Genomic DNA, 225,568 nt, shown 5'->3' with positions numbered 1-225,568 from the left:
TGCACCGGCCGATCGCCATAAGGGTGTCGGTGCCGAGGAAAGCGTTGGCACCGTCTGAATCAGCTGCCTGACCCACGGCCTGAAGGATCGCAAAGAACGACGCACCCAGAGCCTTCCACTCAGGCTGTCCCTTGGCGGCTTTGGGAACATGCTTGGCAGAGCGGATCAGGAACCAGCGCCATGAGTGAGCGGGCGCCCAACCACGCTTGATCTCTCCGGGCGTGTCATCGCCATATCCGTCGATCATGATGTCCACAATACCGTCAGGTTTCCCTTAGAGCAACCTCGTTTCATCGTCGGAACCTTGAGCGCCGATACAGCGACCACACATCCCCTGGGGTAAACGAGGTCGATAGGATGTACGTCATGGACAACGCGACGAAGCAGCAGGCTCACGAGGCGGTAACCGAGCTCGAACTGAGATTCATCGAGGCCGTCGAACACGGAAGGCTCCGCGCCGGGCTCACCTACGAACAGCTCGGCGGCTACATCAGCATGTCCAAGAGCCAGATCAGCAAGCGTCAGGACGGGCTGATCAAATACACCCTGCGCGAGATGTACTACATCGGCCAACTACTCGGCGTCGACCCCCTCGTCATGGCCGCAGGCCTCGGCACATGGCTCACCCGCATCCAACCCGAAGAAGTCCGCCACCGCCTGGAAAGCCTCGACAGCGCTGGCGCCCGAAAGTAGCGGAACACACCCTCTACTCCTTCACCGACGCCAACTACCGACCATGCCATATTCGGCTCGCCACGTCGCTGCCCGCCCCTGAAGCTCTCGCCGGCAGGAAAGTCGGCCCGCCCGCGGCGCATGTGGAGATTGGCGCGACCGCTTCCTCAGAGGGGAGAATGCGGACGACCCCAGCCTGTTCCCAGCGCTGAGCCTTGGCGGTGGGAGTTGATGTCGGTCAACAACTTTCGGGGTGCTCAGGAGTTTTAGCGGTCCGTCAGCTCGATGGACTCTGCGAGCCGCTCGCCCCGCCCGGGCCGGGACAGTGCCAAGAGGGATGGCCATAGAGCTGGCCGCTTTCGTCGTGCTCAGAAGCGTTCGAGGCGGTCGTGGCCTCGAAGCCGAAAAAGGAGCAGGCGGAGGTTCCAGCTGCAGGTAGTGGTCCTCGCTGCGGCGGATTGGCTCGGTGCGCTCGCGAAAAGCCTGGTAGTCGAGGATCCACAACAGGTCCTTCTGGCGCAGCGGGCGGTGACCGCAGCGGTGCCGAGCGGGCGGTGAACTTCCGCGACCGAGTAGAGCATGCCGAGGGCGATGGCCTTCGCCTCTATACGGCAGACTCCGGCAACGCCAGCCTCGACCAGGATACGACGAGGGGGCCGAACTGGCGGAGCACGACCACCCCGTCTGAACCTCCGCCACCGACGGCGTTCCGTGCTGCGGTAGTCGGCGGAGCAGGACCTTCACAGTCAGGGCGGGAAGGTGCGGGAGAGCGCGAGCGGGAAGCGGCCCTCTCACTGATGGCGCTCTTTGAAATTGGCCATCTCCCGCTCAGGGTGACCCCACACCTGCTCAGGCGTTCCCCAGTTGCGGAAGATCGTCTGGACGGGTTCTCTCAGCAGGTGATCAGGGCTGGTCCGCGATCCGTCGGCTGAGGTGTTCGAGGAACTCCTGCAAGCTGGCCGCGGCGACCTCGTAGTCGTCAAACCAGGAAGCCGTGGTGGACTTCCAGACCTGTCCGCTGCCTCCAATCGCGAACAGGCAGCCCCCGCCGTCGCTGGCGAAGACGATCGCGATCCATTCGCCCTCAATCGGAGCGGGTCCGTACTCGCGGAACTGTTCCGCCGCCGTCGCGGGTGAGTGAATGAAGTACCCGCTGTCGACATCGGGCAGGGAGGCATCGCTGATCACCCAGTAGAGCGTGGTCAAGTCGGAGGGGATCGGCGTCAGGTCCACAAGTGCGTCCGTCGCCCGGTCGCTGTCGTCGGTTGCGAGCGTCACAGCGTTGTGACCGGGCTGGAAGCCGTGCGTCGGCAGGAACGCCTCCATTAGCTTCGTCAGTGCCGCATCGGCCTGTCCCCACCAGGACCGGACCCATTCCGCGTCAAGCCGCTCACCAGGCACGTTTCCCCCTCGAATACTCGTGGGACCCGCCGGCGCGAGCCTGGAAGAAGATATCCGAGGGCCACTATGGGTGCGGCTGGGACCGCGGTCTTCCGATCCGCCGCTCCTCGATCGGTCAAACCTGCTCAGGCGATCTCCCCACCCATCGTGTGATTTTGCCCGGCGTGTCGAACTGGCATCGGTGCGTCGTGGAGAGCCTGCGTGCGCAAGTTCGGCCTGTTTCGGGGGCCTGGATGCTCACGCGGGAGGAAGACGTGGATGCGCACGCACTGCGTCGTCAGGGTTGGACGATCTCGGCGATCGCGAGGCATCTGGGCCGCGACCGCAAGACGATCCGGGCCTACCTGAACGGCGAGAGCGTTCCCGAGCACCGGGCCCAGCTCCCTGACGCCTTCGTGCCGTTCATGGACTACTGCCGGCAGCGCCTCGCGGACGACCCGCACTTGTGGGCCTCCACCCTGTTCGACGAAGTCGCCGAACTCGGCTACCAGGGCGCCTATTCGACGTTCACCCGTGCCCTTCGTCGCCATCAGGTCCGTCCGCACTGCGAGCCACGCAAGGCCGCGACGGGCAGGGACGTTGCGGTGATCGTGCACCCGCCCGGCGAGGAGATTCAGTTCGACTGGCTGGAGCTGCCCGACCCGCCCGCAGGCTGGGGCGTCGGGACGCACGCTCACCTGCTGGTCGGTGCCCTCGCGCACTCGGGCCGCTGGCGGGCGGTGCTGGCGGAAGCGGAGGACTTCCCGCACCTGGTGCAGGCACTGGACCAGGTGGTGCGCAAGCTCGGCGGGACCGCACGCCGCTGGCGCTTCGACCGGATGGCCACTGTCTGCCACCCGCCCAGCGGCCGAGTGGTGCCGGCCTTCGCCGCGGTGGCGAAGTACTACGGCGTCGGGGTCGACATCTGCCCGTCCCGCCGCGGCAACCGCAAGGGCGTGGTGGAGAAGGCCAACCACTCGGCGGCTCAACGCTGGTGGCGCACCGTTCCGGACGGGCTGAGCATCGAACAGGCTCAGTCCGGCGTCGACAAGCTCGCGCTGCGGATGGACGAGCGGCGCCGCCGGATCGAGGGCTCGTCGGTGACGGTTGCCGACCTCGCGGCGGCCGAACCTCTGTTGGAGATCCCGACCCGGCCCTTCCCGGCCGAGCTGGAGGTCGAGCGCACCGTCAGCCCGCAGGGCCTGGTCTCCTTCGACGGCAATAAGTACTCCGTCCCGCCGGGCCTGCCTGGCGCCCAGGTCAAGGTCCTGCACCGCCTCGACGAGGACTACCTCCACGTCCTGACCGGCGGCCGGGCATTGGTCGCCAAGCACCGCCAGGCACCGGCCGGAGCCGGGCAGACCGTTCGCGACGCCGGACACGTGATCGCGCTGGAGCGCGCGGTGCTGGCCTCGTTCTCCGACCGGGCGCCCTGCAAGACCAAGGTCCGCCGTCCGCCCTCGGAGGCCGCGCTGGCCGAGGTGTCCGCGTACTCATGAGAGTGCTCAACGAGGTACGGGTGAACGTGCCCAGTTGGACGACGGTGTGAGTGTCAGCCTCAAGCTCGCGCCATGCCCAGGTGCGGTGTGGCCTTGGTGGGCCTATTTGACGAGGCGGAAGTCTGGGTGCTGCAACCAGGCACTGAGGAACTGCAGATCGCCGACATGCCGGGTCCAGCGGTCGCCGCCGCCCGTGTCGTAGGAGACTTCCCTGACGGCGCCAGGAAGCGATGCCACCAGCGCCCGTGCTCGGGCGAGGTCCGCGGCTTCTTCGGCCCGGTCGCCGGGGGTGAATCCAAGGACGCCGTCGAAGTCGATCATCGCGTGGAGCCGTTGGGCGAAGGCAAGGGCGAGGTGACCGAGCAGCATGTGGTTCACCTGCCCCGAACAGCCGGCGGCGAGTATGAGGCCCTGGACTGGCGGCACCGAGAAGTCGGAGTAGTCCTCGTCGCCTGCTGGCATGCAGTCGTCCTCCGAGAGGAAGAACGTGCCCGCTTCAGCCGTATTGAGGGCGTGTAGTCCGAGGGCCGCAGGCTCTCGGACTCGGAAGGCCAAGTCGCCGTCAGCCTCGGTTTCGACCGGTCCGCAGATCGTCTCCAGCCACGGGATCACACCGGCTCGTATCTCTTCGAAGCTGCGGTGCTCGAAGAGCCACAGCCCCAACGCCGGTCCCGCCATGATGCCCCCCGAATGCGCGGCCCAGTGCCGTGTGGACCTGGTTCTACCAGGTCCACGGGGAGACATCCGATCGATTTCGGGACACGGACCTGCTGGTCAGGCTGCGTTGTCGCGTTCGATGGCGGCGAGCCGGTTCTTGAGCCGGTAGCTGGGGCCGTTGATGGAGACGACGTCGCAGTGGTGGAGGAGACGGTCGAGGATGGCGGTGGCGAGGACCTCGTCGCCGAACACCTGTCCCCATTCATCTGGGGCTGGCACATGTTCCTTTTCGTCGATCGCCGCTGCCACCGGCCCGTATCCATCTTCTGCTGTCCTCGTCGGTCTTCGTGGTGGTGCCCGGATTCTCCAGGTGCTGCCTTGATCGGTCAGGTGCGAGGAAGGTGTGCCGGTGGCATCCCAGTTGAGGGTGGTCCAGGGCGGTGCCGTCCTGCTGGAGCCGGTGACCACCGATCCGTGGGAGTTTCAGGCCGACTGCGTTGAGGCGTTCGTTGCCTCATGGCGGGCCCGTGGGTTCAGTCCGGTGACGGTCGAGAACGACATCGGGCTGCTGGAACGCACGCTCACCGCGCTGGGCCGGCCTGCATGGGACGTCACTCCCGAAGACATCGACCGTGTCGTCGGCGACCTGGCCCTTGCCGGGCGGGCTGCCTCGACCCGGCGCGAGTACGTGCAGATTTTCAAGGGCTTCCACCGGTTCCTACAGGTCCGCAAGGCCGTCGAGATCGAAGCCGGGTTCGGCATCCGCCTGGTCTGCCCGGTCGATGAGTTCAACGCGGCCCGGCATGCCCGGCGGAGGGGCTGGCCTGGTGGTCAGGTGCGGCGTGAGAACCAGCGGCCGACCTTCTGCTCGGGCACGACCTGCTCCTGCTCTGGCTCCGGTCCTTGCTCTTGTTGCCGCTGCTGGTCCGGCCAGACTTCCCGCAGCCCGGCTTCATGCCGCTGGTCGCAGTGCTCGCACAGGGACGCGTTGGCCTCCTGGCGGGCAGTCCAGCTGGCTTTGTTCACGAGTTCCAGGTTCTGGCACAGATCTTGGGGAGTCGTCGCGGAGAGTGACAGACCCTTTCGATTGCAGGGGGGCGACGGCCTCGGGGACCGTCAGCGTTCACACACTCTGGTCCACCACCAGCGCGACGTCGCCCACTCGTTGTCGTTGGGCTCCGGCAAGGTGCGGCGCTCGAACTCCTCATCGATACGCGTGATCAATCGGCCCAAATCCCGTTTGGCTCCGGGCGGAAGGTGCAGCATTGCCCACTCGAGGGCATCACGCGCATCTCCCACCCCGGGCGATTCGAACTCAGAGGCATCCAGGTAGCGTCCTGGTCGCTTGAAGGATCGCTCGAAACACGAGAGCGCATCGGCGACCGCGTTGAGCCACATCTCCTGGTCTTCGACCCGGCGGATCGCTGCACGAGTCCGGGCGGTGACTCCGCGGACTCTCAAGACCGAACACTGCCATTGTGGCCGCCATCGCTCTGCGCGGACGGCCTTGGGACGCCTACGCGGCATCGCCCTTTCGTATCAACATGAGGCCATCCTGCCACGGCTGGGCGGCTGCTCGCACAGTGTTACTGGAGCAGGATCATCTTGCGGAGGAGTTCAAATCCGGCTCGGCCGTAGAGCTGGCGCTTGATCTTCTTGATGCGGTTGACGGCGCCCTCGATGCTGCCGGAGCTCCAGTCGAGAGTGAGCCCAGCTACCACGGCGTCCATGTCCCGCAGAAGGTGGAGCGCGAAGCCGGTGAGGCCGGGTAGCTGGCTGTCATCGACTGCGTCGATCCAGGTGGGGAGTGTGGAGCCGAGGCGGTCGGTGAGTATCTCGCCGAAGTCGCGGACGTGTCCGGCGGCCTTGTCCAGTTCGGGGCAGCGGGCCAGGACCTCCTTCAGGCCGGCCCGATCTTCCTCGGTCAGGGTCGTGGGGTGCCGGGTGAGCCAGCCGGTCACCTGCCGCACCGTCGGAGGCCGCGGCGGCGCGCTGGCCGGAGCCCCGCGGAGGGTGGCGATGTGGGACCGGACCATCTGGTAGGTGACGGGCGCGTTGTCGGCAACGAGTTCCCTATGGAGGTGGGTGACGCTCGTGCATCCCGCGGCGAAGCGTCGCTCCAGGTAAGGCTTGTAGGGGTCCAGTCTGCTGGGGCGGGGCCGGTTTTCGCGGATGGTGTCCTGCCAGTTCGCGGCGTTTGCGTACCGGAGCACGGTGTTGAGACCCCAGCCCAGGTGCCGGGCGATCGCCCGGCGCGAGCGGCCTCGGGCAAGCAGCTCGTGCACCAAGGCGTGTGCTGCCTTCTTCCGCTCGGCCCGCCGGCCGACGGGTGCCGGGTCGTCCTGCGGCTGGGTGGCAGCCGCTCGGGTGGCCTCCGGCGGCACGTCCCTGGGTGATGGATTGCGCAGGCAGTCGCGGTGGGCGGCGACGCAGGTCTCCACTGCTCGGCCGAGGCCCTGCCACAGAGTACTGGTGGGCCGTCGGCGAGGTGCCTGCTGAGCAGGTCCTTTTCCCACGGCCCCCAGCCCGAACGACGCATGCGACTTTCACCGCACGTCGCTCTCCAGCGACTACTCCGTGAGTGCTGTGACAGGTCTCTTGCCATGGATGGACGCGTGGCAACTTCCGCAGACCACAAGGGCTTTGCGGTGCCGTGCGGCCATGAGATCTGCCCATGGCGGCCGGTCGCCCGGTCTTCCGAGGTCGGCGAGCTTGGCGACGTGGTGGACTTCTACCGCGTCGATCCGCCCGCACGGCTCGCACCGCCCGGCGAGAAGCCGGGTGACCAGCTCCTTGCGTTTGGTGTTGACCGGGGCCAGCCGACGGTCGGTGATGACCGTCTTTTTGTCCCGTCTCAGCGGGATCCCTCCGAACCTTCCGACCAGCGGTTTCCTGCCGGTGCGTTCGACGCGGGCCTCGAAGCACTTGCGAGGCCCGTGCGGTGTCTCGATGGTGGCCGCGTACTTGTGGGCCATCTTCGACACCGACGAACGGTGCTTGTTGGCGAGCGTCATCAGCATCGAGGTCTCCATGACCCATTGCAGCCGGGCGAGTCGAAAGACGTCGCCGGCCAGCAGGTAGTACTGGACGATGCCGCGGTACTCCGACCCGTAGGTGCTGAGGATGACGTGGTCGTCCTGGTTCAGCAGCTCGGGCCGACGCGCTGGTTTGCCGCGCTTCATGTACTGGGCCTGTTTGGCAGATACCACCGAACGGGGGACGCGTAATCTGATGACCCCATTGACGGAGCGACGTCCGCCGGTGACCTTGCGGTCGTTGTGATGCACGGTGATGTCGTAGCCGAGGAACCTCGCCGCCTCGGTGCGGGCGTGCGTGATGAGCGTCTTCTCTGGCGACAGTTCCAACTTGAGGTCGTCACGCAGGAATTGCGCCAGGCGCTCCTTGATTTCCTCGGCCTCTACCTTTGGTCCGGCAAACCCGAGCAGAGTGTCATCGGCGTAACGCACATACCGCAGTCGCCGGTAGCCGGGATCCTGAGTATCCATGCTGGGCATGCTGCGGAGTTGCTTGCGAAGCTCCCGCATCTCGGTGCGGTCACCGCGCATGCGTGCGCGACGCATCGCGTTCCAGACCTTGAAGAAGGCTTGGTTCGGCTTCCTGACTTTCCCTCGGGTGTATTCCGGGATCAGAACGTTCTCGACGTACTCGTCCAGCTTGTGCAGATAGATATTCGACAAGATCGGCGAAACAACCCCGCCTTGCGGGCTCCCGCTGTGCGTGGCGTTCCAGACCCAGTCTTCCAAGTATCCGGCCTTGAGCATGTTGTGCACGAGCCGAAGGAATCGGTTGTCGTGGATTCTCTCACCCAGGATTCGCAGCATGACCGAATGGTCAAGCCGATCGAAGCACTGCCCAATATCACCCTCAACAAGCCAGACCGTGCCCGTCCAAGTATTCGCCACATCGCGTAGCGCGGTGTGACAGCCCCGGCGGGGACGGAAACCGTGAGAGGAGTTGGAGAATGTCGGCTCGTAATACGCCTCAAGAAGCAGGCGGATCACCTCGCCGACGAGCTTGTCACTCCAAGGAGGCAGGCCGAGCGGACGCAGCTTCGTGCTGCCCCGCCCCTTCGGGATGTAGACCCTGCGAGCTGGGCTCCACCGGTAGCACTCGTGGCGCAGCGCGTCGATGACGTGCTCGATCTTGCCCAGGGACATGCCGTCCACGGTCTCCCCAGTGACTCCGGGCGTCATCGCTCCCTTGTTGGAGTACAGACGTCCGTAAGCCGTGAGATACAACTGCGGATTGAAGAGCTGTCGATACAGTTCATCGCACGGCAGGCCACGCCTGCCGCGTTCACGGAGGACACCCAGCACCGTTTCGGCACTCTGCATTTCGCATACCTCCCGAGTCTTGAGTGTCCGATCACCTGGCCCCCTTCGCCCGATGTGGACGGCCTTCCCGTCCTCCTTGGCCGGTCGCGACTCCGGCGACTACTACGGGGCCTCCGTCGCCATAGGAAGATCTCTTCCCGTAGGCGATCCCATGTTCGTCCTTGTCGTACGTCCTAGCGTGATGTAGGCGCCCCACTCGTCCCCTTGAATGCCCTCGCTGGGCATCGCTCCGCACTCCGGAAGTTGCATCGACCATTCCACAAAGCCGTCACAGGGTGCGGCGTCGGTTACAGGCAGCTTTCCGACGGATTCGACCTTCAATCTCCTGGGAATTAGGGTTCAGGCAATTCAGCTTTCACCGTGTCACGCGGGTCCCACGACGCGTCACCTCTACTGCCTGAGAGTGACCGTCGGTTTCCTGGCATGCTCTGGTCCCGTCACCGTTTCCGGATCGGGTAAGCCATTAGACCCAAGAATCTCCTTCCGAATTCTTCCCGACTGAGTCGGGGATACGACAAGGCGCCTCATGGCGCACTGGAACCGGTCGGCGATCTGCAGAGCGTCGGGGGCACCGCGGCGGGCGCCCTCGGCGTAGGCGCCCGCCCGGTCCCGGCAAATGATCTCCACGCCGGGGTGGCTGATCAGCCAGGCGGCCAGTGGCCCGGCTTCACGTGTCGGGAGCACGTCGACCACGCGATGGTCTTCGACGCTGGTCAAGACGGTGGAGTAGGTCTGGCCGCGACGGATCGCGAAGTCGTCCACGCCCAGCACGCGCGGAGTGCTGAACTTCGGGTCGGGCAATGCCATGACCCTGCGTAACAAGGTCATCCGTCCCGCGCCGAAGCCCAGCTGGGCGGCCAAGCGTGCACCGGCCCGCCCGGCCAGTGCCAGTCCCACCCGCTCCAGGGCGTGGTTGAGACGCGTGGTGAACCGTGCGTGCGGGGCAGCCAGCTGGGAGAACGGCTCGGCGAATGTCCGACGCGGGCACTCGGCCGACCCGCAGATGAAGCGCCGGACCGTCAGCTGGATCACAAAGCCCTGTGCAGCGAGCGGAAGGTCCTTCAGCCTGCGCTGGTATCGGCCGTGGACCCGATCCGAGAAGCGGCCGCAGTCCGGACATGCAGAGCCGGCCGCACGGCCTCTCGCCGCCACCTCGACCGTGCCGAACGCGGCCGTAACCGCCTCGACATCCACATCGTCGATCCCCTCGAAAACCAGCGAGTGCCAGAACGGTGCATCGGTCAGCATGACCAGCACCATCACCGGTGGCAACCAGCTGCCGCAGCGGGCGGCAGCGACCTGAGGGAGCGTCAATTCTGATCGCTGGACGACAAGGCGTACGCGGTCTCACGCGAACCCGACTCCTCGCAATCGAACAACGAGGTAACACTCCGCGACGACTCCCCTAGATCTGTGCCAGAACCGAGTTCCAGCAGCAATTGTTCACCGGTATGAGCAGTTTCCAGGGGTCGGATGCGATTCGAACAGTGCAGGAGTCTGAGCAGTGCCGAGGGACTTCACACCGTGGCGGCCGACTGCCCAGACACCGTCGCCGAGTACCAGCCCGCTGAGTGACCCCGTGCGCCCCCTCAAGCTGGCGCGGCTGGGGGCCTACTTGGATTCGACTCGCCCTGCCGGGTTGGGTCCGGTCGTCAGCGCCTTGCACGCGGTCTGCCACGTAGGGACGCCGGGGTGGAGCCGGGTACGGAGGTATGCCGCGGTGAGCCGCGCGAGGGCGGCGACCCGCCCGGGGTTCTCGTCGGTGGTCTCGGCGGCGTCGTATCCGGCGATCCCGCCGAGTCCGTGCTCCGCGCCGAACAGGGTGAGCAGGGTCTTGGGGCCGGGAGCGAGGGTGTAGGGGTCGGCGTGCCAGTCCGGCCCCATGTCCGTGAAGTGCCAGGGGTCGTCCTTGTCCCCGGCGACGACCAGCGTGGGCGTGGTCATGGTGGAGAAGTCGACGGCCCCGATGATCGGCCACTGCCCGGCCATGGGCCCATTGAAGACGTCGCCGCCCCTGCCGGGCGCGGCGAGCAGTACGCCCGCCTTGATCCGTGGCTCGGCGAGGTGTACCACGTTCCCGGTGTCGGGGTCGGTGAGTCCGGCGCCCAGCAGGAGGGCGGCGGTGAAGCCTCCGAGCGAGTGTCCGGCGAGGGCAACCCTGGTGGGGTCGATCCGTCCGGCGAGCTGCGGCACCGCGTTCTCGATCACGTCGAGCCGGTCCAGGATGTGGGTCATGTCCTCGGCGCGGGAGCGCCAGAAGTCGGGTGCTCCGGGGGCGTCGGCGACCAGGTGGCTCAGCGTCCTCGAGGTGAGGTGGGTGGGCTGGACGATGACGAATCCGTGGGCCGCCCAGAAGTTGGCGAGCGGCGCATAGCCGTTGAGCGAGGAGAGGTTGTTCGAGGGGCCGTGGCCGTGGGAGAGGAGGATGACGGGGAGGCCGGTGCCGGTCGAGGGTGCGGAGACGCGCACGTGGAGATCCACGGGACGTCCGGGCACGGACAGGACTACGGGGCTGAAGGACAGGACCGGAACGGGTGTGCCCAAGACGTCGGCGGTGGTGGATGTGCTCACGGTGTGGATTCCCTTTCGGTGGGGCCTGCCGCCCGCCGGTCGCCTGCCGTCGGCGGGCAGACAAGGCGGTCAGGGGTGTCCCGTTTCGGCTAAGCTGAAACGGAACGCTGCTCCATTTAGTATCCGGAGCGTCGCTCCGTTTTGTCAATCGTGTCGAAGGAGAACGTGATGGCCGTCGAGGGTCCTGCAGGGGATTCGCCGTCCCGAAGCAAGCGGGCCGACGCCCAGCGCAACCGGGAGACGGTGCTCACTGCCGCCGCCGAGGTGTTCGTCACCTCCGGCGTCGACGCGCCGATCCGCCAGATCGCGGCCCAGGCGGGCGTCGGGATGGCCACGATCTACCGCCACTTCCCGACCCGGGCGGACCTCGTCACCGCCGTGTACCAGCACCAGATCGAGGCATGCGCCGAAGCGGGCCCGAACCTGCTGGCCGACGCCGATACCCCGCTCGACGCATTGCGCCAATGGATCGACCTCTTCGTCGACTTCCTGGTCACCAAGCACGGCCTCGCCGACGCCCTGCAGTCCGACAGCGACCGCTTCGCCGCGCTGCACGCCTACTTCCTCGACCGCCTACTGCCCGTCTGCGCTCAACTGCTCGACGCCGCCGTCGAGGCCGGCGACATCAAGCCCGGCACACAGCCCTACGAGCTGATGCGCGGCATCGGCAACCTCTGCATCGGACGCGACAACGACCCCCGCTACGACCCCCGACGCCTGATCGCCCTCCTCCTCCAGGGACTCCAGCGACCCCAGGCGTCATGATGCCGACGAGCAACATCGCGACCCGGACACTGCCACGCAATCTGAACGGCCGCGGACACGTGGTCGCTGCTCGGAGGCGCCCGCGACAGCAACGAGTCCGCAGCCGAGGCCGCGATCCGTGAAGCAGTTGAGGAGAACGACTTCGATACCACCCGGGCCCGCGTAGAGCGAGTCGTACGGGACGACCATGGCGGCTGGTCGTATGACACCGTGATCGTTTCCGTCGACCGGCGAATGGCTGTCCGGCCTGTCGAGGGCGAGTCCCTGGCCCTCGCCTGGGTCCCCCTTTCCCAGGTCCCGGACATCAACCTCCATCCCGGCTTCGCCGCGAGCTGGCCGAAGGTCCGCCCCGCGCTCGACTCAGTGCTGAACGGTGAGCCGTTCACACCCCGAACCGCGTCGACCGACGTCACGTCGCTGCCCGCACACCCCGTCACCGGCGCGCACGTGATCGCCCGCGAGGCGCTCGGCCACGGTGTTGGGATCACACAAAGAGAGCTGGCCACCTTCGACGACGGCACCCGCGCCGTCTACGAGGAGCACGCGCGGGCCGAGGACCTGGTGAACAGACTGCTCGACGCCTACGCCGGCCGCGCAGTGGGCTCTCGCGTTCCGCTGTCCCACCCGATCGGCCCGCGTACGGCCTACACCGATCACATGCCTGGTGAACCGGCCTCCGCCCTGACCGTACAGCGGCTGGGCGTGAGACGGTGGGGAATCGTCTGACGTTTGATATGGGGAATTGACCGACCGTCGACAACCACCTCAACAGAGTCGAATCCCTCAAGAGGGCGATGTACGGACGGGCCTCCTTCGAGCTCCTTTGCATCAGGGTCCTCACGCGTCGTCGCGAACATGTACGCAACTCATTGCCGCAGCTCAGAGCTCGTCTAATCATCAGGTCGATCGGTAAACCCCACGACCTGATCCGCCTCCAGTACGAGTGGATCCGCGCCTACGAGGCGCTCGCCCGGCTCGCCCCCACGCAGGGTGCCACCGACCTGCGCTGCCGGCTCATCGCCCTGTCCGGGGCACTGGCCTGCCACCCCTACAGGGCTGCTCCCGGGCGCTCACCCGCCAGGCGTGCCGAGCTGGTGCGCCGGGCCCGCGCGTACGGCCCGGACGGAAGCCATTCCCGCCGCCCAGCTCGGAGCAGGTCACGCCTACGACGCCGAAGTCGGTGAGGTCTCGCCGACGGGGGTGGCGGCGAGACCTCACGGCATGACGGTACTCTTTGCGGCGACAACTGTCCGCAGCATCCATAAATTGCAAATATCTGCAATTGAATACATGATGTAGGGGCCGTATCCGTAGGTAGCCGCGGGCACGGCACCAGACCGCAGGCCCGCGGCGTTGAAGGGTGGAGATCGTGCCGGTTCCGCTGTATCAGGCGAAGGCCGAGTTCTTCCGCATGCTCGGGCACCCCGTGCGCATACGCGTACTGGAGTTGCTGCAGGACGGGCCATTGCCGGTGCGCGAGCTGCTGGCGTCGATCGAGGTGGAGCCCTCTGCGTTGTCGCAGCAGTTGGCGGTCCTGCGCCGGTCCGGGATTGTCACCTCTTCCCGCAACGGCTCCACGGTCGTCTACGCGGTGGCCGGCGGCGACGTGGCGCAGTTGATGCTGGCGGCACGCCGGATCCTGACCGAGGTCCTCACCGGGCAGACGCAGCTCTTGGCGGAGCTGCGTGAGACGGGAGGCCGTGCGTCGTGAACACGTTCCTCGTGGAGTCGGCGAGCCGGCTGAGGGCGGTGCTGCCCACTCGCGCGGATCTCGCTGGGATGGCCCGCGATCCCCGGCGGAATCTGCTGGCGGGTCTGACGGTGGCGATCGTGGCCCTGCCGCTGGCGCTGGGCTTCGGTGTTTCCTCGGGTCTGGGCGCGGAGGCGGGGCTTGCCACGGCGGTGGTCGCGGGCGCTTTGGCGGCGATATTCGGCGGCTCCAACCTGCAGGTGTCCGGGCCGACCGGGGCGATGACCGTTGTGCTGGTGCCGATCGTGGCGCAGTACGGGCCCGGCGGTGTGCTGACGGTCGGGCTGATGGCTGGTGTCATGCTGATCGGTCTGGCGCTGCTGCGGGCCGGCAGGTATATGCAGTACGTGCCGGCGCCGGTTGTGGAGGGTTTCACCCTCGGTATCGCGTGCGTGATCGGTCTCCAGCAGATCCCCAACGCGCTCGGGGTGGCCAAGCCCGAGGGCGAGAAGGTCCTGCTGGTGGCCTGGCGGGCCGTGGTCGAGTTCGTGGCGTTTCCGAACTGGACGGCGATCGGGCTCTCGCTGGGTGTGGCCGTGGTGATACTGGCCGGGGCGCGGTGGCGTCCGGCGATCCCGTTCTCGATCGTCGCGGTCATCGCCGCCACCGCTTTGGTGCAGGTGTTCGGGCTGCGGGGTGCGGCTCCGATCGGTGATCTGCCGTCCGGACTGCCCGCGCCGTCGCTGTCCTTCCTCGACGTCTCCGCGCTCGGCTCGCTGCTCGCGCCGGCGGTGGCGGTGGCCGCGCTGGCGGCGCTGGAGTCGCTGCTGTCGGCCACGGTGGCTGACGGGATGACGGTGGGGCAGAAGCACGACCCGGACAGGGAATTGTTCGGGCAGGGGCTTGCGAATCTGGCGGCCCCGCTGTTCGGCGGTGTGCCCGCGACCGCGGCGATAGCCCGGACGGCGGTCAACGTGCGCAGCGGAGCCTCCTCGCGGCTGGCGTCCTTGTCGCATGCGGCGGTGCTGGCGGTGATCGTGTTCGCCGCGGCTCCGCTGGTGTCAAAGATTCCGCTGGCCGCGCTGGCGGGTGTGCTGCTGGCCACCGCGATCCGCATGATCGAGGTCGGTGCCCTGAGGGCGATGGTCAGGGCCACGCGCTCGGATGCGGTGGTCCTGGTCTTGACCGCGGTGGCCACGCTCGTCCTCGACCTCGTCTACGCGGTGATCATCGGTCTCGTCGTCGCCGGGGCCCTGGCCCTTCGGGCTGTGGCGGGCCAGGCGCGGATGGACCAGGTCGATTTTCGCCCTGACATGCCCGGTGAGCACAGCGACGAGGAGCACGCTCTCCTGGCCGAGCACATCGTGGCCTACCGCATCGACGGGCCTCTGTTCTTCGCCGGCGCGCACCGCTTCCTCCTGGAGCTGTCCGAGGTCGCTGACGTGAGGGTGGTGATCCTGCGCATGTCCCGCGTCACGACCCTGGACGCCACTGGCGCGCTGGTATTGAAGGACACGGTGGAGAAGCTGAACCGGCGGGGGATCGCCGTGATGACCTCCGGCATCCGCCCAGGTCAGCGCCAGGCCCTGGAATCGGTGGGCGCCCTGGCCTTGCTCCAGCAGGAAGACCGCGAGTACGCCACCACCCCCGAGGCCATCGCCGGCGCACGCAAGCACCTGGAGCAGGCCGGGCTTCTGCCGGCGCGCCACCGACCGCACCTGCCTGAGTCGCACCGCATCCGGAAGGGCCCGCGATGACCGTCCCCGCCGACCTGAACCTGACCGACATGTCCGGGGCAGAAGTGCTCTGGCTCCTCGAAGGCGCAAGCCACGGCCGTCCGCTCTACCGGGGCCGCCTGGTGTATGTGCGGCGAGAGCAGGCCGTCATCCGGCCCGCCACGCACGTGATGGCGTGCGGGCGCCTGGTCGTGCGCGCGCCTGTGCAGACATCGGCCGTCGCCGGCCGGACGATGCTGACCTACCAGGTCGACCAGATCCACCCGCGGACCGGCACCGGGTGGACACTCACCGTCCACGGCCCGGCCGAGGTGGTCACCGACCCCGATGAGACGGCCCACTACCGGCGCATCCTGCCCGGGATGGCGTACGGGCCCCATGACACGCTGCTGCGGCTGCACGCGCAGGCCCTCACCGGACACCGCCTGGCGCCCGTGGAGGAACGGTGAGCGTCCGGACGGAGACTTTGCCCTACCGGCATGTGCTGACCCTGCCCGCGATGGGCGCCGCCGTACGCACCGCGAGGGAGACGACCGAGCTCGTGCTGCTGGAGTGCGGTGTGGGTCTTCGCCATCCGAGTGTCGGACCGGCGCTGCTGATCCTGGCCGAGCTGGTCACCAACTCTGTCCGCCACGCTGCCGCGCTCTCCCCGACGCTCACCGTCACCTACGCCCACGGCCCGGGCGTGTTCGCGTTCGCCGTCCACGACCGCCACCCCTACCTGCCCGCCCTCTACGGGGCACTGGCCATCAAGCCGGGCAGCGGGCTGGCCACCGTGGTGGAGATGACCATGGAACTGGGCGGCACCGCCGTCGTGCGCCCGGACGCGGACGGCCGCGGCAAGAGCGTCTGGATCACCCTGCCCCTGTGAACACCGAGGAAGCGACGATGACGATCGAGTGGAACTACGCCGCCCACGAGGACCTGGCGGTCCTCTCCCTGGCCGGATACCTCGGCGCGGAGGCGACCGGCCGCTTCGCAGGCGCGGTGGGCTGGGCCCTGGCCCGGGGCACCGGGCCCGTGATCCTGGACCTGACCGCCCTGCACGGCTGGTCGGCCGGCGGGCAGCTGGCCGTCGCCCAGGCCGCCCGCCTCCTGGCCGAACACGGGCGTCGCCTCGAACTCGCCGCGATCCCCGCCGACGGATCCCTCGTCCCCGACGCCACCGGACCCGCCATACCCGTCCACCCCGACCTGCCCGCAGCCCTGGCCGCACACCGCCAGATTCGCCAACCCGCCAGGCAGTGGAGCACCGACAACTGGCCCGCCCGCCCCGTGGTCACGGCCAGCACTATCTGACCCGCCACCTCGCAACCAAGGAACACAGCCACATCATGAGCGACATCACCTTCAAGGACTCCAACGGCACCGTGCTCAAGGAGGGAATCCGTCACGCTGACCAAGGACCTCAAGGTCAAGGGCACCTCCGAGACCCTCAAGCGCGGCACCCTCGTCAAGAACATCCGCCTCACCTCCCGGCCCGGCGAGATCGAGTGCAACACCAAAAAGGTCAAGGGCCTGGTCTTGAAGACCGAATTCGTCAAGAAGGCCTGACCCGGCCACAGAGGCCCGGGCCGAAGCGCCCTCAAGGACGGGCTGTTCGGCCTGATCCGCTCCGGCGGGTATCCATCAGTTGCGAAAATCTGCAATTGTAGAGGTCGCAGGATGTTGACGGGGACGCTGCAGCAGGTCCCCTGGTGGAGAGTTTGGGTGGACGAGGTGCCAGGTACACGCGCGAAGAACACGGCCCGGGACGGCAGCGGCCCGGCCGGCGCCGCAGGAGCGCCGATGGTCACGCCGCTGTACCAGCTGAAGGCCGAGTTCTTCAAAACGCTCGGCCATCCGGCCCGGATCCGGGTGCTGGAGCTGTTGGCCGAGCGTGAGCAGGCGGTCGGTGAGCTGCTGGCCGAGGTCGGCATCGAAGCCGCTTCCCTGTCCCAGCAGCTCGCGGTGCTACGCAAGGCCAACCTCGTGGCCACCCGCCGTGAGGGCTCCAACGTGTACTACCGGCTCACCAGCCCCGACGTCGCCGAACTCCTGCGCGTCGCCCGCGGCATCCTGTCCGGTCTCCTGCAGGGCCAGGCCGATCTCCTGGCCGACCTGCGCGCCACCAGCCGGAAATAGCCGGCCGGGCGCCCTCAGACGGCGGCCGTCTTCCGTAGTGCGGGGTTCACCCGGCGCTTCTGACACCGGGAGACGGCCGCTTCCCTCTTTCGCCGGGCCCCCAGCCCGCCGTGGAGTGCTTACAGGAACCGGCCATCAGACTACGGCCGGTGACCGAAGCGCGGCGGATGCCCAGGATCGCGCCCTGGCCCGAGCCCTCTTCCCCAAGCGGCAGCAGCCCCGGGCAGCGGACGGAACGCCCCGGTTCACGCTCCAGTGAGGCGATGCCGGTGACCGACACGCTCCGCCCGGCATGGGTCACCGAACCGGCCGACACCACGCGAGGCGCCAGGCGGACGGCCGACGGAGCCAGCCGCGAGAACACCACCGCGCCACCCCGATCGCCGCGAGCATGCGCCACTCCTATTCGCCCGCGGCGCGGCGCCGCAGGTCGTCCCGGGCCGACGGGGTCCGAGCCTTCGATGTCGTGGCCGTGCCCTGCTCGGCGAACGCGGTCACTTCTGGGCGTGCTGGCCCAGATAGAACAGCAGCCAGATGAATCCGGCGAACACGTGCGTGCCGAAGATGTAGAAGAACGCGCGCAGCGCGACCCCTTTCTCCTTCCACTTCTCCGCATCCGCTCTCGCCGTCTCGGCGCGTTTGTCGTCGCTCATGACTGACCTGCTCCCTTCCCTGCCGCTGCGGCGTCCCGACCGGTCGCCGGGCGGGCGTAAGGCCGGATGAGGATCGTGGCACCGACGGAGCCGGCCTGCTCGATGAGGCCCGCGACCTCGGCTGCCGCCACCCGGCAGGTCGCCGGATCGTCCCCGCCTAGATACGTGATCTCGTACATCTGCTCCTCCACTTCGTAGGTGCCGCTCACGATGCGCCGGTCACGGTGTTCCGGACGGCAGGATGAAGCGGACCAGCACCGTCTTCCCGCGCCCGTCGGGCGAGGGTTCGACGCCGACGTCGCCGCCGTGGGCCCGCGCCAGGTCCGCCACCGTGCGCAGCCCCTGTCCCGCAGACCGGTCGGCGAGTGTGACCGGGCGCGGGTCGAGGTCCCCGACGGCGACGACGAGCAGGTGATCGGTCATGGTCAGGGTGATCTCGGCCTCCGGGGATGCCGTGGCATGGCGGGCCGCGTTGGCCACCAGCTCGCTGACCACCAACAGCACCGCACCGCCGAGCGAGGATGCTCCTCCCACGCCGAACAGCACCAGAGAGCGTTCGGTGCGCTCGCGCGCGGCCCTCACCGAACCCGGCGCCAGCGGCACCGTCCAGGCATGGCGACGCTCCCGGACCAACTGCCCCCCGCTCGGATCCCGGCCCATTACCGGCCCGCCTGCGGCCGCGCCGCCAGATTCACCGGACACCCGGCTCATCAGCACCGATGCCGTGCTCCCAGGCCAGACGCGAAGCGTCCTCCAGCTCCTCGGCTGCCTGCGCCTCCTCGAAGGCGTCCTCGGCCTCCCGCGCAGCCTCCAGACGAACCCGCGCCACACGGACCCGCTCCAGCGCCGCACCCTCGAATCCGACCACACCGCAACCCCCCGTCCACCATCATGGAACTAGTAAATTGCATAACTCTGCAAGTCTAGCGTGGCCTGCCCCGCCCGCCAGTCTCTTTGACTGCCCGCTCCCGGTCAGCCGACCCGGTGCACCCACTGGCCGGCCAGTTCGTAGCGGGCCCCGACCACCGCCAGCTTCCCCGCCGCGATACGCCCCGCCATCTCGGACTGGGCGGCCAGCCGCGCTGCCACTCGGCGCACGTTCGCGGTGACCGCCGCGTCCACGCACGCGTCCCCCGTCAGCGTGCGATCGATCGACGGACGGATCTGCCCGGCCAGATACCGCAGAGGACCCGGCAGCTCACCGTGCCCCGTCTCGGCGTGGACGGCGGCGGCAACGGCCCCGCACGCCTGGTGCCCCAGGACCACCACCAGCGGGATCCCCAGCTCCAGCACCCCGTAGGCGACGCTCCCCACCACCGCCTCGTCCAAGACCTCACCGGCCGAGCGGACCGTCAGCAGGTCACCGAGCCCCTGATCGAAGACCAGCTCCGGCGGAACGCGGGAGTCCACACAGCCCAGTACCACGGCGAACGGATGCTGGCCGCCCACCAGCTCCCGGCGCAACCCAGCCGACTCGTCCGGATGCCGCTCACGCAGTGTCCGCCAGCGGCCGTTGCCCGCGGCCAGCTCCGTCCACGCGCCCTCCGGCGTCACGGGACGCCGGCGCACACCGCCATCGGAACGGGTCGAGACGGCACTGGAACCGGATACCAGCCCCGCCCCCAAGGCGACCGCACCCGTGAGGGCGAAGCGACCGAGCCCGCGCCTCCCCAGCACCTTCCCGCCGCCTTCACCCTGGGCACTCACGCACATCACCCTAGACAGGCACCAGGCCCGACGCCCGGGACAACAGACCGCCTTGGCGCTTCTTTGGCCAGACCATGGCGAGAAAACACACTCGAGCCAGTGGCCCCCGGCCGCGGCCCGCAGTCAGCGCCGCAGCCGTAACCGCGGCGGACACGGACACCGCGCGGCCTGATATCCCGATACCCCGGGCTTCGGTCCGCAGCGTACGGAATTCTGCAATTGTGGCGGTCACAGCGCGGCAGAAGCCCGACAGCCGCCCGACGCCAGGATTGGGCCCACGCCGTGCCAGGACGCGCCAGCAAAGCGAACGACGACGAGACCCCGGAGGTCAGCACTCCCCTCTACCAGCTGAAGGCAGAGTTCTTCAAAACCCTCGGCCACCCGGTACGCATCCGCGTCCTGGAACTCCTGAGCCAACGCGAACACGCAGTCTCCGAACTCCTCACCGAGGTAGGCGTGGAATCCGCGTCCCTGTCCCAGCAACTCGCCGTCCTCCGCAGAGCCAACCTCGTCCGCACCCGACGAGAAGGCGTCAGCGTCCACTACCGCCTCGCCAGCGACGAAGTCACCGAACTCCTGCGCGTGGCCCGCAGCATCCTCACCGGCGTCCTGCAGGGCCAGGCCAGCCTGCTGGCCGACCTCACCGCCCACCCCCACCGATAACCCGCACCCCCGCGCCGGCCGCCAGCCCTCCGGCACCCTCCCGCGCTGCGGGACGGCCCGCCCCACTCCCTCCGCCCGATCACGCCAACCCCACCCGAACTTGCCGAATCCCCCACGGGCGGGGCCAGGCAATGAGTAACGTCCCGGTGACAGCCCGCGCCCAGCGCGCACGCAGACACACCGGAAGGCGACATCATGGCCAACGTGGACACCGCCCTCAAGGACATCATGACCAGCGTCGAGGGGACCCTCGGAGCCGCAGTGGTCGACTACAACAGCGGAATGGCACTCGGCACCGCAGGCGGCGGACGCGACCTCGACCTCACCGTGGCCGCAGCCGGCAACACCGACGTCATCCGCGCCAAAGTCCGCACGATGGAACACCTCGGACTCACCGACGCCATCGAGGACGTCCTGATCACCCTCGGCAACCAGTACCACCTCCTATTGCTGTGTACCGGACGCGGCAAGGAAACCCTCTTCCTCTACCTCGTCCTCGACAAGCGCAACGCCAACCTGGCCATGGCCCGCCACCAGCTGCGGCGCATCGAAGCCGACCTCGAAATCTGAGCGCAGCCCCTTTTTCCACGCCCAAGAGTTGCAATTTTTCGCAACTGTCCATGTCGGCATGTCTGGCAGTCTGCAGCTCCCTACGGCCCCGCCCGGGCCCCGGCCTTGACGAAGCACGACACCCGACCCTGCGGCTGTATAGCGTCTCCGAAGCCTGAAGCTTCACCCGTTGAGGGCATGCAGCCGCAGGGGCGCCCACTGCTCCCCGCGCGTGGCGTGGGCAGCGGATTGGCGAACCCAAGGCGGGCCTCGGCGCCGCCCGGTCAGGTGCCCGAGCGGCGTTGAGCAGCACCCGCTCGTGATCCTCCTCCAGCGTGAACCCGTGCGGCGCCGCAGAGACGCAGAGGAGCGCCGGACGGGTCCCAGGACGGACCAGGGCGCGCCAGCTTTGATCAACTTATGGGCTTGGGCCTCGCGACCGGCTGGGGCCGGTAGATCGCACCCCACAGGGGCGAGGGCGGAGGGCCGCATGCTTCAACCCGCAATGGGCAGGCGCGCTACGAACTCTGCGCCGCAGTGTCCGGGCCCCGTACACGCGGACGACGTGTCCGAGATTCTAAGCCGCTGGATCATTCCAACGCTGTGAGGGCGAGCGCCTGGTCCTTTCGGGGCTGCGGCGGATCGCCTGCGGTCGTCCGAGAGCCGCCCAGCGGGCTTCGTGCAGCGTCGGCGGCAGCCGGACCGGCCTTGGGCGGGGCCGTCGGTTTCGGGGCGCACGGGAAATGCCGGATCGGCAGCCTGGGGTCAGGGTTGCTCCTGCGTGTCCTGTGATGCTGTGCCGAGGAGTGTCTGCAGCCGTTCGGTGGTGAGGATGCCTACGGCGAAGCCGTCCTCATCGACGACGGGCAGGACCGTCAGAGACCGTTCGCGCATGGCGGCGGCGGCTTCCGAGGCGGGCATGCCGGGGCGAGCGAACGGGCTGTGCTCGTGCGCGATGTCACGGACGCGGGTGTTCTCGGCGTACCAGGGTTTCGCCCCGTGGACGGTGAGCTGGTCGCGGGTGACGATGCCGGCGCACCGGCCGGTGTCGTCGCGAATGAGTACGTACTGGCTGTGGGATCCACGCAGAACGTCGAGCGCCCTGTCGATGCTGGTGTGGTCACTGATCTGCAGGTCCGGCGGGATCATGGCGTCGGCGGCGGTGGGGCTCGTTGGAGGGGTGATCGTCGGCTCCAGGGGGTGGGGCACGCGGCGTCAGGCCGGGCGTGCAGGGGCGGGTGCGCGCTCCTGGCGTGATCCGAGGGCTGGGGACGGCCTACTCCGCCCCCGGCCTCCGCGCTGTTGCCGCATGCAGGCCCTGCTGCATCGCGCCGTCCCGGGCGGCGTCGCGCAGGCAACTACGCACCAGGCGGGCGGACTACCCAACCGCGATAAAGCTCGTCAGCACAGGTGGGGTCCAATTCTCAACACGTTGACTTGACAGGGAATGGATCGACGACAAGGCAGCCTTCGTCAACCGCGTCCGCCGCCTCCTGGTACCCGGCGGAACCTTCTGGGTCGTCGCCGAAATCACCGGCCGCCGGAAGAGCACCGACCCGCTCCAGAGCCTCGGGATCACCCCGCCCGAAGCCGAGATCCTCACCGCGGGCTGGTCCGTCGTCCGCACCCACGACCTTGACGTACTCCGCTGCTACGCCCTGCACCCCTGAACCACCCACGACCTCCTGGAGGACACGTTGATGGACATCGAGAAGCAGACCGCCGAAACCTGGACCACCTACGGGGAACACCAGCTCACCACCCGCCCCGACCTGCCGGAGATCGAGCGGTGGGACTGGGGCGTCACCGACACCGGGCCCGGCATCGAGAGCCTCGGGGACGTGGCAGGGCTCCGCATCCTCGACCTCGGCAGCGGAGTGGGCCGGCACGCCGCCCGCCTGGCCGGCCTGGGCGCCGACGTCACCGGCGTGGACCCGGCCACACATGTTGCGGCACACCGCGGCGACCGAGTGGATCGCTGAGGGAGTGCCGCACGACGTGGTGTCGGATCTTCTGGGCCATGATTCGCCGTCGTCTCTCAAGCCGTACCTCCACACCAGCGACAAGCGGAAGCGCGAAGCTGTCGAACGAGTCGCGGCAGGCCGCCGGTGACCACGCAGCTTGCACAAGTAGCTCCCATCGGCCGGTCGGCTGAGGAAGCCATCGATTGGGCGGGATGGAGCGGGTGGCTCCGCGATCAGGTCAACCCACAGTGGCGTCCCGGAGAATGGCAGGAGCGGTGGTGGCTGTTCACAGGGGATCCTGAGAACCCGCAGACGCCCATCTGGGCGTGTCAGAGTCCCGGCTGCACCGCCGGCATTTCCTCGAAACGCGGGCGTTGTGCCACCTGCGTCAAGCGACGGCGTCTCGACGGCGCCTCCTGGGCAGAGTTCGATACGGTCGACCGCTCCGGCCGCGAGAAGGCCTTCCCAGGGACTGATCCGGACGATTGCCTCGTCACCCGCGACGGCCAACGCTGCGGCCGTGTGATGAACATGCTCGGGTTGTGCACGTCTCACTACTCGCTTTGGAAGCAGACGGCGGGAGTGGGTGAGTGAGGTGCCCCGAAGTTCGCGGACTCCCGCCATGCAAGAGATACTTACCTTGACCAAAGGATAGGTAAGTGGCAAAGCGCACGACCCCGTACTCGGCAGAACTCAAAGAGCGAGTAGTGCGGGAAGTACTCGACAAATCACGCCCCCACGCGGATGTCGCCAAGGAGTTCGGTGTCACCGAGAGCTCGTTGAGTCGTTGGGTCGCCCAGTACCGGAAGCGGCACCTCGCAGGCGAACCGATGGCAGATTCCATCGCCGCGGACGAGCGTGTCCGCGAGTTGGAGAAGAAATTGCAGGAGGTCACCACCGAACGGGACTTCCTAAAAAAAGCGGCAGCCTTCTTTGCCCGCGACCATCGGTGACCGAGAAGTATGAGTTCATCGACGGCGAGAAGGACAATTTCCCGATCACGGGCATGTGCACCTGGCTTGACGTTTCCACCTCTGGTTTCTACTCCTGGAAAATGCGACCGGCTTCGCCCACTTTCGAGCGGCGTGAAAAACTGAAGCTCATCATTCGTCATGTCTTCGACGAATCCGATGGCACCTACGGATACCGCCGAGTTCACGCCGCCCTCGGCCGCAAGGGCGTCGAGGCAGGGCCCGAGCTGGTGCGTCTCCTGATGCGGGACCTGGACCTGGTCCCCTGCCAGCCAAGGCCCTGGCGGATCACGACCGTGTCAGACAATGATCAGCCGGCACTCCGGGACTTCCTCGGACGCGACTTCACGGCCGCCGCTCCCGGACAGAAACTGGTGGGAGACATCACATACATCCACACCTGGGACGGCTTCCTCTACCTGGCGACGGTGATTGACTGCCACACCAAGGCCGTTGTCGGCTGGTCCATGGCGAACCACATGAAGACATCCCTCATCTCGGACGCCGTCGACATGGCAGCGGGCAATATCAAGCTCGCTGATGGATGCATATTTCACTCTGACAGAGGAAGCCAGTACACTTCACAAGAGTTCCGAACGAAACTTCAAAGGATGCAAATGCGGCCCTCGGTCGGCAAGACCGGAGTCTGCTGGGACAACGCCATGGCCGAGTCTTTTTTCGGAGCCCTGAAGAACGAACTCGTGTATCGCACTACCTTCCCGTCCCGGGAACACGCACGCAAGGCGATAGTGCGGTACATAGAAGTCTTCTACAACCGTAGACGCCTGCACTCGGGACTTGGGTACAAGACCCCGCAAGAGGTTCACCGCGAATACGAGAAGATACAGCTCGCAGCGTAAGTTTCTCGCGCAAGCACAGTCCGTTTTCTTCGGTGCCCCTCAGAGCGCTTTGTGCCTCCGCAGGAATGGGCCTGCCGGCCGGGCGGAACCCTGTTCCCGGCTCCGCCGAGTTGCGCGGTGGGTGGCTGCGGGAACAAGTCCTTGCACGAAGGACTGATCATCTGCTCCTATCACCTGCGGCGATGGTCCCAGGACGGCCGCGGAAGGAGTGCTCCGGAGGCTGACGTTCGGGCCTGGGCGGCGACTCAGCCGCCGTTTCTGAGCGCCTACCGCTTCTCCTTGATCGGCCTGTCGCCACTGCGCCGTCTGGAGATCGCCTACGGCCTGCAGAGACGTGAAGAGCTGGGCGGCAAGATCGACCCCAAGGCCATCCGGCAGGTCATCGCCGCCTTGACTAAGACCGACGTCAGTCTCCTTCTGCGGGAAGACCAGGTGGCACAGCACCTGACCTGTGACAACGGTCCTCATGCTGTCTTCCGGCAGCTGGTGTGGTCCGTGCGCCGCGGCTTCGCCGACTTCGCGGGGGTCGATCCAGTGGGCGACGATGCGATCGATCTGCGTGCGACTGGGCTGAAGTCGGTGGGGCGGACGGGGCGACGACAGCAGGCCAAGGTCGTCGACCTCACGAGGGTCCCCCAGCAGTGGCTGCGACAAGCGTTCAAACGACGCGTCGAGGCCGAACGGCCATGCAGCGACGACTTCAACCGCTGGCACCGGGCGGTCGTACTGGCCGGGGCTGGCATGAACCGGCTGCCCGGTGGCGGCTGCGCTCTCGGCGCTCTGGACTACGGCCACATGCAGGCCGTCTTCGACGAGATCTCCGACGCCCGGCGCCTGGACAACGGCAAGCTCTACAGCGCCCACTACCGTCAACAGCTACTGACGTCCTTCTTCGCGCTCTTGGACTTCGCTCGTTTCGCCGGCCTGATGGACGGGGTTTCGGTCAGGTTCGCCCGGCATCCATCCCACCGAATCCCGGATGAGGACATCAGCGAGGACGAGATTGGCAAGGCCGTTCCCGAGTACGTCATCCGGCAGTTGGACGGCCGGCTCGACCGATTGGCCAGCGACGACACCTCCTACGGCGCCCTGTCCCCGCAGGAGATTCACGAAATGTTCCGGACCGCCTACATCGTGCTGCGGGACTCGGGGCGACGCCCGGTCGAAGTGACCTCGCTACCCAGGAATTGCCTGGAGCGAGAGGGCGACGAGGTGGCTCTGATCTGGAACAACTACAAGGGCCGTCGCATGCGCCGTCGTCTCCCGATCACCACGGAGACGATCACAGCGATCGAGAAGTGGCAGAAAATTCGCGAGAAGATCACCGCTCCAGCTCAGAGCGACGACTTCCTGTTTCCGTCCATCACCGGCGACAGCGGCAGACCACATATGGAACCCCTGGCCCTCAGCGGGGCCATCCGCCGGTGGGTCGATTTGCTGCCTGAGCTGCACTGCGAGGCGGTGGATGCTGAGGGCAACTTGATGGCGTTCGACCGCAGTCTCATCTTCCCCTACGCATTTCGACACTCCTTCGCCCAGCGCCATGCCGACGCTGGCACCCCGCTGGACGTCCTGCGCGATCTCATGGATCACGAAGATCCAAAAACAACCATGGGCTATTACCGGGTCTCGTTAAAGCGAAAGCGCGAGGCCGTGAAGACCCTGAGCCTGACGGTGATCGACCGCCACGGCGCGTCGAAGCCCTGCTCGTCTCAAGCCTACGAACAGCGATCAGTGACGGCGCCGTTCGGAGGCTGCACCGAACCATCCAACGTCAAAGCTGGCGGGAGATCCTGCCCACTGCGCTTCCAGTGCTCAGGTTGCGGCTTCTACCGGCCCGACCCGTCCTACCTGCCCGCGATTGACGACCACGTCAACAGCCTGCGGTCAGATCGGGAGACCGCGCGGGCCATGGATGCCGCCCCCTTCGTGATCGACAACCTCACTGCCGAACTCGAGTCCTACGAAGAAGTCGCCCACAAGATGCGCAAGCGCCTGGCGGAACTTCCAGCCGATCAACGAGCCGAGCTGGAAGAAGCCGCAATCATCCTCCGTCGGCTCCGGGCTGGAGAGGATCGGAAGCACTTGCCCCTCACCGTCGTCACGCCGAGGAGGAGCACCTGATGGCCGTCCGGAAACCCGCCGAGATTCTCGCCGCGTCACGCCGCGAGACCAGCCTTCGGAAGCGTCAGCAAGTCACGGATGCCATCCAACGCTTGATCGACGACGGCGAGACCATCTCATTCACCGCAGTCGCCCGCACGGCGCAGGTGTCGACCTGGCTCGTCTACGCCGACGGTGTTCGTGAACACATCACGGCGGCTATCCAGCGCCAGGATCGAGCTCCCGCCAACGCGCGTTCCAACGGCCAACAGGCGAGCTCCGCAAGTCTTCAATCCGATCTGGCCATGGCTCGCGAGGAGATCAACGCGCTCCGTCAGGAGCGAGACCGCCTGAAGGAGGGCGTTCGCCAACACCTAGGGCAACAACTCAACCAGGTCGGCCAACGAACGCTCCACGAACGGATCACCGAACTCACCGAGGCCAACCGGCGGCTCGAACAGGAAAACGCACAGATTCCGACCCTGCAAGACCGGATCCGGGACCTGGACAACGACCTCACAGCTGTCCGCACCAGCCTGCGAAGGATGATCCGCAACGGGAACCAGAGCCTAAGGGTTGTCCCGTAATTGATCTTTGGGAGGATCGGGGCAGGGCCGGCTGGCCGTTGGCGGGTGCGGGTCCTGCTGGTCGCCGCATACTGACGGGCCAACCTCCGCTGCGGCAGTTGGCGCCGCTGTCCGGAGTGTCGAAGTCGGCTGCCGGACCGCATCGTCGACCGCAACGCCCCGGCGATGGCGCCGCAGCAGCGAATCGGTGGTGGCGACCAGCGCGGCGGCGGCCAGGTTCGCGGGGCAGCTCGGTGATCAGCGCCGCGAGGGCGTGTTGCTGGCGCAGTTAGGAGAGCAATCGCCGGCTGCCACGGTCAAGATTATCCCGAAGACGATGAGAGCCAGGACGATCCAAGCTACATGGGCGAAGTCCTTGCCAACTGAAAGTTTTGGAGCGCTGCTCTGTGGGACCTCATTGTGGCTCTCGGGCTCGCCACTGGGTCCGTCGTGTCCCTCTGACGCCATCGTGTCATCCCCCGTCGCGGTGTGTCCTCTCATGGCACGACGCGAGATCTCGTCCGTCAAGGCCTGCGGCGGGTTGCTTTAGAGCAGAGCCGCAGCGGCTTGACGGATCGTCGCGGACGGGGAGGGAGTGGACGCTGCGCTCAGGCGGGTTCAAGGGCGACGGCGTCCACCACGCCATGCTCGGCATCGCCCGCCTCCACAACCTTCTCCAGGCCGCATAGCCCGACCCACCGGCGATGAGCCCACCTTGTCCCGGCCATCTCAACGGTCAATTATGGGACAGCCCTTAGCTGATTGACCCACGATGTTGACGGTGCGTGCCTGACGTCCCTCACCAACCAAATGCCATCTGACCTGCAACAACGTGGCTGAGGTCTAGATAACCGGTGGGCGCCTCCTGTTCTCCGCACTGCACACCAACTCCGCCGGCGCAGGACCCTCCACGGCCTGCACCCCACGCCCGGAGATCCTGCGACTGCCCGGCACCGACCAGACCCACCCCGTCCACATGTGGGTCCTGACCACCCAGCTGTGGGAAGACCTCCTGGTCGAGCACAGCCTCACCCTGGAGAAGGCCACGGCGATCGACGAGCCGCAGCCGGACAACCAGGCCTCCTACCGGCTGTACGAGGTCCGGCGTCCGCAGAGGGTGCCGAGCCGCCAGCGCACCAGTACTCCACCGCCTCCCACCGCGTTCGTAGGGGTCGGCGTGATCATCCACGGGCCGGATGGTGTCCTGCTGGGCCAACACCGCCGTGGAACCTTCGAATTGCCGGGTGGATCGGTTGAACCCGGCGAGACCTTCACCGAGGCCGCAGTACGCGAACTCCACGAGGAGGCCGGCCTCGTGGCCGATGTCGCCGACACCGTCGTGCTGGGCACCCTCCTGGACCGCGTGGGTGACATCGTCCGGGTGACAGTGCCCGTCCTGGTGACCCGGTGGTCCGGCGTACCGCTGCAGTGCGAAGAGACCATCGGGGCCTGGAAGTTCTGGCCCCGGGACGCGCTGCCCCAGCCTCTGTTTGTGCCGAGCGCTCAGTGCCTGACCACGTGGGATCCGAGCCTCCCGCTCGACCATCCAGCCCCCGCGGCCTTCCACCTCTCCGGCCCCAGGACTGGCCTAATGCTGTGACCGCAAAGGTTCACCGGGTCGCGACGCCCGGCACGGCACCTCGCCGCGTTGTCGGACCACGCCGGTACGACCGGTACGAGGCGCGGTCCTCCGCCTTGCGATGCACCGCACCGAACGCCGCGACCCGGCAAACCTTTCCGGCCACAGCACTAGCCGGATTCCTCCTACCCGTGTCAGCCCCGCGCCGAGTCACACGTCCCAGGAAGGTTCTACGCCCATGGACCCACCGCTCACCCCGCGGCAGCCGTCCCTCCTCGGGGTCTTCGCCCACCCCGACGACGAGTCGCTCCTCGCCGGCGGCGTGCTCGCGCAGCACGCCGCCTCCGGCGCCGACACCGCGGTCGTCACCGCAACCTGGTCCCCGGACAGTCACCGGGCCGCCGAACTCGCCGACGCACTGAAGGTTCTGGGTGTCGGCGAGCCCCGGATGCTCGGCTACGCCGACGTCCGCATCCCCGACTCCGCCCCCGGCAGGCCGAGGCTGTGTGACGCCCCCATCGACGAGATCGTGGAGCTGCTCGTCGGACACATCCGTGCCGTCCGGCCACAGCTGGTATTGACCCATGACGCCTACGGCCAGTTGACCGGCCACCCCGATCACATCCGCACCCATCAAGCGGCCGTCCTCGCATTCCACGCGGCGGGCCTTGAGCACCAGTACCCGGAGGCGGGCGCCCCTTGGCAGCCTGCCGCCCTGTACGCGGCCACCCACCCTGACTCGGGGGTGGGCGAGCTGGGCGCGTTGTCGTCGCGGGTCGGGAAGAAGGTGCTGTCCGTACCGGACGGACACATCACGGTGACGGTCGATGTGAGCGGCTTCGTCACCGAGAAGTGGGCAGCCATTCTCTCCCATCGCAGCGAGGCCGCCCGCGAGCGGCCCCTGCCCGGGATCCCCGCCCGTCTCCCCCACAGAGGTAAGGGAGTCGATCCTCTCCACGGAGCACTACACCCGCCTCGGTGCTTCCCCTCGGCATCTCGGCCAGCGCGAGCCGAGCCTGGGCGCCGAGGACACGACGGTGGTGCACCACCGGCCCCTCTGAGTCAGGTCGGTCCGAGGCTTCCTGAGGGGCGGTCCACAAGCGGAGACCACTGAGGAAGTCAGCGACGCCCTGACGGAGCTGACCGCCACCCACGGCGGTGTCCTCCCGGCCCTCGCCGAAGTCCTCGCCGCCACGGCCGACTTCCTGCAGGACCTCGGGCTCGACCTCATGCACCTGTTCGATCTGAGCGACGACTCCGCCAATGCGATACATCACCGTCGTATATCCGGAGCGCACTACCAAGCTGGCCCGGGGAGGCACCCGACGATCACGGGTCAGTAGGAGGCGAATCCAACCGGTTCCGACGCCCCGAGGCACCGATGCCCACTCTGGCCAGCGGCCGGGCCAGAGAGGGGCAAACCAGGTGCGGGGCCATCTCCACGAGGGGCATAGTCTCCGGATATGCGACGGCCCCTCACGGGTCCTGACCGCCACCGCGAACCAGCACGACCCTGTCCTGGGCGATTTCCAGGACTTCCTCCGCACGGTCCGCCCGGACACCGCCGGGACGGCGTCCTAGTGCGTCACGCCGACGCGGAAGGCAGGCTGCCCCGATGGGCCTCTTCGACAGACTGACCGGCACCAGGCACCCCGACAGCGGTATCGCACCGCGTTCCGCGCAAAAGGTCCGGGAAGCGCTGCTCTCGCTCAACGGGCCGGACGTGCCGTACCTGGTACGCGCCGCCACCCCCGCGGAGGGCGCCGACCTGGTGGCCGAGTGGCGGATCCTGGAGCCGGCCTGGCGCACCTTCTTCGCCAGGACCCAGCTGGACCGGACGCTCAAGACCCGGATGCGCCTGGTCCCCGGGAACCACGAGGTGCGCACCGTCGACGAGCAGTGGGAGATCACCTGGGTCGGGGGCACTCCCAGCCTGGCGGCCTCGCGCGAATACTCCCGCGGGCAGGTGACCGCGGTCTCGCGCCGTTGGGAGATCGGGCGGGGGGCCGACGGAAAGCTGGAGAAGACGGAGACGTTCCGCTTCGATCCCGCGGACATGAAGGATCCCCTGCGGGACACGGTCCTCGGTGCCGGATGGACCTGGCGCGGGGTCGCCTTCGGCAAGCTCTGACGGCGGCTCCGACCGCGAACTGATACCGCGAGCTCCGACCGGGTTCAACGCCAGGCCCTATAGACCCACAGTACGGTTGATCATGATGGCCGCTCGGACCTCGCCATCGTCGCCACCATCCGCTCCAGGCGGGCCAGCCGGGTCTTCTCGGTGCGGGCAGTGACCAGGCTGAGATACAGGGCGAACTGCTCGGACTTGCCGAGCGTCTCGTAGAACGCCCGCGCCGCAGGGTTCGCGTCGAGCGCCTCGACGAGATCCGGCGGTGCGGTGGCGTTCTTCTGCGAGGCGTATGCCGTCGCCCAGCGACCGTCCGCCCGCGCCGCCTCGACTTCGGCGAGGCCGCGGGGGCGCATCCGTCCCTCGACGATCAGGGCCTCGGCCTTGTCGACGTTCACCTGCGACCAGGGCGAGCGGGGGCGGCGGGGTGTCGTGCGCTGCAGGAAGTACGTGTCGTCGAAGCCGCGCCGCAGACCGTCGATCCAGCCGAAGCAGAGCACCGTGTCGACCATCTCTTCCCAGGTGAGCGACGGGATGCCGGTATGCTTCTTGGCGATCTTCACCCAGAGCGCGGTCCGCTCCCCGTGATGCTCATCGAGCCACCCCTCCAACTCGGCCGGGCTCGCGGGGACAAGAATCTCGACACCGTCCTCGTATCTCTGCATAAACCGCAGGCTAGAGGCCATATAGGACAGATTCCGACCTACATGAGAGCCGCAGCCCCCTACGCCGCCGAATTTCACGGCCTCCGCAGGGGGATCTGGCCTCCTGGCGGAAACCGGCTCATGTCCGCAGAGGTTCCCCGTTCATGAGCGACGAGAGCGTGAGCACGATAGAGATCCGGGGCCATGAGAAGGCAGCGCTTGAAGCCTCTCGCCGCATCTCGGACCTCTTTCTGGCGAGCGGCCCCTGCCGGATCCGGCGAACCCCCGGTGAGCCGAACGCAGAGGTTCTCGTCTACGCGAACGTTCACCGCGGTCCCGGCGAAGGCGGCTACGACGATGGGGGTGCCAAGCAGGAGAGCACCCCAGGCTGGGATCCCGGGTGCTCTCCTGCTTCCGAAGCCGCCTTCGCCTACGACGCTCGGCCGACCACGTCAGGCTGATGTTTCGCTTCAGGAGGTGCTTGTTGTCTCAGCGGACGGCACCCGACGTCACCGTTGAGGGAACCGTCCTGACGGATCCGAGTCGGCCCTTGAGGTTGACGGTCGCGTCCCAGGACTCGTCGTGACCCCTTGCGCCGGAGGCACCCGCCCGATGGTCCTGGTGGCTACTCTGCGGGGACGCCTTCGCCACTGAACCATTGGTCTCCGTAGAGGCCGAAAGACCTGGCGCTGATCAGGGTGCTGCCTGCGGGGGTGGGCCCGTTGGTGCCGCCCGGCAGGGACCATACGGCGCCCTCGCCAAGCGCGCCGATGAACAGTTCGGGTCGGCCGTCCTTGGTGACGTCGGCCGCCGAAAGGGTGCTGCCGAACTGGTCGTCATCCGCGGAGGTTCCGGGGATGCCAGTCGTCCCCTGGGTCAGGTTGTAGGCGCCCGCGCCGGGCTTGCGTGAGGCGATCCCGGGGATGACGGTGACTGAACCCGCGTCGGCGGCTTCGGCGATGTCCTCGCCCGGGGCTCCGATGATGATCTCGGCCTTGCCGTCCCGGTCGAGGTCGGCAACCGCTACCGAGCTGCCGAAACGGTCACCCTTCTCGTTGACGCCCGGGATGCCGGCGGAACTCTGGGAAAACTGCACGGGCATGGTGCTGACATCGATGCCCTGGGCCGATCCGTACCAGATGGAGACCCTCCCACCGATGTTCGCCGTGTCGCCTGCGGTTTCGGGTTCGGCCGGGTGGCCGAGGACGACGTCCTTGTGGCCATCGCCATTGACGTCCCCGATCGCGGGCATGCCCCCACGGGCGGCCGACGGCTCCCAAAGGTCTTCCGCGTTGGACTTGTGCGGATCCACATACACAAAGCCGCCACCCCACCCGCTGTAATGACCCGTGACGACGACCGATTCCGGCGTACCGTCCTTGTTCAGGTCTCCGAAGGCCACCTGCTTGGGGTCCACCGCGAGGGTCTGCCGGCGTCCCGCCTCGCCCGTGCGCAGGAACGGCCCGGTGAAGCGCAGCCCGGTGCCCCCGTCCGCACCGACCACGACCAGCGGCTTGCCGCCCAGGGTGGTCGCGGCGACCTCCTGTCCGTAGGAATTGATGGCGATGCCGGGCGTGGTGAGGTTGCTGCCCGAGACGAGGCCGGATCGGCTGCCCCAGAGCACGGTCACCACTCCCGCGTCCTGCTGGCCGCCCCAGTCCTCCGAGGGCGTGCCCACGACGAGGTCGGAGAACCCGTCACCGTCGAGGTCCGCGGCCGAGACGGAGGAGCCGAACAGGTCCCAGAACTCCGCCTCACCCGGAACACCCGGCGAGTTCTGCGTGATCACGGCCCGCCGGGCAGGGGAAACCCCGCTGGCCGAGCCGTACAGCACCACAACGGCACCTGCCGCAACCACATCGGATTTTGCCGGGTCCTGATTCGCGACGTCCGCGTGCGGCGCCGGAATCGCCACGTCCCGGTACCCGTCCCCGTTGAAGTCGCTGGCGACCGGCCCCGTCGCGGCCTGCGCCACCCCGACGGGCAGCACCGTACCGATCGCGGCAGCGACGAAGAGCGGCGCGGTCAGACGGATCATTCTTCGCATGTGCATATGAACCCCTCCTCGACGCACCCCCACTTCGAGGGGTGCGTTCTGGGCGCAGCCTAGAGGTGCGGCTGTCCCGCTTCCCGACCGGGTTGGATCAAGGCCGTCTCGTTCACGCGGACGTTCACCGCAGCGCTGGAGACGGCGGCACACCGACCCGGAGCAGAAGATCCGTTTTCCGCGGTGAAACTGGCCAGCCGGCCGAGTGAGGTGCACCGAAACCCCCTTCAAGGCAGGTCACAAGCCTGGCTACAACAACAACCTGCTGCGCCGCGGCCTGGCCGCGCTCGCCCTCGCCGTCCTCCCCCCTGCCCACCACCACCGCACTGTCGGCCTCCGCCCCCATATCCCCATTCGGCGGGCGTCCTGTGAGGTTCCGCTTCGTGGATCGCGGCGGCGATGGTGAAACGATTGCTCAGAAGGTTGGCACTCTGGTCGTCGGCAGTTGATGATCTCCTGGGCAGGGAACAAGGGGGCGTAGCAAAGTTCGGGGCTTTCCCGGCTCGCCGTCTCCTATCCGCCATCACATCTGCGGCGTGTACCGGCGTTGGATGGCGATTCGAAGTTCCATGCCCTGGGATCCAGGCACCGAGCGGCTGACCCTGGCCGGGGCCCGGCGCCTTACAACCGGACTCTCCGCTGTCTGCGGGGGTCTCTCACTCGAAAGTCAGGACCAGTTGAAGAGGACTCTGCGCAGAGCGGTCTCCATAGCCACCGTGGCGGCCGTCGCGGCCGGTGTCGGTGTCATGACGGGCCCGGCAGCAGCCGATGATGCCAATCCCATCGCCGTCCATCCCTGGGACCAAGTGCTGGCGCCGGGTACCTTGTGGCAGAACGGGGTGGGGCTCGGCGTTCCGCGCGGCACGATGGTCTACGCGTTCTCCACTAAGCCGCTCGACGGGCCGGTAGCGGCGACCGACGCACTGCCCGCGTCCTTCACCAAGCAGCCCAACATGTGCGAGAAGGTCGACGGGGTGATCTCCGTCTACGCCTGCTCGGTATGGGACAGGTACTCTCCGGACTTCCTCATCGGACAGGACACCGTCGACATGACGACGGTCTACCAGGGCTACGCATACGTGCCTGCCGGCGGGGACCTGCAAGCCGGCATAAAGATGGCGCAGAGTGCCGGCACCCGCCCCGACGGCCCGACCGGCGGCTCGGCCAAGGTGACAGTGAAAAGCCTGGCGCGGGCCGCCCGCAACACGGTCACCTTCACCACACCCGATGTTCCGGCCGGCAAGTCAGTCCGCCACCGCCTCGACGTGCACGCTCTGGACGCGGGCTGGCGGAACCTCGTCTACCTGCCGGGCGTGGGTTCACCCGACCGGGCATTCGGCTCGCTCGCCCGTCTGAGCAATCTGAGCACCAGCAACGGCATGTCATGCACGCTCGAGCCGACCGTGAACTTCTACTCGACGAACGCCGACTGCAACTACACCGCGGGCGAGCACTGGATCGAGTTCACCGTCACGGTGCCCGCCGGCAGCAGCACAACACCCCTCACCGTGGACAGCACCAGCAGCATCTACACCTCTACGCCCAGTGCAGGCTATAGACGGGATGCAGCCTCCTTCAAGGTGGGCAGCGGGCCGCTGCGTCGACTCCACCAGCTCCTCGCTCGCGACAGCAGCGGCCAGATGTTCCGGTACCTCGGGAACGGGCAGGGCTCGCTGTCCGGTGACAAGTCTCTGATCGGCGGCGGCTGGAACACCTACAACCAGCTCACCAAGCTGACCCCGGTCACCGAATACCTCAGGTACCCGTCCGGTACCCCGGCCAGCGCGATGACAGGGAACGGTGAACTCGTCGGCCGTGACGCCGCCGGCGTGCTCTGGCACTACCAGCGCCAGTTCTCCGGCAAGGGCCCGTACGCGCCCCGTACCCCGGTCGGCGGCGGCTGGAACACCTACAACAAGCTCATCGGCGCCGGTGACATCTACCGCGACGGCAAGCCCGACCTCCTCGCCCGAGACACCACGGGCGTGCTGTGGCTGTACAAGGGCTCCGGCAATCCGGACAGCCCCTTCCGTACCCGCACCCGGGTCGGCGGCGGCTGGAACCTGTACAACCAGCTCATCGGCTCCGCCGACATCACAGGCGACAGCCGCCCCGACCTCCTCGCCCGCGACGCCACGGGCGTGCTGTGGCTGTACAAGGGCAACAACAACACGACCAACCCGTTCGACGCCCGCACCCGCGTCAGCTCCGGCTGGAAGATCTACAACCAGTTCAGCATCGTCGGCGACGTCACGGGCGACAACCGCGCCGATCTCGTCGCCCGCGACACCACGGGCGTGCTGTGGCTGTACAAAGGCACCGGCAACCCGACCGACCCGTTCAACGACCGCACCCGCGTCAGCTCCGGCTGGAACACCTACAACCGACTCCTCTGAGCACAACTCCACCCTTGTGGCCGGTACTGGCACCAGCTGGTACCGGCCACAGCGAGCCACCCTTCCGGCGCAAGGTCGCGTAAGAGCTCCAGCTCGCGCGGATCTCCCGGCCCGCCCGAAGGCCGCATGTGCGTGGTCGGCCCCTGTGCGGCCCGTCGTCTTCGCTGTTCGTGAGAACTCGGTCCGAAGGGTGCGGGGTGGGGCCTGTGACGGGGTGGACGACCTACCGTCCCAGTCCTCAATGGTGCGCAAGGGCGCGTTCGCCATGCCGAGTTCCTCGCCCTGGTAGACGTACGGCGTGCCCCGGTGCAGGTGGAGCACGGTCGCGAGCATCGTCGCGGACCGGGTCCAGTGGCTCGGTCCGTCGTCACCGAACCGAGAGACCACCCGGGGCTGGTCGTGGTTGTTCCAGTACAGGCTGTTCCACCCGACGTCGGCGAGGCCGGACTGCCAGCGGCCGAGCGAGGCCTTGAGGTCGGTGAGCCGCAGCGGGCGGGGATCGAACTTGCCCCGCCCGTGGTCGAGCCCTACGTGCTCGAACTGGAAGACCATGTCGAGCTCGGCACGCGCCGGGTCGGTGAACAGGCGGGCCTGCTCGACCGTCGCCCCGGGCATCTCCCCGACGGTCAACCCGCGCGCAGGGCCTCGGGGTGCGGCCTCCCAGCCGGCCCCGGTCCGTTGGAGCGCCTGGTGGAGACGTTCGGCCGGCACCTCGAAGACGCCTTCGTGCTCGGGCCTGCTGTACTCGTGCGGCCCCTTTGACCGGTTGCCGCGAAGTGCCGTCGATGCTCGTGCCCTTCTCGACCATGGGCCTGGTGAAGAACGGGGTGTACCCGCCAGCCCCAGCCAGGCCGTCGGGGGTCGTCCTCCCAGCCGTCGCGGGGCCGGCCATCTTTTCCGGGGCGTGTCCGCCGCCGGTCTCCCACTCCCGGTAGACCTCCGGGTGCCGGCCGAGTTCAGCCGCCACCGTCGCGCGGCTTTTCCCGACCCGCACCCGCAGGTGGACGATCCGCTCACCGTCCTTCGGCAGGTCACACAGGGCGTGCGTGTCCTCTGCCACGCGATCTTGACCGATTGACAGGTGATCTTGACCGAGCTGGAAGGGGTCAGTCCCTGGAGTGCGACCCGGGCCGGGCCGACCGCTGGGGAGCCCAGTTCACGCGGTGCGGATCAGTGCCGTTCGAACGCCAGATCTTGCGGCCGCATGTGCTCGCGCGGGCCCGCCGCCCGCAGGACCACGTCAAGCACCCGCGCCGGATCGGCGGCGTAGGCGTGCGAGAACCACGCCATGTTGGCCTCCACCACGGCCCAGCGGTGGCCCGGGCGGTACGGGTCGAGCAGTTGCCCGATGTCCACGACGACGGCACTCGGCAGCGTGTGCCCGGCTGCGGCGGCCAGCCGGTCGGCGAACTCCGAGATCTCCGCCGCGGTGGCCCGGTCCGCACGGTCCGTGCCGAGCGGGCGGGGGTCGAGCCGGCCGAACACTGCGTACCGGCTCGCCGCAGCGATGCGACCGTCCAGCAGGAACAGCCGGTACTCGGCCGCGAAGGTCACCACGTCGGACAGCAGCACGGGTGTCGCCGGGTCCAGGGCGGAGGACACCCGGGAGCCGTCGGTGTAGACATCGGCCGGGAAGGACTTGTCACGCGGCGGCTTGACGAACGTCGGCTGGTCGAGCGCCCATGCGTCCGCGATGGTCCCCGCCCGGACCTGACGGCCGGTGAACTTCTTGGGCAGGTCGGCGAGCCAGCCGTCCGCCGGCTCGAGCAACGCGAACCCGAGTTGGCCTGCCAGCCGCGCGCCCGCGACCGGCCCGCCGTACCAGTACGCGGGGCCTGTCAGGCCGGGCTCCTCCGCGGCCCTGACCGGCATCCCTCGGCCCGCCGCCTCGACAGCCAGCAGTTCCATCGTCGACGTCCGCCGCCCAGGCATGACCAGCATCGCAAGTCCCTCCCCCGCTCCGCAAAACCGCCACGCTAGTCCCACCGCCCCCACCACCGCAGCCGAGATTCCTCCGCCGCAGGCCCCAGGCGGGCCAGGGAGCGGCAGGGTGCAGTTCAAGATCAAGTGGCAGAAGCCCGGCCTTGGTCGAGATCACTTGATCCGGGTCATGGTGGAGCAGATCCGCAGGGCGCGGAAGCTGAACCGGCGGGACGCGGGCTGGTGGCACCGGAAGCGGGAGTGGCGTGCCCGAGAGCGTCTGGCTGACCTGATGATGACCGGCGGCCCGGAGCTCGTGGGCGAGGCGGAACTGCGGCTCTGGAAGAGCCACGCGATGGTGGAGGTGCTCCTGGAATTCGCCAACAGCTCGGTGAAGAAGGACGACACCACGAAGGCGCTCAGCCGGATGGAGACGCTGCACACCGCTACGTACGAAAGCTGGCAGCAGGCCGGCAAGGCGCTGGCCGACGAACAGACCGCTAGCTGATCCGTGCGCGAGCCCCGTGCCCAGGGCCCCTGGACCGCCACCTCGCTCTGGGGGCCCCGGTAAAGGGCGGGTCGGCGAGCAACGTCAGCGTGCTGCGGTCACGCGCAGCTTCCGCACGCCGCCGACCCCGTTACAACCGCCGACAGGGCGCCACGTCGCGGCCGTCTGGCGGCCGAACTCGCCGCCCCCGGCCTCGCGGCTCCCCGCGCCGGGGAACGGGTACCCGAGGCTGTCCTGCAGCCCCAGAGGCGGGTGCTCGGCGCGGGCGTCGGCGCCTACGCCTACGCCTAAGGCGGGCCGGGTCGGTACTTCTCCTCTACCGCGTCCGGCGGCCAACCCAGCCGGTCCCACCAGGTCCCCGTGGGCTGCACGTCAGCCCACGCCGAGCCCATCATGCCCGGCCGTACCCCGGCCGCGAACCTCACCAGAAACCTCCCCACCGCAGGTCACGGGCCCACACTGGTCCTGACGACCTCCTCGGGCTCCTCTGGGACACCCGGAGCCCGGAACCTCCCCACGAAGCTCCCCAGCGCAGGTCAGCTTGTTCATTTATCCGGCCGGCGGGGCTTGGTGGCCTTCTTGTGATGGGCGGGTCTTGTGTACGCCTCGCCGGTTGCGAGGACCCGTCCCACGTCGTGACGGGTTGCCGAACGGCTGTTTCTTGAACCGAGTGGGCGGCCAGGGCCAGGTCGGGAGGGTTTGGGCGCACGCGCTGGCGTCGGGGTCTGAGCGTGGAGGTTTCTGAACCCGGTTCAGGCGGGGGTCGTGGTCACCCGCGCAGTGTGCCGACCGGCCTCGGCCATCCGGGCCGGTTCACCGGCGGTAGCAGTGGCTTAACCGCTCTGTTCTGGTGAGCTCAAACAACCAGCCTGGCCCTGCCGGCCAGGGCCAGAGCACTATCACCGCTGATAGCGGCCTGGTCCTACCCGCAGGGCCGGACCTGGGAGACTAGGGATCATGACCGACCGTCGACCGCTCTCGCTGCCCACCTTCTCCGAGCCCGCTTGCGACGCTCCCGTACCCGCCCAGGCGGGTGGGCGCCGGCTGATGCCGGTCGAGCAGGGCGCCGACTTCCGCCAGCCGCCCGGCGAGCCCGAGCCCGCACCCGCCCCGGCCCGACGTCCGCTCGCCCCCGGCGGCCTCACCTTCTCAGACCCCAACAGCCATATCTGAGCGCTACCACCACGGGTTGCGCCACATCCAGGACCAGCTCACCACCTAGCCCCACCACCCGGTGCCAGCGCCTCCACCTGCACAGCCGTCGTAGCCGGCCCGGCTCCCGCCTCGGCTACCGTGTTCCTCTACGGGGTGCCATAACGGATGTGATGCCCCCCACCGGAGGTAGTCAGCGTATGAGTTCAAAGCGCAGCAAGAATCTAGCCCTGCCCGTACTTGACGACGCATTTCGACTCGCGTCGGTCAAGGACGCCGAAGAGTCCACCCGTGACTTGGCCGCGCGGCTGGCCACCACCGAGCTGCGCCGCGTTTCCCACCCGGGCCGGGTCACCTGGGAGCCCACCGATCAAGCCGAGCCCGTACCGGTCCCGCCGACTGTGGTCGACGGTGACGGGGACCTGTGGCTGCGGGACCGGGGCACTGGCACCTGGACCATGCCCGAGTTCAACCCGAAGGAGTTCCCGGCCCGCTGCGGCGAGGTTCTGACGTGGAACCAGCTGGCCCGCGAGTTCGGCCCGCTGACCGCACTGGCCGACGACCGCCGCATCGGCGGCGGCCGGCGCTGACCCCGCGCAGCCCTCTGGGACGACCGCCCCCCTGAAGCGCCCGTAACGGGTAGCTGGGAGCCCCAGCTCACCGCCCAGCCCGACGACGGCGGCGAGCAGGTCAGCGTGGTGGTGGCGTGCGACGGCCTCCAGCAGCGTGGTGCGGGCCCGGCACCACCCGATGCCCTCGCGGCGGCCGGCCTCGATGGACCAGCCGGGCAGCGGTCGGCCTTCAGCTGCCGTGGTGAGCACGCGGCCCAGCTCGCCGATCGACCGCTGCCAATCGGCCAACAGCCCGAGCAGGCCCCGCACCAGCTCGGCGACGGCGGCCGGCACGCCGCGCCGTCCCCTCGACCTCCCACTCCCCCGTGGCCGCGCGGCCGCCGCCCTCCTCGAATTGGAGGACGACCAGGAACACCGTCATCTCACTGCTCCGTCAGCCGCCGCCGGTCCGGCCGTGATGCTCTGCGCGGTAGCGAGCCGCCGCTACCCAGTGGCAGTGACCTCGATGTTGCTCCAAGACCGCGTCCCCCGTACCAGCAGTCCGCCCTTCTCCAGCAGGGCCAGCTCGACGGACGAGATGCTCGAAAGGCCGGCCATCACCCCGATCTCCCGGAGCGTCGGGAAGCGTTGCCCTCCCACTGGGCACCACGGCTCTACAGGCCGATCCCGTACAGCGGGTCTGGTGGTCTGTGGCCCCGTCAGTACGTGGGGCAGAGGTTGGTCTGTACGGCGGCGAGGATGAAGGCGGCCTTGGTGGGGCCGAAGCCGTCCGGATGGTTGGGGCTGATGAAGCGCCGGTTCGTGGACTCGACACGCTTGGTCGGGTCCTTCTCGTCCTTCATGGACTGGCACTGACTCAGCCCGCGGCTGATGGCCTTGTCGTCCTTGCCGTTGACGATTTCGGGGTCGATCTTGTTGAGCGCGGCGAGGTAGATGGCGCGCTGCTCGGGGGCGGGGCTGGGCGGGATGCCGGCGGCTGCGGCTGCGGAGTTGAGCGCCTCGGGGGCGATGCTCGACTGCGATGCGGATGGCGAGGCGGCAACCTTGTCGTCGGGCTTGGGCTCGCTGGTGACGGCCTCGGAGCAGCCGGTGAGGGCGAGGAGGCCGGCGGCGGCGAGGAGGGTGATGGTGTGGTGTGGTGTGGTGTGTGCGCATAGCGTCATGGTGTCGGCGCCGGGACCGGTGTGGGTGGGCTGTGGCTGATCTGTGACGCGTGAAAGCCCCGCACGTTGGCGGGGCGCTGTGTCCGGGCACGTGGTTCCCCGCCGGGCACTACTTGAGCAGCAGGTACCCCCCTGGTTCTGATCACGAAGTCCGAACCATCACACGGCATCATGCAGGCATGATCACTATTCATCTGAAGTACGAGGTCGACCCTGACAAGCTTGAGGATTTCGAAGAATACGGTCGCCGCTGGGTCCGGCTCGTCAACCGTTTCGGCGGGACGCACCACGGCTACTTCCTGCCGAGTGAGGGCGACAGCGACATCGCCTACGCCCTCTTCTCTTTTCCCAGCCTGGCCGCGTACGAGCAGTACCGCACGGACAGCATGTCCGACGCGGAGTGCCAGGAAGCGTTCGAACTGGCTCGTGACACCCGCTGCATCAAGCGGTACGAGCGCCGCTTCCTCCGGCCGCTCGACGGCCTGTCCTAGTCCGCCGGGAGGTCCCCGGCGCGCCCCTGCCGCGCGGCGGTGCGCAGCGCTGCGATGACGGCTGTGATCGTCGGGGTCGCTGTCTCGGTGTGACGCCTCCTGCCGAACAGCGGGCCCAGGATCGGGCGATCCTCGATGGGCGCCGTCGGCCTAGAGCGAAGGCCAGGGGCCGGAAGCGGCTGTCGGCGGCAAGGTGGAACTTGGCTTCGGGCTCGCCGGCCTGGACCCTGTTTGCGTGCCCAGGCCGCGTGCTGGTGTGTTGTGCGACGTTCTGTATGAAAAGGAACGAGTGGCCTGGCGACAGCCACGGTGGAGACGTCCGTGTGAGAGGCCGGAGGCCTAGGGCGGACTTGGTGTGCGACGACACGGTGGACACCAAGAGCTGTACCGCGGCGGAGGCTATTGCGGTTGGGTCCACCGCTTGACGATGTGCGGTGCGGAGAACGGAGCGGGCCAGGTCTGTAGCCGGACCTCCTCGGTCGCCTCGGGCTCCTCGTCTGACTCGAGCCAGCGGATGGCAGCGGCGAGGTTTCGCCGAGAGGCTCGGGCTCGGGTCCAGCCGGCAGGCACGTCGAATCGCGCCGCGTCATCGAGGTAGTCGGTGCAGCCCATCACGATGAGCCGTCCCGAGGGCGTGTGGAGGCTCGCCTCGACGACGTGGTCGAAATCGTCGCTGTCGTCGTCCGGTTGATCTGCGAGGACACGGACACTGACCGCCACGGTGTCGTTGACGGCGGTGCCGATGGCCAGGGCATCCTCGATGACGCCGAGCCCGTCCAAGACGGTCTGTTCGGTCCACACGCCGCTGAAATCTCCTTCGGATTCCTGGTCCAGGACGTGGATCTGGAAGTAGTCCGCGAAGAGCTCAAGGTTGGTCGCCACGGAGGCATCATCCCTGCTGCCCGGGAACGGCAGCACGGCGGGGGTGAGGCTGTTCTCGACGAGGCCGCCGACCGGGTGATCCGAACATGAATACTGGCCCCTCTGGAGAGGTTCCGGCTGATCGTTGCAGGTCAGGCGGAGGCTGTCGGTGCTGATTGTGGACTCGGACGTGCTGTTGGTGGAGCGTCAGCCTCGGCAGGGTCGGCTGACGTGTCCGGCGTGTGGGGCGGTCCTGGCGCCGTGGGGTCATGGCCGGCCGGGACTCGAAGTGGCCCGACGGACCACTCCTCCAGCTCAGCCCGGCCGCATTCATCACGTTCCTCGCGCACACCCGCAGGTAGACCTCCCGAGTGGCGTGCTCGACTGCGGAAGCGGAGACCGCCCACCAGAGACCCACCGCTGCCCGGTACCGCGGCCCTCTCACGGCATGCAGGGCGGGAGGGCCGCGGCTAGCGGTCAGTCCGAGACGATGTCCACCGTGACCGATCCGTATGAGTAGGCGTGACGCGCGTCGCCGTAATAGTGCGCGGTGTACTGCACGGAGCCCTTCGCACGTGGCAGGTCGACGAAGCTAAAGGTGCCGTCGGCGGCCACTGGGGCAGTGCCGATGTGGGTGCCCTCGCCGAGCGAGGGGTCGTCGAGCCGTATGACGTCGACGGTGCTGTCCGCCGTGAGAGGGACCGGCGAGACCACACGGCCTGTCAGCGTCAGGTCGTGGTTGCGCGGTGAGGTGGCGGGTGCCGTGAGGGTGAGGCTGGTGGAGACCTGCGGCATGTCCAGGACCCGCAGCCCCACGGACGTGAGGTGGCCTGCGCCGATCTCGGTGACCGCGAAAAGACGCCCGCCGTCGGGCGCCCAGGCCAGGCCCGCCGAGCGGAGCCTGTCCTCGGGCGCGTACAACTCGTCCGAGGTCGCCGGGAGGTCCCAGTTCTTGAACGCCGCCGCCTCACCCGGCGTGAAGAGCGAGACGTCCGGCTGTCCGCCGCCGGCGTAGGTACCGGCGGCTATGGTGCCGTCCGGGGCGACGGCCACCGCGACGGGGTTGCCATCGACCGCGTACTGGCCCTGGTGAGTCAGGTCCGTGGCGCTGAACACCTGGTGCACGTCGGGCTCGGCGCAGGAGACGACCACCTGCCTCGCGTCCGGCGTCAGTGAGAGATCCTGCAGGCTGGAGCATCCCTCAGGGCCGGGACCCACCTTCTGCTCACGCCGCTCGGCCTGCCCGGAACCCACGTCGTACAGCGCGACGGCGACCGAGTTGCCGTCGGCCTCGGCGGCCACCAGGAGGTCCGGATCCGCCGGGGAGGCGACCAGGTGCGGGAAGCCGCCAAAATCGTCCATGACGTGGTCCAGGGTGACCGTCGGCTCGGCGTCCGAGAGGTCCACGGAGCCGAGCGCGCCCGTCCAGGTGTCCTTGGCATAGCCGAACCAGAGCTGGCCGCCAGCCGTCGCCAGCGAGGTAGGGCCGGCGTACACGCCCGCACCGGTGCCGGTGTCGAACCGCGCGGTCTCCCGCAGGGTGGCGGTGTCCACGGCAGCGATCGCCCCGGCATCCCGCAACGCCACATAGAGCGTCCCCGAGTCGGCGGAGAGGGCAAGCCCCCAGGCGCCGGCCGCACCGTCGATACGCTGTACGACCTGGCCCTGGTAGTCGGTCACCAGGACGCTGCCGCCGACCGGGTCGCTGAGGAAGACGTGCTGGTGGACGCCGTCGACCACGATGTCCTTATACGAGCTGATCGGCAGTGCGCCGCTGTTGGCGTCCGCGCTCGCGGCGGGTGCTCCGACACCCAGGAGCGACAGCCCCAGGACCGCGGTGAGCGCGGCCCGGCCCACTCGTCGTCGAGTCTTCATCTGTATGGTCCCCTTCTCTTCGCCCTACGCGGACCGTTTCCTCGCAGGGCGTGACGGACGGGGTGGTCGGGTCTCCCCGACCACGCGTCGTAACCATCAGGCTAGGAGCCACCACTGACACATCGTTGGCCTAGCTGTATTGCCCTACGACGTTGAGGTCGAGGTCGGCGTCACGAAGGACTTCCCCCTCGGGCGATGGGTGCACCAACAGCGCAAGGCCCTGCGCGCCGGCGAACTCGAGGAGAGGCGCAAGACCCTGCTGGACGCGCCGGAGGCCGGGATGGTCTGGGAGCCGGGCGAGGAGGCGTGGGAGAACAAGCTCGCCGCACTCCGGTCCTACCGGCGGGCAACCGGGCACCTCGCGCCGCGTCAGGACGCGATGTGGGGCGAGGGCGAGGCGATGGTGCCCATCGGGCAGCACATGGCGAACCTGCGCCGGAAAGGCGGCCTGGGCAAGGACCCGGAGCGGACGGCGAAGCGCGCGCAGCAGCTGACGGTGATCGCCCCGGACTGGGACTGCCCGTGGCAGCTGGACTGGCAGCAGCACTACCGCGTCCTGGCGGACCTTGTCGACGCCGACGGTGTCCTGTCGGCCATCGCACCAGGCGTGGTCTTTGGAGGACGACGTGGGCAAGTGGCGGTGGCGGCAGCAGGAACCGGGCACGTGGGCGCAGCTGTCGACCGAGCAGCGGGAGTGGTGTCCGCGGTGCCGTTCGTCTGCTCGACCACCCACCGCTTGGGCTGCGGGACGAACCCTTTGCCCTGGTCGGCGTGGTTGCGGCGGACGACCTCGACGCCGATGTCCAGCAGTGCGCCGTGAACGATGACCGCTTCCTTGAAGCCCTGGTCGACCAGGGCTTTCTCCAGGCGCATTCCGCACCGCTCGGCGGCCTGGTCGAGCAGGGCGATGCCGGCGGCGTTGTCGTGCGCCGAGGCAGCCATTACGACGACGCCGATGATCAGCCCCAGCACGTCGACGGCCAGTCCCCGCTTGCGCCCCGAGACCTTCTTGTTCGCGTCCAGCCCCGTCGTGGTCCTGGGGACACCCGCCGCAGCACGGACGGACTGGGTGTCGATGATCACGAGGGACGGGTCCTCTAATCGGCGGGCCTTCTCCCTCACCTGGCAGCGCAGGAGTTCCTGGATCCGCTGGTCAAGCCCGTCCTGGCGCCACAGGCCGAAGTAGTAGAACACCGCCGACCAGGCCGGGAAGTCATGTGGCAGGAATCGCCACTGACAGCCCGTCCGGTTCTGATAGAAGATCGCGTTCACGACCTCCCGGAGGTCGCAGGACCCGGGATCTCCGGTCGCCGACCGCGCCACCCTGTCCTGCTTCCAGGCCGTGATCATCGGCTCGATCAACGCCCACTGCTCGTCCGATAAGTCGCTGAGGTACGGCTCTCTCTTCACGCCCCGCATCTCAGCACGGACATGCTCACCAGGCGGCCCGGACGGCGATCAGTACCACGATCGAGCGATCACGAACCGAGGAAGGTCGGACTTAGACGTCATCTCATTTGGCCAGTCGGCGGTAGCAGATGAGGGTGCAGGCAAGGCTGGCGAAGGCGAGGAAGTGCTCGGCCTTGCGTTCGTAGCGGCGGTGGAGTCGTCGGCAGCCGGCGAGCCAGGACATGGTCCTTTCGATGACCCATCGGTGGCGGCCGAGCCGTTGTGAGGACTCGATGCCTCTGCGGGCGATGCGGTGTTTGATGCCGCGTCCGCGTAACCATCGTCGCAGGTGGGCGTAGTCGTAGCCCTTGTCCGCGTGGAGCTTGCCGGGCTTGCGTCGTCGGCGTCCGCGGCGTGAGCGGATGGGCGGTATGTCGCGGACGAGGGGCTCGAGGGCCTGGCTGTCGTGCAGGTTGGCGCCCGAGATTGCGACGGACAGGGGCAGACCGGTCCGCTCGGTGATCAAGTGGATCTTCGAGCCGTACTTGCCCCGATCGACAGGATTCGGACCTGTCAGATCCCCCTTTTCAAGGCCCTCATGTTCACCGAGTCGATCGCGCAGCGGGACCAGTCGAGCTCGCCGCGGGCGCCGAGTTCGTCGAGGACCAGGCGGTGGAGCTTTGCCCACACGCGGGCCTTGCTCCACTCGGAGAACCGTCGGTGGGCTGTCGCCCCCGAAGGGCCGAACGATGCCGTGGGCAGCTGCTGCCAGGTGCAACCCGACGTCGCGACGAACACGATCGCGGCCAGTACTTCACGGTCACCGTGCCGGCGCCGTCCACCGCCTTGGGGCCGCGACGGCGCCTCCGGCACCACCCGCTGGAACAGCACCCACAACTCGTCCGGCACCAGCCGCTCAACGATCCCCACCATGAACGAGAGCCTACCCCGCGAGGACCAAATGAGATGGCTTCTTAACGCCCACTCACAGCCGCAGCAAACTGGTGACCCGGAGCCAGGAGTGTCAGACCGCTGCGGCATGCTCGCCGGCATGAACGAAGACGCCTTCTGGCAGCTCATCGAGGACTGTAGGCCCACGGAACCTGACCCGGACGCCGAACTCCTTGCAGCCACGCTCACCGAGCGGCTTGCCCAGTCCCCGTTGTCGCTGGTCATCGGCTTTGCCGAACAACTGCCGTGGGGGCTCTACCGGCTGGACCGCAAGGAGTACGGACACGACTTGTCCGATGACGCCTTCCTCTACACCCGTGCCGCGGTCGTCGCCGCCGGCCGCACCGAGTTCGACAGCGTCCTCCAAGACCCTTCGGTCTTCACTCCTTACGCCACCGACCTCATCTGGGCCGAGCACCTGCTCTACACCCCGGACCGGGCATACAAACGAATCACCGGGGAGGAGTGGGATCGCGATACCCGCTACTCCTACGAATCCTGCTCCAATACCGAGGGCTGGACTGATTGAACGCCATGGCCTGCGGGTGGTGACGAACTCCAGCGTCGTTGATCGTCCTCACGGAATGTGTGCCAGAACCCGCTTGACATGAACAAAGCCACCCGTCGAGGTGGCTGGGTCGGCCCCCGCACCGTCAGGGACAGTGTGGGGGCCGTAGCCCCGTCGAGGTGGCCGGCTATTCCTCGTGGCGGTTGCGGAGCATCCAGCCTCCGCGGCCATCCTTTTGCATGTCGGCCCCCCTGTACGGGGCTGCGGTGGGGCGAGAGGGCCAGGTGTAGATTCCGGTGACCCGTACGTGGTCTGCGGCGACTTCGTAGGTAACGTTCAGCCGGTGCTTCGGGCCGGAGCGCCACACCCCGAGCTTGCCTGGTTTCTTTCCAGCGGCCTTGTCGAGAGCTTCGGTGATCTGGCGACGCTGTTTGGGCGCCAGGCCCTCAAAGGCGGCCTGAGTGGTTCCGGAGAACACGAGGGCCGCTATCACGCGGTGCCAGGGTTGGCGAGCATGGTGGTAGTGATCGCCTGTAGGACCGGGATCATGGTTGCCGGGTTGGTGGCGATTAGCTCGGAGAGGTCAGCGGCGAACCGCGGCCCTTTCTCTCGGGCCGTCCGCGCGTCTTCGTGATTGCCCTCGGCTTCCCATTTCTTGGCCAACATCTCGATACTCGTCAGGAGTTGGAGAGCCGTAGAAGTCGGGTTGTGTGGGTTGTTCATGCTTCCCCCTCGATGGTTCGGTCGTCCTGGTCCTGGTTGTCGTCGCCCCGGGCAGATCATCCCACCCGGAGCCATTCTCAGGAGTCAACTGCCCACAGGCCACGCACCGTTCCTTGCCGTGCCGGACCCCGACCCGACAGCCACACTGGCCGCACTCGCCCCGTTCGAGCGCCGGACCGCGGGGGCCGGCGGGGACGAGCGGGTCCTCCCCCGCCGGGCCCGGCACCCGGAGCCGCGGGCATGGGTCGGCCCCCGCTCCGAGGGCCGAGCAGGGGCCGGGGAACCAGCGGGCCGAGGGGGGCTAGTAGCCGTTGCGGCGGTTGTGGTTCGAGACCGACATGGCGTAGAGGACGTTCCCGATGCCAGCCGTGAACATGAACAGCACGAAGTGCACGCCAATGGACTGACTGCGGTACGGGGCCCGCCCCCACCCGCCCCCCGCGGCGGCACTGGCCGAGGACGCCGCCGAGTTATTGATGATGATGGGCGGCATAGGCTGGCCGTACTGCTGCGGGTACGGCTGGCCGTACTGCTGCTGCTGCGGGTACTGCTGCTGCGGGTACTGCTGCTGCTGGTAGCTCTGCTGCGCGTGGTACGGCTGGCCGGGGCCACCCTGGGTGTGCTGCTGCGGGACGTGCGGCGCCGCCGGGGGACGCGGCGGCACGGATGGCTTATCCAGCGGTACGGGGTTGTCCTGACTCATGTCTCCACCTGATGTGTTCCTGTCCGGACCGATCCGAACTAGCGGACTCTGCAACCCCGTTCGACCTCACGGCGGCAGGCGTGTGGTGGAAGCTCAACCACAAAGGCTGGATCAGGGGGCTTGCCGGGCTTCTGGTGGTCGTCGCACCGCTCGCCGTCCTGCTTCTGTACTCGGCCGCCGGGCTGCTGTGGGTCGTGCTGACCTCAGTCGGTCTGTGGGCGCTGGCCGTCACCGCGGGCAGCGCCGCTCTTGCCAAGGACACCGCGTCGAGCATGCCGGAGCACCCCGCCGTCCGGGCCGAGCGGCCCTTCGTGATGATGAATCCGCGCTCGGGCGGCGGAAAGGTCGGGAAGTTCCGCCTGGCGGAGCGGGCCAGGGCCCTGGGTGCCGAGGTCGTCGTGGTGGATCCGGCCCGGCGTCAGGACGTGGCCGAGCTGGCACGGCAGGCCGTCGAGGACTGGGCCGACCTGCTGGGTGTTGCAGGCGGCGACGGACGACACGGCCCGCACCATTCTGGAGATGCTGCCGGCTCTGCTGACGCAAGACAGCGGCTCGCGGCTGAGCGTCCGTGCGGATGCGCTGGTCCTGGACGGTCCCCAGGCCGTGCTGGTGAGCAACAACCCGTACGAGAAGGGTGACTCTGCGGGGCTCGGGCGCCGGGAGCGACTGGATTCCGGTGAACTGGGGGTGCTCGGCGTCGAAGTCTCGAGCGCGGCCGAAGCGGCGGGGCTGCTGCTGCACGGCAGGCAGGGCCGCGGGCTGACCGCCGTCACCACCCGCGAGGTCGTCGTCGACGCCGACGCTCCCGCCGTCCCGGTCGGTGTCGACGGGGAAGCCCTGGTGTTTTCCACTCCCATGCACTGCCGTATCGCGCCCGGCGCCCTGCGCGTGCGCGTGCCACGGCACCGTCCTGGCGTGCCGCGGGCCGCGGCCCCGTTGGATCACGATGACCGCCACGCGCACCGAACGGCCGGCAGACACAACGCGGTAAGCCTGGGCAGGTGGACTGACCGCCTTCGCCGCCGCCATGCTCGGGATCACCGGCCTCGTCGGGATCTTCCGCGGCATCATGGCGATCGCCATGGACGACGTCTTCCTCACCACTCCCAACTACGTCTTCACATTCGACCTGACCTCATGGGGCTGGATACACCTCGCCCTCGGCGTCATCGCACTCCTCGTGAGCTTCGGGCTGTTCCGGACGGCAACATGGGCCCGCGTGGCTGGCTTCGGCATAGCCGCGCTCGTCATCATCGCCAACTTCCTGTCCCTCCCCGACTACCCGGCCTGGTCGATCCTGATGATCGCCATGTCGGCCGGGCTCGTAGAGTTCCCAGGTGCCCTCGCGGTCATGCGCCAACCGTCGTCGAAGTGGAACTCCTGGCCGTCGAGCTTGGCCGTCTCCGCCTTCCCGCCAAGGCCCAGGGTCAGGGTCAGGGTCAGGGTCAGGGTCAGCATGATGCCGGCCCATTCCTTTCAGGTGTCCTGAAGGACGTCGGCACGCAGAGCACCGCGGCCTCCGAGACGGCCGCGAGCCCACGCCTGATCCGGATGAACACGGATGGATACCTGCTTCTGCAGAGGCCGGGCGGGCCGAAGGACTGCCGTCCGCCCCGCCCGGCCGTACCGCACGCTCGCGTGCCGCACCATCTCGTCGCCGCGTTTGCCGCTTCACTCAGCTCCGCCGCACCGGTTCTGCGGCGAGCACCCGAGGGTACGCGGGAGCGGCTCCTGCGCGCTCCGGCCGGCTGAGGGGCGAGGCCCGGTGGCTCCCCCGCGCGACACGAGTGAAGCTCGGCCATCCCGATTCGGGGTGGCCGGCCTTCGTGCGTTCTGGGCTGCTGTTCACCGGGAGGTCTGCCCCCGGCGGCCATTCGGTGGATTCGGCCCGCAGCGGCCCGCCGCGCCTTGCGACTCCGACCATGCCTCGTACGCTCGGTGGATGAACAGTCCGCCTGTCCAGCCCCGGGAAGGAGACCACGGAGAGCCGCGCGCGGTCGAGCGCACGGACTACGCGGGTGCTGTCTACGGATCCATGCTCGCCGCTTCGGTTGTGGCGACGGCGGGTGCCGTCGGTCAGTACCCGCGCGTACAGCTCACCGTCCTACTGATGGTCACCGGCCTGGTCTTCTGGTTGGCCCATGTGTACGCGCGGCTGGCCGGCGAGCGGATGGTCGGACAGAGGTTCAGTTGGCGGGAAGTCCGTCATGTCGCCAAGCACGAGTGGTCCATCGTGGAGGCGGCGATGCTCCCCGCGGCGGCGGTCCTGATCAGTCCGGCCCTGGGGTTGGAGCTGGCTGGGACGGCCTGGCTGGCCCTGGGCGTCGCCGTGACCCAGCAGGTCACCTGGGCGGTGGTGGGCTCGGTCCGGGCCGGCGCGAGTCGCCGCCAGGCGGCGGTCGAAGGGCTGGTCAACCTGGCTCTGGGCCTGGTGATCGTGGCTGCCAAGGCGGCGCTCGGGCACTGACCCGTTCGCCGGAGGCCGGACCGGCACGCGCCGCGCGGACGGGAGCCACGGCGGAGGCATCCGGTCCAGCTAGCGGTGTCCACTGCGAGGCGATAGACCTTGAACGGAGGGCTCTCGGCGGTCGGAGAGTCGCGATCCGGTCCCGGGAGGTGGCGTCCGTGATTCGAGCCGAAGGTTCCGTTCCGGTGAACGAGGTCGAGCAGGCTCTGCTGGATGCCCTGTTCACCCAGTCCCCGGTGCGGTGGGTCTGCACGTGATCGACACCGGGCTGCGGGTCGTCCGAATCAATACGGCCACGTCCGCCATGCAGGGCGTCCACGCGAAGGATCTCATCGGGCGCCGCTTCCCCGAGGCGTACGACCTGGTGGACCCGGGCGAGGCGGAGGTCCTCGTGCGGGGCGTGCTGGAGAGCGGCGTCCCCGTCCGGGACCATGTCGTTCGGGCCCGACCGCAGACGGACCTGGCCCACGAGCATCTGCACGCGGTCTCGGCCTTCCGACTGGCGGACCGGCAGGGCCGGGCGCTCGGGCTCGCCATCTCGGTGGTCAGCCCTCCTCCGGTCGCTCCACCAGCGTGGTGATGCTCTCGGCCAGGGGACGGCGGCCACTCAGTCTGCGAAGACACGGCTTACGCCCAGCTGACCGTCGTAGTACCAGGGGAGCGGTTCGTTTTGCGCTGTTTCGGCGTACACGTTGACGACGGACCGGGGCATCAGCTCTTGAGCCCGCCCATCCGGGGGCTCTGGTGTCGAAACGCCCTGTTCGTCGCGGCGTTGAGCTGTGTGCCAGCTCTCGCAAGAGCGCCACAGGTCTTTGGTCTCCGTGGCCTCCGCAGCTGATGAAATCGGGCAGACGTCGTTGGCACCCCACGCGTATTCCCGGAAACCGCCCTCCTCCAGAGTGTCCAGGGCCCGATAGGCCACGCCCTGAAGCCGTCCTGTCTGAGTGATCCACACATTGACACCAGCGCCCACGTCGCTCAGGCGTGACCTCCCAAGCGTGACCTTGAGCGTCTTCCCCGGTGCCGTCACCCGCTCACGCTGGAGGTCCCGGCCGCTCCCGAGCGGAAGATCTCGCAGCACGCCCTGAACCCGTACATCGACCCTACGTAGAGTCGGGGCTGGAGCACGGGTTCCCTCGTTGCAGGCTTCGGGAATCTACGAACCCGCGCGCTTGGGCCGGCACGAACGCCACGATCTCGATCGCCTTCGCCGTCGGCAGCGGAAGCGCGTCAAGGTCAGCGTCGGAGACCGGCACGATGGTGCCGACCGCCGTCTCGTAGCCGCGGGTGATGTCTCCCTGGTCCAGCTCCTGGCCGTCCAGACACCATGTCTTTCGCCCGGGATCCTCTGGGTTTCCTCACGTCGTTGCCCGCGCACGGTGGCTTGGTCCGGATCCGGTTGGGGCCGCAGTCGATGATCATGGTGTGTGATCCGGCGTTGACCCGGCAGGTTCTTCTCGACGACCGCACCTTCGACAAGGGAGGCCCGCTCTTCGACCGGGTCCGCGATGTCCTGGGTGACGGGCTGGGCACCTGTCCCCACTCGCGTCACCGGCGCAAGCGGCGACTGAGCCAGCCCTCCTTCCACCCCAGCCGGTTCCCGGCCTACGCCGCGCTGATGGGCGATGTGGTCGACGACGCGCTCCTGGGCTGGCAGGGAGCGCGGACCATCGATGTCATGCCGAAGGTCACGGAGATCGCCGTGCAGGCCTCGGTGAAGAGCATGTTCGCCACCACCCTGTCGCCGTCCGAGGTCATGGACTGCGGGGAGGACCTCACCGTCGTCCTGGAGGGCATCGTCCGCAGGATGCTCATGCCCGAGGCCCTGCGCCGGCAGCCGTTCCTGGGCAACCGACGCTACGAGGCCGCATACGCACGCCTGATCAGCACGGTCCTGTCCATCATCGACACGCGCCGGGTGGACGAAGCCGATCACGGTGACCTGCTGTCGTCGCTGCTGCAGGCGGTCGACCCAGTGAGCGGGCAGGAGGGGAGCCGGCTGAGCGATATCGAACTCGTCGACCAGGTCATCACCTTCTTCGCCGCCAGCGCGGAGGCGTCGGCCAGCCTGCTCGCCTGGTGCATGCACCTGCTGGCCCGACATCCCGAGGTGCAGGCTGCCGTGCGCCAGGAAGCGACCGATGTCCTGGCGGGGGCGCCGGCGCGGTTCGAGGACCTGGCACGCCTGGAACAGATCGACCGGGTGGTGACCGAAACCCTGCGCCTTCCGTCCGGAGGGAGGTCGAACTCCTCCAGCGTCACCCGCACCCGCCACGCGCTCACGATCAAGGCGCTAGTTACATGGTCAGTGACCGAGGGTGTACAAGGTGTGGTCCTGAAAGACCTCAACCAGAACTACCGGCCCGGCGCCCGCGGCTGGACCAAGGTCAGACGCAGAAACACCACCGAGGCGATCGTCGGCGCCATCACCGGCACCCTGACACACCCCCAACTCCTTCTCCTCGGCCGCCACAACGAGACCGGCCGCCTCCGCCTCGTCGGCCGCACCGTACTGCGCCCCGGCCGCGGCCCGCGAGCTCGCCAAGCAGCTCACTCCGGCCGGTCCCGGTCATCCGTGCACCGGCGCGAGCTTCTCCTCGGCCTGGGAACTCCTGGACGTGCTGCTCGACGGCCAAGCCGCTGGAGCGCGCAATGGCCGCGGCTGAGGAGCTCCGCGTGTGTGCTGCCCGCGCCGCAGCCCGATCGGAGGTTGGCTGAATCAGCCCACTCAGATTCGACGCCCACAGCCAGCCAGGCCCCAACTGGACCGAGCTTTACGGACAGATGGACCCCTGAACCCTCCGTACGGAACACACGTTCGAGATGAATGATGGCGATGGGCGCGTGCCAGCTTGGCACCAGGCACGCTCATCGAGCACGTGGCCGCGCTGCGGTGCGTCAATGCTGGCAGGACGGCTGGACGCGGAGCAGCTCGGTCCGCAGCACGGGTGTGCCGTCGACCGGTGTCGGGTCCTCCGCGGTCGGTTCGATGCCTCCGGCGGCGACTTTGTCGAGTGTCGTCAGGCCGTCGGCGCCGACCGTGCCGAACACCGTGTAGTTCGGTCGCAGCGCGGAGTCGCCGTAAACGACGAAGAACTGTGAACCGTTCGTGTCCGGACCGGCGTTGGCCATCGCCAGCAGGCCGCGCCCATAGAGGCGGCGCGCGCCGGTCGGATCGGTCGGTGCCGGCGGCAGGTCCACCGGCAGCTCGTCCTTGTACTTGTACCCGGGCCCGCCCTCACCGGTACCGGTCGGGTCGCCGCACTGCAGGACCTTCAGCGTTGGGTACGCCGTCAGACGGTGGCACACCGTACGGTCGTAGAACCCATGCCGTGCCAGGTGCAGGAAACTCTGGACCGTGCACGGTGCCTTGGCCCGGTCCAAGTGCAGCGGGAGCAGGCCCTGGCTGGTCGGAACAGCCATATCAACCGTGCCACGACTGGGGGTGCGCCGCGGGTCAGGCGGCAGCGGAACAGAGCGCGCCGGCGGCTCGTCCGGGGTCTGTGTGTACTGGCAAGGGCCGTGAGTCGTGCGCGGCGAAGCACCGTCGGAAGCGGTGGCGACACTCCCCCCGGACACGACTAACGCCACGGCCGCGAATGCGCTGATTAGTGCCCGTTCCATCTCGCACGCCCTCCCGATGATCGCCAAGTCCTGGAGCGGTCGCAGTCTAGGGCGTGGGTTTGGTCCGCGGGAATAGTTCAAGGCAGGAGGCTGGCCCGGCCGACCCCGAGGTCATCGCCCTCCACCTGACGTCCCTGCTCGACGGAGCCACTGGCACTGTAGGCGTCGGCCGCACCACTGGCTCCAGACGGCCCTCACGCGGCTCCGCCAGCCGCTTCCACACCGTCCGAACCGTCACCCCGGCAGCCTCCGCCATCACCCGCACATGCAACGACGACACCGACCCCGGCCCCTGATCCACCGCCAGCAACGAACGCACCACCACACCCCGCGCCAACCGGCCGTCCTCACCCATGCCCACCAGCACACCCCGACCCCGGCCAGCCGCACACCGGAACGGGCAACCCCACCATGACAGCCACCCACCCCCCTGCTATGCAGCCCATGGCAGCAGCCTGGTCACCCCATGACAGGCACTGCAGACCGCCACCTCGCCCTGAACCGACACCATGGAATGATCACGAGATGACCGCGACTCCGACCCCTACGAGGCCGAAGCTCAGTCTGAGGACGCGCCCCGGACGATCACCGACCCGGCGACCCCCGGAGCCCTAGACACCCCACACCCACAACAGGACCGGCAACCGACGCCACCGCGCGCCGCAGGGCCGCCCCGGCCCCGCGGCCGCTTCGGCATGCCCGCGAATCCATCGCACGCTCCGCTCGCCCTAGCGGTCAGTCGGCCTTGGCCGCCTCCTCGGCCCGCGCCCCCGTCGAGGCGAGCCGGTAGGAGTCGGCGCCCAAACGAGGTACCCCACCGGGGGACACCAGGACCTGGGGCGATTGCACAACGATAGATGTCCTTTGGTCGTGGCTATACGCGCACGGGGCCTATCCCGGCCCCCTCCGCGTCCGTTCCTCCCCCGCAGCGTCGGGATCGTCGGAACGTGGCCGGGCGGCGGGCGGCGGGTCGCCTTCCTCCCATTCTTCCTGCCCGGCGGGCGTCTCGCTCGTGCGTCGACCGGTGTCACCTCCCCGGTCCCGCCCAGTGTCCCGTCCCGTGTCCGGGCTGCCGCCGGCGGCGAAATTGGAGCGGGCGGAGGCCGCGCCGGCCTCGAACTCCGCGCTCGCGAGCCCTGCGGCGATGCCCGACATCACCCCGCTGGCGACCTCGACGGTCGCGTCGATCACGGTTTCCGCCACCTTCCCGGCGGTCTCCGCCAAGGACCCCATCGCCTGACCGAACTCGTCCATCGGACTGTCGCCGCCCGCGCCGCCTGCGCCGCCTGCGCCGGAGGCATCGGCGGCGCTGCCTTCGCGCGAGGCGGATTCGGGTCGTCCTGGCGGACCCTCCTGGGTTGCCGTGTCCCGCGGGTCGGCCTGCTCGGGCGGGCGGCTCCGCGAGGCGTCGGCCCCCTCCGAGGATCCCACCGGCGCTGTTCCGTCGGCCGTATTCGGCCGCTGTCCGGTGGCGTCGGTGGTGTTGGGGGCCGGAGCACCCTCGGAACGGGAGGGGGAGGAGGACGGAGACGACTCGCCGCGCTCCGTCTGGGCTTGCGCCGGTTCCTGCCGTGCGGCCGACGGCTCCCGCGGTGAGTCCGGTGCGCGCGTCGAGGACGGGTGGTCATCCGCGGGTACGCCGTCCTGCGTGCTCCGCGTACCTCCGTCCCGTACCGGCTGCCCTCCGGTCTCCGCCGGGGCTCCGCCGCCGGGCGGCCGGGTGGAATCCGCGGCCTGCCCGGACTGGGACTGCGGATCCCGCTCTCCCGAAGCGGGCTGCGCCCCCGGGGGGTCGGACGGCCGGTCTCCTGCCTTGGGATCCTGCGGGCGGGCCTCAACCGGCTTTTCCGGGGGTGCCGCATCGGGCTTCTGCGGGCGTTCCGCATCGGGGGCGTCCGGCCCCTTGCCTGCTTGGCGATCTTCCGGAGGGTCTGTTATCAGATCGTCGGTTACCAGATCGTCGTCGGCGGGCGGCTCCGACGGCGGTTCTCCGTCCTTGCCCTCCTGTGGCGTCTCCGGACCCGCCGCAGGGGTGTCGGCCGTCGGTGGCTCGCCCTGATCGGGTTCATCAGGCGTCTCGCCCGTCGGCCTGCCGGGTTCCGGGGTGGGCTGCGCCGTTCGTTCCGGGGCGGGCCCGGAGTCCGCGTCGCGCTGCGCGCCGGGCCCGTGATCCGCCCGGTCGGGCCCGGTCTCCGGCTGCCGTGGCCCGTCTGCGTCGGCGCTCGCGCTCGGCTTGTCCGTGTCCCACGACAGGTCCGACAGCTGGGTCGCCGTGCCGTCCGCCTCCTCCCGTTTTCCGGCGCCGCCCTCTTGGCTGCGGTCGGCGTCGTCGGGCTCCCGGTCCGGGCCTTCCCGCCGACCGTCGCCGCCGCTGTCGCCCGCAGCCTCCGCGCGGCTCCCCGGGTCCGCCCCCTTATCGGGACCGGGACCGCCGGTGGTCTCGGCGGGCGGAGGCGGTGGGGGGGATTCCGGGGCCCGACCGCTCTCTAGCGTCACCGGCCCTCCTCCCGCGCGAAGGCGAGGGGCGTGGCGGCAACCGCGTCTGCCGCGGTCCCGGTCCCAGTCCCGGTCCCGACCACGGCCACGGCCACGGCCACGGCACCCGACCTCACAACCCCCATCACGCCCCCGTTCGATGTTGCAGCATGGTCGCCCGCCATCGGGGCCCTGTCAGCCCCCGTGCACCGGAAGACGGCGGCTTGACGCGAAATCACCGTTCGCCGACCGGAGTCGGCGCCCCTCCGGCTCAGCTGTCGCGGAGGAACTCGGTTGCCTGGTGGCGCAAGGCCTCGGGTGCGTCGGACCAGGCGGGAGTGGCCATCAACTCGCGCAGCCTCACTTCCTTCACCTCCCGGGGCGCATCCGCGCGCAGACCCAGGTGGGACCAGACCCGCTCGAGGTCCTCGTACGGCAGGGGCCAGTGGGCGCCGGAGGCGACCTCGGTGGTGCCGGACGGGGCCGGGACGAACACTTCGTCGGCCGTGACCGCCGGAGTGATCTCGACGAGATCGAGTTCCAGCCGGGCGATGGCATCGCGAAAGAGCGTGCGGTACTGGGCGACGGTGGCGTCCGAGGGACGCTCCCCGTCGTGGAACAGGGCGAACACCCATCCCGCCTCGTTGATGCGGGAGAGGTCGAGGACGAGGCGCGTGCCGTTCTCGGGGTCTGTGAAGGAGCGGTGCGCAATGCTCGCCGCCGATCCGGGCCCCTCCGTTCGGGGCGTCTCCTCCAGCTGGAAGTTCTGCAGGAGCCACCGCAACCCATCGGGCGTCAACTCTCCCTGAGATAGCGCACGGAGCGCGGGCCAAAGCATGGCGGTTGTTCCCTTCTGCGGAGGATGCGTGCGGACTGGGTGAGCGTACGGCGCGTCCGGCTCACGGTTCTTCTTGTCCTGTGGTCTCGGCTGATGCCCGCGAGAGCGGCCGTCGGATGTAGTGGCCGTCGGGCGGGAAGGTCGCCGAGAGCCGAGCGGAGTGGTGGTCGGCCGCTTCGGCCATCATGCGCAACGCCTGGACGTGGGACTGAGTGAAGCGAACGGATCCGACGACTGCGGTGGCGACCGCTTTGGCCCGCTCGGCCGCGACCGCGAACTGGGCGATGGCGTCCCGAGGATCGGCCTGGGGGGTGTCCTCGGGATCGCTCTGGGAGGCGTCCTCGGGATCGGCCGGGAAGGGCAGCTCATTCCAGGCGTCGCGGAGCGCCGCGACCGCGGGGTGCAAGGACGACGAGGAAAGCTCCGACCCCATGTAGGTGGCGAGCCACTCCCGACCCCGGTCCCGCACCTCGCGCGCCCCCTGCTCCAGCTCGTGCACCGTCTGTGCCTCGTCGCCTCCGGGACCGTAAGGCTGCTCTTCGGGCCGGTGTGTGACCCAGTCCGTGGCGCGGAAGTGGGAGGAGAGGGGCCGGCCGATCCCTGCCGTGTCGAAAGGGCCGCTGGATTCGAAGACGCCCAGTGATATGGGTCGGCCCAGTTTCTCCTCCCAACGGACGGACCAGTCGTCCAAGGCCGGGCCGGCGCCGCGGACCGCCGCATCGTTGACGTAGCCGTGGCCGTCCATGAAGTCGCCCCCGTAGCGCTCGGTGTGTCGTTCCTTCCAGTGTTCTCGGGCCGCTCTGACCATGGCGGTGCTGTTGATGTCCAAGTCGATGTCGCTGGGCTTCGGGTCGATGCCCAGCCGCCACATCAGGTCGAAGGGGCGGCGTGCCGACGGGCCCTCTCTGTCGCCGACCCACTCCTGGAAGCGCTCCGACGTCTCGGAGCCGGCGACGAGGTCCTGCAGCTGAGGGACCGTCTTGTGGATACCGGAGTAGTAGTCGGCCCCGCTCCCCTTGATCCTTATGTCGACGGCCGAGGGGCCGATCCCGTCGCTGTCCAGGGCCGCCAGCATCTCCGTGCGAAAGTCTCGATAGAGCTCGGGGGTCATGCCCATGGGCGCCTCCCCGGTGACCAGCCACTTGATCTGAACGGGGTCGATGTGGAGGAAGTCGAGGTCGCGCTGGGTGATGGCATAGCCGGATTCGTCCCTCGGCCACCAGTCGGGGGCCGGCTCCGTACCGTCGAGGACCCGCAGGATCAGGTCGTCGAGCGGGACGTTGCGGTCGAGCTGGTGCTGGATCTGCAGGGGTTGCCACTGACGTGCGTCGGCGGCTTCCGCCCGGGCCGTGGGGTCCTCCGTCGCACGGTCGTTGGCGCCTGTGGCGAGGACCGGTGCTCCGAGAGCGACGCTGCTCGCGGCCGTCTGCTGCGCCGCGGGCGCCGGAGGTTCGCCCTGTGCGACACCGTCCAATGTGACGGGCCTGCCGCCGGGCAGCAGCACCCACTCCTTCTGCCCCAGGTAGCCGATGCCCGTCAGGGGGAGGGCGAGGATGTCGCGGGCGGGCGTACGGTCCACAAGGACGACGCCGCTCCCGCCGCGCTGATCCATCCATTCGGCCACGATCGAGCGATCGGCAGACCAGCTCGCCAGCGGCCGCTGACCGGCCTCCACGGCCTCACCGACCTCCTGCCCGGCCCAGTCCGGCGTCGGCGCTCCCTCCGCCCAGGTCAGCGCCCGGTAGGAGAGCACCTCGGTGACACCCCGCTCGGCGAGGGTCTCCTGGGTGAGGTCGTACTGGCTGCGCAGGAAGTCGTGCAGCGCGCCCTTGTTGTAGAGCAGTTCGAGGCCGACGGCGTCCCCTGTCTTCGCGTCCAGTTTCCATTCCAGGACCGCGGTCAGACCGAACTCCTCGCGGGTGGCCTCCTGTAGCGCCAGCACCCTCACGTTGTTGTTGGACCCGTACGACCATGAGCCCATCAGCTCGCTGACGGCGATCATGCGGACCAGACGGTTGCCCTGCGGGGTGTCGAGGCGCACCACACGGTCGTCGGCGTGGTCCGGGTTCGCTTCGACGAGTTCGTCGACGTGCAGGACTTCGGCGCCCATGGACGGGTACTGCGCGTTGTGCGGTACGAGTACGTAGCGGCTGTCGCCCAGACGGTGCGCCATGTCGTTGCCGATGTGCAGGCTCATGGCAGCAAGGACAAGTTCGGGCGTGGTGGACGTCATGCGGTCGGCGAGGGCCTGGATCGCGATGGTCTTGGCCTCCGGGGTGTCCGTGATCCGGCCGTCGTCCGTCAGGAGCGCCTCGCCCACGCGCTGGAACTCCACCCGCGCCGGCGAGTCGGGGGGAGGGGGCGGCAGGTGGTGATCGGCGCTGTCCGTGCGCTCCCGCTCGGCCTGGACCTCCGTGGTGCCTTGGGCCGGAGTGGGCTCCTCCACCCCGTCCGGCGCCTGCTCCGCGGGTTGGAACTCCCCCACGGCCGCGACGTTCGTGCCGGCGGTGACCCGGGGGGTCAAGTCCGGGGTGGGGGCGTCCGGGGTGGGCGCCTGCGTGTCGACGGTGAGGGAGGCAATGGTGTCGGGTTCGTCGGCGTCTTCTTCCGTGGCGTCGGCGTCTACGTCTGTGGCGTCGGCGTCTACGTCTGTGGCGTCGGTCGGATCGGTCGAGTCGGCGCCGTCCTCCCGTTCGGGGTCGCCCGCCACGGGCGGTACCGGATCCCGATCGTCCACGTCGAAGTCCATCGCGAAGATCAGGACCCGGGTGTCCGCCTCCTCGGACTCCTCTGACTCCTCTGACTCCTCCGGCTCCGCCGTGTCGCCGGGGCCTCGTAACCCGGTGCTGTCCTGAGGGGATCCGTCGTGCGTCTCGGTGGTGTCGTCCCGATCGACGACGACACCCGGCGACGCGCTGTCGTCCCAGCCGTCGCTGTGGTCCCGGCCGTCGGTGGCGTCCCGCCCATCACCGGCGTCCCGCCCGGAGTCGGAGGTGCCGGTCCCCTCGGTGGCGTCGGAATCGCGGTCCTCCGGCGCACTCTGCGGAACCCCCTTGCCCTCGGCCCGTACCGTCTCGCCGGCCGTCTCGGTGGCCGTCTCCGCGGCCGCTCCGGTACGGCGGCCGACATCCCCTGCGGTGGATATGTCGCCCTCGTCGGGCAGCTGTGGCGCGGGTGGTGGGGTACCCGGTTCGGGCGGGCGGGCGGCCTGGTCCGAGGCACCTGTCATGAGCGTGGCTCCTTTCCGCGGGCGCATTCGATGGCGACGCGTTCCGCGGCCTCCTCCACCAGCGCGTCCACCAGTTGCCCCGGGGCGCAGGCCAGTCGAAAGGCGCGCCCGATGTGTTCCTGGGTGGTGCCCCCCGTCACCGCGGTCACCGCTTCGCAGAGGCCGCTGCGCACGACATCGCCGACCCGGCCGTGGGCGCGGTCGGGCCCGTATTGGGCCAGGGCGCGGACCTGTCGGCGATGGTCGGCTCCCGAGGTCCCGGTCAGGACGATCCCGCGGGCCTCCCACTCCGCCGCATGGCGCGGGTAGTCGTGCGGTCCCTCAGGCCGTTCCTCACGAGCCAGGTGGATGACTTCGAGGACGTCCCGGAAGCGGTAGTTGGCGTACGTGAAACGTCGGCGGTCCTCTGTCGGCGGCTGCGTGTCGAACAGACGGGCCGTCAGTACGGCGTGCAGACGCGCGCCGAAGTCCGCCGGGTCGACCTCCCCGCGCATCAGGGGCTCGCGGGCCGCGACGGCCCGCTCCACCGCGTAGACGAGGGCACACTCCAGGTCGCGTTCGGCCAAGGCCGTCAGGGTGCCCCGTACGGTGGGCGAGGGACTGGGCGGGGGCATTCCCATGGCCTGCGCCGTGGCGGCCGCCTCGACCCAGAGCAGGTGCAGCGGTGCGAGGGAGCGGTGGTGGGCGTCGTTCATCGTGCGCAGGGTGCAGGGACTGCTGAGGCACGAGGCGCCGCAGAGCGGGCTGCGGCTGCCCAGAAGGGGTGGTTCGGTACAGACCCCGTCGGTACCCTCGTCCCCTTCGCCGTGCGGGACGGCGGCCAGCACCGGCCGGTCCATGCCGTCGGCGGCCACGGCCGCGCGCCCGGGGCGGAGCGCGACCACGCTCTCGCTCTGCTCGGGCTGGAGGTTCATGGTCGCGCCCACGGACCGGCGGTCGTCCTCCGCGGGCAGCCGGTGCATGACCTTCAGCGCACTGTTCTTGATCACATCGGGCAGGATCTTGCTCGGGATCTGCTCGACGATGACCACGCCCTCCCCGTAGGCGCGGATCTCGGCCAACAGCGAAGCGAACAGTTCGACGGCGGCGGCCGCCGGACCCGACTCGACGTTCTTCAGCAACCGGTGGGCCTCCTCGACCACCAGGACGTGGCGCAGCGGTACCCCGCCCCCGCTGTGGTGCACGCGCAGGTGCTCCACGATGCGGATCAGGACGGCGCCGATCAGGAACGCCTTGTCCTGGTCGTTGGTGATGGTCTCCAGCTCCAGGACGACGTTTCCGGCCAGGAGTTCGGCGACGTCAAGCGGGTGACCGCCCTGGAAGAACCTTCCGGGAGTGCCTTCCCTCAGGGATCCGATGCGTACGTCCACGAAACCACGGACGTCCGCCGTGACCTCCCGCCCGTATCCGATCGTCTCGACCACCCGCTGGGCGGTGCTCTGCAGGTCCGCCAGGGTCGGATACTGCGCGGCGCGCGGGACGTCCGGTTCGTCCAGGAGGAACTTGGGCTTGTTGGCCGGGCGCGGCTCCCCCGTGACGAGGTCCCAGCCGGCAGCCGTGTAGCACTGGGTCAGGGCCCGTGCGAGCACCTGCGGGAAGGGTTCGTGGCCCTCGAAGGCAGCAAGGAACAGGGCCCGTACGAGGTCCACGTGGCTCTGGAGTGCGAACCCCGGCTCCGGCTCCAGGGGGTTCAGGGAGGCCGGGGCTACGTCCACGTCACCCGGCCGGATCACGGTGACCCGGGAGAACGGCCGGGGCTACGTCCACGTCACCCGGCCGGATCACGGTGACCCGGGAGAACGGGGACGGCCCGGTGGCCCCCGGGTCCCCTTCCCCCGTGGCCGGCTCGGCTCGGGCCGCCCGGTGCGGCGCGAGACGGCCCGCCATCCTCGCGTACTCGGCCTTGGCGGGTTCGACCGCAAGCCAGGGAATGGGCCGTCGGTGGGTGGAGAGTTCCGTGAGCAGGCTGCGCACGGTCTGGGACTTGCCCGAGCCGGTGGCGCCGCAGACGAACGTGTGCCGGTTGAGCGTGGCGCGGGAGACGTACAACGGCCCGGAGCCCGTCAGGGACTCGTCCAGGACGTCGCCGAGCAGGAACCCGTCGCCGGCCGCCTCCGGGGCGTCCGGGTCGGCATCGGAGCTGCCGTCGGAGCTGACGTCGGAGCTGACGTCGAACCGGTTCGCCGTCACGGTCTGGATGCCCGGCAGTTCGCGGGCGGGTGGCCGGGCGAGCGCCGCCACGAGCTCGGCCGGGGCCGTGAACGGGCCCCCTCCACCGGGCGTCCCCGCAGAACCGCCCGCCGTACCGCCCGCGGCGCCACCCTCCGTACCGCCCTCCGCCGACACCGCGGCGGCGAGTGTTACGGGTTGCCGGGCGGGGAGCAACACGTAGGGTAGATCATCGAGTTCGCCCGAGCCGCACAGCAGCGCCGCCGAGGCCAGAGCGCTCTCGGGGCGGTCGGCACCGACGAGCACCCGTACGTTCCAGAGCCCGGTGGCCAGCGCCCGCGTCAGTTCCCGGTAGCGGGCCTCGGCCCGTTCGGCCGCGATCCGGTCGGCCTCGGAGTTCTCGCGCTGCCGCAGCCGGGGCAGGGAGACTCCGAGCGCCGTACGTTCGCGTTCGAGCCGCTCGTACGGGACCGGCTCGGCCAGGACCAGCCAGGCGAAGGGGTCGGGCAGATGGGCGGCCGCGTCGTCGAAGGAACCACGGCGCTCGGTCGGCAGGGACCGGCCGTCCTCACCCAGGCGCAGTGGTTCGTGCATCCCGCCGCACGGCACCCAGTACGGCATGCGGCCCAGGAGCCGGGCGACGTGGTCCGGCGGTGTCTCGCGGGCCGTGGCTCCGGGCGGATAGCGCAGCGGGTGTTCCCAGCCCCCTTCCGACTCCTCGCCGGCGGGTGGGAAGAAGGGCAGGCCACCGGCCAGGAAGTGCAGCGGCGCGTGCCGATCGGGACGGATCCAGGCCACGGCGAGGCCGACCCGGTTCTCGCCGTCGGGTCCGCTCCGATGGGAGAGCACCGCGTGGGCCGCCGTCACGGCCGCGGTGAGCTGGGCGGGCGTACGGTCCTGCGCCTGCGGGTCCTCGGGGCGGCGGGGAATGGTGAGCAGCCGGTGGAACCGGTAGCCGGCAAGCGCGGCGAGCGGGGAGGCCGCTGCCCGGCCGCCGACGTTCGCGAACGCCCCGCCCTCGAATGCCCCACCCACGTCCGTGCTCCGAGCCACGTCGGGCTCGCTCACGTCAGGCTCGCCGGGTGGCGGATCCGCCACCCGCCGTCGCGTACTCCCGGCCCGATGCCCTGTTCCGGGCGCGGACCCGCCGTACCGGCCCTGGCTCGGTGTCGGTCACGGTGTCGCTCATTCGGCCTCCCGTCTGATGTGGGAGCATCCTGGCCCGGCCCGGACGATTTCCGTCACGGGTAGTGCGTCCCAGGCGACACGGTTGTCGTGAACTGGCCTCTGAATGACCGGTTCCGCCCGCCCGACCTCCCCGCCGGACCTCCCCGGCCGCTGGCCTGACCTTCGGCACGACCGAGGACCTCGTCCAACGCCACAAGGACCGCAAGGGACCTCGCCGACCGCTTCGTCCTCTTCCGGCCCCTGCGCGGGGGGCTCCCCCGCGGCGCGGGGAACAGACTTCGGTCTGCGTTGAGCTTGACTCTGTCGGGGATCTTGGCGTTCCCGGTGCGGCAGCGTGATCAACAGACATGCTCGGGCTGTTCCAAAGGCTGATGCCGTTGTCGAGGTGCCCGTTGTCCATCCGTCCCCGTTCCGGTGAGCGAGTTCCGTCTCTGACTGCGCAGGTCGCGCGGGCGAGCGATCCGAGCGGTACGACGGCGATGTGGGTGAGAGACCGGCTGGACGGGCTGTGGCGTGACGAGGACTTCGCCAATTGGTATCCGCGTGACGGGCGTCCGGGGCTGTCGCCCGCTCAGCGGGCCACGGTCTGTGTGCTGCAGTTCCTGCTCGGAATGTCGGACCGGCAGGCCGCCGAGGCGGTCCGGTGTCGCATCGACTTCACGTACGCGATGGCGATGGATTTGGACGGCCCGGGCTTCCACCACAGTGTGCTGGCCGACTTCCGGGACCGTCTCGCCGAGGGCGACCGTGCCGACCCCCTTCTCGACCTCGCGCCGGCCCGCCTCAAGGAGGCCGGACTGGTGCGTGAGCGGTCGGCGCGGCAGGCCATACGTTCGGCGAAGCGTGGACTGCCAACCTGGTGTTGGCAGCCAATTCGTAAAGGGGCGCCTCCGGCGATGGAGCTCGGCCCACGCCTTGCACGACGTCGCGCACGAAAGCGCGGACCGCCAACCGCGCGGAGGGGACCACTCTGAAGGGCGAGTACGTTGCCCGGCTCAGCGCAGGTGGCGAAGCTCGCACAGCTGGTAGTCCGGCGACAGCGCGCGATGATCACCGTGACCACCTGCCTCACGCCCGAGGACGATGCGGCAGGCAATCACTGTCGGGACGCGCAGAACAACCACGAACACCGCATCGACAAGATCGGCGTCCTCACAGCAACCACGTCCTGACCGTCACAACGTCCTGCCCCGTCCACACCGTGCCCCCCGTCCGGTCCCCGGGAGGGCGAAGGTCACAGGGCCGGCCCTTATGAACCTCTTGCTCCGTATGTCACTCTGGCGGGCAAACCGGCTCGCGCCCCTGCCCGACGACCCCGCCGACCCCGCCGACCAGTACGGAAACGCCCATGCCCCTGCAGTTCCCGTCCCGAGCCGCATCCGCCGCGGCGGCCGGCGCCATGGTCGTCCTGATGGCGGCTTGCAGCACCACTCAGGCTGCCGCCGGCGCGGCGGCTCCCGCACCGCCGACGACGGCGGGGGCACCCGCTTCGGCCCCGGCCGCCACCGCCTCGCAGCCGTCCGAGCCACCGGTTACCTCCGTGCAGACCGAGGCCTCCGTCCTGTCCATACCCTCGGTGGGCATCACCGGGCTGCGCGTGATGCCGTACGAAGGCACCACCGACGATGCGCCCGGAACCCGTATCCAGGACAAGGGTCTGGCGGCCAGCCCGTACGGGAAGCATGGCGGAGTCGGGCCCGGCCAGGCGGGCAATTTCCTGGTCACCGCGCACCGCCTGTCGGCGGGCGGCCCGCTGCGTGACCTGCCCGCCGTGGCGAAGGGCGACTCGGTGCTCGTGACCATGGGCGATGTGGTGTACACGTACGAGATCACCGCGAGCCGCAAGACGTCCTTCCGGTCAGAACTCTCGCTCAGCGAGCAGCGCGCCGCGGTCCCCGGAAAGCCGGGTGTGGCCCCGACCCAGGCCATGATCACGATCTCGACCTGCGCCACCCCGGAAGACCATGCCGAAGGCAACTTCTGGAGCGACGGCCAGGGCAACCCCGAGCACCGCATCGACAAGATAGGCGTTCTCCGCAAGACGACCGCAGCGCCGCCTGCCGGATAGCGCCGCACAGCCCTCGCAGGGACGCGGGCGGGCCCCTGCGCGTGTCCGGGAGGCGCTTTTCACCGGCCGCGCGGCCATACCGTACGCCGTCGGGAACTGCGCGGCCGCACGTCTGCTTTCCGAGGAGCGCATTCAAGGCGACTTCTACGGCCCCAACAGGAAGATCAAAAACTGCAGTCCGTAGGCGGATCGCAGAACTCGGACCAGAACCCGAGAACTGACAGCACCGGGGCCTTCCTCCCCGCATGGCCGTCAGCGAAGCGTGATGGGCTCCCTGATCTTGATCTTCGCGCGGCGCCTGTTCATGATCGCCCCATGAGTCAGCACTCGGTTACCTTGGACGAGATCGTTTTGGAAGACTGGCCGGCCGTTCACTCGTGGGCGCGCCTCCCGGAGGTGTGCCGCTATCAGGCCTGGGGGCCGAACACAGAGGCCGAGACGCAGGACTTCGTAAACTCCGCGGTCAGGGCCTGGTCGGGCACCCCCCAGCGCCGGTTCCCCTACGTCGCCCGCGTCGGGCGGGATGTAGTCGGCATCGGTGAGCTGCATGTCCGCAGCCATAAGCACCGCCAGGGCGAGATCTCATACATCGTGCATCCCCGGGTATGGGGGCAGGGCATCGGCACGGAAATAGGCCGGCAACTGCTCGCGCACGGGTTCGGCGAGCTGGGACTCCATCGGATCCACGCCACCTGTGACCCGAGGAATCTCGGCTCCTCCCGAGTGCTGTCCAAGATCGGCATGACGCCTGAGGGATGCCTGCGCGACACCGCACTGCTCCACGACGGCTGGCGAGACTCCATGATCTTCAGCAGCCTCGAAGGGGAATGGCGCTCCACTGCATAGCCCGCCTGCGGAGTGCTGCCGTTTCTCGTTTCTCGTGAACATCGACCTCGGCGACCAGGAGCTGTCCATCACGGACCCCTCGCCCACTGTGCGCTATACGAGCGCCGCAGAGCAGCCGGCGACCGCCACGTCGCAGCACAGCGAAACCTCTTCAACCGCTTCATGGCATGCTCTTCCACTGCATCCAGAACGGCCACACCTACGACGAAGCAGTCGCTTTCCCACAGGCCTCAGCCGGACTCAGAGCAACGGCGGCTTGACGCCTATCCGCATGGGATGTCTTGTCCGCGGCCGAGCTGGCCGGGCCGGGTGCGTGGATGTCCGCCGCCGAGGCGGGCGACACGCGTTCCATGACCGGGATGAGCTGCGGAGCGTCGCCCCACTGGCCCGGAGTGATCAGCAGGGCCAGGGGGCGGCGCCCACCCTCACCGGCGAGGTGGATCTTGCAGGTCAAGCCGCCCCGGGAGCGTCCGAGTCCCTCGTCGGGGGGCGGTGCTGTCGGGGCGTGCGTATTTTCCCGGCACCGGTGGCGGTTTCCTACGAGCCCCGGCGGCGTGCTGATAATCCTGGCAGGAGGTCGAATCGACGCTCACCATCGACCAGTCGATCCGGCCTTCCGCGTCGGCGTCGGCCAGGACGGCCGCGAAGATCCTGTCCCAGGTGCCGTCCGTGCCGTCCGCCGACCAGCGTCTGTGCCGTTCGTACGCCGTCTTCCTTGGACCGAAACGCGCAGGTAGATCCTGCCATGGCACCCCAGTGCGCAGTCGGTACAGGATTCCGTTGATGACCTGCGGTGGCTGACCCACCGGCCGCCGCGCTGCCCGGACTTCGGCCGATGCGGCTTCAGCCGGGCCCACTCCTCATGCGTTGAATCTCCCCGCCCCATGCTCATGCCAACGACCCGAAGCCATGACGGCCACATCGATGCGTCGCGGCCGTGATCGCACGCTTCCCGTTCTATGCGGACGGCGACGACGAGGGCTGCAAGGAGAAGGCGGACGAGCTGCGCGGTCTTGTCTCCAGCATCGACGAGACCGCTCTCGTGCGCGACGGGTTCTGGGAGACCTTCTGCGACGACGTAGCGATCTGGGACTCCGCAGACTGGGATGCCTGATCCAGGAACGACTCCGGCAACGCCAAAGCGGTAGCAGCGGTGAGCTTGCCGACTAACCCTCGGTGGCCGGCGAAGGAGGTTCGGTGTCGGAGGTGAGGGTGACTTGGGCAGTCCATGACCAGAGCTCCAGGGGTGGATCCCAGAGAACCCCGACGTCGGCGTCATGGAAGTCGCGGGCAAGTCCCGTCACCATGGCTGCCGCAGCGGCCCGCGCGTCTTCTGGGTTCGTGTTGATCGGAACGTCCAGGCGCCCGCAGAGCGTTCCCCCTTCCAAGGTGAGGATGCTCGTGCGCCAGCCCTCTGGCGTTGCCAACAGGACGATCCCCTTCGGAAGACCCCAGGCGGCCCGCTTCTTGTTCTCCTTCTTGCGTCTCCTCATGTCGCTATCCAACATCGTCGGCACCGTGACGATGAACTGGGGTGGAGGATCCGCTGCGGCGGCGCGGTTTGGTGCCTGTCTTGTGGTGGGCGGCTCCGCTTGGGCTCGATCGGTTCCGCCATGCAGCGAAGCTCTACTTGCCTGGGCCGCCATCCCCCTCATTGCCCGCAGGATCATCTAGAAGATGATCTTCACGGACCCAAGGGCAGACAAGTAGAGATTGGATCTCGAGAACAACACCTCGATCTGGCCCACCGACAAGCTGTCCACACTCCGCCTCGGGAGTGCGCTGGTGGCGGAAGCCCCAGCCACGCAGACTGACCACCGGGCGTTCGTGCACATCACGCCCAGGCAGACCCAACGTGACTCCGCAGCACATAATCAGGGCTGGGTGCCCAGCGAAGCGGACCGCGCCTTCCGGCTTGAGCACTGGGAGTACGACAACGAGCGTATCGATGGCTTCGACTACGACATCGGCGCAGTCCTCGTCGCTTCCGCTGAGGCAGCCGGCGAGTCGGAACTGCTGACCGTGCTGCCGACTGGCAGCTCAACCCCCGCCAGTTCGTCTACCCCTGGGACAGCGAGGACCCCAAGTAGCCCCAGAATCATCGCGAGGTTTGGCGCGGGGCGGATGGACCTCAGAGGCATGAGCGAGCGCGAGTGCTGGGCCAACTAAGGGAAAACCGCTTGGGGGCGCTGGGCGGGCCTGGCAGGCTTGCGCGGTGATCGTTGAATTGGCTCCTGGCTTCCTGACCTGGGACGACGTGGACCCCGCCCGTCAAACCTTCGACTGCGCGTCCGTAGCGCGGACGGTGCGCGCGCTCGGCCCGGCCCGGTGTGTGCCCATCCGCCCGGACGTCCCTTTCGGAGACCCCGCGATGAGCACCTGGAGTCGTGGCGAGGCCAAGTCCTGGGCCGACGCCATGTCGTACGCCCTCGTACAGCACTACGGCAGCTGGACCGTCGGATGGCGCTGGGCGCACGACGAAGGGGACTTCGACGGCGGACCGATAGGAAACTGGTGCTGCCCGCAGCACTCGATCACGACGCCGGAAGAGACACTGGCCCGTGTCGAGGCGGCTCTGCGGGAGTGGCGCGAGTGGCTGGAGTACCTCGCCGGCTGGTTCGAGGCGTACCCCCTGGACCTGACCGACATCGACGATCAGCGGATCTTGTGGGAGCGCACGGCGAGGAATCTGATTCTGCAGGTCGTCGACCGTACCGGGTGCGGCAGCGGCTGGCATGGCCACTGCCGCCAAGTACTCATCTGGTTTCTCAACCGCTGGGGAGTCGCGCCCGACGTGGCCCAGAGCCTGGTCGACGAAGCGGTTGGTGGACGGTTCCACAGCTGGACCGGTCCTGACACGGTGGTGGTCGACAGCTGGACCGGTCCTGACACGGTGGTGGTCGACGACATAGCGGAGCAGCTCGCGCTCTCTCTGCAGCCGGCCGACGACCGTACGCGCTCAGTCGCGCCGGCTGAAGACCACTTGCAGCGCTGGCTCGCGGTACGCGAATCGGTGCCGTGGCACGAGATCCCGGACGGCGGTACGGACGGACCGGTGGTGCCCCTTCGCGACGGCGCGGCGCAGGACATCCGGGCCTTCGACGGCGCCATCGACTCTGCCCGAGCCCAAGGGCTGCTCAGCGCCCTGGAACTGGTCCGAGCCGACGCGGCACGCGGAGCGCGGCTCGACTTCACACTGCTCAGCAGCTGGCAGCAGCACGTCCTGGGCGCCCCGCAGCCGCCACGGTTCCGCACCTCGCCCGCCTTCGCCAAAGGAAGCCGGGAACGCTACGGCATCGGACAGGACACACCTGCCCGCTTCGACGCGTGCCTGGCCGAGAGTGCATCCGACGTGGGCCGACCTCTCGGGCTGACCGCCGGCGCCGCCCGTGCCTATCTCGACGTCTGCTTCTTCCATCCCTTCGACGACGGCAACGCCCGCTCCGCCTTCCTCGCCCTCGTCTTCGTCCTCGCTCGCGCGGGCATCGCACTCGACGGAGTCAGCCTCCTGCGCCGCATCACCTTCGAGGCCGACGCCCCGCAGGATCCGCTGATCCTTGTCCGCTACATCAACGTCCATCTAGCGGAGACCCGGCGCCGCAGCGCCGACTCGACCGGCTCGGCATCGAGGTGAGCGCCTCAGCTGGCGACCGTCGCCAAGTCAAGCCGCCATCAGCGCCATCCACGACGACGGCACCGAACGCATCACGAAGGCCGGACTGGATGCGAACCGCCTCGACCACCACGCCGAGACCCAACAGCAGCCCCGAACCCGCACGCCGACCCACCGATCAGCCCGCTGACCAGTACAAACACATCCCGGAAAGCGAAAAGGCACCTTGGTCCTTTAGGCCGAGGCGCTTCCTGCAACACCACGAGCCAGCGGCCCTCGAAGCGGCCCAACGTGGCCGTCGCATTCCCCGCGGTGGCCAGGGCGGCCCCCGCAGGGGAACTCTCCGTGCAAGCGGAATGTAGGATCCCGCGGATGCACGAAATCGACATGCTCAATTCCATGCCCTCCGGCAGCGGCCTCGGCCGGTTCCAGGCGGCTCCGGACGCCCGTCCCGGCTCTCCGGCGGGTCTCCTGCCGCGCTGCGCCGCAACTGCCATCGACCTGGTCATCGCCGTCGCGGTCATTCTCGTTCCGCTGGTCGGCCTCGACCGGATTCTCACGGCCGCCGGTGTCGCCGACGGTCAAGCCGGTGTGATCTGGCGGACCACTGCCGCACTCTGGGTCACGGCCTTCGTCCTGCTCTACTCCCCGCTGAGCGTGTCGCGCTGGGGCGTGACTCCGGGCAAGCGGGCCCTGCGCCTCGAAGTAGTGCACTTCGAGACCGGCGAGCGCATCGGCTACGGCTCGGGCGTCGCCCGGCACCTCACGAACCTCGTGGTGACCAGCATCCCGGTGCTGTGTGTCGCCAACGTCTCGTCGATCAACCTCAGCAAGGACCGCCGTGGCATGCACGACAGGGCTTCGGGCAGCGCGGTGATCCACCGTCGGTGACGGCGCGGTCAGGGACGGCAGCAGGATTCAATTCTGCCGGCAGTCTGGCCGCACGGCCGCAGGGTGTGGCGTCGGCGTCAGGAGGTAGACGGGCTGCCGGCGCGAGCGTCGAGGTGGCCTGCCACCACCACCCGGCAGGCGGGTCTTAAGGGCGCTCTGGGTCGGGCTTGCCTGGGGTGGGGAATCCTGGTGAGCAGGTCTGTTCGGCCCCCGAGCGCCGGGTGGGGAGATTCAGGGCTGTGGCCCACATTTCGTGACGCTCACTGTTCAGGGCACGCGGCTTGGCGTGATCGGCCTGTGACCGAGTACTCCTGGCCATAATTCGCAGGCGTGGAACAGCGGGAAGGACCTACTGTGCCCGTCATGATCGACTGGAAGAGCGTCGAGGCCGCCGACTATGCCGTGCCTGCTGGCCATCCCATGGACGACCTCGTGCGCGAGCTGTCCCGTGCCCTGGCAGATCCCGATCCGCTGGTCCGGGACGGCGCGCCCTACACCGTCCTAGAGTCCTGGATCGCCCGCGGGGTGATCGAGAGGTCCCAGCGGCTGGAGTTGGGGGACGAGATGGCCGCCCGGTTCACCGACCCGAGCATCCAGGCCCGTACCTTCGCTCCCCTCGTGCTCGAGATGCTGGTGGCGGCGGGGGACTTCAAGGCCGGCTGGGTGGAGGCGTTCGAGGACTGGTACCCGGCGGAGGTGGATCTGCGCGGCCACGACGAGACTCTCGGCTGGCTTCACGCGGTGGCGCACGGCGCGGACCTGCTTGCCGGCTTCGGCCTGCACCGCGAGGTGGCGCCGGTGCGGATGCTGGACCTCGCCGCCGCGCGGCTGACGGCGCCCACCGACCACGTCTACGACCAGATGGAGGACGACCGCCTGGCCCGGGCGGTCGCCCGAGTCCTCACCCGCACCGACCTGAGCGAACGCGACGCCGTCCGGTGGCTGGATCCAGTCGCCGACCGTTTCGGGTCCGACCGGATCAGCACCCCGGTGCCCGCTGACCTCAGCAACTGCCTGCGTACCCTGCGCCTGCTCTACGTCCTCGCCGACCGGGGCGTGCGGCCCGCCAGCGAACTGCCCGCGGAACCGCTGCACCACCGCGACGCGGTCAAGTCCAGCATCGCCGCCGCCCTCGACCGGATCGTCAGACGCTGAGCGGTCGGCACCCCGTTCGGGCGAGCGGAGCGGCGCGCACGTGAGAACTCACGACGCCCTGCGGCTCGACCGCAACGTCCTCGGCCCCTTCGGTACCCGCCCCTGAGCCCGACTCTGCCGTCGCGGCCTGTCCCGGTGCGACAGCGTGGTCAGCGGGCATGCTCGGGGCTGTTCCGCAGCCCGAGTGCAGCAGTCGAGGTGCCCGTTGTCGCTCCCTCCTCGTTCCGGTGAGCAATCCGGTTGGTACGGCGGCGGTGTGGGTGAGAAGGCTTCCGTCTTCCGCACGTGATCGCTGGCACCACACCGACTGGATGACCGCACGCCGCCTCACCGTCACGGTCCTCGACGACCAGGGAGGCGACCTGTGAACCGCTGGTACCGGCACCGCCCCGCAAACGGCAACCCCGCGGCCGGGGAGCCGAAATCCGCCGCCTCCACGGCGCAGGCATGACCAGCTGGGAACTCGCTGACCTCCTCGGCGTCCACGAGAACGACATCCGGCTCGACGTACTGCCCAACCAGCCCCTACACGTCGTCCTCGAACTCGCCCGGCACCTGGACCTCCACCCCGCCGACCTCACCCCGTTCGCCGAAGAGGTCTACCGCCCTGCCGTGTCACCACCAGGTCCAGCCAGCCCCTGCCGCGTCCGCCGAAGCCGAGGCGGCAGCAGTCCTGCGTGCCCTCGCGTTTACGCGGGCGGCCCGCTCACCGCCGACTACCTCGCCGAATGCAGATGAACGCGATCCGCACCGCGACCTGGCGGAACCCCAACGGCACACGCGGCTCCGGCCCCTTCAGCGCGACGTCCTCAGCGACCTCGACGCCACCGTTCTCCACCAGGCCTGGCACGACGGCTCCGTGACCGCCGGCGCGGGCGGACCCTGGGCCCACGCCGTCACCGGGCTCATCGACGCCGGATACCTCACCTCACCATCGACGGCGAGGCCGTCCTGGCCGACGACGTCCAGTACGGAACCTGAAGATGCGTCAGTTCAATGCCCGGCGGTAGAAGGAGATCTTCTCGCGGACATACGCCTGCTGTCCGCGCAGGTGGGCGATGTTCTCCTCCACCTGCGCGTCGTGCTGCTCCAGCAAGGCCAGGCGCTCGGCGAAGGTCCCGTCGCCGTCGCGGACGAGGTCGGCGAAGCGCCGCATCTCGGCGATCGGCATCCCGGTGTCGCGCAGGCATCGCAGCACGGCCAGCCACTGAAGATCGTGCTGGGTGAAGCGGCGATGGCCGGTGTGCGAGCGGTGGACTGTGCCCAGCAGGCCGATGCGTTCGTAGTACCGCAGGGTGTCCAGGCTGAAGCCGGACCGTTCGACCGTCTCGGCAGGGGTCAGGTACTCGGTCGTGGGTGCGCTCATGCGGGGATCATGCCACCGGCGGCAACGGGCCGCGGAATGGTTTGACCTGGACCGCGCTCCAGGTGGCACCTTTCCTTCCACGGCTCCCGGCGTCCCACGCCAACGGCCCAGCCCCACGCCCCCTTCTTCAGAGGAACTCCCATGCGTTTCCGTACCCTTGGCCTGCGCACCGACGGCACTCCCGGCCCCATGGTGAGCACGCTCTGCCTTGGCACGCTGCCGTTTGGCACCCGCATCGACGAGCAGCGCGCGATCGACCTGCTGGACCGGTTCGTCGAACGTGGCGGTACCTTCATCGACACCGCCAACTGCTACTCCTTCTGGCTCGACGGCGCGAACGGCGACGAGAGCGAGCTGGTGATCGGACGCTGGCTCGCCGAACGCGGCAACCGCGACGAGGTCGTGCTGGCCAGCAAGGTCGGCGCCCGGCCGACCGGCCCCGGTGAGTGGCCGGGCACTGCGGAGGGACTGTCGGCGGCAGCCGTCCAGGCCGGAGTCGAAGGCAGCCTCAAGCGGCTCGGCACCGACCGGCTCGATGTGCTGTACGCGCACATGGAGGACCGCCGGCCGGCACTGGCCGAGACGGTCGCGGCGTTCGGCGGACTCGTCGCCGACGGCACCGTCGACGTCCTGGGCGTCAGCAACCAGGTCACCTGGCGCATCGACCGGGCCCGTGCGCTGGCCCGCGAGCAGGGAGTGGCCGGATACAGCTGCGTACAGCAGCAGTACACCTACCTCCGGCCCCGGCCCGGCGCGACCTTCGGCTCCTGCGAGCACGCGACGCCGGAACTGCTCGACTACGTCCGCAGCGAACCCGGCGTCACACTGCTCGCCTACACCTCCCTGCTGGCCGGCGCGTACACCGACCCGGCCAAGCCCCTGCCGAGCGGCTTCGATCACCCGGGTGCAGCAGCCCAGTTGGCAGCGCTGGGCGACGTGACGGCCGAGACCGGCGCGACCGCCAACCAAGTCGTCCTCGCCTGGCTGCTCGGTGGCGACCTCCCCATCCTGCCCGTCGTCGGCGCCTCGACCCTCCCCCAGCTCGACGAGGCCCTGGACGCCGTCAACCTGGATCTGACCCCGGCACAGCGCGCCCACCTCGACCAGGCGTAAGGCCCGGACTTGGCGTCGCCTTCCCGACACCAGCGAGCGGCGGCAGGTACGCAGTCGCCGCGGTTCGGCCCCGAAGGGCTTCTCCGGGGCCAGGACGGGGCTTCTTGAAAACGGCGGTGCCCGCGCTGCCGCAATGGCTACAGCTGGATGCGGTGCTTCATCTGCTGTTGGGCAGGGCGGCGCGGGACGCGTTCCTCAGCCGGCCAGGCCTTCCATGAGCAGGAAGACGCCGATGGCGATCATCATGGCACCGCCGATGCGGGTGACGGCCCGGGCGGCCGAGGGCCGGGTGCTCAAGACTGTACGGGCCAGGATGCCGACGGTGAGGTAGACGACGGCGCACGCGGTCAGGTGCACCGTGCTGAGCAGCCCGGTCTGCGCGGCGACCGGCCAGCCCACGGCAGGGTCGATGAACTGCGGGAACAGCGAGAAGTACAGCAGCAGTGCCTTCGGGTTCAGGCCGCTGATCCCGGCCCCCTTGAGCAGTACCTGCAACCGGGAGGCGTCCGCGCTCCCGCCTGTGTTAGCGGTAGTGGCGATTCAGGTTCACGCGTCTTACGAACGACCAGTGGAGGCTCTGGTGCCACGACCGTTAGGCCCCTTACCTATGCGCCTCCCACGTTCTCCATTTCGGCCAACCGGGCAAGGATGCGCTGCGAGAGGTCCGCAGCCGTCAGCCGGAACTGGCTCCAGCGATCCTTGGAGTCCGGCTTCATCGACGCAGAGGCCGGAAGCGCCCCTTGCTGTTGGGCTCGGTCACCATCTCGCCGAACGTGCCGCTCGGTATCAGCCAGGCCGTCATGATCGCCCCCAGTTCGACGTCCACGGCGACGAACAGCATGTCCAGGTTGGTCCGCGGCTGGAACGTCTGCGACCGCACGAAGGCCATCAGCCGGCCCTGCTGAACTTGCGTTCCAGTAGACATCCGCGCCTTCACCTGCACCGCCAGAGTCGCGGAACTCCCCCGCCGGTGAAAGACGAGGTCCACCCCCTCGTCGTCCACGAGTGAGGTGGAGACGTTCAACTCACCGCCCGTGGCAAGGATGCACGAGGCCGCGACCAAGTACTCCGCAGCCTTCCCCATGCGACCGGCAGCCGGGCTCTTGTCCAGGTAGTCCTCGTCATCACTCATGGCCGGAATCTACCGAGCGCCCTCCGACGGCGACCATCCTTCCGGAAACCCGCTCCCGTCTGGTCCACGTCGACCAGTACCAGCTGCGCGCCGGCACCATCGCCGCGGCGAACGCGGCCCTGGTCGGGGCCAGTCCAAGGTGCCGATCGGGCAGTTCCGGGGCCGGGGACTGTCGGCCTGCGTCGACGGTCATCTGATCGTTGGTCTGGTCGAGAGAGATCTACGTCTGGGCTCGCGCATCAGGGGGCACCCTGCCCGCCCGGTGCCCGGGTACAGGTGATGACTCGAGGCTCCCCGTCCCTCTGCTCGGGGAAGGTGAGCACCACCTTGTCCTTGGTACCGGTGACCTGCATCTTCGAGTAGCCCTCTTCCTGCCCGTCGTTGTCGATCAAGCCGCCCGACACGGTGTAGCTGCCATCGAGGGCCTTCTCGGCCTGCTCGGGCATCTCGTGCACGACATAGGGGGGCCGACGCTCCTCCACGGTGTAGGAGAGGCGACCGTCCTGGAACTGCCATGTGCCCTCATCCGACCATTCCTGACCGGGCTCCCCGCCGGCGAGCAGGTACCGTCCGTCGTCGAATGCGTCGACCCGGGCCCCCTTCCCCTCCTCGTTCTTGAACTCCCAGGTGCCCTGCAGGAACGCGATCAGTGTCTGGGAGCGAACGCTGGAGGAACCGTTGCCCGAGCAGGCTGCCACGGTCGCGGCCGCCATCCCCACCAGGACATAGCGCAGAGCGGCCCGGCGCCCCATCAGTCGCACGAATTCCTTGCTGTCCACCACGATCTCCCCCTCGCGCCGGCGCCGTCGCGACTCATGCACGACGTACGCACGTCACGACCATGACCGACCTGGCAGACACAAGCCATGGCGGCAGCCTTCTGTGACTTGATTCAGACGCAGGATGCGGGCGGGGACGACCCGGACGGGTGTGGTGACACGGGAAGCGCTGCAGCACGTCGTGAGCGAGAAAGCCGGTCGCGCCCCCTGGGGTGTGCCGCTAACCTCCGCCCGAGCGCAACGAGGTACGGCGCGCGACCGCGAAGAGGGAGCCGTTCATGGAGATCCAGGGCGTACGGATCGACCGTCTGGGCCTGCTGCTCGACCAGTTCGACAAGGCCAGGGAAATGGCCGGGGTGCGCCTGGCCGGGCTCGGCGACGAGGAGTACCTGTGGGAGCCGGTGCCCGGCTGCTGATCGCTGCGCCGGCGCGCCGAGGCGACGACGCCGCGGGCCTTCGGGCCGGGCGAGTGGGTACTGGACCTGGGCGCCGCCGACATCCCGGCGAGCGAGTACGCGGAGGTCGCCCGGCAGGCGGCCGGCGGCATGTCGGTGGAGAAGATCGCCGAGGACTGGAGCGTGAGCGTCGAGCGGGTCGATCAGGTCTTGGCCCACACCGGCGAACCAGAGCCGGACGAGACCCCGATCACGACCGACCAGCTCGACACGGTCGGCCTCTCGCAGTACCCGTACGACTCCGACCCCGGGGAACCGTTCATCGCCGTGCTGTGGGGGCCAACCTCGATTTCGTCGACCACATGGCCGAGATCGCGCTGCTCCGCGACCTGTATCGGGCCCGCTTCACCACTCCCCGGTAGGCCCCCTCCCGAGCCGCGCTCACGCTTCGCCTTTACCGCGCAGCGTCAGCGTCAGCGCGTAAGGCTCACTGCGCGCGCAGCAGGAGGGCAACCCAACTCCGGTAAGGTGCCCAGCGGTCGGCGATGCCGGCGAGGCACTCCGCATCGAAAGCGTTCAGGGTGTGGCCTGCGACGGTGACCTGTCGCACCGCGTTCGCGCCAGGGGGCGACGGAACCGGATCGGACCCTGTCGCCGCCCCGACCCACTCCTCGCCGGGCGGGCTGGTGTACACGAGGGCTCCTGCCTTCACGACGCCCTGTCGGCCGCCTTCCTGCCTCGCCTCCACGCCGACGGTCGAGTGGCTGTCGCCTGCCGGAAACCAGCGTCGTGATATCCGGCGGGGGGAACCCCTTCAGGAAGTCGAGACGGCCGCCAGGGAGAACGACCCCTTCGGGGTGACGGTGAAGGCGTGCTCGGTCAGTTCCCGTGTGCGGTGATCGCGTAGCCCTCGGGGCCGAGGAAGGTGAACATCCGGCCGAACGGACCGTCCTCCGGCTCCCTGACGATGGGGATCCCGGCCGCCTGGAGGCGGTCGTGGAGGGATTGGGCGTCGCTCGTCTCGAACCACAGTCCGACGCCGACGCCGGGGCGTTCCACGGCGTCGAGGTTCACGCCCGGCAGGGGTTCGCGGACGGCGAAGGCGACCGGCTTCGTGGCGAACACCACGGCGCCGGGAGGCGAGGCCGGTGCCCGGCGCAGGCCGAGGTGGGTCTCGTAGAAGGCGGCGGCCGCGGCGACGTCACGCACCTGCAGGGCGATGAAGTCCGGTCCGCTGACGGAAACGGCGGTGGTCATGAGAGCTCCTTGGCTGCATTCGATGTCAGGACTTTGACATAGGTGACGTTAGGCATCGCACCTCCCCTATGTCAAACTCCTGACATGACTGATCGGCCGATCCCCACCTCCGCCCCGACCGGCGACGTGACCGAGCGCTTGGGCTATCGGCTCAAGCGCGCCGCCTCCGCCCTGCGCGGCGCGATGGACAAGGCCCTGCGCGAGCACGGCCTGACCGTGCCGCAGTACGCCTGCCTCGAACTGCTCGACCAGCAACCCGGGCTCTCCAACGCCGAACTGGCCCGCGGCACCTTCGTCACCCGGCAGTCCATGAACGTCGTCCTGCGCGGCCTGCAGGACGCCGGCCTCATCACGCGCGCGGCCACCACCGACCACGGCCGGGCGCTGCCCGCCCACCTCACCGAGGAGGGCCACCAGCGCCTCGCGGCCGCCCGCTCCGCCGTCTACGCCATCGACCGGCGGATGACCGACGCCGTCCCGCCGGAACGCCTCGACACTCTCCTCGCCGACCTGGACCGGATGGCAGATGCCTTCGACGTGTAGACGGTCCGCAGCGCCATGAGCATCATCCGGCCGGCGTCATCCGAGGTCAGGCCGCCTCGGCGGGTCCGCGCCCTGCCGGGTGCAGGTCAGCGCGGCCACCCGGGCGGCGAAGGTCAGGGCCGGGCCGAGGTCCGCCGAGAGCCGGGCGGAGGCGGTGGCCCCGCGCAGTGCGCGGCGGGAGCGCGCCGCAGCCGTCGTACCCGCAGGCCCGGCGCCCAGGAGGCCGGTGTGCAGCAGCCCGCTGAGCAGCCCGGCCATGAACGCGTCGCCCGCCCCGACCGTGTCCGCGACGTCCACGGGGATCGCCGGCAGCCGGTAGCTGCCGTGGCGCCAGAACGCCGTGGCACCTTCCCCGCCGAGGGTGAGGACGACGAGCGAAGGGCCCGTCAGCGCCCACCGCTCGGCGATGAGGTGGGGATCCACGCCGGGATGGAGCCATGCCAGGTCTTCGGCGCTGGCCTTGACCACGTCGCTCAGGGCGACCATCCGCTCGACGCCGGGCCTCTCCCGCTCGGGCTCCGACAGGAGCGCCGGCCGCAGGTTGGGGTCGTACGAGACGGTGGCCGCGGCCCGGAGCCTCTTGGCCGCGGTGACGACCAGGGAGTTGCCCGGGGTCAGGGCGGTGGCGAGGGAGCCGGTGTGCACATGGACCGGCGTGGCCCCGAATGCCCCGTCCGCGTCCGCATCGTCCACCACCGCCGGGTCCGGGTTCCACGTGAGGTCGAACTCGTACGCGGCCGAGCCGTCCGCGGCGAGGCGGGCGACGGCGCGGGAGGTGGGGGCGCCGGTGACGGATCCCTTCGCCAGCTCCACCCCACTGCGTTCGAGGTGTTCGCGGATCTGCCGGCCGGGAGGATCGTCACCTATGCGGGTGGCGAGGCGTACCGCATGGCCGAGCCGGGACAGGCCCAGGGCCACGTTCGCCGGGCTGCCCCCGGGCCGGGAGCGGCGTGGCCCGGTCGGCGGGACGAGGACGTCGACGAGGGCCTCGCCGATGATCAGCAGCGGCTGCGAGCTGCCCGAGCCGCTCGTCACGGTACGACCAGGATCTTGCGACCGCGTCCCGCCTGGAACCGGTCGAGCGCACCGACGTAGTCGGCGAGCGGCAGACGGTCGCTGATGAAGACCTCAGGATCGAGCACACCCGCGGCGAAGAGGTCCGCGGCGCGTTCGTAGCTGTGCAGGACGGCCATCGAGCCGGTGATGGTGATCTCCTGGTTGTAGATGCGGTACGGCTCGATGATCGCGCGGGCCGCGTAGTCGGCCACGCCGAACTGGAGGTAGGTGCCGCCGCGTGCGACACGTCCGAGGCCGTCCTGGATCGCCCGCTCGCTGCCGGTCGCGTCGATGACCACGTCCCAGCCACGCGGCCGTTCGATCTCGGCGGCAGCGGTGGCGGTGTGGGTGCATCCCAACTCGTGTGCGGTGGCGAGCCGTTCGGCGTTGATGTCCACGATGTCCACCGTCGACGCCCCCGTGCGCTTGGCCAGTTCCATCATCATCAGGCCCATGGTGCCCGCGCCGTAGATGAGTACGTGACGGGCCAGGCGACTGCTCAGCACGTCGTATCCCCGCACGGCGCAGGACAGCGGCTCGATCAGGGCGGCGTCCTGGGTGCGGATGTGGTCGGGCAGCCTGACGCAGTTCGCGACGGGTGCGACGGCGAACTCGGCCGCGGCCCCGGCCGTGGTCACGCCGATGGCGGCGTAGCGTTCGCACAGGTTGTTGCGGCCCAGCCGGCAGTAGTGGCACTCGTTGCAGTAGAGGGAGGGGTCGACGGCCACCCGGTCGCCGGTGCGCAGCTCGGTGACCGCCGAGCCGGTGGCGACCACCTCGCCTGCGAACTCGTGGCCCGGGATCAGGGGCAGGCTGGGGGCGAACTCTCCCTGGAGGATGTGCAGATCGGTGCCGCACAGCCCGCAGGCCGCGACCTTGACGACGACATCGCGGGGGCCCGGGACGGGGTCGTCGACGGTCTCGACCGATACGGCCCCGGGTGCGTGGATCACGGCGGCTTTCACTTGACTGCTCCAAGGGACAGGCCCTGGACCAGCTTGTCCTGGGCGGCGAATCCGGCGATGAGCACCGGCAGGGAGACGCATACGGCCGCGGCGCACACCTTGGCCAGGAACAGTCCCTGGCTCGTGACGAAGCCGGTCAGGAAGACGGGGGCCGTTCCGGCTACCACTCCGGTGAGCACCCGGGCAAAGAGCAGCTCGTTCCAGCTGAAGATGAAGGAGATCAGGGCGGTGGCCGCGATGCCCGGGGCGGCCACCGGGGCGACGATGCGCATCAGCACGGTGGGCAGTCCCGCGCCGTCGATCGACGCGGCCTCCAGGATCTCGACGGGCACTTCGGCGAGGAAGGAGCGCATCATCCACACCGCGATCGGCAGGTTCATCGAGGTGTAGAGGATGACGAGCAGCCAGATGTTGTCGAGCATCCCGGTGTTCTGGGCGATGAGGTAGACGGGCAGCAGCCCGGCGACGGCCGGCAGCATCTTCGTGGAGAGGAAGAAGAACATGACGTCGGTCCACTTGCGCACGGGCTTGATGGACAGGGCGTACGCGGCCGGTACGGCGAGGGCGAGTACGAGCAGGGTGGAAGCGAGGCTGGCAGTGAGGGAGTTGATGAGGGGTGGCCAGGGGGTCACGCCTGCGCCCGTCCCGAAGAACTCGCGGTAGCCCTGGAGGGTGAGGCCGGCGCCCAGGCTGGGCGGGTTGGTGGCGGCATCCGGCTCGCTGTGCAGGGACGTGAGCACCATCCAGGCGAACGGCAGGAAGAAGAGGAGTCCGCAGGCCCAGGCGACCAGGCCCCAGAGGCCGCGGCGCGGCAGGGACTTCGCAACCACTGCCTTCGCAACCACTGGTTTCGCAGCATCTGCCTTCACAGCGTCTCCTCCTTGAACAGGGACGACACCGTGCGTAGCGCGAAGGTGGCGATGGCCATCGTGCAGACCACGATGATCACTCCCTCGGCGGACGCCTGGCCGTAGTCGTGTGCCTGGTAGAACGTCGCGTACACGGTGTAGGGCAGGTTTGCGGTGCCGAGCCCGCCGGAGGTGAGGGTGAAGACGGCGTCGAAGTTCTGGACCACGTAGATGCTGCCGAGCAGGGCGGACAGTTCGAGGTAGCGGCGCAGGTGGGGGAAGGTGAGGTGGCGGAAGACCTGCCAGGTGCCCGCTCCGTCGACGCGGGCCGCCTCGACGATGTCCGGCGGGCGGCTCTGGAGTCCCGCGAGCAGGATGAGCGTCATGAACGGGGTCCACTGCCAGATCAGCGACACCTCCACGGCGACGAGCGGCAGCGAGGACATCCAGTCGGGCTGGGGGGCGCCGTCGCTGCCGAGGAGGGCCCATAGCCAGGTCAGGGACCCGTTGATGAATCCGTACGAGGCGTTGTAGAGCGCGTGCTTCCACAGCAGGGCCGCGGCGACGGGGACGATGAGGAACGGGGTGATGAGCATGGTGCGTACGACGCCCCTCCCCCAGAACTTCCGGTCGAGGAGGAGTGCGAGCCCCAGCCCGAGGACGAGGCTCACGAGGACGACGACGGCCGTGAGGACGACGGTGGTCAGCAGGGCCGCGCGCAGGTCGGGGTCGGTGATCGCGGCCTTGTAGTTGGAGAGCCCGCCGAACCCCCGGTCGTCCGGGTCCAGCGCGTTCCAGCGCATGAAGGAGATCACCAGAGTGCCCACGAAGGGCAGTTGGGTGACGACGATCAGGAAGATCAGGGCGGGCAGCAGGGGTGCGCGGCGGGACCATGCGCCGGGCGGCCGGCGGCGCCGGGGGCCTGCCGCCCCCCGTCCTGCCGCCCGCCGTCGCGCGGTGGTGGCGGGACGGGTGAGGGGCGGTGCGGTCATGTCATCGCCCCCGGTACTTGGCGGCCACAGCCTCGGCCCGGGCCTGGCCGTTGCGCAGGGCTTCTTCCACGCTGGTCTTGCCCGCGATGGCGGCGCTGATCTCCTGGGACACCTGAGTGCCGAGGTCGGTGAACTCGGGGATGCCAACGAACTGGATGCCGGGCGCGGGGCGGGGCTGGACGCCGGGGTTCGCCGGGTCGGCGGCGGAGAGGGCTTCCTTGGTGGCCGGCGCGAAGGCGGCCGCGGCCTCGACGTACTTCGGGTTGGCGTAGGTCGAGGTGCGCTTGCCCGCGGGGAGCCGGGACCAGCCGAGCTGCTCGCCTACCAGGGTCTCGTAGCGCGAGCTGGAGGCCCATGAGATGAACTTCCAGGCGTCGTCCTGGTTCTTACTCGCCTTCTGCATGCCCCAGGCCCAGGTGTACAGCCATCCCGAACTGCTGGTCTTTTCCACGGGCGCGGGGGCGTAGCCGAGCTTGCCGGCCACCGGTGAGCCGGCGGCCTCCAGCGCGCCTGCGGCCGAGGTGGCGTCGTACCACATGGCCACCTTGCCCTGGGTCATGTCGTTGAGGCATTCGGTGAAGCCCGCCTGGGGCGCGCCGGCTTCTCCGTGCGCGCGCACCAGGTCCACGTAGAAGCCGACCGCGCGGGCGAATTCGGGGCTGTCGAGCTTGGCGTTCCAGTCCTTGTCGAACCAGGCGCCGCCCATGGTGTTCACGACGGTGGTGACGGGGGCCATCACCTCGCCCCAGCCGGGCTGGCCGCGCAGGCAGATGCCCTTCATGCCGGGCTGGGCCCCGTCCGCAGCGGCGGCCAGGTCGGCCACCTGCTGCCAGGTGGGGTGTTCGGGCATGGTGAGGTTCTTGGCGGCGAGGACGTCCTTGCGGTACATCAGGAAGGACGATTCCCCGTAGAACGGCTCCGCATAGATCTCGCCGGAGGCGGTGAGGGATTTTTCCAGGGCCGGCAGGATGTCGGCCTGGTCGAACTCCGCGTCCCCCTTGGCCCGTTCGGTGAGGGGAGCGAGCCAGCCGTTCTTGGCGAAGATCGGCGTCTCGTAGTTGCTGATCGTCGCGACGTCGTACTGCCCGGCCTGACTGGAGAAGTCCTGGCTGATCTTGTCGCGTACGTCGTTCTCGGGCAGGACCGTGAAGTTGACCTTGATCCCGGTGTCCTTGGTGAAATGGTCGGCCGTCAGCTTCTGGAGATCGGCCATCTGCGGATTGTTGACCATCAGGACGTTGATGGAGCGTGCGGCGGAACCTCCGCCGGCTCCGCCCGCTCCCGAGCAGCCGGCGAGGAGCGTGCCGCACAGCAGGACGGCGGCCGTACTGGTGGCGCTTCTTCTGTTCATCACGGAGGAACATCCCTTCAGTTCGCCATGGGCATGCCATATGGACCCATGTCGGGGCGTGCGCTGACGTGCGCTTCGATGGTCGGTGGACGGGTACGGGTACCGGCCGACCGGTCAGACCCGGATGACCTGCGGGCCCAGCAGGGAGTAGCGGTGGGCCTCCGCCGTGGACAATCCGGTGTCGGTGATGATCGTTTCGAAGTCCGAGATCTCGGCGAAGCGGCAGAAGCTGCTGGCCCCGAACTTGCCGTGGTGGCCCATGAAGACGCGTCGCCGCGACACCGCCAGGGCCTTGGCCTTCACATCGGCCACCACCGGATCGGGGGTGGTGAGGCCGAACTCCCGCGAGATGCCGTTCGAACCGATGTAGGCGAGGTCGATGACGAATCCGGAGAGCATGGCCGCCGCCCACGAGCCCACGGTGGCCATCGTCCGGGCCCGGACACGGCCGCCCAGCAGCAGCACCGTGGTGTTCGGCGAATCGGCTATCGCCGCCGCCGTCGACAGCGAGGCCGTCACCACCGTCAACAGTCTGTCGGTGGGCAGCAGGGACGCCAGTATCTGCGGCGTGTAGCCCTCGTCGACGAAGACCGTCTCGGCTCCGCCGAGCACTCTCACCCCCTCCGCCGCTATCCGGCGCTTGTTCTCCACGTGCAGGGTGACCCGGCGGGCCAGGTCCGTCTCAAAACCGGCGCTCTCGACCGGATAGGCGCCGCCATGCGTGCGCCGGACGAGACCACGCCGTTCCAGCTCACTCAGATCCCGCCGGATGGTCTCCGGTGCGACCCCGAAGTCGGCGGCCACGCCCGCGACTTCGATGCGGCCCTCACGGCGGGCCAAGGTCAGCAGTTTCTGGTGCCGTTCCTCCGAACGCATACCAACGCCCCGCCCTCCCTTGCCCGTTCGGGCATCCGGCGCCCGAATGGGCCTGCCCGATTTTTATACCCCTGCCACACCGGCGGAGCCCGGTCCGTTCCACACAAGAGCGCGCCCGTCTGGGCCCGTTTCGCACAAGTGACAACTCCGCTCTGATCAGGGGTTCTTGACGAAACATTCCGGGAGATCCGCCCGTCAAGAGGTGAACGGGGACCGAATCGCGCCACCGCGGGCCCTCGGGTGAACCGGTTTCCGCCCGGCTACGTCAGCCAGACCGCACATATCCGACCCGCCGGAACACCAGGAGAGGCCCATGGCACAGCGCCGGAACACCATGCGTTGGTCGCTGATCGGACTGATCACGGCACTCGCCGTCGCGCTCGCGTTCGTGATCACCAACATCGACGGGGGCACCCGCGCCGAGGCGAAGGCCGGGCCGAAACCCTCACCCACGGAAGCTTCGATGTCCGCGGCCCCCTCGAAGAGCCCGGCCAAGCCGGCCCCGCCCGCCCTCAAGGGCATCGGGTGGTGGCCCACCGACGATAAGTCGGGCGACGCGGCCCGGGATGCCGCCGGCAAGCACCCGGCCACGCTCAAGGACGGAGCGGGCTGGACGAAGGGCGAGCAGGGTGGGGCCCTCCTCCTCAACGGCAGCAGCGGTTACGCGGACGCCGGCGCGCCGATCGTCGAGACGGTGGGCCGCGACTACTCGGCGGCCGCCGCGGTCCGCCTCGACGCCGACGGCTTCCGTACGGCCGTGTCCCTCGACGGCGCCCAGTCCAGCGTCTTCTTCCTCCAGTACGTCGCCGACTACAGGCGCTTCTCCTTCAGCTTCGCCAATGCCCGGGCCCTGGCCAACCTGGTGGAGGCTCCGAAGCTCGGCCGCTGGTACCACCTGGTCGGCACGTACAGCCACGGCGAGAAGAAGCTGCGGATCTACGTGGACGGAGTGGCGGCCGGAGAGGTGCTGGCCCCGGACAACCCCGAGAAGCCCGCCGGAAACCTCGTCATCGGACGGGGCAAGTACCAGGGCAAGCCGGTCGACTTCTGGCCCGGGGCCATCGCCAACGTGCACGTCTACGACCGCGCGCTGACCTCGGCCGAGATCGCCGCACTCGCGGCGCGCGAGCCCTCCCGGTAGACGGGCTCGCCAACGACCGCCCTCAGAGTGCCCGTTGACCGTGGGCTGACTGGCCGAAGACCCGACCGGGCCCGCCTCCGGGCCCGGTTCCGGGCCCGGTTCGGTCACGGGCCGAAGGGCAACCGGTCAGCGAAACGGGCAGCGACGGGACCTGATCGGGCACGGCGCCCAGCCGCCACGATGGCAACACCGGACGTCGGCGGCCCGATCCGGTGCCACTCAAGCGGTCAGATTCGGTCGTGATGCGTGTGGGAACGGACCCGTTCGGTGTGCCCGGATCGACGTAGAACTTCTGGTACCGCTCGTGGACATGGGCACGACCTGCCGGTTCCGGGCGATGACCGTCATCCGAAGTGCCACGGAGGGATCCGCCATGCCCGAATCCACGCATCGCCCTGCCCGCTCGACGGAACCCGACGAGGAGTTCCTGCGGGCGCTGTACGCATTACACGGGTCCGTGCTGCTCCGCTTCGCGGCCCGGCTGCTCGGCGGGGACTGGCACCGCGCCGAGGACGTCCTCCAGGAAGCCGCGCTCCGCGCCTGGCAGCACTCCGCCAAGCTCGACCCGACCACCGAGGGCCTGCGGCCCTGGCTCTTCCACGTCGTCCGCAACCTCGTCATAGACGGCTACCGCGAACGCAGGGCCCGGCCCACGGAGGACGGGGAGCCGGACATATCGCACCTGCCCGTCGCCGACGGGGTCGACCACGCGCTGACGACCCAGGTGGTGGTCGACGCAATGCGGGACCTCGCGCCCTTCCAGCGCGAGGTCCTCCTGCACGTCTACTACCTGGGCCACAGCGTCAACCAGACGGCACGCGTCCTCGGCGTACCGCCCGGCACCGTCAAATCACGGACGCACTACGCGATGCGCGCCCTGCGCGACGGGCTCAGCAGCCGCGGCCTGAGCACCGTATGAGGGCGCGCCACGGTCAAGGCAGCAGCCGGCCGGCGTGCACCGCGATCCGCAGCCCGAGCGCGCCGGTGTCCAGCGAGCCGTCGGCGGCGACGTCGAAGCGCCAGGAGAAGTCCGGCGCCTCACCGAGCACCAGCAGGGCGTCGGCCTCACGCAGGCCCGCCATGGCCGCCCGCTCCTCGGTGAACTGCGCCGCGTGGAGCACGAACAGCCGGGGCACACGGCCCTGCACGCCGAGCGGCCCGCGCCCTTCGATCATCCGGAACACCTGAGTGACCGCAGGAGACGAGGCGCCCGTCCGCGCCCCGGCTCCCTCCGGACCCGCGCTCAGCCCCTCGTCGAGGGTGGCCACCGTGTGCAGGCGGGCCGACATCAGCCCCAGTCCCATCGTCATCTCCGCGGTCGCCGCCGACCCCACCAGGGTGACCTCGGCCCGCCGCCCGACCGGCCCGGTGATGAGCTCCGTGACCAGGGCGCGCACCAACTGCCGTACGCCTTCGGCGTCCCCGGTCACCGCGATCGGCGCGGAGGACCGCGACAGGTCGATGAGGACGCGCTCGCCCGCCTCGATCCCGACGGTTACGGCCAGCGGGAAGGGCTGCGCGGCCGAGGACAGTTCCACCGCTCCCATGCCCGCCGACAGCTCGGCGGGCGGCGCGGTCCACTCCTCGCCCGTCTCGTCCGCCTCCCAGGGGGCGGGCGGGTTCGTGTCGGCCACCGTCAGCCTCAGGAGCAGTCGGTCCTCGGCGTAGGTGACGGCGTAGACATCCGGCAGATGGCGCCCGGCCCGCGTGCATTCCGCGTCGAGCCGGCGCAGCCCCAGGTCGATGGCGTCCAGCGCCTCGCGCCCCGAGACGGCTGCGGCCGACCGGGGCGAGGCGGCCGACCTCGGCCGCAGTTCGTTGCGGACCAGCGCCACGAGAGCGGCGATCAGGGCCAGGCCGAGCACCACGGCCAGGACGACAAGCAGGTTCATCGCGATCACCTTCATCAGTCACGTGCGTTGCGGGGAGCCTCGTCGGGCAGTTACGAGGCCGGGCGACGGATGGTTCACGCCCCGAGCGGCGGACGGTTCACCCCCGGGCGTCACCGGTGAACCACCTGACGGCCGCGCCCGTAGGCCCCGGAGCGCACGGGCCGCATCCGGCCCGGTGCCGCTCCCCCGTCGGTCCTGTCCTCCCAGGAGGAATCCCGTGCCCCTGATCTTCACCGTCGTCGACGACGTGGGCGACGCCTACGACGTCCGGCTCGAAGCCGACCCAGACACCCCGATCGGTGTCATCGCAGAAGCGATCGCCGAGGCAGGGGGCCGGCCGCTGCCTTCCTCCGCGTCCGGCCTGCAGGTGGACGGCGCACGCCTGCCCGCCGACCTGCCGCTACGGGATTCCCCCCTGCGGGACGCGGCCGTCGTGGGCCTCGGCCGCGCGGCCGAGCCCGCACCCGCCGAACCCGGCGGACTGGTCGAGGTACGGACCGTCGGCGGGCGGGGCTCCGGAGCGGTGCACCGGCTCGACATGGGCGACTACCGGGTCGGGCTCTCCAGCGAGGGGCTCCCGCAGATCGTGCGGGGCACCCCGGACCACACCTACGCCTCCCTGCGCGTGGGGCCCGGCGGGCGCTGCCTGCTCACCGCCCCGCAGACCGGGTCCGGCCCGCTGGAGCTGGACCGGATCCCGCTCCAGGACGATCAGGCCTGGCCCGTCGGCGGACAGCTCCTGGTCGGCGGCAGCCTGCTCGAACTCTTCACCCCGGAGGGCCCGGACGCCGCCGTCCAGCGGTCCGAGGACGGCGCGGGCTGGGACTACAACCGGCCGCCCCGGCTGCGGCCGCCGGTGCCCGAGACCAAGTTCACCCTGCCGAGCCCGCCCACGGAGCCCCCCAAGCGCCCGCTCCCGTACATCGCGGCGATGCTGCCGCTGGTGATGGCGGTGGCCGGCGTGTTCATCTTCGGCCGGCTGTACATGCTGCTGTTCGGTCTACTTTCGCCGGTCTCGCTGTTCGCCAACCACTGGTACAACAAGCGCAGTGGCCGCCAGACGTACGCCGAGCTGCTGTCCGAGTACAACGAAAAGAAGGCCCGTATCGAGGCCGACGCCCAGGAGGCCCTGGTCGCCGAACGCACCGCGCGCCGGGCCGGTTTCCCGGACCCGGCGACCGTGCTGCTGACCGCGGTGGGACCGCGGCGCAGGCTGTGGGAGCGCCGGACCTCCGACACCGACTTCCTGGAACTGCGGGTCGGCACCACCGACCGGGCCTCCGCCGTCGTACTGACCGACCCGACGCGGGACGAGCACCGGCGCCAGGTGTCGTGGGTGGCGCTCGACGTTCCGGTCACGGTGGCCTTGCGCGAGCACAAGGTGCTGGGCATCTCCGGCGAGGGCCCGGCCGCCCGTTCGCTGGCCCGCTGGGTCACGGCCCAGGCTGCCGTGCTGCACAGCCCGAAGGACCTGCTGCTGTACGTGCTCACCACCGGCCAGGGTGGCGGCGAGGACGCGTGGACCTGGGTCCGCTGGCTGCCGCACGTGCGTCAGCACTCCGGCGACGTACTGGCCACGATCGGCACCGACACCGAGACCTCCGCGCGCCGGGTGGCCGAGCTGACGGCGCTCATCGCGGCCCGTTCGGACGCGCGCCGCGACTCCCGCGCCGTGGTCCGCGAGCCGGACGTGCTGGTCGTACTGGACGGGGCTCGCCGGCTGCGGTCGCTGCCCGGGGTGGTCCAGATCCTGCGCGACGGGCCGGCCGTCGGGGTGCACGCCGTGTGCCTGGACGCCGAGGAGCGGCTGCTGCCCGAGGAGTGCCAGGCCGTCGTGGTCGAGGAGCGGGACGGCTCGCTGCGGGTGGGACTGTCCGGCTCCGCCACGGTGCCGGGCGTACGGCCCGATGTCGTCTCCCCCGACTGGTGCCGGTCCATCGCACGGGCGCTGGGCCCGCTGCGGGACACCGGCGGGGCCGACGAGGAGAGCGCGGTGCTGCCCGGCGCCGCCCGGCTGCTCGACGTCCTCGCGCTGGACACACCCACGCCGGAGCAGATCGCCGCCCGCTGGACGACCGGCGGCCGCACCACCTCGGCGGTGGTGGGGGTGTCACTGGACGGTCCGTTCGCCCTCGACCTCAAGCGGGACGGGCCGCACGGCCTGGTCGCCGGAACCACCGGGTCGGGCAAGTCCGAACTGCTCCAGACCATCGTCGCCTCGCTCGCCGTCGCCAACCGCCCCGACGCGATGACCTTCGTACTCGTCGACTACAAGGGCGGCTCCGCGTTCAAGGACTGCGTATCGCTGCCGCACACCGTGGGCATGGTGACCGACCTGGACGCCCACCTGGTGGAGCGGGCGCTGACCTCGCTGTCCGCCGAGCTCAAACGCCGCGAGCACATCCTGGCCGATGCCGGCGCGAAGGACATCGAGGACTACATCGACCTGCTGCGGCGCGATCACGGCCGCGCGCCGATGCCCCGGCTGCTCATCGTTATCGACGAGTTCGCCTCGATGGTGCGTGACCTCCCGGACTTCGTGAAGGGCCTCGTCAACATCGCGCAGCGGGGCCGCTCGCTGGGCATCCACCTGATCCTGGCCACCCAGCGCCCCGGCGGCGTGGTCTCCCCCGAGATCCGGGCCAACACCAACCTGCGCATCGCCCTGCGCGTGACCGACAGCTCCGAGAGCCAGGACGTCCTGACCTCGCCGGAGGCGGCGGGCATCTCCAAAAACACCCCGGGCCGGGCGTACGTCCGCCTCGGCCAGAACTCCCTGGTCCCGTTCCAGGCGGGCCGGGTCGGCGGCCGCAGGCCCGGCACCGCCGCCGAGTCGGCGCCCGCCCCCTGGGTGGTGCCGCTGGGCTGGAACCAGCTAGGTCAGCCGCTGCCGTCGCGCCCCGGCAGGAGCCGGCAGCGGGAGGAGGACGCGATCACTGACCTCGCCGACCTCGTCGAGGCGATCCGGGGCGCGAACCGGGACATGGACATCCCGCCCCAGCACAGCCCGTGGCTGCCCGCACTGCCGACGGTGTTGGTCCCCGAGGCCCTCCCGGCCGTGGCCCCGAGCGCCTCGTACGACCTTCCCCCGGTCGCGTACGGCCTGGTGGACGTGCCCGAGGACCAGGACCAGCGGCCCCTGGTGCTGGACTTCGCCACCCTCGGGCACCTGCACATCGTGGGCTCCCCGCGGGCCGGCCGGTCCCAGACGCTGCGCACCATCGCCGGCAGCGCCGCCCGGGCCGTCTCCTCGGCCGATCTGCACCTGTACGGGATCGACTGCGGCAACGGCGCGCTGCTCACGCTGGAGTCGCTGCCGCACTGCGGGGCCGTGGTCCAGCGCAGCCAGCCCGAGCGAGTGGCCCGGCTGCTGTCCCGGCTGACGAAGGAGGTGACCCGCCGCCAGGAGCTGCTCGCCGCGCGGGGCGCCGCCGACCTGCCCGAACTGCGCCGGGCGCTGCCGCCCGGCCAGCGGCCCCCGCACGTCCTCGTGCTGCTGGACCGCTGGGAGGTGTTCGAGAAGACCCTCGGGGAGTACGACGGCGGCGCCCTGTACGACGGGGTGTCGGCCCTGCTCCGGGACGGCTCCAGCGTGGGCATCCACGTGGTGCTCGCCGGGGACCGGTCGCTCTTCGCGTCCCGGATCAGCTCGACCACCGAGGACAAACTCGTGCTGCGCCTCAACGAGAAGTCCGAGTACGCGATGATCGGCGTCAACCAGCGGTCGGTGCCGGACGACATCCCGAGCGGCCGCGCGCTGCGGGCCGGCGACAAGTGCGAGGTCCAGATCGCCCTGCTCGGCGAGGACCCGAGCGGGCAGGGGCAGGCCGCGGAGGTCCAGCGGATCGCCGCCGCGTGCCGGCAGCGGGACGCCGAGCTCCCCGATACGGCACGCCCGTTCCGGGTGGACGTCCTGCCCGACCGGCTCACGTACGAGCAGGCCTCGGTCTACCGGCCGGGCGGGCAGCCGGGAGCGATGTGGGCGATGGCCGCGGTCGGCGGTGACCAGCTCACCGCGCTGGGACCGGACTTCACGCTGACGCCCACCTTCCTGGTGGCCGGACCGGCGCGCTCGGGCCGCAGCACGGTGCTGTTGACGATGGCCCTGTCGCTCATCGACGCGGGGACGCCGGTCGTGGTCGGGGCCCCGCGCCGCTCACCGCTGCGGGACCTGGCGGGCCGGCCGGGAGTGCTCGCCGTCTTCGACGGAGCCGACATCGACCCGGAGGCCCTGGAGGAGGCCCTCGGCAGCGCCCCGGGCGGCGCCGTGGTGATCCTGGACGACGCCGACCTGCTGCTCCAGACGCAGGCCGAGGACATCCTCAACCGGATCGCACGGACCGGGGCCGAGACCAAGCAGGGACTGATCGCGTCGGGCCAGCTCGACCGGATCTCCTCGGCGTACTCGGGGTGGAGCGCGGACATGCGGCGCAACCGGCAGGGCATGCTGCTCAGTCCGCAGAACGTCAGCGACGGCGACCTCATCGGTGCGAAGATCCCGCGCAGCAGGCTCGGCGGGGGCCGGGTCGGGCGGGGGATGCTGCACCTGGGCGACGGGGTGCTGCGCACGGTCCAGGTGCCGGAGGCGGTCCTGGAGGCGTGGGTGGCTCCGGCCGCGCCGCCGGAGCCGGAATCCGTCACCCCGCCGGCCGAGGGCTGAGGAACAGCGGCTGACACGCAAGCGGGCTCCCGCGCCTTCCGGCGCGGGAGCCCGCTGCTGTATCGGGGGGGGTGGGGCGGTCAGGTGCCGTTGTCGTTCGTGTTGCCCACCAGCGGCGGGGCGTGGACGGTCCCGCTCCAGGTGCCGGCGGTGGCGCCGGGGGCGTAGATGGTGCCGCCGAACGCGGTGGAGGCGCCGATGGTGCCCGGGACCTTCTGCCAGCTCCAGACACCGGTCTTCAGGTCCTGGATGTACTGGTTCACGAAGCCGGGGTTGTTCGGCAGGATCGACGGGGGCGGAGACGAGGGCGCCGTCGAGGGCGGCCCCGACGCGGGCAGCGGAGTGTTCTCCGGGGTGCCGGGCCGCGATCCGGGCAGCGGAATGTTCTCCGGAGCATCCGGGGTGCCGGGCCGCGACGCCGGCAGCGGGATGTTCTCCGGGGTCTGCGGGGTGCCGGGCCGGGAGGGCGGGGTGTAGTACGGCGTCTGCGGCGACTGCGGCGCGGTGTTGAAGGCGTCGTCGCTGGAGGAGGCGGAGGAGGGCGGCCGGGAGGGCGGCAGCGGGGCCGGCTCGGGGACCGGGCGCGGCGTGGACGGCGGCAGCGGGGGCTCGGCCGGTGGCCGGGGCACGAGCGGGATGTCGTCGGCGGCCCCGGGCGCCGGGGGTTTCACGGGACCGCCCCGCACGCCCCTGATGTTCTGGATGACGCCTTTGCCGATGCCGCCCCACCCGGCGGCGATGCCCTTGACCACGGCGAAGCCGCCGAAGGCCGCGCCGACGACGCCGAGGACGATTCCGGCGATGTCCCAGTCGCCGGTGACCACCCCTCTGGCGATGTTGATGCCGAGCGGGACGAGGCCCATGATCAGGCTGACGGCGCCCAGGACGAGCCCCAGCGCTCCGAGTCCGGGGATGAGGAAGGAGATCACGCCGAGGACGGCGCTGATGATGCCGAACGCCGACCCGATGGAGTCCCAGAGCTTGTCCCAGAAGTTCTTCTGCTTGACCGCCTTGTCCTCGGCGTCGCCCATCGCCACTGCCGCCGTCGAGGCGTCGGCCTCCCGCAGCCCCTTGGCCTCCAGGGCCAGGTTCTTGGCGGCGTCCAGTGCGCTCTGGGCCGCGTCGACACCGGAGGTGGCGGACCGCGCTTCGTCCTTGGCCCGGTCCATGGCCTGCCGGGCGGCGCGTTTCGCCGCCTCGTCGTCGGGCGGTGGTGGCGCGGCGTTGTCCAGCCCCGTGACCGCCGCCGAGGCCGCGCTCGCGGTGGCGATCGCCGAGGTCAGATCGGCCTTCGCCAGCTTGCCGTCGGCCAGGGCCCGGGCCGCTTTGTCCTGGTGGTCGCGCAACTTGGGGGCGTAGGCCTCGATCGCGTCGGCGGCCATGTCGTAGGAGTCCCGGAGCGCGGCCACCTGGTTGGGCAGCTCGTCGAGCACCTTCTTCAGGGCCTCCATGGCCTTGCCCTTGCCCAGGTCCTGGTTCTTGATCCGGTCGAAGGTGCCGTAGGCGTCGCCCGCCTCCTCGGACACCGTCCGGTACTCCTTGGCCAGGTTCTTCAGTATCTCGGGGTCGCCAGGGGTCGGATCCTGGTCCAGGTCCAGGACCGCCCATTCGGCCAGTGCCGGACGTGCCATCGCGTCGGCCTCGCTTTCTGCTGTCTAAGAAGGGGCAGGACTGTCAGAGCAGTCGGAGCAGTCGGAGCAGTCAAGGCAGGAACCGCAAGGTCCCGCTGATGGCGTCGAACAGGTCGAAGAAGGCGTCCACCAGACCGAGATTGGGCGTGGAGCTGGAGACCACCATGAACTCCCGGCTGTGCGGTACGGGCACGATGGTGTGCATCAGGGCGGTGCGCACGGTGCCGTTCCCCCAGTAGTCCACGTCCTCGATGGCCGTGGCGCGTCCGACGGCGCCGAGCCCCGCCACTTCCACGAGTTCCACCTTGTTCGCGCGGGTGCCCCTGCCCATCGGGTTCTCGGAGTTCTTCAGGGCCACGGGGATGAGCAGTTCGGCGAGGTCCGTCGAGGAGTCCTCGGGCGGGGACACCCGCATCACCACGGTCGTCGCGCTCAGCGTGGCGGCCGCCTCGGTGAACTTGACCATCCCGGCCACCTGCAGGGCGCCGCGGGCGTGGGCCTCGCGCGCCGTCTTGCGGGTGGACCGGATCAGGGCGTCGACCACCTCGCGGTCGGCGTCGGCCCCCTCTGCCTGCCCCTCGATCATGCGGCGGATGGCCGCGTCCCTGCTGTGCCCGTCGAGGTCGAGGGTCCACCAGGAGTCGGGGTAGCCCATGGTGAACCGCTGAGGTGCCGCCTCCGCGGTCGTGCTCGTCGTACCGGCTGTCTGTGCCATCGAACTCGTCTCCCTCCCGCCCTACGGGGTTTCGGTCCGGCCGATCGCCGGGGACTCGCGCGGAGCCCCCGGGGACCGGCCCCACCGGTGCTATTCGAATCCCGACGTGGTCTCGCTGTCCGTCTTCTCGAAGTTGTCGATCACGCCCTGGTTCGCTTCCCTGAACGCGTCCACGTTTTCCTGGACCCGCTCGTGGCCGGCCTTCCAGGCGCCGTCGAAGTCGTTGACGGCCTTGATGAGCGCGGGATCGCCCACGTCCTGTTCGCTCCCGACGCGCTGCAGGCCGGTCTTCGTCTCGATCCGCTCCTGGATGTCGGAGAGCAGCTTGATGACGTCCTTGAGCTCGTCGAGGGGTATCTCGATCGTCGCCATGACTCCCTTTCTCCACCGTGCGCGGCTCTACGCTCTACGGCTCCGCGGCCGCACCGCCCCGCGGCCCCGCCGAACGGCCGGGGGCCGGGCTCCGGGCCGCCGAGGCGCCCGCAACCCGGCCCGGTGCCGTGGTCGGCCGAGGTGTCAGCCGATCCCGGAGGTGGTCTGGTCGTCGGTCTGGACGAACGCCTCGGCGGTCTTCTTCAGGTACTCGCTGATCTGCGTCATCTCCTCGACACCCGTCTCCAGTTGGCGCTGGAAGTTCTCCCACATCGGCGCGAACTTGGCCTTCGACTGCGGGGTGTCGTACGAGTTGTCGACCACGTGGTCGATCTTGTTCTTCGCCTCCTTGATGGCGTCGAGCATCCGCTGCTTCTGGTTGTCCATCCAGACGGCGGCTTCCTGCATCTCCTCCGGGCTGACCCTGATGTTGCCCGCCATGTCGGTGTCCTTCCGTCCTTCGTGGAACGGCGTCCGGCTCCCGGCGCCGTACGCGGTCCTACGCACCCACGAAAGAAACGGTTCACGGTCCGAGGTGTGCAGACCGGGTCCTGCTCACGGCACCCGCAGAGTGGGTGGCGGGACATCCGTTGTGCCGGTGCCGACGGAAGCGTCGGGTGCGGACGAGATGTCGATCCCGAAATGCCCCGATGTCGTACCAGCGAGGAGCAGGTCGTGACCTACCGCCAGTGCGAGAACGGCGGTTGTCAGGGGCAGCGTGTGGTCTATTCGCCTGCGCGGGTTCCAGATCCGCACCGTCCAGTGTTCGCCGGCTCGGCTCTCGCCGGATGAGCGCCTTCGACCACAAGATGGTGGACGGCTTCATCCTGACCCGACTTCGCCCCGTTCCGCAGCGAAGTCAGCGTTGAGTCGGCGAGGCGGAGTGGTTCGAGGGTGGCCACCTCGGCGCCGGCTGAGCCCGTCCGGCCCGGGCCCTGAGCCAGGAGGCGGACGGACGGCAATGTCCGCTGCCCCTGCGGTGTTCGCGGGACGCTCCCGGGACCCGTCCGCGGCCCGTCCCCGCAGCCTGGCTAGGGTGGCGCCATGGATCTCCGGGCCGACCTGATGAACCACCCGTACGACGCGTACCAGCACCTCCGTGACAACGCGCCGGTGCAGCGCGTCCCTGGGCCCGGCGGCGAGCCGGCGTGGCTCGTCACGCGGTACGAGGACGTACGCGCGGCCCTCACGGATCCACGCCTCTCCCTGGACAAGAGCAAGGCCGCGGAAGGCACTTACCGAGGTCTCTCCCTGCCGCCGGTCCTCGACGCCAACCTCCTGAACATGGATCCCCCCGACCACACCCGCATCCGCAAGCTCGTGAGCGGAGCCTTCACCTCACGGCGCATGGAGGGACTTCGGGATCCCATCCGTCGCACGGCGGACCAACTCCTCGACCGCCTCGGCCCGCACGGCCGCGCCGACCTGATCGCCGCGTACGCCGCGCCACTGCCGATCGCCGTCATCTGCGACCTGCTGGGCGTCCCCGAGGACCGGCGCACGGACTTCCGCTCTTGGACCAACGCGCTCGTCGCCCCGGATCCCACCCGGCCGACGGCCGCCAAGGAGGCGGTGGGGGCGATGGTCGCCTTCTTCGTACAGCTCATCGCGCACAAGCGCCGCCACCCAGCCGACGACCTGCTCTGCGACCTGATCTCCGTACGCGACACCGACGGGGGCCGCCTGAGCGAGGACGAGCTGACGTCCCTGGCGTTCCTCATCCTGGTCGCGGGCTACGAGAACACGGTGCAGCTCATCGGCAACGCGATCCACGCCCTGCTGCGGCATCCGGCCCAACTGGCGCGGCTCCGCCAGGATCCGTCGCGCATTCCCGCCGCGGTCGAGGAGCTCTCACGCTACGAAGGACCGGCACTTCTCGCCATCCGCCGCTTCCCGACCGAGGACGTGACGATCGGGGGCATCACCGTTCCCGCGGGCGAGACGATCCTGCTCTCCTTGGCGTCCGCCAACCGAGACCCCGCCCGCTTCGGCGAGCCCGACCGTCTCGACCTCGACCGTGACACCTCCGGCCACCTGGCTCTCGGCCACGGCATCCACTACTGCGTGGGCGCCCCCTTGGCGCGGATCGAGACCGAGATCGCGCTGGCGACGCTCCTCGAGCGGTTCCCCGATCTGGACCTGGACATGGACCCGGCAGGAGAAGAAGCAGGAGCCCGATGGCGGCCGTCCCTGCGAGCCCGCGGCCTCGTCGAGCTGCCCGTGGTGTACGGGACGGCACGGACGGCCGGCTGACGAAGCCGAGGCGCCGCGCGAGTCGGCCCCTCGGCGGGTGGCCGGAACTCGCCCGAGGCGGGTGAACAGAGGGCTACGCACTGGTAACTTGCCCGAGTTGATCAAGGTCGGAGCCGTGGTGGACCACGCTCCGGCCCGGAGCCACCCCCTCAGTCAAGGAACCACATTGGCACGCACCGTCCGTACGACCGCACTCGTCTCCACAACGGCGCTCGCACTCGGCTTCTCCCTCCTCGGCGCCATCGCCCCCGCCTCCGCCTCGGAGGCGCCGGCACCCACCCCGCACCTGGACGCGGTCGAGCAGACCCTGCGTCAGGTCTCGCCGGGCCTGGAGGGATCGATCTGGGAGCGCACCTCCGGCAACCGGCTCGGCTCGTCCGAGCCCGGGGGCGCCGACTGGCTGCTCCAGACTCCCGGATGCTGGGGCGACGCCGTGTGCGCCGACCGGCCCGGATCGCGCCGCCTCCTGGACAAGATGCGCGGCGACATCGCCGACGCCCGGCAGACGGTCGACATATCAACCCTCGCGCCCTTCCCCAACGGCGGTTACCAGGAGGCGATCGTCGCGGGCCTGCGGGAATCCGTACAGAAGGGCAACCGGCTGAAGGTGCGCGTCATGGTCGGCGCCGCGCCCCTTTACCACTCCACGGTGATCCCGTCGTCCTACCGGGACGAGTTGCTCACGAAGCTGGGCCCGGCCGCCGCGGGCAACATCACCTTGAACGTGGCCTCGATGACCACCTCGAAGACCGCCTTCTCCTGGAACCACTCCAAGCTGGTCGTGGTGGACGGCAGTTCGGTGATCACCGGTGGCATCAACAGCTGGAAGGACGACTACCTCGACACCTCCCACCCGGTGAGCGACGTCGACCTCGCCCTGTCCGGACCGGCGGCCGGCTCCGCGGGCCGCTACCTGGACTCCCTGTGGGACTGGACCTGCCGCAACAAGAACAACTGGAGCTCGGTCTGGTTCGCCGCCTCGCCCGGCGCGGACTGCATGCCCGCCCTGCCCCGGCCCGCCTCGCCGCAGGGTGAGGGGAACGTGCCCGCACTGGCCGTCGGCGGGCTCGGCGTGGGCATCCGCCAAAACGACCCCGTCTCCGTCTTCCGCCCGGTCCTGCCCACGGCCGACGATACCAAGTGCGGGATCGGAGTGCACGACAGGACCAACGCCGACCGGGACTACGACACCGTCAACCCGGAGGAGAGCGCCCTGCGCGCCCTGGTCTCCAGCGCGACCTCTCACATCGAGATCTCCCAGCAGGACGTGCACGCCACCTGCCCGCCGCTGCCCCGCTACGACGTGCGCCTCTACGACGCCCTCGCCGCGAAGCTCGTCACCGGCGTGAAGGTTCGCATCGTCGTGAGCGACCCGGCGAACCGCGGCACGATCGGCAGCGGCGGCTACTCGCAGATCAAGTCGCTGTCCGAGGTGAGCGACGCCCTGCGCGGCCGGGTGACGGCCCTGACCGGCGACGGCGCCCGGGCCCGGACGGCTCTGTGCGAGAACCTCCAGCTGGCCACGTTCCGCGCCTCCGACCAGCCGACCTGGGCGGACGGCAAGCCGTACGCCCAGCACCACAAGCTGGTGTCGGTCGACGGATCGGCCTTCTACATCGGCTCGAAGAACCTGTATCCGTCCTGGCTGCAGGACTTCGGGTACATCGTCGAGAGCCCGGCCGCCGCCGGACAGCTGAAGAGCGACCTCCTGGACCCGCAGTGGCACTACTCCCAGGCCACCGCGACGTACGACTACGCCCGCGGCGTCTGCCAGGGCTGATTCCTCGGACATCTGGACACCTGGACACCTGGACACCTGACATGAACGACCACCTCACTCGCCTCTTCGAGACCGTCCCGGCACCGGGCGAGCCCCGCCGGAAGGACTGGAGCGCGGTCGAGCGCACCCTCGGGGTCGAGCTGCCCGGCGACTACAAGGAGCTCGTCCACGTCTACGGCGGAAGCAACTGGGACGACTACCTGTACGTCCTGGAGCCCGGCTGTCCCAACAAGCACTACGACCTCGTCGAATGGGCGGAGTGTCAGGCAGAGAGCCTCGAAGGCCTGTGGGAATTCGAGAAGAAGCCCGGGGAACTGGAAGCCGAGGGGTCACGGCTCATCCCCTGGGCGACCACGGACAACGGAGAGTGTCTCTACTGGCTCGTCCTGCCGGGCCTCAAGCCGGACCGGTGGACCGTCATGGTCAACGAGGCGCGCGGTGACCGGTGGGAGCACTTTCCCGTTTCCTGCACCCGATTCCTCGCGTCTTCCCTCGCGGGAGAGCTGCGGTCGACCATCCTCTCGTCCCTGTTTCCCCGTGCTCCACATGAGTTCCGTCGGCTCGGCGCGGTATGACCCGGGGACGGGGATTCAGTCGAGGTAGGCGTAGGCGAGGGGATTCGTGAGGCGTCCGCAGGGTGTGGCCGCGTAGACGGACACGGTGGCTGCCACGGGCCACGGGGGTGCGTCGGCGAGGACGGAGGTTTCGCTGAGGACCACCACGTCCGTGGCCTCCAGGCCGGTGAAGCAGCCGTCGGGACCCAGGGTGCCGAACAGCACCCGGGTGTACGGGGTGAGGTTGGCGCCGATGAGGGTCACCTGGGTGCCGCCGCTGCGCGGGCCGGCGCTCGGCTGGAGCGCGGCGAGCTGCCCCTGCGGGAGTCCGTCCTGGACACCGGGACGGACGGGGAGCCGGCCGGGGGCGCATTGCGCGGGCCCGTGGGCCTCCGCGCGCGGGGCGGCGTAGACCAGCGGCAGGACGTACAGGGACAGCGCGGCGAGGACGAGCGCGGTGCGGCGTCGGGTACGCGTCATGGCGGAGCCTTCCGGCGGAGGGGGGCGGGACCGGAGCCGCCCGGACCCGCCCCATCATGGGGAACCCGCATCGCGTGAATCCAGCACAAACCGCTGATGTCGCCCGGGTCCGCGGACGTCACGCACCGTTATCGCCGCAGCCGTGCGGTAACGGGGGTCCGGTCCTGCGCCGCCGGGCCAGGCTGCGTAGCCTGGTTCACAGGAAGAGCGGAAGGAGTTCCGGATGACTCCGAAGCAGCCCAAGACCGAGCTCGACGCCCGCTACAGCTCCGCGCTCAACCCGCGCCCGGGCGCGGAGAACGTCACCGCCACCGACTGGGCCGAGGCCGAGCGGCAGCTCCGGGCGGCCGAGGTCTTCTGGATCACCACGGTCCGGCCGGACGGCAGGCTGCACGTCACGCCGCTGATCGCCGCCTGGCACGACGGGGCGCTGCACTTCAGTACCGGGTCGGGCGAGCAGAAGGCGAAGAACCTGGCCGGCAATGCCCACTGCGCACTGACCACGGGGCGCAACTCACTCTCCGAAGGCCTCGACATCGTGATCGAGGGCACGGCGGAGCGCGTGACGGATCCGGCGCGGCAGGACGAGGTCATCGCCGCGTTCGAGGAGCAGTACGGGGACCACATCAGCTCGCCGGAGGGGACCTTTCACGGCTTCGGCGACAGCATCCGCGAGGGCACCGACCTGCTGTTCTCGGTGGCACCCGGCACGGCGTACGGGTTCGGGCACGACGGCCAGGTGTTCAGCCACACCCGCTACAACTTCTAGTCACGCGCCGGGAAGCCGGACCTCGTCAAGGGGTGGTCGGTGCAGCGCACCGTCGAGTTGCTGACGGCGGCCGGGGAACGGCGGTTCTGCCTGAACGCCGACGGTGACATCGTCGCCGGCGGCGGCCCCTGGAGGGTGGGCATACGTCACCCCGAGGACGCCGGCCGGCTCTGCGCGGTCCTGGAGCTGACCGACGCGGCGGTCGCCACGTCCGGCCACTACGAACGCGGCGCCCACATCCTCGACGCCCGGACCGGCCGCCCGGCCGCCGGTCTGCTCTCCCTCAGGGTCGTCGCGCCGACGCGCACGGAGGGGGACGCCACGCGACGGCGGCGTTCGCGCTGGGCGCGGAGGGTGTCGTGTGGGCGGCCGGGCGCCCGCATTGCGAGGTGTTCGCCGTAGACGCGGCCCGCAAGGTCCTGCGCACGGCGGGGCCGCCCACGCCACGCACCCCGAGGGCCCACGCCGCCTGAGAGCGGGAACGGCAGGCAGGGTGCCGCGGTCTCGGCCGAGGTGCCCGCGAAACGGAGTGGACTCACCGCCGCGTCTGTCGCGTTCCCGCGGTAGGACCCGGATCAACATGTTTCTGGTCAGCTGACCGACATCACCACGCCGACGCACTCCTCCCCGCAGCGAGTCTGCAGGTTCAGCGGACCATCTGGCTGGTGAAGCGTTGTGAGGCCCATACCCGGTCTGCGGCCTACTACCGGACCTCGAGCGGTGTCCCAGCTTCGGCTGATCCGATGTCCCCTGCCACCACTTGCGCCGATCACCCTGTGGGACACGACCCGGATTTCCGCCCGACCGTGGCACGGCAGCGCACACCAACATGGGAGCACCCTTTGAACGTCTTGACCGCGGCCCCCGGGCTGACCCCTGGCCTGTGGAACGTCGACCCCACGCACAGCGAGGTCACCTTCGTCATCCGGCACCTGATGACCAAGGTGCGCGGCCACTTCACCGCCTTCAGCGGCGTACTGGACGTCGGCAGCGAGCTCGACGACCTCAAAGTGAACGCCGAAATGGAGGCGGCCTCCATCGCCACCCGCAACGAGCACCGGGACGCCCACGTACGAGGTGCGGAATTCCTGGACGCCGACAAGTACCCGGTACTGACCTTCGCCTCCACCACGGTCCGCGACGAAGACGGCGAGTACTTCCTCGACGGCGAGCTGACCATCAAGGACGTCAGCCGCACCGTCAGCCTCCACATCGAGTTCAACGGCGTCGGCGAGGACCCCCGGGGCGGCACCCGCGCAGGCTTCAGCGCGAAGACCACGATCAACCGCACAGACTGGGGCCTGGAATTCAACATCCTCGTAGGCGGCGAGAAACTCCTGCTCTCCGACAAACTCGACCTCCTCCTCGAAATCCAGCTCGTCCGAGCCTGACCGGCCATCCCGCACCCCTGGTGTGGATCCGGCACCCGCCGGATCCACACCGACCTCCCGATGCCGCAGCCCAGAACGACGGTCCGTCCCTCGCCGAGCTCGGAAGACGAACTCGGCGATGCCGAGGATCCGTGGAGCCCGCGCCGGCACTGACGGAGCGGCCTACGCGGAGACTGACGATCAACCGCCGACCGCCTTGATCCGGGACCGGCGCCTCTACGAGGTCGGGCCACCTCGGGTCACGGCGTCGCTCTGATCGTGGTGCTGCCATCCGTCCAGGACTGCCTGCACTTGACGGTGACCGGCCTCTTCGCGCGACCAGACGAGCGCCCGGCGGCGCGGATTCTCGTGGTCCCGGCTGTCGTAGTCCATGACGGCAACGGTGTCCGACATCCGCCACCGCGAGGAACCCCATGAGGCTTCAGGCACCACCAGCAGGCCGTCGAGGAGTTCGATGGCCGACGCGGCAAGGCCGTCCATGGGCCATGGCTTCCACGTCGCGACGGTGTCGGTGAGGGCATGTGATTCGATCAGATGTGGGAGCGACGGGGCGATAGGGAGGTAGCGACTGCCACCGTCGACGTCGGTGCCGACACTGCCGTCGGTGTGGATCAAGTCCCGGCACGGCTTCGACACACGCTCGCCGGTCCATTCGAAGTACCAGCCTCCTCTTCCCGGGTCCTGCCATGCTGCCGTCCGCAGACCGAGGTGGTCGTACTCCCACCCGCGGGTGGTCTCGTACCGGTCCCCGTTTACAACCCAGCTACGGCGTACCTCGTAGCGCAGGCCGCCGAACTTCTGCTCGAATCCCTCGCACCGGGTGATGAGATCCATGGGAGCGGGGACGAGTTCCCCCGCGTGGTCGCGCACTCGCCAGAGCTCTATCGGCAGCCCGAAGCGAGAGGGGCACTCACGCCGGGCTGTGCGACGCCTGGATGACGAGTACGGGGCGGCGGAGGAGTTGATGGAGGTGCCCACAGGTCTCGGGCGGTTCGGCTTGGGTACGTCTGGCTGGACTAGCGGGCTGATCGCCTTGGCGTGACCCAGGCAGTCGCGCCCCACAGCAGGCCCCAGACCAGGAAGTAGGGTGACCAGAGCAGCAGATCCACGCGGGAGAGATGGTGCGCGATCTCCATGTCGGGCGGGTCCACGTGCACGTTGCCCGTCAGCACCATGGCGTCGCCGACGAAGCCGAAGCCCAGCGCGCCACAGGCACGCAGCACCATGAGGGCGCTGATGATCCACATCGGCACGGTCAGGAGCCGTCGCGGCAGCACATGTCCCCAGGGCCGGACCGTGGCGAGCGCCGCCAAGGCGCCCAAGACGACCAGGCCGACCGATATCCAGTGTCCCGCGATCGTGCCGGAGGTTTGCGCGACAAGCTCCTCACGGTCCGACCGAGACAGAGGGGCGCTGGAGGCGAGCGCCGTGCCGCCCAGCGCCCAATAGAGTTTGAGCGTTCCGTAGCCGGCGAGGGTCCAGACGCAGGTCGCATAGGCGGCCCATCGGTGTACTGGCAGGTCGCGGCGCGTGGGGGCCCGGCCCTCCATCGCCCCTCTCATCCCGTGCCTCGTGCCGTCTTCGCCGCAGCTGTGGTGTCCTGTCCTCGTCGGCGAGTGAAGAGCCAGGCCATGGCCACCCACAAGCACAGGGCCGCGACGCCCTGCACTGCGGCCCTCCCCGACCATCCAGCGGGACCGGCGGAGCCGAAAAGGACTTCGTGTGCCACGTGGATTTGGGCGGCGGCTGCCGGGGCGACGGTTCCCCACAGTCCAAGGAGCAGGAGCGGGCGCGGTACCAGGCCGCCCCATGGCCGTACGGCTGCGAGCGCGATGACGGCGGAGAGCAGGCCCAGTGAGGCCAGCGTCCACTGCGCGAGCGCGACATCGGAAGTGTCGGCGTACTGCGAGGCGGTAACCGGCGGTCCGCCCGGAATGCCCAGGCGTCCTTGGGCCGCGTAGTAGCCCTTCTCCCCCGCGTAGACCAGTTGGCCGACAGCGGACACATACGCAGGCCATGCCCATTTCAGAGGTACCGCGGCCGGGCGGCGCGCCGGCCGCCAACGCCGGGCGGCGTGCACCGCTGCCATCGCGTTCACGCGCCCAGCGCCTGGCTGAGATCAGGGGAGCTCGTCATACGGTAACGATCACGCCGCCACCCACGTCAGGTCGTCGTACTCCAGAATGATCCGTCTCCCCTGCGCGGGGGAGGTCGGCGGACAAACCCCCGACCGGGCTGACGACTGACGACCTCGGAAGGACGAGTTGTTCTTACGGATCCGTCGTGATTCGTGGCAGGCGGGGTTGTCGGTGCGGGCGCCGGCGCGGAAGTACCGGGTGCATCGCCGGCTGGTGCGGGAGGCTCTGTCGTCGCCGCCAAGCGGAACAGGGCTTAACAATCTCCCAAACGTTTCAATTTCGCCTCCACCACACCTTGGGAACCATCCCCCACGTCTGCTAACTTCCCCGTTTGATTCCGAACTGCCCTGACACAACGGCAGCTTCGCGACAACAGGCATGTCTTCAGGCATGGCTTCAGACATGGGAGGCCCCATGAACAGAAGCGCCGCCGTGCCCCTCGGCGCGGCCTTACTCCTTCTCCTCGGCACGGCCGTGCCCGCCGCCGCGGGAACCCCCGGCGACGGCGCGGCCACCGACGGGGCGACGCTCTACCGCGACAACACGGTCGACGTCTCCTACCGCCAGGTCGCCCCCGGCGACGCGGCGTGGAGCCAGGTCCCGGCCGCCCTCCGCGGCAGAGCGACGGAGGGCTCGTACGTCGCCCGGCTACAGCTCGAGAACGTCTCCGATCACCCCGTCTCCAAATGGTCGCTGACCTTCGAGCTCTCTGACCGCATCACGGACACCTCCGCCGCGAAGCTCGCCGCCCCCCAGGACGCGCGCACCACGCTCCAGGGCGTCGGCCCCACGAACACCCTCCAGCCGGGCAGGACCGAGACCGTCTGGTACCGCGCCGAGCCCGGCGCCAAGGCCGATACCCCGACCTGGGCGTCCTTCGCCAAGCACGGCATCTCGCCGACGGAGGACACCGACGGCGACCGCCTCCCCGACGACCTGGAGGTGCGCGCCAAGCTCGACCCCAAGTCCGAGGACACCGACGGCGACGGCCTCTCCGACTTCGCCGAGCTCGGCTACCGCTTCAGCTCCCCGCTCAAGGCCGACACCGACGGCGACGGCACCAAGGACGGCGCCGAGGACCCCGACAAGGACGGCCTCACGGCCGCCCGCGAGCTCGAGCTCGGCACCACGCCCACCCGCGCCGACACCGACCAGGACGGCCTCGCGGACGCCCTTGAGCTGGAGCTCCACACGGAGCCCACCAAGGCCGATACCGACGGCGACGGCGTCCAGGACGGCGAGGAGACGAGGCTCAACTCCTCCCCCCGCGCTGAGAACTCCGCCTTCGACGTGACCCGCCGCGCGGACGGCGGCGCCACCGCCGCCGAGGCCACGCTCGAGGGCCTGCGCGCCGAGCAGGTCGGCGGCTTCCAGGTCACCAGGCTCCCTGCCAAGCAGCGGGAGTTCCCGGAGTCCACTCCGGGCTACCTCGGCAACGGCTTCCAGGTCTCCGCCCCCGCGGACGGCACCGCAAGACTCACCTTCCACCTCGACCCCGACCGTACGGAGGGCACCGCACCGGCCCTCTACCGCTACGACGAGAAGGCCCGCCACCTCGTCAAGCAGTCGGGCCAGCAGCGCAGCGGCAGCACGATCACGGCCACCGCCACGGCCGACGGCTCCGCCAAGTACGTCGTCCTCGACAGCCACGCCTTCGACAAGGCAGGCCCCGAGTCCCCTGGCAAGCGAATCCTCTCCGACGGCCCCGGCGACGGCGGAGACCCGGGTGACCCGGGCGACCCGCCCCCGACCGACATGCTGATCCACCAGTCGTCCTTCCGCGAGGGCCGCCGCAAGGCCCCCGACCCCCAGAACCCGCCCGTCCCGGCCGACCCGCGCGTCGCCGACGACCTCACCTTCAACGACTACAACTTCGACGAACTCACCGACCTCGACTGGGAGTTCTGGGTCGCCCGCATCACGCCCGAGTCCTGGATGTGGGCCGAGTTCAACGACATCATGAACTTCGGCAAGCTCGGCGCCGACGCCGACTACGCCCAGTCCGTCGACGACCTCCGCAACGCCTTCCGCTACGGCCGCGGCGGCCAGAGCGCGGGCACGGTCACCGTCGACGACAACTTCGACCCTGGCCGCTACCTCTACCGCGGCTCCGGCACGGCCCTCTCCCGCGCCGTCGGCGCCTCACCTCAGGAGAAGACGTACACCGACAAGGCCGGCCAGATCATCAAGCAGTCCCTCATCGACAACAAGGGCCGCACCGATCAGCTCAAGGTCCAGGAGGACCTCTCCAAGAACTTCCTCTTCCAGGAGTTCCTCCGCCAGGACGTGAAGTACCCGGTGTACGACTTCTCGCTCTGGGACGCCAACCAGCGCGCCCTCTCCATCGCGATCCACCAGTTCCACGGCCACACGGTCGCGCTGAAGGACTACAAGGTCGAGGGCAACTCCTTCTCCGGCAAGCTCGTCTTCCACTCCTACGACCACTTCGGTCTCGACCCGGACGACGAGATCACGGAGTACGGCTTCATCGACTGGTTTACGCTTCAGCACTATGACCGGTTCGACGGGAAGTACCCCCCGCCGATCGCGCAGGCGGACATCGAAATCCCCATCAGCGGCACGTTCTGACCTCGCCGACCTGATGCCCCACAGGCGCTCGCCGGGCCGGGTCCTGGTCGTCACGCTGCTCGTCGTGACGGCCGGGTACCTGGCCTGGCGGGTCGCCGTCCTCGCGGGCCTGGAGGCCCACTTCGGCAGCGGCTTCGACGAGCAGCGCTTCAACCGGCTGCAGCAGGAGTACGACCGCCGCGAGGACGCCTTCGCCCGGGCCGACGCCCGGATGCGGAAGCTGATCGCGGAACACCCCCGCGCCGAACGCATCGACTGGAGCCGGTACCGGACCTGCGTCCGCGAGCCCGGCCGCCCCTCCGACACGTGCACGACGACGCCCCCGCGCGATCAGAAGGTGTACGACGCCCTCTGGGGCGTCAGCGTGATCCTCTACCAGTCCAAGGACGAGGGCCGCACGTTCTACCGCTTCTACCACGAGGACCCCCCGCGCTACACGATCATGCGCGCCCCCGAGGACACCGCGGAGGAGGCCGAGGAGTACGCGGACGCCCACGGCTTCCGCTCCACCCGCCCCCTCGGGCCCGGCTGGACGATCCTCGGCCCGATCGACGACATCGGCCGCGAGGAGAAGCAGTTCCCTTAGGAGGGCTCGCGGAACGCTTCGCCGGGAAGCAGCAGGGAAGCAGCAGGCGACTCCATCCGTCAGGACCTCCAAGCCGTCACCGCAGGCCTCACCCTGCCCTACAGATCTGGCATGGTCGAAGGACACGTCAACAGAATCAAAACGATCAAGCGGCAAATGTACGGTCGAGCCTCATTCGCTCTACTCAGAGCCCGCATCCTCCTTCGACCGTAGTCATCACGGAAGCGCGGCCAGAACCAACTGGCGTGCTCAGTCACAGTTCGCGATCCGGGCGGCCTCGGCAGAGAGGAGCCGACGGTGTGCGTACCGCAGCTCGCCCTCGGTGTGGCCGTGGCCGGCACCTCTGCCGAGAGGCTGACGCCGCCGGAGACGGAGGCGACCTGCCGAAAGCCTCCCCTGCTTGACCGCGGTCCGCTACACCGCTCCCGCCCCCGCCCCCGCCCCCGCCCCCGCCCCCGCCCCGAAGTCCTCCTCGAAGTAGCTGTCGTGCCGCACTCGGAACTCCTTGAGTTCCCCGCTGCCGCGCTGCGACATCTCCGCGACCCCTTCGAAGAACTCCTCGCGCGGGGCGCCCGGTGTAAAGAGCATGAGCATCGACATGGGCTCGTCCGTCACGTTTTTGAAGGCGTGCAGGCCGCCGACCGGCACGTACAGGTAGTCACCGGCGCGGCCCGTCACCCACTTCTCGCCGTTGAAGAGCTCCAGCTTCCCGGAGAGGACGAAGAAGGACTCCGACATCGCCTTGTGGAAGTGGGTCTTGGCGCCGGCGGCACCTGCTGCCAGATCCACCCTGTACAGGCCGTACTCGCCGCCGGTCGACTCGTGCGTGGCGAGGTAGCTGTAAGCGTCACCGCCGGGCGAGGTGAAGTCCGGCGGGGTGTCTGCGGTACGGAAGGACGCGTTCACCTCGCCCCTGTCTCCGTGGTAGCGGGGTTCGGGGTACTGCAGGCGCTCGGGGTACGACATCGTGCGCTCCTGTCGTTCAGATTCGGCATGCCGACTCTGCTTGGACGGCTGGTGAACGCTGCGCAGGCGCGAGGGGTTTGCGCTCGCCTTCCCCTGCCCGTCACCGACGCTGCCGGGCAGTTGCTCAGGCTTCCATGAGGTCGGAAGGGCCGGTCTCGAAGAGGGTGGCGTTCGCCTTGGAGCTCGACTGGCGCAGAGCCTTGAGCTCCTGATAGTCGGGGGCGTCGTACCAGCCGTGGGCGGCGGCCAGGTCGGGGAACTCGATGAGGACGGGGTAGGTCAGCATCGGCTCTCCCTCCACCGGGTCGACTTGGCCTCCGACGACGAGGTAGCGGCCTCCGTGGCGCTCCACCACCGCGCGCACGCGCCGGGCGTACTCGGAGAGCTTGGCCGGGTCGGTGACCTCGATGTTGTCGAACAGTGCGTACGCGGTCATGTGAATCTCCTCGCGACTGTGACAATATTGTCCCGGTCGGGACAGTCCCGAATTTACTACCGATCGGGACAGTCCCGCAAGAGGGGTTTGTGGGCGGCAGGGTGGCGAATGCGATGGATGAAGCGATGGAAGACGCGACCGTGAACGCGATGGATGAGCTCTTCGGCGACCCCCGCTGGGAGGCCTACGGGATGCTGCGCGAGGCGTACCTGGCCGTGACCAGGCGCATTGACGTGGAGGTCAGCCCGGGCGGCGACCTCGAAGCGTCCATCTCCGACCTGCTGTTCCGCCTCGCACGCACCCCCGGGCACTCTCTGCGCACCGTTGACATCACGCGAGCTCTCGCGACCAGCACGACGCGCACCACTCGTCTGCTGGACGCGGCCGAGAAGCGCGGACTGGTGACGCGGGGGGCCCATCCGACTGACCGGCGCGTCACTCTCGTCGCGCCGACCCCGGAAGGCCTCAAGGAGGCGCGCGAGCGGGGGGCCACGGCCCTGGCGTCGACCCAACGACACATTCACGACGTGCTGACAGCCGAAGAGATCGCCGTGATGATTCCGATCCTGCGGAAGGTCCGCGACGCCAACCAGTGAAAGGCGGCCGATCGGCCGCGAGTCGACCGACTGCGCACGCGCGAGGGGAGGGCGTGCGGGGCCGGTACTTCAATGCCTCCCTGGCGTAAAAGCACAGAACAGGGCTACTGAGAATGTCCTTCTTCATTCCCGACTTCGATGATTCCGTCGTCGTGCGCGCAGCCGACGCCGAGCTCATCGGGGACGGCGCCCCGGTCCAGAACCACCTGCTCGTGGACAGCGCCCAGGTGGGTGGCGCGCTCTCGACGATGCGCGTGACTCTGGCCAAGGGTGCGAACGGGGCTCGTCCGCATCATCACGGCAAGTCCGCAGAGATGTTCTACGTCCTCGACGGCACCGCGCAGCTGCTCGCCGGCGACCAGGTCGTGACGGCCGAGCGCGGCGACGTCGTCGTGGTGCCGCCCGGTCAGCAGCACGCCTTCGCCGCCGCTCCGGGCGAGATCGCCGACATGCTCGTCATCATTACGCCGGGCGTCGAGCGCTTCGAGTACTTCCGGCACCTGGAGCGGATCCGGTACGGGAAGGTCCCGCCCGAGAGCCTTCTGGAGGTGCAGGAGTTGTACGACTCCTACTTCGGCACCAGCGCGCTCTGGGAGTCCTCACGCAACGGGTGACAGCGACGGGGCTTGATGGTCTGCAGCACCATCCTGGGCGGCGGACGCATGCAGAGGTCGGCGGGCTCCGGCGGCGCCGGTGTCAGAGCTGGGGGACGTACGGGGCGAGGCCGACGATGAGGACGGACCGTTCGCCCGGCCCCGGTTCGGATCCCATGCGGACCGGGCCGACGTAGTGGCTGACCCTGTGGTCGTGGACGGCGTAGCCATCCAGTGGGTCGGCGAGGGTGAAACTGGCGTGGATGTCCGCCCACGGGTCTTCGGGCTGCAGGCCCGCACTGCCCGGCGTGGCGATGACGTTCTGCCCACCCGTGACGTTGGTGCGGCTGATCAGGTGGGCGAAAGTGAACGTGCTGGCCGAACCTCCGTCCTGGTGGAGGCAGTTCGGGGAAGAAACAGCATCCTGGCCTGGACGGTCGACGCCGAGCCTGATCAGGTGAACCCCGGCCCACAGCGGCCGCCTCCTCAGGTCCCTCAGGGCAAGGACCTGCTCGATGTCCCAGCGCAGGAGCCGCAGCAGCAGTGCGTTGTCCCGCAACGCCTCGGGGAGGTCGGGGAGGACGCGGCGCTTCCGCGGGTGCTCAGGGTCGTCCTCGCCCTGGGAGAAGTTGGTGACCGTGCCGTGTACGGGGTCGGGGGTTCCGGGAATCCAGGACAGTTCGTCCTTCCACGGCAGATACACGGCATGGGAGTAGCGGCGGAACCGGTTCGTTCCCGGAGCGTACGGGTCGGGCGGCAGAGCCGCGCAGCCCTCCCGGATCTGGACCAAGTCCCGCGCCGCGGAGCCGCCCGGGGCGATACCGAATTGCTCAGCACCGTAGCGGGCGAACCCATGCTCACGCAGACCGTCAGCTCCTGGTGCGCCAGGACCCCCCGCATCAGAGTGCGGCCGCCGCCGGGGCTCAGCGTTTCCCACGTGTTCCTCCAACAGGTCACCACCGCGGCCATGGCGCCGGCGGCCGTGCCGACCTTACGCACACCTCGCCCTCCTCCCGGCCACCAGCTCCCCCGACCACCCTCTCTGGGAGCCGGCTGACTGGGCTCTGCCCGGAGTCTCCCCCCTTTTCCGGGGGCAAAGATCCTTTCCCCGGAGATGTGCTGGCAGGCCGCGTGCGCGGTGGCGAACGTGCCCCGCGTCCACCATCCGGGGTGCCTCCCTGCTACCAGTCTCCCGAAGCATCGGAGCGGGTTCCCAGTGGTGGCGTGCGGACGCAAAAACGCTCGGCCGGGGTGTCCGGCCGAGCGTTGTCGTGTTCCGTGTTCCGTGGTCCGCTGGTGGGTTTAGTACCAGTGGCGGTTCTGCCAGAAGCTCCAGGCGCCCTCGGGGCTGCCGTAGCGGGAGTTCATGTAGTCCAGGCCCCACTTGATCTGGGTGGCCGGGTTGGTCTTCCAGTCCGAGCCCGCCGAGGCCATCTTCGAGGCCGGCAGGGCCTGGACCAGGCCGTAGGCGCCCGAGGAGGAGTTCGTGGCGGTGTGGTCCCAGCCGCTCTCCCTCGAGACGATGTTGTTGAACGCCGCGAACTGGCCCGGGTCCTTGATCATCTGCTGGGCGATCGCCTTGGCACTCATCGGGGCGGCCTGCGCCGGAACCGCGGCCAGCATGGAACCGGCGACTCCCAGAGCGAGGACGGTACCCGCGAGGGCCTTCTTCGAAGCGGCGATGCGGCGGATGACGGAGTGGGACACGGACGGGCCTTTCGACGGGGACAAGGGCGGTCGCAAGCACGCCGGAGGCGTGCGTGAGCCACTCACGCGAAGGAGAGGGGTTCGTCGGCGGAAGCGGGAGAACCGGGTCCGGGGATGAGCCCGGGGGATCTCCGTCCGCCTTGCGACTCATCCAGTTCTACGGGGGTAGAACGCGCCTGGCAACGACCCCTCTTACTAGTGGCCCTCGCAGCCGGGGCGCAACGGCCCCCCTCGGCGCGGGTGGGTATCACCCCTGGTGGGGGCCCGTGTGCGGGGGCGGGTAGGGGACGTTCAAGGACTACTATCCCGCCTCGTATGTGACCTAGGTCCTGTGGGGCGGGTCACCGCCGGGAGCCCCGGATCTCACCCTCCGTGACTACCCGTACCCCTTTCAGGGGAGGCGGACAGACGAAACGGCCCCCGGATCCAAGGCCACAGGCGCATCGAAGGCTGTCATTCGCGCGGCCGACCGCAGCGCCGGCCGAACGCGCCGGTGCAGCGCGCAGACCGTGGCGAGTGGGCACGGGCATCGGCTGCCCGGTCAGTGTTCGCCGCGGCCGCCCGCAATGCTCACGCCGGTGGGGGGCCAGCTCCCATGATCGATGAAATGTGCCACGGAGGCCGACGGGTGGTCTGGCCCGGGGAACGGTGGGCGGCGCGGTCTGCGGGTTTGTCACAGCCCGGACCGCGCAGAAAGGGCGCCCGGTGAGGGAACGGTGTCGCGCTGTCCGGGTGTGAATCAGAGGGGTTCCAGGTCGAGGAAGGCCGCGAGGGGCGGTTCGCCTGTGCCCGGAGTGTCGGGGAGGGCCAGTTCCGCCCAGATGACTTTGCCGCCGGGCGTGTAGCGGGTGCCCCAGTGGTCGCTGAGCTGCGCCACCAGGAACAGGCCGCGCCCTCCCTCGTCCGTGGTGGCGGCGTACCGCGCGTGCGGGGCAGTGTTGCTGCCGTCCCATACCTCGCAGGTCAGAGTGCGGGCGTGCAGCAGACGTACCCGGACCGGCGCGCTGCCGTGCCGCAGGGCGTTGGTGACCAGTTCGCTGAGGATCAGTTCGGTGGCGAAGCCGAGCTCTGACAGGCCCCATTCCTCGAGCTGCTTCACCGCGATGCTCCGCATCGCGGCCACCGCACTCGGCTGGAACGGCATGTCCCACTCCGTGACCCGGTCCGGGCCGAGGGTCCGTGTCCGCGCGATGAGCAGCGCCACGTCGTCGGTCGGACGGGCCGGCAGGAGGAGATCGAGTACGGCCCGGCAGCTCTCCGCGGGGTCCCGTTCCGGATGGCTCAGCGCCCCGCGGAGCAGCTCCAGCCCCTCGCTGATGTCCCGGGTCCGCTCCTCGATCAGTCCGTCCGTGTACAGGACGAGCTGGCTGCCTTCGGCCAGGTACAGCTCCGCGGTTTCGAACGGAATGCCGCCCAGCCCCAGCGGGGGCCCGGCCGGCAGGTCCACGATCTCCGTCGTGCCGTCGGGAGCGACCACGAGGGGTGGCAGGTGCCCTGCCCGCGCCATGGTGCAGCGCTGGGACACCGGGTCGTATACGGCGTACAGGCAGGTCGCGCCCAGTACGCCGCCGTCCAGGTCGTCGGCCGCCCCGTCGCGGTCGATGCGCTGCACGAGGTCGTCCAGGCGGGCGAGGATCTCGTCGGGCGGCAGGTCGAGGGTGGAGAAGTTGTGCACCGCCGTGCGCAGACGCCCCATGGTGGCCGCGGCGTGCAGTCCGTGCCCGACGACGTCTCCCACGACCAGCGCGACCCGGCTGCCCGGCAGGGGGATCACGTCGAACCAGTCGCCGCCCACTCCGGACTGGGCGGGCAGGTAGAAGTGAGCCACGTCCACCGCGCTCTGCTCGGGCAGGGCGCGCGGCAGCAGGCTGCGCTGGAGGGTCTCGGCGAGGGCGTGTTCACGGGTGTAGCGGCGGGCGTTGTCCATGCTGACCGCCGCCCGGGCGACGAGCTCCTCGGCCAGTGACAGCTCGTCCTCGTCGAAGGGCTCCGGCTTCTGCGAGCGCCAGAAGTTGACCACGCCGAGTACGACGCCCCGTGCCCTGAGCGGGGCCACGATGAGCGAGTGGATCCCGTAATCGACGATGGCCCGGGCTCGCGGCGGGTCCTGGGCGTGCCAGCCCGGCGCGTCGGCCAGGTCGGGCACCAGCTCGGCTTCGCCGGTGCCGTAGCCGCGCGCCTGAGGGGTGGACGGGAGGAAGTCGATCAGCCATCCGCGGGGGTAGAGGGGGTGGTCGGAGCGGATGCCGCTGACCGCCGTGCGCCGCATGTCCGCGCCGGGGCCGGGTTCGTCGCCGTCGAGCACCGAGTCGGCCAGGTCGACCGTGACGAAGTCCGCGAACCGGGGCACGGCGACGGCGGCGAGTTCCTCGGCCGTCCGCACCACGTCCAGGCTCGTTCCGACGTCGACTCCCGCTTCGTACAGCAGCTTGAGCCGTCTGCGGGCCGTGTCCGCCCGGCTCGTCAAGACCTGCATCTCGGTGGAGTCCCGGATGGTGACCACGGCGCCCTCCCGCCGGCCACCGGGGTGGGTGGGCCGCTGGTTGACCACGAGCAGCCGGTCGCCCGTTTCGAGCACCTCGTCGGTGGCCACGCGGCCAGACAGCAGGAGGTCCGCCATGCGGCGGTCCAGGCCGGGCACGTTCCCGACGCTGCGTCCCTCGGCGTCCTCCGGCAGGCCGAGGAGCCGTTTGGCCTCGTCGTTGGCCAGCCGTAGCCGCCCGTCGCCGTCAGTGATGAGAACCCCTTCGCGGACGGCGTGGAGCACCGCGTCGTGGTGCTCGTACATGCGGGTCATCTCCTGCGTACCGAGCCCGTGGGTCTGCCGGCGCAGCCGCCGGCTGATCAGGGCCGTGCCGCCGGTGGCCAGGGCCAGGCCGGTCGCGATGGCCAGGAGGATGACCGGGAGCTGACGGTCGACGACACCGCTCACGTTCTTCACCGTCAGGCCCGCCGAGACCAGTGCGACGACCCGGCCGTCGGCCGCGGTGACCGGCACCACGGCCTGGATCTCCTTGCCGAGCGGACCCTGCACGCTCTCGGTGTGGACGTGTCCGGCGAGCGAGGGCTCGATCGTGCCGACGAACCTCTTTCCGATGCGGTCCGGCTGGGGATGGCTGTACCGGATGCCGTTGGTGTCCATCACCACGATGAAGTCCACGCCGGCGGCCTTGCGCGTCGTCTCGGCGAGGGGTTGCAGGAGGGCGGACGGGTCGGACGTCTTGAGCGCGTCCTGCAGGCCCAGGGAGTGGGCGAAGGTCTGCGCGACGGATACCGACCGGTTGCGTGCCTCCCGGTCACTGTCGTGCCGCGACTGGAGCAGGAGGGACAGCAGGGCTCCGGCGGCGAGCAACACCACGATCGCCACCTGAAGGACGAACACCTGTCCGGCGACGCTTCGCAGTCTGTTGCCTAGGAGTGACCGCACCGACACGCCTGGCACGAGTGGCAAGGAAGGGTCACGCACCCAGTTGTAGCACCTCTGGGCGTCCGTGGCCCCTGGGCGCGCGCCATTCACGCCCCGGCATTCACGCCCTGGCCCGGCCACGGGGGGCCCGTACCGCGCGTTCCGCCCCGGCTGCCTCAACGTGCCCACCCGGACGGGGCCCGGGATCCGGCCATGGTTCCGTCACCCGACCGGTCCTACAGGTCCTAGAGTGTGCGCGTGACCGAGCAGAAGTCCGAACTCATCGCCGGCCGCTACCAGCTCGTCGAGGCCATCGGCCAGGGCGGCATGGGCCGGGTCTGGCGCGGCGTCGACCAGCAGCTTTTCGGACGCGAGGTCGCCATCAAGGAGATCCTCTTCCCGGCGGGGCTGGACGACGGCGACCGCGCGACGCTGCTCAGGCGTTTCACCGGCGAGGCCCGCGCGGCGGTCACTCTCAGCCATCCCGGGATCATCACCATCCACGACGTGGTCGAGCACCACGGTGCCCCCGTCATCGTCATGGAGTTCATCCGGGGGCAGTCCCTCGCCGCGGCCATCCGCGAGCAGGGCCGGCTGCCCGTGCAGCGGGTGGCGGAAATAGGGGCCGCCCTACTCGGCGCGCTCGCCGAAGCTCATGGCGCGCGGATCATCCACCGTGACATCAAGCCGGACAATGTGCTCCTGGCCAAGGACCGCGTCGTACTCACCGACTTCGGCATCGCCCACCTGGCGGACGCCACGACCAAGCTCAGCCGGAGCGGGACCGTCATCGGCACCCCGCACTACATGCCCCCGGAGCAGCTGGAGGGCAAGCGGCCGACCCCCGCGAACGACTTGTGGGCGCTCGGCGCCACCCTCTACCACGCCATCGAGGGACGCCCGCCGTTCGAGGCCGACGGGCTCCACGCCCTTGCCGTGGCCGTCTTCACCCGCCCGCACCGGCCGCCGACCCACGCCGGCCTGCTGGCCCCTGTACTGGACGCGCTCCTGACAAAGGATCCGGCGCGACGTATCGGCGCCGCCGAGGCCGCCGAGCTGCTGGCATCGGCGCTGCGCTCCTCCCGGTCCCGGGCGGAAACGACCGCGGAGTCCGTCCCTCGCGAGTCCGTACCCGCGACCCTCCCGGAGGCGGCGACGGAGCACGCTCCGACCCCGGCCGAGCGGGAAGCGGAGCTGCCGCCCCCGTCTCCCCTGCCGACGCCCACGGCCGAGGAACCGGCGCATACGCCCGATGCCCTCCGCCGGCCCGTACCGGAGCGGCCGAGCACTCCGCCCGTGGCCGTGCCCCCGGCCGAAGATCTGATCTCGCTCGGCTGGTCGGACCAGCGGGGGCGCGACGAGGGTGCGTCCACCCGACGGCGCGCCCTCACGCGGCGCTCCGCCGTTGTGGGGATCGCCATGGTCACGCTCGCAGCCGGCTCCGTTCTGACGTGGCAGTTGACCCGTGACAACTCGCCCGGCGGCGGAACGACCGGAGGCGGCTCCTCGGCCTCCACCGTCACGGTGGTCATCGGGGTGGACGCACCGCTCAGCGGCGACCTGTCGGCCATGGGGGTCGGCATGAAGAACTCCGCCGACCTGGCGGCCAGGACCTCCAACCGCACCGGGCACGTACCCGGCGTGAACTTCGAGATCAAGGCTCTGGACGACGAGGGCAGTCCCGCCAAGGGCGGGCCGAACGCCACGCAGTTCATCGACGACGCGAAAGTGCTCGCCATGGTCGGGCCCCTCACCTCCGGGGTCGCCAAGACCATGGCGGAACCGCTCGGACGGGCGAACCTCGTCAACGTGTCACCGGCCAACACCGACCCCGTGCTGACACTGGGCGCCCACTGGGCCAAGGGCTCCAGGTCCCGCCCGTACAAGACCTACTTCCGGACCGTCGGCACGGACGTCGACCAGGGGCCGTTCGCCGCCCGGTACCTCCACGGCGAGGCCGGGAAGAGGAAGCTCTACCTCATCGACGACGGCAGCGCCTACAGCAGCAGCCTCACGTCCGGGTTCAGTACGGCGTTCACGAAGCTCGGCGGAACCGTCGTCGGTACGGACCTCATCGATCCCGCGCAGGACGACTTCTCCTACCTGGCCCCCCAGATCCGGGCCTCCGGCGCCGATGCCGTGTACTTCGGCGGCTACTACGACGCCGCCGGGCCGCTCTCCGCGCAGCTCAAGCAGGCGGGCGTGACCGTCCCCCTGATGGGCGGCGACGGCATCTTCGACCAGCAGTTCCTCGCTACGAACACGAAGGCCGAGGGCGACCTCGCCACGGGCATCGGTGTTCCTGCCGAGGACCTGGCAAAGGGACGGGACTTCCTCAAGCAGTACCAGGAGGCGGGGTACCCGGAGGCGGCCGGTTCGTACGGCCCCTACGCGTACGACGCGGCCTGGGCCGTCATCGAGGCGGTGAAGGCCCTGGTGGAGGCCCATGGCGGGGCCCTCCCCGCGGACGCCCGGGCGAAGATGCCGCAGGCCGTGTCGGGGCTGGCGTTCGACGGAGTCACCGGGCGCGTGGCCTTCGACGAGTACGGCGACACGGTCAACCGCCGACTGACGGTGTACGCGGTGAAGGGCGGTAGCTGGACGACCGTGAAGAGCGGTCCCGCTGCCCCCTGATCCGTCCCGGACGCGGCCGCAGCCTACGGAGGCGCTTTTCCGGACTAAGGACAGGCGGACCTGCGTTCGATGCGTGAAGGCGAGTGCGCGATCATCTGGACCGTGACCTCTGTGACTCCATCCGAGCCCGTCGCTGCTGCGAGCAATCGGATCAAGGTGTGGTTCCGGTTTGTGCCGCGTGAAGGCTGGCTTCCCCATGACACTGAGGGGCTGTGGGCAACGCGGCTGAGCGCCGATACCGCCCGGGTGGAGAACATCCCCTTCCTGCAGAACGGGGTGGCCGAAGGCGAGATCGTGCGGTTCGTGACGGATGCCGACGGTCTCCACTGGTCGAAGGAGCGGGTGGAGGCGTCGGGCAACTGCACCATCCGAGTCCTGCCCGTTCCCTCCGGTCCGCTGGGGCGAAGCGCTCGGGCTGTGCACGAGCGGCTGTCGCCGTTCGGCCTGGGCGGTGAGGTCTTCAGCGAGGATTTCCCGTTGGTCGCCTTCACCGTGCCGGCCGATGCAGACCTTGGTGGGATCAAGGCGTTGCTCGTGCGCGGCCAGGAGGCCGGGTGGTGGCACTTCGAGGTTGGCTGTGCCACCGACGCATGGCGCGACGCGTAGTCCAATGTGGACGGGCAGGCCGCCGGTGACTGCTTCGGTCGCGAACATCCTTCGGAAGTCGTGCGGGGTGTAGCGCAGTGGCTCCCCGACCTGGTCGCGCAGCCCGGTGGCCTCCAGGGTCCGGTCGAGCGCACGCTTGATGCCGGCCTCGCTCATGACCTGCGGTTGCCAGTAGGGCCGCCGCTGGAATAGATGAGGCAGCTGGGGGCCTGTGACGCGCTCGTGCGAGTCGTAACGGGAGATCAGTGGGACCTTTCCGCCGTTGGCGTCGCGCAGGCGCTTGATGATCGTGGCCAGAACGCTGGCGAGTTCGGGGCTGACCAGCAGCAACCGTTCCTCGTTGCTCTTGGAGGGAACGATCTGGAGCAGCGGGACGACTTCGCCGGTGTCCGGAAGCTTGTAGGAAACCAGGGCGAGGTGAGTGAGCTCCGTCAGTTCCTCGGCCCGGACGCCGGTGTGCCGCAGCGTTTCGATGATCGCCCAGGCCCAGAAGGCGTCGCCCTCCACAAGGCTCTGGTTGATCCGGCGCCCGGTGCTGCCGACTTCCTTGATGAAGATGTGCCGCGAACCGTGATCGAGTCGGCTGGGCACTTGATTCACCTTGGGAAGGACCCGCAGGTATCGCGTCCCATCGTGCTCGAAGACTGCGTCGAAAGGAGCGACGCGGGCTGCCTCCAGCAGCGCGCAGGCCTCGCGGTGCACGCGCTCCGCTGTCTCCAGCAGCACGGGAAGGTGCGGTAGCCGCTCGCGGACCCGCTGGTGCATCCGTGCCGTGGCCTGCTTGTAGATCTTGTGATTCCCGGCGCCGTCGCCCCGGGTGATCGGGCTCGGCACTGCCCACTGAGCCCAGAACGGATCCTCGTGCGCCCACTCCTGGACGTCGAGGTAGAAGCCGCGCACGCGCATCATGACGTCGATGCGGGACCGGCGTTCTTTGACCTCTCCACTCTTGTGGACATAGGTGACCAGTCGTTCCTTCCAACCGTCAACGACCTCGTCGGGCAGCGGGAGGGTGTCGATTCCGGGGTGGTGTGCCTCGATGTCCGCCCAGAACACGCCGGCGAGTTCGCGTACCAGTCCACGGAAGGTGCCGTAGTCGATTCCAGGGCGGCGCTCATCAAGGTAGCGGACGATCAGGTTGCGGACCTGCGTGGACTGGATGTTGTAGGCGTCGACCAGCTCGGCCGTGGGCCGCTGGCCGTGCCGGAGCGCGTCCTTGAGGGTGTCCTTCGACTTGATGACCCCCGCTCCTCGCAGCAGGTCCCACGCGCTGTGGGTGCCCACATATGCCTCGCCGGTCTCCCGTCGCCCGACGGCCCGCAGGTAAAAGACGTCCTCAGCGGTCAGCTGGTCGAGGTCCCGGCCCGTGTGCAAGATCATTGAGGAGATGACCCGCAGGCCCTCGTCGATGTGCCGGGGTGTCATGCCGACCTCTGCCCCGGACTCACGCATCCGCTCCAGCTGCCCGGCAGGGAACATCTCCTGGACGTCCTTGAACAGCCGCATCGCCTTGTAGCCGCGCAGGAAGACGTAGCGCGGGAGGACCACCCGGCTGACGAGCAGGCTGTTGAGCCCCATCATGAGCTCGTTGCGCTTGGACTCCGCGCAGCGCGCGTCGCCCTCATTCAGGGCAAGGATCGGTTCCTTGCCCCGGAAGGCCCCGGCCGCCAGCCACCGGCCCTGCCACCCGTCTCCGGGGAAGGTCATCAGCCAGTCGAGGATCTTGCTGGCCCCAACGAGCCTGATCGTTCCGGGCCACATGCCGCGGCTGTAGGTTCTCTGCGGCCAGAGAGGCGAGGACGGCAGCAGTGCCAGGACGCCTCGTCGCGGCTCAGGTGGTCGTGCGGACCGATTCGGTCCTTGTCTGCTTTGAGGTCGTGCTCCACGAACAGCGGCTTCGGCGGCGTGGGGCCGGTTCCGGCCCGGCGGACGGAGTTGGCGCGGCGGCTTCCCTGTCGAGTCACGACTGGCCACCTCCGAACAGCACGGCCAGGTCGCTCGCCTCGTAACCGGTCGCGGCGGCGGCCGGTGTGGGGTGTTTCGCTCGTTCCTCGCGATCGGCCAGATACTCCTGGACTCGGGCGATGACCTGCGCTTCCTCCTCCACCAGGTACACGTCGGCGGTAGTGCTCAGGTTGGCGTGACCAAGGATGGTCTGCACATCCCGCAGCGAGAGCTGCTTGTCTCGGGACATTCGTAGCGCGGCGGTATGGCGCAGATCGTGCATCGACCAGTTAGTGCCCAACAGGGCGTTGGTCCGACGGAAGACTGCCCGTAGGGCCTCGTAGTTCATGGGCTGGTAGGCGAGTCCTTCGCCGTGATCACGGCGGCGTAGTGTCCACCACAAGGGCGCCTGCGGGTCCAGCGGTGGTCCCTCGCTCTGGTAGAGCCGCAGCCAGATGAACGCCTCCGGGCTGGAGGGCAGCCACTGCTCGGCTTGGGATCCCTTGCGTTCGACGCGTACCAGCTGGTCTCCCCAGTCGACGTCGACGCCGCGTACTCCGAGCAGTTCGGAGGCTCGGGCGGCGTTGCTGATTCCGAGGGCGAGGATCGCCCGGTCCCGGTTGGACCGCAGGGCCGTGAACAGCTCGTTCCACCGTTCGTCCGGCATCTGCCGGGGCCGGCGCCGCGGGACCTTGGGGTTGTAGCGCAGCCGTCCCTCGCCGCCGTAGGCATCGAGCGGGTTGTGATGGGCGTGCGGTCGCCGCTTCACGCTGCGGGCGAGCGGAACCGGGTTGACTAGCGGGCCGCTGCCCGATTCGATCCAGAACTCGTAGAAGCTGCGGAGCACGGCGTTGCTGTGCCGGATAGTGCGCGGTTTGTAGGAGTCGTCCAGGTACGGCTTCATCGTGATCGTGTTCGTCGTCCCGGCGGTCGCCGCCGAGTGCGTCCGTGCCGACGTCCGCGGCTTGGTCGCGACCCGCAGCCACAGGACGAGGTCACGGACCTCAGCCGACGTGGCCCGGTCCCACTCGACCTGGACCACCCGAAGCCAGCGCCACCAGCGCAGAAGGTCGAAGGCGTAGCTGCGGACGCTGCCCGGCCGGTTGTCCCGAGCGACGAAGTCGACCAGGAACCTTCTGATCGGCTCCACCGCTCTGCCCTCCTCATCGAAGACCAACCAGGGCACCGCCCTTGCACCTTTGGCTACCCGCCCCCAGCGCGGCAGGCGAATCAACTGGATGTCACGAGATGCTGCGTCCAACTCCGTCGCGCTCCTTCGTCATGCGGATGCACAACGAGTAACGGTTAGACCAGGCAGGTGATGTGCACATCGGCGGCGCGTCGGCCCGTAGTCCGGTCAACGCCTCCGTGGCTCCCCCCTTGGCAGCCACGGCGCCTCCTGTCCTGCCGAGCGGCCTACAGCCGCTGCCAGAGCGCCGGGACCACCGGCGGCTCCCAGCCCGTCTGGGCCTGGTGGCCCTGGATGCAGCGGTAGCTCGCGCCGCCGTAGGTGACGGTGGCGCCGGCCGCGTAGACGGAGCCGGCCTTCCAGGTGCCGCCGGGCTCGGGGTCACCCGGGCCGGGGCCCGGGCCCGGGTCGTTTCCGGTGACCTTGAGGGTCAGGCCGTAGGAGGACAGGATCGGGTTCAGCGGCTGGAAGAAGGTGGTCCCGCCGCTGGAGCAGTTGCCGGAGCCGCCCGAGGTCACGCCCTGGGCCTGGCTCCCGGAGATGTAGGAGCCGCCGGAGTCACCGGGCTCGGCGCAGACCGTCGTACGGGTGACGCCGGAAATGGTGCCCTCTGGGTAGGTGACGCTGGTGTTGTGCTGCTGGATGGTCCCGCAGTGCCAGCCGGTGGTCGATCCGGAGCGGCACACCGAGGCCCCGACGGGTTGCAGCACCGAGCCGGTGACCTGCACGTTCGTCCCGCCGCTGCCCTTGACGTAGGGGGTGGAGGACCAGTTTGCGTTCGCCGCCACCCAGGCCATGTCGTTGCCGGGGAAGACGGAGGCCTGGAAGGACCCCTGGGCGACCTGGTTGAAGCCGCTGGTGGTGGTCCCGGCCCGCCCGCAGTGCCCGGCGGTGGCGAAGCCGTTCACCGTGCCCTTGGTGATCGGGAATCCCACCGAGCAGCGGCCGCTGCCGTTCATGTAGTACGCGTCCCCGCCGCGCAGGTCGTACAGCGGGCGCGGGGCCTCGGCGCTACGGACCACCGTGACCAGTGCCGGGTCGGTCCCGGTGGCCGCCAGCAGGCCGGCCGCGGCTCCGGGCCGGGTCTCCTCGACGACCAGGGTGTTGCCGCGCGGGTCGACGTAGCGGACCGGGGTGCCGGCGGTGGCGGCCCGGTCCAGCGCGGCCTTCGCGGTGTCCAGGTCGGCCAGGGAGCGGCTGACCAGCTTCGCCCGGGCCCCGGTGGCGCGTATCGCAGCGGTGTCGGCGGCCCGGGTGGTGGCCACGGTCAGGGTCCCGGCGTCGGCGCCGTCCAGCCAGGCTCCGGCGAAGGCCGCGCCGAGCCGGGCCTGCAGCCGGGCGGCGGTGGCCCCCGCCTCGGCCTCGTGGGCCAGGCGGGCCTTGGCCTGTGTGGGGGTCAGGCCGAGGTCGCGCTGCATGGCGGTGAGCAGCTCGGGAGGAGCGTCGGCGGTGCGCAGGGTGGCGGAGGCCGACTTCTGCGGGCGCGCGGTGTCGGTGGAGTCCGCGGGGGCGGCGGTGGCAACGGCTCCGGTGGCGGCCAGCAGTAGCCCGGCGGCCGCCAGGGCGGTACACGCCGCGCGGGCGTGTCGCTTGAGCATGGGGGATCTCCTCGGTTCAGTGGGGGTCAGCGACACCGTAGGAATCCCAACGCTCCTGCGGGAGATGCCTGTTGGCCCCTCCCCTGGTGTTATGGCCGCGCGGCGGAGGCCTCCGCCGCGCGGCCGGCGGGCAGCCGGGGGGCCTTCATCGGGGCCGTCCCGCAGGATGAGGGCTCCGCGCCTTGCGCCTCCGCGCCCGGCCCCGTCCGGCCTACGCCCGTTCCGCCAGTGCCGCCGCGACTGCGGCTGCGGAAGATCGGGCCAGCGCCTCCGTGTGGGCGTCCCGGGCGTGCTTCAGCACCGCTGCCGCCCGGGCGGCGGCCCGCGCCGCCGGATGCCAGCCGAGCAGGTGCCTCCACACCAGCGGGCTCCCGGCGAGCGGCCGGGTCACGAGCCCGGGGGTCACGGGGAACGTCGCCCGGCACAGGCCCACGGCCCGCCCGACCTGTACGAGGTGCACACACGAAGCCGTGTCCGTCTCGTACACGCACGCCGGGGTGAACCCGGCGCGCACGCACGCCGCCGCGAAGCAGTCCCCGAAGCACCCGTCGCCGGGTACGTCGGCCCAGGCCTCGGCGGCCAGCTCCGCGAGCTCGATCCGCGGCCGCCGCGCCAGCGGGTGGTCCTCGGCCAGCATCACGTGCACCGGGTCCCGTGCCACCTCCATCCACGCGAGCCGCCCCGGCTCCGGCGGGGCGCTCTCCCCGCACACCCCGACCAGGGCGAAGTCCAGCCTGCCGGCGGCCACGCCCCCGGCGACCTCCCGTTCCGACCACGAGGTGTACGTGGTCACCGGTACACCGGGCTCCTGCCGGATGATCCGGTCCACGAGCCCGCCCAGCAGCGGCCCGTGCGTTCCCCCGAGCCGGTAGCCGACCGTGCCCTGCCGGGCGAAGCGCACCGCCTCTTCCTGAAGCTCGCACACGGCCGGCAGCACCACGCGGGCCCGTTCCAGCACCAGCTCCCCGAGCGCGGTGGCTCGTACGCCGTCCCGCCCCCGGACGAAGAGCGGCCCGTCCAGCGCCCGCTCGATCCGCTTGAGCTGGGTGCTCAGAGCGGGCTGCGCAATCCCCAGCACGGTGGCCGCGCGGGTCAGGCTGCCGGCGTCGGCGACGGCTCTGACGATCTTGAGGTGCCTCAACTCCAGATCCATGCCCTGAGCTTGGTCCAGACCTGCGGGCCTGCGCTACGGGCCCGCGCTACGGGTCTGCCGCATCCGGAATCCACCGGCCGACAAGATCGGGTGTCTTCCCTGCTCAGGAGGGTGCGATGCTTCATGCACGCCGGCAGTGAGCCGGCTCGATGAAAGGCGGCGTCACATGGCAGCAGGATTCTCGGAGTGGAAAGTCAACCGACAGTACGCGGAGAACGACCGCGTCGTTCATTTCGGCAGGCAGTACCGGTGCCTGGTGACGCACAAATCCAATTCCGCGAGCAATCCGGCGACGACCGTCAAGATGTGGCAGCCCTACGCCGGTTGAGCGGCCTGCTCGCAGCCCGCGGTGAGCTGGACGATGGCCAATTGGAAGCGCTCTCAGCCGTCGGCCCGTCCCGGCGCTAGGCTGTAGACGATCCGGCGACGGCAGAGGTCCGCACCACCCTGCGTGTCGCGCCCGCGTCGACGAGGAGCATCCGCCTTGCCCGAGCAGTCCCCCGGGTCCCGTCCCACTCTGGAAGCCGTCGCGGCGCGTGCGGGGGTCTCCCGGGCCACCGCCTCGCGGGTCGTCAACGGGGGCGACGGGGTCCGCAAACCGCTGGTCGACAAGGTGCTCCGGGCGGTCGACGAGCTCGGCTACGTCCCCAACCACGCGGCCCGGACGCTGGTGACCCGGCGAACGGGCGCGGTGGCCGTCGTCATCGCGGAGCCGGAGGTGCGGATCTTCTCGGACCCCTTCTTCTCCCAGCAGATCCGGGGCATCAGCAAGGAGCTGACCGCCCACGACACCCAGCTCGTCCTGCTGCTGGTGGAGGGGCCGGGGGACTTCGACCGGATCACCCGGTACCTGTCCGGCGGGCACGTGGACGGCGCGCTCGCCTTCTCGTTGCACACGGACGACCCGCTGCCCGCGATCACCCGGCGAGCGGGGATTCCGACCGTGTTCGGGGGCCGGCCGGGCTGGACCGCCGACCCCGGCGAACGGGCCGTTCCGTACGTCGACGCCGACAACCGGGGCGGGGCCCGGGTCGCCGTGCAGCACCTGCGTGACCTCGGGCGGGAACGGATCGCGCACATCGGCGGGCCGCCCGACCAGACCTCGGCGATGGACCGCCTCGACGGCTACCGGGACGTGCTCCTGGACCTGGATCCGACCCTCGTCGCCGAGGGCGCCTTCACCGTGGAGAGCGGGGCGCGGGCTATGGCGGAGCTGCTGGAACGGCGGCCCGACCTGGACGCGGTGTTCGTCGCGAACGACCTGATGGCGTCGGGGGCGCTACGGGTCCTGCGGGAGCGCGGGATCGCGGTGCCGGAGCAGGTGGCGGTCGTCGGGTTCGACGACATGGATCCGGTGGCCAAGGAGACCGACCCGCCGCTGACCACCGTCAACCAGGACATCGAGGGCCAGGGGCGGCTGATGGCCCGGCTGCTGCTGCGCATCCTCGACCGTACGGGGAACCGCGCGGCACCGGACTCGGTGATCACCCCGACCATGCTGGTCCGGCGGGCCTCGGCCTGAACCCCGACGCACGCGTACGGCGGGTCTGCGCCCCGAGGAGCCGAAGACCCGCCGCACCGATCGCGCCCGTACGTCTGGTTCGTCCACGCAGGGGACTACGCGTACGGGATCTTCAGCACCGCCGCGTCCGTGCCCGTCTGCACCTGTGACGTGCCGTTGCCCAGCGCGTTCCAGATCTCCAGGCGGACGGTGCCGTTCTTGAGTTCGCCCAGACTGCCGGTGACGGCCTGCACGCCGACCGCCTGCGTGTACTCCTCCCAGCCCGCGACCGGGTCGGTCGCGAAATAGCGGAAGGTTTCGCTGCGGTCGAAGGTGCCGTCACCGGTCAGGTCGTAGCTGACCCGGACCTGCGGCGCCAGCGCCACCTTGGTGCCCGCGTCCACCCGGAGGCGGAACGCGGTGGCGGCCCCGGCGGCGACCTTGCCGTTGACCTGCTTCGCCTCGTAGACGGTCGGCCGGTACGGGGTGCCGTCCCGGTTCACGCCGTCGGCCGAGGCCACGGTGTCCACGCCGGCCGGGTCGGTGGTGGCGGTGGTGAGGACGCCTCCGGTCTTGAGGCGGAAGGTGTTGCCGGTGGACGGGCCCGGCTCCTCCGGATCCGGGCCTCCGCCGCCGGGTCCGGTGCTCGTGGCCGTCGAACGGGCCGGTACGGAAAGGGTTTTGCCGTCCGAGAAGGTCACCGTACGGGTGGCCGAGCCGTGGTTGTGCGCGGTGTAGGTGCGGGTTCCGTTCTTGGTGAAGACGGCGGAGGTGGGCAGGTCTGCGCTGACCGTCATGTCCGGTGCGCCGAGTGTGTCGAGGGTGTTGATCCAGTGGTAGGTGTGCGCCTTGGACTCGCCCTGCTCGGGGGTGTAATTGCCGTTCACACCGTCCCACTTGGCCTTCGCCGAAGCCGGGTCGGTCAGTGCCTCGAACTCCCAGAGCAGGTCGCGCCACTCCTGGGCCGGGCCGCCGTTCTCGCGCTCCATCTCGGCGATGTTCCGGGTAATGGCGGCCTTTTCGCGGGCAAGGTGGAGTGATCCTCCGGTCACGGGGAGGACGTTGATGCCGTGGATCTCCTCCGGGTTGGCGGTCCACCAGGTGGAGTACGAGGCGCCGCTGCCCCAGACCATGCCGACCGTGCCGTACTTGTACGAGGCGGGGAAGACCTGCTCGCTCGCGTCGAACCAGTACTGGGTGATCGCCTCGGACTCCGTCGTCAGCAGGTAGCTGCCGAGGTCGCGGAGCGAGGTGTCGCCGGTCGCCGCGCCCCAGAGCACGAGGCCGGCGCTGAGGTTGACGGACTCCGACGAGGACTCCTGGTTGTTGCCCGCCGCGAAGCCCTGGTGGCCGGAGGCCCAGCTGTGGCCCGCGTACACGTCGAAGCCGCGTAGGAAGGGGTACGCCGCGTCGGTGCGGCTCGGGTTGGCCGTGTCGCGGATCAGGTGCTTCACCATCGCGCCCCAGGCCGGGTCCGCCGCCCAGGCCTGGTCGTACTGGGCGATGATCGCCGCCGCGTAGACGTAGTAGCTGTAGTGGAAGTGGTGGTCGTTGAGTTCGGTGTCGCTGCCGTACGAGGCCGGGTAGCCGGTGAGGGTCTTCCAGTCCTTGTCGTAGCTGAACCCGCTTGCCCCGCCCGCCGTGAACCACTCCTGGAGCCGGCCCTTCATCAGGCCGAGGAGCTTGTCGCGGGTCGCGGTCTGGCCGATCTGGTCGGCCACGGGCACCAGTTGGGCGAGGCGGCCGAGCGCCTTTCCGGTCCAGTAGGTGTCGGAGGCCCCGGAGAACGGGTCGGAGGCGCCCGCGACCTCGTTGAGGTAACCGGTCAGCCGTGCCCGGTCGACGCCGCCGGCGGCGGGCAGCGCGGGGACCACGCCGTTGTTCTTCTGGCTGGTGGTGAAGGAGGCGGAATCGCGGACCTTCATGGTGCCGCGCGGTGAGACGTACGTGTACGGGGTCAGCGCGTCGGTGGTGTGCAGCCACTGGTGGCGGTAGAGGGCCTGGAGCGTGCCGCGCTCGGTGCCCTCCTTGGCCTCCGTGGTCAGGGTGTACGTCGCCCGGACGTCGCCGCCGGCGCTCTGCCAGGCCACCTGGGAGCCGGTGACGAAGCTGAACGCGTACTTACGGTAGGTCGCGAGCGCATCCGTGGAGGGCAGGACGGCGAGCGAGAAGTAGTCCTTGCCCGCGAGTCCGGCGGTGATGGTGGTGCCGGAGACGTTCCAGTCGGCGCCGGTCGGGGCGAAGAGGGCGTAGTGGTGACCGGCGACCGTGATGCCGACGACGTTGCCGTTGTCCGCGAAGACGGTGGGCGTGGAGGCGGTCGTGATGCGGGCGTCGCCGCCGGAGCCCTTGGCGTACACGAACGGCATGCCGTGGCCGATGGTGGCCCGGAAGGTTCGGGAGCCGTCCGCCCAGTACGGGGTGACCGTCCAGTCGGACCAGGCGTCGGCCTTGGTGTCGGGAGAGTTCAGGCCGGTGAGGCCGACGGTGAGGTCGGCCTTGTGGGCGTACTCGTACTGCCGGCCGTCACCGACGATCGCGGGCGTGGTCGGGTAGCCGACCTCCAGGCCGGAGGCCTTGGCCTGGTACGTGAGGGGGTGACCGTACATGGGGGTGGAGTACGGGTTGTCGCCGTAGCGCTGGTAGGCGAGCGAGGTCCACCAGTCGTTGGTCGGGACCGGCTTGTCCCGTGCGGCGGCGAGTTTGGGGGTGACGGGGGCGCCGGTGTTCGTGGTGGGGCCTGACGTGCCCGCAGGTCGGGTGTCGGTGTAACTGCCGGACCCTGCCGGGATGGTGGCGGCGGCCGCCGGAGAGGCGGCGGGGCCCAGGCCGACGGCGGCCAGGCCGATGGCCAGGAGCGTCGCCACTGCGGGTCTGGAGAGGGAGGCTTGCACGAAACACACCTCGATCACGTGGGGGGAAGAGCGCGTTCGAGAGCGCTCTCAAGTGCCAAGGAACGTAAATCTCCTGAAACCTCAGTGTCAAGGGAGCATGCACAACGCGCAGTTGGGCCGCACATCAAGCTGTTATGTGTTCGAGTCTTGACGAGGGACAGGTGGTGGGGGACGCTCCAGACGCACGTACTGAGAGCGCTCTCAACGCGCTCGGTTCATCCCGAAGTCAAGGGAGGCTTCCCATGCCCATCGCCCGAGCCGCCAAGAGAGCCACAGCCCGCCTCGGCGCGGTCGTCCTCACGGGGGCCCTCCTCGCCGCCTGTGGATCCAGCGCCTCGCCGGACGCCTCCGCCGGCGCGGGCGGAAAGGTCACCCTCTCGATCGACCTCTTCGGGTCCTTCGGCTTCAAGGAGGCCGGGCTCTACGAGGAGTACCAGAAGCTCCACCCCAACGTGACGATCAAGCAGAGCGACACCCAGGACGAGGCGGACTACTGGAAGTCGCTCCAGACCCGCCTCGCGGGCGGCGGCGGTCTCGCGGACGTGCAGGGCGTCGAGGTGGGCCGGATCGCGTCGGTCACCCAGCAGCAGTCCGACAAGTTCCAGGACCTGAAGGCGTTCGGGGCCGACCAGCTCGCGGGCCAGTTCGCCGAGGCCAAGTGGTCTGCGGCAACCACGAAGGACGGCAAGGTCCTCGGCCTCGGCACGGACGTGGGCCCCGAGGCCATGTGCTACCGCACCGACCTCTTCAAGCAGGCCGGTCTCCCCACCGACCGCGCGGAGCTCGCGAAGAAGTGGTCCACGTGGGACGGATACCTGGAGTTGGGCAAGGAGTACAAGAAGAAGGCACCCGCCCAGAGCGCCTGGCTGGACAGCATCGGATCCCTCTACGGGGTCATGATCGGCCAGGAGAAGGAGCGGTACTACGACGCCTCCGGCGAGTTGATCTACGAGAAGAACCCGGCGGTCAAGACGGCCTGGGACACCTCCGTGAAGGCGGCCGAGGCCGGCCTGAGCGCCAAGCTCGACCAGTGGTCCCCGCAGTGGAACCAGGCCTTCGCCGCCGGTTCGTTCGCCACCATCCCGTGCCCGGCCTGGATGCTCGGCTACGTCAAGGGCCAGGCCGGCGACGCCGGCCAGGGCAAGTGGGACGTGGCCAAGCTGCCCGGTGGCGCGGGCAACTGGGGCGGCTCGTACCTCTCGATCCCGCGTGCGGCCAAGCACAAGGAGGAGGCGTACAAACTGATCGAGTGGCTCACCGCGCCCGAGCAGCAGGCGAAGGTCTTCCAGAAGCAGGGTAACTTCCCCTCCTCGACGGGCGCGATCGCGAAGATCACGGACGCCAAGGACCCCTACTTCTCCGGCGCCCCGATCGGCCAGATCTTCGGTGACGCGGCCAAGGAGTCCCCGGTCCAGGTGCTGGGCGTGCACGACCAGAACGTGATGCAGCAGCTGACGAACGCGCTGAGCGAGGTCGAGCGCAAGGGAGTCTCGTCGGACACGGCGTGGGAGACGGCGAAGAAGGGCGTGGCGAACGTCATCGGCTGACACCGGTCGCGGGGGCGACTGGCCGCCGTCCTCCCCGGCGGCCGTCCTCCCCGGCCGCCGTCCTCCCCGGCCGCCGTCCTCCCCGGCGGCCGGTCGCCCGCGCACCTCGGCGGACCGGCCGCACCCCGTGCCCCTCCCGCCCCCGCAACCCCTCCTGCCCCGATCCACCGAAGGGCCGCATCGTGTCCCCCACCTCCACCGCGAAGGCCGGCCCCCGCCCGGCCAGGATCGGATCCCGCTCCGGATCCCGCTCCCGATCCGGCCCCGGGACCGGCCCGGAAGACGGTCCGGCAACCGCTCTCCGGCGTACCTGGCGCAAGGCCTCTCCGTACGCCTACATCGCCCCCTTCTTCACCCTGTTCCTCGCCTTCGGCCTCTTCCCGCTCCTCTACACGGCGTTCGTCTCCCTCTACCGCGTCGAGCTCCAGACGAGCGGCGAGATGGAGTGGCGGGGCATCGCCAACTACACCGCGCTCTTCACCGACGAGTACTTCTGGATCTCGCTGCGCAACACGTTCACCATCGGCGTGCTGTCCACCGTGCCGCAGCTCGCGATGGCACTGGGCCTGGCCCACCTGCTCAACTACAAGCTGCGCGGGCGGACGTTCATCAGGACCGCGGTCCTGCTCCCCTACGCGACGTCCGTCGCCGCCGCCACGCTCGTCTTCGCGCAGCTCTTCGGCCGCGACTTCGGGCTGATCAACTACGTGATCGGGCTCGTCGGTGTCGACCCGGTGGACTGGCAGACGGGCACGGTCGCCTCACAGATCGCCGTTTCGTCGATCGTGATCTGGCGCTGGACCGGCTACAACGCGCTGATCTACCTGGCGGGCATGCAGTCGATCCCGCACGAGCTGTACGAGGCCGCGGGGATCGACGGCGCGTCTCGCTGGCGGCAGTTCATCCACGTGACGCTTCCCGGACTGCGTCCGACCATCGTCTTCACCGTGATCATTTCGACGATCGGCGCGACCCAGCTCTTCGGTGAGCCGCTGCTGTTCGAGGGATCGATCTCCGGCGGCATCTCCCACCAGTACCAGACCCTCGGCCTGTACATGTACGAGCAGGGCTGGGGCTTCTTCCACCTGGGACGCGCCGCGGCCATCGCCTGGGTGATGTTCGTCCTGATCGTGGTGCTCGTCGGGGTCAATGCCCTGATCGCGCGCCGCCGCGCACGCAAGGAGGCCGGCCGATGACCGCGCTCGCCCCACCGCCGGCCGCGCCCGACAAGCGCCGCCCTCCGCAGGACCGGCCCGGCAAGCAGCCCTGGTTCCGCAAGGGCGACGGGGCCGGAAGGACGATGACGGGCGGCTGGCTCGCCTACCTCATCCTCGGTTTCGCGCTGCTGATCTCGGCGTTCCCCTTCTACTGGACGATCGTCGCGGCGAGCCGGTCCAACGCGGACCTGGCGCAGGTGCCGCCGAGCCTGCTGCCCGGCCCGAACCTGATCAAGAACTTCGAGGCGGTCCTCGAAGAGGCCGACATCGGCAAGGCGCTGCTGAACTCGCTGATCGTCTCCGGGTCCATCACCGTGGGCACGGTGCTCTCCTGCACGCTGGCCGGGTTCGCCTTCGCCAAGCTGAAGTTCCGGGGCCGGGGCGCCCTGCTGACGCTGACGATCGGGACGATGATGATCCCGCCGCAGCTCGGCGTGATCCCGCTGTTCATGCTCATCGCCGAACTCCAGTGGGTGAATCAGCTCCAGGCGGTGATCCTGCCGGGTCTGGTGTCGGCGTTCGGGGTGTTCTTCATGCGCCAGTACCTGATCCAGTCGTTGCCGGACGAGCTGATCGAGGCGGCCCGCATGGACGGGGCCTCCACGGCCCGCATCTTCTGGTCGATCGTGATCCCGATCGCGCGGCCGGGGATGGCGGTGCTCGGGATGCTCACGTTCATGACGGCGTGGAACGACTTCTTCTGGCCGGTCATCGCGCTGTCCTCGCAGGAGCCGACCGTGCAGGTCGCGCTGCGGCAGCTCGGCGGCGGCTACGTCAACGACCAGTCGGTCATCATGGCCGGCACGCTGCTCGGCACGCTGCCGGTGCTGCTCGTCTTCGGCCTGCTGGGCCGGCAGATCGTCGGCGGCATCATGCAGGGAGCGGTGAAGGGCTGACGCGTTCCTGCCTTCCGGCAACGGCCGGCGGCTACCGGTCACCGCCTGCGGCTACCGGCGAAAGCTCGGCCCCACCAGCCCCATCTGATCGTCCCCCTCCCCCTCCCCCTCCCCCTCCCCCTACTCCCTGGAGTGTCCGTCCCATGACCGCTGTCGATGCCCGCCCGGCGACCTCCACGGGCACCCGCCCCGAGACCGGGACGGGGCTCCGCTTCCCCACCCGGTTCCGTTGGGGGACGGCCACCGCCGCCTACCAGATCGAGGGAGCCGCCACCGAGAACGGCCGGACGCCCTCCATCTGGGACACCTTCAGCCGCACCCCCGGCAAGGTCCGCAACGGTGACACCGGTGACATCGCCGCCGACCACCTGCACCGGATGCCGGACGACGTGAAGCTGATGAAGGAGCTCGGCGTCACGGACTACCGCTTCTCCGTCTCCTGGCCCCGGGTCCAGCCGACGGGGCGGGGCCCGGCCGTGGAGCGCGGCCTGGACTTCTACCGCCGCCTGGTGGACGAATTGCTGGCGAACGGCATCAGGCCCGTCGCCACGCTCTACCACTGGGACCTCCCGCAGGAGCTGGAGGACGCCGGCGGCTGGCCGGAACGGGACACCGCACACCGGTTCGCGGACTACGCGGGCCTGGTGGCCCGGGCGCTGGGCGACCGGGTGACGACTTGGACGACGTTGAACGAGCCCTGGTGCGGGGCGTTCCTCGGGTACGGGAACGGGGTTCATGCCCCCGGACGCACCAGCAACCTCGCCGCGCTGCGTGCCGCCCACCATTTCAACCTGGCCCACGGCGGCGCGGCCCGCGTCCTGCGCGACCGCCTCCCGTCCACCGCCGAAATCTCCCTGACCCTGAACCTCCACGCCCTGCGCCCGCTGACGGACACCGCGGCGGACCGGGACGCGGTGCGCCGGATCGACGCCGTGGCGAACCGGATCTTCGTGGACCCGGTCTTCCACGGGCGGCTGCCGCAGGACCTGGTGGACGACACGGCGGGGGTGACGGACTGGTCGTTCGTCCGGGACGGCGACCTGGAGGTCACGTCCACCCCGATCGACTCGCTGGGCATCAACTACTACTCCCCCAGTGTGGTTTCGGCGGGCTCCTCCGCTTCCCCCTCCCCCTGGGCGGGAGCCGAGGAGCATGTGGCGTTCACCCCGGCGGCGGGCCCGCGCACGGCGATGGACTGGCCGGTGGACGCGAACGGGCTGTACGAGTTGCTCACCCGGCTGCGCGACGAACTCCCGCACCTCCCGCTCCTGGTGACGGAGAACGGGGCGGCGTACGACGACTACGCGGACCCGGAGGGGCAGGTCCACGACCCGGAGCGGGTGGCGTACCTCGACGCGCACCTGACGGCCGTACACCGGGCGATCGAGGACGGTGTGGACGTACGCGGCTACTTCCTGTGGAGCCTGCTGGACAACTTCGAGTGGGCGTACGGCTACAGCAAGCGCTTCGGTATCGTCCACGTGGACTTCGCGTCCCAGCGCCGGACGGTGAAGGACAGTGCGCGATGGTACGCGGAGGTGATCGCGCGGGGCGGGCTGGCGCGGGGCTGATGGGGACCTCTGCCGCCTGGCGCACGCGCGCGGCCTCCGGCCCCGTGCGACGGCGCCGGGCGCCCGCCAAAGCCTGGACGGCACGAGCGGTCACGGGGCGTTGCCCGCGTCGTAGTCTCGAACCGTGCACGAAAACGAGATCAAACTCAAAGCCATCGCCGCGCTCACCGCCCTGCGCGCGGATGTCGGCGAAGGCCTCGCCTCCGACCTGCTCGCGGAAGTGACGCCCGGTCACTTCCTGGTGCCGGCGGGAGCCGACCCCGAGGAAGTCGGCGGCGCCGTGCTCGACCAGCTCGCCGCGCCGCTGAGCGCTCTGGTCAACGGTTTCATCGCCGCCTTCGCGGCAGTCGCCTACGCGTACGACGAAACCGGCGCGGAGCCCGGTACCGACGCGATCCTGCAGGAACTCGCCCTTCGTCTCGCCCGCGAGGACGGTCAGCAGTCGCCCTGACCGCCACCCGGCGGCCGCCAGGGCGCAGGCCAGCACCCGGACGACGCCGAGTTCCCGCCCGGGGGTTGGGTGCGGCAGGCGTGTGTCTTCTCAGCGCAGGACTTCGACCAGCGCGATCCAGGAGATGACGAGCGCCGTGATGATGGCGATGACGGCACCGGCGGCGAACCATACGACGCCCTGCGGTGACCCCGCGACAAGGAGCGCGGCACCGACTAGGTATGCAGAGGGTGCCAAGAAGCCGACGGCAGACTTACCCCACTTCATCTGATTGTCGGGGTGGGAGTTCTCGTAGATCCGTCTCGTTGCCTGCACCTGCAAAAACCCTGCGCCAACTGCGAGTACGGCCATCGACGAACCGTACGCCACCGCCGAGACCTGGGGGACAAGCCCCACTGCCGAACCGGAGAGGGCCAGCACGAGGCCTGCGATGCCGCCGGCAAGTCGCGATGCGAGCGACGGCGTTTTGACGACCTCGGCGATGTTGACGCTTGCCGCCACGATCACGAGGCCGGCGAGCGCCCCCGCGGCTCCCATCAAGGCGACATTGAAGTCGCTCCACCCTTCCAGGTATTCGTCCACATTTCATAAAGTATCGGACCTTTTCGGAAATTTTCCGCATGCCGCGTTTCGGCTCGCACACGGGTGGCCCGTACGCCACGGTGGACCTTCCCTGCGTCATTCGCGTTCCGAGGAGGCCCGTCATGAACTGGACGCTCGAAGTGGTTCTGGTCCCTGTCACCGACATGGACCGGGCGAAGGAGTTCTACGCGGACAAGGTCGGCTTCACGGTCGACCTCGACAGCGAGGTCGCGCCCGGCATCCGCATCATCGCGCTGACCCCGCCCGGCTCGCGCTGTTCCATCGCGCTGGAGCACGGGATGCCCCCGGCGCCCGGTACGCGCCAGATGACGCCGGGCACGCTCCAGGGCCTGCAGCTCTGCGTCACCGACATCGAGGCCGCGCGCGAGGAGCTGACGGTGCGCGGCGTCGAGGTGTCGCCGGTGCGGCACCTCGGCGAGAAGGGCTGGGAGGACGGCAAGGGTGACACCTGGAATTCCTTCCTGACCTTCTCCGACCCGGACGGCAACGGTTGGGTCGTCCAGGAGGCACCCTCGGAGCTGTCGGAACGCTGACGGCAGCGACGACCCCCGCGTTCCGCCTCGGCGACAGGCCGGGCTCCCCCGCAGTCGGCGCGGACGTATTGAACACGTTCAAACCTTCTGTCAGTATGGGCGTCAGGCACCTGCCGGAGCACGGGAACATGAACCCCCCTGCTTTCGAGGCGGGTTGCCACGACTTCTGGGGGTCCCGCGGCATGCTGATCATCTACGCCCTCTACCTGCTGATCGTCCTCGTCCTCACGGCCGCCCCGGGCGCGGCCCTCGGCTTCGGGTGCATCGCGGTGAGCCAGGGGTGGGCGCGCGCCGCCAGGATCGCGCTGCTGCTGGCCCTCGGGACAGCCTGTGCAACGCTGTGGCTCCTGGCGGTGGGGGTGGACAGCCACTGGGCACCGCCGATCGCGGGCATGTCCTTCTCCGGGACCCTCATCGCGGGGTTCACGACCCTGGGGCGCCAGAACCGCAGGCTCCTCGCCCAGCAGTACGAGGCCTTGCCCTGGCCCCAATGGCCGCCGGCCGCCACCGGGCGCTAAGACCCGTCTTCAGCGCCCGCCGGCACGACAGGCCGGCTCGGGTCCTGTTCCCGGATCGCCCAGGGGGATCCGTACGCGGTGAGCAGGTCGAGGAAGGGGCGGGGCGGCAGGGCCTCCGGGCCGAGGACTCCGGATCCGGACCACACGTCGGCGGCGAGGAGTTCGAGGGCCACCACCGGGTTGACGGCGGTCTGCCAGACCACGGCCTGGGAGCCGTACTCGCGCATGGACCACTGGTTGTCGACCACGTGGTAGAGGTACACCTCGCGCGGCAGGTTGTCCTTGGTGCCCTTGACCCAGGTCCCGGCGCAGGTGCGGCCGGTCATCCGGTCACCGAGGGTCGCCGGGTCGGGCAGGCAGGCCGCGACCACGTCGCGCGGTGAGACGCGGACCGGGCTGCCGTCCTCGCCGCGGACGGTGACCGGTTCGGTGGAGTCCAGGCCGAGCGCGTGGAGCGTCTTGAGCTTGCCGATGAAATCGTCGCCGAGGCCGTACTTGAAGGTGACCCGCCGGGCTCCGACCCAGCGCGGGACGAGGAGGACCTCCTCGTGCTCGACGTTGACGCACTCCACGGGGCCGATGCCCTCGGGGAAGTCGAAGACCTCCGGCTCACTGAACGGTTCGGTGGTGAACCAGCCGCGCTCGCGCTCGTACACGACGGGAGGGTTCAGGCACTCCTCGATCGTCGTCCAGATGTTGAAGGACGGTGCGAAGTCGTAGCCCTCGACGGTCAGATCGGCCCCGTCGCGGATGCCGATCTCCTCGATGTCGTCGAAGAGTTCCTCGGCCGCGTAGCGGGCGAAGACGTCCGAGAGACCGGGCTCGACGCCCATGCCGACGAGCGCGAGCCGGCCCGACTTCTCCCACTCCGCGGCCCGTTCGAACTGCTCGTCGCCGAGCTTCACCCCGCACGTGCCGTACGGGTCCGCGGAGTGCGGGCGGGACAGGGACATGGCCATGTCCACGTAGTGGGTGCCGGCCGCCAGCGCGGCGTTGAACAGCGGCATCACGAACCGCGGGTCGGTGGCGTTCATCAGGACGTCGCACCCGTGCTCGGTGAGCAGCCGGGTGATCCCCTCCTCGTCGGAGGCGTCCGCACGGCAGGCGCTGAAGCGCTGCTCCGCGGCGCCCAGGGCGGCGACCGCGGCCTCGGCGCGGGCCAGGTCGTAGTCGGCGACGACGAAACGGTCGAAGAAGCCGCGGCGGGCGGCGATCTTGGCGATGGCGCTCCCGACACCGCCGGCACCCACAAGCAGAACACGCATGGCGAGGTCCTCTCTCGGTGGGGCGTGTGCCCCAGGGGGCTGATGGAACCGTCTGCCGGGAGTTAAGGTCAATGCTGTTGGCATAAGGGCACCGAACGGTCCAGGAGGCGAGTCCGTAATGCCGAAGGACGTGGTTCCGGAGGAGGCCCGCCGACGGCGGCGACCGACCCGGCAGGGCACGGTGCTCTCCGAGCGGCTGATCGTCGAGACGGCGCTGCGGATGGTGCGGGAGCACGGAAGCGCGGGCCTGACCGCCCGGCGGCTCGGCGCCGCCCTGGGCGCGGACCCCAGCACCCTCTACCGCTACTTCGACGGCATGGACGGGCTCACCCTGGCCATCGGCGAGGAGCTCATCGGCCGGGCCCTCGCCGGCTGGGTCCCGACCGGGCGGTGGCGCGAGGACCTACGCTCCCTGGGCCTGCGCATTTACGGTGCCTACCTCGCCCATCCGCAGGCCGCCCTGCTGACCACGAGCCGGGTGACCGGGCGCCCCCGGGAGATCGCGGCCGACGAGGCCATCCTCGGCAGCCTTCGCGGCGCGGGGTTCGGCGACGAGGACGCCGTACGGATCTACCACGCCTACATCGACCAGTGTCTGGCCTTCGCGGCGCTCGACGCGGGTTCCCTGGCGCTGACGGAGCAGGCTCGGGAGTCCGATGAGGAGCGGTGGGAGTCGACGTACGCCCTCCTGCCGGCCGGGACGTACCCGAACATCGCGGCCACCGCCGGGCTCCTCGCGGCCCGGATGCCGCACAGCGCCTATCCGGTCGCGCTGGACATGCTGCTGGAGAGCGCCGAGCGTGAGCTGGCCGGCGCGGGCGGGGGCACCCGCCGCCGCCGGACGGGCCGACCGGCCGCGCTCTGAGGACGACGGGCCCTGAGCAGGACCGTCCCTGAGGACGTCGTGCCCTGAGGACTCCACAGGCCCGCTCCAGGCCCGCGACCCGCAGCTGCTCGGCCGCCCGTTCCGGGCCCACGACACGCCGTCCGACATCGCCGCGGTCCTGCGGGGCGGCGCACAGCGGCAATCCGCCGACGGGCCGTAAAGGGCTGGAACGAGTCGGGATCGCCGGCCGGGCACGCAGCTCGACCTCCAGCCGGTTCGGAGCCGGATCACCCGTGCTCGGTGGGTGGGCTTCCCAGGAGTTCGGCGCCCAGCGGGGTGACGGTGTGCACGACGGATTTACCGCGTCGGCTGGTGGTGATCAGACTGGCGTTGCGCAGCACCGTCGCATGCTCGCTCGCCGCCGCGATCGACACGTTCAGGCGCCGCGCCAGCTCGGTGGTACTGCATCCTTCGGTGGCCACCTTCAGTGCGGCGGCCCGAGTGCGCCCCAGCAATGCGGCCAGTGACTGGTCCGCGGCCTGCGCCGCACCCCACAACGCGGCGCCCGCCTCTGCGTCACCGATGGTGGGAATGGCAAGCGTGGGCGCCGAGGTGTCGTCCTGCGAGTCCCACAGCAGTAATGGGTCCCGCCACAGGAAGACCGTCGGCGCGATGACGAGACCGCGCCCCATGAGGTGGACGTCGACGCGCCGGTGGTACCGCACCTCCAGTACGGGCGCGCGCCACCGCACCAGCGGGACGCACATCCCCTCCAGCAGGCGTTCGATCCCGCCGTCGAGCAGCTTCCGCGCGAAGGTCGCCCGTACGCCCTCCAAATGGGATCTCGCGCTGTTCCAATAGGGGGCGACGATCGCCTCGTTGCAGGCGGCAAGCCCTGCGGCGAAGTCCCTGCGGGCTTCGGGGTCGCCGGCCGCCAGGGTCCGAGCCCACGACAACTGCGAGGGGTGGAAGGCGATGTGCTCGAGCTCGGTCTGCAAACGCGTGGGCGATGCCCGAAGCAGGTTGTCGATTCCCTCCTCGACGGACGGCGTGTCGCCCATCAGTCCCGTCAGGTCGATGTCCCCGCCACCCACAGCCAGCAGGCTCGTGAACGGGCGGGCCTGCGCACCCAGCCGCCCGCGGACCGTCTCCTGCCAGGGGCGGAAGGGCAGGGCCTTGGCGGCACAGTTGCCGCGCAGCAGCCTCAGGCCGTACATCGTTTCCGCGGCCGCTCCGATCGTCGCGGCCACGCGGGTCCGAGCCAGGTCATCGGCGGTGAAGTGAATGCGTAGCACCGAGCTCCCCCATGGCTGTCCGCTCGAGCGCCGCTTGATCGTCCACCGCAGTCTGTGCCCTGCCTGAGGCTCCGTCCAGGACCTGTTTCAGCCAAGACCCACGGCTCCGGGTTCACCGGCGCGGCCGCTCCTCTTGGCCCGCGCGTCGGCGACGGCGTAGGGCAGGCCGGGCAGCAGCAGGACCGGCGCCGCCCACAGCGGCAGCGTGAACAGCGCCCCGTCACCGGCCAAGAGGCGGGTGAGCACCGCGGCGGGCAGGGCTGTGACGAGGCCGAGCCCCCAGCCCGCCCACAGGCCCAGGCTGCCCCGCCGCAGCTCCCAGGCGACCGTGGCCACACCGAGGACCGTCCAGAAGGCCAGGTAGTCGGGGGTCACGGCGAGTGCGGTGCTCCAATGGCGCAGGTAGGAGAACAGCAGGACGCAGCCGAGCACGAAACAGGCCAGGGACACGGTGCGCAGCGCCCGGCGGGCGAGCGGGGCGCGCTCCCGCGCCCGTGCCGCGGCGAAGCTGCGGACGTCCCGGCCGACGACGTCCCGTCCCGTGCGGCCGGCGGCTTGCGCGTCCTCCAGCTGGGCGGAGAGCTCGTCGAGCATCTCCCGTACGGATGCCTCGTCGATCCCCCGGTACTCCCAGTTGCTGCGGCAGGCCGCGAGTATGTGCGCGTTCGTCATGGTGTGGTTCCCCCGTGGGTTCCGTGGCGGTCAGGAAGGTTCTGTCAGCAGGTCTTTCGGTAGGGGAGGTCCGGGAGGTAGGTGCGCCAGTCGGACCGGGAGAGTCCGGTTCCGGTGCGGGTGCAGACGGAGTCCGCGAGTCGGACCGGGGCCACCTGGTGGGTGCGGACGGTGCTGTGTTCGCCGGCGCTGTGCAGGGTTTCGCCGTCGGGTGAGAAGGCGATGGCCACGATCCCGTCTCCGGGGGTCGGTAGCGGTGATCCCAGCGGTCGGCCCGAGTTCACGTCCCAGAGCCGGAGCGTTCCGGAGGCGCCCGCCACGGCAAGGGTCTGGCCGTCGGGAGAGAAGGCCAAGGCGGTGACGGCCTTTGCGGAGTCGAGGCCGTCCGCGTCGAACCCGGCCGGGAGGGTGGCCAGTCGTCGCTCGGCTTCCCCGTCCCACAGGGTGACCCCGCCCGTCGTGTCGCCGACCGCCAGGCGCGTGCCGTCGGGGCTGTAGGTCATCACCCCGTCCCGTTCCGTGGTGGGGGCCCGTTCGGTGCGTCGGCCGGTGGTGATGTCGAAGGTGTTCGAGGGGGTCGCGAGGAGTCGGCCGTCCGGGCGGACCGCGACCGGGGCGGCTCGGTCGCTCCCTCGGCTCACCACGGAGGACATCCGGTCCTGGGTGAGGTCCTGAGACCCGATCCGGCGTCCGCTCGCCATGTCCCGTACGTCCAGGGTGTCCACGCCCGCGCGCGTCGTGAGCAGGGACCGGCCGTCGGGTGAGACGGCCATTCCCGTGATGGGCATCCGGGCGGCGGACGACGGTTTCGGGTCTGCGGGCAGGGGGCGGGCCTTGTTCGCCGGCACGTCCCACAGGGTCGGCTCCTGCGCGGTCTCCCGCTGTCCGCGCCCGGCGTCGGAGCCTGCGGCGGAGTCGGTTCGGGCGTGGGCGAGGGTCTGTCCGTCGGGGCTGAGCGCGAGGAGGACACGGCAGTCGTGTTCCGTGGGCGCCCCGGTGGATCCCGGTCCCGGTACGGCTTTCGGGCAGTCGGCCGGCGGGGTACGGGCCGTGCGCCGGCCGTCGGCGACGGCGTAGGCCTCGAGCCAGGTACTGGAGCCCTGCCTGCGGTCGACCGCGACGGTCTTGGCGTCCGCGCTGAAGGTGCCCGTCGATGCCGGTTCGGGGTTCCAGTCCGGTGTCGTGGCCGGTCCGTAGGAGATCGAGCGCACCACGGTGTCCCCGAGCCGGCGTTCGGTCAGGTACCTGATGACGCCGTCCTTCGGGTCGATCCGGAGCTGGGAGGCGGCCCCGTTGGCGAGGGAGTAGCGGAAGACCGGTCGTTCGGGCGTGGCGAGGCGCCACATCAGGATCTCCCGGCCGTCGACGGCCGCGGCGAACCGGCCGTCGGGGCTGGTGGTCACCTCGGTCAGCCCGGGGTGGTCGATCCCGGCCGGTTCCCGGCCCGTGATCGGGTCCCACAGGCTCAGGCCGCCCGGTGCCCGGGTCACGAGGACGGCGCCGTCGCCGGTGAAACGGAACGAGTCGACTGCGCACCCGTCGGGTCGGGCGGCGGGCAGCTCCGTGCCGCGGGCCACGTCCCACACCCTCAGGGGCACGTCGGCCCGTTCGAAGGGGCTCACCGCATCCCCTCCTCTGGCGCACAGGGCCAGGTGGCGTCCGTCCGGGCTCAGTTCCCACATCGGATGCCGCCCGGTCGGCACCTCCAGCAGGGTGCGGCCGCTGCGTGCGTCACGGAGCGAGAGCCGGCCGACGGCGCCGTCCATCTCCTGGTTGGCGACGACCTGTTCGGCGGCCGTCCAGGCAACCGAGGGGCCCGCCGGCCGGGGCTCGGAGTCGAGTGGCGTCCCGGACGCCAGATCCAGTCGACGCGCCCCGGTGCCGTATCCGGGCTCCGTCTTCGCCCGGGACCCCTGCACCAGGGCGGTGCGGCCGTCCGGGGAGATCCCGCGGAACAGAGTGCCCTGGTCGAGGGTCATCTGCGGTCCGACCGCGGTCCTCTTCGTGACGTCCCAGGCGCGTACGGAGTCCACGTCGACGGTGACCGCGGTCCGGCCGTCCGCGCTCAGCCGGACCGGGAGCGCCGGACGGGAGGTCCAGGGGCCCGCCTCGTCCGGCACGTCGTAGGCGTCCGACTCGGCCTGGACGGACGCCGCCAGCAGCGCCGACCGGGTCTCTGCGGTCTCGGCGAGCCGCCAGGAGGCCACGCTCAGCCGCATCGCCAACGCGGGATCGGAGCTCCTCAGGCCTTGGGCCACGGCTGCCAGCCGACCGGCGGCCAGTTCCTTCCCCTTGGCCTGCCGGATCTCGGCGTCGACCCGCTGGCGGACGTTGTCGCGGCCCTGCTGCCAGGCGGTCGTGCTCGCCACCGTGAGGAGGACGAGGAGGAGGCCGACGACCGAGGTCACGCCGCGCCGGATTCGGTGTGTGCGGGCCCGCGACGCGAGGCCCGCACGCAGGAACTCCCGCTCCGTCGGGATCAGCTCGGCGGAGCGGCCCGCGTCGTCCGCGAACGTGGCCTCGGCCTCGGCCAGTTCCCCTCCGCGCAGGAGCGCCCCGGCGTCGCGTCGGCGGGTCAGCCAGTTCTGGGTGGCCTGGGTCAGCCGGCGGTGGCGTCGCAGCCGTTCGCGGTCGGTGTCGATCCAGCCGCGCAGCCGCGGCCACGCGGTGATCAGGGCCTCGTGCGCCAGGTCCACGACGTCCCGGTCCAGGGTGACGAGCCGGGCCCGGGCCAGTCGGTCCAGTACGGACCCCGCTTCGGCGGCCTCCGGCGAGTCCGGTGGCACGAGGGTGTCTCGGGGGACGGGCCGCCGGGTGTCGGGGGCTCCGTCGCCGGGGGTGATCAGGTTCAGCAGGAGGCGGCGCGCGACGGGGGCCCGGTCGGGCCCCAGTTCCGCGTACACCTCCTCGGCGGTCTGGGCCAGGGCGCCGCGCAGACCACCGGCCGCCTCGTGTCCGGCCAGGGTCAGCGTGCGCCCGCGGCGGCGCCGCCAGGTCTCCAGCAGGGCGTGGGAGAGCAGCGGCAGGCTGCCGGGTTCGCGGGTGACCTCTTCCACGAGCCGTGCCGTGAGGGCACGTTCGACGGTGAGGCCGGCCGCTGCCGCGGGGCGCACGATCGCGCCGCGCATCTCCTCGGCGGTCAGCGGGCCCACGGGGAGGGTCGCGGCTCGGGCGGCCTCGGCCAGGGCGGGGTGGGCCAGGCAGTGCGCGTAGAAATCGGCGCGCACGCCGAGCACCACGCGGATCCGGCTTCCGGGGTGGCGGGCGGCGAGGAGGGCCTCGAGGAAGTCCCGTCGTTCGTCGGGGTCGGCGCAGAGGGTGAAGACCTCCTCGAACTGGTCGACGATCAGCCAGGTCTCCCCGTCTCCGGCGGCCGCGGTGAGGATCGGCGCGTGGGTCCGCATCGGGTGTTCGCCGGGGGTCAGGACGCGCAGGGCCGCGGCGGGCGGCAGCGGCGGCGCGGAGCGGCGCAGCCGCGGGATGAGACCGGCCCGCAGCAGGGAGGACTTGCCGCTGCCGGAGGGGCCGAGGACGACGCCGAAGCGGTGTTCGGCGACCAGGGCCGTCAGTTGGTCGGTCAGCCGTTCCCGGCCGAAGAACACCGACTCGTCCTCGGGTTCGAAGCGTGTCAGGCCGCGGTAGGGCGGAGTGCCGCCGCTGTCGGCGCCGAGCTCGAGGGAGGCCAGGGCTTCGGTCGCGGCTTCGGCTTCGGCCTCGCGCCACCGTCGTTCCCATTCCGTCCGGGCGGCGCCGCAGACCTTGGCGTAGGCCAGGGTCACGGCCAGGCTCGGGAGCCGGTTCCCGGCGGCGGCCTGGGAGAGTGCCGTCACTGAATAGCCGGCCCGCGCGGACAGTTCCCGGTAGGGGACGGAGCCGGCCGCGCGGCGCAGTGCGCGCAGCTCAGCGGCGAACCGGGCGGTTGGACCAGCCTGTGGGTCGAGCGCCTTCTCCGGCCTTCCCGCACCACTTCCCATGCTGTTCCCCTCCCCCGGGATCAAGATCATTTCCACCGTAGGCGTGGGCACCAGCGGCCACAAGAGCCTCTTCGGCCACGGAAAACAATTGTTCAGCCGCCCGGATCGAGGCTGCTGAACAATCCACGAGCCGGTGGACTGCTGCCGTACCCCGGTCGCCGCGCGGCCCGGACGGCTCGCCCTCCCACCCCCCGCCTCTCCCCCTAGGGGCCGGTGGGACACGGGCCGGCCGGGCCCCGGCGACCGGCCTGACCACACCGCCACGCACACACCGCGCGTACGCCACGTACGCCACGTACGCCACGTGCGCCACACGACGGGGCGCACGCCACGGCTCCGGCCGCCGTACGCGCCTTCCACAGGAGCAGAGTTGTTCACACGGACCCACAGGCCTCGACGCACCGCGGGGGCCCTCGCCCTCGCCACCGCCGTCGTCGCCCTCAGCACGGGGCTGACCGGCCCCGCGGGGGCGGCACCCGCCGCCTCCCCCACCAGCAGCACCACCGGCACCCCCGTGACCGTCACGCTGATCACCGGCGACCGCGTGACCGTGAACGGCAGCGGCGCCGTCCTACGCTTCGAACCCGGCCAGGGGCGTGAGCGCGTACCGGTCGAGATCGAACGCGCCGACGGCCGCACCCTGGTGCTGCCCGCCGACGCCCGAGCCCTGCTGGCCGCCGGCAAGCTCGACCGGCGCCTCTTCGACGTCACCACGCTCGCCGACCCGACCCTGCGCGCCCTGCACCGCGGCGCACTCGGCCTGATCGTCCAGTACGAGGGCTCCGCCGGAGCGGCGCGCGCGGAGCTGAGGTCCGCCGCCGGCAAGGGAGCGGGGCCCGCCCTCCACACCGTCAACGCCGAAGCCGTCAAGGCCTCGCCCGCTGACGCCACGAAGGTCTGGGAGGCCTTGACGGAGCCCACCGCGCGCGGCCTGCGCGCCACCGGCGCCGGAATCGGCAAGGTCTGGCTGGACGGCGTACGCAAGGCGAGCCTGGACACGAGCACGAAGCAGATCGGCGCCGACCGGGCCTGGCAGGCCGGGTTCGACGGCACGGGCGTGAAGATCGCCGTCCTGGACACCGGTGTCGACAAGACCCACGCGGACCTGAAGAGCCAGGTCGTCGGGGAGAAGAACTTCTCCGACTCCCCCGACACCACCGACCGCGTCGGCCACGGCACCCACGTGGCCTCCATCGCGGCCGGGACCGGGGCCGCGTCCGGCGGAGCACTCAAGGGCGTCGCGCCCGGCGCCAAGGTGATCAGCGGCAAGGTCCTCGACGACCGGGGCTACGGCAGCGATTCCGCGGTCATCGCGGGCATGGAATGGGCCGTCGCCGAGGGTGCGGACGTCGTCAACCTCAGCCTCGGAAGCCGGGACTTCCCCGGCGTCGACCCGGTCGAGGCCACCGTCGACCGGCTGTCCGCGGAGAAGGGTGTCCTGTTCGCCGTCGCCGCGGGCAACGACGGTGCCGGCGAGTCCACGGTCGGCTCGCCCGGCAGCGCCGACGCCGCCCTGACCGTCGGCGCCGTCGACGCCAAGGACGTCCTCGCGGAGTTCTCCAGCCGGGGCCCGCGCGTCGGCGACGGCGCGGTCAAGCCCGACCTCACCGCGCCCGGCGTGGGCATCACCGCCGCGGCGGCCCCGGGGAGCAGGCTCGACACCGATCCCGGGGCCCAGCACCCCGCCCCGGGTTACCTGCAGCTCAATGGCACCTCGATGGCCACCCCGCACGTGGCCGGAGCGGCAGCGCTGCTGAAGCAGAAGAACCCCGGCTGGACCGGGACCGAGCTCAAGGGCGCGCTGACCGCGTCCACGAAGGACGGCTCGGTCGGCGTCCAGCAACAGGGCACGGGTCGCGTGCAGGTGGACAAGGCCCTCACCCAAACGGTGATCACCGAGCAGGCGTCGCTGTCCCTCGGCACCGCCCAGTGGCCGCACACCAACGACGTGCCGCTCACCAAGAAGATCGCCTACCGCAACCTCGGCACCACCGACATCACCCTCGACCTCGCGGTGACCGGCACCGATGCCCGCGGCAAGTCCGCCCCGGCCGGGTTCTTCGCGCTCGGCGCCGACAAGGTGACCGTGCCCGCGGGTGGCCGGGCCGAGGTCGACCTGGCCGCCGACACCCGCCTCGGCGATGTCGACGGCGCCTTCTCCGCCTACGTCACCGCCACCGGCGGCGGCCAGTCGGTGCGCACGGGCGCGGCGGCCGTCCGTGAGGCCGAGGCGTACGACGTCACGATCACGACCGTCGACCGCGACGGCGGCCCCGCCCGCGAGTTCTCCCACTCCCTGTTCGGAATCGGCGGCGCCGCCGACGGCATATGGACGGGCGTCAGCAACGAGTCCGGCTCCAGCACCCTGCGTCTACCCAAGGGCACCTACGCCCTCCACGGCGCCGTGTACCAGGACGGCTCGGACCTCACCAAGGGCGTCGACTGGCTGGTCCAGCCGCGGCTGGAGGTCTCCGGGACCACCACGGTCACGGTCGACGCGCGCACCGCGAAGCCGGTGGACATCACCGTTCCCGGTCTGGCCACGGCCGACTTCGCCCTGCCCTACTACCAGCAGACGGTCGGCGAAGGCCACCTCGGCAACGGCTGGGTCCTCCCCAAGGGGTACACCGGGTTCCGCTCCGCCCACATGGGGCCGGCCGTGACCGACGGCTCGCTCACGCAGAGCTGGCTGGCGACCTTCCTCAAGGACCCGGCCACCCAGTACTCCGTTGCCCTCGGCGGCGTGACGAACCGTCTCGCCACCGGGTACACGCGGCACGTGAAGGCGACCCAGCTGGCGAAGGTCTCCGTGGACATGGGCGCGCCCGCCCCCGGCAAGTCCGGCTACGCCTACGCCGCCCCCACCCTGCCCGGCATGCCTCAGGGCGACTTCTACGGAGCTGTCCAACCCGCTCCCGGCACCCGCACGCTCCTGCTCTCCGCCCTCGACGGCGCGACCTGGCGGACCGGGTTCTGGCAGCTCGGCGCCCCCGATGAGGACGGCAACCAGCGCATCGAGGCGGACCAGGCCGCCCTGGAGCCGAAGCGCTACACGGCGGGCTCCTCCCACCGCGAGACCTTCAACACCGGAGTCTTCTCGCCGCTCCTGGGCAAGGGCCTGGGCGTGTTCCGCACCGCCCCCGACCCGGAGACGGGCGAGCAGACCATCACCGGCGCGGTGCCCCTCTTCGGCGACGGCGCGGGACACGCGGGCTCCTCGTCCCTCACCAAGGCTTCCACCACCCTGTACCGCAACGGCATCAAGGTCGCCGATAACGAGGACCCGCTGAGCGGTTGGGTTCCCTTCACGGTCGACGGCGCCGACGCCGAATACCGGCTGGCCACCTCCGTGGAGCGGTCCCCGGACATCTCCGCCGTCTCCACCCGCATCGACACGAGCTTCACCTTCCGCTCCCGCCAGGTCGCGGCCCGGACCGCGCTCCCGGTCTCCACGGTGCGCTTCCAGGCCCCGCTCGACATGGCCTCCCGCGCCCCGGCGGGCAAGGTCACCCGGATCCCCGTGACCGTGCAGGGCGCGGCCGCCGGTAAGAACCTCACGTCGCTGACGATCTCCGTGAGCGAAGACGGCGGCACGACCTGGAAGCCCGTCACGGTCACCAACGGCGCGTTCTCCGTCCGGAACCCCGCGAAGGACCGGGGGATCTCCTTCCGGGCCAAGGTCACCGACAAGCAGGGCAACGTCTCCGAGGTCACCATCATCAACGCCTACCTGGGCAAGTGACCGCCGCCTTTTCACAGGCGGTTCCCCTCCCCCTTGATCCGAGTAGGAGTTCCATGCCTCGATCATCCATTCATCAGGTCCATCAGGTCCATCAGGGGTCACTCCCATGGTTTCGCCGGCTGGCACGTCGGATGGTGACCGGTGTCGCAGCCGGCGCGGTCGTGATCGGTGTCGCGGGCAGCACCGCTCTCCTCGCGCCGACTCCCGCCCAAGCCCACGGAAGCAATTTCGGGGACGCTTTCGGCAACATCGGGTCGGCGACGAACGCCGACTGGATGAAGGACATCGCGGGCGGCACATGGCTCGCGGCCCTATCCCTTCCCGGCACCCACGACTCCCTTTCCATCCAGGGAGGACCTCCTGCCGAGACGCAGCAGAACTTCGGAAAAAGCGCGAACACCTTGACGGCGCAGCTGGAGCGGGGAATCCGCGCTGTTGACATCCGGGTCCGTGTCACTGAGGGAACGCACTTCACGATTCATCACGGATCGTCGTACCAGGACGCCAACTTCGATGACGTACTGACCAAGGCCAAGGATTTCCTCGGCAAACACAAGAGCGAGACCCTCGTCATGCGCGTGAGGGCTGAATGCCCTCGCGGGAACGTAGGCACATTCGAGTGTGCGAACGACCCGAAGAGCGTCGACAGCGCGAAAATCGAAGAGATCTTCAAGAGCTACACGGATCGCTACCCGAACCTGTTCTACGCCCCTTCGATCGCCAAGGGAAGCGTGGCGTACGTGCCGCGCCTCTCGCAGGTCCGGGGAAAGATCGTGCTGGGCAGCTTCGACAACGTCGACGGTCAATACGGGATCAATACCTTCAACAGCCACAAGGAGGATCACTGGGAGCCGGATGGCATTCCCCAGAAATTCGGCTTCGTCAAGGAGAACATCGACAAAGCCGTCCGTGACGGCAGCGGTGAGATGTTCGTGACGTACACGTCCGCGTCCGACTACAACGGCGACCTCATGTCCCCGGCACAATTCGCCGGCGGGTACGGATGGGCCAATGGTCAGCCCGCGGTTCAGGGCGTCAACTTCCGGCTGATGCAGTACCTGAACTCGGGCGGCGGCAACGGCCACCTCGGCATCGTCATGATGGACTTCCCCGGCTGGGCCCTGATCCAGAACATCATCGACCGCAACAAGGGCTACACCGTCGCCGGTGGCCACCAGGCGATCTGGCTGGTCAATGCCGACAAGACCTACGTCGACACCAAGTACGGCAAGTGCATGGTGCGGGGCCCGGAGTTCGACAGCACCAAGACCGGCGGCCTGGTCACCCAGCGCACCTGCCAGTCGACGGCGCCGACCAGCCACCAGTGGAGCGCCGTGGCACCCTCGTACGACGGCAAGGGCTACTACTGGATCAAGTCCAGCAACGGCATGTGCCTGACCGTCCCGTGGAACAACGGCACCCCGCCGTCAGCCGGGACCCAGCTCTTCTGGTGGGGCTGTGAGACCCGCTGGTTCTCCGGCAACCAGATGTGGAACATCATGCCGACGCAGGTCGAGGTCGGAAACGAGCGCCGGACCGCCTTCAGGTTCATCAACCAGTGGACCGGCCTGTGCCTGACGGTCAACCCCGACACCGTCGCCACCGCCGGCGGCAAGGTGACCCACGACACCTGCCCGAAGTAGCGGCCTCGTGTCTCGCGGCCGTCCAGGCCGCGAGACACACCCGGGTGAGGCGAGCCGCCGGCCGCGGGGCTCAGATCATGTTCTTGTAGATGTTCCAGCCGGTGCCGAACTTCACCCGGGCGGTGAAGGTCGCGGTGCCGGCCTTGCCCGTGGAGGTGTAGAGGTACATCTCGCCGCTCGGGAGGCGACCGAGCACGTCGCCCTTGCCGTCGCCGTCGATGTCACCCGGCACGACCAGCATGTCGTACACGTTCCAGCCGGTGGCGACCTACTCGCGGGCGGCGAACGGGGCGGTGGACGTCCCCGTGCCCTTGTAGAGGAACAGCCGGCCGGAGGTGTCCCGGGCGAGCACGTCGGGCCGCCCGTCGCCGGAGTAGTCGCCAGCGCCGACGAGCGAGTTGTAGGTGTTCCAGCCGGAGCCGACCTTGACCCGCGCATTGAAGGGCTTGCTGACGCTTCCCGTGCCGGTGTACGGCCACAGCCCGCCGGTGTGGTCGCGGACCAGCAGGTCGGGCCGGTGGTCCCCGGTCACGTCGCCGGTGGCCACGAGGCGGTTGTACGTCTGCCAGCCGCGGCCGGACCACAGGGGCGCCGACGTGCTCTTCAGGCCGGTCTCGTAGAGCGTGAGCACGCCGTCGAAGGAGAGGGAGAGCAGCTCGGCCTTGGTCGTGCCGCCGACGTCGCCGACCGGCAGCAGGTCCTTGAACGAGGCCTCGCGGTCGGTCTTGTAGATCGTGTAGTCGCTCCAGGCCGAGATCGACGACAGGTAGACGCCCGTGCTCTGGTCGTACTCCATCACGATCATGTCGCTGATGCCGTCGACGTCTTGCCGCGGCTTGGCGGCAGCCGCCCGGGCCAGTGGCGTGGCGCGGTCGGGCATGACGACGGTCGGGTGCCCGCCATCGCGGCGCGGCGCGGCGTCGGAGGACGGCTCCGGTGCCGGGGCGGCCGGGGGCCGCGCGAAGGCGGAGGCGGGTGGCAGAGGCTGCGGGGCGGCGGTGCTCGGGGCGGCGGTGCTTGGGGCTGCGGAGAGGGCGCCGGCGGCCAGGGCGAGTACGCCCACGGCGGCCAGGGCACGCAAGCGTCCGTGGTGCGGTGAAGTCAAGATCCCCCCTGAGGATCGAGCCGGGGGGCATGCCGGGGCACGTGCTGCCGTGTGCCCTGGACCACGCGTCCGTGCGTGAACGGGCCCCAGTTCCGTCCGTGCAGCGTATGCCGCGCCACTGACAACGGATGAGGCCGCTTCGCGTCGACTCCCTTTCCGAGAGGCCCGGTTGGTCTGCCGGGGCGACCATTTCATCCCGGCCGGGAGGGGGCGCGGGCGTGCGGTCATGCCGGCGTGCGCGGACAGCCAATCTGGCCAAAAGACTTCCGGCGCGATGCGACATGTGAAATTTTACATGTCACACACCAATCGCCCGTGTCCCCCGCACGCGGCCACAACGGCCCCGGAGGCCCCCGCAGATGCATCCCTTCCGGATATCGAAGGCCAACGCGCGCAGACTTCCCGCGCTGGGCGCCGCCGTCTTCATCGCGCTCGGCCTGTTCGCGCCACAGAGCCAGGCCGCCTCCGTCGGCGCCACGGCCCCGGCCGGAGCGCACGCACATGGAACCGCGGCCCCGGCGCCGCGGTCGATCCCGGTCCCCAAGTCGCCCGATGCGATGAGCAACAGCTCCCGCTTCCGCATCTCCTCGCAGGACAGTGCCGAGGAGTCCGCCACCGCCCCCGCCCCGACCGTCAAGCCCGTACAGCCGGCCAAGTCCGGCAAGGACGGCCAGCGGTCCTCGGCCGCCGCCGGGGACGAGTGCGGCGACCTCTCTGGCGTGATCAACGCGACCGGCGCCACCCTGGTCCAGCAGCTCAAGGCGCTCCCCCGGATCACCTGTACGTACCCGCTGTTCAGCCTCACCGGGGAGAACGCGCGGAAGGCCTTCAACGAAGCGCAGATGGTGACCGTCGCCAACGCGCTGCGCGACGCCTCCGCCACCTACTCGGGCAGCAACAGCGCCGCCGTCGGGCAGCTGGTGCTGTTCCTGCGGGCCGGCTACTACGTGCAGGAGAACAACGGGGACGTCGTCGACCCCTACGGCACGGCGCTCGACGCCGCCGCGCACGGCGCGCTGGACGCCTTCTTCGCCTCCCCGCGCAGCAAGGACGTCACGGACGCCAACGGTGAGATCCTCAACGAGGTCGTCACTCTGATCGACAGCACCCACGCGGCCGGCCGCTACGCCCGCGTCGTCAAGTGGATGCTGGGCAGCTACGACGGCACGTGGCCCGGCCAGATGAACCTCGCGATGCAGCACGTCGAGTGGGTCGTCGAGAACGGCTTCAAGGCCAAGAACGACGACCGCGGCTGGCGGGCCGCCCTCAAGGCCGACCCCGCCATCCTCGACACCTGGGCCGGATTCATCACGCGCAACAGCGCGCAGCTCAACCGCCTGGACGTCGTCAGCAACGTCGGCCGCTTCCTCGGCTACTCCCTCGACGTCCCCGAGCTCAAGGAGCGGGTCCGCCCGCTGCTGAAGGACCTGATCAACCGCTACCCGAACGTCGGCCCCACCGCGCCGATCACCATGAACCTGGGCTGGTACACGCGCCAGTACGACAGGAACAACTGCGCGGCCTACGCCATCTGCGACCTGGGCGAGCGCGTGCTCCCGGCGATCCTGCCGATCCAGCACACGTGCACCCCGGGCCTGAAGATCCGCGCCCAGGACATGTCCCCCGGGCAGTTGGCGAGCACCTGCACCAGCCTGGGCAACCAGGACGCCTACTTCCACCGGGTCATCGGCGACAAGGGCGCGATCCCCGGTGACGTGAACACCAACCTCGAGGTCGTGGTCTTCGACGACTACACCAACTACTCGCTGTACGCCTGGGCCATCTACAACATCGACGTCGACAACGGCGGCATGTACGAGGAGGGCAACCCGGCCGCCGCCGGCAACCAGGCCCGCTTCATCGCCCACGAAGCCCACTGGCTGCGCCCGGACTTCCAGATCTGGAACCTCAACCACGAGTACACCCACTACCTCGACGGCCGCTACAACATGGCCGGCGACTTCGAGGCCGGCATCGTGACGCCGACCATCTGGTGGGTCGAGGGCATCGCCGAGAACATCTCGTTCGGTTACCGGGGCGAGCGCAACGCCGACGCGATCGCCGAGGCCGGCAAGAGGACCTACAAGCTCAGCGACCTCTTCGACACCGTCTACGGCCAGGACGCCGACCCCGAGGTCAACTCGAACCGGGTCTACCGCTGGGGCTTCCTGGCGGTCCGCTACATGCTCCAGGCGCACCCCGCCGACGTCGAGACCGTGCTGGGCAAGTACCGCGCCGGTGACTGGAACGGTGCCCGCACCTTCCTGAAGCAGACCATCGGCACGTCCTACGACGCCGGCTTCGCCACGTGGCTGACGACGGCCTGCGCGACCAACGACTGCGGCCCCCTGCCGGAGGCCCCCTCCACCCCGCTGTGCACCATCAGCGACCCCCGCCAGTTCGACAAGAACTGCCGCCGGGACAACCTCGCGGCCGGCGCCGGCAACTACAGCTACCACTTCGTGTACCTGCCGGCCGGCGTCAAGCAGCTGACCATCACCAGCAGCGGCGGCACCGGCAATGCCGACCTGTACTACGGCGGCAGCAGCTGGGCCACCACGAGCAACTACCAGGCGAAGTCCACCAACGCAGGGAACGGCGAGACCCTCACGGTGGACAACCCGCCTTCCGGATGGGTGTACTTCAGCCTCGCCGCCTCGCAGGACTTCAGCGGGGTGAGCCTCTCCACGCAGACCAAGTGAGCCGGCACACCAGGTCCTGAACATGACGGCGGTCCTTGCCCTCCGAACACGGACGGCAAGGACCGTCCCACAGCCCCGGCCATGCCACCCGCGAGGTGGGGATCCGGTCAGCTGGTGCGCAGCACCGTGGGGATCGAGTCGGCGGCCAGGAGGAAGACGATGGTGTGCGCCCCGTGGGCCACTGGACTTCGACTTGGACTCGCTGCTGAGCGGCGGTGCCGGTGTGAGCCGCACCCGGCGCTGGCTGGCCATGGCCGCGCATCTCGACGCGGAGGTCGAAGTCGACGGGCCGCACCGCGAGTTGCTCGGCCGGCTGAGCCCCGGTGAATGGCACGAGACCGACTCGCTGAACGCCGAAGAATCAGCCCTGGTCGCCGAGCTGATCGACAGTGGCCTGGTGATCACCGACGACGAACGCCATGCCGCTCATCGTGAACGCGACGACGTACTGCGCGCCGGTCACCGGTCGCCGCCCGCAGCGATGATGCACCGGCTCGCGCGGTGGGAGGGCCTCGACAGCGTCACCGGCATGGAAGCCAACGAGATGACCACCGCCGCCGATCTGCGGCGCAAGCTCGGCCCACCGCCCACGCATGCGCTCGAGCGCAGGGACGCACCGGACCAGGTGCCGTTGCCGCGCATCGACGGCAACGCACCTTCGATGGAGAGCGGTCGTTGCCGCTGGCGTTGTGCGCGCACATGCTGCAACGCGTGTTCGCCGCACAGTCGCAGGTCCGAGTCGACGACGACACGCACGCACGATGACCACCAGCGAATTCGATCCAGCCGAGGAAGTCTGGCTCCGAACGGCGGGCGCGGCCGAAGAGAGCCGAGTCCGCCGGAGTCCCTCTAGGGTGTCCTGACAGGGTCCGGTTGTTCGATGCCGGCCCCGATGAGGAGGGCGTCAGCGTGTCGGAGTCGGAGCAGGAGCTGGCCGAGGTTCAGCGGGAGCATTGGCAGCAGACCTACGCCGAGCATCCCGGCATGTACGGCGAGGAGCCGTCCGAGCCGGCGGTTCACGCAGCTGCCGTCTTCCAGACCGCCGGTGCCCGCGCGGTGCTGGAGCTTGGTGCCGGCCATGGCCGTGACGCACTGTACTTCGCCCGCAAGGGTTTCTCCGTGACGGCCACCGACTTCAGCCCCGTGGGTCTGGAGCAACTGCGCAAGGCCGCCGCGGTCCAGGGCGTGGGCGGGCGGGTCACCACCGCGGTCCATGACGTCCGCGACCCTCTGCCGCTCGCGGACGCCTCCGTGGATGCCGTGTTCGCGCACATGCTGCTCTGCATGGCGCTCTCCACCCGGGAGATCCACGCCCTGGTCGCCGAGGTGCGGCGGGTGCTGCGGCCGGGCGGATCCTTCGTCTACACCGTCCGCCACACCGGGGACGTCCACTACCGGGCCGGTACCGGGCACGGAGACGACATCTGGGAGCACGGCGGCTTCGCCGTCCACTTCTTCCCCCGCCACCTGGTCGACGACGTCGCCAAGGGCTGGACGCTGGATGAGGTCGCCGCGTTCGAGGAAGGCGGTCTCCCCCGGCGGCTGTGGCGCATCACCCAGACCGTCCCCCGGTGAGCGCCGCCGCCCGAAGGCCGGCGATCGGCCCGTAGACGCAGGTGACGGTGGATGCAGCGCAAAGTGGTTCTCCATGCTCCCCGCACCGCGTGACCCGTTGGCATAGCCTGCGGCCATGACTGAACCGGCTGTCATTTGGGTGAACGACGGGCTGTTCTCCATCACTGGGGGCTCCGACTACAGCGTCGAGTCAGCGGACTGGTCCAACTCGCTCGCCGCTCCCATGGACCACGGCGCCTTCATCCTCACCGGGATCCACACCGGACGCGTGAACGTCCAGACCCGGATCACCTCCACCCCACCACCCGCGGACGCGGAGGGCTGGGAGGAGGTGGTCGAAGTAAGCGTGCACGCCGACGAGGTCGACCTCGCCCTGAACTACTTCGGGGGTGAGGGGCCGAGCGCCCGCTCTCAGCGACCAAGGCCCCGGCTGGTACCGGATGCGGGTACACGCCCGAGGGCGCAGCCTCGAACGGGACGGAGTCAGCGAGAAGCCTATCGAGGACTACCTCATCACCGCCTGGCCCCAACAGCCGGCAGCCTCCACCGTCCTGCGGACCAGCCAACGAATCGAAGAGCGGCTCCGCCGCGCTGGTCGCGCCTGACTCCCCGGACGCCGCTGACGTCGCCAACACCGCAAGAGCGGGTCCGTGCATCAGGCACAGGACGAAGGCTCCGTTCGGACGTGCCGGCGTCGGAGCCTTCTGCCTCCGGGGACCCTGGACGAGCGACATCTGTGGAGGAACCCGAGCAGCTGACGCGCTTTGGCTGTCCGCGACCACGCTCACGGAATAGCCCTAGCCGGCCTTGTTCCAGGTCTGGCATCCGTTGGTCTGAAACGCCTTGTCGGTGGACGTGATCGTCACGACGGCCTGCTGCCCGCACCGAGCACGAGCCCGGCGACGGCTGCGGCGGAGTGGGTCAGCACGCTCTTCCACGGGATTCCCCGTCGCTGCGGTGGCGGGGCGGGCACCGGCCCCCACTGCGGTGGGCCGGCCGGTGGAGGCGGCGCCGCAGGTGGTCCGGGCGGGGGTTCCTGTCCGCCCATGGCCTCAGGGTGCGCCCGACCCGCCCGACCCGCCAATCGACCATGGTGCGCACCGCACGTCCGCACGTCTGCCACCTACCAGCGCTACCGGGTCAGCTTGTTCTCGCCGCGGTGGGGCAGCCAGAAGCAGGACGCTGCCAGCAGGGCCGTGGTCGCGGCGGCGGTCAGGACGGGGACGTTGCCGAGCCAGGCGGCCAGCGCGCCTCCGGACAGGGCCCCGACCGGGACGGTCGTCAGGAGCGCCGCCTGGGCGAACCCGGCGACGCGGCCCTGGAGGTGGGGCGGGGCGATCAGTTGCTGGGTGGTCGTCATCGAGATCGCCCACACCGTCGCCGTGACTCCGAAGAGCAGTTGGTACGCGATCAGCGCCGGGAAGGCGAGGGCCAGCGACGCCGCCGGAACGAGGAAGATCGCGAGGGCTGCCACCACCGCGCAGATCCGTGTCGCCCGGTACAGCTCGACGGACGTCCCGAACCGGCCCGCGAGGAGGACTCCGGCGACGGTGGCCACGCTGAACGAAGCGTAGACGAGCCCCAACTGCCAGGGAGAAAGGAGGAGTTCCCGGGTGGCGTAGACGACGAAGAGCGCGTCCGCGGCGCCGCTGCCCAGGTTGAACCCGGCGCCCGCGAGCACCTGCCTGCGCAGCACCGGCTCCGCCCGGACCACCGCGAGCCCCTCGCGGAGCGCGGCGAGCCGGGGGCCCCGGCTCGCCGTGGGCTCGGCCGGTCTGTTCAGCGATGCGGGCAGCGCGAACAGCAGCACGGCCTCTACGGCGTAAGCGGCGCTGCCCGCCAGCAGGGCCGGGGCAGCCCCCGCGAAGCCGACGAGGACGCCGCCCAGGGCGGGCCCGCCGATCTGGCCCATCGTGCGGGCGCCGGTCAGGGCCGAGTTTCCGGCCAGCAGCTGCTCGGGCCGGACGACGCGAGGCAGCGCCGCCTGCAGCGCCACCGAGAGCGTCCAGGTCAGCGTGCCCGACAGGGCGGCCACCGTGTACAGGTGCGGCAGGCCGAGGCTCCCGAGCGCCGCGGCGATCGGGACCGAGCCGACGACCACCACCTGCAGCGAGGTGAGCGTGACGGCCAGGCTGCGCAGTCGGGCGCGGTCGGCGAGCACGCCGGCGAGCGGGCTGAGCAGGGCGCCGGGGAGATAGGTCAGGGCCAGCAGCGCCGACGCCCCGAACGGGCCGGCGTCCAGCCGGGTCACGGCCAGGAGCGCCAGCGCCAGTGCGGTGATCTGCCGTCCGATGGAGCTGGCCGCCTGCTCGCCGCAGAGCAGAAGGAACGGGCGGTGGCGACGCAGCACGCCCCACGGCGTGGACCCGGTGTCGGCGGCCGTTGACGAGGGCCGGGTCGGCGACGAGGCCACGGGTCAGATGCTCGTGCAGGGAACGGGCCAGCGGCGCAGGCGCGGCGGCAGTGCCACCGCCCACCCCTGCGTGACCAGGACGAGACGTTCGTCCGCCAGCAGGGACACGGCCTCGCGGTGCGCCGCGTCGAGCTCGTCGAGGGCCGTGGTTTCCTGCACGGCGAGGAACGCGGCGAGAAGCGCGGGCTGGTCGATGGTGAACCGGGCTGCGGCCAATGGATCCCTGCGGTCCATGACCGTCACGAAATCGGGCCCGCGGCGATGGTAGAGCAGGCCGTACGCGTACCGGGACCTCCACGCGGCCACCTCGTCGGACCCGTCGGGCCCGCCCGGGGAGGCGGGCCGGGGAGCCGGTGGCGGGAGGTGGTGCAGCAGGCCGGTGTCGAAGGGCAGGGCGTCGGTGTCCGGGACCCAGTGCACCGCGAGGGCTTGGCTCTGGCAGTCGCGCAGGAAACGCACGGCGTCCGCCGTGCCGCGTCCGCCCGTGCCCAGCGGCAGCGGCTCGTCCACGACGACCTGCCCGCCGGTCCCGCCGGTCATATGGCCACCGACTCGGCCTCGGCCTCGGCGGTGACGGCGCGAACTGGGGCGTTCCGCAGCGGCAGGGACACGTACGACCGCCCGTCGAAGAACAGCAGGCCGAGGGAGACGTTCTCGCCGAGCCACTCCGTGAGCCGCCCCGGGGTGACCGGATGCCCCTCCTCGGTGAGGAGCCGGTGCAGGGCGCGCTCGGAGCGGCCGTGTCCGAGGTGCAGGAACGCGGCGGCCTCCCAGCCGTTCAGCCGGTGCGTGCGGGGCGGCCATCCGCGCCGCCGGTCGTGCACCAGCAGCTCACCGTCCGCGCCGGATTCCATCAGCAGCGTCGAACCGGCGTGGCCGGCCCGCCAGTTCTCGGCGGCCCGTGTGAGCCGCTCCTCCGTGCTCCCGCCGATCCCGCGGGGCGGTGTGTCGAAGAGGTAGACCAGATCGGCCAGTTCCTCCTCGGGGAGGTCGTACACGTGGCCGTACATCTCGGCAGGGCTCCGTTCGGCGAAGCCGAGGGCGGGATCGGCGAAGTGCGGGCTGAACCGCTCCAGTTGGATGCGGAACGCGCCGCCCGGTGGCTGCAGGTGGACGAGGGCGGGGAACTGGTCGACGACCGCGTCGTAGTCGTCCGCCGTCTCGCCCGGGAACCCGTACAGGTAGTTCCACGTGCACGTGAGCGACTGGTCGGCGCATTCCCGGAGCGTGCGGACGTTGCGGGAGCCGGTGACGCCCTTGTCCATGAGGCCGAGGACGCGGTTGTTGAGGCTCTCGATCCCCGGCTGGATGTGCACCGCGCCCGAGCGGGCCAGCAGCGCCAGCTGGTCCGTGGTGAGGTTGGACTTGACCTCGTAGTGCATCAGGAGGTCCCAGCCGCTGTCGGCGGCGAGTGGCAGGAAGTCCGTGAAGTACGCCATGTCGATGATGTTGTCGACCGTGACGACGTCGAGGATCCGGTGCCGCCGGACGAGCCGGTCGACCTCGGCCCACAACTGCTCGCCGGGCTTGGCGCGGAACGCCATGGCCGAGCCGTTGAGACCGCAGAACGTGCAATGGTGCTTCTCGCCCCACCAGCAGCCGCGAGCGCCTTCCACGACCAGTTTCGGACGGACGTACTCGGCCACCGGGGAGGCGTCGAGCTCCGCCTGCCAGACGTCGTAGTCGGGCGAGGCGATGTCACGCGGGGCCACGGTACGGCGCGACTCGTCGTTAGCCCGCGAGGCCCCACCGTCCCACCAGCACAAGCCCGGTACGTCGACGGGCGGGGTCCCGGCGTCCAGATGGGCCAGCAGGGCGGGGAACGCGTACTCGCCCTCCCCGCGCACCACGTGGTCGACGAAGGGGTGGTTGCGGTGCAGGGCGTGGCCCATCGGCCCGTCGCAGTTGCTGCCGCCGAAGACCACGGTGAGGCCGGGACGGCGGCGCTTGAGCTCGGCGGCGAGCGCGAGCGAGGACACGTTCTGCATGAACGTGCTGGTGAACCCGACGACCTCCGGGTCCTCCGCGAGGATCTCCGAGGCGCTGCGGGAGACGAACTCCGCCGCGTGGACGCGCATGGCACGCGCCTTGTCCACCGGGATCCCGCGTCGCTCGGCGTACGCGCCGAGCCGCGCGACGCCCCAGTCGGGGTCCGCGTAGAGCACACCCGAGAAGACCCAGTCGCCGAGCCCGTCGAAGATCGAGTCGCTGCCGACCTCGGCGTGGTCGGCCGGGCGCAGCAGTCCGTCCGTCCGCTCCAGCAGGAATTGCGCCCAGCGCAGCGAGCCGTGGAACTCGCGGACCTCGTCGGAGGGCCGCGTACGGGTCAGCAGGGAGTGGAGCAGGCCGATCTGGAGCGAGGGCAGGTCGATCGGCTGCCAGGGCATGGTCACCAGATGAACGCGCATGCGATCCTCCCTGCCGGGCCGGGATCCGGCTTCTGGTCGGCCGGCCGCCGGCCGGCCACTCCCTCGGCAGCCCGGTACGGGGCGTCGGCCCCCGGCGTCCGCGGTGCCACGCCGGGCGCCGACTCCCGCCCGGTCAGGACGCCGGTCGCTTGTCGATGGTGAGCCGGTCGCGCTTCCTGGCCTCGTCGCGGACGGCCACCTTCTTGATCTCCGGCTTGGCCCGGGTGTCGTCCTCTGGTGCTTCGTTGCTCTCCATGGTTCCCCTCCCGTTCCTCAAGTCCGGTGACCTTAAAGGCCGTTACTCGTGATACGCAAGGGATGATTTCGGCCGACGGGGCAGCGGGCTCGGCGCGCGGGACGCGCGCCTTGCCGCACGGACCTCGAGGGCCGAAGATCATCGAATGATCGATTCAGGGGGAGGGGCCATGATCAAGGGGGGCAATGCCTTCGTTCCGACCGTGCCGCTGCGGTTCGCCGTGCGGAACGGGCTGGACGTGGCGGCTCTGTTGCTGACGGAGCAGGGCCGGGTCCGGGGGGACACGGACATCGTGTTCCACGGTGCGCCGGTCCATCCGTCGGGCGCCGTGCGGCTGCTCGGGGACGAGAACGGGACGGCGTGGCTGGAGGCCGCGCTCACCTCGATCGAGGCGGAAATCGTCCGCGTCGTCGTCGTCGGGTCGACGGAGAGCGGCACGATGCGGGACGTGCCGGGGCTGTCCGTGGACGCGTTCGCGCCGGACGGCACGTCGGTCGCGCGGTACGACGTGACCGACGCCGGCGGTGAGACGGCGATGGTGCTCGCGGAGCTGTACCGGCGGTCCGGGGGCTGGAAGTTCCGTGCGGTGGGCCAGGGCTACCTGAACGGCCTCGCGGGGTTGGTGGCGGACCACGGCGTGAACGTGGCGGACGCGCCGGCGGCGGCGGCTGCTGCGCCGGCGCCGATGGCGCCCATGGCCCCGACGGGGCCGGTCGGGACCCCGGTGCCGTTCCAGGTTCCGGCTCCGGCTCCGTTCCAGAGTCCTGCATATGCTCCTGCTCAGGTGCCGTCCCAGGCTCCCGTTCAGGTACCGATGCCCGCTCCGGCTACGTACCAGGTTCCTGCTCCTGCTCCGTACCAGGCGCCCGCTCCCGCTCCGTACCAGGTCCCGGCGCCGGTCCCGATGGCCACGGTCGCGGCGGTTCCGCAGACCGCGCCGGAGATGCCCGCGACGCACTGGTTGTTCGGTGGCGCCTTCGAGCCGTACACGAAGAGCGGGCGGGACAACGACGTGATCACGGTGAACGGGCTGCCGCCCGGGCCGGTCGTCGTCGAACTCGCGATCCGGGGCGACGGATACACGGGCCTGTGGCCCCTCACCCGGTTCAACAAGGAGGGCGACAACCTCATCAGCAGCTGTGAGAAGAACTTCCGGGGCCGGGTGCTCACCCAGGTTCCCGGGAACGGGCGGCTGCGGCTCAAGCTGGAGGCGGAAGGCACCTGGCAGCTCCGCGTGCTGCCGATGGCCGCGGCGACGCACCTGACCGAGGAGGAGCTGGAGGGCGGCGGCCCCGACGTCCTGCTGCACACGGGCGGAACGGCCGACCTCGTCCTGCGCTACCGAGGCAGCGACAACCTCATCGTCTACCTCTATGAACTGGCGGGGCACGACGACCCCGCCGAGCTTCCGGAGGGGGAGAACGTCGTCAACGAGATCGGCAAGCGGCGGGAGACCGTGCCCCTGCCCGAGGGTCCGGTCATCGTGCAGCTGGAGATGGCGGACGGGCCGTGGCGCGCCCAGTTGACAGAGCTGGAGCCCCACAGCGACCCGTCGAGCGCCGGTGGCGTGGCGAAGGTGACCGACATGAGCCGGCCGCAGGGCCGGTCCTGGTGGGGCAGGTCATAAGCTACTACGTTGACCACTCGGACATCCGCGAGGGCAAAATCGCACAGGTCAAGAACGGGATGCGCGACCTGGCCGCGTTCGTCGAGGCGCGCGAGCCGCAGCTGATCGCCTACCACTTCTACATCGATGACTCCGAGTCCACGATGACCGTGGTGGCCGTCCATCCTGATTCGGCGTCGATGGAGTTCCACATGGAGCTCGGCGGACCGAAGTTCCGCGAATTCGGTGCACTCATCCGCATGAGATCCATCGACGTGTACGGCCGGCCGAGCCCGGTGGTCGTAAACCAGCTCCGCCAGAAGGCCGAGATGCTCGGCGGAGGCACCGTCACCCTCCACACCCTGCAGGAGGGCTTCAGTCGCCTGCATCCGCCCCGGAACACCAGCTGAGGGTCAATTGCGAAAGTGGATCTTGTTCGTTCATGATCACGTCTCGTGGGACATGGAGATCTGACGAACGGCCAGTGCGCCAGGATCCTCACGGCGCAGTCCACCCGCAGTTCCGGGTCACCGATCGGGGCGTCCAGCAGGGCGCAGTGGTACGGGCGCCGGAAATCGTCATGCTCGTCCCGCCGGACTCCGTGGCCCGCACCGAGGTCGACTTCCCGGCCGTCGACCTGCCGGTCGCGGCCTGAGCCGTCCTTCCGGACCGGGCGGGCTTTTGCCGGCCCGGTCCGGAAGCGCCGGTCCCCCACTGGGGCCGGGGCTCAGAACAGGGTCCGCACCAGGCTGCCGACGACGCGTCCCGCCGCCGCTCCGAGCGTGCCCGCGAGCGCTTCGGTGAGGTGTCCGAGCCACGAGCGGAAGGACGCCTCGCCCGCCCGGCGGATCTCGGCGAGGTCGCGGCCCTGCTGGACCAGGATCTCCACCAGCAGGGAGGCCACCCGGATGATCTCCCGCAGGGCGGCCTCCACCTCGGCCGCCTCGAAGCGACGTCCGCAACCGCAGTGGAACCGCGTCTCCCACACGCTCCAGGTCCCCCGGCAAGCCGCGCACCGCACCCGCGCGGCGTTCGGGTCGACGTCCAGCGTCCCGCCGACCCGGTCCCCGGCCGGGCAGTCCCGGTGCCTGCTCGCACTCCACGCGCGGGAGCAGGCCGGACAAGCGGGGAACGGGAACTCCACCCACGTCATGCGCGTGCCCTTCGCGGCCGGTCGCCGGGCGGCGGCACCTTGCGCGACCTGCGGTAACCGTCGTGGTAGGCGTCGGCGAAGGTGTGGCTCGCGCGCCGCGCGATCGAGCCGACGTCGGCGAAGAACGCGTGGACCGTTGACAGGGCGAGACCCAGGGCCGCCGAGAGGCGCTGGGCCAGGCTGTCGACCCACAGGCGGAAGGAGACGTCCGAGAGCCGGACGATCTCGCTCATGTTCTCCTCGTTCTCGCTCATCGCGGCCCACACGCGTTCGAGCAGTTCGTCGACGTCCACCTCGGCGCCCGCGGGTTCCGTGTTCATCGGCCGCTCTCCTGCTCCACGCGCCGCGTGAATTCCAGGAACAGGGCCCGGTCCTGGCACAGTTCGCGCCACTTCGCCTCCGGCAGCGCCGCGAACGCCTCGGAGAGGCGGGCGCCGGTGGCGGGGGCGGCCTGCACGGCCTGCGCGGCCTCGACGGCGGCCTGGGGCCGGACTTCGGCGAGCATGCGGGCCGAGGCGGCCTTCAACAGCTTCCGGTCCACCTTGGACGTGAAGTCCGCGAGGTCCATCCGCCGCTCCAGCACCCAGCGCCGCTGCTGCGGGACCGCTTGCATCATCTCCTTGAAGAGCGCCGTCAAGTTGTAGTGCTGGCGCGCCGAGTACGTCACCGCCCCGCCCTGCCAGGCGGGCAGGACCCGGACGATCTTCTCGGTGAAGTCGGCGGCCCGTTCCCGCAGGGCCTCCAACTGGCGTGCGGACGGCAGGTTGGCGCTGCGGTTCCAGTCGTGCGGATCGATCTCGTCGGCCTTGTTCAGGGCGAGCACGAGGCGCTCGGACAGGTCCGGGGCGCTCTGGCCGAGGAGGTCCAGGAGCGCTTGCTGGACGAGGTGGACGCTGCGGTCCTCGGCCGCGTGCACCCAGACGATCGCGTCGGCCGTCGGCAGGACCCGCAGGTAGAGGTCCAGGTAGCGAGGGTAGTTGGCCAGATCGTCGCCGATGCCCGGCATGTCGACCACCTCCAGCACGCCGCGCCGCCCGCTGACCTCCTCCACCTGGACGGCGTAGGCGTGGTCGGTGGTCGCCTGGGTGTGTCCGACCGGCTGGCCCGCGTTGAAGAGGGCGTTGACGGTGGTCGACTTGCCGACGCCGGATTCCCCGATGAGGACCAGCCGGGGCGGGCGCTCCGCGTCGAGGGCCGCGTCGTACCCCCGTATCAGCGCCTCCTGTTCGGCCGGGGTGAGGGCGTCGGACCGACCCGACGCCGCTTTCAGTTCCTTGCGGAACGTGTGGACGAGCCTCTTCACGGTGTCTCCCTGGTGAGGTGCGCCGGGGAACGGGCTCCGGGGCTGCTCCCCGGCCTCTCGGCGCTCCTCGATGGTCCCGGCCCGGACCCCCTCGTGGCTGTCCCCATCGATGGGGACAGCGCCCCGACAACGCCCCGCCCCGGCTCCGGTTCAGGCCGTGCGGACGCGGGCCTCGACCCAGGTGGACTCCGCGGCGTCCTCCACGACCGCGCTGATGCCGGCGACCGCCTCGCGCAGGGCGCCGGCCCGCCGCCGGTCCCCGGGCAGTACCACCAAGGCGGCGTCGACGGTGTCCGCCGAGGCCGTCACACTGAGGATCAGCTCCCGCGGGGTGGGCCCGGTCCCCAGGGCGGTGGTCAGCAACAGGCGCAGCAGGGCGGGCGGGTGCGGGTCGTCCGCGTCCGACTGGATCGTGACGACGCAGCCCGCGGTGCGCGCCGCGCTCAACAGGTCGCGGGCCGGGCGGTCGAGGACCCCCGGGATGTGGATCTCGTCCCGGACGGCGTAGCCGAGCAGACGGGCCGTGTCGCGGACCTCGGGGTCCCGCGGCGAGCGCAGTCCGGTGGCGGTGGCGTCGAGGAAGGGCAGGATCTCCTCTCCCAGGTCGGCGAGGCGTCGGCGGTGCAGGGTCGCGCGGGCGTCGCGGACGGCCTCGCCCGCGAGGGCCGCGGCGCGGTCCGCGTTGGCACGCGTGGTCACCCCGCCGAGGCGGGCGACCGTACGGCCGATCGCCAGGCCCATGAACACGCCGAGGGCCGGGGCCGACAGGGCGGGGAGGGTCAGGGCGACCGTCCCGCCGAAGGTGGGGGCGATCGGCGGGCCGCCCAGCACGAGGAGACATACGCCCGCCTGTTCCAGGGCCATGGCCGCCAACGCCTCCCTTGCGGGCCGCACGATCACGAGCAGCGTCAGCAGCGGCGTCACGGCGCCTATCGGCCAGGAGGTGTAGTCGGCGAGGCCGGCCAGAGGCAGCACGAGGAAGCTCCCGAGCGCTCCCGCGACGGCGAACGCGCAGGCCGCCCAGGCGGCGCCAGCGCCTATCCCGCTCCGTGCCCTCAGCAGCAGGGCCACGGTGATCGCGGCGAGGACCGCGTACCAGGCCGTCAGCCAGAGCGCACCGGGGACGTGCCGGGTGTGGATCACCGCGATGACGCCCATGACCAGGAGGAAGGGCAGGCAGACGGCGGCCAGCGGGCGCCGGACGTCGCCGATGGCGGCGTTCATCCGCTCCACCTTCTCGGGGACCGGCCGGGCCGGCTTCGCCGTCCGGGCCCGCTGCCGTTCCACCCCGGCGGGTGCCGGCCACTCCAGGCGTACGGCCGTTCCGCGTCCCGGTGTGCTGTGGACCTCCGCGCGTCCGCCCACGGCCTCCATGCGCCGCATCATCGAGCGGCGCACGCCTACGGACGACCCCCTCAGCTCCTCCCTGACGAAGCCGGTGCCGTCGTCGGTGACGCACAGGACGAAGCCCGTGCCGCGCTCCCGGACCGTCAGGTCCACCCGTACGGTCCGGGCACGGGCGTGGTCGGCCACGTTGCGCAGGGCCTCCCGGGCGGCGCCGATCGTGGCCGTCGCCACCTCGTACGGGACGGCGGCGACGCCGTCGGCCACGATGCTCGCCCCGATCCCCTGCGGCGGCGTGAGGGAGCGGATCAGGGCGGCCACATCGGTGCGGCCCCCCTCGCCGGGCGTGGTCCGGGCGCCGGCGATGGCCGCCACGGCGCCGCGCGCCGCCTCCCGGACACGGTCGACCGCGATCCCCGGTTGGCCGATGGCGCGCAGGGCGGCGCTGACCTCGTCGTGCAGCATCCCCTGGAAGTCCCGGTGGGCCTCGCGCCGGGCGGCGGCCCGTGCGGCATCGGCACGGGCCGCGGCGGCCCGGCGCTCGGCGCGGTCGGCGCCGTGGCCGGCGGCGCGCATGAGCGGGGCGAGGACCGTACCGGCCACCGCTGTCGCCAGTGGCGGCCAGATGCCCTCCGCGGCTGCGGCCGGACCGTCGGCGGGCCAGCTGGTGCCGAGTTGGGCGGCGAGGGCGACGAGGCAGGCGAAGCGCCCCGCGGTCCGGGGCAGGAACCCGGTGGCCAGGAGCACGGCGGGCACGGTCAGCATGCAGCGCTGCCCGATCACGACGTACGGCGATCCGCCGGCGAGGACGATGACGGGGTGCGCGACGACGGCGACGGCGAGGGCCGCCAGGGCGTCGGCCCCGTTCAACCGGACCCGTACGCCCCGGACCACGAGGTGCAGGCTCAGGGCGACGAAGGTGACCGCCACCGCCGTCACGCCGGGCGGCGGCCGGTCGCCCGAGAGCGGGACCGTCGCCCAGTTGAGGGCGAACAGGGCCGAGACGGCGGCCACGGACCGGGAGAGCCCGGCTTCGACGCCGTCCCGGTAGGAGGTCCCGGTCATCGCCCCGGGGTGTCGGGCCGCTCCGGGCCGATGTCGATGTGACCGTCGGCGACGGCCCGCCAGACGATCTCGGTGTTCGTCCCCAGGAGACCGTCGCCGGCGTCCGTGTAGGCCTCGATGGCCCGCTTGCGGTGCGTGCGGACGGTGTCCTCGGTGATGTGGAGGAGCTTGGCAATCTGTCCGTGGGGCAGGCCCCGCGCTATCAGCTCCAGCACCCGGTGCTGTTGCCGGGAGAGCCGGATGCCTCCGCGCGGGTCGGTGACGATCTGGTGGGCGAGCCGGCTGGACACGTACGCCTCGCCGGCGTGTGCGGCGCGGACGGCCTCGGCGAGTCTGGTCTGCGGATCCTCCTTGAGGACCAGCCCCAGGGCGCCCGCGTCGAGCGCCCTGCGGATCAGGGCGGGCCGTTGCTCGGTGGTGTAGGCGAGCACGCGGGCGCCGGTGGCCCGGATCCGTCGCACGTTCTCGCCGATATCGCTGTCGTCGCGCAGCCGCAGGTCGAGCAGGACGACGGAAGCGGTCGCTCCGTCCTCCTGGGCGAGGAGGGAGTCCACGTCCTCCGCGATCGCCACCAGGGCGATGTCGGGCGTGGTGTCGGCCAACGACGCGCGCAGGCCGACCAGGACGATGGGATGGTCGTCGACCGCGGCCACCCTGATGGGGGCGGCCGCGTCCTGCGCGTGCAATGGATCCACGGTTCCCCCCAGGGCGCGGCTCGTGCCGGAATCGTATGCTCCGTCGGCCCGGCCCGTGGGGTGTTCGCCCGTTCCGCCTCGAGCCCCCGGGACAGTGCCGCCTCCACGACGCCCTCGGAGCGACCGCGACCGTGGTCGGCCTGCACTCGTACGCCACGGCGTGGGGCGGCCGGTCAGGCCAGTGCGGCCAGGAGCTTGGCTGCCGTCCCGCTCCACGAGTAGGCCTCCTGGAGGATCGCCCGAAGCTCCGCGGCGCGCCGGAATGCCTCCGGTCGGTCGCTCAGCATGGCCTCCATGGCCTCGCTCCATCGGGCGGCGTCCTCGCCGTCGTCACGGGTGCGCACGACGAAGTCGGCGGCACGCCGCACGCCCAGGACCTCCGTCAGCAGCGCGGCGACTCCGCTCGTACTGCTCACCAGGGTGGGAGTACCGGCGGCGATGGCCTCGGCGGCGGACAGGCCGAACGCCTCCGCCCGTGAGGGCAGCACCAGGAGACTCGCCCGGCTCAGGTCCTTGGCTCGCTCTCGGGCGTCCGCACTGAACGGCCTGATCACGAGGTGCCGGCCCGGGGAGTCGTCCGGGCCCAGCCGTTCCCTGAGCCGGTCCGCCGCGTCCCCGTCCGCGGAAGCCCCTCTGACGATGAGCCGGGTGTCCGCGAGACCCTCGCACCGCTCCACCAGCAGCCACAGCGCCTCCGAAGCCGTGTCCAGCCCCTTGACCTTGACGTCCTCGGTCCGTCCGAGGACCAGCACGCGGGGGCTTCCCTTCGGCGGAAGACGCGGTTCGGACGCGGTGGGCGCCGGGGAGTGGAGTACCGACTCGGGCCCGTCGAATCCCGGTACCAGCTCTTCCAGGGGCCGGTCGGAGAAGTCCGCCGCGTACCTGTTCCACAGCACCCGGCCCACGGCGAAAGGATGGTCGGCGCTGCCGCCGAGGTCCACCTCCACGCCGTTTCGCTCGGTGGCGACCAGGGCCGCCTGCCCCGCGCGGTGGTCCTTGAGCCATTCGAGATCGTCCGGATCCATGTGCAGGATGTGTACGCGGGCCGCGCCCGGGTAGTGGTCGTCGGCCAGGATCTGCGCCGCTCTCCCGGTGATCCGGCCGTGACCGATGATCACGTCCGGCCGTAGCGGAAGCAGTTGTTCGGACGGCTTGCGGAACAGCGCCCACTCCCCCGCCCATGCGGGCCCCCGCCCGTGCCCCGCCTCCAGCAAGGTCACCTTCGACCTCCGGGCATCTTCGCGTTCTTCTGCGTCGGCTGTGGGGACCAGGCAGTACACCGTGGCGCCGGCGGCCGCGAGGCCGCGGCAGAGGCGGCGGTTGAAGGTGCTCAGACCGCCGCGCCGGGAGGACCATTCGGTCGCCACGGCCAGGATCCGCTTGGGCGTGGGCGGTTCGGGAATCGATGGGGGCTGGTCGCGGCGTCGGGAGTAGACCTCCGTCCATGCGGCATCGGCCGACAGGATCAGGGTATGGCCCGACCGGGGCGGTAGCAGGCCGTCGAGCGCCGCGGGCGCCGCCGCCTCTGCCAGGACGAGGAGCCAGCGGTCACGTCGACCCAGATGGGCGAGGAGATCCGCCGCCCGGTCGCCGCTCTCACCGCTCTCACCGCTCTCGCCGCAGGGAACGCTGAGGTAGTCGGCGAGTTCGGCGTACGCGGTGTGCAGCGAGGTCCGATCGGTCGCCTGCACCCGCCACACCAGGTTGTATTGCGAGCGGAAGCGCCGGGTGTACTCGAGGGCCACTTCCTCGGCGCCGATGCCGTCGGCCCCCGGCACGGCGTCGACCGGGGCGCCGCCCCGGATGAGCAGTTTCTCGCGCAGCATCTGGAGCAGGGATTCCCGTCCGAAGTCCGCGTTCACGACCGGAGCGAGGTTGGACAGCGCGGGGGACGCCTCGGCCGGGTGGCGCGGCGGCACTCCCGCAGAGGCCCCGGCCTCGATGGGCTCCGTGTCCTCCTTCTGCGGGCCGTCGCCGGATTCTTCCGGTTCGTTCCTTTCTGGTTTCCGGCGGTTCGGTCCGTGGTGCGGCTGTGTCGACGCGTTGTTCTGAGGGAGGCCCTGGTGGGCGGCGCTGTCGATCGCGGCCAGGAGGGACCGGACGGCCTCGCGTTCCCCTTCGGCGTACAGCGGGAGCATCTGCCGTGCCGCCAGGGCCGGCGGCAGCAGGTGGTTCGCCACCGGCTCCACGAGCACCGGCACCAGCCGGGCGACGTCTGCGACCGCGGAGGACCATTCCTCCGCGGTCCATGCGCTCTCCAGGTACGAGGGGGACACCAGTTGCACCACCACGGTGTCCGAGCCCGCGCCGGCGTCCAGGCGGTCGGTGACGAGCTTGGTGGACCAGTCCCATGGGTCGGACAGCACGCGGTGTCCGGCGCGCCGGAGCTCCCAGGCAATCCACTCGGCCCAACTCTGGTCCTGTCCCACATGGTTGACGACTACGTGCATCGTGCCCCGCTCCTCCCCCGGCCTGCGATCACCCTACTGCGCAGGCCCGCGGCCGGACCGGTGGTTCACGTCGGCCACGCTCGCAGTGCCGGGTCCACCCCTGTCAGCAGCAGTCCTCCGCGGGGCCGGAGCAGCGTGACGCGCCGGTCCGCGGCGAGCTCCTCCAGCTGCTGGCGCACCACCAGCAGCGGGGCGTCGGCCGCCGCGGCCAGGTCGGTGTCACGAAGGGAGGGGTCCTGCGGCCGGTGGCCGGCCAGGTGCGCGATCACCCGGCGCCGTGCGGCGTCCAGGTCCGGTACGACCGAGGGGGCCGCCCGGTGATAGCCCTGGGGAGTCAGCTCACACCAGAGGATCCGGCCGCGGCGGCGGGTCACGGAGGCCAGGCCCGCCGCTTCCAGCGCGCCCAGGGCTCGCTCGCATTCACCGTGCCGCGGTGGAAACCCGGTCCCCGTAGCAGCCTCCTCCGACCAGGGCAGCGGGCCCAGTTCGTCGACCTCCAGGGCTTGGCGGAGCAGCAGGCGCAACAGGGTGAGGTGGTCCTCCGACAGGCCGGGGAAGGGGGGCGGCGTCGGGGTCTCGTCCTGAACCGGCGGCGTACGGACCGCCGCCCCGGGCCCTTCGGCGCCGTGAAGCCAGGACGGTGTGAGGACCGGGGGCCGGTCATCGATCCCGTAGAGCGTCCGGGCGATCTCCACAGCCGCCCGCAGGACGTCCTGTTCCGAGCGCCCGGTCCTGAGGGGGCGCAGGTGGGCGAGTGGCGCCGGCGCGGGAGCGCCGTCCAGCAGCACGGGTACGAGACGGCATCCGTTCTCGATGCGGCGCACCGTCATGCTGTCCAACTGATCGGCCAGCGAGGGGTCGTGGGCCCAGTGCGGTGAGTGGACGAGGACGAACGCGTCGGCGCCGGCTATCCCTTCGACGTAAAGCTTCCGGCCCAGGCTGTCGCCGTACCGGACCTCCCAGAAATCCGCCCAGGTCACGACTCCGTTCGCTGCGAGTCCTCGCCCCAGGCCCTCGGCGAAGGCGCGGTCCGCCGTGGCATGACAGAGGAAGACCCGGGGCGGTGCGGGCGGGTCCGCCGGATCGGAACCGGGTTCGCCCGTGCGATCGGCGCGCGAAGAGGCAGAAGGGGCGGAAGGCGCGGAAGCCGTGGTACGCCGCCGGTCGTCCGGGGTCATCGGGGCGCCCGGGCGAGAAGGTCCTCCAGTTGGCCGGTGGCCCCGGCCAGTTGGGCGTGCCGGGCGCGAACCGGTGCGAGGAGGACATCGGGCGTCTGCTGCGCCTTTACGGTCTGGGCGAGCCCGTCGGCCTCGAGCAGCCAGTCGCTCTCGGCGACGGCGGCGAGCTCGTCTGCGAGCGTCCCGATCCGTCGGCGCAGCGCCGCCTGTTCGCTGGACCGGACCTGGTCCTGCTTCTCGTTGTGGTGGACGCGCCACAACTGGTAGAGGGTCGTGAGGCTCTGCGTCACGGGTCCCGCCAAGGAGGCCGCGAAGTGGTCGTGCCCGCCGGTGGGGGGCGCCGGTGGATCGCTCCCCGCGGGCGCTCCCGCCGATGAGGTGTCGGGCCCGCCCGGGGAGCCCTCGTCGAGCGTGCGCACGCTGCCGGAATCGGAGGCCGGGGTCTGGTCGTTCCACTCCGGTTGTCCCGGCTCCGCCGGGTTCGGCGTGGGGCCGGGGCGGCCGTCCGCAGCGTCCTGTCCGTCGGACACGGCGGACTGGTCGGACCGGGTGGTCGCCCCCTCCCCCCGGTGTGCGTCGAGGAAGGCCGTCACCTGCTGGTGCGCCGTGCGCAGCGCGTCGTCGTGGGCCCGTTCGATCGTGCGGGCGGTCAGCTGCTGGATGGCCGAGTTGATCGACGCGAGGTTCAACCAGACGGCCTGGTCGCCCCGACCGGCGCTGCCCCCCGCGGCCGGGGCGGGGCCGTCCTTCGTACGGGCGAGGATCTCGGCGACGTCGTCGGCGTAGGCCAGGAAGGCCTGGCTCCCCGGCTGGGAGCGCGCGGTCTCGTGGGCCTGCTCGACCCGCTGGCCGAGGCGGCGGAGCGCCGTCGTCCATCTACCGTCCCACGCGCGTGCGATCTGCGCGATCCGCTCGAGAGCGGTGGTGCTCAGCGTCTCGTCGGTCACGTCGGTGGGGAGGACTTCGGCCAGGGTGCGCAGCCGTTCGCCCATCAGTGCGCGCAGTTCCGCGACGGCGTCGCCCCGGAGTGCCTCCAACTCGCTCTCCAGCAGGACGTAGTCCTGCCTGCGGAGTTCGCCGCCTTCGATCACCGCGCCGAGTTCGTCGAGCCCGCGCCGCGTCTCGTCGATCGCGTGGCGGGAGCAGGCGCTCCAGTAGCGGACTCCGGCGGCCGCGCGCAGTTCCGGCGTGCGGACCGCGAGCCCCGCGAGGTCGTCGCAGAGCCCGGCGATGCCGTCCCAGTCGCGCGAGGTCGCGTAGTGGGCCTTTCTGAGCTGATCCGTTCGCAGGTCGGAAGTCATGCCGCCGGGGTCCGCGGTGATGAAGTGGATGGGAGGCAGGGGCTCGGGGCTGCGGACGGCGCGGAGCTTGTCCCGTACGGACACGCGGAGCGTCGCGGCCAGTTCGCCGAAGCCGGGGGTTCCGGGGATACGGCCGCGGTCATCGCTCTTCGTCAGGGCCAGCAGCAGGGCTCCGGGAGGGAAGGGGTGCGGCCGGGCGGGGTCCACGAACCTGCCACTGACCAGGGCGAGCAGGTCGCCCTCGGACGTTCCGCCGGGCACCTGGTCGAGCACGAGCAGAACGGCGTCGGCCGTCAGCACGGCCTGGGCGGCCCGTTCGTCGTGGCTGCTGTCTCCCGCACCGAGGCCCGGGGTGTCCACGTAGCGCAGCCGGGCCGACCACGCCTCGGCGTTCTGATAGGTCTCCTTGCGCGCGCTCACCACGGCCCAGGAGGGAACGTCCGCCCCGTCCTCGACCAGCAGGCGGCGCAGCAGGGTGGTCTTGCCCGAGTTCTGGGTGCCGAAGAGCACCACCGTGGGCTCGGTCCGCCCTGCTGCCTGCGCCCACACGGCGTCCGCGAGGTCGCCGGCGGTGTCACCGACGGCCGCCCGGTACGCCGAGCGGATCCGCGTGATCCAGTCGCCGCCGGCTTCCGCGTCGGGCCCGCGCCCGGCCTCGGTGTCGTCGTACCGGTGCCCCGGCGGTGTGTCCGGCTCGGTCATCACAAGCCCTTCCGGTGGGAGGGGTACAGGGTGGGGGTGGGGACGGAGTTGCTTCGGCGCTGTGCCGGCAGGGCGGGTATCCCGAGCCTGGCGGTGGCCCCGTCGGCCGCCGCCGCGTACACCCGCAGGCGTTCTCGTACGCCGCCGAGTTCGTCCAGCGCGGCGTTCTGACGATCGGTGTAGCGCATGGCCAGGGCGTCGAGGCGGCCGCAGATCGCCTCGACCGGGGCGAGCCCGCCGCGCACGCCCGTCGCCCACGTGTCGGCGGAGTCGCCTACGGCCGCGAGCAGTGCCTTGCGGGCCGCCTCGGCCTGCTGCTCCTCCTCGGTCACCGACATGAGCTTGGCGATGTTGCTGATGGAGTTCAAGATCTTCAGAAAGCCGCTGCCCGCTGCCAGGCCGTCCAGGATCGCCACTGCCTGGTCGTGGTCGATCAGCACGCCGAGGTGCTCACCGAAGGCGGACAGGTCGTCCGGATTCAGCTTCGCCATGCTGCCGGCGGCGACGGCGGTGTCGCGCAGCAGGGCATCGGTGTCCGTGCCGTCCGGCGTGATCGTGTCGAGGACGGCGGTGTCGGTCGTCGGCAGCCCTTCGGGAAAGGCGAGGACGAAGCGCTTCGACGTCAGCCGCCGCCGCAGGGCGGCACGGACGTCGGCGAGCCACTCCTCCGCCCGCGCGACCGCCTCGGCGCGGGTCTCGTGCCAGAGGGCGGTGAACTCCGGTTCGGCGGACCAGTGGTCGAGCCGGGCGCCACGTGTCTTTCGGGTGGGACGGTCCAGTCCGGGAGCCAGGGCCGCGTCCACGAGTCCGGCGGTGAACTCCCGAGCCGACTGCCGGGCGTCCTGCACCGCCGCGGCGACGAGGTCCCGGCCCGTGCGCGCACCGCCCGCGGCATCCTCGGCCAGCTCACCGAGCCGGGCGATGCGCTGCTCGAGCCGCGCCGCCCGCCGCCGCTCGGCGTCCGCCAGGTCCGCGAGGCGGGCAAGGCCGCCGTGCAGCACGGTGACGTCGACGGCGTTGCGCTTCAGGTCCGTGCGGAGTCCGCGGATCTGCGCGGCGAAGTCCCGGAAGCCGTCCCAGTCGCGGAAGGCGTCGTGGTCGCGCGCGGTGTCGTAGCGGAGCTCTCCGGGGGCGGCGGCCATGGAGACGATCTGATGGCCGGGGCTCCCCCGGCGAGCGGCGCCCTTGGCCGTACGGGGGCCCTTCGGGCCGCTGGAGGCGAAGCGGTCGAGGTAGAGGCGCAGGGCGGATTCCCGTCCTTCGACCATCGTCCGGAACACCCGGCCGAGGCGGGGGTCGGGGGCCAGTTGGTCGATCTTGTTGATGACGAAGACGACCCGGTCGGCCTTGGCCGCGCGGCCCTCCTCCGGGTTTCCGCACAGCAGCAGCGCCAGGTCGGCCCGGTCGCCGGTGACGAGATCCGGGCCTACGAGGTAGAACACGGTGGCCGCGTCGGCGAGTGCGGCGACCGCCGCGGCCGTATGCGGTTCGATGCCGCTCTGGAACCCCGGTGTGTCGACGAGGAGCATGCCCTCCCACTCGTAGGGTGCGGCGGTCGTGGTGACCGGGCCGGGAGCGCTGCGCAGTGCGTCGGACACCGGCAGCCCGGACTCGACCAGCAGCCGTCGGACGAAGGCGGACTTGCCGGAGTTCGTCGCCCCGGCGACGACGACACGGGGCCTGGGATCCGCGGCGAGTGCGTCCAGTTCCCCGAGGAGCGTCACGGCTTCGGGAGTCCCGTCGAGTTCCCGGTGCAGCAGTCCCAGCCACTGTCGTCCGCTGCCGGGAGCCGGGACCAGGGAGCGGGCCGAGAAGGCGGAGCGCAGCCGCATGAAGAGGCTCTCGGTGAAGCGGGGCGTGGAGCGGGAGCGGCCGCCGGCGGGTTCCTCGGAGGCGGGTTCGGCCAGGTTGTACGGGTCGCCGCACCATGAGGATCCCAGCCAGTACCGGTCCGGTGCGTCGGCGACGTCGCGTTCGCGCTCGATCCGGCCCATGGCATCGCGCAGCACTCCGGCCGGTTCGCGGGTCTGCGGCAGCCCCGCGGCCGCGTGGAGGAGGCGTTCGGAGTCCCGGGCCGCGTCGGCCGCGATCCGGCGCAGGGCCAGGGCTTCGGTGACCAGGGGAGGCGCCGCACGCAGGAGCGTGTCGTGGACGCGTTGCTCGCCCTGCGCCAGCACGTTGGCTTCGATGTCTGCGAAGTACGCGCGGACCGCGCGGCGCACCTCCTGCCGGCTCTCGATCCGGGCGGCCTCGCGCTGCCGGGCCGCCCGGCCCAGGCCGAAGCGGCTGAGCAGCCGTCCGCCCACGTACGCCAGGGAGTTGGCGACCGCCACGCCGGCCGCCACCCAGCCGACCGGGTTCCAGAAGTGGAACACGACGGCCGCGGTCAGGGCGGGGCCGAGGATGCCGCCGGCGGCACTGACACCGCCGGACCAGAATCCCATGCGGCGCATGCCGCTCCCGGCGTCGCCGGCCACCCGGACGGTGGGGGCGGCCACCGCCTTCAGGTTGGCGCGTGCCTGGGCGGCGGTCAGCGAGAGGCGGGCGAGCAGATGGGTCTCGAACTGCGCCACGACGGCGTCCACGGCGTCGGTGACCGTCTTGACGGACATCACGGTCCGGGAGAACTCCTCGTCGGATATCTCCCTGCGGTCGCGGAATCCGCTCTCCACCAGTTCCTCGGCCCGGTTCTCCGCCTCCGTGCGGAGCGGGGCGATCCGGGCGGCCAGCCGGTGTTTCAGATAGGCGCGCACCTCACCGGTGGAGGTCGCCTCGAAGCGGCTGCCGCGCAGCCGTTCCAGCTCGCGGAGCGCCGTACCGAGAGCCCTGAACTCGGTGTTCCGGCCGGCTTCGGCTCCGGCTTCGGCTCCGGCTCCGGCTTCGGCTCCGGCTCCGGCTTCCGCTGGGGCCTCCCGTGCGGCTTCCGCTGTGGCTGGGCGGGGTGCCGGTGGGCGGCCGAGGGCGGTCAGCAGTTCCTCGATGCCCTCCTCGTACTGCTCGCCGTAGGAGACGACCGGACGGGTCAGGACGCGGGTCAGTTCCCCGGCGACCTCGGTGAGCGCCCCGGTGAGCCGGCCGGTGAGGGCCCCGAGCCGCAGGTCCTGGGCCCCTTCGGTGACCGCCGCCACGAGCAGGGTCTCCAGCGCCGGTAAGTTGGACCAGGCGAGGAGCAGCTCGCGGCCGTCCCGGTACGGGAGTTCACAGCCGCCGCGCCGCACCAGCTCGTCGCTGAGGTCACGCAGGAGCGCGATGGTGTCCCGGTCGGGCCCCTGGTAGTCCTCCGCGCCCCGCGCGGCGACGGCCCGCTGGGCACTGATCGCGACCAAGGGGACTCGGGCGAGGCCGTGCACACCGAGGTGCTCACGGATGTTGGAGGCGTGTTCGGCCACCTTGACGGACAACTGGGAGCGCCGGTCCCCGGAGGGGACCTGTGCGGGGTCCCGCCAGTAGCGGTTCCGGACGTTGAGTACCGCGATGGCGGGCTTTCCGTAAGCCAGCACCCATGCGGCAACCTTGGCGAACTCGCCCTCGAGCTGGTGCAGGGTGTCGAAGCAGAGCAGGACCACGTCGGCGGCCAGGACGGCGCGGCGGGCGGCCTCCTCCAGGCCCTGGTTCGCGCCGTCGGCCCGCCAGCCGTTGGTGCCCGGGGTGTCGTACACCCGCAAGCCCTGCCACGCGGCGACGTCCACCGTCGTGGTGTAGTCGATGTCGCCGGTGGAGATCCGTAAGCCGCTGCCTGCGGTGAGTGCCTCGACGAGGGTGCTCTTGCCGCAGTTGGTGCGGCCGAAGAGGACGACGTTGAAGGTGTCCATGGATTCCAGCCGGGACACGGCCAGCTCCTGTACGGCGGCCACGGCACGCTCCCGCACCGCGCGTTCCTCGGCCAGCAGCCCTGAGGAGTCCTCTCCGGCACGCTCCGGTGGGGCGAGCTCCTTCGCCAGGTCGGACGTCAGGGTGCGCAGCAGCTTCACCATCGGGGCGCTTTCGGCCACCGCTCGCTCGGCGGCCGCGGCCAGCCCGGTCTCCCCCATGTGCCCCGTCTCCGTCGCTCCGACGCCGGCCCCGCCCCTTCGAGGGCGGCGCCCCCGGATCCTCCCCCGGCCCCGGGAGGCCCAAGCCTGCCGGGACCGGCATCACCGGCACGGTGTGGAGGAAGAGCGCAGCCGGTCAGTTCCTTCCGGCCGGGGCGGCCGGCCCCGCCCCTTCGAGGGCGGCGCCCCCGGATCCTCCCCCGGCCCCGGGAGGCCCAAGCCTGCCGGGACCGGCATCACCGGCACGGTGTGGAGGAAGAGCGCAGCCGGTCAGTTCCTTCCGGCCGGGGCGGCCCGTTCGGGCCGGTCGGTGGTGCGAGCCGCTTCCCGCTTGCGCAGCTCCTGGAGCTGCTGCCTGATGACTTCCAGGCTGCGGGTGACGGCGCCGACCTCGTCGTGGTGGCGCGGGTAGAGGACGGTACGGCGGTCGCCGTCCGCCAGGGCTTCGGCGCGCTGCGCGAGCTCGCGCAGGGCCCGGACCACGATGAGGTGGAGCCATCCGAGGCAGGCCACGGCGGCCGTCAGGCCGAGCAGGCCGGCCAGCACCGTACGGTTCTGCAGGCTGTACTCGGGGATGGCGAGCCCCTTGGCCGGCTGCCAGCTGACCACGGTCCAGTTCATCTTCTTGGCGGCGCCACCGCCTACGAACGGGGTCGCGGCGGCGATGGTCGGCGAGCCGCGGTCGCGGTAGAGGACGCCGGCCGGGCGGGGGGCCATGCCCACCTTGAGGGAGGCACCGTCGACCAGCGCGCCGAGCCGCTCGTTCCCGAGCTTCTCGAAGGCCTGATATCCGCTGTTGGAGGCGATCACCCGGTGTTCTGCGTCGACGACCCGGATCTCGCCCAGGCCGGGCCGCTTGAGCAGCGAGTTGAGGAAGTCGACGCGGAACTCGCCGACGACCGCGGCGCCCTTGCGGCCGGAGGTCGCGGCGGTGGCGACGAGGAGCGGCTCCTTGCCTCCGGTGGCCAGGGTGATCGGTTCCCGGCTGGGGCCCTTGCCGGCGGGCGCCTTCGGTTCCGAGCCGGCCCTGGCGAGTACCTTGCCGTTCGCGTCGAGGACGTACAGCGTCTGGTAGCGCAGGTGCTCTTGCAGCGTGCGCTCCAGCACGACGGTCATGTGCTGCGGGGTGGTGCGGTCGTTCATCAGTGAGGCGACCGACAGCAGGTCGGCGTGCCCTTCGTTCAGCGCGCGGCGGACCCGGTCGTTCACGGTGTCGGTGCGCTCGCGCTGGTCGTTGACGATCTGCTGGGGCACGACGACGTCTTCGCCGGCTCGGTTGAGCATCAGCCCGAGCGGCAGGCACCAGCCGATCAGCAGGACCAGGGACAGTGCGACGAGGGTGCGGACCCCGACCTTGCGCAGCTTGCCTCCGGCGGCGATGCCGTCCGGACCCGGGTCGGGCTGGTCGAGCAGTTGGCGGCGCAGGCGCTCCAGCGCCAGGCCGATCCGAGCACCCTCACCGCTGCGCGGGACCCTCACGGGCCGGTGCAGGTCACCGCGGGTCAGCCGTCGGCTCTCCAGGAAGAGCGCGAGCAGTGGCCGCTGGACGGTGGTGACGAGCAGGAGGATCACCAAGCCGCCGATGAGCAGCAGGGCGCCGGCCGCGATGAGGCCGACGACGGCGTCGGTCGCCGGCCGGGTGTCCTCGGCGACGTTGACCATGGCGACGACGGTGAGGCCGAGGCTGGTGGCAGTCGTGCCGACACCGGCCTCGGGGCCGGCGAGGGTCGCATAGCCGGCGGCGGCGCGGTCACCCGCGAACTCGCCGCCCAGCAGGCTGCCGCTCACGCCGCGGAAGCCTCCGGAGCCTGGCTCCTTGGTCGTCAGCGGATGCCTCTTGGCCTTCTTCGCTGCCGTTTTCGCGAAGGACTTGAGCTGCTTGGTGTCCCGCTTGACATCCTCGCGCTGAAGGTCGGTGAGGACCTGCTCGGGTTCGGGGATACCGTCGCTGCTGAGGATTCGGCCTTGGGAGTCCACGACCGCGATGGCCCGGAAGTCGCCGAGGCTGATACCCGGGAAGCGCAGGCTGCTGGAGGCGACCAGGAGTTGCTGCGGCTGGCCCGGCCAGGAGAGCAGGGCGAGGGTCAGCAGCCGGGTCTCGCCGTTCTCCAGGCGGATCATCCGGGGTGTGAGGCCGCCCTCCTCCGACAGCTTGGAAAGGTCGATGGCGGGGAGCGGGAGGTTCTCGCCGCGAGCGGCGAGCAGCCGGCCCGAGTTGATTTCGACGAGCGCGGTGCCGCGCCATTTCTGGTAGGCGCTTCCGATCTTGTCGAGGACGGCGTCGGGAGCAACCGGGTCACCCGCCGAGAAGAGGGTGGCGGTCCGGTTGAGGTCGGTGACGCTCTCGTCCAGCGACGCGCGCAAGCCGATCGCGCCGTCCTCCGCGAAGTACTGCTGGGAGGTCAGCACGGCTTCGGACAGTTGGTCCTTTCGGACGCTGCCCAGGCTCAGGGCGGTGAGACCGGCCAGGAGGAGCAGCAGGGCGGACAGCATGGCGATCGGCGGACGTATGCCGCCGAGCAGGGACATGTCTGCCCTTCGGCGGGCTTTGCGCCGCCGCTTCGTTTGGGAAGCGGCCACAGGGGCGCTCCTCTCCTGGGTACGGTCGTGCGGATATGGCGGTATATAGGGGCAAAGGGTCCTGGCGCGGCTGTCATGCGGGCGCGCCGAAGGCCGGCCGGGCCCAGGCCGTCCGGCCGGGCCCAGGCCGTTCGGCCAGGCAGGACCCGAAGGGACGGGCCTGGCGGGGAAGATCAGCCCGGGAGTTCCTGCAGGGGGCGCAGACCGTCCTCGGCGGCGCCTCGGTTCATGACCGTGCCCACGGTGCGTTCGAAGGCCACGCGGTAGCGGGACCGCTGCTCGGGCAGCAGGTTCCCGTCGTTGCGGAGTGCTTCGGCCACGTCGACCAGGCGGTGGTCGCGTACGGGCTTGATCTCGACCCCGGCTGCGGCGCCGTCCTGTGTGGCCTCGGGGTCCGGCGGGATGTCGGTGAAGGTCGGCACGAACCGGGCCTGCACGTCCCACTTGCCGCCCTTCTCGGCGAACTCGAACCAGCCGATGGCGCCTTCTTCGGTCAGGCCGGTGGGCACGTCATGGCGGGCGAGCTGGTTGCCGAGGCCGTACGCGATCCAGGTGCCGTCGACCTTCTCGAAGGGCTGGACCACGTGCGCGTGGTGTCCGATGACCAGGTTGATCCCGGTCTTCTCGGCGAGCTGGCGGGCGAGCTTGAGCTGGGGCTTGCTCGCGTTGGGCTGGTGCTCACGGCCCCAGTGGATCGACAGGATCACGACCTCGGCGCCCGCCTTGCGGGCGGCCGTCTCGGCGGCGGCGATCTTGTCGAAGTCGTTCAGGTTGGCCAGCCACGGCTTGTCCTTCGGCAATTCCCGGCCGTTGAACCCGAAGGCGTAGGAGAGCTGTGCCACCTTGACGCCCTTGACGTCCATGATCAGCGGCTTGTCGGCTTCGGCCTGGTTGCGGGCGGAGCCGGTGTGCTTCAGGCCCGCTTTGTCGAGGGTGTCCAGCGTGCGGTACACGCCCTCGGGGCCGTGGTCGAGGGAGTGGTTGGAGGACGTCGAGCAGGTGTCGTACCCGATGTTCTTGATCGTGGTCGCGATCTGCGGCGGAACCAGGAAGTCCGGGTAGCTCTGGAAGGGGCCGCCGGGCTTTCCGAGGACCGGTTCCATGTGGCAGATGCCGAGGTCCGCCTTGCTGATGACGGGTTTCACGCCCGCCATGATCTTGTCGAACTCGTACCCGGACCGGCCGTCGGCCTTCGCGTCCCGGGCGGCCTGATCGATCAGCTGGGGGTGGATCAGGATGTCGCCGGCCGCGGCCACGGTGAAGGAGCGCCCGCCACCGCCGGCCGTCATGGCGCCGTCCGCGTAGTCGCCCGAGCCTCCCAGGAGTCCACAGCCAGTGAGGGCGGTGGCCAGGAGACCGGTGAGCGCCGCCGTGCGAAGCGTGACCGGGGAGACGGCCTTCTTCACTCCGACCACCGGCGAGGTGGCCCCCGGGGCGTCGCCCGCTGCCACGCCGGCGGCGCGGGGCGCCGATGCACCCACGGCCCCGGATGCGGCTGCCGTGCCGACGGCCGTCATGGGACTCTTGAAGCTGTTCACCGGTCTCCCCCGTGCGTTACATCTGGTCTACTGCACGGGTTTGACTGCCGGCCGGCCCCGAGGGTTGTACGGATATCGGCACCAATTCACGTCGTGATCAGCCCGTACGCCGAAGGTCGACCGGCTCCTGTTCCTGCCTGAGGGGATGCCCCGCGGCCGGCCTTGCCGCTCGAAAGTCGCGCCGGTAGGCGGCGGGTGTGGTGCGCAGGGCCTCGTGGAAGCGTCGGCGCAGGTTGACGGCCGAGGAGAGGCCTACCCGGTGCGCGATGGTTTCCACGGGCAGGTCGGTCTCTTCCAGCAGGGCCCGGGTGGCGGCGATGCGCCGGTCCAGCAGCCAGCGCCCGGGGCTGATTCCCAGCTGCTCGGTGAAGCGCCGGGTCAGCGTGCGGGCCGAGACCTGGGAGCGGACCGCCATCTCGGCGACGCTGACCGACTGGTCCAGCCGCCCGGCCAGCCATTCCAGCAGCGGGGCCAGTGAGTCGGTGACCGGTCCCGAGGTGGGCAGTTCGGCGTATTGCAGCTGGCACCCCTCGCGGTGCGGCGGCATCACCAACTGGCGGGCGATCCGCATGGCGTACGCGGCGCCTTGGTCGGTGCGCACCAGGTGCAGGCAGAGGTCCACGCCGGCCGCCGATCCGGCGCTGGTCGCGACGTCGCCGTGGTCCACGTACAACACTGCGGGGTCGACCCGGACGCGCGGGAACCGGGCGGCCAGCTCCGGGGCCTGGGCCCAGTGGGTGGCGGCCCGCCGATCGTCCAGCAGTCCGGCGGCAGCGAGTACGAAGGCGCCCGAGCAGATGCCGACGACTCGCGCGCCGCGGAGGTGTGCGCGGAGGACCGCTGCGATCAGCGTTGCCGGTACTTCGGTGCCGACGGGTTGTTGCCAGCCGGGGACCACTACGGTGTCCGCGCGCTCCAACGCCTCCAGGCCCGTCGTGACCAGCAGATCGTATCCGGCCTGGGTGCGCACCGGGCCGGGGTGCTCGGTGCAGACCTCGAAGGCGTAGCGCGAGGGGATCGCCGGGCTGTGGTCGCCGAACACCTCGCTCGCGCAGGCGAGCGGGAAGGTCGACTGCGGGGGCTGTAGCACGGCCACTACCCGGTGAAGCGGAGGGGATTCCGGCAGCGAACGAGGCGTCATGGCGCGAAAGTACCCCATCGTGTCGTTCAGGACACTGGGATGAGGAGATTGGTCCAGTCCAATATCGTCCTGTGACCACCGCACAGACACAGGCCCAGACCGTCCAGAGCGTCCAGAGCGTCCAGAGCGATGCACCAACCGGCAGGCCCCCCTTGTGGGACCGGCGATTCACTCTCTACTTCACCGCCCGCGCGGTGTCCTTGGTCGGCGACGCGATGATGCCGGTGGCCGCGGCCCTCGCGGTCGGCCCGCTGTACGGGATTTCCGGAGTCGGCTTCGTCCTCGGCACCTGGACCGGGACGTTCGTCCTCCTGGTCCTGTTCGGCGGGGTGTTCGCCGACCGGGTCGGCGCGCGCCGGATGATGGTCGGCGCCGACCTCGTCCGGGTGCTCACCCAGGGTGTGCTGGCTGCCGCGTTCTTCGCCGGGACACCGCCGTTCTGGCTGCTGGTGAGCATGGCGGCACTGGCCGGGGCGGCCGTCGCGATGTTCCAGCCGGGGGTGAACGGGATGGTCCCGCTGGTCGCCCGAGAACCGCAGCGCGCCAACGCGACGCTCAAAGTCGCCGACGCGCTCGCCCAACTGCTCGGCCCGGCCCTGGCGGGGCTGCTGATCGTGCTGACCGGTGCCGGGACCGTTTACGCGATCGACGCGGGCACCTTCGTGCTCAGCGCCCTGTGCTTGGGGCTCATCCGGCTCGCCCCCGCGAGCACGTCCGCAGGAACCTCGGCCGACGCCGACGCCGACGTCGACGCCAATGCCGACGCCGATTCCACCGCCGACTCCACTGCCGCCAAGAGGAGTTCGCTCCGTCGGGACCTGCGCCAGGGCTGGCAGGAGTTCCGCTCGCGCACCTGGATGTGGGCGGTTATCCTGATCTGGGTGGCCTTCGGGGTGCTGCTCTTCGGCCCGCTGGTGCCGCTGAGCTCGGCTCTGATCGGAGCTCGGCTCGGCCCGAACGCCTACGGCGTGGCCGTCTCCTTCCTCGGTGTCGGAACGGTCCTCGGCGGCTTGCTGGCACTGCGACTGCGCCCGGCCAGGCCGCTGGCGGCCGGCGCGATCGCCATGGTGCTGTTCACCGGGCTGCCGCTCTGCGTGGCGTTGGGCGCGGGGCTGCCGGTGCTGCTGGCCGGCCACGTCCTCGGTGGCGGCGCCTGGGCGTTCTGGTCGGTGATGTGGGCGACCAGCGTCCAGACCCACACGCCACCAGCGGTTCTCAACCGGGTCACCGCGTACGAGCTGGCCGGCTCGGTGTCCGGAATCGCCCTCGGCCAGATCCTCGCCGGGCCGGCCACGGAGCTGGCGTCCCCGGAGAGGCTGCTGCTGGTCTCGGGGGTCACCTGCCTGGCGGGCTGCGTGGCGCTGCTCTCGATCCCGGCGATCCGCACCCTGCGCCGCATCGCTCCCACGGCCGGCGACGAACTGGCGGCGCCCGTCGGTCCGGACGGTGGATGAACGGTGGATGAGCGGACCCACCACCACGCCCCCGCCACAGGAGTCAGATGCACCCCGAAACGGGGATGTCGCCAGGGAGCTCAGCGCCTACCCTGGCGCAAAGCAAACGGGGGGGGAATGACCATGACGGCGAAGAAACCGATGCACCCGAAGGCAGGGCTGTGGATCTCCGGCGTCGCCGGGGTGGCGTGGTGCGGGGTGCTGGCGTTCTGGCTGCTGGTGGTGCCCGAGCCGCTCGTCATGCCGGGCGGGTTGGTGCCGGCGATTCTGGCGGTCAGCGCGGTCGCACAGCTCGGCATGGCCGCCATGTATGCCGTGCGACTGCGGCGGTCGCGGTGACGGACCGCGAGCGGGTGCCCATCGACAACGGCGACCCGCAGACCTGGTACGCCCGTGGTCTGGCCCTCCTCGGCCTGGGCGGGGTGCTGCTCCTCGTGGTGTGGCTGAACCGGCCGGCCGAACCATGGCTACTCCTCGACCTCCTCGACGGGTTCGGGTTCGCGCTCCTCGGATTCGGCGCGCTGTTCTTCGCCGCGGGCGTGGTACTGCGGCTGATCCGCCGCCGCGGCCCCCGCCACTGAACGCCCCGGCGCCACCCGGAAGGGGCGCGAAGGTGACCACCTGGTAGAATGGGCGCCAGCAGCAAGCCTTTCCGGCCGGACACACAGTCCACCGGGGAGGCTTTTTTCATGCCCGGGCCGGCGGCGCCCGCAGTTGACCGTTCCTTCTTCCCAGGGAGTCTCGTGCCAGACACATCCATGCGCCCCGCGACCACTGCCGATCGCGCCACGGTGGAGCGGCTGTGGCTGATGTTCCGCCATGACCTGTCGGAGTTCCACGGCGTGCTGCCCAACCCTGACGGCGCCTTCCGCGACGAGTGGCTCCAGCAAGCCTTCTCCGAGTCCGACTGGGCGCCGTACCTCCTGACGAGCGGTGACAGACCTGCCGGCTTCGCGTTCGTCCGCGGCCTGACCGGCTCAACGCGCGCACTGAACAGCTTCTTCGTGGTGCGCGGTGCGCGAAGGTCGGGGATCGGCCTGCAGGCCGTTCAGGAGATCGTGGCCCTGCACCCCGGCTCGTGGGAGATCGCGTTCCAGGACGCGAACACGGCTGCGGTGCACTTCTGGCATCGGGTTGCCACGGCGATCGCCGGCGACGCATGGACCGAGGAGCGCAGGCCGGTACCGGGTCGGCCGGACCTGCCTCCTGACGTCTGGATCTCGCTCAGCACCCCTGCCGCATCAGCTGGGCGCACGTGAAGTAGCGCCGCCCGCTCCGGTCTTGCGGGGCCGACCCCCTTGATTACCTTACGGGTCGACCCGTAAGGTAAATGCATGAGTTCCTCTCCGCCCTCCAGAGGGCGTCCCAGGGATCCCCGGTCCCACGAGGCCATCATCGGTGCGACGGCCGAGCTGGTCGTCGAGGTCGGCTACGCCGCGACCTCGATCGGGGCGGTGGCCGCGCGGGCCGGTGTCGGCAAGGACACGATCTACCGGCGGTGGCCGGGCAAGCCGGAGTTGGTCTTCGAGGCCGTCTTCACGGCCACCGATGACGAGCCGCCCCCGGACACCGGAACGCTGGCCGGGGATCTGACCGTGCTGCTGCAGGGCCTCGTCGACGAGTTCCGCGCGCCTGCCGCGGCGGCGGCGCTCCCGGGGCTGCTCGCCGACTTCGCCGCCGATCCGGAACTGAAGGCGCGCATCCGCGGCGACTTCCTCGCCCCGTCGAAGGAACGGCTGCTGATCGTCTTCGAACGCGCCGTGGCGCGCGGGGAGATCGCGGCCGAAACTCCGGTGGACCTGGTCCTGGACACCCTGGCAGGAGCCGTGTTCTTCCACATGGGACTGGTCGGGGAACACCCTGACGAGCAGCTGGCCACACGACTGGCCACCGTCGTGGCCAAGGGAATCGAGGTCCGATGAACAGCTGGTTTCTCGCGGCGGGCATCACCGCCGTCGGAGTGGCCGCAGTGCACATCATCGGCGGGCGCCGCGATGTGGTGCGCCCACTGCTGTCCTCTGGGCTCGCGGACGAACCCAAGCGGGTCCTGCACGCCGTCTGGCACATGGTGAGCGTCGACTTGGTGCTCTCCGGGCTCGTCCTGCTGTACCTCGCCCAGGCGGACGGTGCGGCGGGGACCGGCCTGGTGGCGTGGTTCGTCGCCGCGCACTTCGTCGCGTACGCGGCAGCCTTCCTGGTCGTCACCCTGTCCGTCGGCTGGCCCAGACCACTGCTCCGTCTGCCGCAGTGGATCCTGCTCCTGCCGATCGCGGTGCTGGCAGCGGCGGGTGCCGCGTAGCCCCGCACCGTCCGGCCTGACAACCTGACAGCCTGACAGGCTGGCCTCAGACGTCCCGGCGCCGTACGACCGTCACGGCGACGATCACCGAGACGAGCACCCAGGCTGCGAGCGCGGTCCAGGAGCCTGTGATCGTGCCCGGGTGGGCGCCCAGACTGGTGGAGGAGTCCGGGTTCAGGCTCAACCGTGCCTGGGCGGCGAGCGGGAGGTGGTTGCCCATCTCCTTCAGGACCCGGTACCGGTCGCCACCGAAGAGCAGGGGCACGATGAAGAGGATCCCCACGACGGAGACGATCGAGGCCGTGGCATGGCGTAGGACGGCTCCGAAGGCCATCCCGATGAGTGCGCAGACCGGGACGACCAGCGCGTAGGCCACGACGGCCCGCAGGCAGCCGGGGTCGTGGATCGAGAGCCCGACGTGGCGGGAGGCCAGCATCGCGTTGATGGTGAAGAACGAGGTCGCGGAGACGATCGCACCGAGGGCGAGCGTGATCACCGCGACCAGGGTCACCTTGGCCGTGATCACCGCACGCCGGTCGGGGACGGCCGCGAACGTGGTGCGGATCATCCCGGTGGCGTACTCGCCGAAGACCGTGATGGCCCCGAAGGCGGCCGCCGCCAGTGCCATGACATCGGCCGCGATGCTGCTCAGTCCGTGGAACAACGGGTCGTACTTGTAGGAAGGTTCGCCGGGAAGCGCAGGGTGCGGCTGGTCGATGTACGGGAAGTCGGAGTGGACGGCGTTCACGTTGATCGCGATCGCGATCACGGCGCTGAGGACGAGCACCCAGTAGGTCGACCTGAGCGAGCGCATCTTGATCCACTCCGCGGCGAGCAGGTCGGTGAACCCGGCCGCGGGTTCGGCCGCTCGCTCGGAGGTCCTGGTGCCGGACGGGGTCGGCGTGCTCATCGGGGTTCTCCTGCGAGGTATTCGACGCTGTCGGCGGTGAGGGTCATGAACGCCGACTCCAAGGACGAGGTGTGGGTGGCCAGTTCGTGGAGCACGATGCGGTGCCGGTGGGCGAGGTCGCCGATCCGGGCCGCCGTCAGGCCGGTGACGCGGACCGCCGGGCCGTTCTCCCGGCGCACCGACGCGCCCTCGGCTACCAGTACGGCCTCCAGGGCCGTCCGGGCCGTGAGGTCAGGGGTCTGCACCGTCACGCTCCGGGTGGCGTGACGCGCTGAGAACTCCGCCAGGCTCGCGTCGGCGATCAGCCGGCCCCGGCCGATGACGATGATCCGGTCGGCGGTGTGCTCCATCTCGGCCATCATGTGGCTGGAGACGAAGACCGTGCGACCCTCGGCCTCCAGCCGCTTGAACAGACCGCGCACCCACAGCACGCCCTCGGGGTCGAGGCCGTTGAGGGGTTCGTCGAACAGCAGCACCGGCGGATCGCCGAGCAGGGCGCCCGCGATGCCCAGGCGCTGCTTCATCCCGAGGGAGAACCCGCCGATCCGGCGGCCCGCCGCCTTCGTCAGCCCGGCTTCCCGCAGGACCTCGTCCACGCGGGACAGGGGGATGCGGTTGCCGCGGGCCAGGGCGGACAGGTGCGCCCGCGCGCTCCGTCCGCCGTGCACGTCCTGGGCGTCCAACAGCGCGCCCACGTGGCGCAGTCCGCGCGGGCGGTGGGCGACGGGAACCCCGTCCACGGTGACGGTGCCGCCGGTTGGCGTGTTGAGGCCCAGGATCATCCGCAGGGTGGTGGACTTGCCGGCGCCGTTGGGGCCGAGGAAGCCCGTCACCCGGCCCGGTTCCACGGTGAAGGTCAGGTCGTCGACGGCGACCGTGTCGCCGTACCGCTTGGTCAGTCCAGTCGATTCGATCACGGGGTCCACGCTGCCGGTGCGGGCACGGTCCGCGCGTCGGCCGGTGGTTCACACTGTGGCGCACCGCCGGTAGCCCGGGGGATTAGGTCCGCGGGCCGATGCCCCGGCGGGCGGGCGCGGATACGATCGGCCGATGAACGCCCCTCCTCGTCCGCCCCTGCTCAGACGCCTGCCGCCGGGTGCGTGGGTGGGTGCCCTCTGGGTGACCCTCATCCTGGTACGCATGCTGCAACGGCCGGACGAGCTCCGGCATCTGGTCCAGTACGACGGCAACATCGAGGACGCGCCGCTCCTGGTCACCGCCGTCGTCACGACCCTGGGCGCGCTGCTGCTGTTCCGGGCGCCGCTGGCGGCCGTGGCCGTGGCGCTCGCAGGCTCCGTGTTCTCCCTCGGGATGGCGGTGCGCGAGACGACGTTCGTCCTGTTCCTGCTGGCCGACGCGGCCGTCGGCTACGCCGCCGCGACCCGCTCACGGCGGGTCTCGGTACCCGCCGCTCTGCTCTGTGTCGCCACCCTGGCGGGCTATGCGGCCTGGCAGCTGGCCCGCGGCTCCTTCTTCAACCCCTCGGCGCCGGCCGGGCTCGCGTCGACCGTCGTCATCGCCTGGCTGATCGGCAACACGGTCCGGCAGGACCGGGCGCACGCGGACACGGTGCGCGCCCAGGTCACACGGCAGGCGGTCACCGCGGAGCGGCTGCGGATCGCCCGTGAACTGCACGACATGGTCGCCCACAACATCGGCATCATCACCATCCAGGCCGGTGTGGGCAGCCGGGTCATGGACACCCAGCCCGCCGAGACGCGCAAGGCGCTCGACGCCATCGAGGTCACCGGCAGGGAGACCCTCGCCGGTCTGCGGCGGATGCTCGGCGCGCTGCGCAAGGGCGAGGAGGAGTCCGTTCCGCTGGAGCCGGTCCCCGGTCTGGCGGCCCTCGACCAGCTGGTGGGGCGGAGCGCGGCCGCCGGTGTCCGGGTGGAGGTCCGCCGGCGGGGGGAGCAGCGGGAACTGCCCCCGGACGTGGATCTCGCGGCCTTCCGCATCGTCCAGGAGGCGGTCACCAACGTGGTGCGGCACTCCGGTACCCGGGACTGCACCGTGACGGTCGACCACCGCGGTGACGAGCTGGCCGTCGACGTCGTCGACGGGGGCCGCGGGGGCGGCGTCGGGGGTTCCGGCTACGGGATCGTCGGCATGCGGGAGCGCGTCGGTCTGCTGCACGGCGAGTTCAGCGCCGGGCCGCTCCCGGACGGCGGCTTCCGGGTGGCGGCCGTGCTGCCGATACCCGTGGAGGCGGGCCGGTGATCCGTGTCGTGCTGATCGACGACCAGCCGCTGATCCGTACGGGCCTGCGCGTCCTCATCGCCGACACCCCCGACCTGGAGGTGGTCGGGGAGGCCGGGAACGGCTCCGACGCCGTGGAGCTGGTGGCGCGGCTGCGGCCGGACGTGGCCATCATGGACATCCGGATGCCCGGCACGGACGGGATCGAGGCCACCCGACGGATCGACGCGGATCCGCGGTCGACGACCCGCGTGCTGGTGCTCACCACCTTCGACGACGACGAGTACGTCTACGGGGCGCTCCGCGCCGGCGCGAGCGGCTTCCTGGTCAAGGACATGCCGCTGGAGTCCATCCTCGACGGGGTCCGTGTCGTCGCCGCCGGGGACGCCCTGATCGCGCCGAGCGTCACGCGCCGTCTCATCGAGGAGTTCGCGGCGCGGCCCGAGCTCTCCCCCGGTGTCGGGCCGGGGGGATCCCCGGGAGCCCGCCGGGTGGTGGCAGGCGCCATCACGGACCGGGAGCGCGAGGTCCTGACCCTGGTCGGCCGAGGCCTGTCCAATGCGGAGATCGCCGGGGAGCTCACCATCAGCGTGGCCACCGCGAAGGCCCACCTCGCACGGCTCTTCACCAAGCTCGACGCGCGTGACCGGGTCCACCTCGTGATCCTCGCCTACGAGTTCGGCCTCGTCGCGCCGCCGGGGTGAGGCTCACCGGCGGGAACCTGGATCGCGTACCGCTGTCCTCCTCACCGGCCTGCTTACGCGGCGGCGCCGTCCGGCTCGGTGGTCATGCGGGCCACGTGGAGGGCCAGGTAGGAGACCTCGTCCTCGCTCAGGTGCGCGCCCAGGCGCAGCTCGACGATCGTCGCCAACTGCTGCGCGGTGCGGGTCGCCTCCGGGTAGTGGCGGCGGATGCCCTCGCCGATGGTGGACTCGTGGCCCTTCAGCTGCCGGTGCTGCTGGATGCGCACGAAGAGGTAGCGCACGTGGGTGATGAAGCGCGCCGCGCTCATGGACTCCTGGGACACGGACAGCCCGTACCGCTCCCTCACGACGGCGAGCATCTGCTGGATGACGCCGGTCATCGTGTACGTGAAGGACAGGTCGCCCGTGGCGAAGCCCGCGTTGACCAGGTGCAGGGCGAGCGCGATCGCCTCGGAGTCCCCCAGGCGCGGGTCCAGGCGCTCGTTGATCGCATCCAGCAGGCGCTGCGCCTGGGCGTACTCGGAGGCGTACAGCGCTTGGACCTCCGCGCGCAGCGGGTACTCGATGACGATGCCCCGCGCGGCCCGGTCCAGCGCGCCGGCCACGTGGTCGGCGACGGCGATGGCGAGGGTCGGCCGGGTGGACTCGCGCCCCTCGATGCCCGCTTCGTCGAGGGCGATCACGACGGCCCGCAGGACCTCTTCGTCGATGAGGGAGAGGACCTCGCTCAAGTGGTCGGGGTCGCGGCCGTCCGCCGGGACGAAGACGCGCACGATCAGCGCGGGGTCGACGGGCTTGCCCTGGCGGGAGCTGAACCCGATGCCGCGCCCGGTGAGGATGACCTCCTGGCCCTTGTCGTCGCGCGCGAGGACCACGTTGTTATTGAGGACACGCAGCGCCTTCAACGCCTGCTCTCCTTCTCGATCGCGGTCCGGTTCTGCCCAATGATCCCGCATTGTCTGCCGTGCGTACGACACCCTCTCCCCCGGACGGGTCCGACGCGGGCACGCTCCCACGAGGTGGTGCGCGCCCGCGTCGGACCGGTGGCGGCCGTTACCGCCGTACGGTCACCACGGGGGCACCGGCTGCGACGCTCCGCCCGGTGTGCGGCTCGACCGAGGTGAGGTCGGCGGTGTTGGTGACGGTCATGAGGGTGACGGTCGGGTGCTCCGCCGCGCGCACGGCGTCGAGGTCGACCTCGACGAGGAGGTCGCCGACGGAGACCTGCCGGCCGGCCTCGACGTGGACGTCGAAGCCCTCGCCCCGCATCTGCACCGTGTCGATGCCGATGTGGATGAGCACCTCGACGCCGTCCGCGGTACGGATGCCGAAGGCGTGGCCGGTGGCGGCGACGATGACCAGCTCTCCGTCGACCGGGGCGACGATGCGGCCGTCGGCCGGCTCGATGCCCACGCCTTCGCCGAGTGCGCGGGAGGCGAAGACGGGGTCGCCTACTTCGTCGAGGCCGACCACACGGCCCGCGACGGGCGCGGCGAGCTCGGTGCCCCGGGCGGGGGTGGAGGCGGGGGCACCGGTCACGGTGGCGGTGGCGGGGCTGGTGACGGAGCCGCTGGATGCGCTCGCGGCGGTTGTGGCGGCGCCGACGGTGACGAGCTCGCGGTCATCGGCCGCCGCGGCCTCCCCGCGGGAGACGGCTTCGGCGGCGTCGCGCTCGGCGTTGGCCTGGACGCGGTCCTCCGGGGTGCGGAAGTCGGAGAAGTAGACGAGCGCCATCGAGACGAAGAAGGCGGCCGTGATCGCGATGCCGTAGGTGGCCATCGGGGAGAAGACCGGGATGGTCAGCAGGGAGGTGAAGGCGAAGGCCTTGGTGTCCACGCCGCCGAGGACGCCCACGATCACGCCGCCCACGAGGCAGCCCACGAGCATGCGCGGATAGATGCGCTTGAAGCGCAGGTGGATGCCGTACAGCGACGGCTCGGAGATGCCGCCGAGCAGACCGGCGGCCAGGGCGCCGGTCGCGGTCTGGCGCATCTCCTTCTCGCGGTGACGGAGCGAGAGCATCAGCACACCGGCGGTGGCGCCGAAGCAGGCGAAGTTCCAGGCGCCCATCGGGCCCTGGATGAAGTCGTAGCCGAGGGTGTTGATGTTCACCAGCATCAGCGCGTTGAGCGGCCAGTGCAGGCCCAGCGGCACCAGGAAGGGGTAGAGCAGCGGGATGAGGATCGCGAAGACGATCGGGGCGTTGCCGTTCAGCCAGGACAGGCCCTCACCGAGGCCGTTGCCGGCCCAGACGCCCAGCGGGCCGATGAGGAAGGCGGTGACCGGGATCATGATCAGCATGCTGAAGAACGGCACGAAGACCAGGTGCACGGCCTCCGGGAAGATGCGCTGCAGGCCCTTGTAGACCAGGGCGAGCAGGGCGACCATCAGCAGCGGCACGAAGACCTGGCCGCCGTAGTCGTTCAGCTGCATCGGCAGTCCGAAGACGTGCGCCACGCACTCCTGGGTGCCCAGGGTCCCGTTGGTGGTGCAGGTGATGCCGGGGATCCCGGACTTCGGGTTGAGCATGCCCGTGAAGTTCGGGGTCATCACCGCGGCCATGACGGCGGCGCCCACCCAGGGGTCGATCTTCAGCTTCTTGGCCGCGTTGTAGGCGACCATGATCGGCAGGAAGTACAGCACCGAGCGCCACATGGCGTCGACGAACACCCAGGTGGCGGACTTGTCCGCGGCGCGGAAGTCGACGAAGCCCAGGGCGTCGAGGACGGAGGCGATCGCGATGATGAGCGAGGAGCCCAGCAGGACGCCCATGAGCGGGCGGAACGAGTCGGACAGGTACTCGAAGAAGTTGTCGACCCAGGCGTAGCGGCCGCGGCTCTTGGCCCGCATCGCGGCCTTGACGTCGGCGTCGGACTTCGGGCCGGACGTGCCGGTGCCGCTCATCGACGGCAGGTTCATGATCTCGGAGTAGACGCGTGCGACGGCTCCGCCGATCACGATCTGCAGGCGGTCACCGGACTGCGGAACGGTGGCCATGACGCCGTCGAGGGCATCGAGCGCGGCCACGTCGGCCTTCGCCCCGTCGTGGAGCTGGAAGCGCAGCCTCGTCGCGCAGTGCGTGAGGCTCTCGATGTTCCCGGCTCCGCCGACGCCGCGGAGGATCTGCTCCGCCGGCGTGCCGGGTCCGGCTACGGGTGTGTTCATGATGCGTCCTTGCATCCTGGGGCTCTTGCCATCCTGCTTCGGTCCGCGATCTCTCACGCCCGGATCCGGGCAACAAAAAAGGCCCGGGTCGCGCACACGGCGCTACCCAGGCCTTGCCTCCCCTCAAGCGGCGCGCCGCCTTGACGTCGCGTGGCGACGAAGGTGACGTCCTCGGGGAGTAACAATCCTGCGATCGAGATCGATCAGACAAAACCTTAACACCGGGAAACGCGTGCGGTGGACGGCGCCGCCGTCGTGCGACGCGTGGAGTGGGCTTGGCGGCTCGGGGCGACGCGGGCCAGGCAAGATCCGGGAAACACCCCCTAGGGCCTGTCGTCAAACTCCCGTCGTCGCCCGAAGGGCGGCCGCGCGGCGTCTGGTGCGTGCTCTCGGCGCGCCGGGCGAAAGTCCGCGTACTGGACGTACTCGGGCTTTCGCCCGGTGCGGCGAGAGCGCGTGCCAGGCGTCGCGAGGCAGACGGGAGTTTGACGACAGGCCCTAGGAGCGGCGGGCCAGCAAGTGGGCGTCGAGGAAGCCGCGTTCGGAGGCCGGGTCGTGGATCAGCCGGGCGAACGTGACGAGGCCGGCTCCGGCCAGAAGATCGGCCAGCCGGTCCACCGGCCAGCTGTAGGCGGGCGTCACCTTGTGGTCGAAGCGGACCGGATCCGGCCCGTCGGTCCCGAAGAACGAGACCAGGAGCAGGCCCCCGGGCGCGAGGACGCGGACCTGCTCGGCGAGCAGCGCGGGCAATTCCCCGGGCGGGGTATGGATCATCGAGTAGTGGGCCAGTACGCCGCCGAGCGCGCCGTCCTCGACGGGGAGGGCCTCCATGCGCGCCTCGTCGAAGCGGAGCGCCGGATGGGCCCGGCGGGCATGGTCGACCATGCCCGGGGAGAGGTCGAGCCCGAAGGCGTCCAGTCCCAGGTCGTGCAGCATGGCCGTCAGGTGTCCGGGGCCGCACCCGACGTCGGCTGCTCGCGGGTTCCCGGTGCCTCGGATCAGCTCGGCGAAGGTGGTGATCATGGCTCGCGTGAAGGGCCGCGTCTCCTGCCGCCGATCGGCGAACATCGAGGCGTACAGCTCGACGACGCCGTCGTAGGCCGCCCTGGTCCCGTCTTGATGATCCGCCACGGCAAGCAAGCTAACATCCGCGCGGGTTGGCCCGGCCCGGATGCACCGAAGGCGACCCTGCGGGCCCCTACGAGCCCGGGCGAGCGCGCCCCGGGGTGGCCAGGGACGACGCCCGGTGTTCGGTGGGGGTGATTCCGTAGGCTTCACGGAACGCACGGCTGAACGCGGTGGCGCTGGAGAATCCCCAGCGAGCCGCGATCACTTGAACGGGCCGACCGCCCAGTTCCCCTCGTGCGAGGTCGGCGTGGGCGCGCTCCAGCCGGCTTTCGCGGATGCGTGCCGCGATGCTCAGGTCCTGGCCCGCGAAGAGGGCGTAGAGACCTCGCAGGGACACGTTGTGCCGATCCGCGATCATCTGGGGGGTCAGGCCCGGGTCGCCGAGGTTGTTCTCGATGAAACGGTGGATCCGCTGCAGCGTCTCCTGTGCACGCACCGCAGCAGGCGCCTCACCCGGATCGCCGAGCTGCTGCGCGAGACAGGCGGTGGCCAGGTCGAGGGCGACGGACCCCATCCCGCGCAGCTCCTCCGGGCGGCAGCGCGGGCCGTGCGTGAGCAGCGTCTTCAGGAAGTCGGCGAAGACTGCCCCGGACCCTCTGTCTGCGGCCAGGTTCCGTGCAAGGAGGCGGTCCACGCGGTCCGGGCGCAGCGCCAGGGCCGTGCGGGGAATCTGCAGCACGATCGCCTCGCCCTGCCCGCCCGCGCTGGCCCCTTCGCTCGGCCGTGAGGTGTCCGTGAGCACGAGTCCCCCCGCGACCACCGACTCGCTGCCCCGCTGGGAGATCTTGAAAGCGCCTTGGGTGATGAGCGCCAGCTGCACGTGCTCGGGATCACCACGCCGGACGTGCGCCGCGGTACGGCGCGAGAGCACCGGTGAGCACCTCAAGGCGGACAACCGCACCACGCCGAGGTCCAGGTCCGTGAACTTCGCGCGGAAGTCGTCCGTGTGCGGGGTGCTGAGCATGACCGGCATCACATCGCTGGACACCGTCTCGCAGAACCAGTCGAACCTGTCCTCGCGCGCCACGACGGCTTCCGACGCCACCAGCGAGCCCATGCGATCACCCACACCCTTTGACCTGGCCGTGAACCAGTCCTTCACCGGTTGACCCACGGCCGCGCTTCCCCCCGTCCACGTGATCAAGTATCAGTCACACGGGTCCGGCGAGGGCACGTACCGGCACCCGGTTCCGCACCCCCCTTCCTATCCATTGGCGTCACCAGGTATCTTGCATCGCATGGAACCAGGTGATTCGACCAAGCAGGCCCGGGCAGCCGCCCAGCTGCGCAAGGGGGTCCTGGAGTACTGCGTACTCGCCCTGATGAGGGACCGCCCCCGCTACGGCGTGGAGCTCCTCCACGCCCTGGAGGACTCCGGGACCTTGGCCACCAGCCAGGGCACGGTCTACCCGCTGCTCTCCCGGCTGCGGCGCGACGACCTGGTCACCACGACCTGGCAGGAGTCCGCCTCCGGACCTCCCCGCCGCTACTACGCGCTCACCGACAGCGGCCGCGCCGCGCTCGACGAGTTCACCCGCGTCTGGCCCGGCTTCCGCAACGCCGTCGACGACTTCCTCGCCACCCCGCACCACGCCACCGGAGACTCCGCATGAAGACCTCGGCCGACCCCGTACGCGACTACCTCTCCGCCGTCGAGCGCGAGGCTTCCGCACTGCCCGCCGACCGTCGCCGGGAACTCCTCGCCGACCTCGCCGAACACATCGAGGTGACGCGCGCCGAACGTCCCCACGTCGCGATCGGCGAGGTCCTGGGGGAGCTGGGGGACCCCCGTACGATCGCGGCGACGGCACTGGCCGAGGCGGGCGACGAGGCCGTCGGGACCCCGGCCCGGAGCGGCGCCGGCGCACCCGTCCGCCGGGGCAGGGTGCACCCCCTGATCCCGCTCCTGATGCTCACCGTCCCCTTCCTCGTGGCCGCGGTCCTCCCCTACAGCGCCGCCCTGGGATTCCTGAGCACCTTGTTCCGCGTCATCGGCGCGGTGCTCCTCTGCACCTCGGTGCACTGGACCGCCCGCCAGAAGACGACCGGCGTTCTGCTCACCGCGGTCCTGCCGACCCTCGCCATCGGCATCTGGAAGTTGTCCGTCGCCGCACCGGCGGGCGACACCGCGGCCAACCTCGCCAACGTGGCGGCGCTCGTCCTGCTGGCCGGCACGACGGCATGGCTCTGGCGGATCCGCCGCGCCTGAGGCGCTGCTCCCCCGCCGGTCAGGTGGGGGACGGCGTCGAGGGCGCCGACGGCGGTCCCCGGGAGGAGACGGAGGGCCGTTCAGCCGCGTTCGACGTGCACGCTGGTCGACTTCACCCGGGCGGTGACCGTCACGCCCGGCTCCAGGCCGAGTTCCAGGGCGGCCTCCCGGGTCAGCAGCGACACCACCCGGTGCGGACCCGCCTGGACCTCCACCTGCGCCGAGACGCCGCCCAGCTTGATCCCGGTCACGATTCCCGGGAACGCGTTGCGCGCCGAGGTGTACGGGGTGTCCTCGTCATCGGCGCGTTCTTGGGCGACCTCCACGCAGAAGGCGGCCAGGTCGGGCCCCTCCACGATGCGCCGGTTGCCCTGCCGGTGGGTCGGGAAGCGGTTCGCGTCCGCCCACCGCCGCACCGTGTCCACGCTCACACCCAGCAGCTCGGCGGCCTGCCCCATCGTGTACGACTCCATGAGCACCACCCTAGAGGCAGCATGTCGTGGGCCTGCCGACCACCCTTGGGGAGGTGCCCATGCCGGGGCAAACCGATCATCGGTTTGCCCTCCTCGGGCAAGTGGGTAGATCATGCCTCGTGATCGGCAGTCGTGTGTCCGAAGTACCGCTTCACCAAGCGTCGGAGGACCAGGGCAAGCAACCCACACCCGGGTCCTCACAAGCGAGGACCCTCGTCCCCGACAGGGAGCAAAAGATGGCCACCGGAACTGTGAAGTGGTTCAACTCGGAAAAGGGCTTCGGCTTCATCGAGCAGGACGGCGGCGGCCCCGACGTCTTCGCCCACTACTCCAACATCAACGCCCAGGGCTTCCGTGAGCTCCAGGAGGGCCAGAAGGTCGAGTTCCAGGTCACCCAGGGCCAGAAGGGCCCGCAGGCCGAGGACATCCGTCCTATCTGAGCCACAGCATCCCGACGCCCCGCACCGTTTCGGTGCGGGGCGTCGCCGCGTTCCCCGCCCGTGGCCACCACCTCGCCGTCGAACCTGATCATGCCCCGCGTACTCTGTGCGGGTGATCCTGCACAGCCTTCACGACCGGTCAGCCCTGGCCGCCCGCTTCGAACGGGATCCGGCCATGAACCTGATGGAGCTCGGCGACCTCGACGACCTGCCCTGGCCCCACACCAGCTGGTACGCCCTCTCCGACGACGGGCCGGTGGCACTGCTCTACGCCGTGGGCGACATCCCGACACTGCTGGGGTTCACCCGCCCCGGGCAGGCCGCCGCGCTGGAGGAGCTCGCCGAGGCACTGCTGCCCGTACTCCCCCGGCGCTTCCTCGGGCATCTGACCGGGAACGCCGCGAAGGTACTGGAATCCGCGTACGCCGCGGAGTCGCACAGCACCCTGCTCCGGATGGCGCTGACCGAGCCCGGCCTGGCCGACCGGTACCCCGCCGGACCGTGGCGGCCCGCCCCGCTGAGCCGCGACGACCTCCCGGAGCTGCTCGAACTGTTCGAACAGGCGTACCCGGGCAACTGGTTCGACCACCGCATGCTCGACACCGGCCAGTACCTCGGCGCCCGGCAGGACGGGCAACTGGTCGCCGTGGCGGGCGTACACGTCCACTCGGCCGCGTACCGGGTCGCCGCGCTCGGGAACGTCACCACGCACCCGCGGGTACGCGGACAGGGCGCCGGCAGCGCCTGCGTCGCCGCGCTGTGCCGACGGCTGGCAAAGACCGCGGACCACATCGGACTGAACGTCCGGGCGGACAACGCCACCGCCGTCCGGCTCTACCGCCGGCTCGGCTTCAGCGAGGTCGCGGAGTTCACCGAAGCGGCCTTCACGGCGCGTCCGTAGGGGACCGGCAGGCCGCCCCGACACCGGTCGGGGCGGCACCGCCGTTTCCGTGCCCGCCGCTCAGGAAGCGGGCGTGAACTTCCTCGCGGCGGGCGCGGCGGTGGCCTCCTTGACCACCTTCATGCCGCCGGGCACCGTCGCGTCGGGCTTCATGATCACGCTCTGCCGGGTGGAGGGGGCCTTCGGGTCCGAGAAGTCGTGGGTGATGCCGAAGCCGTTGTCGTAGGACTTCAGGCTCAGCAGCGCCGCCCGGATGCCCTCGCGGGTCAGGTCCTTGTCGGCGCAGGCCTTCTTCAGGACCTCCCCGAACAGGGCGCCGGCGGTGAAGCCGGCCACCACGCCGTTGTCCAGGCCCGCGTCCGGGTACTCCGCCTTGTACGCCGCGGCCAGGGCCGCCGGGCCGGCCTCCGTCGAGCCGATCGGCAGGGCCGAGGAGGCGACGTAGTAGTCCTTCTGCAGGGCCGCGCCCGCCGGGGTGGCCAGGAGCTGCGGTGCGAAGGCCGAGTTGTTGCCGACGATCGGGACGCCCCAGCCACCCGCTGCGGCGACTCCGACGAGCGAGGCGGCCTGGCGGGGGCCGGCGCTGACGACCACGGCCTTGACCCCGGCCTGCTTGAGGGCTGCGACCTGGGCCGTCATGTCGTTGTCGGTCGGCTTGATCTTCTGTTCGACGACGGTCAGCCCGGCCTCCGCGGCGATGGCCTTGGCCCCGGTCAGCGCGTTCTCGCCGTAGTCGCCCTCGAAGTAGACGTGCCCGATCTTGTCGCCCGAGGCGATCCGCTTCTGGTCGAGGAGGAAGCCGACGGCGTTGATGGTCTCCACGTCGTACGTGGCACCCACCGTACGGATGTACGGGCTGCCGAGCAGCGAGGCGGACCAGGCCTGCGGGATGACCAGACCCTTGTCCTGGCCGTCGATCCGCTGTTTCACGGCGGCGACGAACGGGGAGCCGATGAACTGGGCGAAGCCCAGCACCGAGGGCTCCAGCTCGGTGTAGGCGGCGAGGGCCTTCTGCGGGTCGTAGCCGTGGTCGCGCACCGTCAGCTCGATGGTGCGGCCGCAGATGCCGCCCGCCGCGTTGGTCTGCTTGACCCACAGCTGCTGGGCCTGGGTGACGCTCTTGCCGAGCGAGGCGTAGACGCCGGTCATGTCGGTGAGCGCGCCGAGCTTGATGGTCTTGTCGCTCACCCCGGCCCCGGCCTTGATCCCGCCCGCGGCGGGCTTGTCCCCCTCGGCGGTCTTGGCCTTGCCACTGCACCCGGCGGCGCCGGTCAGGACGAGTGCGGCCGCCAGGGCCGCGGCAGCGTGCCTTCTTCTGTTCACGTTCGCTCCTTCGAGGGTGTGGTGCGGGTGCGGGTGCGGGCGATCCGGGTGATGCCGGTGAGGCCACCGGGCAGGAACAGGACGGCCACGACGACGGCCGCTCCGTACAGGTAGCGGGAGGCCTCGCCCGGCGAGACCCCGCCCGTTCCGGGGGCGGACACCAGCGGGAGGGCTTCGCTGTAGCGGGTGAGGAGTTGGGGCAGGAGGGAGACGAAGACGGCGCCCACGACGGCGCCCGAGACGGTGCCGAGGCCGCCGATCACGATCATGGCGAGGTACTCCAGGGACAGCACCATGCCGAAGTAGTCGGGCACGGTGCGCTGGAAGACCAGGGCGAGCAGGACGCCGGCGAGCCCCGCGTACATGGACGACAGGACGAAGACCGCGGCCCGGTACCGGGCGACCGGCACTCCCATCACCCCGGCGGCGATGCTGTGGTCGCGCAGGGCGTTCATGGCCCGGCCGGGCCGGCCACGCAGGACGCCGCGCGCGAACAGGGCGCCGCACAGGAGGGCGGAGAGGCCGACGTACCAGAGCTTCTCGGCGGACTGGAAGGGGACGGCGGCGATGACGGTCTCGGTGTCGTCGAAGGTGAAGCCGAAGAGGGACAGCGGCTCCACCTCCCGGCCGTTGAACCCGCCGGTGACGCTGGTGGCGTTGAACAGCACGTGCTGGCCGATGAAGATCAGCGCGAGCGTGGCGATGCCGAGGTACGCACCGCGCAGGCGGCCGGCGATGGGGCTGAAGAGGCCGCCCGCCGCCCCGGCGAGGGCGACGGCCAGGACCGCGGCGAGCCAGCTGGGCAGGCCGAGGCCGACCAGAGTGTGACCGCCCACCGTGCTGCCGTCCCCGGCGAGCGCGCAGTACCCGTAGGCGCCGACGGCGAGGAAGAAGGCGTGCCCCATCGACAGCTGACCGGTGGCTCCGGTGAGCAGGTTGAGCCCGATGGCCCCGATGGCGGCGGCGATGGCGAACAGCCCGGCCTGCAGCCAGAACCGGTCGAGGTAGAACGGCAGGGCGAGGAGGAGCAGGCCGGCGGCCGCCACTGCCGCGTTCCGGGCGTTGAGCAGCCGCGGCCGGGTGGCCGCCGCCGGGGCGACGGCCTCGGGGTGCAGCACGGGGCTGCGGGTGTCAGACACGGGCGAGCTCCTTCGTGCCGAAGAGTCCGGCGGGACGGATCAGCAGGACCGCGACCATCACCAGGTACGGGGCCAGGTCGCCGATGCCCCGTCCGAGGAAGGTCAACTGGCCCTGGTAGCCGGTGGCCAGCGCCTCGGTGACTCCCACGATCAGGCCGCCGGCCAGTGCGCCGGAGGTGGAGTCGAGACCGCCGAGGATCGCGGCCGGGAAGGCCTTCAGGGCGGCGAGGGAGGTGGCCCGCTCCAGGCCGGGCGTGGGGAAGACCGTCAGGAAGAGCGCGGCGACGGCGGCCAGCGCCCCGGCCACGGCCCAGGCCGCGAGCGAGACCCGGCCCAGCCGTACGCCCATCAGCGCGGCCGTCTCCGGCTGTTCGGCGGCGGCGCGCATGGCCACGCCCCAGGAGGTGTGCCGGAACACGAGCAGGAATACGGTGATCAGCAGCCCGGCGGCGAGGATGGCCGCGATCCGGGTCTGGGGCACCGTGACGGCGCCGAGGTGGACCACGCGGTCGCCCCACGGGTCGCCGAGCGAGAGCACGTCGGTGCCGAGGCGCCGGGTCAGGTCGGTGATGAGGAGGATGTCGACGCCGATGGTGACGATGGCCAGCACGCTCTGGTCCTGGCCGCGGTAGCGCCGCATCACCAGGAACTCGATGGCCGCCCCGACGGCGGCCGCCGAGAGGGCACCGGCCAGGAGCGCGCCCCAGAAGCCGAGCTCCTCGTGCAGGGTCGCGGTGACGTACCCGCCGGCCAGCAGCAGGGAGGCGTGCGCGAAGTTGACCACTTCGGTGGCCTTGAAGATGACCACGAAGCCGAGGGCGATCAGTGCGTAAACGGAGCCCATGGAGAGCCCGCCGAGGAGCAGTTCGAGGAATGTGGTCATGCGGCCGGCTCCTCCTCTCCCAGGTAGGCGCGGACCACGGCGGGGTCGTTCTGCACCTGTGCGGGAGTCCCGCCGCCGATGCGCCTGCCGAAGTCGAGTACGGTCACCGCGTCCGCGAGCCGCATCACCACCCCCATGTCGTGTTCGACCAGCACGATCGAGATGCCGAGGCCGTCCCGGACGCCCGCGATGACGGCGGCGGTGCGCTGCCTCTCGTCGGCGGTCATGCCGGCGACGGGTTCGTCGAGGAGCAGCAGCCGGGGCTCCATGCACAGGGCCCGGGCCAGCTCGACGAGTTTCTGCTTTCCGTACGGGAGCGAGCCGGCGGGCGCCGCGAGGTCGCCGTCCAGCCCGACGAACTCGGCGATCTCCCGGACGCGTTCGCGGTGCCGGCGGTCCTCGCGGGCGGCGGCGGGCAGCCGCAGTCCGGCGGCCAGGAAGCCGGTCCGCATCAGCCGGTGGCGCCCCAGTAGGAGGCTGTCGGCGACGGTGGTGTGCGGGGGAAGTGCCAGGTTCTGGAAGGTGCGGGCGATACCGAGGGCCGCGACGGCGTGCGGGGCGAGGCCGGTGAGCTCGGCGGCGCCGAAGCGGACGCTTCCGCCGGTGGCCCGGTAGACCCCGGACAGCACGTTGAAGCAGGTGGACTTGCCCGCTCCGTTGGGTCCGATGACGGCGTGGACGCTGCCGGGGTCCACCGTGAAGGAGACCGAGTCGAGCGCGGTCAGGCCGGAGAAGCGGACGGTGACGTCGGTGACGGTGAGCGGCGGAGGTGAGGCGTTCGCGTTCATGCCGACCACCTGCGCAGTTCCCGCCGCGCCCCGGCGGTGGCCGGATCGGGTGCGGTCTCGTCCGTGATGCCGAGGTAGCGGCGCCGTACCTCGTCCGAGGCGGCCAGTTCGGCGGCCGGGCCGTCGAGGGTGACCTCGCCGACCTCCAGGACGTAGGCGTGGGAGGAGAGCCGCAGCGCGAGGGCGGCGTTCTGCTCGACGAGGAGGACCGAGGCGCCCGAGGCGTTGATCTCGGTGATGGTCTCGGCGATGGTGGCGGCCATCTTGGGCGCGAGCCCGAGGGTGGGTTCGTCGAGCAGCAGCAGACGCGGGCGGGCCATCAGGGCCCGGCCCAGGGCGAGCATCTGCTGTTCGCCGCCGGACAGCAGTCCGGCCCGCTGCCGCGCCCGCTGGGCCAGTACGGGGAACAGCTCGTGCACCCGGGCCAGGGAGCGGGCCGTATCGGCGCGGGATCCCGCGCGGCCCCCCAGGGCCCCGGCACGGAGGTTGTCCGCGACGGTCATCCGGGTGAACACCTTGCGCCCCTCGGGTACTTGCACCACCCCGGCGGCCACGACCCGGTCCGGGGTGAGCCCGTCCAGCGGCCTCCCGTCGAAGGCGATGCTCCCGCCCGTGACGGCTCCCCGGTGGAATCCGAGCGTCCGGGACACCGCGCGCAGCAGCGTCGACTTCCCGGCGCCGTTCCCGCCGAGTACGACGACCACCGCGCCGGCGGGCACGTCGAGCGATACGGAGCGCAGTGCCCGGACCGGCCCGTAGCCGATGGACAGAGCACGTACTTGCAGCGAACCCACGTCCTCTCCTTCCTCTGGGCGGCCTTGTGCTGGCGCACACATCAGCACCGGGCCGGGGCGGGCGTCCACGGCCCGATGCGGAATCGCTGCCGATGACCAGCCCGGACAGGAGCCCGTTGTGCACGCGCACAGACCTGTCGCGCGCGCCCCTTACGGCGGCGCGGACGGGGTGACATCCTCAGCGGCCATGGGTGGACGCAGAACGCGCACGGAACAGGAGTGGTCGGTCCTGGTGTCGGCGGCGGAGGTACTGATCGCCGACATCCCCGGACTCACCGACCAGCTCATCAGGGACCTGACGAAGCACTCGCCGCTGTTCGACCTGGCCGTTCCGCGGGACGAACACTGGCAACAGGTCAGCGAGGCCATGCACTACGGCATCGAGGCCTTCGCCGCACCCAGGTCCGGCCCGCGCAGGGACCTCGCGTACGCGGAGGAGTTGGGCCGGCGGCGGGCCGAGCAGGGGCTGCCGCTGGACCTGCTGCTCTACGCGTACCGCAGGGCGGGCCGGCTCACCTGGGACGCGCTGCTGGACATCGTCACCGAGAAGGAGCCGGAGGCGTTGCCCGTGCTGGCACGCGCAGCCGGGGCCATGTGGGCGGGGATCGAGCAGCAGGCGGCCGCGACCGCGGAGGCGTACCGCACCGCGGAGGTGGAGATGCGCCGGCGCAGCGACGAGCGGGCCCAGGCCCTGCTGGACGCCCTGCTGGAGGGGGACACGGCGCCGGCCCTGGCCGCGCAGGTGGCGCTGGCCCTGGACCTGCCGGAGCAGGGGCGGTACGCGGTGGTGGTGCTGCCCGCCGACCGGGGCGACTCGGTGCACCGGGTGGTGGCGGCGGGCGGGATGCGGCTGTTCTGGCGGATGCGTACGGAGCGGGAGCTGGCCGTGGTGGCGCTGGGCGACTCCTCGCCCGCCGATCTGGCGGCGGAGCTCGCGGACCGCTGCCCGGGGCCGGGCGGCATCAGCCCGGTGGTGGACGGCTTGGCCGAACTGGGCCGGGCCCGGCGGCTGGCCGAGACGGCGCTGCGGACCTGCGGGCAGGACGAACGGGTGCTGGTACGGCTGGCCGACCGGCTGCCCACGGCCCTGGTGGTGCGCCAGCCCGAGCTGTCGGCCGAGCTGGTCCAGGCGGTGCTCGGCCCCCTGCTCGACCTGGACCCGGCCGACCGGGCGATGCTGCTGGAGACCCTCGACGCCTGGCTGGCGGCGGAGGGTTCAGCGGGCCGCGCGGCGAGCCGCCTGTACTGCCACCGCAACACGGTCTTCAACCGGCTGCGCCGACTGGAACACCTGACGTCGAAGTCCCTGTCCCGACCCCGGGACCTGATCGCGCTGACCCTGGCGCGTGACGCGTACCGGCTGTCGGGCGGCTGAGGAGGGGTCCGGCGGTCCGCCTGTCTATCGCCCGACCGTGGCCCCGGAGGGGAGCACCCAGGTCGATACTGCGTTCACGGGTACCACCTCCTCGATCTTTCACACGGCCTCCGGAAACGTCACAGTGGTCGCCTTCGTCCGCCACGAGTTTTCGTGGACCCGGCGCCCGCACACGCAAAAACGCTCGGCCGGGGTGTCCGGCCGAGCGTTGTCGTGTTCCGTGTTCCGTGGTCCGCTGGTGGGTTTAGTACCAGTGGTGGTTCTGCCAGAAGCTCCAGGCGCCTTCGGGGCTGCCGTAGCGGGAGTTCATGTAGTCCAGGCCCCACTTGATCTGGGTGGCCGGGTTGGTCTTCCAGTCCGAGCCCGCCGAGGCCATCTTCGAGGCCGGCAGGGCCTGGACCAGGCCGTAGGCGCCCGAGGAGGAGTTCGTGGCGGTGTGGTCCCAGCCGCTCTCCCTCGAGACGATGTTGTTGAACGCCGCGAACTGGCCCGGGTCCTTGATCATCTGCTGGGCGATCGCCTTGGCACTCATCGGGGCGGCCTGCGCCGGAACCGCGGCCAGCATGGAACCGGCGACTCCCAGAGCGAGGACGGTACCCGCGAGGGCCTTCTTCGAAGCGGCGATGCGGCGGATGACGGAGTGGGACACGGACGGGCCTTTCGACGGGGACAAGGGCGGCCGCAAGCACGCCGGAGACGTGCGTGAGCCACTCACGCGAAGGAGAGGGGTTCGTCGGCGGAAGCGGGAGAACCGGGACCGGGGATGAGCCCGGGGGGATCTCCGTCCGCCTTGCGACTCATCCAGTTCTACGGGGGTAGAACGCACCTGGCAACGCCCCCTCTTACTAGTGGCCCTCGCAGCCGGGGCGCAACGGCCCCCCTCGGCGCGGGTGGGCATCACCCCTGGTGGGGGCCCGTGTGCGGGGGCGAGAAGGGGACGTTCAAGGACTACTATCCCGCCTCGTATGTGACCTAGGTCCTGTGGGGCGGGTCACCGCCGGGACGCCCGAATCTCACCCTCCGTGACTACCCGTACCCCTTTCGGGGCAAGGTGAGTGGACGATCCGGCCCCCGGATCGAAGGCCATGGGCGCATCGAACGCCGCCTTTCTTGGTCCGGAGAGGAAGAGGACGACCGTGAACACCACAGGGAAGACCCCGTCCCGACGCGCGCTGCTCGCGTGGGGCGCCGGAGCGGCCCTGGCCGCCTCCCTGCCCGCGGGCGGGAGCGCCTTCGCCGCGACGGCGTCCCCCGCCGACTGCGGCGCGGTCGCGCACGCGTTGGCGGAACTGGAACGGGAGCACTCCGCCCGCCTGGGCGTCTACGCCCACGACACCGCCACCGGGCGCACCGTGCGGTACCGGGCGCAGGAGCGCTTCCCCGTGTGTTCGGTCTTCAAGACCCTGGCCGTGGCCGCCGTACTGCGCGACCTCGACCGCGACGGGGAGTTCCTGGCCAAGCGCGTCCGCTACACCGCGCAGGAGGCCGGCGCCTCCGGGTACGCCCCGGTCACCGGCCGGCCGGAGAACCTCGCCCGTGGGATGACCATCGCGGAGCTGAGCGACGCCACGATCCGCTTCAGCGACAACGCCGCCGCCAACCTGCTCCTGCGCGAGCTGGGCGGCCCGACGGCCGTCACCCGCTTCGCCCGCTCGACAGGGGACCCGGCGACCCGTCTGGACCGGTGGGAACCCGAGCTGAACAGCGCCGAACCCCGGCGGGTCACCGACACCACCACCCCGCACGCCATCGGACGGACCTACGAGCGCCTCGTCCTCGGCTCCGCACTCGAGCCGGCGGACCGGCGGCGGCTCACCGACTGGCTGCTGGGCAACACCACGGGCAGCGAGCGGCTGCGGGCCGGCCTGCCGGCGGGCTGGACCGTGGCGGACAAGACCGGCGGGGGTGCGTACGGCACCAACAACGACGTGGGCATCGCCTGGCCCCCCGGCCGGCCGCCCCTCGTCATCGCCGTCCTGACGACCAAGCCCCACCCCGACGCCCCGGCCGACAACCCCCTCATCGCCCGGACCGCCGCACTTCTGGCGACGGCCCTGACGGGGAGCTGATCGCGTCGGGCTTCCCCTCTCTCGCTTTCCCTGCCCTCACGTCTCCGTCATCCGAAGCTCTACCGCCAGTCGACCCGGCCGTCCTTCCTCGGCCACGAGCGGCCGTCCCACCCGTGCCGTCTCCGCGCACACGAAGTGCCGGTGCTCCTGCGGCGCGAGGTCGGCCATGCCCCGGGCGAGTTCGGCGCCCGGGTTCCAGACCACCACGTCGCTGTGGTCGTGGTGGGCGAGGGCGACGATCCTTCCCAGCACCTCGTCCCGCACCGTGGTGACGGGCGCCGGCGCCGTCTGGAACCGCTCGACGTGGTCCAGGGGGGTCAGCGTGCCGTCTTCGTCCTCGTAGCGGCGCCGGGTGAGCCCGTCGGTGTGTTCGGGGCCGAGGCCCGCGAGGTGTGCCCGTCCGAGGTCGCCGATCCGTACGTAGGTGTGGAGCGCGGCGGTGGCCGTGTGGTCGCCGCGGTCCTCGATCTCGATGAGGCAGGTGTCGGTCAGGGTGTACCGCGCTACGAGGACGAACTCCTCGGGCCACACTGCGCGGGTCGCCGGCGAGGGACGCAGGGTGCATTCCACGACGACCCGGTCCGCATCCTCCTCCCACTCCGTCAGTTCCCAGTCGGTGGTCCGCGCGAAGCCGTGCGAGGGCGAGCCGGCGGGGCCGGACGGGCCGAACCACGGCCAGCACAGCGGGACGCCTCCGCGCACGGCCGTTCCACGCCGCCACAGGTCCGGATCGGCGGACCACAGCACACCGGGGTCGTCGGGGCGGGCGGCGGCCGGGCGCCAGGTGACGAGCTGTCCGCCCTGGATGCTCAGACACGCCTGTCCGGCTCGCGGGTGGTCCACGACGAGGACGGGGAAGTCCGCGTACCTGCGGCGGGTGAGGGCCGGGGAGAGCTGCTCCTCGACGGGCAGGGTGCGGAACTTCTCGAAGATCTGATCCATGCCCCGACCTTCCTTCACGGCACGGAGCGGGTCAAATCATCATGGTTGGGGAGGGTTGCCCTCGTGGCAGGGCTTGCCGCCGGTGCCTTGCAATTGCCTCGCTCCTCATCCGCCGCCTGTTGCACGATGGCCCCATGAGCACCTCCCAGCAGCCCTCGCAGCACTCCGCCCGGCCCGGCCGGGAGGCCGCAGCCCGGCTCCTCGCCTCGCTCGCTCCGCTCGCCCACCGGGAGCGGATCCGCGCGGCCGTCGCCCAGGTGCGCGCGCTGCCCCCGGCCGAGGTGCCCGACCTGCTCACGGAGTTGGCCGACCCCGACCGGCATGTCCCGGACACCCGGGCCACGGCCCTGATCTGCGCCCGCTCCGTCCCCTGCGACCCGGCCCACGGGGACCGGCTCGCGGGCCTGCTCGTCGCGGGGCTCACCGACCCTCACGGGGCCGTACGCGCCCAGGCGCTGGCGGCGATCCGCACCGGCCGCATACGTCCGACCGCCGAAGCCCTGGTGACCGACCGGGTCACGGCCGCGGCCCGCGAGCAGCTCGTCACCGCACTGCACCGCACCCCGGCCGCGCTCCCCGATGCCCTGATCGACGCCGTCCGCGCGACCTGGGGCGACCGCGAAGCGGCGCGGCTGCTGCCCGCCTGCTCCCCCGCGACCGTGCGGCGGCTGCTCCCCGAGCTCCGGCACGCCCTGCACTCCTGGCTGCCGTTGGCGCGCCGGGTGCCCGAAGCCGTGTACGAGACCGTGGTCCGGGAGGCCGAGGCGCAGGCCCCGGCCGCCCGTGAATTCTGGTGGCTGCTGGAGGCCCGCGACCCGTTGGCCGCTCTGGCGCAGATCGACCCGGGCGCGACGCTGGACCTGTTCGAGCGGGTCGGTCCCGAGCGGCTCCCGCACGGACTCGTCCCGCACCTGCCCGCCTTCGTCGCCCACCGGCCCCGCCTCGCGGCGCGGTTGTGGGGGCGGGGCCGTCTGGTACTCACGGCGAGGACGCTGTCCGTCAACGGTGCGCGCCGCTTCGCCGACGCCGTCCCCGAGGACGAACTCGTCGCGGCGGTCCGTGCGGCGGCCGTCCCCGCGCCGGTGCTCGCGGCGCTGCTGCCCGCGCTCCCGCCCGGCCGGCGCGGAGCGGTGCTCGACGCGGTCCGGGCCGAGGAGGGCTCCGCGTCCGCCCCGTCCGCCGGCCCCGATACGGCGGTGCTCCCGGCCGAGCTGATGCGCCTGCTGCCCGCCCGGGACGCCGCGTCCTTCGCCCGCCAAGCCATCGACCGGGCGCGGGCCCGGGGCGCCGCGCCGATCGAGCTGCTGGAGTTGCGGGCCTTCCTGCCGTACGGGGACGAGGCCGCCGCGCTACGGGTGGACACCCGACGGGCGGACTCCGCCGAGCGGGCGGCCGCCTGGCGGGCTCTGGTGCACGCGGCGGCGCGGGCCCGGCGTGCGGAGGCGACCATCGAGGTGCTGACGGAGCTGGCCCGTCTGCGCTCGGAGCAGGACCCGGTGCGCCAGGTGGCCGTGGGCGCGCTGGGCGCCCTGGCGACGCACACGTTCACTGCGGCGGCGGTGCCGGCGCTGGAGCGGATCGCCTCGGACGCACTCGCCGCGCGGGACCTCTCGTACGGCACCCTCCTGGCGCTCACCCACCTCGCGGGCCGCCTGCTGCACACGACCGGGGACGGGACCCACGGGACGCACCCCGCCGCGGAACCCTCCGCAACCGATTGCGCCGCTCTGCCCGCGCTCGCCGCGTGGGCGGTCCGCACACTGGCCCGCGCGGACGACCCCGACCTTCCCGGTGGCGGGTTCGGCACGTTCGTGACGCGGGCCCTGCGTCCGGCGCCGCCGGCCGCCGCGGCCCGGGCGCTGCTCGACGCCGTGCGTCCCGTGGTGACGGAGTCCCTCGGCGCGGGCGATCCCGTCCCCGCGCTCGCCCTCGCCGAGTCCCTCTCGTCGGAGCCCGGTTGGGAACGGGCGGAGCCGTGGCTCGCGGAGATCGTCGAGCGGATCGCGCTGACCGGCGCGCGCGGTCCGGCGGAACGCGCCTGCGTGCCGTGGCTGGCCTCGGCGGGTCCGCGTGCCGAGCGGGTACGCGCCCTGCTCGCCGCGGATCCGTCCGCCGTCGTGCTGCCCCGCGTGGTGGAGCTCGTAGCGCGACAGGCCGACGACCTGTTGCCGGCCCTCGCCTCCACCCCCTTGGACTCGCCTCCCCGCGGCCGCTTCCACGACCCGGCCCAGGCGGTGGGCGGGTCCCTGCGCCGGGTCCCGCCGCCGGTACGGGGGTACGCGCACCGGTGGACCGACGCAGCGTGCGCGGCCGTCGCCGACTGGCTCGCGGCCGGGCTGCGGGACCGGGCGGATCCGGACCGGTCCCCCGGCGACGAACTCCTGCGGGAACTCGCGGCGGTGCCGGGCGGCGGCGGGCTTCCGGCGGTGCGGGAGGCCGCGGAATCGGCACACGTACCGACCGCCGAGGCGGCCCTGGCCGCGCTGCCCGGAGCCGAACGGCCCGGCCTGGTCCTGCCCGACCTGCTCGCGCGGGCCGACGGCGACCGGGCGCGCGTCGCCGTGTACGGGATCGGACGGGTGTGCGCGCACGTGCCGCCGCCGGAGCTCGCGGCGCGGTTCCGGCCGGTGCTGGAGCGGGCGACGGGCACGAAGGTGACGGCCCGCAAGGAGATCGTCCGGCTGGCGGCGGACCGGCTGCCGGCGGCGCTCGCGGGAGAGTTGCTGGTGGCGGCGTTCTCGGCGCCGGGCCAGCACCGCGACGTACGGGCGGCGGCGGTGACGCGGGCGGCGCGGCTCGTCACACTGGGACCGGTGGAGGCGTGCCTCCGTACGACGGCGCGGGAGGGTTCGAGGGCGGAGCGGGAGGCACTGCTGCGCGTGCACCCGCTCGACCTCCCGGCGGCGGCGCGTGAGCTGTACGGGAAGCTGGTGGCCGAGGTGTGCCACCGCTTCCTCACCCAGGCGCCCACGCATACGGACTCCCCCGCCGGCGCCGGCCCGGCCTCTGGCGAGGCCCCCGACCGAGCTTCCGACACGACGCTCTACGGAGTTTCCGACGCGGCGCTCGACGCACGGACGGTCGCCGAAGCCTGTCGGGTCCTGCACCGTTGGGCCCTCGTGGTGCCGTCCGCCGTGGACGCGGGCCTGCTGCCGCGCCTGGCGGTCGAGCCCGAGAGCCACGGGGTCGTGTGGCGGGCGGCCGTAGAGGCGGTCGTGGACGCGGCACGGGTCGATCCGGATGCGTACGGTCCGGCGCTGAGGACGGTCACGGCGGCGCTGCTGGGCCGGCACGTACGGGAGGCCGGGTCGGACGACCGGGCCTGGCGGCTCGCCGGGCGGGCCGAACCGGCCGACCGGGACCCGCGTGATGCCCTGCACCGGATCGCGGCGCTGGCGGGGAGCCTCGAACGAACGGCGGGGCAAGGTCTGCCCGAGGCCTGCCGGCCCGTCTGGCGGGACGCGATCGCGCTGATCGCTGAGCAGGACGCGACTCTGCGCTGGGCGGTCGCGGCCCGGACGGCGCTGTGGGACCCGTCCGCACCGGCGTCCGAGCGGGCCCGGGAGCTACGGGCACAGGCGCGGGCGGTACGCGACCGGCCGCTGCTCGCGGCCCGTACGGCGGTGGCGTTGGCCCGCCGCTCGCCCCGGGTCTCCCCGGCCGCGCTGGCAGAGGCCCGCGACGCGGCGCTGGCGATCGGCGCGTCGGGGACGACGTGGTTCGCGCGGCGCCGCAGCGGCACGCGCCCACCCCGGGACGGGCTGTTCGCCGGCCTGTACGCGGTGGGCCTGGCGGAGGACCATGCGGGCCGGGCGGCATCGACCGGCAGCGAACTCGGCCCGGCGCTGCGGGTGTTGCGGGACCTGCTGGCCCACCCCGTCCCGGAGGTCCGCGACGCGGCGGACGCGGCGCTCACGACGTGGGAGCGGAACCGATAGGCCCCGCACCCCGGGCCGTACGGCGGTGGGAACCGGAGTCAGCGGCCCGCGCGAAGGCGATGTTCGGGCTGCGGGCGGCGCACGGCGGCAGGTGGCTCCGGTCAGCTCCCGCGCACCCCTTCCAGACGCCCGACCCGCCCCTTCTCCCCCGCCGCCCAGCAGGCGCCGTCAACCGTGCAGGTGACCGTGTCGAACGACCCCGGGTCAAGCGCCCGCCAGGTACGGCCACCGTCCCGGGTCACGTCCGTACCCGTCGGGCCCACCGCCAGGGCCGTGCCGGCGCCGTACGGGAACCAGGCCGCGCCCGAACGGTAGGCCGGCGGCGGGGTCGATGCCGGGCTCCAGGTGCGGCCCGCGTCCGAGGACACCGCCGCGGCCTGCGGGGAGGCCTGCCCGGTGCGGTAGTCGCCGCCGACCGCCAGGCCCCTCGTACGGTCCTTGAAGGCCAGGGCGAAGACCCCGCGCGCCGGGTCGCCCGCGGGGAGGGTGGAGTCGGCGACCTGCCAGGTCAGGCCGCGATCCGCGGAGTGGAGCACCCGCGCGACCGGGCCCCCGCCGGTGGCCAGCCAGACGTCGCGGGGTCCGGCGGACACCAGGCACTGGCCGCTCGCCGCGAAGCCCGCCTCGCCCGGCAGCGCGTCCGGCATCCCGGCGTTCGGCAGCACCCGCCAGCTCCGGCCGCCGTCGTCCGTGGACAGGATGCGGAACCTGCCGTCCACCGGGTCGCTCATCGCGAGCCCGTGGCGGGAGTCGAAGAAGGTGAGGCAGTCGTAGAAGGCCCGCGGGTCGGGGTTTCGGAAGGTCTCCGTCCACGTGGCGCCGCCGTCCTCGGTGCGCAGCACCCTGGAGGCCTCGCCCTCGCCGATGGACAGGGCGACCGCGCGCCGCCCGTCGAAGGCCTCGATGTCCCGCAGCTCCAGCCCTTCCGCGACGGCCCCCGGCGATGAGACGTCGCGCCAGCTGCGACCGCCGTCCGAGGTGCGCAGCACGGTCCCCTTCGAGCCGGCCACCCAGGCCGTGGACCGGCTCACCGCCGCCAGTCCGCGGAAGCGGGCGTCCTTGCCGGTCTCCTTCAGCGCCCAGCGCGCGCCCCGGAGGTCCCGTGACTCGCCTGCGGCCTGCGCCGGGGCGGCCACCACCCCCAGCAGCAGAGCCGCCGCGCACATGCCAACTCCCAGAAGTCTCATGGCGCCGGAAGGTAACGCACCCCGGATTCACCGTCCAGGGCGCGTCCCGGCCACCGGCTGCCCGTCGAATCCGGCCGCTGCCGCTGCGTTGCCGGTCTACAGGAGCCCTCGATGTGTCCGGTAGACCCGCAACTGGGAGACCTCGTAGGACAGCTCCGTGACCCCGGGCTCCGGCGCCGGGTGGTACCTGCCCGCGCAGACGGAGAGGTTGACGATGAGGTACGCGGACCAGCGACGGCCCACGCCCCTGCCGTCGCCGAAGACCCGGTCGCCGTTGATCCACCAGATGACCGACCCCTTCCCGAACTCGACCTTCAGGTCGATCCACGCTCCGGGCCGGACCGCCGGGTCCCGGTGGTAGCGGTGCGCCTCCCGGACGTGGTTCGAGAGTTCGAGGAGGTCCGGGTTGTCGGGGTGGTACTCGAAGACGTCGATCTCCTGGCCGCCGTCGCGCCAGGTCCAGATGGCGGGCCAGGCGCCCAGCTGCACCGGCAGCTTCACCCGGGCCTCCAGTACGTCGCCGGTGCGCACCTCGAAGCCCTCGTCACTGCCCTCGGTGGTGAGAAGGCCGCTGTCCCAGTCTCCGTCGGGGCGCGGTGTCGCCCGGAAGATCCCGGCGCGGCTGTAGGCGGGGTCTTCGGTGAGGTGGTCCAGTTTGTTGTCGCCCGGGTTGACCGGGCCGCCGTCGGGATACGCCCACGAGTGGCCGGCGATCCACTGGGTGGGAGAGGCGAAGTCGGCGGTGAAGACGGGAGTTCGGCGCGGGCGCGGCAGGAGCCGCAGCCGTTCGATCATGTCCGAGAGCATGCGGGTTATCTGCCCGCCAGGAGCCCCCGCACACCTCAATCATCACCCACTGCGATCGGACGGATACTTTACGCTCCTCGCCGGGAGTGAGGGGGCGTGCCCCCATGGTCACGCCCCACCCCTGACATGTAAGGTCCGACTGACGCTATCAACTATTACGAATCAGGGGGCGGGCGGCGATGCCGGACACCAGGGTCGGGGAGCTCGTGCGGATGTGGATCAACGGCTGGGTCGTCTCCCGCGGCAGCTCGGACCCGATCGACGAGCCATGGGGGTGGACGATCGACGTCGGACAGCCCCAGCACGTCGCCCGGCACGTGCTCCCGGAGCCCTCCGAGGCCGATGTGCGCAAGATCGTCGCCTCGACCAGCGCGCCCGGGACCTGGCTGAAGCTGTTCGCCGAGGAGCAGACGGTCCTGCCCTGGGTCGGGCCGGGCTGGCGGCGTGACAGTCCCGGCTTCCTGATGACGTGCCGGCTCGTACCCGAGCGCCCTGAGGTGCCCGCCGGCTACACGCTCACCCATTGGACACGGGGCGGCGTCAGCCGGGTGCTGGTCCGCACCCGCGACGGGCACTTCGCCGCCCGCGGGCAGATCGCCCATGCCGGCGCACATGTCGTGGTCGACCAGGTCGAGACCGCCGCCCGGCACCGGCGCAGGGGCCTCGGCGGCCTGGTGATGCGCGCCCTGCAGGGCGCCGCGTACGAGGCCGGCGCGAGGACGGGCGTCCTGGTCGGCACGCCCGAGGGTCAGGCGCTCTACTCCTCGCTGGGCTGGACCGCGCACTCCCCGATGACGAGCCTCTGGTACGAGCCGTCGGATGCGGCGCAATGAGCTGAACCTGAGCCCCGGACGTCAGGTGATGCCGACGGTGTAGGACGCCCGGTAGCCGGCCGCGTCCGGCGACGGGGCCAGGGTCATCGCCGCGCCCGAGTCCCGGTAGCGGCTGTCGCGGGTGTTGGGGTGGGCCGGGGCCGGCCGGCGGGCGTAGGGCTGGAGCTCGTACACGCGCACGAGGAGTTCCTCGGGGAAGAAGAACTGCGAGGTCGTCTCGGTGTGTTGGTCGGGGCGGACCTTGAAGTGGATGTGCGGCGCCAGGCCCCGGTACCAGCCCGGCACGATGGTGCGGAAGGTGCAGCGCCCGGCGGCGTCCGTGAGTTGGGTGCCGCGCAGGAAGGCGTCCGTACCGGTGGAGTACGTGCCCGAGGAGTCCGCGTGCCAGACGTCGACCGCGGCGCCGGGGACCGGGCGGCAGCCGGCCGCCACCCGGAGCACGGTCAGGTCCAGGCGGAACGGCACGCCGGCCCGGCCTTCCGTGATGTCGGACCGGACCCGGTCCAGGTCGAGGTAGTACGGCCCCTCGCCCGCCTCCGTGGTCAGCACGCACGCCGGGCCGGACGATCCCGTCCCGGTCCCCGTCCCCGCCCCGGTCCCGGTCGCGGACGCGGGGGCCTTGGGCAGGCCTGCCGCCCCCCGGTTGGCGGCCGGACCTGAGCAGGCCGCCGCCAGCGCGGCGGCTCCGGCCGATCCGGCGGCCAGCAGGAGTGTGCGGCGGCTGGTCCGGGCGTTGGCGTTCTCCGTCATACGCACCCCTTCGCGTTTCCGGGGCCGTCATGGCGGACCGCCACCGGCCGCGCCCACCGTGCCGGACGGCCCGGGCACGGACGAGGAGCGACACGCCTCGGGACCCGGCGATCCACCGCCCGGCCGCCCGGCCGGCACGGCTGCCGCCGGTGCGGGGAGGGTCCGCCGTCAGCCGACCCGGATGCCGATCACGCACGTGTCGTCGTCCGTGTCCGAGCGGCTCTCGGCGAGGAGGCGGTCCAGTTGGCCGTCCAGGTCTCCGGCAGCGCCGGCCGCCGCGTGCACCAGGTGGCCGAGCGACTCCTGCACCGAGGAGTCCCGGCGTTCCACCAGTCCGTCCGTGTACATCAACAGCGTGTCGTCCGGTTCGAGCTGTACCTCCCGCTCCACGTAGGTGACCTCCGGCAGGGCTCCGAGGAGCAGCCCCTCGATGAGCGGGAAGGCCTCCGCCTCCCCGCGGCGGACGAGTACGGGGGGCAGGTGGCCGGCACGGGCCCAGCGCATCACCCTGGTGCGCGGGTCGAAGAGGCCGCAGACGGCGGTGGCCGTCACGTGCTTGGCCAGGTGATGGGTGACCGTGTTGAGCCAGGACAGCAGTTGGGCGGGGCCCGCCCCGGTGACGGCGAGGCCGCGCAGGGCGTTGCGCAGGACGACCATCCCGGTGGCCGCCTCGATGCCGTGCCCGGCGACGTCGCCCACCGACAGCATGATCAGCCCGGAGGGCAGCACCACGGTGTCGTACCAGTCTCCGCCGACGAGCGCCTCGATCTCCGCCGGCCGGTAGCGGACGGCGACCCGCAGGCCCGGGGCTTCGATGGCCGGTGGGGTGGAGGGCATGATGGCGTGCTGGAGTTGGAGGGCCAGGCGGCTCCGTTCGGCGGACTCGGCCTCGGTGTGGGCGAGTTGGTCGCGGGTCGCGGCCAGAGCCACCTCGGTCCAGTGCTGGGCGGAGATGTCCTGGTAGGCGCCGCGCACGGCGTGCAGCCGCTGGTCCGCGTCGAGGACGGGCTCGGCGACGACCCGGATGTGGCGGGTGATTCCGTCGGGTCTGCGCAGGCGCAGGTTGACGGAGGCGGGGCGGCGGTGGCGGAGCACCGCGCGCAGGAATCGGCTGAGGGCCGCGGAGTCGTCGGGGTGCGCGTAGCCGGGGAGTTCGCGCAGCCGGACCGGGGGCGCGGTGGCCGGGAGTCCGTGGAGATCGTAGAGCTGGGCGTTCCAGGTGGTCTCCCCGGTGACGAGGTTCTCCTCGAAGCCTCCGATCCGGCCCAGGCGCTGGGCGTGCTGGAGGAGGTTGGCCAGCCGGGCCGTCTCGTCCTGGATCCGCCAGATCAGCAGGACGGCAGAGCCGTGGCGGCTGACGCTGATGTTCGCGACCGAGGTGAGCGGGATCTGGTCGACGAGCGCGGTCAGGCTCATGCGTTCGGCGCGGAAGGGCTCGCCCGTGGCGTGTACGCGCTCGATGATGTCGAACAGGCCGCTCTCGCCGGCGGCCAGCGGGTAGGCCTCCAGCAGCAGGGCGCCGTTGACGTCGCCGCGCGGCCGTCCCACCGGGTCGACGAAGCGGCTGCCGGTGTGCCGGATCCGGAAGTCGGCGAGCCGGCCCTCGGAGTCGAGGACGGGGGTGAGGACCACGGCCGGGTCCTGGAGTCCCTCGGCGAGGTCGATGAGCTCGGCGACGTCCGGGAGGACCGCGTCGGCGGCCGTGGGGTCGCGCGGGGGCGAGGCGTCCATGGTGCGGGCGCACAGCTCGGCCAGGGCCTCGACCTGCCGCTCGATCCGGGGTGACTGCGGCTCCAGGGGGCGCGGCCAGCAGATCTCCAGGACGCCCTGGATCCGGCCGCCCGTCCCCGTGGGCACCGCCATGCGGCCGCCGCCGGGCCACTCGGCGCGGCCGATGGAGGGGAGCCCTTCCCGGTCGAGGGCGGCGAGGGTGACCAGACGGCGTTCCCCCAGCGCGAGGCGGGCGACGGTGGAGACGCCCGGGGGTACGTGGCGCCATCGGGCCGCCTCCCTGGGCGGGAAGCCGGCGTGGCCCGCGAGGGCCAGCGATCCGTCGGGCACCGCGGTCCACACGGCCACCGCGACCGCTCCCAGCGGGCCCAGGGCGTTGGCCAGGAGGGACTCGGCGACCGCCTGGGTGTCGGCGGTGACGGCGAGCACCCCGCTCTCGGCGGTGCGCAGCCGTACCGACACCGTGGAGTGCCGGTCGGCCGGGTCGCCGCCGTCCATACTCGTGCCCGAACCCGAACCCGAACCGGAACCCGCGCCCGTGCCCGTACCCGTACCCGTGCCCGTACGTTCGACGAACTCGGCGGCGATGTCGCTGACGTGGTCGCGTGAGGCCTGGTTGACGATGTCGGCGGCGAGTTCGAGGGGGGACATCCCGCTCTCGCGGCACAGCACGTCCAGCTGGCGCGCCGCCGCGGCCGGGGTGCAGTTCAGCTGCCCGATCAGGATGCCCTTGGCCAGTTCGGCCAAGGCCCGTCCGTCGGCGGCCGCTTGCGCCTCGAGCACCTCGCGCCGCAGCCGTTCCACGGTGGCGACGAGACGCCCCATCGGTGTCGGAGCCTGCTGCGGTACGCCGCCCGTGGGCCGGTCTCCGTCCGGTGTCTCCGGCCGGCGGGCGTCGTCGTGCCGGGGCGTGTCGGCGGTCACCGGGTGAGCCTGCGCCGGATGCGGGCGATGAGGTCGTCGGCGTCCACCGGCTTGGTCACGTAGTCGCTGGCGCCCGCGGCGAGGCTCTTCTCCCGGTCGCCGGGCATCGCCTTGGCCGTGACCGCGATGATGGGCAGGCCCACGTACTGCGGCATGCGCCGGATCTCGGCGGTGGCGGCGTAGCCGTCCAGTTCGGGCATCATCACGTCCATCAGGACGATGTCGACACCCGGGTTGCGGACGAGGGTGTCGATGCCCTTGCGGCCGTCCTCGGCGTGGAGCACGCGCATGCCGTGCAGTTCCAGGACCCCGCTGAGGGCGAAGAGGTTGCGTGCGTCGTCGTCGACGACGAGGACGGTGCGGCCGGCCAGGTCGCCTTCGCGTACGTGCTCGGCGTGCCGGCGCCGTGCGTCGCCGTGGACCAGGGGCAGCACCTCCCCCGGCTGTTCGGCGGACAGGTGGAGCGCGATGCGTTCGCGCAGCTCGTCCAGGCTGGAGAGCAGTTCCACTCGGCGTGACGCGGACCGCCGGCGCAGGGCTTCTTCCTGGCCGGTCCGCACCCGCGGGTTGTTGTGGGCGAGGACGGGGAGCGAGGCGAGGGCCGGGTCTCCGTCGAGGGCGTCGAGGAAGCGCAGGGCCTCGCCGTCGGGCAGGTCCAGTTCCAGGACGACGCAGTGGAAGGCGTGCGCCGCCAGGGCGGCGGCGGCCTCGCGGGAGCTCGTCGCGTTGACCACGTGAATGCCGCCCCGCTCCCCCGCCGTCCGGTGGCCGGGGGCGAAGTCCCGGTCGGCGCTCTCGGCGACGAGGGAGAGCAGGCCGTTCGCCCGCTCCTCGATCACCAGCAGGCGGCGGGGCCGCCGCTGATCCGGGAGTACGGGCTTGCCCGGACGGCCGCCCCGTCCCGCCGCCGCACGGTACGAGGCCCCGGCCGGGACCGCCAGGGGGGCTTCGGCGTAGGAGGCGTCCTCGTAGTCCGCGCGGCTGACCGGCAGGTAGAGGGTGAAGGTGCTGCCCTGGCCGGGGGTGCTCACCGCGGTGACGGCCCCGCCGAGGAGCTGGGCGATCTCGCGGCTGATGGAGAGCCCGAGGCCGGTGCCGCCGTACTTGCGGCTGGTGGTGCCGTCGGCCTGCTGGAAGGCCCCGAAGACCGACTCCAGCTGCTGTTCGGGGATGCCGATGCCGGTGTCGCGCACCCGGAAGGCCAGCACCGGACCGCGCCGGGAGAGTCCGGCGGGGATCTCGGGGGTCGCGGCCGGTTCGATGCGGAGCTCGACGCCTCCGCGTTCGGTGAACTTCACGGCGTTCGAGAGGAGGTTGCGCAGGATCTGGCGCAGCCGCGAGTCGTCGGTGAGCAGGTCGTCGGGGGCGCCGGGGGCCGTGGTGACGGTGAAGTCGAGGCTCTTCTGCGTGGTCATCGGCCGGAAGGTGGCGTCGACGTACTCCAGGAGCTGGGGCAGGTGCACCCGCTCGGGGTTGATGTCCATCTTCCCGGCCTCGACCTTCGACAGGTCGAGGATGTCGTTGATCAGCTGGAGCAGGTCCGAGCCGGCCGAGTGGATGATGCCGGCGTACTCGACCTGCTTGGGGGTGAGGTTGCGCGCGGGGTTCTGGGCGAGCAACTGGGCCAGGATCAGGAGGCTGTTGAGCGGTGTGCGCAGCTCGTGGCTCATGTTGGCGAGGAACTCGGACTTGTAGGTGGAGGCCAGCGACAGCTGCTGGGCGCGGGTCTCCAGCTCCTGCCGGGCCTGCTCGATCTCCAGGTTCTTGGCCTCGATGTCGCTGTTCTGGCTGGCGAGGAGGGCGGCCTTCTCCTCCAGCTCTGCGTTGGAGCGCTGGAGTTCCTCCTGCTGGACCTGGAGTTCCTCCGAGCGGGCCTGGAGCTCCCCGGTCAGCCGCTGGGACTCGCCGAGGAGTTCGTCGGTGCGGGCGCTGGCGACGATCGTGTTGACGTTGGCGCCGATCGCCTCCATCAGCTGGGCCAGGAAGTCGCGGTGCACGGGGTTGAAGGCCGTGAAGGAGGCGAGCTCGATCACGCCGAGGATCTGGTCGTCCACCACGATGGGCAGGATGATCAGGCTGCCCGGGGTGGTGTGGCCCAGCCCGGAGGAGATCACGTAGCCGCCGGGGACCTGATCGGTGGCGATGATCTGGCGGCTGCGGGCCGCCTGTCCGACCAGGGACTCTCCGAGGGCGAAGGCGGCGCCCTCCTCCGCGGCGGCGGAACGCCCGTAGGAGCCGACGAGGGTGAGTATGGTGCCGCCGGGACGGTCCTCGGCGAGGTAGAAGGCTCCGTACTGGGCGGCCACCAGCGGCGTCAGTTCGTCCATGACGAGTTCGGCGACGGCGGCCAGGTCCCGGTGTCCCTGCATCAGGCCGGAGATGCGGGCCAGGTTCGACTTGAGCCAGTCCTGCTCCTGGTTGGCCCGGGTGCTCTCGCGGAGCGAGCCGACCATGGAGTTGATGTTGTCCTTGAGTTCGGCGACCTCGCCCGAGGCGTCGACCGTGATCGAGCGGGTCAGGTCGCCCTCGGCGACGGCGCTGGCGACCTCGGCGATGGCCCGGACCTGGCGGGTCAGGTTGCCGGCCAGCTCGTTGACGTTCTCCGTCAGGCGCTTCCAGGTGCCCGAGACGCCCTCGACCTCGGCCTGGCCGCCGAGCCGGCCCTCGCTGCCCACCTCGCGGGCGACGCGGGTGACCTCGGCGGCGAAGGCGGACAGCTGGTCGACCATCGTGTTGATGGTGGTCTTCAGCTCCAGGATCTCGCCTCGAGCGTCGACGTCGATCTTCTTGGACAGGTCGCCGTTGGCGACGGCCGTCGTGACCAGGGCGATGTTGCGGACCTGGCCGGTGAGGTTGTTGGCCATGGAGTTGACGTTGTCGGTGAGGTCCTTCCAGGTGCCCGCCACATTGGGCACCTGCGCCTGGCCGCCGAGCCGGCCCTCCGTGCCCACCTCGCGGGCCACCCGGGTGACCTCGTCGGCGAAGGCGGACAGCGTGTCGACCATCGTGTTGATGACCCCGGCCAGCGCGGCGACCTCACCCTTCGCCTCCACCATGATCTTCTGCGAAAGGTCGCCGCGGGCGACGGCGGTGGCCACCTGGGCGATGGAGCGCACCTGGCCGGTGAGGTTGGAGGCCATGACGTTGACGTTGTCGGTGAGGTCCTTCCAGGTGCCGGAGACGCCCCGGACCGTGGCCTGACCCCCCAGGTTGCCCTCGGTGCCCACCTCGCGGGCCACCCGGGTCACCTCGCCGGCGAAGGCGGAGAGCTGGTCGACCATCGTGTTGATGGTCTCCTTCAGCTCCAGGATCTCCCCGCGTGCGTCCACGCGGATCTTCTGGGTCAGATCGCCTTGGGCCACGGCGGTGGTGACCTCGGCGATGGAGCGCACCTGGGCTGTCAGGTTGTCGGCCATGACGTTGACCGACTCCGTCAGGTCCTTCCACGTACCGGAGACGCCCTGCACGTCCGCCTGGCCGCCCAGCCGGCCTTCGGTGCCGACCTCGCGGGCCACGCGGGTCACCTCGCCGGCGAATCCGGACAGCTGGTCGACCATCGTGTTGATGGTCTCCTTCAGCTCGAGGATCTCCCCCCGGGCGGTGACGGTGATCTTCTGCGACAGGTCGCCCTTGGCCACGGCGGTCGCGACCTGGGCGATGGAGCGCACCTGGGCGGTCAGGTTCCCGGCCATGAAGTTGACCGACTCCGTGAGGTCCAGCCAGGCGCCGCCGACCCCGGGTACGTCGGCCTGGCCGCCGAGCGTCCCCTCGGTGCCCACCTCGCGGGCCACCCTCGTCACCTCGGAGGTGAACAGGGACAGCTGGTTGACCATCCCGTTGAAGACGGTGGCGATCTCCCCGAGCAGGCCGTCCGCCGCATCGGGCAGCCTGGTACGGAAATCCCCGTCGCGTACGGCGGTCAGCCCGGCCAGCAGCCTGCGCAGCTCCGCCTCGCCGATCCCGCCCTCGCCGGGGAGCCGGGGCACCCCACCCGCCGAACCCGTGCCCGCCCGCTCGGCCATCCGCCCCAACCTCACCCTCGAAACCGACACTCCGACGAACGGGACGGGGCCGGCCCCCGGTTTCGGGGCGCACCGATGCGCACCCGGCTCCGCGGGGATCCGTCTTCTCCGCACCACCGGTCCGGTGAAGGCTAGCGCCGCCGAAGGGACCCTATGGCACGGCCGATCACACCGGGGCCAGTGCATCCGGGCTGCGGGAAGGGGAGAGGGGATCCGCATGCGCGGGAGGCCTCTCGGCAACACCCGCCTCCCGAGGACCCGGACATTGAATGACCGGTGCAACTGCCGTGTACTCGGCGTGCTTCACGACGCTGCCGTGTACTCGGCGTGGCTTCACGACCCGACGGCGGCCTCGACGCTCGGGTGCAGGGACAGGACCGTATCGGCCCCGGTCACCGCGAACAGCCGCCGCAACTGCTCGCCGGGGGCGGCGATGCGCAGGGTCGTGAGGTGGTGCAGCCGCAGGAGCAGGTTCAGGAACGAGGAGTCTCCGAAGGTGATGGAACCGGCGTCCAGGACCACCAGCGGATGCAGGCCGGCGGCCGCGGTGAGGGCTTCCTCCAAGGGAACCAGCGTGTCCTGGTCGAGCTCTCCCCGGGCCACCACCACCCAGCCGGCCCCGACCGGGTAGCCGTCCCCGACCACGCTCTGCCCGTATCCGGATCCGTATCCGTCTCCTGCTCCGGTCATGTCCGCCTCCCCGGATCGTCGGTCCTACGTCCTCCCAAGGGAGTATGCCTGCTCCTCGATCCGGCGCCCGATGGGCCCTGACGCCTGGGCATTGACCCGGTACCCCTATCCCCTGCTGCCCCCTTGTCACCCATGTCCCCTGCCGTGCGTTCGCGACGCTCAGTTGAAGACGTCCAGCACGTCCAGCCAGGAGCCTGGCTCGTCGGCGGAGCGGCGGGGAGGCAGCGGGCGCGGATCCGGGTAGGTCTCCGCCGCGGCCCTCGCGCGGACGATGTCCGGACCGCCGCAGGCCTCGACCGCGAAGGCGCCGAAGACTCCTGCGAACGCGGCCGGGTCGCGGAACTCCACGCCGAACGCCCGGCCGTCCCGCAGCGGCACCCACACCACCCGCTCGGAGCGGGTCCATTCCGGCACCGGGCGGCCGTCCGCGGTCGACCGCCCCTCCAGCCACAGCCGCGCCACGTGCAGCAGGTTCACCTTCTCCATCGGCAGCCGCTTGCGCCGCACCCGCAGTTCACGCGCCGTCAGCTCGACCCGTTGGTCCTTCCTCGGGTACCAGACGGCGCCGACCCCGAACGGCCCCCACAGCAGGATCCCGATCATCGGCCAGACCACGGCATGGCCCCAGGACCGCAGCAGTCCACCGTCCACCAGGGACAAAACCCCGAAGACGAAAGCCCATTTCGCCGTCATCCGCCAGAACCCCGTGCCCTGCCGGTACAGGACCCGTCGCTTCCCCGCTTTCGCCATACCCCCACGCTATCCACCGACCCGCAGCGCACCGTAGGCACCCTTCGGCACCGCGGCGGCCGCGCTTCCCGGGGGAGAACCGATGCCGTCGCAGTGTGTAGACCCCTTCAGTCGGGGCAGAAGCGCCCCCGGCAGCCGTCAGTCAATCGGGAGGGAGCGGCCACCATGTATCGCTCGGCCACCGTGGTAGGCCCCATTCGTGCAGCAGACGCATCGGTACCCGCGTGTGACCTGGAGTCCCCGGGAGCGCCCACGCAGGACGCGGACCTGTTCCGGGTGGAGAACGCACGGGAGATGGCGCCCGGTGACGCCCGGGAGCTCTCGCGGCTCTTCTTCGCGAGGCTGCGCACGCTGGAGGAGGGGACGCCCGCCTACCAGTACACGCGCAACACCCTGATCGAAATGAACCTGTCCCTCGTCCAGTTCGCCGCGCGGCGCTTCCGGGCCCGCGTGCTCGGCGGCGGTCTCGACATGGACGACGTCATCCAAGTGGGAACCATCGGCCTGATCAAGGCCATCGACCGCTACGACACCGAGCGCGAGGTCGAGTTCTCCACCCTCGCCCTCCCGTACATCACCGGTGAGATCAAGCGCTACTTCCGCGACACCACCTGGGCCGTGCACGTACCGCGACGCCTGCAGGAACTGCGTACGGAACTCGCCAGGGCCCAGGACGCCCTGAGCGATGTCCTGGGCAGGGCGCCGACCGTCAAGCAGCTCGCCCAGCACCTGGAGTTGTCCGAGGACGAGGTCATCGAGGGGCTGGTGGCCGCGAACGGCTACACGAGCAGTTCCCTCGACGCCGCCGCCGGCGACGGTGACGCCTCGTCCGCGGCGGGCCGGAGCGCCCGGCCGACGGCGGAGCGCCACGGCGCCGTCGATCCGGGCATGGAGCTCTTCGAGGAATTCCACACCCTCGCACCCCTGCTGGAGGAAC

208 protein-coding genes and 12 pseudogenes (2 of these 220 only partly in view) are annotated in these 225,568 nt (G+C 70.6%); 108 read left to right on the top strand and 112 right to left on the bottom strand.

Annotated features, from left to right (window positions below):
- Positions 1–247, bottom strand: the start of a protein-coding gene (locus tag AC3IYI_RS39250) for a hypothetical protein (protein WP_489408197.1). 689 nt of this gene lie to the left of the window's left edge; the window shows 247 of its 936 coding nt (coding positions 1–247); it begins with the start codon at positions 245–247; the stop codon falls past the left edge of the window.
- A gap of 119 nt (positions 248–366) precedes the next feature.
- On the opposite strand from AC3IYI_RS39250, the gene AC3IYI_RS39245 reads away from it, so the two are divergent.
- Complete coding sequence (locus AC3IYI_RS39245) at positions 367–693, top strand: hypothetical protein (RefSeq protein WP_489408196.1); 327 nt, start codon at positions 367–369, stop codon at positions 691–693.
- A gap of 882 nt (positions 694–1,575) precedes the next feature.
- Here the strand turns inward: AC3IYI_RS39245 and AC3IYI_RS39240 are convergent.
- Entirely contained in the window at positions 1,576–2,073 is a 498-nt protein-coding gene (locus tag AC3IYI_RS39240; protein WP_489408195.1) for a hypothetical protein, read from the bottom strand.
- Positions 2,074–2,327: 254 nt separating this feature from the next.
- Here AC3IYI_RS39240 and AC3IYI_RS39235 point away from each other — a divergent pair, with 254 nt between their 5' ends.
- Entirely contained in the window at positions 2,328–3,551 is a 1,224-nt protein-coding gene (locus AC3IYI_RS39235; RefSeq protein ID WP_489408194.1) for a Mu transposase domain-containing protein, read from the top strand.
- 102 nt (positions 3,552–3,653) lie between these two features.
- On the opposite strand, the gene AC3IYI_RS39230 is transcribed toward AC3IYI_RS39235, so the two are convergent.
- The 8 genes and pseudogenes from AC3IYI_RS39230 to AC3IYI_RS39195 form a co-directional block, all read right to left on the bottom strand.
- Positions 3,654–4,229 carry a DUF6368 family protein gene (locus AC3IYI_RS39230; RefSeq protein WP_489408193.1) on the bottom strand — a complete coding sequence of 192 codons (576 nt, stop codon included), beginning with the start codon at positions 4,227–4,229 and terminating at the stop codon, positions 3,654–3,656.
- A gap of 96 nt (positions 4,230–4,325) precedes the next feature.
- Positions 4,326–4,472: pseudogene (locus tag AC3IYI_RS39225) on the bottom strand (ATP-binding protein); the annotation flags it as partial.
- Between the two features lie 567 nt (positions 4,473–5,039).
- A complete protein-coding gene (locus tag AC3IYI_RS39220; protein ID WP_489408192.1) occupies positions 5,040–5,234 on the bottom strand; it encodes a hypothetical protein in 195 nt (64 codons plus the stop codon).
- A 90-nt stretch (positions 5,235–5,324) separates the two neighbouring features.
- The gene (locus AC3IYI_RS39215; protein ID WP_489408191.1) at positions 5,325–5,606 is read right to left on the bottom strand and encodes a hypothetical protein; all 282 of its coding nucleotides are present in this window, start codon (positions 5,604–5,606) and stop codon (positions 5,325–5,327) included.
- 188 nt (positions 5,607–5,794) lie between these two features.
- Positions 5,795–6,649, bottom strand: coding sequence for a transposase (locus AC3IYI_RS39210; protein ID WP_489408190.1), 855 nt, complete (start codon positions 6,647–6,649; stop codon positions 5,795–5,797).
- Positions 6,650–6,778: 129 nt separating this feature from the next.
- Positions 6,779–8,563 (bottom strand): reverse transcriptase/maturase family protein, encoded by a 1,785-nt coding sequence (locus AC3IYI_RS39205; RefSeq protein ID WP_489408189.1) that lies wholly within the window; start codon positions 8,561–8,563, stop codon positions 6,779–6,781.
- Between the two features lie 390 nt (positions 8,564–8,953).
- Entirely contained in the window at positions 8,954–9,811 is an 858-nt protein-coding gene (locus tag AC3IYI_RS39200; RefSeq protein WP_489408188.1) for an ISL3 family transposase, read from the bottom strand.
- Between the two features lie 363 nt (positions 9,812–10,174).
- Positions 10,175–11,134 carry an alpha/beta hydrolase family protein gene (locus tag AC3IYI_RS39195; RefSeq protein WP_489408187.1) on the bottom strand — a complete coding sequence of 320 codons (960 nt, stop codon included), beginning with the start codon at positions 11,132–11,134 and terminating at the stop codon, positions 10,175–10,177.
- A 168-nt stretch (positions 11,135–11,302) separates the two neighbouring features.
- Here AC3IYI_RS39195 and AC3IYI_RS39190 point away from each other — a divergent pair, with 168 nt between their 5' ends.
- From AC3IYI_RS39190 to AC3IYI_RS39145, 10 genes are all read left to right on the top strand, one after another.
- A complete protein-coding gene (locus AC3IYI_RS39190; protein WP_489408186.1) occupies positions 11,303–11,899 on the top strand; it encodes a TetR/AcrR family transcriptional regulator in 597 nt (198 codons plus the stop codon).
- Positions 11,900–11,965: 66 nt separating this feature from the next.
- Positions 11,966–12,625 (top strand): NUDIX hydrolase, encoded by a 660-nt coding sequence (locus AC3IYI_RS39185; RefSeq protein WP_489411826.1) that lies wholly within the window; start codon positions 11,966–11,968, stop codon positions 12,623–12,625.
- A gap of 68 nt (positions 12,626–12,693) precedes the next feature.
- Positions 12,694–13,083, top strand: a complete 390-nt coding sequence (locus AC3IYI_RS39180; protein WP_489408185.1) for a hypothetical protein — start codon at positions 12,694–12,696, stop codon at positions 13,081–13,083.
- 185 nt (positions 13,084–13,268) lie between these two features.
- Positions 13,269–13,610 (top strand): ArsR/SmtB family transcription factor, encoded by a 342-nt coding sequence (locus tag AC3IYI_RS39175; RefSeq protein WP_008736324.1) that lies wholly within the window; start codon positions 13,269–13,271, stop codon positions 13,608–13,610.
- Between the two features lie 68 nt (positions 13,611–13,678).
- Entirely contained in the window at positions 13,679–15,346 is a 1,668-nt protein-coding gene (locus AC3IYI_RS39170) for a SulP family inorganic anion transporter (RefSeq protein ID WP_489411825.1), read from the top strand.
- Positions 15,343–15,774, top strand: coding sequence for a pyridoxamine 5'-phosphate oxidase family protein (locus AC3IYI_RS39165; RefSeq protein WP_489408184.1), 432 nt, complete (start codon positions 15,343–15,345; stop codon positions 15,772–15,774). Before AC3IYI_RS39170 ends, AC3IYI_RS39165 begins: the two co-directional genes overlap by 4 nt.
- Positions 15,775–15,824: 50 nt before the next feature.
- Entirely contained in the window at positions 15,825–16,196 is a 372-nt protein-coding gene (locus AC3IYI_RS39160; RefSeq protein WP_489411824.1) for an ATP-binding protein, read from the top strand.
- A 17-nt stretch (positions 16,197–16,213) separates the two neighbouring features.
- Complete coding sequence (locus AC3IYI_RS39155; protein WP_489411823.1) at positions 16,214–16,624, top strand: STAS domain-containing protein; 411 nt, start codon at positions 16,214–16,216, stop codon at positions 16,622–16,624.
- Positions 16,625–16,720: 96 nt separating this feature from the next.
- On the top strand, positions 16,721–16,879 hold the full coding sequence (locus AC3IYI_RS39150) for a PhnA domain-containing protein (protein WP_489411822.1): 159 nt from the start codon (positions 16,721–16,723) through the stop codon (positions 16,877–16,879).
- Between the two features lie 234 nt (positions 16,880–17,113).
- Entirely contained in the window at positions 17,114–17,449 is a 336-nt protein-coding gene (locus AC3IYI_RS39145; protein ID WP_008736311.1) for an ArsR/SmtB family transcription factor, read from the top strand.
- A 494-nt stretch (positions 17,450–17,943) separates the two neighbouring features.
- Here the strand turns inward: AC3IYI_RS39145 and AC3IYI_RS39140 are convergent, their stop codons facing one another.
- From AC3IYI_RS39140 to AC3IYI_RS39120, 5 genes are all read right to left on the bottom strand, one after another.
- Positions 17,944–18,102, bottom strand: a complete 159-nt coding sequence (locus tag AC3IYI_RS39140) for a DUF6126 family protein (protein WP_008736308.1) — start codon at positions 18,100–18,102, stop codon at positions 17,944–17,946.
- A complete protein-coding gene (locus AC3IYI_RS39135; RefSeq protein WP_489408183.1) occupies positions 18,099–18,311 on the bottom strand; it encodes a hypothetical protein in 213 nt (70 codons plus the stop codon). The genes AC3IYI_RS39140 and AC3IYI_RS39135 overlap by 4 nt, the downstream gene beginning before the upstream one ends.
- A gap of 10 nt (positions 18,312–18,321) precedes the next feature.
- Positions 18,322–18,705, bottom strand: a complete 384-nt coding sequence (locus tag AC3IYI_RS39130) for an ATP-binding protein (protein WP_489408182.1) — start codon at positions 18,703–18,705, stop codon at positions 18,322–18,324.
- Between the two features lie 88 nt (positions 18,706–18,793).
- The gene (locus tag AC3IYI_RS39125) at positions 18,794–18,970 is read right to left on the bottom strand and encodes a hypothetical protein (protein WP_489408181.1); all 177 of its coding nucleotides are present in this window, start codon (positions 18,968–18,970) and stop codon (positions 18,794–18,796) included.
- A 104-nt stretch (positions 18,971–19,074) separates the two neighbouring features.
- Positions 19,075–19,815: a carbonic anhydrase gene (locus tag AC3IYI_RS39120; protein WP_489408180.1), complete on the bottom strand. Its 741-nt coding sequence runs from the start codon at positions 19,813–19,815 to the stop codon at positions 19,075–19,077.
- 276 nt (positions 19,816–20,091) lie between these two features.
- On the opposite strand from AC3IYI_RS39120, the gene AC3IYI_RS39115 reads away from it, so the two are divergent.
- Positions 20,092–20,472: an ArsR/SmtB family transcription factor gene (locus AC3IYI_RS39115; protein ID WP_389635442.1), complete on the top strand. Its 381-nt coding sequence runs from the start codon at positions 20,092–20,094 to the stop codon at positions 20,470–20,472.
- A 195-nt stretch (positions 20,473–20,667) separates the two neighbouring features.
- Positions 20,668–21,042, top strand: coding sequence for a hypothetical protein (locus AC3IYI_RS39110; protein ID WP_008736299.1), 375 nt, complete (start codon positions 20,668–20,670; stop codon positions 21,040–21,042).
- A gap of 744 nt (positions 21,043–21,786) precedes the next feature.
- Here AC3IYI_RS39110 and AC3IYI_RS39105 read toward each other — a convergent pair.
- Positions 21,787–22,230 carry a CBS domain-containing protein gene (locus AC3IYI_RS39105; protein ID WP_489408179.1) on the bottom strand — a complete coding sequence of 148 codons (444 nt, stop codon included), beginning with the start codon at positions 22,228–22,230 and terminating at the stop codon, positions 21,787–21,789.
- Positions 22,231–22,721: 491 nt separating this feature from the next.
- Between AC3IYI_RS39105 and AC3IYI_RS39100 the strand changes: the two genes are divergently transcribed.
- From AC3IYI_RS39100 to AC3IYI_RS39055, 10 genes and pseudogenes are all read left to right on the top strand, one after another.
- Entirely contained in the window at positions 22,722–23,003 is a 282-nt protein-coding gene (locus AC3IYI_RS39100; RefSeq protein WP_489408178.1) for a class I SAM-dependent methyltransferase, read from the top strand.
- On the top strand, positions 22,966–23,133 hold the full coding sequence (locus AC3IYI_RS39095) for a tyrosine-type recombinase/integrase (protein WP_489408177.1): 168 nt from the start codon (positions 22,966–22,968) through the stop codon (positions 23,131–23,133). The genes AC3IYI_RS39100 and AC3IYI_RS39095 overlap by 38 nt, the downstream gene beginning before the upstream one ends.
- 511 nt (positions 23,134–23,644) lie before the next feature.
- Positions 23,645–24,816 (top strand): IS3 family transposase gene (locus tag AC3IYI_RS39090; protein ID WP_489408176.1). Its coding sequence is split into 2 segments (ribosomal slippage): positions 23,645–23,897 and positions 23,897–24,816, totalling 1,173 coding nucleotides; the frame shifts between segments, so codons are not numbered across the junction.
- Between the two features lie 141 nt (positions 24,817–24,957).
- Entirely contained in the window at positions 24,958–26,940 is a 1,983-nt protein-coding gene (locus tag AC3IYI_RS39085; protein ID WP_489408175.1) for a tyrosine-type recombinase/integrase, read from the top strand.
- Positions 26,940–27,506, top strand: coding sequence for a DUF6262 family protein (locus tag AC3IYI_RS39080; protein WP_489408174.1), 567 nt, complete (start codon positions 26,940–26,942; stop codon positions 27,504–27,506). The genes AC3IYI_RS39085 and AC3IYI_RS39080 overlap by 1 nt, the downstream gene beginning before the upstream one ends.
- A 48-nt stretch (positions 27,507–27,554) precedes the next feature.
- A pseudogene (locus AC3IYI_RS39075) lies at positions 27,555–27,660 on the top strand (IS5/IS1182 family transposase); the annotation flags it as partial.
- Between the two features lie 427 nt (positions 27,661–28,087).
- Positions 28,088–28,174, top strand: a pseudogene (locus AC3IYI_RS39070) (IS5/IS1182 family transposase); the annotation flags it as partial.
- Positions 28,175–28,461: 287 nt separating this feature from the next.
- Positions 28,462–29,085: a nucleotide triphosphate diphosphatase NUDT15 gene (locus tag AC3IYI_RS39065; protein ID WP_489408173.1), complete on the top strand. Its 624-nt coding sequence runs from the start codon at positions 28,462–28,464 to the stop codon at positions 29,083–29,085.
- A gap of 217 nt (positions 29,086–29,302) precedes the next feature.
- Positions 29,303–30,125, top strand: a pseudogene (locus AC3IYI_RS39060) (PIG-L deacetylase family protein).
- A 554-nt stretch (positions 30,126–30,679) separates the two neighbouring features.
- The gene (locus AC3IYI_RS39055) at positions 30,680–31,195 is read left to right on the top strand and encodes a hypothetical protein (protein WP_489408172.1); all 516 of its coding nucleotides are present in this window, start codon (positions 30,680–30,682) and stop codon (positions 31,193–31,195) included.
- An 80-nt stretch (positions 31,196–31,275) separates the two neighbouring features.
- Here AC3IYI_RS39055 and AC3IYI_RS39050 read toward each other — a convergent pair whose 3' ends face one another.
- Positions 31,276–31,857 carry a YdeI/OmpD-associated family protein gene (locus tag AC3IYI_RS39050; protein WP_489408171.1) on the bottom strand — a complete coding sequence of 194 codons (582 nt, stop codon included), beginning with the start codon at positions 31,855–31,857 and terminating at the stop codon, positions 31,276–31,278.
- Between the two features lie 143 nt (positions 31,858–32,000).
- On the opposite strand from AC3IYI_RS39050, the gene AC3IYI_RS39045 reads away from it, so the two are divergent.
- Positions 32,001–32,297, top strand: coding sequence for a hypothetical protein (locus tag AC3IYI_RS39045; RefSeq protein WP_489408170.1), 297 nt, complete (start codon positions 32,001–32,003; stop codon positions 32,295–32,297).
- Positions 32,298–32,461: 164 nt separating this feature from the next.
- Here AC3IYI_RS39045 and AC3IYI_RS39040 read toward each other — a convergent pair whose 3' ends face one another.
- Positions 32,462–33,910 (bottom strand): FG-GAP-like repeat-containing protein, encoded by a 1,449-nt coding sequence (locus AC3IYI_RS39040; protein WP_489408169.1) that lies wholly within the window; start codon positions 33,908–33,910, stop codon positions 32,462–32,464.
- 650 nt (positions 33,911–34,560) lie between these two features.
- Between AC3IYI_RS39040 and AC3IYI_RS39035 the strand changes: the two genes are divergently transcribed.
- The gene (locus AC3IYI_RS39035; protein ID WP_489408168.1) at positions 34,561–36,279 is read left to right on the top strand and encodes an FG-GAP repeat domain-containing protein; all 1,719 of its coding nucleotides are present in this window, start codon (positions 34,561–34,563) and stop codon (positions 36,277–36,279) included.
- A gap of 312 nt (positions 36,280–36,591) precedes the next feature.
- On the opposite strand, the pseudogene AC3IYI_RS39030 reads toward AC3IYI_RS39035, so the two are convergent.
- Positions 36,592–36,894: pseudogene (locus AC3IYI_RS39030) on the bottom strand (alpha-amylase family glycosyl hydrolase); the annotation flags it as partial.
- Here AC3IYI_RS39030 and AC3IYI_RS39025 point away from each other — a divergent pair.
- Positions 36,796–37,041: a hypothetical protein gene (locus AC3IYI_RS39025; protein WP_489408167.1), complete on the top strand. Its 246-nt coding sequence runs from the start codon at positions 36,796–36,798 to the stop codon at positions 37,039–37,041. The pseudogene AC3IYI_RS39030 and the gene AC3IYI_RS39025 sit on opposite strands and share 99 nt — an antisense overlap.
- A gap of 408 nt (positions 37,042–37,449) precedes the next feature.
- Here AC3IYI_RS39025 and AC3IYI_RS39020 read toward each other — a convergent pair whose 3' ends face one another.
- The gene (locus AC3IYI_RS39020; RefSeq protein WP_489408166.1) at positions 37,450–38,220 is read right to left on the bottom strand and encodes an ATP-grasp domain-containing protein; all 771 of its coding nucleotides are present in this window, start codon (positions 38,218–38,220) and stop codon (positions 37,450–37,452) included.
- Positions 38,221–38,329: 109 nt separating this feature from the next.
- Here AC3IYI_RS39020 and AC3IYI_RS39015 point away from each other — a divergent pair, with 109 nt between their 5' ends.
- The 3 genes from AC3IYI_RS39015 (at position 38,330) to AC3IYI_RS39005 (ending at position 40,449) form a co-directional block, all read left to right on the top strand.
- Complete coding sequence (locus tag AC3IYI_RS39015) at positions 38,330–38,707, top strand: hypothetical protein (RefSeq protein ID WP_489408165.1); 378 nt, start codon at positions 38,330–38,332, stop codon at positions 38,705–38,707.
- Between the two features lie 957 nt (positions 38,708–39,664).
- Positions 39,665–39,880: a hypothetical protein gene (locus AC3IYI_RS39010; RefSeq protein ID WP_489408164.1), complete on the top strand. Its 216-nt coding sequence runs from the start codon at positions 39,665–39,667 to the stop codon at positions 39,878–39,880.
- A 179-nt stretch (positions 39,881–40,059) separates the two neighbouring features.
- On the top strand, positions 40,060–40,449 hold the full coding sequence (locus AC3IYI_RS39005; protein WP_489408163.1) for a hypothetical protein: 390 nt from the start codon (positions 40,060–40,062) through the stop codon (positions 40,447–40,449).
- Between the two features lie 680 nt (positions 40,450–41,129).
- Here the strand turns inward: AC3IYI_RS39005 and AC3IYI_RS39000 are convergent.
- The gene (locus tag AC3IYI_RS39000) at positions 41,130–41,594 is read right to left on the bottom strand and encodes a DUF732 domain-containing protein (protein WP_489408162.1); all 465 of its coding nucleotides are present in this window, start codon (positions 41,592–41,594) and stop codon (positions 41,130–41,132) included.
- Positions 41,595–41,773: 179 nt separating this feature from the next.
- Between AC3IYI_RS39000 and AC3IYI_RS38995 the strand changes: the two genes are divergently transcribed.
- The gene (locus tag AC3IYI_RS38995; RefSeq protein WP_489408161.1) at positions 41,774–42,085 is read left to right on the top strand and encodes an NIPSNAP family protein; all 312 of its coding nucleotides are present in this window, start codon (positions 41,774–41,776) and stop codon (positions 42,083–42,085) included.
- A 399-nt stretch (positions 42,086–42,484) separates the two neighbouring features.
- Here the strand turns inward: AC3IYI_RS38995 and AC3IYI_RS38990 are convergent, their stop codons facing one another.
- On the bottom strand, positions 42,485–42,967 hold the full coding sequence (locus AC3IYI_RS38990) for a hypothetical protein (protein ID WP_489408160.1): 483 nt from the start codon (positions 42,965–42,967) through the stop codon (positions 42,485–42,487).
- Positions 42,968–43,215: 248 nt separating this feature from the next.
- Here AC3IYI_RS38990 and AC3IYI_RS38985 point away from each other — a divergent pair, with 248 nt between their 5' ends.
- Complete coding sequence (locus tag AC3IYI_RS38985) at positions 43,216–43,308, top strand: DUF397 domain-containing protein (protein ID WP_489408159.1); 93 nt, start codon at positions 43,216–43,218, stop codon at positions 43,306–43,308.
- Between the two features lie 115 nt (positions 43,309–43,423).
- Here AC3IYI_RS38985 and AC3IYI_RS38980 read toward each other — a convergent pair whose 3' ends face one another.
- Entirely contained in the window at positions 43,424–44,821 is a 1,398-nt protein-coding gene (locus AC3IYI_RS38980) for a hypothetical protein (RefSeq protein ID WP_489408158.1), read from the bottom strand.
- Positions 44,822–45,020: 199 nt separating this feature from the next.
- On the opposite strand from AC3IYI_RS38980, the pseudogene AC3IYI_RS38975 reads away from it, so the two are divergent.
- Positions 45,021–45,278 (top strand): annotated as a pseudogene (locus tag AC3IYI_RS38975) (helicase associated domain-containing protein); the annotation flags it as partial.
- Positions 45,279–45,367: 89 nt separating this feature from the next.
- Here AC3IYI_RS38975 and AC3IYI_RS38970 read toward each other — a convergent pair.
- Positions 45,368–46,231 carry an IS5 family transposase gene (locus tag AC3IYI_RS38970; RefSeq protein ID WP_489408157.1) on the bottom strand — a complete coding sequence of 288 codons (864 nt, stop codon included), beginning with the start codon at positions 46,229–46,231 and terminating at the stop codon, positions 45,368–45,370.
- 103 nt (positions 46,232–46,334) lie between these two features.
- Positions 46,335–47,143 (bottom strand): IS5 family transposase gene (locus AC3IYI_RS38965; RefSeq protein ID WP_489408156.1). Its coding sequence is split into 2 segments (ribosomal slippage): positions 46,335–46,795 and positions 46,795–47,143, totalling 810 coding nucleotides; the frame shifts between segments, so codons are not numbered across the junction.
- Between the two features lie 118 nt (positions 47,144–47,261).
- On the opposite strand from AC3IYI_RS38965, the gene AC3IYI_RS38960 reads away from it, so the two are divergent.
- Positions 47,262–47,690 carry a DUF4240 domain-containing protein gene (locus AC3IYI_RS38960; RefSeq protein ID WP_489408155.1) on the top strand — a complete coding sequence of 143 codons (429 nt, stop codon included), beginning with the start codon at positions 47,262–47,264 and terminating at the stop codon, positions 47,688–47,690.
- A 166-nt stretch (positions 47,691–47,856) separates the two neighbouring features.
- Here the strand turns inward: AC3IYI_RS38960 and AC3IYI_RS38955 are convergent, their stop codons facing one another.
- The 3 genes from AC3IYI_RS38955 to AC3IYI_RS38945 form a co-directional block, all read right to left on the bottom strand.
- Complete coding sequence (locus AC3IYI_RS38955) at positions 47,857–48,147, bottom strand: hypothetical protein (RefSeq protein WP_489408154.1); 291 nt, start codon at positions 48,145–48,147, stop codon at positions 47,857–47,859.
- Positions 48,148–48,158: 11 nt separating this feature from the next.
- On the bottom strand, positions 48,159–48,392 hold the full coding sequence (locus AC3IYI_RS38950; protein ID WP_489408153.1) for a hypothetical protein: 234 nt from the start codon (positions 48,390–48,392) through the stop codon (positions 48,159–48,161).
- A gap of 301 nt (positions 48,393–48,693) precedes the next feature.
- Positions 48,694–49,095 carry a hypothetical protein gene (locus AC3IYI_RS38945; protein ID WP_489408152.1) on the bottom strand — a complete coding sequence of 134 codons (402 nt, stop codon included), beginning with the start codon at positions 49,093–49,095 and terminating at the stop codon, positions 48,694–48,696.
- 272 nt (positions 49,096–49,367) lie between these two features.
- Here AC3IYI_RS38945 and AC3IYI_RS38940 point away from each other — a divergent pair.
- The 4 genes and pseudogenes from AC3IYI_RS38940 to AC3IYI_RS38925 all read left to right on the top strand — a co-directional run.
- A pseudogene (locus tag AC3IYI_RS38940) lies at positions 49,368–50,037 on the top strand (diacylglycerol/lipid kinase family protein); the annotation flags it as partial.
- A 64-nt stretch (positions 50,038–50,101) separates the two neighbouring features.
- Positions 50,102–50,584, top strand: a complete 483-nt coding sequence (locus tag AC3IYI_RS38935; protein ID WP_489411821.1) for a DUF7144 family membrane protein — start codon at positions 50,102–50,104, stop codon at positions 50,582–50,584.
- A 453-nt stretch (positions 50,585–51,037) separates the two neighbouring features.
- Positions 51,038–51,562, top strand: coding sequence for a hypothetical protein (locus AC3IYI_RS38930; protein ID WP_489408151.1), 525 nt, complete (start codon positions 51,038–51,040; stop codon positions 51,560–51,562).
- Positions 51,563–51,815: 253 nt separating this feature from the next.
- Positions 51,816–52,142: a PAS domain-containing protein gene (locus tag AC3IYI_RS38925; RefSeq protein WP_489408150.1), complete on the top strand. Its 327-nt coding sequence runs from the start codon at positions 51,816–51,818 to the stop codon at positions 52,140–52,142.
- 523 nt (positions 52,143–52,665) lie between these two features.
- Here the strand turns inward: AC3IYI_RS38925 and AC3IYI_RS38920 are convergent.
- Positions 52,666–52,821 carry a hypothetical protein gene (locus AC3IYI_RS38920; RefSeq protein ID WP_489411820.1) on the bottom strand — a complete coding sequence of 52 codons (156 nt, stop codon included), beginning with the start codon at positions 52,819–52,821 and terminating at the stop codon, positions 52,666–52,668.
- Between the two features lie 68 nt (positions 52,822–52,889).
- Here AC3IYI_RS38920 and AC3IYI_RS38915 point away from each other — a divergent pair, with 68 nt between their 5' ends.
- Entirely contained in the window at positions 52,890–54,389 is a 1,500-nt protein-coding gene (locus AC3IYI_RS38915) for a cytochrome P450 (protein WP_489408149.1), read from the top strand.
- Between the two features lie 71 nt (positions 54,390–54,460).
- Here the strand turns inward: AC3IYI_RS38915 and AC3IYI_RS38910 are convergent, their stop codons facing one another.
- Both AC3IYI_RS38910 and AC3IYI_RS38905 read right to left on the bottom strand, forming a co-directional pair.
- Positions 54,461–54,985 (bottom strand): peptidylprolyl isomerase, encoded by a 525-nt coding sequence (locus tag AC3IYI_RS38910; RefSeq protein ID WP_489408148.1) that lies wholly within the window; start codon positions 54,983–54,985, stop codon positions 54,461–54,463.
- Between the two features lie 936 nt (positions 54,986–55,921).
- Entirely contained in the window at positions 55,922–56,035 is a 114-nt protein-coding gene (locus tag AC3IYI_RS38905; RefSeq protein WP_489408147.1) for an ATPase, read from the bottom strand.
- 211 nt (positions 56,036–56,246) lie between these two features.
- Here AC3IYI_RS38905 and AC3IYI_RS38900 point away from each other — a divergent pair, with 211 nt between their 5' ends.
- Positions 56,247–56,426: a hypothetical protein gene (locus AC3IYI_RS38900; protein ID WP_489408146.1), complete on the top strand. Its 180-nt coding sequence runs from the start codon at positions 56,247–56,249 to the stop codon at positions 56,424–56,426.
- Positions 56,427–57,932: 1,506 nt separating this feature from the next.
- On the opposite strand, the gene AC3IYI_RS38895 is transcribed toward AC3IYI_RS38900, so the two are convergent.
- From AC3IYI_RS38895 to AC3IYI_RS38880, 4 genes are all read right to left on the bottom strand, one after another.
- Complete coding sequence (locus AC3IYI_RS38895; RefSeq protein ID WP_489408145.1) at positions 57,933–58,445, bottom strand: hypothetical protein; 513 nt, start codon at positions 58,443–58,445, stop codon at positions 57,933–57,935.
- Positions 58,446–58,560: 115 nt separating this feature from the next.
- A complete protein-coding gene (locus tag AC3IYI_RS38890; protein WP_489408144.1) occupies positions 58,561–61,728 on the bottom strand; it encodes a hypothetical protein in 3,168 nt (1,055 codons plus the stop codon).
- Positions 61,725–63,443: an ATP-binding protein gene (locus AC3IYI_RS38885; RefSeq protein ID WP_489408143.1), complete on the bottom strand. Its 1,719-nt coding sequence runs from the start codon at positions 63,441–63,443 to the stop codon at positions 61,725–61,727. The genes AC3IYI_RS38890 and AC3IYI_RS38885 overlap by 4 nt, the downstream gene beginning before the upstream one ends.
- Before the next feature lies 1 nt (position 63,444).
- Positions 63,445–64,965 (bottom strand): helicase HerA domain-containing protein, encoded by a 1,521-nt coding sequence (locus AC3IYI_RS38880; RefSeq protein ID WP_489408142.1) that lies wholly within the window; start codon positions 64,963–64,965, stop codon positions 63,445–63,447.
- A 512-nt stretch (positions 64,966–65,477) separates the two neighbouring features.
- On the opposite strand from AC3IYI_RS38880, the gene AC3IYI_RS38875 reads away from it, so the two are divergent.
- From AC3IYI_RS38875 to AC3IYI_RS38860, 4 genes and pseudogenes are all read left to right on the top strand, one after another.
- The gene (locus AC3IYI_RS38875) at positions 65,478–66,059 is read left to right on the top strand and encodes a transposase (RefSeq protein WP_489408141.1); all 582 of its coding nucleotides are present in this window, start codon (positions 65,478–65,480) and stop codon (positions 66,057–66,059) included.
- 66 nt (positions 66,060–66,125) lie between these two features.
- Positions 66,126–66,257: pseudogene (locus AC3IYI_RS38870) on the top strand (sortase); the annotation flags it as partial.
- Positions 66,258–66,433: 176 nt separating this feature from the next.
- Entirely contained in the window at positions 66,434–67,153 is a 720-nt protein-coding gene (locus tag AC3IYI_RS38865; protein WP_489408140.1) for a class E sortase, read from the top strand.
- Between the two features lie 315 nt (positions 67,154–67,468).
- Entirely contained in the window at positions 67,469–67,999 is a 531-nt protein-coding gene (locus tag AC3IYI_RS38860) for a GNAT family N-acetyltransferase (protein WP_489408139.1), read from the top strand.
- 302 nt (positions 68,000–68,301) lie between these two features.
- Here the strand turns inward: AC3IYI_RS38860 and AC3IYI_RS38855 are convergent.
- Positions 68,302–68,885, bottom strand: a pseudogene (locus tag AC3IYI_RS38855) (IS5 family transposase); the annotation flags it as partial.
- Positions 68,886–68,936: 51 nt separating this feature from the next.
- Here AC3IYI_RS38855 and AC3IYI_RS38850 point away from each other — a divergent pair.
- A complete protein-coding gene (locus AC3IYI_RS38850; RefSeq protein WP_489408138.1) occupies positions 68,937–69,113 on the top strand; it encodes a hypothetical protein in 177 nt (58 codons plus the stop codon).
- 52 nt (positions 69,114–69,165) lie between these two features.
- On the opposite strand, the gene AC3IYI_RS38845 is transcribed toward AC3IYI_RS38850, so the two are convergent.
- Complete coding sequence (locus tag AC3IYI_RS38845; protein ID WP_489408137.1) at positions 69,166–69,669, bottom strand: hypothetical protein; 504 nt, start codon at positions 69,667–69,669, stop codon at positions 69,166–69,168.
- Between the two features lie 43 nt (positions 69,670–69,712).
- Here AC3IYI_RS38845 and AC3IYI_RS38840 point away from each other — a divergent pair, with 43 nt between their 5' ends.
- From AC3IYI_RS38840 to AC3IYI_RS38815, 6 genes are all read left to right on the top strand, one after another.
- Positions 69,713–70,168 (top strand): hypothetical protein, encoded by a 456-nt coding sequence (locus tag AC3IYI_RS38840; RefSeq protein ID WP_489408136.1) that lies wholly within the window; start codon positions 69,713–69,715, stop codon positions 70,166–70,168.
- A 202-nt stretch (positions 70,169–70,370) separates the two neighbouring features.
- A complete protein-coding gene (locus tag AC3IYI_RS38835; RefSeq protein ID WP_489408135.1) occupies positions 70,371–71,633 on the top strand; it encodes a Fic family protein in 1,263 nt (420 codons plus the stop codon).
- Positions 71,634–71,984: 351 nt separating this feature from the next.
- Positions 71,985–72,503, top strand: a complete 519-nt coding sequence (locus AC3IYI_RS38830) for an RDD family protein (RefSeq protein ID WP_489408134.1) — start codon at positions 71,985–71,987, stop codon at positions 72,501–72,503.
- Positions 72,504–72,866: 363 nt separating this feature from the next.
- Entirely contained in the window at positions 72,867–73,658 is a 792-nt protein-coding gene (locus tag AC3IYI_RS38825) for a DUF2785 domain-containing protein (RefSeq protein ID WP_489408133.1), read from the top strand.
- Between the two features lie 227 nt (positions 73,659–73,885).
- A complete protein-coding gene (locus AC3IYI_RS38820) occupies positions 73,886–74,026 on the top strand; it encodes a hypothetical protein (RefSeq protein WP_489408132.1) in 141 nt (46 codons plus the stop codon).
- Positions 74,027–74,105: 79 nt separating this feature from the next.
- Complete coding sequence (locus tag AC3IYI_RS38815) at positions 74,106–74,396, top strand: hypothetical protein (protein ID WP_489408131.1); 291 nt, start codon at positions 74,106–74,108, stop codon at positions 74,394–74,396.
- A gap of 250 nt (positions 74,397–74,646) precedes the next feature.
- Here the strand turns inward: AC3IYI_RS38815 and AC3IYI_RS38810 are convergent, their stop codons facing one another.
- Entirely contained in the window at positions 74,647–75,024 is a 378-nt protein-coding gene (locus AC3IYI_RS38810; RefSeq protein ID WP_489408130.1) for a MerR family transcriptional regulator, read from the bottom strand.
- A gap of 141 nt (positions 75,025–75,165) precedes the next feature.
- On the opposite strand from AC3IYI_RS38810, the gene AC3IYI_RS38805 reads away from it, so the two are divergent.
- Positions 75,166–76,137: an aldo/keto reductase gene (locus AC3IYI_RS38805; RefSeq protein ID WP_489408129.1), complete on the top strand. Its 972-nt coding sequence runs from the start codon at positions 75,166–75,168 to the stop codon at positions 76,135–76,137.
- A gap of 195 nt (positions 76,138–76,332) precedes the next feature.
- Here AC3IYI_RS38805 and AC3IYI_RS38800 read toward each other — a convergent pair whose 3' ends face one another.
- The 3 genes from AC3IYI_RS38800 to AC3IYI_RS38790 form a co-directional block, all read right to left on the bottom strand.
- Positions 76,333–76,632, bottom strand: coding sequence for a LysE family transporter (locus tag AC3IYI_RS38800; protein ID WP_489408128.1), 300 nt, complete (start codon positions 76,630–76,632; stop codon positions 76,333–76,335).
- A gap of 217 nt (positions 76,633–76,849) precedes the next feature.
- Positions 76,850–77,269: a hypothetical protein gene (locus AC3IYI_RS38795; RefSeq protein WP_489408127.1), complete on the bottom strand. Its 420-nt coding sequence runs from the start codon at positions 77,267–77,269 to the stop codon at positions 76,850–76,852.
- Between the two features lie 239 nt (positions 77,270–77,508).
- A complete protein-coding gene (locus AC3IYI_RS38790) occupies positions 77,509–78,051 on the bottom strand; it encodes a hypothetical protein (protein WP_489408126.1) in 543 nt (180 codons plus the stop codon).
- Between the two features lie 275 nt (positions 78,052–78,326).
- Here AC3IYI_RS38790 and AC3IYI_RS38785 point away from each other — a divergent pair.
- Positions 78,327–78,865 (top strand): annotated as a pseudogene (locus tag AC3IYI_RS38785) (DinB family protein).
- Between the two features lie 65 nt (positions 78,866–78,930).
- Here the strand turns inward: AC3IYI_RS38785 and AC3IYI_RS38780 are convergent.
- Both AC3IYI_RS38780 and AC3IYI_RS38775 read right to left on the bottom strand, forming a co-directional pair.
- Complete coding sequence (locus tag AC3IYI_RS38780) at positions 78,931–79,137, bottom strand: hypothetical protein (RefSeq protein WP_489408125.1); 207 nt, start codon at positions 79,135–79,137, stop codon at positions 78,931–78,933.
- Between the two features lie 185 nt (positions 79,138–79,322).
- Positions 79,323–79,700 carry a VOC family protein gene (locus AC3IYI_RS38775; RefSeq protein ID WP_489408124.1) on the bottom strand — a complete coding sequence of 126 codons (378 nt, stop codon included), beginning with the start codon at positions 79,698–79,700 and terminating at the stop codon, positions 79,323–79,325.
- Between the two features lie 84 nt (positions 79,701–79,784).
- On the opposite strand from AC3IYI_RS38775, the gene AC3IYI_RS38770 reads away from it, so the two are divergent.
- On the top strand, positions 79,785–80,243 hold the full coding sequence (locus tag AC3IYI_RS38770; RefSeq protein ID WP_489408123.1) for a MarR family winged helix-turn-helix transcriptional regulator: 459 nt from the start codon (positions 79,785–79,787) through the stop codon (positions 80,241–80,243).
- A gap of 36 nt (positions 80,244–80,279) precedes the next feature.
- Here the strand turns inward: AC3IYI_RS38770 and AC3IYI_RS38765 are convergent, their stop codons facing one another.
- From AC3IYI_RS38765 to AC3IYI_RS38740, 6 genes are all read right to left on the bottom strand, one after another.
- A complete protein-coding gene (locus tag AC3IYI_RS38765) occupies positions 80,280–81,278 on the bottom strand; it encodes a carbohydrate kinase family protein (protein ID WP_489408122.1) in 999 nt (332 codons plus the stop codon).
- Complete coding sequence (locus tag AC3IYI_RS38760) at positions 81,275–82,264, bottom strand: zinc-dependent alcohol dehydrogenase family protein (protein ID WP_489408121.1); 990 nt, start codon at positions 82,262–82,264, stop codon at positions 81,275–81,277. The genes AC3IYI_RS38765 and AC3IYI_RS38760 overlap by 4 nt, the downstream gene beginning before the upstream one ends.
- The gene (locus AC3IYI_RS38755) at positions 82,261–83,094 is read right to left on the bottom strand and encodes a carbohydrate ABC transporter permease (protein WP_489408120.1); all 834 of its coding nucleotides are present in this window, start codon (positions 83,092–83,094) and stop codon (positions 82,261–82,263) included. Before AC3IYI_RS38755 ends, AC3IYI_RS38760 begins: the two co-directional genes overlap by 4 nt.
- A 35-nt stretch (positions 83,095–83,129) precedes the next feature.
- The gene (locus AC3IYI_RS38750) at positions 83,130–84,104 is read right to left on the bottom strand and encodes a carbohydrate ABC transporter permease (protein ID WP_489408119.1); all 975 of its coding nucleotides are present in this window, start codon (positions 84,102–84,104) and stop codon (positions 83,130–83,132) included.
- 1 nt (position 84,105) lies between these two features.
- Positions 84,106–85,455: an ABC transporter substrate-binding protein gene (locus AC3IYI_RS38745; RefSeq protein WP_489408118.1), complete on the bottom strand. Its 1,350-nt coding sequence runs from the start codon at positions 85,453–85,455 to the stop codon at positions 84,106–84,108.
- Positions 85,456–85,569: 114 nt separating this feature from the next.
- On the bottom strand, positions 85,570–86,331 hold the full coding sequence (locus AC3IYI_RS38740) for a DeoR/GlpR family DNA-binding transcription regulator (RefSeq protein WP_489408117.1): 762 nt from the start codon (positions 86,329–86,331) through the stop codon (positions 85,570–85,572).
- A 313-nt stretch (positions 86,332–86,644) separates the two neighbouring features.
- On the opposite strand from AC3IYI_RS38740, the gene AC3IYI_RS38735 reads away from it, so the two are divergent.
- Together AC3IYI_RS38735 and AC3IYI_RS38730 are read left to right on the top strand one after the other, a co-directional pair.
- Positions 86,645–87,472: a LamG-like jellyroll fold domain-containing protein gene (locus tag AC3IYI_RS38735; protein WP_489408116.1), complete on the top strand. Its 828-nt coding sequence runs from the start codon at positions 86,645–86,647 to the stop codon at positions 87,470–87,472.
- Positions 87,473–87,845: 373 nt separating this feature from the next.
- Positions 87,846–88,391 carry a sigma-70 family RNA polymerase sigma factor gene (locus tag AC3IYI_RS38730; protein ID WP_489408115.1) on the top strand — a complete coding sequence of 182 codons (546 nt, stop codon included), beginning with the start codon at positions 87,846–87,848 and terminating at the stop codon, positions 88,389–88,391.
- 13 nt (positions 88,392–88,404) lie between these two features.
- Here the strand turns inward: AC3IYI_RS38730 and AC3IYI_RS38725 are convergent, their stop codons facing one another.
- Positions 88,405–89,364 carry a hypothetical protein gene (locus tag AC3IYI_RS38725; protein ID WP_489408114.1) on the bottom strand — a complete coding sequence of 320 codons (960 nt, stop codon included), beginning with the start codon at positions 89,362–89,364 and terminating at the stop codon, positions 88,405–88,407.
- Positions 89,365–89,581: 217 nt separating this feature from the next.
- Between AC3IYI_RS38725 and AC3IYI_RS38720 the strand changes: the two genes are divergently transcribed.
- Positions 89,582–94,024, top strand: a complete 4,443-nt coding sequence (locus AC3IYI_RS38720; protein ID WP_489408113.1) for an FtsK/SpoIIIE domain-containing protein — start codon at positions 89,582–89,584, stop codon at positions 94,022–94,024.
- An 80-nt stretch (positions 94,025–94,104) separates the two neighbouring features.
- Here AC3IYI_RS38720 and AC3IYI_RS38715 read toward each other — a convergent pair whose 3' ends face one another.
- The 4 genes from AC3IYI_RS38715 to AC3IYI_RS38700 form a co-directional block, all read right to left on the bottom strand.
- The gene (locus AC3IYI_RS38715; protein ID WP_489408112.1) at positions 94,105–95,655 is read right to left on the bottom strand and encodes a hypothetical protein; all 1,551 of its coding nucleotides are present in this window, start codon (positions 95,653–95,655) and stop codon (positions 94,105–94,107) included.
- A gap of 70 nt (positions 95,656–95,725) precedes the next feature.
- Complete coding sequence (locus tag AC3IYI_RS38710) at positions 95,726–96,370, bottom strand: hypothetical protein (RefSeq protein WP_489408111.1); 645 nt, start codon at positions 96,368–96,370, stop codon at positions 95,726–95,728.
- Between the two features lie 90 nt (positions 96,371–96,460).
- Positions 96,461–96,742 (bottom strand): hypothetical protein, encoded by a 282-nt coding sequence (locus tag AC3IYI_RS38705; protein WP_489408110.1) that lies wholly within the window; start codon positions 96,740–96,742, stop codon positions 96,461–96,463.
- Between the two features lie 144 nt (positions 96,743–96,886).
- On the bottom strand, positions 96,887–97,183 hold the full coding sequence (locus AC3IYI_RS38700; protein WP_489408109.1) for a WXG100 family type VII secretion target: 297 nt from the start codon (positions 97,181–97,183) through the stop codon (positions 96,887–96,889).
- A gap of 603 nt (positions 97,184–97,786) precedes the next feature.
- Between AC3IYI_RS38700 and AC3IYI_RS38695 the strand changes: the two genes are divergently transcribed.
- The 3 genes from AC3IYI_RS38695 (at position 97,787) to AC3IYI_RS38685 (ending at position 101,350) form a co-directional block, all read left to right on the top strand.
- Positions 97,787–98,995: a cytochrome P450 family protein gene (locus AC3IYI_RS38695; RefSeq protein WP_489408108.1), complete on the top strand. Its 1,209-nt coding sequence runs from the start codon at positions 97,787–97,789 to the stop codon at positions 98,993–98,995.
- Between the two features lie 166 nt (positions 98,996–99,161).
- Positions 99,162–100,775, top strand: a complete 1,614-nt coding sequence (locus tag AC3IYI_RS38690; protein WP_489408107.1) for a phospholipase D-like domain-containing protein — start codon at positions 99,162–99,164, stop codon at positions 100,773–100,775.
- A gap of 41 nt (positions 100,776–100,816) precedes the next feature.
- Entirely contained in the window at positions 100,817–101,350 is a 534-nt protein-coding gene (locus AC3IYI_RS38685; protein WP_489408106.1) for an SMI1/KNR4 family protein, read from the top strand.
- A 15-nt stretch (positions 101,351–101,365) separates the two neighbouring features.
- Here AC3IYI_RS38685 and AC3IYI_RS38680 read toward each other — a convergent pair whose 3' ends face one another.
- A complete protein-coding gene (locus AC3IYI_RS38680) occupies positions 101,366–101,809 on the bottom strand; it encodes an IPT/TIG domain-containing protein (RefSeq protein WP_489408105.1) in 444 nt (147 codons plus the stop codon).
- A 223-nt stretch (positions 101,810–102,032) separates the two neighbouring features.
- Between AC3IYI_RS38680 and AC3IYI_RS38675 the strand changes: the two genes are divergently transcribed.
- The 3 genes and pseudogenes from AC3IYI_RS38675 to AC3IYI_RS38665 all read left to right on the top strand — a co-directional run bounded on the left by AC3IYI_RS38675 (position 102,033) and on the right by AC3IYI_RS38665 (position 103,969).
- Entirely contained in the window at positions 102,033–102,578 is a 546-nt protein-coding gene (locus tag AC3IYI_RS38675; RefSeq protein ID WP_489408104.1) for a pyridoxamine 5'-phosphate oxidase family protein, read from the top strand.
- 21 nt (positions 102,579–102,599) lie between these two features.
- Positions 102,600–103,051, top strand: a pseudogene (locus tag AC3IYI_RS38670) (FAD:protein FMN transferase); the annotation flags it as partial.
- A gap of 369 nt (positions 103,052–103,420) precedes the next feature.
- Positions 103,421–103,969 (top strand): YceI family protein, encoded by a 549-nt coding sequence (locus AC3IYI_RS38665; RefSeq protein WP_489408103.1) that lies wholly within the window; start codon positions 103,421–103,423, stop codon positions 103,967–103,969.
- 216 nt (positions 103,970–104,185) lie between these two features.
- Here AC3IYI_RS38665 and AC3IYI_RS38660 read toward each other — a convergent pair whose 3' ends face one another.
- The 3 genes from AC3IYI_RS38660 to AC3IYI_RS38650 form a co-directional block, all read right to left on the bottom strand.
- Entirely contained in the window at positions 104,186–104,803 is a 618-nt protein-coding gene (locus tag AC3IYI_RS38660; RefSeq protein ID WP_489408102.1) for a hypothetical protein, read from the bottom strand.
- 182 nt (positions 104,804–104,985) lie between these two features.
- Complete coding sequence (locus tag AC3IYI_RS38655; RefSeq protein ID WP_489408101.1) at positions 104,986–105,519, bottom strand: DUF3995 domain-containing protein; 534 nt, start codon at positions 105,517–105,519, stop codon at positions 104,986–104,988.
- An 8-nt stretch (positions 105,520–105,527) separates the two neighbouring features.
- The gene (locus AC3IYI_RS38650) at positions 105,528–105,974 is read right to left on the bottom strand and encodes a hypothetical protein (protein WP_489408100.1); all 447 of its coding nucleotides are present in this window, start codon (positions 105,972–105,974) and stop codon (positions 105,528–105,530) included.
- A gap of 547 nt (positions 105,975–106,521) precedes the next feature.
- On the opposite strand from AC3IYI_RS38650, the gene AC3IYI_RS38645 reads away from it, so the two are divergent.
- The 3 genes and pseudogenes from AC3IYI_RS38645 to AC3IYI_RS38635 all read left to right on the top strand — a co-directional run.
- Positions 106,522–108,696 carry a DUF3289 family protein gene (locus AC3IYI_RS38645; RefSeq protein WP_489408099.1) on the top strand — a complete coding sequence of 725 codons (2,175 nt, stop codon included), beginning with the start codon at positions 106,522–106,524 and terminating at the stop codon, positions 108,694–108,696.
- Positions 108,697–108,709: 13 nt separating this feature from the next.
- Complete coding sequence (locus AC3IYI_RS38640; protein ID WP_489408098.1) at positions 108,710–109,282, top strand: hypothetical protein; 573 nt, start codon at positions 108,710–108,712, stop codon at positions 109,280–109,282.
- Between the two features lie 63 nt (positions 109,283–109,345).
- Positions 109,346–109,495 (top strand): annotated as a pseudogene (locus AC3IYI_RS38635) (hypothetical protein); the annotation flags it as partial.
- A 201-nt stretch (positions 109,496–109,696) separates the two neighbouring features.
- On the opposite strand, the gene AC3IYI_RS38630 reads toward AC3IYI_RS38635, so the two are convergent.
- Positions 109,697–110,248, bottom strand: a complete 552-nt coding sequence (locus tag AC3IYI_RS38630) for a cupin domain-containing protein (RefSeq protein WP_489408097.1) — start codon at positions 110,246–110,248, stop codon at positions 109,697–109,699.
- 124 nt (positions 110,249–110,372) lie between these two features.
- A complete protein-coding gene (locus AC3IYI_RS38625; RefSeq protein WP_489408096.1) occupies positions 110,373–110,684 on the bottom strand; it encodes a DUF1330 domain-containing protein in 312 nt (103 codons plus the stop codon).
- Positions 110,685–110,797: 113 nt separating this feature from the next.
- On the opposite strand from AC3IYI_RS38625, the gene AC3IYI_RS38620 reads away from it, so the two are divergent.
- Both AC3IYI_RS38620 and AC3IYI_RS38615 read left to right on the top strand, forming a co-directional pair.
- Positions 110,798–111,280, top strand: a complete 483-nt coding sequence (locus AC3IYI_RS38620) for a MarR family winged helix-turn-helix transcriptional regulator (protein WP_489408095.1) — start codon at positions 110,798–110,800, stop codon at positions 111,278–111,280.
- Positions 111,281–111,393: 113 nt separating this feature from the next.
- The gene (locus AC3IYI_RS38615; protein WP_489408094.1) at positions 111,394–111,894 is read left to right on the top strand and encodes a cupin domain-containing protein; all 501 of its coding nucleotides are present in this window, start codon (positions 111,394–111,396) and stop codon (positions 111,892–111,894) included.
- A gap of 82 nt (positions 111,895–111,976) precedes the next feature.
- On the opposite strand, the gene AC3IYI_RS38610 is transcribed toward AC3IYI_RS38615, so the two are convergent.
- The 3 genes from AC3IYI_RS38610 to AC3IYI_RS38600 form a co-directional block, all read right to left on the bottom strand.
- Complete coding sequence (locus tag AC3IYI_RS38610; protein ID WP_489408093.1) at positions 111,977–112,663, bottom strand: 2OG-Fe dioxygenase family protein; 687 nt, start codon at positions 112,661–112,663, stop codon at positions 111,977–111,979.
- A 512-nt stretch (positions 112,664–113,175) separates the two neighbouring features.
- Positions 113,176–113,580, bottom strand: coding sequence for an aggregation-promoting factor C-terminal-like domain-containing protein (locus AC3IYI_RS38605; protein WP_489408092.1), 405 nt, complete (start codon positions 113,578–113,580; stop codon positions 113,176–113,178).
- Positions 113,581–114,319: 739 nt separating this feature from the next.
- The gene (locus AC3IYI_RS38600; protein ID WP_489408091.1) at positions 114,320–116,962 is read right to left on the bottom strand and encodes a SpoIIE family protein phosphatase; all 2,643 of its coding nucleotides are present in this window, start codon (positions 116,960–116,962) and stop codon (positions 114,320–114,322) included.
- A gap of 282 nt (positions 116,963–117,244) precedes the next feature.
- Here AC3IYI_RS38600 and AC3IYI_RS38595 point away from each other — a divergent pair, with 282 nt between their 5' ends.
- The 4 genes from AC3IYI_RS38595 to AC3IYI_RS38580 all read left to right on the top strand — a co-directional run bounded on the left by AC3IYI_RS38595 (position 117,245) and on the right by AC3IYI_RS38580 (position 121,609).
- Entirely contained in the window at positions 117,245–119,620 is a 2,376-nt protein-coding gene (locus AC3IYI_RS38595; protein ID WP_489408090.1) for a bifunctional serine/threonine-protein kinase/ABC transporter substrate-binding protein, read from the top strand.
- A 102-nt stretch (positions 119,621–119,722) separates the two neighbouring features.
- Complete coding sequence (locus AC3IYI_RS38590; RefSeq protein WP_489408089.1) at positions 119,723–120,226, top strand: DUF4265 domain-containing protein; 504 nt, start codon at positions 119,723–119,725, stop codon at positions 120,224–120,226.
- Between the two features lie 192 nt (positions 120,227–120,418).
- Positions 120,419–120,967: a hypothetical protein gene (locus AC3IYI_RS38585; protein ID WP_489408088.1), complete on the top strand. Its 549-nt coding sequence runs from the start codon at positions 120,419–120,421 to the stop codon at positions 120,965–120,967.
- 120 nt (positions 120,968–121,087) lie between these two features.
- On the top strand, positions 121,088–121,609 hold the full coding sequence (locus AC3IYI_RS38580; RefSeq protein ID WP_489408087.1) for a hypothetical protein: 522 nt from the start codon (positions 121,088–121,090) through the stop codon (positions 121,607–121,609).
- A 577-nt stretch (positions 121,610–122,186) separates the two neighbouring features.
- On the opposite strand, the gene AC3IYI_RS38575 is transcribed toward AC3IYI_RS38580, so the two are convergent.
- The 3 genes from AC3IYI_RS38575 to AC3IYI_RS38565 form a co-directional block, all read right to left on the bottom strand.
- Entirely contained in the window at positions 122,187–123,320 is a 1,134-nt protein-coding gene (locus AC3IYI_RS38575) for a tyrosine-type recombinase/integrase (RefSeq protein ID WP_489408086.1), read from the bottom strand.
- A gap of 266 nt (positions 123,321–123,586) precedes the next feature.
- Entirely contained in the window at positions 123,587–124,957 is a 1,371-nt protein-coding gene (locus tag AC3IYI_RS38570) for a carbohydrate-binding protein (protein ID WP_489408085.1), read from the bottom strand.
- A gap of 211 nt (positions 124,958–125,168) precedes the next feature.
- On the bottom strand, positions 125,169–126,110 hold the full coding sequence (locus tag AC3IYI_RS38565; RefSeq protein ID WP_489408084.1) for a LysR family transcriptional regulator: 942 nt from the start codon (positions 126,108–126,110) through the stop codon (positions 125,169–125,171).
- A gap of 166 nt (positions 126,111–126,276) precedes the next feature.
- Here AC3IYI_RS38565 and AC3IYI_RS38560 point away from each other — a divergent pair, with 166 nt between their 5' ends.
- Complete coding sequence (locus tag AC3IYI_RS38560; protein WP_243337014.1) at positions 126,277–126,438, top strand: carbohydrate-binding protein; 162 nt, start codon at positions 126,277–126,279, stop codon at positions 126,436–126,438.
- Positions 126,439–126,594: 156 nt separating this feature from the next.
- Positions 126,595–127,632 carry a LacI family DNA-binding transcriptional regulator gene (locus AC3IYI_RS38555; protein WP_489408083.1) on the top strand — a complete coding sequence of 346 codons (1,038 nt, stop codon included), beginning with the start codon at positions 126,595–126,597 and terminating at the stop codon, positions 127,630–127,632.
- A 95-nt stretch (positions 127,633–127,727) separates the two neighbouring features.
- Here the strand turns inward: AC3IYI_RS38555 and AC3IYI_RS38550 are convergent, their stop codons facing one another.
- Entirely contained in the window at positions 127,728–130,523 is a 2,796-nt protein-coding gene (locus AC3IYI_RS38550) for a glycosyl hydrolase (protein ID WP_489408082.1), read from the bottom strand.
- 224 nt (positions 130,524–130,747) lie between these two features.
- On the opposite strand from AC3IYI_RS38550, the gene AC3IYI_RS38545 reads away from it, so the two are divergent.
- The 5 genes from AC3IYI_RS38545 to AC3IYI_RS38525 all read left to right on the top strand — a co-directional run bounded on the left by AC3IYI_RS38545 (position 130,748) and on the right by AC3IYI_RS38525 (position 136,187).
- A complete protein-coding gene (locus tag AC3IYI_RS38545; RefSeq protein ID WP_489408081.1) occupies positions 130,748–132,052 on the top strand; it encodes an ABC transporter substrate-binding protein in 1,305 nt (434 codons plus the stop codon).
- Between the two features lie 182 nt (positions 132,053–132,234).
- Positions 132,235–133,248: a carbohydrate ABC transporter permease gene (locus tag AC3IYI_RS38540; RefSeq protein ID WP_489408080.1), complete on the top strand. Its 1,014-nt coding sequence runs from the start codon at positions 132,235–132,237 to the stop codon at positions 133,246–133,248.
- Positions 133,245–134,165, top strand: coding sequence for a carbohydrate ABC transporter permease (locus AC3IYI_RS38535; protein ID WP_489408079.1), 921 nt, complete (start codon positions 133,245–133,247; stop codon positions 134,163–134,165). The genes AC3IYI_RS38540 and AC3IYI_RS38535 overlap by 4 nt, the downstream gene beginning before the upstream one ends.
- Positions 134,166–134,308: 143 nt before the next feature.
- Positions 134,309–135,736: a GH1 family beta-glucosidase gene (locus tag AC3IYI_RS38530; protein ID WP_489408078.1), complete on the top strand. Its 1,428-nt coding sequence runs from the start codon at positions 134,309–134,311 to the stop codon at positions 135,734–135,736.
- 124 nt (positions 135,737–135,860) lie between these two features.
- Entirely contained in the window at positions 135,861–136,187 is a 327-nt protein-coding gene (locus AC3IYI_RS38525) for a hypothetical protein (RefSeq protein WP_489408077.1), read from the top strand.
- 90 nt (positions 136,188–136,277) lie between these two features.
- Here the strand turns inward: AC3IYI_RS38525 and AC3IYI_RS38520 are convergent, their stop codons facing one another.
- Positions 136,278–136,769: a hypothetical protein gene (locus tag AC3IYI_RS38520; RefSeq protein ID WP_489408076.1), complete on the bottom strand. Its 492-nt coding sequence runs from the start codon at positions 136,767–136,769 to the stop codon at positions 136,278–136,280.
- Between the two features lie 122 nt (positions 136,770–136,891).
- Between AC3IYI_RS38520 and AC3IYI_RS38515 the strand changes: the two genes are divergently transcribed.
- Positions 136,892–137,323, top strand: coding sequence for a VOC family protein (locus AC3IYI_RS38515; RefSeq protein WP_489408075.1), 432 nt, complete (start codon positions 136,892–136,894; stop codon positions 137,321–137,323).
- Between the two features lie 128 nt (positions 137,324–137,451).
- Positions 137,452–137,841 (top strand): hypothetical protein, encoded by a 390-nt coding sequence (locus tag AC3IYI_RS38510; protein ID WP_489408074.1) that lies wholly within the window; start codon positions 137,452–137,454, stop codon positions 137,839–137,841.
- Here AC3IYI_RS38510 and AC3IYI_RS38505 read toward each other — a convergent pair.
- The gene (locus tag AC3IYI_RS38505) at positions 137,838–139,106 is read right to left on the bottom strand and encodes a saccharopine dehydrogenase family protein (protein ID WP_489408073.1); all 1,269 of its coding nucleotides are present in this window, start codon (positions 139,104–139,106) and stop codon (positions 137,838–137,840) included. The two genes, AC3IYI_RS38510 and AC3IYI_RS38505, sit on opposite strands and share 4 nt — an antisense overlap.
- Positions 139,107–139,224: 118 nt before the next feature.
- Between AC3IYI_RS38505 and AC3IYI_RS38500 the strand changes: the two genes are divergently transcribed.
- Positions 139,225–139,971 (top strand): TetR/AcrR family transcriptional regulator, encoded by a 747-nt coding sequence (locus tag AC3IYI_RS38500; protein ID WP_489408072.1) that lies wholly within the window; start codon positions 139,225–139,227, stop codon positions 139,969–139,971.
- Positions 139,972–140,219: 248 nt separating this feature from the next.
- Here the strand turns inward: AC3IYI_RS38500 and AC3IYI_RS38495 are convergent, their stop codons facing one another.
- The 3 genes from AC3IYI_RS38495 to AC3IYI_RS38485 form a co-directional block, all read right to left on the bottom strand.
- A complete protein-coding gene (locus tag AC3IYI_RS38495) occupies positions 140,220–141,227 on the bottom strand; it encodes an ArsR/SmtB family transcription factor (protein ID WP_489408071.1) in 1,008 nt (335 codons plus the stop codon).
- 87 nt (positions 141,228–141,314) lie between these two features.
- The gene (locus AC3IYI_RS38490) at positions 141,315–141,899 is read right to left on the bottom strand and encodes a hypothetical protein (RefSeq protein WP_489408070.1); all 585 of its coding nucleotides are present in this window, start codon (positions 141,897–141,899) and stop codon (positions 141,315–141,317) included.
- Positions 141,900–141,943: 44 nt separating this feature from the next.
- Entirely contained in the window at positions 141,944–145,873 is a 3,930-nt protein-coding gene (locus AC3IYI_RS38485) for an nSTAND1 domain-containing NTPase (RefSeq protein ID WP_489408069.1), read from the bottom strand.
- 370 nt (positions 145,874–146,243) lie between these two features.
- Between AC3IYI_RS38485 and AC3IYI_RS38480 the strand changes: the two genes are divergently transcribed.
- Both AC3IYI_RS38480 and AC3IYI_RS38475 read left to right on the top strand, forming a co-directional pair.
- Positions 146,244–149,615: a S8 family peptidase gene (locus tag AC3IYI_RS38480; RefSeq protein ID WP_489408068.1), complete on the top strand. Its 3,372-nt coding sequence runs from the start codon at positions 146,244–146,246 to the stop codon at positions 149,613–149,615.
- A complete protein-coding gene (locus AC3IYI_RS38475; protein WP_489408067.1) occupies positions 149,612–151,258 on the top strand; it encodes a phosphatidylinositol-specific phospholipase C domain-containing protein in 1,647 nt (548 codons plus the stop codon). The genes AC3IYI_RS38480 and AC3IYI_RS38475 overlap by 4 nt, the downstream gene beginning before the upstream one ends.
- Positions 151,259–151,328: 70 nt before the next feature.
- Here the strand turns inward: AC3IYI_RS38475 and AC3IYI_RS38470 are convergent, their stop codons facing one another.
- Both AC3IYI_RS38470 and AC3IYI_RS38465 read right to left on the bottom strand, forming a co-directional pair.
- On the bottom strand, positions 151,329–151,499 hold the full coding sequence (locus AC3IYI_RS38470; RefSeq protein WP_489408066.1) for a hypothetical protein: 171 nt from the start codon (positions 151,497–151,499) through the stop codon (positions 151,329–151,331).
- Positions 151,500–151,526: 27 nt separating this feature from the next.
- Positions 151,527–152,339, bottom strand: coding sequence for an FG-GAP repeat domain-containing protein (locus AC3IYI_RS38465; protein WP_489408065.1), 813 nt, complete (start codon positions 152,337–152,339; stop codon positions 151,527–151,529).
- A gap of 383 nt (positions 152,340–152,722) precedes the next feature.
- On the opposite strand from AC3IYI_RS38465, the gene AC3IYI_RS38460 reads away from it, so the two are divergent.
- The 3 genes from AC3IYI_RS38460 to AC3IYI_RS38450 all read left to right on the top strand — a co-directional run bounded on the left by AC3IYI_RS38460 (position 152,723) and on the right by AC3IYI_RS38450 (position 156,640).
- Positions 152,723–155,065 carry a M9 family metallopeptidase gene (locus tag AC3IYI_RS38460; protein ID WP_489408064.1) on the top strand — a complete coding sequence of 781 codons (2,343 nt, stop codon included), beginning with the start codon at positions 152,723–152,725 and terminating at the stop codon, positions 155,063–155,065.
- 193 nt (positions 155,066–155,258) lie between these two features.
- Positions 155,259–155,918, top strand: coding sequence for a nitroreductase family protein (locus AC3IYI_RS38455; protein ID WP_489408063.1), 660 nt, complete (start codon positions 155,259–155,261; stop codon positions 155,916–155,918).
- Between the two features lie 56 nt (positions 155,919–155,974).
- Positions 155,975–156,640: a class I SAM-dependent methyltransferase gene (locus AC3IYI_RS38450; RefSeq protein ID WP_489408062.1), complete on the top strand. Its 666-nt coding sequence runs from the start codon at positions 155,975–155,977 to the stop codon at positions 156,638–156,640.
- Between the two features lie 797 nt (positions 156,641–157,437).
- On the opposite strand, the gene AC3IYI_RS38445 is transcribed toward AC3IYI_RS38450, so the two are convergent.
- The 5 genes from AC3IYI_RS38445 to AC3IYI_RS38425 form a co-directional block, all read right to left on the bottom strand.
- Positions 157,438–157,506, bottom strand: coding sequence for a hypothetical protein (locus tag AC3IYI_RS38445; protein WP_489411819.1), 69 nt, complete (start codon positions 157,504–157,506; stop codon positions 157,438–157,440).
- 266 nt (positions 157,507–157,772) lie between these two features.
- Complete coding sequence (locus tag AC3IYI_RS38440) at positions 157,773–159,053, bottom strand: MFS transporter (protein WP_489408061.1); 1,281 nt, start codon at positions 159,051–159,053, stop codon at positions 157,773–157,775.
- 3 nt (positions 159,054–159,056) lie between these two features.
- Entirely contained in the window at positions 159,057–159,593 is a 537-nt protein-coding gene (locus tag AC3IYI_RS38435; RefSeq protein ID WP_489408060.1) for a DUF5825 family protein, read from the bottom strand.
- Positions 159,590–161,461, bottom strand: coding sequence for a RiPP maturation radical SAM C-methyltransferase (locus AC3IYI_RS38430; RefSeq protein ID WP_489408059.1), 1,872 nt, complete (start codon positions 161,459–161,461; stop codon positions 159,590–159,592). Before AC3IYI_RS38430 ends, AC3IYI_RS38435 begins: the two co-directional genes overlap by 4 nt.
- A 133-nt stretch (positions 161,462–161,594) precedes the next feature.
- Positions 161,595–161,717, bottom strand: coding sequence for a hypothetical protein (locus tag AC3IYI_RS38425; RefSeq protein ID WP_489408058.1), 123 nt, complete (start codon positions 161,715–161,717; stop codon positions 161,595–161,597).
- 169 nt (positions 161,718–161,886) lie between these two features.
- On the opposite strand from AC3IYI_RS38425, the gene AC3IYI_RS38420 reads away from it, so the two are divergent.
- The 3 genes from AC3IYI_RS38420 to AC3IYI_RS38410 all read left to right on the top strand — a co-directional run bounded on the left by AC3IYI_RS38420 (position 161,887) and on the right by AC3IYI_RS38410 (position 163,978).
- Positions 161,887–163,344, top strand: a complete 1,458-nt coding sequence (locus AC3IYI_RS38420; protein WP_489408057.1) for a TerD family protein — start codon at positions 161,887–161,889, stop codon at positions 163,342–163,344.
- Positions 163,329–163,733 (top strand): hypothetical protein, encoded by a 405-nt coding sequence (locus AC3IYI_RS38415; protein WP_489408056.1) that lies wholly within the window; start codon positions 163,329–163,331, stop codon positions 163,731–163,733. The genes AC3IYI_RS38420 and AC3IYI_RS38415 overlap by 16 nt, the downstream gene beginning before the upstream one ends.
- Positions 163,734–163,807: 74 nt before the next feature.
- Positions 163,808–163,978 carry a hypothetical protein gene (locus AC3IYI_RS38410; protein WP_489408055.1) on the top strand — a complete coding sequence of 57 codons (171 nt, stop codon included), beginning with the start codon at positions 163,808–163,810 and terminating at the stop codon, positions 163,976–163,978.
- Positions 163,979–164,050: 72 nt separating this feature from the next.
- Here AC3IYI_RS38410 and AC3IYI_RS38405 read toward each other — a convergent pair whose 3' ends face one another.
- From AC3IYI_RS38405 to AC3IYI_RS38350, 12 genes are all read right to left on the bottom strand, one after another.
- Complete coding sequence (locus tag AC3IYI_RS38405) at positions 164,051–164,476, bottom strand: hypothetical protein (RefSeq protein WP_489408054.1); 426 nt, start codon at positions 164,474–164,476, stop codon at positions 164,051–164,053.
- Positions 164,473–164,796 carry a hypothetical protein gene (locus AC3IYI_RS38400; RefSeq protein WP_489408053.1) on the bottom strand — a complete coding sequence of 108 codons (324 nt, stop codon included), beginning with the start codon at positions 164,794–164,796 and terminating at the stop codon, positions 164,473–164,475. Before AC3IYI_RS38400 ends, AC3IYI_RS38405 begins: the two co-directional genes overlap by 4 nt.
- Positions 164,793–165,779 (bottom strand): GTPase family protein, encoded by a 987-nt coding sequence (locus AC3IYI_RS38395; protein WP_489408052.1) that lies wholly within the window; start codon positions 165,777–165,779, stop codon positions 164,793–164,795. Before AC3IYI_RS38395 ends, AC3IYI_RS38400 begins: the two co-directional genes overlap by 4 nt.
- A gap of 150 nt (positions 165,780–165,929) precedes the next feature.
- Positions 165,930–168,188, bottom strand: a complete 2,259-nt coding sequence (locus tag AC3IYI_RS38390) for a sensor histidine kinase (protein WP_489408051.1) — start codon at positions 168,186–168,188, stop codon at positions 165,930–165,932.
- Positions 168,185–168,883, bottom strand: coding sequence for a response regulator transcription factor (locus AC3IYI_RS38385; protein WP_489408050.1), 699 nt, complete (start codon positions 168,881–168,883; stop codon positions 168,185–168,187). Before AC3IYI_RS38385 ends, AC3IYI_RS38390 begins: the two co-directional genes overlap by 4 nt.
- A gap of 173 nt (positions 168,884–169,056) precedes the next feature.
- Positions 169,057–171,333 carry a TIR domain-containing protein gene (locus AC3IYI_RS38380; protein WP_489408049.1) on the bottom strand — a complete coding sequence of 759 codons (2,277 nt, stop codon included), beginning with the start codon at positions 171,331–171,333 and terminating at the stop codon, positions 169,057–169,059.
- A 65-nt stretch (positions 171,334–171,398) separates the two neighbouring features.
- Entirely contained in the window at positions 171,399–172,511 is a 1,113-nt protein-coding gene (locus AC3IYI_RS38375) for a toll/interleukin-1 receptor domain-containing protein (RefSeq protein ID WP_489408048.1), read from the bottom strand.
- Entirely contained in the window at positions 172,508–174,514 is a 2,007-nt protein-coding gene (locus AC3IYI_RS38370; protein WP_489408047.1) for a GTPase, read from the bottom strand. Before AC3IYI_RS38370 ends, AC3IYI_RS38375 begins: the two co-directional genes overlap by 4 nt.
- Complete coding sequence (locus tag AC3IYI_RS38365; RefSeq protein ID WP_489408046.1) at positions 174,514–178,545, bottom strand: GTPase; 4,032 nt, start codon at positions 178,543–178,545, stop codon at positions 174,514–174,516. Before AC3IYI_RS38365 ends, AC3IYI_RS38370 begins: the two co-directional genes overlap by 1 nt.
- Before the next feature lie 270 nt (positions 178,546–178,815).
- Positions 178,816–181,074 (bottom strand): cache domain-containing protein, encoded by a 2,259-nt coding sequence (locus tag AC3IYI_RS38360; RefSeq protein ID WP_489411818.1) that lies wholly within the window; start codon positions 181,072–181,074, stop codon positions 178,816–178,818.
- Positions 181,075–181,298: 224 nt separating this feature from the next.
- Positions 181,299–182,663 (bottom strand): CapA family protein, encoded by a 1,365-nt coding sequence (locus AC3IYI_RS38355; protein WP_489408045.1) that lies wholly within the window; start codon positions 182,661–182,663, stop codon positions 181,299–181,301.
- Positions 182,664–182,760: 97 nt separating this feature from the next.
- Entirely contained in the window at positions 182,761–183,804 is a 1,044-nt protein-coding gene (locus AC3IYI_RS38350; RefSeq protein WP_489408044.1) for a GlxA family transcriptional regulator, read from the bottom strand.
- Positions 183,805–183,875: 71 nt separating this feature from the next.
- Between AC3IYI_RS38350 and AC3IYI_RS38345 the strand changes: the two genes are divergently transcribed.
- From AC3IYI_RS38345 to AC3IYI_RS38320, 6 genes are all read left to right on the top strand, one after another.
- A complete protein-coding gene (locus AC3IYI_RS38345; RefSeq protein WP_489408043.1) occupies positions 183,876–185,258 on the top strand; it encodes an MFS transporter in 1,383 nt (460 codons plus the stop codon).
- Between the two features lie 123 nt (positions 185,259–185,381).
- Complete coding sequence (locus AC3IYI_RS38340; RefSeq protein ID WP_489408042.1) at positions 185,382–185,597, top strand: hypothetical protein; 216 nt, start codon at positions 185,382–185,384, stop codon at positions 185,595–185,597.
- A complete protein-coding gene (locus tag AC3IYI_RS38335; RefSeq protein ID WP_489408041.1) occupies positions 185,594–185,839 on the top strand; it encodes a hypothetical protein in 246 nt (81 codons plus the stop codon). Before AC3IYI_RS38340 ends, AC3IYI_RS38335 begins: the two co-directional genes overlap by 4 nt.
- A gap of 162 nt (positions 185,840–186,001) precedes the next feature.
- A complete protein-coding gene (locus tag AC3IYI_RS38330; protein ID WP_489411817.1) occupies positions 186,002–186,517 on the top strand; it encodes a GNAT family N-acetyltransferase in 516 nt (171 codons plus the stop codon).
- A 75-nt stretch (positions 186,518–186,592) separates the two neighbouring features.
- Complete coding sequence (locus AC3IYI_RS38325) at positions 186,593–187,180, top strand: TetR/AcrR family transcriptional regulator (RefSeq protein WP_489408040.1); 588 nt, start codon at positions 186,593–186,595, stop codon at positions 187,178–187,180.
- Positions 187,177–187,557, top strand: a complete 381-nt coding sequence (locus AC3IYI_RS38320; protein ID WP_489408039.1) for a hypothetical protein — start codon at positions 187,177–187,179, stop codon at positions 187,555–187,557. Before AC3IYI_RS38325 ends, AC3IYI_RS38320 begins: the two co-directional genes overlap by 4 nt.
- 46 nt (positions 187,558–187,603) lie before the next feature.
- On the opposite strand, the gene AC3IYI_RS38315 is transcribed toward AC3IYI_RS38320, so the two are convergent.
- Positions 187,604–188,467: an ABC transporter permease gene (locus AC3IYI_RS38315; protein ID WP_489408038.1), complete on the bottom strand. Its 864-nt coding sequence runs from the start codon at positions 188,465–188,467 to the stop codon at positions 187,604–187,606.
- Entirely contained in the window at positions 188,464–189,384 is a 921-nt protein-coding gene (locus tag AC3IYI_RS38310) for an ABC transporter ATP-binding protein (protein WP_489408037.1), read from the bottom strand. The genes AC3IYI_RS38315 and AC3IYI_RS38310 overlap by 4 nt, the downstream gene beginning before the upstream one ends.
- 133 nt (positions 189,385–189,517) lie before the next feature.
- Between AC3IYI_RS38310 and AC3IYI_RS38305 the strand changes: the two genes are divergently transcribed.
- A complete protein-coding gene (locus AC3IYI_RS38305; RefSeq protein ID WP_489408036.1) occupies positions 189,518–190,687 on the top strand; it encodes a sensor histidine kinase in 1,170 nt (389 codons plus the stop codon).
- Positions 190,684–191,370 carry a response regulator gene (locus AC3IYI_RS38300; protein ID WP_489408035.1) on the top strand — a complete coding sequence of 229 codons (687 nt, stop codon included), beginning with the start codon at positions 190,684–190,686 and terminating at the stop codon, positions 191,368–191,370. The genes AC3IYI_RS38305 and AC3IYI_RS38300 overlap by 4 nt, the downstream gene beginning before the upstream one ends.
- Positions 191,371–191,423: 53 nt before the next feature.
- Here the strand turns inward: AC3IYI_RS38300 and AC3IYI_RS38295 are convergent, their stop codons facing one another.
- The 4 genes from AC3IYI_RS38295 to AC3IYI_RS38280 all read right to left on the bottom strand — a co-directional run bounded on the left by AC3IYI_RS38295 (position 191,424) and on the right by AC3IYI_RS38280 (position 196,636).
- Positions 191,424–192,275 (bottom strand): PRD domain-containing protein, encoded by an 852-nt coding sequence (locus tag AC3IYI_RS38295; RefSeq protein WP_489408034.1) that lies wholly within the window; start codon positions 192,273–192,275, stop codon positions 191,424–191,426.
- Between the two features lie 148 nt (positions 192,276–192,423).
- On the bottom strand, positions 192,424–194,535 hold the full coding sequence (locus tag AC3IYI_RS38290; protein WP_489408033.1) for a glucose PTS transporter subunit IIA: 2,112 nt from the start codon (positions 194,533–194,535) through the stop codon (positions 192,424–192,426).
- A gap of 498 nt (positions 194,536–195,033) precedes the next feature.
- Entirely contained in the window at positions 195,034–195,666 is a 633-nt protein-coding gene (locus AC3IYI_RS38285; RefSeq protein WP_489408032.1) for a class I SAM-dependent methyltransferase, read from the bottom strand.
- A 67-nt stretch (positions 195,667–195,733) separates the two neighbouring features.
- On the bottom strand, positions 195,734–196,636 hold the full coding sequence (locus AC3IYI_RS38280; protein WP_489411816.1) for an AraC-like ligand-binding domain-containing protein: 903 nt from the start codon (positions 196,634–196,636) through the stop codon (positions 195,734–195,736).
- On the opposite strand from AC3IYI_RS38280, the gene AC3IYI_RS38275 reads away from it, so the two are divergent.
- The 3 genes from AC3IYI_RS38275 to AC3IYI_RS38265 all read left to right on the top strand — a co-directional run bounded on the left by AC3IYI_RS38275 (position 196,626) and on the right by AC3IYI_RS38265 (position 197,872).
- The gene (locus AC3IYI_RS38275; protein ID WP_489411912.1) at positions 196,626–196,772 is read left to right on the top strand and encodes a hypothetical protein; all 147 of its coding nucleotides are present in this window, start codon (positions 196,626–196,628) and stop codon (positions 196,770–196,772) included. The two genes, AC3IYI_RS38280 and AC3IYI_RS38275, sit on opposite strands and share 11 nt — an antisense overlap.
- 129 nt (positions 196,773–196,901) lie before the next feature.
- Complete coding sequence (locus AC3IYI_RS38270; protein WP_489408031.1) at positions 196,902–197,276, top strand: PadR family transcriptional regulator; 375 nt, start codon at positions 196,902–196,904, stop codon at positions 197,274–197,276.
- Positions 197,273–197,872 carry an HAAS signaling domain-containing protein gene (locus AC3IYI_RS38265; protein WP_489408030.1) on the top strand — a complete coding sequence of 200 codons (600 nt, stop codon included), beginning with the start codon at positions 197,273–197,275 and terminating at the stop codon, positions 197,870–197,872. Before AC3IYI_RS38270 ends, AC3IYI_RS38265 begins: the two co-directional genes overlap by 4 nt.
- An 80-nt stretch (positions 197,873–197,952) precedes the next feature.
- On the opposite strand, the gene AC3IYI_RS38260 is transcribed toward AC3IYI_RS38265, so the two are convergent.
- Entirely contained in the window at positions 197,953–198,345 is a 393-nt protein-coding gene (locus AC3IYI_RS38260; protein WP_489408029.1) for a TOBE domain-containing protein, read from the bottom strand.
- Positions 198,346–198,581: 236 nt separating this feature from the next.
- Between AC3IYI_RS38260 and AC3IYI_RS38255 the strand changes: the two genes are divergently transcribed.
- Positions 198,582–198,785, top strand: coding sequence for a cold-shock protein (locus tag AC3IYI_RS38255; RefSeq protein ID WP_385382650.1), 204 nt, complete (start codon positions 198,582–198,584; stop codon positions 198,783–198,785).
- Between the two features lie 112 nt (positions 198,786–198,897).
- The gene (locus tag AC3IYI_RS38250; protein ID WP_489408028.1) at positions 198,898–199,686 is read left to right on the top strand and encodes a GNAT family N-acetyltransferase; all 789 of its coding nucleotides are present in this window, start codon (positions 198,898–198,900) and stop codon (positions 199,684–199,686) included.
- A 60-nt stretch (positions 199,687–199,746) separates the two neighbouring features.
- Here AC3IYI_RS38250 and AC3IYI_RS38245 read toward each other — a convergent pair whose 3' ends face one another.
- From AC3IYI_RS38245 to AC3IYI_RS38225, 5 genes are read right to left on the bottom strand one after another with little or no spacing between them, the layout of a single operon-like run.
- Positions 199,747–201,009: an ABC transporter substrate-binding protein gene (locus AC3IYI_RS38245; protein WP_489408027.1), complete on the bottom strand. Its 1,263-nt coding sequence runs from the start codon at positions 201,007–201,009 to the stop codon at positions 199,747–199,749.
- Positions 201,006–202,148: a branched-chain amino acid ABC transporter permease gene (locus tag AC3IYI_RS38240; RefSeq protein WP_489408026.1), complete on the bottom strand. Its 1,143-nt coding sequence runs from the start codon at positions 202,146–202,148 to the stop codon at positions 201,006–201,008. Before AC3IYI_RS38240 ends, AC3IYI_RS38245 begins: the two co-directional genes overlap by 4 nt.
- Positions 202,141–203,031: a branched-chain amino acid ABC transporter permease gene (locus tag AC3IYI_RS38235; RefSeq protein ID WP_422517887.1), complete on the bottom strand. Its 891-nt coding sequence runs from the start codon at positions 203,029–203,031 to the stop codon at positions 202,141–202,143. Before AC3IYI_RS38235 ends, AC3IYI_RS38240 begins: the two co-directional genes overlap by 8 nt.
- Complete coding sequence (locus AC3IYI_RS38230) at positions 203,028–203,819, bottom strand: ABC transporter ATP-binding protein (protein WP_243336889.1); 792 nt, start codon at positions 203,817–203,819, stop codon at positions 203,028–203,030. The genes AC3IYI_RS38235 and AC3IYI_RS38230 overlap by 4 nt, the downstream gene beginning before the upstream one ends.
- Entirely contained in the window at positions 203,816–204,613 is a 798-nt protein-coding gene (locus AC3IYI_RS38225; protein ID WP_489408025.1) for an ABC transporter ATP-binding protein, read from the bottom strand. The genes AC3IYI_RS38230 and AC3IYI_RS38225 overlap by 4 nt, the downstream gene beginning before the upstream one ends.
- Positions 204,614–204,800: 187 nt before the next feature.
- On the opposite strand from AC3IYI_RS38225, the gene AC3IYI_RS38220 reads away from it, so the two are divergent.
- Entirely contained in the window at positions 204,801–205,988 is a 1,188-nt protein-coding gene (locus AC3IYI_RS38220; RefSeq protein WP_489408024.1) for a PucR family transcriptional regulator, read from the top strand.
- 244 nt (positions 205,989–206,232) lie between these two features.
- On the opposite strand, the gene AC3IYI_RS38215 is transcribed toward AC3IYI_RS38220, so the two are convergent.
- A complete protein-coding gene (locus tag AC3IYI_RS38215; RefSeq protein ID WP_489408023.1) occupies positions 206,233–206,637 on the bottom strand; it encodes an aggregation-promoting factor C-terminal-like domain-containing protein in 405 nt (134 codons plus the stop codon).
- A 436-nt stretch (positions 206,638–207,073) separates the two neighbouring features.
- On the opposite strand from AC3IYI_RS38215, the gene bla reads away from it, so the two are divergent.
- On the top strand, positions 207,074–208,057 hold the full coding sequence (gene bla / locus AC3IYI_RS38210) for a class A beta-lactamase (protein ID WP_489408022.1): 984 nt from the start codon (positions 207,074–207,076) through the stop codon (positions 208,055–208,057).
- A gap of 36 nt (positions 208,058–208,093) precedes the next feature.
- Here bla and AC3IYI_RS38205 read toward each other — a convergent pair whose 3' ends face one another.
- On the bottom strand, positions 208,094–208,999 hold the full coding sequence (locus tag AC3IYI_RS38205) for a D-hexose-6-phosphate mutarotase (RefSeq protein WP_489408021.1): 906 nt from the start codon (positions 208,997–208,999) through the stop codon (positions 208,094–208,096).
- Positions 209,000–209,133: 134 nt separating this feature from the next.
- Here AC3IYI_RS38205 and AC3IYI_RS38200 point away from each other — a divergent pair, with 134 nt between their 5' ends.
- A complete protein-coding gene (locus AC3IYI_RS38200) occupies positions 209,134–212,937 on the top strand; it encodes a hypothetical protein (RefSeq protein WP_489408020.1) in 3,804 nt (1,267 codons plus the stop codon).
- 101 nt (positions 212,938–213,038) lie between these two features.
- Here AC3IYI_RS38200 and AC3IYI_RS38195 read toward each other — a convergent pair whose 3' ends face one another.
- Positions 213,039–214,103, bottom strand: coding sequence for a WD40/YVTN/BNR-like repeat-containing protein (locus AC3IYI_RS38195; protein ID WP_489408019.1), 1,065 nt, complete (start codon positions 214,101–214,103; stop codon positions 213,039–213,041).
- A 117-nt stretch (positions 214,104–214,220) separates the two neighbouring features.
- Positions 214,221–214,919, bottom strand: coding sequence for a beta-glucanase (locus AC3IYI_RS38190; RefSeq protein WP_489408018.1), 699 nt, complete (start codon positions 214,917–214,919; stop codon positions 214,221–214,223).
- Between the two features lie 191 nt (positions 214,920–215,110).
- Between AC3IYI_RS38190 and AC3IYI_RS38185 the strand changes: the two genes are divergently transcribed.
- Positions 215,111–215,764 carry a GNAT family N-acetyltransferase gene (locus tag AC3IYI_RS38185; protein ID WP_489408017.1) on the top strand — a complete coding sequence of 218 codons (654 nt, stop codon included), beginning with the start codon at positions 215,111–215,113 and terminating at the stop codon, positions 215,762–215,764.
- Between the two features lie 21 nt (positions 215,765–215,785).
- Here AC3IYI_RS38185 and AC3IYI_RS38180 read toward each other — a convergent pair whose 3' ends face one another.
- The 5 genes from AC3IYI_RS38180 to AC3IYI_RS38160 all read right to left on the bottom strand — a co-directional run bounded on the left by AC3IYI_RS38180 (position 215,786) and on the right by AC3IYI_RS38160 (position 224,631).
- Complete coding sequence (locus AC3IYI_RS38180; protein ID WP_489408016.1) at positions 215,786–216,514, bottom strand: dioxygenase family protein; 729 nt, start codon at positions 216,512–216,514, stop codon at positions 215,786–215,788.
- 168 nt (positions 216,515–216,682) lie between these two features.
- On the bottom strand, positions 216,683–219,169 hold the full coding sequence (locus AC3IYI_RS38175) for a SpoIIE family protein phosphatase (RefSeq protein WP_489408015.1): 2,487 nt from the start codon (positions 219,167–219,169) through the stop codon (positions 216,683–216,685).
- Positions 219,166–223,191: a HAMP domain-containing protein gene (locus tag AC3IYI_RS38170; protein ID WP_489408014.1), complete on the bottom strand. Its 4,026-nt coding sequence runs from the start codon at positions 223,189–223,191 to the stop codon at positions 219,166–219,168. The genes AC3IYI_RS38175 and AC3IYI_RS38170 overlap by 4 nt, the downstream gene beginning before the upstream one ends.
- Positions 223,192–223,524: 333 nt before the next feature.
- Positions 223,525–223,881 carry an STAS domain-containing protein gene (locus tag AC3IYI_RS38165; RefSeq protein WP_489408013.1) on the bottom strand — a complete coding sequence of 119 codons (357 nt, stop codon included), beginning with the start codon at positions 223,879–223,881 and terminating at the stop codon, positions 223,525–223,527.
- Between the two features lie 159 nt (positions 223,882–224,040).
- Positions 224,041–224,631: a hypothetical protein gene (locus tag AC3IYI_RS38160; RefSeq protein ID WP_489408012.1), complete on the bottom strand. Its 591-nt coding sequence runs from the start codon at positions 224,629–224,631 to the stop codon at positions 224,041–224,043.
- 165 nt (positions 224,632–224,796) lie between these two features.
- Here AC3IYI_RS38160 and AC3IYI_RS38155 point away from each other — a divergent pair, with 165 nt between their 5' ends.
- On the top strand, positions 224,797–225,568 hold the 5' portion of the coding sequence (locus AC3IYI_RS38155; protein ID WP_489408011.1) for a SigB/SigF/SigG family RNA polymerase sigma factor. Its footprint extends 155 nt past the window's final position; the window shows 772 of its 927 coding nt (coding positions 1–772); the start codon lies at positions 224,797–224,799; the stop codon falls past the right edge of the window.

The organism is Streptomyces sp. GL_148 (assembly GCF_057834205.1).
Note: the sequence above shows the minus strand (reverse complement) of the source record. Positions and strands in the feature narration are given on the sequence as shown.

Excerpts from the sequence above, each read along its gene's own strand:
- AC3IYI_RS38430 (WP_489408059.1), bottom strand. The coding sequence starts at position 161,461 with ATGCGCGTTCATCTGGTGACCATGCCCTGGCAGCCGATCGACCTGCCC.
- AC3IYI_RS39200 (WP_489408188.1), bottom strand. The coding sequence starts at position 9,811 with ATGCTGACCGATGCACCGTTCTGGCACTCGCTGGTTTTCGAGGGGATC.
- AC3IYI_RS39000 (WP_489408162.1), bottom strand. The coding sequence starts at position 41,594 with ATGACGCTATGCGCACACACCACACCACACCACACCATCACCCTCCTC.
- AC3IYI_RS38715 (WP_489408112.1), bottom strand. The coding sequence starts at position 95,655 with ATGGCACGTCCGGCACTGGCCGAATGGGCGGTCCTGGACCTGGACCAG.
- AC3IYI_RS38815 (WP_489408131.1), top strand. The coding sequence starts at position 74,106 with ATGACCAGCTGGGAACTCGCTGACCTCCTCGGCGTCCACGAGAACGAC.
- AC3IYI_RS38695 (WP_489408108.1), top strand. The coding sequence starts at position 97,787 with ATGGATCTCCGGGCCGACCTGATGAACCACCCGTACGACGCGTACCAG.
- AC3IYI_RS38545 (WP_489408081.1), top strand. The coding sequence starts at position 130,748 with ATGCCCATCGCCCGAGCCGCCAAGAGAGCCACAGCCCGCCTCGGCGCG.
- AC3IYI_RS38730 (WP_489408115.1), top strand. The coding sequence starts at position 87,846 with ATGCCCGAATCCACGCATCGCCCTGCCCGCTCGACGGAACCCGACGAG.
- AC3IYI_RS38325 (WP_489408040.1), top strand. The coding sequence starts at position 186,593 with ATGAGTTCCTCTCCGCCCTCCAGAGGGCGTCCCAGGGATCCCCGGTCC.
- AC3IYI_RS38340 (WP_489408042.1), top strand. The coding sequence starts at position 185,382 with ATGACGGCGAAGAAACCGATGCACCCGAAGGCAGGGCTGTGGATCTCC.
- AC3IYI_RS38235 (WP_422517887.1), bottom strand. The coding sequence starts at position 203,031 with ATGACCACATTCCTCGAACTGCTCCTCGGCGGGCTCTCCATGGGCTCC.
- AC3IYI_RS38750 (WP_489408119.1), bottom strand. The coding sequence starts at position 84,104 with ATGACCGCACCGCCCCTCACCCGTCCCGCCACCACCGCGCGACGGCGG.
- AC3IYI_RS38710 (WP_489408111.1), bottom strand. The coding sequence starts at position 96,370 with ATGGCACAGACAGCCGGTACGACGAGCACGACCGCGGAGGCGGCACCT.
- AC3IYI_RS38795 (WP_489408127.1), bottom strand. The coding sequence starts at position 77,269 with ATGAGTGATGACGAGGACTACCTGGACAAGAGCCCGGCTGCCGGTCGC.
- AC3IYI_RS38660 (WP_489408102.1), bottom strand. The coding sequence starts at position 104,803 with ATGGATCTCATCACCCGGTGCGAGGGATTCGAGCAGAAGTTCGGCGGC.
- AC3IYI_RS39170 (WP_489411825.1), top strand. The coding sequence starts at position 13,679 with ATGGCCCGCGATCCCCGGCGGAATCTGCTGGCGGGTCTGACGGTGGCG.
- AC3IYI_RS38740 (WP_489408117.1), bottom strand. The coding sequence starts at position 86,331 with ATGCGTTCGGAGGAACGGCACCAGAAACTGCTGACCTTGGCCCGCCGT.
- AC3IYI_RS38405 (WP_489408054.1), bottom strand. The coding sequence starts at position 164,476 with ATGACGTGGGTGGAGTTCCCGTTCCCCGCTTGTCCGGCCTGCTCCCGC.
- AC3IYI_RS38565 (WP_489408084.1), bottom strand. The coding sequence starts at position 126,110 with ATGGATCTGGAGTTGAGGCACCTCAAGATCGTCAGAGCCGTCGCCGAC.
- AC3IYI_RS38510 (WP_489408074.1), top strand. The coding sequence starts at position 137,452 with ATGAACCCCCCTGCTTTCGAGGCGGGTTGCCACGACTTCTGGGGGTCC.
- AC3IYI_RS38615 (WP_489408094.1), top strand. The coding sequence starts at position 111,394 with ATGTCCTTCTTCATTCCCGACTTCGATGATTCCGTCGTCGTGCGCGCA.
- AC3IYI_RS39050 (WP_489408171.1), bottom strand. The coding sequence starts at position 31,857 with ATGCAGAGATACGAGGACGGTGTCGAGATTCTTGTCCCCGCGAGCCCG.
- AC3IYI_RS38745 (WP_489408118.1), bottom strand. The coding sequence starts at position 85,455 with ATGAACAGAAGAAGCGCCACCAGTACGGCCGCCGTCCTGCTGTGCGGC.
- AC3IYI_RS38890 (WP_489408144.1), bottom strand. The coding sequence starts at position 61,728 with ATGACAGGTGCCTCGGACCAGGCCGCCCGCCCGCCCGAACCGGGTACC.
- AC3IYI_RS38980 (WP_489408158.1), bottom strand. The coding sequence starts at position 44,821 with ATGAAGACTCGACGACGAGTGGGCCGGGCCGCGCTCACCGCGGTCCTG.
- AC3IYI_RS38585 (WP_489408088.1), top strand. The coding sequence starts at position 120,419 with ATGAGGCAGCTGGGGGCCTGTGACGCGCTCGTGCGAGTCGTAACGGGA.
- AC3IYI_RS38220 (WP_489408024.1), top strand. The coding sequence starts at position 204,801 with ATGGGTGGACGCAGAACGCGCACGGAACAGGAGTGGTCGGTCCTGGTG.
- AC3IYI_RS38195 (WP_489408019.1), bottom strand. The coding sequence starts at position 214,103 with ATGTGCGCGGCGGCTCTGCTGCTGGGGGTGGTGGCCGCCCCGGCGCAG.
- AC3IYI_RS38655 (WP_489408101.1), bottom strand. The coding sequence starts at position 105,519 with ATGGAGGGCCGGGCCCCCACGCGCCGCGACCTGCCAGTACACCGATGG.
- AC3IYI_RS38810 (WP_489408130.1), bottom strand. The coding sequence starts at position 75,024 with ATGAGCGCACCCACGACCGAGTACCTGACCCCTGCCGAGACGGTCGAA.
- AC3IYI_RS38200 (WP_489408020.1), top strand. The coding sequence starts at position 209,134 with ATGAGCACCTCCCAGCAGCCCTCGCAGCACTCCGCCCGGCCCGGCCGG.
- AC3IYI_RS39065 (WP_489408173.1), top strand. The coding sequence starts at position 28,462 with ATGTGGGTCCTGACCACCCAGCTGTGGGAAGACCTCCTGGTCGAGCAC.
- AC3IYI_RS39155 (WP_489411823.1), top strand. The coding sequence starts at position 16,214 with ATGACGATCGAGTGGAACTACGCCGCCCACGAGGACCTGGCGGTCCTC.
- AC3IYI_RS39165 (WP_489408184.1), top strand. The coding sequence starts at position 15,343 with ATGACCGTCCCCGCCGACCTGAACCTGACCGACATGTCCGGGGCAGAA.
- AC3IYI_RS38770 (WP_489408123.1), top strand. The coding sequence starts at position 79,785 with ATGACTGATCGGCCGATCCCCACCTCCGCCCCGACCGGCGACGTGACC.
- AC3IYI_RS38270 (WP_489408031.1), top strand. The coding sequence starts at position 196,902 with ATGGAACCAGGTGATTCGACCAAGCAGGCCCGGGCAGCCGCCCAGCTG.
- AC3IYI_RS38620 (WP_489408095.1), top strand. The coding sequence starts at position 110,798 with ATGGATGAAGCGATGGAAGACGCGACCGTGAACGCGATGGATGAGCTC.
- AC3IYI_RS39055 (WP_489408172.1), top strand. The coding sequence starts at position 30,680 with ATGGGCCTCTTCGACAGACTGACCGGCACCAGGCACCCCGACAGCGGT.
- AC3IYI_RS39045 (WP_489408170.1), top strand. The coding sequence starts at position 32,001 with ATGAGCGACGAGAGCGTGAGCACGATAGAGATCCGGGGCCATGAGAAG.
- AC3IYI_RS38680 (WP_489408105.1), bottom strand. The coding sequence starts at position 101,809 with ATGACGCGTACCCGACGCCGCACCGCGCTCGTCCTCGCCGCGCTGTCC.
- AC3IYI_RS38425 (WP_489408058.1), bottom strand. The coding sequence starts at position 161,717 with ATGGAGAGCAACGAAGCACCAGAGGACGACACCCGGGCCAAGCCGGAG.
- AC3IYI_RS38305 (WP_489408036.1), top strand. The coding sequence starts at position 189,518 with ATGAACGCCCCTCCTCGTCCGCCCCTGCTCAGACGCCTGCCGCCGGGT.
- AC3IYI_RS38945 (WP_489408152.1), bottom strand. The coding sequence starts at position 49,095 with ATGAGTCAGGACAACCCCGTACCGCTGGATAAGCCATCCGTGCCGCCG.
- AC3IYI_RS38260 (WP_489408029.1), bottom strand. The coding sequence starts at position 198,345 with ATGGAGTCGTACACGATGGGGCAGGCCGCCGAGCTGCTGGGTGTGAGC.
- AC3IYI_RS38995 (WP_489408161.1), top strand. The coding sequence starts at position 41,774 with ATGATCACTATTCATCTGAAGTACGAGGTCGACCCTGACAAGCTTGAG.
- AC3IYI_RS38490 (WP_489408070.1), bottom strand. The coding sequence starts at position 141,899 with ATGACGAACGCGCACATACTCGCGGCCTGCCGCAGCAACTGGGAGTAC.
- AC3IYI_RS38915 (WP_489408149.1), top strand. The coding sequence starts at position 52,890 with ATGTCTTTCGCCCGGGATCCTCTGGGTTTCCTCACGTCGTTGCCCGCG.
- AC3IYI_RS38625 (WP_489408096.1), bottom strand. The coding sequence starts at position 110,684 with ATGACCGCGTACGCACTGTTCGACAACATCGAGGTCACCGACCCGGCC.
- AC3IYI_RS39180 (WP_489408185.1), top strand. The coding sequence starts at position 12,694 with ATGTACGGACGGGCCTCCTTCGAGCTCCTTTGCATCAGGGTCCTCACG.
- AC3IYI_RS38675 (WP_489408104.1), top strand. The coding sequence starts at position 102,033 with ATGACTCCGAAGCAGCCCAAGACCGAGCTCGACGCCCGCTACAGCTCC.
- AC3IYI_RS38435 (WP_489408060.1), bottom strand. The coding sequence starts at position 159,593 with ATGACCGGCGGGACCGGCGGGCAGGTCGTCGTGGACGAGCCGCTGCCG.
- AC3IYI_RS38705 (WP_489408110.1), bottom strand. The coding sequence starts at position 96,742 with ATGGCGACGATCGAGATACCCCTCGACGAGCTCAAGGACGTCATCAAG.
- AC3IYI_RS38380 (WP_489408049.1), bottom strand. The coding sequence starts at position 171,333 with ATGCACGTAGTCGTCAACCATGTGGGACAGGACCAGAGTTGGGCCGAG.
- AC3IYI_RS39005 (WP_489408163.1), top strand. The coding sequence starts at position 40,060 with ATGAGTTCAAAGCGCAGCAAGAATCTAGCCCTGCCCGTACTTGACGAC.
- AC3IYI_RS38230 (WP_243336889.1), bottom strand. The coding sequence starts at position 203,819 with ATGAACGCGAACGCCTCACCTCCGCCGCTCACCGTCACCGACGTCACC.
- AC3IYI_RS39100 (WP_489408178.1), top strand. The coding sequence starts at position 22,722 with ATGGACATCGAGAAGCAGACCGCCGAAACCTGGACCACCTACGGGGAA.
- AC3IYI_RS39190 (WP_489408186.1), top strand. The coding sequence starts at position 11,303 with ATGGCCGTCGAGGGTCCTGCAGGGGATTCGCCGTCCCGAAGCAAGCGG.
- AC3IYI_RS38535 (WP_489408079.1), top strand. The coding sequence starts at position 133,245 with ATGACCGCGCTCGCCCCACCGCCGGCCGCGCCCGACAAGCGCCGCCCT.
- AC3IYI_RS38165 (WP_489408013.1), bottom strand. The coding sequence starts at position 223,881 with ATGACCGGAGCAGGAGACGGATACGGATCCGGATACGGGCAGAGCGTG.
- AC3IYI_RS39080 (WP_489408174.1), top strand. The coding sequence starts at position 26,940 with ATGGCCGTCCGGAAACCCGCCGAGATTCTCGCCGCGTCACGCCGCGAG.
- AC3IYI_RS38530 (WP_489408078.1), top strand. The coding sequence starts at position 134,309 with ATGACCGCTGTCGATGCCCGCCCGGCGACCTCCACGGGCACCCGCCCC.
- AC3IYI_RS38190 (WP_489408018.1), bottom strand. The coding sequence starts at position 214,919 with ATGATCGAACGGCTGCGGCTCCTGCCGCGCCCGCGCCGAACTCCCGTC.
- AC3IYI_RS38255 (WP_385382650.1), top strand. The coding sequence starts at position 198,582 with ATGGCCACCGGAACTGTGAAGTGGTTCAACTCGGAAAAGGGCTTCGGC.
- AC3IYI_RS38485 (WP_489408069.1), bottom strand. The coding sequence starts at position 145,873 with ATGGGAAGTGGTGCGGGAAGGCCGGAGAAGGCGCTCGACCCACAGGCT.
- AC3IYI_RS39095 (WP_489408177.1), top strand. The coding sequence starts at position 22,966 with ATGTTGCGGCACACCGCGGCGACCGAGTGGATCGCTGAGGGAGTGCCG.
- AC3IYI_RS39215 (WP_489408191.1), bottom strand. The coding sequence starts at position 5,606 with ATGTGGCTCAACGCGGTCGCCGATGCGCTCTCGTGTTTCGAGCGATCC.
- AC3IYI_RS38835 (WP_489408135.1), top strand. The coding sequence starts at position 70,371 with ATGAGCACCTGGAGTCGTGGCGAGGCCAAGTCCTGGGCCGACGCCATG.
- AC3IYI_RS38645 (WP_489408099.1), top strand. The coding sequence starts at position 106,522 with ATGAACAGAAGCGCCGCCGTGCCCCTCGGCGCGGCCTTACTCCTTCTC.
- AC3IYI_RS38360 (WP_489411818.1), bottom strand. The coding sequence starts at position 181,074 with ATGTCCCTGCTCGGCGGCATACGTCCGCCGATCGCCATGCTGTCCGCC.
- AC3IYI_RS38400 (WP_489408053.1), bottom strand. The coding sequence starts at position 164,796 with ATGAACACGGAACCCGCGGGCGCCGAGGTGGACGTCGACGAACTGCTC.
- AC3IYI_RS38830 (WP_489408134.1), top strand. The coding sequence starts at position 71,985 with ATGCACGAAATCGACATGCTCAATTCCATGCCCTCCGGCAGCGGCCTC.
- AC3IYI_RS38320 (WP_489408039.1), top strand. The coding sequence starts at position 187,177 with ATGAACAGCTGGTTTCTCGCGGCGGGCATCACCGCCGTCGGAGTGGCC.
- AC3IYI_RS38370 (WP_489408047.1), bottom strand. The coding sequence starts at position 174,514 with ATGACCGAGCCGGACACACCGCCGGGGCACCGGTACGACGACACCGAG.
- AC3IYI_RS38865 (WP_489408140.1), top strand. The coding sequence starts at position 66,434 with ATGCCCCTGCAGTTCCCGTCCCGAGCCGCATCCGCCGCGGCGGCCGGC.
- AC3IYI_RS38390 (WP_489408051.1), bottom strand. The coding sequence starts at position 168,188 with ATGACCGGGACCTCCTACCGGGACGGCGTCGAAGCCGGGCTCTCCCGG.
- AC3IYI_RS39140 (WP_008736308.1), bottom strand. The coding sequence starts at position 18,102 with ATGAGCGACGACAAACGCGCCGAGACGGCGAGAGCGGATGCGGAGAAG.
- AC3IYI_RS39145 (WP_008736311.1), top strand. The coding sequence starts at position 17,114 with ATGGTCACGCCGCTGTACCAGCTGAAGGCCGAGTTCTTCAAAACGCTC.
- AC3IYI_RS38315 (WP_489408038.1), bottom strand. The coding sequence starts at position 188,467 with ATGAGCACGCCGACCCCGTCCGGCACCAGGACCTCCGAGCGAGCGGCC.
- AC3IYI_RS38460 (WP_489408064.1), top strand. The coding sequence starts at position 152,723 with ATGCATCCCTTCCGGATATCGAAGGCCAACGCGCGCAGACTTCCCGCG.
- AC3IYI_RS38515 (WP_489408075.1), top strand. The coding sequence starts at position 136,892 with ATGAACTGGACGCTCGAAGTGGTTCTGGTCCCTGTCACCGACATGGAC.
- AC3IYI_RS38825 (WP_489408133.1), top strand. The coding sequence starts at position 72,867 with ATGATCGACTGGAAGAGCGTCGAGGCCGCCGACTATGCCGTGCCTGCT.
- bla (WP_489408022.1), top strand. The coding sequence starts at position 207,074 with ATGGGCGCATCGAACGCCGCCTTTCTTGGTCCGGAGAGGAAGAGGACG.
- AC3IYI_RS38160 (WP_489408012.1), bottom strand. The coding sequence starts at position 224,631 with ATGGCGAAAGCGGGGAAGCGACGGGTCCTGTACCGGCAGGGCACGGGG.
- AC3IYI_RS38205 (WP_489408021.1), bottom strand. The coding sequence starts at position 208,999 with ATGGATCAGATCTTCGAGAAGTTCCGCACCCTGCCCGTCGAGGAGCAG.
- AC3IYI_RS39160 (WP_489411824.1), top strand. The coding sequence starts at position 15,825 with ATGGGCGCCGCCGTACGCACCGCGAGGGAGACGACCGAGCTCGTGCTG.
- AC3IYI_RS38265 (WP_489408030.1), top strand. The coding sequence starts at position 197,273 with ATGAAGACCTCGGCCGACCCCGTACGCGACTACCTCTCCGCCGTCGAG.
- AC3IYI_RS38365 (WP_489408046.1), bottom strand. The coding sequence starts at position 178,545 with ATGGGGGAGACCGGGCTGGCCGCGGCCGCCGAGCGAGCGGTGGCCGAA.
- AC3IYI_RS38375 (WP_489408048.1), bottom strand. The coding sequence starts at position 172,511 with ATGACCCCGGACGACCGGCGGCGTACCACGGCTTCCGCGCCTTCCGCC.
- AC3IYI_RS38860 (WP_489408139.1), top strand. The coding sequence starts at position 67,469 with ATGAGTCAGCACTCGGTTACCTTGGACGAGATCGTTTTGGAAGACTGG.
- AC3IYI_RS38505 (WP_489408073.1), bottom strand. The coding sequence starts at position 139,106 with ATGCGTGTTCTGCTTGTGGGTGCCGGCGGTGTCGGGAGCGCCATCGCC.
- AC3IYI_RS38570 (WP_489408085.1), bottom strand. The coding sequence starts at position 124,957 with ATGCTCAAGCGACACGCCCGCGCGGCGTGTACCGCCCTGGCGGCCGCC.
- AC3IYI_RS39205 (WP_489408189.1), bottom strand. The coding sequence starts at position 8,563 with ATGCAGAGTGCCGAAACGGTGCTGGGTGTCCTCCGTGAACGCGGCAGG.
- AC3IYI_RS39230 (WP_489408193.1), bottom strand. The coding sequence starts at position 4,229 with ATGGCGGGACCGGCGTTGGGGCTGTGGCTCTTCGAGCACCGCAGCTTC.
- AC3IYI_RS38470 (WP_489408066.1), bottom strand. The coding sequence starts at position 151,499 with ATGCTGGTCGTGCCGGGTGACATCGACGGCGACGGCAAGGGCGACGTG.
- AC3IYI_RS39010 (WP_489408164.1), top strand. The coding sequence starts at position 39,665 with ATGACCGACCGTCGACCGCTCTCGCTGCCCACCTTCTCCGAGCCCGCT.
- AC3IYI_RS38185 (WP_489408017.1), top strand. The coding sequence starts at position 215,111 with ATGCCGGACACCAGGGTCGGGGAGCTCGTGCGGATGTGGATCAACGGC.
- AC3IYI_RS38290 (WP_489408033.1), bottom strand. The coding sequence starts at position 194,535 with ATGAACACACCCGTAGCCGGACCCGGCACGCCGGCGGAGCAGATCCTC.
- AC3IYI_RS38735 (WP_489408116.1), top strand. The coding sequence starts at position 86,645 with ATGGCACAGCGCCGGAACACCATGCGTTGGTCGCTGATCGGACTGATC.
- AC3IYI_RS38420 (WP_489408057.1), top strand. The coding sequence starts at position 161,887 with ATGATCAAGGGGGGCAATGCCTTCGTTCCGACCGTGCCGCTGCGGTTC.
- AC3IYI_RS38950 (WP_489408153.1), bottom strand. The coding sequence starts at position 48,392 with ATGAACAACCCACACAACCCGACTTCTACGGCTCTCCAACTCCTGACG.
- AC3IYI_RS38985 (WP_489408159.1), top strand. The coding sequence starts at position 43,216 with ATGGCCGGCCGGGACTCGAAGTGGCCCGACGGACCACTCCTCCAGCTC.
- AC3IYI_RS38960 (WP_489408155.1), top strand. The coding sequence starts at position 47,262 with ATGAACGAAGACGCCTTCTGGCAGCTCATCGAGGACTGTAGGCCCACG.
- AC3IYI_RS38180 (WP_489408016.1), bottom strand. The coding sequence starts at position 216,514 with ATGACGGAGAACGCCAACGCCCGGACCAGCCGCCGCACACTCCTGCTG.
- AC3IYI_RS38725 (WP_489408114.1), bottom strand. The coding sequence starts at position 89,364 with ATGAACCTGCTTGTCGTCCTGGCCGTGGTGCTCGGCCTGGCCCTGATC.
- AC3IYI_RS39245 (WP_489408196.1), top strand. The coding sequence starts at position 367 with ATGGACAACGCGACGAAGCAGCAGGCTCACGAGGCGGTAACCGAGCTC.
- AC3IYI_RS38350 (WP_489408044.1), bottom strand. The coding sequence starts at position 183,804 with ATGACGCCTCGTTCGCTGCCGGAATCCCCTCCGCTTCACCGGGTAGTG.
- AC3IYI_RS38560 (WP_243337014.1), top strand. The coding sequence starts at position 126,277 with ATGGCAGCAGGATTCTCGGAGTGGAAAGTCAACCGACAGTACGCGGAG.
- AC3IYI_RS38910 (WP_489408148.1), bottom strand. The coding sequence starts at position 54,985 with ATGGCTGTTCCGACCAGCCAGGGCCTGCTCCCGCTGCACTTGGACCGG.
- AC3IYI_RS38280 (WP_489411816.1), bottom strand. The coding sequence starts at position 196,636 with ATGCCGGTCATGCTCAGCACCCCGCACACGGACGACTTCCGCGCGAAG.
- AC3IYI_RS38685 (WP_489408106.1), top strand. The coding sequence starts at position 100,817 with ATGAACGACCACCTCACTCGCCTCTTCGAGACCGTCCCGGCACCGGGC.
- AC3IYI_RS38845 (WP_489408137.1), bottom strand. The coding sequence starts at position 69,669 with ATGATCCTGCGGGCAATGAGGGGGATGGCGGCCCAGGCAAGTAGAGCT.
- AC3IYI_RS38640 (WP_489408098.1), top strand. The coding sequence starts at position 108,710 with ATGCCCCACAGGCGCTCGCCGGGCCGGGTCCTGGTCGTCACGCTGCTC.
- AC3IYI_RS38170 (WP_489408014.1), bottom strand. The coding sequence starts at position 223,191 with ATGGCCGAGCGGGCGGGCACGGGTTCGGCGGGTGGGGTGCCCCGGCTC.
- AC3IYI_RS38275 (WP_489411912.1), top strand. The coding sequence starts at position 196,626 with ATGACCGGCATCACATCGCTGGACACCGTCTCGCAGAACCAGTCGAAC.
- AC3IYI_RS39110 (WP_008736299.1), top strand. The coding sequence starts at position 20,668 with ATGGCCAACGTGGACACCGCCCTCAAGGACATCATGACCAGCGTCGAG.
- AC3IYI_RS39020 (WP_489408166.1), bottom strand. The coding sequence starts at position 38,220 with ATGCTGGTCATGCCTGGGCGGCGGACGTCGACGATGGAACTGCTGGCT.
- AC3IYI_RS38630 (WP_489408097.1), bottom strand. The coding sequence starts at position 110,248 with ATGTCGTACCCCGAGCGCCTGCAGTACCCCGAACCCCGCTACCACGGA.
- AC3IYI_RS39120 (WP_489408180.1), bottom strand. The coding sequence starts at position 19,815 with ATGTGCGTGAGTGCCCAGGGTGAAGGCGGCGGGAAGGTGCTGGGGAGG.
- AC3IYI_RS38500 (WP_489408072.1), top strand. The coding sequence starts at position 139,225 with ATGCCGAAGGACGTGGTTCCGGAGGAGGCCCGCCGACGGCGGCGACCG.
- AC3IYI_RS38700 (WP_489408109.1), bottom strand. The coding sequence starts at position 97,183 with ATGGCGGGCAACATCAGGGTCAGCCCGGAGGAGATGCAGGAAGCCGCC.
- AC3IYI_RS38930 (WP_489408151.1), top strand. The coding sequence starts at position 51,038 with ATGAACAGTCCGCCTGTCCAGCCCCGGGAAGGAGACCACGGAGAGCCG.
- AC3IYI_RS38805 (WP_489408129.1), top strand. The coding sequence starts at position 75,166 with ATGCGTTTCCGTACCCTTGGCCTGCGCACCGACGGCACTCCCGGCCCC.
- AC3IYI_RS38775 (WP_489408124.1), bottom strand. The coding sequence starts at position 79,700 with ATGACCACCGCCGTTTCCGTCAGCGGACCGGACTTCATCGCCCTGCAG.